General features: G+C 55.5%; 234 protein-coding genes, 4 tRNA genes, 4 rRNA genes and 1 pseudogene. 83 read left to right on the plus strand and 160 right to left on the minus strand.

The genetic code is table 11. From position 1 onward, the window contains the following. Positions 1 to 591 carry a DnaA initiator-associating protein DiaA gene (gene diaA / locus V1599_RS00005; protein WP_003861754.1) on the plus strand — a complete coding sequence of 197 codons (591 nt, stop codon included), beginning with the start codon at positions 1 to 3 and terminating at the stop codon, positions 589 to 591. A gap of 9 nt (positions 592 to 600) precedes the next feature. Next, positions 601 to 1,176 (plus strand): division/outer membrane stress-associated lipid-binding lipoprotein, encoded by a 576-nt coding sequence (gene dolP / locus V1599_RS00010; RefSeq protein WP_112010870.1) that lies wholly within the window; start codon positions 601 to 603, stop codon positions 1,174 to 1,176. 50 nt (positions 1,177 to 1,226) lie between these two features. On the opposite strand, the gene V1599_RS00015 is transcribed toward dolP, so the two are convergent. Further along, entirely contained in the window at positions 1,227 to 2,264 is a 1,038-nt protein-coding gene (locus V1599_RS00015; protein ID WP_395300846.1) for a permease, read from the minus strand. A 40-nt stretch (positions 2,265 to 2,304) separates the two neighbouring features. Continuing rightward, entirely contained in the window at positions 2,305 to 2,949 is a 645-nt protein-coding gene (locus V1599_RS00020; RefSeq protein ID WP_146745758.1) for an NAD(P)H-binding protein, read from the minus strand. A gap of 128 nt (positions 2,950 to 3,077) precedes the next feature. Between V1599_RS00020 and V1599_RS00025 the strand changes: the two genes are divergently transcribed. Beyond that, a complete protein-coding gene (locus tag V1599_RS00025) occupies positions 3,078 to 3,596 on the plus strand; it encodes a type 1 glutamine amidotransferase domain-containing protein (protein ID WP_112010872.1) in 519 nt (172 codons plus the stop codon). Here the strand turns inward: V1599_RS00025 and V1599_RS00030 are convergent. Further along, positions 3,576 to 4,010 carry a YhbP family protein gene (locus V1599_RS00030; protein ID WP_112010873.1) on the minus strand — a complete coding sequence of 145 codons (435 nt, stop codon included), beginning with the start codon at positions 4,008 to 4,010 and terminating at the stop codon, positions 3,576 to 3,578. The genes V1599_RS00025 and V1599_RS00030 overlap by 21 nt on opposite strands. 14 nt (positions 4,011 to 4,024) lie before the next feature. Between V1599_RS00030 and V1599_RS00035 the strand changes: the two genes are divergently transcribed. Next, on the plus strand, positions 4,025 to 4,354 hold the full coding sequence (locus V1599_RS00035; protein ID WP_395300847.1) for a GIY-YIG nuclease family protein: 330 nt from the start codon (positions 4,025 to 4,027) through the stop codon (positions 4,352 to 4,354). Here V1599_RS00035 and V1599_RS00040 read toward each other — a convergent pair. Beyond that, positions 4,341 to 4,844, minus strand: coding sequence for a GNAT family N-acetyltransferase (locus V1599_RS00040; protein ID WP_112010875.1), 504 nt, complete (start codon positions 4,842 to 4,844; stop codon positions 4,341 to 4,343). The two genes, V1599_RS00035 and V1599_RS00040, sit on opposite strands and share 14 nt — an antisense overlap. Continuing rightward, a complete protein-coding gene (locus tag V1599_RS00045; RefSeq protein WP_297116601.1) occupies positions 4,838 to 5,362 on the minus strand; it encodes an SCP2 domain-containing protein in 525 nt (174 codons plus the stop codon). The genes V1599_RS00040 and V1599_RS00045 overlap by 7 nt, the downstream gene beginning before the upstream one ends. Positions 5,363 to 5,582: 220 nt before the next feature. Here V1599_RS00045 and V1599_RS00050 point away from each other — a divergent pair, with 220 nt between their 5' ends. The 3 genes from V1599_RS00050 (at position 5,583) to V1599_RS00060 (ending at position 8,550) form a co-directional block, all read left to right on the plus strand. Beyond that, positions 5,583 to 6,578: a peptidase U32 family protein gene (locus V1599_RS00050; protein WP_297116604.1), complete on the plus strand. Its 996-nt coding sequence runs from the start codon at positions 5,583 to 5,585 to the stop codon at positions 6,576 to 6,578. Positions 6,579 to 6,585: 7 nt separating this feature from the next. Further along, positions 6,586 to 7,464, plus strand: coding sequence for a U32 family peptidase (locus tag V1599_RS00055; RefSeq protein WP_395300848.1), 879 nt, complete (start codon positions 6,586 to 6,588; stop codon positions 7,462 to 7,464). Between the two features lie 78 nt (positions 7,465 to 7,542). Then, on the plus strand, positions 7,543 to 8,550 hold the full coding sequence (locus V1599_RS00060) for a luciferase-like monooxygenase (RefSeq protein ID WP_297116610.1): 1,008 nt from the start codon (positions 7,543 to 7,545) through the stop codon (positions 8,548 to 8,550). Between the two features lie 56 nt (positions 8,551 to 8,606). Here the strand turns inward: V1599_RS00060 and mtr are convergent, their stop codons facing one another. The 12 genes from mtr to V1599_RS00120 all read right to left on the minus strand — a co-directional run bounded on the left by mtr (position 8,607) and on the right by V1599_RS00120 (position 22,279). Then, positions 8,607 to 9,851, minus strand: a complete 1,245-nt coding sequence (gene mtr / locus V1599_RS00065; protein WP_112010880.1) for a tryptophan permease — start codon at positions 9,849 to 9,851, stop codon at positions 8,607 to 8,609. A gap of 142 nt (positions 9,852 to 9,993) precedes the next feature. Then, a complete protein-coding gene (locus V1599_RS00070) occupies positions 9,994 to 11,889 on the minus strand; it encodes a DEAD/DEAH family ATP-dependent RNA helicase (protein ID WP_112010881.1) in 1,896 nt (631 codons plus the stop codon). Beyond that, entirely contained in the window at positions 11,882 to 11,962 is an 81-nt protein-coding gene (gene yrbN, locus V1599_RS00075) for a protein YrbN (RefSeq protein WP_097397692.1), read from the minus strand. The genes V1599_RS00070 and yrbN overlap by 8 nt, the downstream gene beginning before the upstream one ends. 107 nt (positions 11,963 to 12,069) lie before the next feature. After that, a complete protein-coding gene (gene nlpI, locus V1599_RS00080) occupies positions 12,070 to 12,954 on the minus strand; it encodes a lipoprotein NlpI (RefSeq protein WP_112010882.1) in 885 nt (294 codons plus the stop codon). Positions 12,955 to 13,063: 109 nt separating this feature from the next. Further along, a complete protein-coding gene (pnp, locus tag V1599_RS00085) occupies positions 13,064 to 15,202 on the minus strand; it encodes a polyribonucleotide nucleotidyltransferase (RefSeq protein ID WP_395300849.1) in 2,139 nt (712 codons plus the stop codon). Positions 15,203 to 15,444: 242 nt separating this feature from the next. Beyond that, positions 15,445 to 15,714 carry a 30S ribosomal protein S15 gene (gene rpsO / locus V1599_RS00090; RefSeq protein WP_096755535.1) on the minus strand — a complete coding sequence of 90 codons (270 nt, stop codon included), beginning with the start codon at positions 15,712 to 15,714 and terminating at the stop codon, positions 15,445 to 15,447. A gap of 148 nt (positions 15,715 to 15,862) precedes the next feature. Continuing rightward, complete coding sequence (gene truB, locus V1599_RS00095; RefSeq protein WP_297116624.1) at positions 15,863 to 16,807, minus strand: tRNA pseudouridine(55) synthase TruB; 945 nt, start codon at positions 16,805 to 16,807, stop codon at positions 15,863 to 15,865. Then, positions 16,807 to 17,211, minus strand: coding sequence for a 30S ribosome-binding factor RbfA (gene rbfA, locus V1599_RS00100; RefSeq protein WP_112010885.1), 405 nt, complete (start codon positions 17,209 to 17,211; stop codon positions 16,807 to 16,809). Before rbfA ends, truB begins: the two co-directional genes overlap by 1 nt. An 88-nt stretch (positions 17,212 to 17,299) precedes the next feature. Further along, on the minus strand, positions 17,300 to 19,987 hold the full coding sequence (gene infB / locus V1599_RS00105) for a translation initiation factor IF-2 (protein ID WP_112010886.1): 2,688 nt from the start codon (positions 19,985 to 19,987) through the stop codon (positions 17,300 to 17,302). Positions 19,988 to 20,011: 24 nt separating this feature from the next. Continuing rightward, the gene (gene nusA, locus V1599_RS00110) at positions 20,012 to 21,514 is read right to left on the minus strand and encodes a transcription termination factor NusA (RefSeq protein WP_112010887.1); all 1,503 of its coding nucleotides are present in this window, start codon (positions 21,512 to 21,514) and stop codon (positions 20,012 to 20,014) included. A 28-nt stretch (positions 21,515 to 21,542) separates the two neighbouring features. Then, positions 21,543 to 21,995 (minus strand): ribosome maturation factor RimP, encoded by a 453-nt coding sequence (rimP, locus tag V1599_RS00115; protein ID WP_146745759.1) that lies wholly within the window; start codon positions 21,993 to 21,995, stop codon positions 21,543 to 21,545. 207 nt (positions 21,996 to 22,202) lie between these two features. Next, positions 22,203 to 22,279 (minus strand) — tRNA-Met (locus V1599_RS00120). 286 nt (positions 22,280 to 22,565) lie between these two features. On the opposite strand from V1599_RS00120, the gene argG reads away from it, so the two are divergent. Beyond that, on the plus strand, positions 22,566 to 23,912 hold the full coding sequence (gene argG, locus V1599_RS00125) for an argininosuccinate synthase (protein ID WP_395300850.1): 1,347 nt from the start codon (positions 22,566 to 22,568) through the stop codon (positions 23,910 to 23,912). Positions 23,913 to 24,069: 157 nt separating this feature from the next. On the opposite strand, the gene V1599_RS00130 is transcribed toward argG, so the two are convergent. The 6 genes from V1599_RS00130 to rlmE all read right to left on the minus strand — a co-directional run bounded on the left by V1599_RS00130 (position 24,070) and on the right by rlmE (position 29,662). Continuing rightward, positions 24,070 to 24,156 (minus strand) — tRNA-Leu (locus tag V1599_RS00130). Positions 24,157 to 24,164: 8 nt separating this feature from the next. Further along, complete coding sequence (gene secG / locus V1599_RS00135; protein ID WP_023333590.1) at positions 24,165 to 24,497, minus strand: preprotein translocase subunit SecG; 333 nt, start codon at positions 24,495 to 24,497, stop codon at positions 24,165 to 24,167. A 224-nt stretch (positions 24,498 to 24,721) separates the two neighbouring features. After that, positions 24,722 to 26,059: a phosphoglucosamine mutase gene (gene glmM, locus V1599_RS00140; protein ID WP_112010890.1), complete on the minus strand. Its 1,338-nt coding sequence runs from the start codon at positions 26,057 to 26,059 to the stop codon at positions 24,722 to 24,724. Beyond that, positions 26,052 to 26,900, minus strand: coding sequence for a dihydropteroate synthase (gene folP, locus V1599_RS00145; RefSeq protein ID WP_112010891.1), 849 nt, complete (start codon positions 26,898 to 26,900; stop codon positions 26,052 to 26,054). Before folP ends, glmM begins: the two co-directional genes overlap by 8 nt. Positions 26,901 to 26,998: 98 nt before the next feature. Next, entirely contained in the window at positions 26,999 to 28,933 is a 1,935-nt protein-coding gene (ftsH, locus tag V1599_RS00150) for an ATP-dependent zinc metalloprotease FtsH (RefSeq protein WP_112010892.1), read from the minus strand. Positions 28,934 to 29,032: 99 nt separating this feature from the next. Beyond that, entirely contained in the window at positions 29,033 to 29,662 is a 630-nt protein-coding gene (rlmE, locus tag V1599_RS00155) for a 23S rRNA (uridine(2552)-2'-O)-methyltransferase RlmE (RefSeq protein ID WP_112010893.1), read from the minus strand. Between the two features lie 127 nt (positions 29,663 to 29,789). Between rlmE and yhbY the strand changes: the two genes are divergently transcribed. After that, positions 29,790 to 30,083: a ribosome assembly RNA-binding protein YhbY gene (yhbY, locus tag V1599_RS00160; RefSeq protein WP_003861814.1), complete on the plus strand. Its 294-nt coding sequence runs from the start codon at positions 29,790 to 29,792 to the stop codon at positions 30,081 to 30,083. Positions 30,084 to 30,235: 152 nt separating this feature from the next. Here yhbY and greA read toward each other — a convergent pair whose 3' ends face one another. Beyond that, the gene (gene greA, locus V1599_RS00165; RefSeq protein WP_112010894.1) at positions 30,236 to 30,712 is read right to left on the minus strand and encodes a transcription elongation factor GreA; all 477 of its coding nucleotides are present in this window, start codon (positions 30,710 to 30,712) and stop codon (positions 30,236 to 30,238) included. Between the two features lie 248 nt (positions 30,713 to 30,960). Here greA and dacB point away from each other — a divergent pair, with 248 nt between their 5' ends. From dacB to pmrB, 3 genes are read left to right on the plus strand one after another with little or no spacing between them, the layout of a single operon-like run. Further along, on the plus strand, positions 30,961 to 32,394 hold the full coding sequence (dacB, locus tag V1599_RS00170; RefSeq protein WP_395300851.1) for a serine-type D-Ala-D-Ala carboxypeptidase: 1,434 nt from the start codon (positions 30,961 to 30,963) through the stop codon (positions 32,392 to 32,394). Between the two features lie 2 nt (positions 32,395 to 32,396). Next, entirely contained in the window at positions 32,397 to 33,059 is a 663-nt protein-coding gene (pmrA, locus tag V1599_RS00175) for a two-component system response regulator PmrA (protein WP_112010896.1), read from the plus strand. Next, the gene (pmrB, locus tag V1599_RS00180; protein ID WP_395300852.1) at positions 33,056 to 34,099 is read left to right on the plus strand and encodes a two-component system sensor histidine kinase PmrB; all 1,044 of its coding nucleotides are present in this window, start codon (positions 33,056 to 33,058) and stop codon (positions 34,097 to 34,099) included. The genes pmrA and pmrB overlap by 4 nt, the downstream gene beginning before the upstream one ends. A gap of 39 nt (positions 34,100 to 34,138) precedes the next feature. On the opposite strand, the gene cgtA is transcribed toward pmrB, so the two are convergent. The 4 genes from cgtA to rplU form a co-directional block, all read right to left on the minus strand. Next, complete coding sequence (cgtA, locus tag V1599_RS00185; protein WP_112010898.1) at positions 34,139 to 35,311, minus strand: Obg family GTPase CgtA; 1,173 nt, start codon at positions 35,309 to 35,311, stop codon at positions 34,139 to 34,141. Positions 35,312 to 35,327: 16 nt separating this feature from the next. Continuing rightward, entirely contained in the window at positions 35,328 to 36,293 is a 966-nt protein-coding gene (locus tag V1599_RS00190; protein WP_112010899.1) for a DMT family transporter, read from the minus strand. A gap of 95 nt (positions 36,294 to 36,388) precedes the next feature. Next, entirely contained in the window at positions 36,389 to 36,646 is a 258-nt protein-coding gene (gene rpmA, locus V1599_RS00195; protein WP_004385076.1) for a 50S ribosomal protein L27, read from the minus strand. A gap of 19 nt (positions 36,647 to 36,665) precedes the next feature. Then, positions 36,666 to 36,977, minus strand: a complete 312-nt coding sequence (rplU, locus tag V1599_RS00200) for a 50S ribosomal protein L21 (protein WP_010436026.1) — start codon at positions 36,975 to 36,977, stop codon at positions 36,666 to 36,668. A 256-nt stretch (positions 36,978 to 37,233) separates the two neighbouring features. Between rplU and ispB the strand changes: the two genes are divergently transcribed. Beyond that, entirely contained in the window at positions 37,234 to 38,205 is a 972-nt protein-coding gene (gene ispB / locus V1599_RS00205; protein ID WP_112010900.1) for an octaprenyl diphosphate synthase, read from the plus strand. A gap of 229 nt (positions 38,206 to 38,434) precedes the next feature. Further along, positions 38,435 to 38,722, plus strand: coding sequence for a DNA-binding transcriptional regulator SfsB (gene sfsB, locus V1599_RS00210; RefSeq protein WP_112010901.1), 288 nt, complete (start codon positions 38,435 to 38,437; stop codon positions 38,720 to 38,722). Between the two features lie 61 nt (positions 38,723 to 38,783). On the opposite strand, the gene murA is transcribed toward sfsB, so the two are convergent. The 7 genes from murA to mlaF all read right to left on the minus strand — a co-directional run bounded on the left by murA (position 38,784) and on the right by mlaF (position 43,576). Then, a complete protein-coding gene (gene murA / locus V1599_RS00215; RefSeq protein ID WP_297116667.1) occupies positions 38,784 to 40,043 on the minus strand; it encodes a UDP-N-acetylglucosamine 1-carboxyvinyltransferase in 1,260 nt (419 codons plus the stop codon). 49 nt (positions 40,044 to 40,092) lie between these two features. Further along, on the minus strand, positions 40,093 to 40,347 hold the full coding sequence (ibaG, locus tag V1599_RS00220; RefSeq protein WP_042322109.1) for a BolA family iron metabolism protein IbaG: 255 nt from the start codon (positions 40,345 to 40,347) through the stop codon (positions 40,093 to 40,095). Positions 40,348 to 40,473: 126 nt separating this feature from the next. Continuing rightward, a complete protein-coding gene (gene mlaB / locus V1599_RS00225; RefSeq protein ID WP_112010903.1) occupies positions 40,474 to 40,767 on the minus strand; it encodes a lipid asymmetry maintenance protein MlaB in 294 nt (97 codons plus the stop codon). Continuing rightward, the gene (gene mlaC, locus V1599_RS00230; protein WP_112010904.1) at positions 40,767 to 41,402 is read right to left on the minus strand and encodes a phospholipid-binding protein MlaC; all 636 of its coding nucleotides are present in this window, start codon (positions 41,400 to 41,402) and stop codon (positions 40,767 to 40,769) included. The genes mlaB and mlaC overlap by 1 nt, the downstream gene beginning before the upstream one ends. An 18-nt stretch (positions 41,403 to 41,420) precedes the next feature. Beyond that, positions 41,421 to 41,969, minus strand: a complete 549-nt coding sequence (gene mlaD / locus V1599_RS00235) for an outer membrane lipid asymmetry maintenance protein MlaD (RefSeq protein ID WP_297116677.1) — start codon at positions 41,967 to 41,969, stop codon at positions 41,421 to 41,423. A 4-nt stretch (positions 41,970 to 41,973) separates the two neighbouring features. Further along, positions 41,974 to 42,756, minus strand: a complete 783-nt coding sequence (gene mlaE, locus V1599_RS00240) for a lipid asymmetry maintenance ABC transporter permease subunit MlaE (protein ID WP_112010906.1) — start codon at positions 42,754 to 42,756, stop codon at positions 41,974 to 41,976. Positions 42,757 to 42,763: 7 nt separating this feature from the next. After that, complete coding sequence (gene mlaF / locus V1599_RS00245; protein WP_112010907.1) at positions 42,764 to 43,576, minus strand: phospholipid ABC transporter ATP-binding protein MlaF; 813 nt, start codon at positions 43,574 to 43,576, stop codon at positions 42,764 to 42,766. A 225-nt stretch (positions 43,577 to 43,801) separates the two neighbouring features. On the opposite strand from mlaF, the gene V1599_RS00250 reads away from it, so the two are divergent. The 11 genes from V1599_RS00250 (at position 43,802) to npr (ending at position 51,715) form a co-directional block, all read left to right on the plus strand. Beyond that, positions 43,802 to 44,779, plus strand: a complete 978-nt coding sequence (locus V1599_RS00250) for a calcium/sodium antiporter (protein WP_112010908.1) — start codon at positions 43,802 to 43,804, stop codon at positions 44,777 to 44,779. A 13-nt stretch (positions 44,780 to 44,792) separates the two neighbouring features. Beyond that, positions 44,793 to 45,779 (plus strand): arabinose-5-phosphate isomerase KdsD, encoded by a 987-nt coding sequence (kdsD, locus tag V1599_RS00255; RefSeq protein WP_112010909.1) that lies wholly within the window; start codon positions 44,793 to 44,795, stop codon positions 45,777 to 45,779. 14 nt (positions 45,780 to 45,793) lie between these two features. Continuing rightward, positions 45,794 to 46,360, plus strand: a complete 567-nt coding sequence (gene kdsC, locus V1599_RS00260) for a 3-deoxy-manno-octulosonate-8-phosphatase KdsC (protein WP_112010910.1) — start codon at positions 45,794 to 45,796, stop codon at positions 46,358 to 46,360. Further along, positions 46,357 to 46,932 (plus strand): LPS export ABC transporter periplasmic protein LptC, encoded by a 576-nt coding sequence (gene lptC / locus V1599_RS00265; protein ID WP_395300853.1) that lies wholly within the window; start codon positions 46,357 to 46,359, stop codon positions 46,930 to 46,932. The genes kdsC and lptC overlap by 4 nt, the downstream gene beginning before the upstream one ends. Then, complete coding sequence (gene lptA / locus V1599_RS00270) at positions 46,901 to 47,449, plus strand: lipopolysaccharide ABC transporter substrate-binding protein LptA (protein WP_112010912.1); 549 nt, start codon at positions 46,901 to 46,903, stop codon at positions 47,447 to 47,449. The genes lptC and lptA overlap by 32 nt, the downstream gene beginning before the upstream one ends. A gap of 6 nt (positions 47,450 to 47,455) precedes the next feature. Next, positions 47,456 to 48,181 carry an LPS export ABC transporter ATP-binding protein gene (gene lptB, locus V1599_RS00275; RefSeq protein WP_003861862.1) on the plus strand — a complete coding sequence of 242 codons (726 nt, stop codon included), beginning with the start codon at positions 47,456 to 47,458 and terminating at the stop codon, positions 48,179 to 48,181. A gap of 47 nt (positions 48,182 to 48,228) precedes the next feature. Next, a complete protein-coding gene (rpoN, locus tag V1599_RS00280) occupies positions 48,229 to 49,662 on the plus strand; it encodes an RNA polymerase factor sigma-54 (RefSeq protein ID WP_297116697.1) in 1,434 nt (477 codons plus the stop codon). 22 nt (positions 49,663 to 49,684) lie between these two features. Beyond that, a complete protein-coding gene (gene hpf, locus V1599_RS00285) occupies positions 49,685 to 49,972 on the plus strand; it encodes a ribosome hibernation promoting factor (protein WP_112010914.1) in 288 nt (95 codons plus the stop codon). 82 nt (positions 49,973 to 50,054) lie between these two features. After that, entirely contained in the window at positions 50,055 to 50,546 is a 492-nt protein-coding gene (gene ptsN, locus V1599_RS00290; RefSeq protein ID WP_112010915.1) for a PTS IIA-like nitrogen regulatory protein PtsN, read from the plus strand. A gap of 45 nt (positions 50,547 to 50,591) precedes the next feature. Next, positions 50,592 to 51,446, plus strand: coding sequence for an RNase adapter RapZ (rapZ, locus tag V1599_RS00295; protein WP_112010916.1), 855 nt, complete (start codon positions 50,592 to 50,594; stop codon positions 51,444 to 51,446). Beyond that, entirely contained in the window at positions 51,443 to 51,715 is a 273-nt protein-coding gene (npr, locus tag V1599_RS00300; RefSeq protein WP_003861872.1) for a PTS phosphocarrier protein NPr, read from the plus strand. Before rapZ ends, npr begins: the two co-directional genes overlap by 4 nt. Positions 51,716 to 51,753: 38 nt before the next feature. Here the strand turns inward: npr and mtgA are convergent, their stop codons facing one another. The 5 genes from mtgA to lptF form a co-directional block, all read right to left on the minus strand. Beyond that, positions 51,754 to 52,479, minus strand: coding sequence for a monofunctional biosynthetic peptidoglycan transglycosylase (mtgA, locus tag V1599_RS00305; protein ID WP_112010917.1), 726 nt, complete (start codon positions 52,477 to 52,479; stop codon positions 51,754 to 51,756). Next, the gene (gene elbB, locus V1599_RS00310) at positions 52,476 to 53,129 is read right to left on the minus strand and encodes an isoprenoid biosynthesis glyoxalase ElbB (protein WP_395300854.1); all 654 of its coding nucleotides are present in this window, start codon (positions 53,127 to 53,129) and stop codon (positions 52,476 to 52,478) included. The genes mtgA and elbB overlap by 4 nt, the downstream gene beginning before the upstream one ends. A 230-nt stretch (positions 53,130 to 53,359) precedes the next feature. Next, a complete protein-coding gene (arcB, locus tag V1599_RS00315; RefSeq protein ID WP_112010919.1) occupies positions 53,360 to 55,696 on the minus strand; it encodes an aerobic respiration two-component sensor histidine kinase ArcB in 2,337 nt (778 codons plus the stop codon). 135 nt (positions 55,697 to 55,831) lie between these two features. After that, entirely contained in the window at positions 55,832 to 56,914 is a 1,083-nt protein-coding gene (lptG, locus tag V1599_RS00320) for an LPS export ABC transporter permease LptG (RefSeq protein ID WP_112010920.1), read from the minus strand. After that, on the minus strand, positions 56,914 to 58,014 hold the full coding sequence (gene lptF, locus V1599_RS00325; RefSeq protein WP_112010921.1) for an LPS export ABC transporter permease LptF: 1,101 nt from the start codon (positions 58,012 to 58,014) through the stop codon (positions 56,914 to 56,916). Before lptF ends, lptG begins: the two co-directional genes overlap by 1 nt. 266 nt (positions 58,015 to 58,280) lie before the next feature. Between lptF and pepA the strand changes: the two genes are divergently transcribed. The 5 genes from pepA to V1599_RS00350 all read left to right on the plus strand — a co-directional run bounded on the left by pepA (position 58,281) and on the right by V1599_RS00350 (position 64,907). Continuing rightward, positions 58,281 to 59,792: a leucyl aminopeptidase gene (gene pepA / locus V1599_RS00330; protein ID WP_112010922.1), complete on the plus strand. Its 1,512-nt coding sequence runs from the start codon at positions 58,281 to 58,283 to the stop codon at positions 59,790 to 59,792. A gap of 87 nt (positions 59,793 to 59,879) precedes the next feature. Continuing rightward, positions 59,880 to 60,323: a DNA polymerase III subunit chi gene (holC, locus tag V1599_RS00335; RefSeq protein WP_008502815.1), complete on the plus strand. Its 444-nt coding sequence runs from the start codon at positions 59,880 to 59,882 to the stop codon at positions 60,321 to 60,323. Continuing rightward, entirely contained in the window at positions 60,323 to 63,178 is a 2,856-nt protein-coding gene (locus V1599_RS00340) for a valine--tRNA ligase (protein WP_112010923.1), read from the plus strand. The genes holC and V1599_RS00340 overlap by 1 nt, the downstream gene beginning before the upstream one ends. Before the next feature lie 122 nt (positions 63,179 to 63,300). After that, a complete protein-coding gene (locus tag V1599_RS00345; protein WP_112010924.1) occupies positions 63,301 to 63,804 on the plus strand; it encodes a GNAT family N-acetyltransferase in 504 nt (167 codons plus the stop codon). Positions 63,805 to 63,887: 83 nt separating this feature from the next. After that, positions 63,888 to 64,907 carry an NAD(P)-dependent alcohol dehydrogenase gene (locus V1599_RS00350; protein WP_297116721.1) on the plus strand — a complete coding sequence of 340 codons (1,020 nt, stop codon included), beginning with the start codon at positions 63,888 to 63,890 and terminating at the stop codon, positions 64,905 to 64,907. A 92-nt stretch (positions 64,908 to 64,999) separates the two neighbouring features. Here V1599_RS00350 and V1599_RS00355 read toward each other — a convergent pair whose 3' ends face one another. Next, positions 65,000 to 66,646 carry a dihydroxyacetone kinase subunit DhaK gene (locus tag V1599_RS00355; RefSeq protein WP_395300855.1) on the minus strand — a complete coding sequence of 549 codons (1,647 nt, stop codon included), beginning with the start codon at positions 66,644 to 66,646 and terminating at the stop codon, positions 65,000 to 65,002. Between the two features lie 137 nt (positions 66,647 to 66,783). Here V1599_RS00355 and V1599_RS00360 point away from each other — a divergent pair, with 137 nt between their 5' ends. Beyond that, positions 66,784 to 68,286 (plus strand): helicase HerA-like C-terminal domain-containing protein, encoded by a 1,503-nt coding sequence (locus V1599_RS00360; protein WP_395300856.1) that lies wholly within the window; start codon positions 66,784 to 66,786, stop codon positions 68,284 to 68,286. On the opposite strand, the gene V1599_RS00365 is transcribed toward V1599_RS00360, so the two are convergent. After that, complete coding sequence (locus tag V1599_RS00365; protein WP_395301599.1) at positions 68,266 to 69,207, minus strand: TIGR01212 family radical SAM protein; 942 nt, start codon at positions 69,205 to 69,207, stop codon at positions 68,266 to 68,268. The two genes, V1599_RS00360 and V1599_RS00365, sit on opposite strands and share 21 nt — an antisense overlap. Positions 69,208 to 69,894: 687 nt before the next feature. Between V1599_RS00365 and gltB the strand changes: the two genes are divergently transcribed. Continuing rightward, entirely contained in the window at positions 69,895 to 74,355 is a 4,461-nt protein-coding gene (gene gltB, locus V1599_RS00370) for a glutamate synthase large subunit (protein WP_395300857.1), read from the plus strand. Between the two features lie 9 nt (positions 74,356 to 74,364). Further along, positions 74,365 to 75,783, plus strand: coding sequence for a glutamate synthase small subunit (locus tag V1599_RS00375; RefSeq protein WP_395300858.1), 1,419 nt, complete (start codon positions 74,365 to 74,367; stop codon positions 75,781 to 75,783). A 46-nt stretch (positions 75,784 to 75,829) separates the two neighbouring features. On the opposite strand, the gene V1599_RS00380 is transcribed toward V1599_RS00375, so the two are convergent. From V1599_RS00380 to zapE, 18 genes are all read right to left on the minus strand, one after another. Next, a complete protein-coding gene (locus V1599_RS00380; RefSeq protein WP_395300859.1) occupies positions 75,830 to 76,675 on the minus strand; it encodes a StfH/YfcO family fimbrial adhesin in 846 nt (281 codons plus the stop codon). 1 nt (position 76,676) lies between these two features. Beyond that, positions 76,677 to 77,204, minus strand: coding sequence for a fimbrial protein (locus V1599_RS00385; protein ID WP_395300860.1), 528 nt, complete (start codon positions 77,202 to 77,204; stop codon positions 76,677 to 76,679). Continuing rightward, positions 77,201 to 77,677, minus strand: a complete 477-nt coding sequence (locus V1599_RS00390; protein ID WP_112010932.1) for a fimbrial protein — start codon at positions 77,675 to 77,677, stop codon at positions 77,201 to 77,203. The genes V1599_RS00385 and V1599_RS00390 overlap by 4 nt, the downstream gene beginning before the upstream one ends. Then, entirely contained in the window at positions 77,674 to 78,177 is a 504-nt protein-coding gene (locus V1599_RS00395; RefSeq protein ID WP_395300861.1) for a fimbrial protein, read from the minus strand. Before V1599_RS00395 ends, V1599_RS00390 begins: the two co-directional genes overlap by 4 nt. A gap of 13 nt (positions 78,178 to 78,190) precedes the next feature. Beyond that, a complete protein-coding gene (locus V1599_RS00400; protein WP_395300862.1) occupies positions 78,191 to 78,958 on the minus strand; it encodes a fimbria/pilus periplasmic chaperone in 768 nt (255 codons plus the stop codon). Positions 78,959 to 78,964: 6 nt separating this feature from the next. Beyond that, entirely contained in the window at positions 78,965 to 81,634 is a 2,670-nt protein-coding gene (locus tag V1599_RS00405; RefSeq protein ID WP_395300863.1) for an outer membrane usher protein, read from the minus strand. A 132-nt stretch (positions 81,635 to 81,766) separates the two neighbouring features. Then, a complete protein-coding gene (gene stfA, locus V1599_RS00410) occupies positions 81,767 to 82,327 on the minus strand; it encodes a fimbrial major subunit StfA (protein ID WP_395300864.1) in 561 nt (186 codons plus the stop codon). Between the two features lie 785 nt (positions 82,328 to 83,112). Continuing rightward, positions 83,113 to 84,603: an MFS transporter gene (locus V1599_RS00415; protein ID WP_395300865.1), complete on the minus strand. Its 1,491-nt coding sequence runs from the start codon at positions 84,601 to 84,603 to the stop codon at positions 83,113 to 83,115. A 46-nt stretch (positions 84,604 to 84,649) separates the two neighbouring features. Next, the gene (gene nanA, locus V1599_RS00420) at positions 84,650 to 85,543 is read right to left on the minus strand and encodes an N-acetylneuraminate lyase (protein WP_395300866.1); all 894 of its coding nucleotides are present in this window, start codon (positions 85,541 to 85,543) and stop codon (positions 84,650 to 84,652) included. 125 nt (positions 85,544 to 85,668) lie between these two features. Further along, positions 85,669 to 86,448, minus strand: a complete 780-nt coding sequence (nanR, locus tag V1599_RS00425) for a transcriptional regulator NanR (protein WP_395300867.1) — start codon at positions 86,446 to 86,448, stop codon at positions 85,669 to 85,671. 102 nt (positions 86,449 to 86,550) lie between these two features. Next, a complete protein-coding gene (locus V1599_RS00430; protein WP_181573223.1) occupies positions 86,551 to 87,111 on the minus strand; it encodes a hypothetical protein in 561 nt (186 codons plus the stop codon). Further along, positions 87,108 to 89,534 (minus strand): fimbrial biogenesis outer membrane usher protein, encoded by a 2,427-nt coding sequence (locus V1599_RS00435; protein ID WP_395300868.1) that lies wholly within the window; start codon positions 89,532 to 89,534, stop codon positions 87,108 to 87,110. Before V1599_RS00435 ends, V1599_RS00430 begins: the two co-directional genes overlap by 4 nt. A gap of 8 nt (positions 89,535 to 89,542) precedes the next feature. Next, positions 89,543 to 90,247: a fimbria/pilus chaperone family protein gene (locus V1599_RS00440; protein ID WP_297116764.1), complete on the minus strand. Its 705-nt coding sequence runs from the start codon at positions 90,245 to 90,247 to the stop codon at positions 89,543 to 89,545. Positions 90,248 to 91,006: 759 nt separating this feature from the next. Further along, positions 91,007 to 91,507, minus strand: a complete 501-nt coding sequence (gene sspB, locus V1599_RS00445) for a ClpXP protease specificity-enhancing factor (RefSeq protein WP_297116768.1) — start codon at positions 91,505 to 91,507, stop codon at positions 91,007 to 91,009. A gap of 5 nt (positions 91,508 to 91,512) precedes the next feature. Then, a complete protein-coding gene (gene sspA / locus V1599_RS00450) occupies positions 91,513 to 92,151 on the minus strand; it encodes a stringent starvation protein SspA (protein WP_003860438.1) in 639 nt (212 codons plus the stop codon). Between the two features lie 306 nt (positions 92,152 to 92,457). After that, positions 92,458 to 92,850, minus strand: coding sequence for a 30S ribosomal protein S9 (gene rpsI / locus V1599_RS00455; protein WP_003025138.1), 393 nt, complete (start codon positions 92,848 to 92,850; stop codon positions 92,458 to 92,460). 15 nt (positions 92,851 to 92,865) lie between these two features. Continuing rightward, on the minus strand, positions 92,866 to 93,294 hold the full coding sequence (gene rplM, locus V1599_RS00460; RefSeq protein ID WP_003860434.1) for a 50S ribosomal protein L13: 429 nt from the start codon (positions 93,292 to 93,294) through the stop codon (positions 92,866 to 92,868). 290 nt (positions 93,295 to 93,584) lie between these two features. Continuing rightward, positions 93,585 to 94,709 carry a cell division protein ZapE gene (gene zapE, locus V1599_RS00465; protein ID WP_297116788.1) on the minus strand — a complete coding sequence of 375 codons (1,125 nt, stop codon included), beginning with the start codon at positions 94,707 to 94,709 and terminating at the stop codon, positions 93,585 to 93,587. A 189-nt stretch (positions 94,710 to 94,898) separates the two neighbouring features. Between zapE and zapG the strand changes: the two genes are divergently transcribed. The 3 genes from zapG (at position 94,899) to degS (ending at position 97,996) form a co-directional block, all read left to right on the plus strand. Continuing rightward, complete coding sequence (gene zapG / locus V1599_RS00470) at positions 94,899 to 95,297, plus strand: Z-ring associated protein ZapG (protein WP_112013128.1); 399 nt, start codon at positions 94,899 to 94,901, stop codon at positions 95,295 to 95,297. Positions 95,298 to 95,468: 171 nt separating this feature from the next. Beyond that, positions 95,469 to 96,836 carry a serine endoprotease DegQ gene (gene degQ / locus V1599_RS00475; protein WP_112013127.1) on the plus strand — a complete coding sequence of 456 codons (1,368 nt, stop codon included), beginning with the start codon at positions 95,469 to 95,471 and terminating at the stop codon, positions 96,834 to 96,836. Positions 96,837 to 96,928: 92 nt separating this feature from the next. Next, positions 96,929 to 97,996: an outer membrane-stress sensor serine endopeptidase DegS gene (gene degS, locus V1599_RS00480; RefSeq protein WP_297116798.1), complete on the plus strand. Its 1,068-nt coding sequence runs from the start codon at positions 96,929 to 96,931 to the stop codon at positions 97,994 to 97,996. A 55-nt stretch (positions 97,997 to 98,051) separates the two neighbouring features. Here degS and mdh read toward each other — a convergent pair whose 3' ends face one another. Beyond that, complete coding sequence (mdh, locus tag V1599_RS00485) at positions 98,052 to 98,990, minus strand: malate dehydrogenase (RefSeq protein WP_112013125.1); 939 nt, start codon at positions 98,988 to 98,990, stop codon at positions 98,052 to 98,054. A gap of 396 nt (positions 98,991 to 99,386) precedes the next feature. Between mdh and argR the strand changes: the two genes are divergently transcribed. The 3 genes from argR to yhcN (V1599_RS00500) all read left to right on the plus strand — a co-directional run bounded on the left by argR (position 99,387) and on the right by yhcN (V1599_RS00500) (position 100,871). Next, a complete protein-coding gene (gene argR, locus V1599_RS00490; RefSeq protein ID WP_014171847.1) occupies positions 99,387 to 99,857 on the plus strand; it encodes a transcriptional regulator ArgR in 471 nt (156 codons plus the stop codon). A 376-nt stretch (positions 99,858 to 100,233) separates the two neighbouring features. Continuing rightward, entirely contained in the window at positions 100,234 to 100,497 is a 264-nt protein-coding gene (gene yhcN, locus V1599_RS00495) for a peroxide/acid stress response protein YhcN (protein WP_112013124.1), read from the plus strand. A gap of 107 nt (positions 100,498 to 100,604) precedes the next feature. Continuing rightward, positions 100,605 to 100,871 carry a peroxide/acid stress response protein YhcN gene (gene yhcN, locus V1599_RS00500; protein ID WP_112013123.1) on the plus strand — a complete coding sequence of 89 codons (267 nt, stop codon included), beginning with the start codon at positions 100,605 to 100,607 and terminating at the stop codon, positions 100,869 to 100,871. Between the two features lie 62 nt (positions 100,872 to 100,933). Here the strand turns inward: yhcN (V1599_RS00500) and V1599_RS00505 are convergent, their stop codons facing one another. The 5 genes from V1599_RS00505 to aaeX form a co-directional block, all read right to left on the minus strand. Beyond that, positions 100,934 to 101,206 carry a barstar family protein gene (locus V1599_RS00505; protein ID WP_112013122.1) on the minus strand — a complete coding sequence of 91 codons (273 nt, stop codon included), beginning with the start codon at positions 101,204 to 101,206 and terminating at the stop codon, positions 100,934 to 100,936. A 24-nt stretch (positions 101,207 to 101,230) separates the two neighbouring features. Next, a complete protein-coding gene (locus V1599_RS00510) occupies positions 101,231 to 102,685 on the minus strand; it encodes an NAD-dependent succinate-semialdehyde dehydrogenase (RefSeq protein WP_395300869.1) in 1,455 nt (484 codons plus the stop codon). Positions 102,686 to 102,770: 85 nt separating this feature from the next. Next, positions 102,771 to 104,738 (minus strand): p-hydroxybenzoic acid efflux pump subunit AaeB, encoded by a 1,968-nt coding sequence (gene aaeB / locus V1599_RS00515; protein ID WP_112013120.1) that lies wholly within the window; start codon positions 104,736 to 104,738, stop codon positions 102,771 to 102,773. Between the two features lie 5 nt (positions 104,739 to 104,743). Then, the gene (gene aaeA / locus V1599_RS00520; RefSeq protein WP_112013131.1) at positions 104,744 to 105,676 is read right to left on the minus strand and encodes a p-hydroxybenzoic acid efflux pump subunit AaeA; all 933 of its coding nucleotides are present in this window, start codon (positions 105,674 to 105,676) and stop codon (positions 104,744 to 104,746) included. A 7-nt stretch (positions 105,677 to 105,683) separates the two neighbouring features. Further along, on the minus strand, positions 105,684 to 105,887 hold the full coding sequence (gene aaeX, locus V1599_RS00525) for a p-hydroxybenzoic acid efflux pump operon protein AaeX (protein WP_003860416.1): 204 nt from the start codon (positions 105,885 to 105,887) through the stop codon (positions 105,684 to 105,686). A gap of 178 nt (positions 105,888 to 106,065) precedes the next feature. Here aaeX and aaeR point away from each other — a divergent pair, with 178 nt between their 5' ends. Next, positions 106,066 to 106,992: an HTH-type transcriptional activator AaeR gene (gene aaeR, locus V1599_RS00530; RefSeq protein ID WP_112013119.1), complete on the plus strand. Its 927-nt coding sequence runs from the start codon at positions 106,066 to 106,068 to the stop codon at positions 106,990 to 106,992. Positions 106,993 to 107,213: 221 nt separating this feature from the next. Continuing rightward, positions 107,214 to 107,828: a YagU family protein gene (locus tag V1599_RS00535; RefSeq protein ID WP_297116824.1), complete on the plus strand. Its 615-nt coding sequence runs from the start codon at positions 107,214 to 107,216 to the stop codon at positions 107,826 to 107,828. Between the two features lie 49 nt (positions 107,829 to 107,877). Here V1599_RS00535 and tldD read toward each other — a convergent pair whose 3' ends face one another. The 8 genes from tldD to csrD all read right to left on the minus strand — a co-directional run bounded on the left by tldD (position 107,878) and on the right by csrD (position 120,141). Further along, complete coding sequence (tldD, locus tag V1599_RS00540) at positions 107,878 to 109,323, minus strand: metalloprotease TldD (RefSeq protein ID WP_112013117.1); 1,446 nt, start codon at positions 109,321 to 109,323, stop codon at positions 107,878 to 107,880. Between the two features lie 83 nt (positions 109,324 to 109,406). After that, entirely contained in the window at positions 109,407 to 113,204 is a 3,798-nt protein-coding gene (gene yhdP, locus V1599_RS00545; protein ID WP_395300870.1) for an AsmA2 domain-containing protein YhdP, read from the minus strand. 43 nt (positions 113,205 to 113,247) lie between these two features. Further along, the gene (gene rng / locus V1599_RS00550) at positions 113,248 to 114,717 is read right to left on the minus strand and encodes a ribonuclease G (protein ID WP_112013115.1); all 1,470 of its coding nucleotides are present in this window, start codon (positions 114,715 to 114,717) and stop codon (positions 113,248 to 113,250) included. Beyond that, positions 114,707 to 115,300 carry a nucleoside triphosphate pyrophosphatase gene (locus V1599_RS00555; protein ID WP_112013114.1) on the minus strand — a complete coding sequence of 198 codons (594 nt, stop codon included), beginning with the start codon at positions 115,298 to 115,300 and terminating at the stop codon, positions 114,707 to 114,709. The genes rng and V1599_RS00555 overlap by 11 nt, the downstream gene beginning before the upstream one ends. A gap of 9 nt (positions 115,301 to 115,309) precedes the next feature. Next, positions 115,310 to 115,798 carry a rod shape-determining protein MreD gene (gene mreD / locus V1599_RS00560; protein ID WP_112013113.1) on the minus strand — a complete coding sequence of 163 codons (489 nt, stop codon included), beginning with the start codon at positions 115,796 to 115,798 and terminating at the stop codon, positions 115,310 to 115,312. Next, positions 115,798 to 116,814, minus strand: a complete 1,017-nt coding sequence (mreC, locus tag V1599_RS00565; protein WP_297116838.1) for a rod shape-determining protein MreC — start codon at positions 116,812 to 116,814, stop codon at positions 115,798 to 115,800. The genes mreD and mreC overlap by 1 nt, the downstream gene beginning before the upstream one ends. A 61-nt stretch (positions 116,815 to 116,875) precedes the next feature. Continuing rightward, positions 116,876 to 117,919, minus strand: coding sequence for a rod shape-determining protein MreB (gene mreB, locus V1599_RS00570; RefSeq protein WP_000913396.1), 1,044 nt, complete (start codon positions 117,917 to 117,919; stop codon positions 116,876 to 116,878). Positions 117,920 to 118,200: 281 nt separating this feature from the next. After that, the gene (gene csrD, locus V1599_RS00575; protein ID WP_112013111.1) at positions 118,201 to 120,141 is read right to left on the minus strand and encodes an RNase E specificity factor CsrD; all 1,941 of its coding nucleotides are present in this window, start codon (positions 120,139 to 120,141) and stop codon (positions 118,201 to 118,203) included. Between the two features lie 183 nt (positions 120,142 to 120,324). On the opposite strand from csrD, the gene V1599_RS00580 reads away from it, so the two are divergent. The 14 genes from V1599_RS00580 to V1599_RS00645 all read left to right on the plus strand — a co-directional run bounded on the left by V1599_RS00580 (position 120,325) and on the right by V1599_RS00645 (position 133,256). After that, a complete protein-coding gene (locus tag V1599_RS00580; RefSeq protein WP_112013110.1) occupies positions 120,325 to 121,299 on the plus strand; it encodes an MDR family oxidoreductase in 975 nt (324 codons plus the stop codon). A 77-nt stretch (positions 121,300 to 121,376) separates the two neighbouring features. After that, positions 121,377 to 122,378 carry a protein-methionine-sulfoxide reductase catalytic subunit MsrP gene (gene msrP, locus V1599_RS00585; protein ID WP_112013109.1) on the plus strand — a complete coding sequence of 334 codons (1,002 nt, stop codon included), beginning with the start codon at positions 121,377 to 121,379 and terminating at the stop codon, positions 122,376 to 122,378. After that, positions 122,379 to 122,978, plus strand: a complete 600-nt coding sequence (gene msrQ, locus V1599_RS00590; RefSeq protein WP_112013108.1) for a protein-methionine-sulfoxide reductase heme-binding subunit MsrQ — start codon at positions 122,379 to 122,381, stop codon at positions 122,976 to 122,978. 234 nt (positions 122,979 to 123,212) lie between these two features. Then, positions 123,213 to 123,665: a type II 3-dehydroquinate dehydratase gene (aroQ, locus tag V1599_RS00595; protein ID WP_112013107.1), complete on the plus strand. Its 453-nt coding sequence runs from the start codon at positions 123,213 to 123,215 to the stop codon at positions 123,663 to 123,665. Positions 123,666 to 123,686: 21 nt separating this feature from the next. After that, entirely contained in the window at positions 123,687 to 124,148 is a 462-nt protein-coding gene (accB, locus tag V1599_RS00600) for an acetyl-CoA carboxylase biotin carboxyl carrier protein (protein ID WP_112013106.1), read from the plus strand. Positions 124,149 to 124,158: 10 nt separating this feature from the next. Next, positions 124,159 to 125,508, plus strand: a complete 1,350-nt coding sequence (gene accC / locus V1599_RS00605; RefSeq protein ID WP_112013105.1) for an acetyl-CoA carboxylase biotin carboxylase subunit — start codon at positions 124,159 to 124,161, stop codon at positions 125,506 to 125,508. A gap of 108 nt (positions 125,509 to 125,616) precedes the next feature. After that, on the plus strand, positions 125,617 to 125,859 hold the full coding sequence (locus V1599_RS00610; RefSeq protein ID WP_112013104.1) for a YhdT family protein: 243 nt from the start codon (positions 125,617 to 125,619) through the stop codon (positions 125,857 to 125,859). After that, a complete protein-coding gene (gene panF, locus V1599_RS00615) occupies positions 125,849 to 127,300 on the plus strand; it encodes a sodium/pantothenate symporter (protein WP_395301600.1) in 1,452 nt (483 codons plus the stop codon). Before V1599_RS00610 ends, panF begins: the two co-directional genes overlap by 11 nt. Positions 127,301 to 127,311: 11 nt before the next feature. Further along, complete coding sequence (gene prmA, locus V1599_RS00620; protein WP_297116875.1) at positions 127,312 to 128,193, plus strand: 50S ribosomal protein L11 methyltransferase; 882 nt, start codon at positions 127,312 to 127,314, stop codon at positions 128,191 to 128,193. A gap of 137 nt (positions 128,194 to 128,330) precedes the next feature. Beyond that, a complete protein-coding gene (locus V1599_RS00625) occupies positions 128,331 to 129,071 on the plus strand; it encodes a carbonic anhydrase (protein ID WP_112013101.1) in 741 nt (246 codons plus the stop codon). 330 nt (positions 129,072 to 129,401) lie between these two features. Then, entirely contained in the window at positions 129,402 to 130,367 is a 966-nt protein-coding gene (dusB, locus tag V1599_RS00630) for a tRNA dihydrouridine synthase DusB (RefSeq protein WP_112013100.1), read from the plus strand. Between the two features lie 23 nt (positions 130,368 to 130,390). Next, positions 130,391 to 130,687, plus strand: a complete 297-nt coding sequence (gene fis, locus V1599_RS00635; RefSeq protein WP_000462905.1) for a DNA-binding transcriptional regulator Fis — start codon at positions 130,391 to 130,393, stop codon at positions 130,685 to 130,687. 178 nt (positions 130,688 to 130,865) lie between these two features. Further along, complete coding sequence (locus tag V1599_RS00640; RefSeq protein WP_112013099.1) at positions 130,866 to 131,030, plus strand: DUF2556 family protein; 165 nt, start codon at positions 130,866 to 130,868, stop codon at positions 131,028 to 131,030. Between the two features lie 141 nt (positions 131,031 to 131,171). Continuing rightward, positions 131,172 to 133,256: a putative bifunctional diguanylate cyclase/phosphodiesterase gene (locus V1599_RS00645; RefSeq protein WP_395300871.1), complete on the plus strand. Its 2,085-nt coding sequence runs from the start codon at positions 131,172 to 131,174 to the stop codon at positions 133,254 to 133,256. Here V1599_RS00645 and envR read toward each other — a convergent pair. Then, entirely contained in the window at positions 133,251 to 133,898 is a 648-nt protein-coding gene (gene envR, locus V1599_RS00650) for an acrEF/envCD operon transcriptional regulator (protein WP_395300872.1), read from the minus strand. The genes V1599_RS00645 and envR overlap by 6 nt on opposite strands. A 379-nt stretch (positions 133,899 to 134,277) precedes the next feature. On the opposite strand from envR, the gene V1599_RS00655 reads away from it, so the two are divergent. The 7 genes from V1599_RS00655 to V1599_RS00685 all read left to right on the plus strand — a co-directional run bounded on the left by V1599_RS00655 (position 134,278) and on the right by V1599_RS00685 (position 143,643). Beyond that, positions 134,278 to 135,417 (plus strand): efflux RND transporter periplasmic adaptor subunit, encoded by a 1,140-nt coding sequence (locus V1599_RS00655; RefSeq protein ID WP_395300873.1) that lies wholly within the window; start codon positions 134,278 to 134,280, stop codon positions 135,415 to 135,417. An 11-nt stretch (positions 135,418 to 135,428) separates the two neighbouring features. Continuing rightward, positions 135,429 to 138,542: an efflux RND transporter permease subunit gene (locus tag V1599_RS00660; RefSeq protein WP_112013095.1), complete on the plus strand. Its 3,114-nt coding sequence runs from the start codon at positions 135,429 to 135,431 to the stop codon at positions 138,540 to 138,542. A gap of 259 nt (positions 138,543 to 138,801) precedes the next feature. Further along, positions 138,802 to 139,023 carry a hypothetical protein gene (locus V1599_RS00665; RefSeq protein WP_297116914.1) on the plus strand — a complete coding sequence of 74 codons (222 nt, stop codon included), beginning with the start codon at positions 138,802 to 138,804 and terminating at the stop codon, positions 139,021 to 139,023. Between the two features lie 465 nt (positions 139,024 to 139,488). Further along, the gene (locus V1599_RS00670; protein ID WP_297116917.1) at positions 139,489 to 140,514 is read left to right on the plus strand and encodes an amino acid ABC transporter substrate-binding protein; all 1,026 of its coding nucleotides are present in this window, start codon (positions 139,489 to 139,491) and stop codon (positions 140,512 to 140,514) included. Between the two features lie 67 nt (positions 140,515 to 140,581). Further along, positions 140,582 to 141,763 carry an amino acid ABC transporter permease gene (locus V1599_RS00675; protein WP_297116920.1) on the plus strand — a complete coding sequence of 394 codons (1,182 nt, stop codon included), beginning with the start codon at positions 140,582 to 140,584 and terminating at the stop codon, positions 141,761 to 141,763. Between the two features lie 10 nt (positions 141,764 to 141,773). Further along, a complete protein-coding gene (locus V1599_RS00680; RefSeq protein WP_395301601.1) occupies positions 141,774 to 142,877 on the plus strand; it encodes an amino acid ABC transporter permease in 1,104 nt (367 codons plus the stop codon). Positions 142,878 to 142,884: 7 nt separating this feature from the next. Beyond that, positions 142,885 to 143,643 (plus strand): amino acid ABC transporter ATP-binding protein, encoded by a 759-nt coding sequence (locus V1599_RS00685; RefSeq protein ID WP_112013089.1) that lies wholly within the window; start codon positions 142,885 to 142,887, stop codon positions 143,641 to 143,643. Positions 143,644 to 143,750: 107 nt separating this feature from the next. Here V1599_RS00685 and rrf (V1599_RS00690) read toward each other — a convergent pair. From rrf (V1599_RS00690) to V1599_RS00715, 6 genes are all read right to left on the minus strand, one after another. Beyond that, positions 143,751 to 143,866, minus strand: a 5S ribosomal RNA gene (rrf, locus tag V1599_RS00690). Positions 143,867 to 143,909: 43 nt separating this feature from the next. Then, positions 143,910 to 143,985: transfer RNA gene (locus V1599_RS00695), tRNA-Thr, on the minus strand. Positions 143,986 to 143,999: 14 nt separating this feature from the next. Continuing rightward, positions 144,000 to 144,115, minus strand: a 5S ribosomal RNA gene (gene rrf, locus V1599_RS00700). A 70-nt stretch (positions 144,116 to 144,185) separates the two neighbouring features. Further along, a 23S ribosomal RNA gene (locus tag V1599_RS00705) occupies positions 144,186 to 147,091 on the minus strand. A gap of 193 nt (positions 147,092 to 147,284) precedes the next feature. Continuing rightward, a tRNA-Glu gene (locus tag V1599_RS00710) sits at positions 147,285 to 147,360 on the minus strand. Positions 147,361 to 147,444: 84 nt separating this feature from the next. Further along, positions 147,445 to 148,986 (minus strand): 16S ribosomal RNA (locus V1599_RS00715). Together the 16S, 23S and 5S rRNA genes with 2 tRNA genes alongside form the textbook arrangement of a ribosomal RNA operon. Before the next feature lie 474 nt (positions 148,987 to 149,460). Here V1599_RS00715 and V1599_RS00720 point away from each other — a divergent pair. Continuing rightward, the gene (locus V1599_RS00720; protein WP_395300874.1) at positions 149,461 to 150,015 is read left to right on the plus strand and encodes a gamma carbonic anhydrase family protein; all 555 of its coding nucleotides are present in this window, start codon (positions 149,461 to 149,463) and stop codon (positions 150,013 to 150,015) included. Here V1599_RS00720 and V1599_RS00725 read toward each other — a convergent pair. From V1599_RS00725 to dprA, 6 genes are read right to left on the minus strand one after another with little or no spacing between them, the layout of a single operon-like run. After that, positions 149,991 to 150,239 (minus strand): DUF1488 domain-containing protein, encoded by a 249-nt coding sequence (locus tag V1599_RS00725; protein ID WP_395300875.1) that lies wholly within the window; start codon positions 150,237 to 150,239, stop codon positions 149,991 to 149,993. The two genes, V1599_RS00720 and V1599_RS00725, sit on opposite strands and share 25 nt — an antisense overlap. Then, positions 150,236 to 151,054 (minus strand): shikimate dehydrogenase, encoded by an 819-nt coding sequence (gene aroE / locus V1599_RS00730; RefSeq protein ID WP_395300876.1) that lies wholly within the window; start codon positions 151,052 to 151,054, stop codon positions 150,236 to 150,238. The genes V1599_RS00725 and aroE overlap by 4 nt, the downstream gene beginning before the upstream one ends. A gap of 5 nt (positions 151,055 to 151,059) precedes the next feature. Beyond that, the gene (tsaC, locus tag V1599_RS00735) at positions 151,060 to 151,632 is read right to left on the minus strand and encodes an L-threonylcarbamoyladenylate synthase type 1 TsaC (RefSeq protein WP_112013190.1); all 573 of its coding nucleotides are present in this window, start codon (positions 151,630 to 151,632) and stop codon (positions 151,060 to 151,062) included. Next, complete coding sequence (locus tag V1599_RS00740; RefSeq protein ID WP_112013189.1) at positions 151,625 to 152,179, minus strand: type I DNA topoisomerase; 555 nt, start codon at positions 152,177 to 152,179, stop codon at positions 151,625 to 151,627. Before V1599_RS00740 ends, tsaC begins: the two co-directional genes overlap by 8 nt. Before the next feature lie 26 nt (positions 152,180 to 152,205). Next, the gene (gene smg / locus V1599_RS00745) at positions 152,206 to 152,679 is read right to left on the minus strand and encodes a DUF494 family protein Smg (protein ID WP_112013188.1); all 474 of its coding nucleotides are present in this window, start codon (positions 152,677 to 152,679) and stop codon (positions 152,206 to 152,208) included. After that, on the minus strand, positions 152,651 to 153,775 hold the full coding sequence (gene dprA, locus V1599_RS00750) for a DNA-protecting protein DprA (RefSeq protein WP_395300877.1): 1,125 nt from the start codon (positions 153,773 to 153,775) through the stop codon (positions 152,651 to 152,653). The genes smg and dprA overlap by 29 nt, the downstream gene beginning before the upstream one ends. A gap of 127 nt (positions 153,776 to 153,902) precedes the next feature. Between dprA and def the strand changes: the two genes are divergently transcribed. The 5 genes from def to mscL all read left to right on the plus strand — a co-directional run bounded on the left by def (position 153,903) and on the right by mscL (position 158,679). Then, on the plus strand, positions 153,903 to 154,412 hold the full coding sequence (gene def, locus V1599_RS00755) for a peptide deformylase (protein WP_395300878.1): 510 nt from the start codon (positions 153,903 to 153,905) through the stop codon (positions 154,410 to 154,412). A 24-nt stretch (positions 154,413 to 154,436) separates the two neighbouring features. After that, a complete protein-coding gene (fmt, locus tag V1599_RS00760; protein WP_395300879.1) occupies positions 154,437 to 155,384 on the plus strand; it encodes a methionyl-tRNA formyltransferase in 948 nt (315 codons plus the stop codon). 51 nt (positions 155,385 to 155,435) lie between these two features. Beyond that, entirely contained in the window at positions 155,436 to 156,722 is a 1,287-nt protein-coding gene (rsmB, locus tag V1599_RS00765; protein WP_395301551.1) for a 16S rRNA (cytosine(967)-C(5))-methyltransferase RsmB, read from the plus strand. Between the two features lie 22 nt (positions 156,723 to 156,744). Continuing rightward, positions 156,745 to 158,121: a Trk system potassium transporter TrkA gene (trkA, locus tag V1599_RS00770; RefSeq protein WP_395300880.1), complete on the plus strand. Its 1,377-nt coding sequence runs from the start codon at positions 156,745 to 156,747 to the stop codon at positions 158,119 to 158,121. A 144-nt stretch (positions 158,122 to 158,265) separates the two neighbouring features. Beyond that, positions 158,266 to 158,679: a large-conductance mechanosensitive channel protein MscL gene (gene mscL / locus V1599_RS00775; protein ID WP_395300881.1), complete on the plus strand. Its 414-nt coding sequence runs from the start codon at positions 158,266 to 158,268 to the stop codon at positions 158,677 to 158,679. Here mscL and V1599_RS00780 read toward each other — a convergent pair. The 31 genes and pseudogenes from V1599_RS00780 to rpsJ form a co-directional block, all read right to left on the minus strand. Further along, a pseudogene (locus V1599_RS00780) lies at positions 158,615 to 158,895 on the minus strand (alternative ribosome-rescue factor A). The gene mscL and the pseudogene V1599_RS00780 sit on opposite strands and share 65 nt — an antisense overlap. A 56-nt stretch (positions 158,896 to 158,951) precedes the next feature. Continuing rightward, positions 158,952 to 159,377 (minus strand): Zn(2+)-responsive transcriptional regulator, encoded by a 426-nt coding sequence (gene zntR / locus V1599_RS00785; RefSeq protein ID WP_395300882.1) that lies wholly within the window; start codon positions 159,375 to 159,377, stop codon positions 158,952 to 158,954. A gap of 2 nt (positions 159,378 to 159,379) precedes the next feature. Further along, positions 159,380 to 159,748: a DUF1992 domain-containing protein gene (locus V1599_RS00790; RefSeq protein ID WP_395300883.1), complete on the minus strand. Its 369-nt coding sequence runs from the start codon at positions 159,746 to 159,748 to the stop codon at positions 159,380 to 159,382. A 106-nt stretch (positions 159,749 to 159,854) separates the two neighbouring features. Next, positions 159,855 to 160,241: a 50S ribosomal protein L17 gene (gene rplQ / locus V1599_RS00795; protein ID WP_001216372.1), complete on the minus strand. Its 387-nt coding sequence runs from the start codon at positions 160,239 to 160,241 to the stop codon at positions 159,855 to 159,857. A gap of 40 nt (positions 160,242 to 160,281) precedes the next feature. Next, positions 160,282 to 161,271: a DNA-directed RNA polymerase subunit alpha gene (locus V1599_RS00800; RefSeq protein WP_002919219.1), complete on the minus strand. Its 990-nt coding sequence runs from the start codon at positions 161,269 to 161,271 to the stop codon at positions 160,282 to 160,284. A gap of 25 nt (positions 161,272 to 161,296) precedes the next feature. Next, the gene (gene rpsD, locus V1599_RS00805) at positions 161,297 to 161,917 is read right to left on the minus strand and encodes a 30S ribosomal protein S4 (protein WP_004868345.1); all 621 of its coding nucleotides are present in this window, start codon (positions 161,915 to 161,917) and stop codon (positions 161,297 to 161,299) included. A 33-nt stretch (positions 161,918 to 161,950) separates the two neighbouring features. After that, positions 161,951 to 162,340, minus strand: coding sequence for a 30S ribosomal protein S11 (gene rpsK / locus V1599_RS00810; protein WP_003863312.1), 390 nt, complete (start codon positions 162,338 to 162,340; stop codon positions 161,951 to 161,953). A 16-nt stretch (positions 162,341 to 162,356) separates the two neighbouring features. Then, the gene (gene rpsM / locus V1599_RS00815) at positions 162,357 to 162,713 is read right to left on the minus strand and encodes a 30S ribosomal protein S13 (RefSeq protein WP_003863308.1); all 357 of its coding nucleotides are present in this window, start codon (positions 162,711 to 162,713) and stop codon (positions 162,357 to 162,359) included. Between the two features lie 146 nt (positions 162,714 to 162,859). Beyond that, positions 162,860 to 162,976, minus strand: a complete 117-nt coding sequence (gene rpmJ, locus V1599_RS00820) for a 50S ribosomal protein L36 (protein ID WP_000868187.1) — start codon at positions 162,974 to 162,976, stop codon at positions 162,860 to 162,862. 31 nt (positions 162,977 to 163,007) lie between these two features. Continuing rightward, positions 163,008 to 164,339, minus strand: coding sequence for a preprotein translocase subunit SecY (gene secY / locus V1599_RS00825; protein ID WP_014171896.1), 1,332 nt, complete (start codon positions 164,337 to 164,339; stop codon positions 163,008 to 163,010). 7 nt (positions 164,340 to 164,346) lie between these two features. Continuing rightward, positions 164,347 to 164,781, minus strand: a complete 435-nt coding sequence (rplO, locus tag V1599_RS00830; protein WP_003863304.1) for a 50S ribosomal protein L15 — start codon at positions 164,779 to 164,781, stop codon at positions 164,347 to 164,349. A 3-nt stretch (positions 164,782 to 164,784) separates the two neighbouring features. Further along, complete coding sequence (gene rpmD / locus V1599_RS00835) at positions 164,785 to 164,964, minus strand: 50S ribosomal protein L30 (RefSeq protein WP_003863301.1); 180 nt, start codon at positions 164,962 to 164,964, stop codon at positions 164,785 to 164,787. Positions 164,965 to 164,970: 6 nt separating this feature from the next. Then, positions 164,971 to 165,471 (minus strand): 30S ribosomal protein S5, encoded by a 501-nt coding sequence (gene rpsE, locus V1599_RS00840; protein ID WP_003863299.1) that lies wholly within the window; start codon positions 165,469 to 165,471, stop codon positions 164,971 to 164,973. Between the two features lie 14 nt (positions 165,472 to 165,485). Beyond that, a complete protein-coding gene (rplR, locus tag V1599_RS00845) occupies positions 165,486 to 165,839 on the minus strand; it encodes a 50S ribosomal protein L18 (RefSeq protein ID WP_003863297.1) in 354 nt (117 codons plus the stop codon). A gap of 9 nt (positions 165,840 to 165,848) precedes the next feature. Beyond that, a complete protein-coding gene (gene rplF, locus V1599_RS00850; RefSeq protein WP_003863296.1) occupies positions 165,849 to 166,382 on the minus strand; it encodes a 50S ribosomal protein L6 in 534 nt (177 codons plus the stop codon). 12 nt (positions 166,383 to 166,394) lie between these two features. After that, a complete protein-coding gene (rpsH, locus tag V1599_RS00855) occupies positions 166,395 to 166,787 on the minus strand; it encodes a 30S ribosomal protein S8 (protein ID WP_006178918.1) in 393 nt (130 codons plus the stop codon). 30 nt (positions 166,788 to 166,817) lie between these two features. Beyond that, complete coding sequence (gene rpsN / locus V1599_RS00860; RefSeq protein WP_003863291.1) at positions 166,818 to 167,123, minus strand: 30S ribosomal protein S14; 306 nt, start codon at positions 167,121 to 167,123, stop codon at positions 166,818 to 166,820. A 14-nt stretch (positions 167,124 to 167,137) separates the two neighbouring features. Then, a complete protein-coding gene (gene rplE, locus V1599_RS00865) occupies positions 167,138 to 167,677 on the minus strand; it encodes a 50S ribosomal protein L5 (RefSeq protein ID WP_001096206.1) in 540 nt (179 codons plus the stop codon). A 14-nt stretch (positions 167,678 to 167,691) separates the two neighbouring features. After that, entirely contained in the window at positions 167,692 to 168,006 is a 315-nt protein-coding gene (rplX, locus tag V1599_RS00870; RefSeq protein ID WP_006178919.1) for a 50S ribosomal protein L24, read from the minus strand. A 10-nt stretch (positions 168,007 to 168,016) separates the two neighbouring features. After that, positions 168,017 to 168,388: a 50S ribosomal protein L14 gene (gene rplN, locus V1599_RS00875; protein ID WP_002919748.1), complete on the minus strand. Its 372-nt coding sequence runs from the start codon at positions 168,386 to 168,388 to the stop codon at positions 168,017 to 168,019. Between the two features lie 166 nt (positions 168,389 to 168,554). Next, entirely contained in the window at positions 168,555 to 168,809 is a 255-nt protein-coding gene (gene rpsQ / locus V1599_RS00880) for a 30S ribosomal protein S17 (RefSeq protein ID WP_008503489.1), read from the minus strand. Next, on the minus strand, positions 168,809 to 169,000 hold the full coding sequence (gene rpmC / locus V1599_RS00885; protein ID WP_003863282.1) for a 50S ribosomal protein L29: 192 nt from the start codon (positions 168,998 to 169,000) through the stop codon (positions 168,809 to 168,811). The genes rpsQ and rpmC overlap by 1 nt, the downstream gene beginning before the upstream one ends. Further along, positions 169,000 to 169,410, minus strand: coding sequence for a 50S ribosomal protein L16 (gene rplP, locus V1599_RS00890; protein WP_002919759.1), 411 nt, complete (start codon positions 169,408 to 169,410; stop codon positions 169,000 to 169,002). Before rplP ends, rpmC begins: the two co-directional genes overlap by 1 nt. 12 nt (positions 169,411 to 169,422) lie before the next feature. After that, a complete protein-coding gene (rpsC, locus tag V1599_RS00895) occupies positions 169,423 to 170,124 on the minus strand; it encodes a 30S ribosomal protein S3 (RefSeq protein ID WP_000529945.1) in 702 nt (233 codons plus the stop codon). 17 nt (positions 170,125 to 170,141) lie between these two features. Then, positions 170,142 to 170,474 (minus strand): 50S ribosomal protein L22, encoded by a 333-nt coding sequence (gene rplV, locus V1599_RS00900; protein WP_395300884.1) that lies wholly within the window; start codon positions 170,472 to 170,474, stop codon positions 170,142 to 170,144. A gap of 14 nt (positions 170,475 to 170,488) precedes the next feature. Beyond that, positions 170,489 to 170,767, minus strand: coding sequence for a 30S ribosomal protein S19 (gene rpsS / locus V1599_RS00905; RefSeq protein WP_001138117.1), 279 nt, complete (start codon positions 170,765 to 170,767; stop codon positions 170,489 to 170,491). Positions 170,768 to 170,783: 16 nt separating this feature from the next. Next, the gene (gene rplB, locus V1599_RS00910) at positions 170,784 to 171,605 is read right to left on the minus strand and encodes a 50S ribosomal protein L2 (protein ID WP_000301859.1); all 822 of its coding nucleotides are present in this window, start codon (positions 171,603 to 171,605) and stop codon (positions 170,784 to 170,786) included. Between the two features lie 17 nt (positions 171,606 to 171,622). Then, positions 171,623 to 171,925 carry a 50S ribosomal protein L23 gene (gene rplW, locus V1599_RS00915; RefSeq protein ID WP_000617546.1) on the minus strand — a complete coding sequence of 101 codons (303 nt, stop codon included), beginning with the start codon at positions 171,923 to 171,925 and terminating at the stop codon, positions 171,623 to 171,625. Beyond that, positions 171,922 to 172,527 (minus strand): 50S ribosomal protein L4, encoded by a 606-nt coding sequence (gene rplD / locus V1599_RS00920; protein WP_000424395.1) that lies wholly within the window; start codon positions 172,525 to 172,527, stop codon positions 171,922 to 171,924. The genes rplW and rplD overlap by 4 nt, the downstream gene beginning before the upstream one ends. Before the next feature lie 10 nt (positions 172,528 to 172,537). Next, positions 172,538 to 173,167, minus strand: coding sequence for a 50S ribosomal protein L3 (rplC, locus tag V1599_RS00925; protein WP_006178923.1), 630 nt, complete (start codon positions 173,165 to 173,167; stop codon positions 172,538 to 172,540). A 32-nt stretch (positions 173,168 to 173,199) separates the two neighbouring features. Next, complete coding sequence (gene rpsJ / locus V1599_RS00930) at positions 173,200 to 173,511, minus strand: 30S ribosomal protein S10 (protein ID WP_001181005.1); 312 nt, start codon at positions 173,509 to 173,511, stop codon at positions 173,200 to 173,202. A 382-nt stretch (positions 173,512 to 173,893) separates the two neighbouring features. Here rpsJ and V1599_RS00935 point away from each other — a divergent pair, with 382 nt between their 5' ends. Then, positions 173,894 to 174,367 (plus strand): A24 family peptidase, encoded by a 474-nt coding sequence (locus tag V1599_RS00935; RefSeq protein WP_112013195.1) that lies wholly within the window; start codon positions 173,894 to 173,896, stop codon positions 174,365 to 174,367. Here V1599_RS00935 and bfr read toward each other — a convergent pair. The 11 genes from bfr to fkpA form a co-directional block, all read right to left on the minus strand. Continuing rightward, positions 174,351 to 174,827, minus strand: a complete 477-nt coding sequence (bfr, locus tag V1599_RS00940) for a bacterioferritin (protein WP_112013180.1) — start codon at positions 174,825 to 174,827, stop codon at positions 174,351 to 174,353. The two genes, V1599_RS00935 and bfr, sit on opposite strands and share 17 nt — an antisense overlap. Before the next feature lie 72 nt (positions 174,828 to 174,899). Further along, the gene (gene bfd, locus V1599_RS00945; protein ID WP_003863268.1) at positions 174,900 to 175,094 is read right to left on the minus strand and encodes a bacterioferritin-associated ferredoxin; all 195 of its coding nucleotides are present in this window, start codon (positions 175,092 to 175,094) and stop codon (positions 174,900 to 174,902) included. A gap of 178 nt (positions 175,095 to 175,272) precedes the next feature. After that, positions 175,273 to 176,457 (minus strand): elongation factor Tu, encoded by a 1,185-nt coding sequence (tuf, locus tag V1599_RS00950; protein WP_153689292.1) that lies wholly within the window; start codon positions 176,455 to 176,457, stop codon positions 175,273 to 175,275. A gap of 69 nt (positions 176,458 to 176,526) precedes the next feature. Beyond that, positions 176,527 to 178,641, minus strand: coding sequence for an elongation factor G (gene fusA / locus V1599_RS00955; protein WP_112011729.1), 2,115 nt, complete (start codon positions 178,639 to 178,641; stop codon positions 176,527 to 176,529). Between the two features lie 96 nt (positions 178,642 to 178,737). Continuing rightward, a complete protein-coding gene (gene rpsG / locus V1599_RS00960; RefSeq protein WP_004106370.1) occupies positions 178,738 to 179,208 on the minus strand; it encodes a 30S ribosomal protein S7 in 471 nt (156 codons plus the stop codon). Positions 179,209 to 179,304: 96 nt separating this feature from the next. Beyond that, entirely contained in the window at positions 179,305 to 179,679 is a 375-nt protein-coding gene (gene rpsL / locus V1599_RS00965; protein WP_000246815.1) for a 30S ribosomal protein S12, read from the minus strand. A gap of 124 nt (positions 179,680 to 179,803) precedes the next feature. Beyond that, on the minus strand, positions 179,804 to 180,091 hold the full coding sequence (gene tusB, locus V1599_RS00970; RefSeq protein ID WP_395300885.1) for a sulfurtransferase complex subunit TusB: 288 nt from the start codon (positions 180,089 to 180,091) through the stop codon (positions 179,804 to 179,806). 7 nt (positions 180,092 to 180,098) lie between these two features. Then, positions 180,099 to 180,458 carry a sulfurtransferase complex subunit TusC gene (gene tusC / locus V1599_RS00975; protein WP_112011732.1) on the minus strand — a complete coding sequence of 120 codons (360 nt, stop codon included), beginning with the start codon at positions 180,456 to 180,458 and terminating at the stop codon, positions 180,099 to 180,101. Then, positions 180,458 to 180,844, minus strand: coding sequence for a sulfurtransferase complex subunit TusD (gene tusD / locus V1599_RS00980; protein ID WP_395300886.1), 387 nt, complete (start codon positions 180,842 to 180,844; stop codon positions 180,458 to 180,460). Before tusD ends, tusC begins: the two co-directional genes overlap by 1 nt. Further along, positions 180,844 to 181,566: a transcriptional regulator gene (locus tag V1599_RS00985; RefSeq protein WP_297116984.1), complete on the minus strand. Its 723-nt coding sequence runs from the start codon at positions 181,564 to 181,566 to the stop codon at positions 180,844 to 180,846. The genes tusD and V1599_RS00985 overlap by 1 nt, the downstream gene beginning before the upstream one ends. A gap of 165 nt (positions 181,567 to 181,731) precedes the next feature. Next, positions 181,732 to 182,550: an FKBP-type peptidyl-prolyl cis-trans isomerase gene (gene fkpA, locus V1599_RS00990; protein ID WP_395300887.1), complete on the minus strand. Its 819-nt coding sequence runs from the start codon at positions 182,548 to 182,550 to the stop codon at positions 181,732 to 181,734. Positions 182,551 to 182,788: 238 nt separating this feature from the next. Between fkpA and V1599_RS00995 the strand changes: the two genes are divergently transcribed. Next, on the plus strand, positions 182,789 to 183,007 hold the full coding sequence (locus V1599_RS00995) for a protein SlyX (protein WP_112011736.1): 219 nt from the start codon (positions 182,789 to 182,791) through the stop codon (positions 183,005 to 183,007). A 199-nt stretch (positions 183,008 to 183,206) separates the two neighbouring features. Here V1599_RS00995 and slyD read toward each other — a convergent pair whose 3' ends face one another. The 4 genes from slyD to kefG form a co-directional block, all read right to left on the minus strand. Beyond that, positions 183,207 to 183,800, minus strand: coding sequence for a peptidylprolyl isomerase (gene slyD / locus V1599_RS01000; protein ID WP_112011737.1), 594 nt, complete (start codon positions 183,798 to 183,800; stop codon positions 183,207 to 183,209). Between the two features lie 94 nt (positions 183,801 to 183,894). After that, the gene (locus V1599_RS01005) at positions 183,895 to 184,095 is read right to left on the minus strand and encodes a YheV family putative zinc ribbon protein (RefSeq protein WP_112011738.1); all 201 of its coding nucleotides are present in this window, start codon (positions 184,093 to 184,095) and stop codon (positions 183,895 to 183,897) included. Positions 184,096 to 184,108: 13 nt separating this feature from the next. Continuing rightward, complete coding sequence (gene kefB / locus V1599_RS01010) at positions 184,109 to 185,914, minus strand: glutathione-regulated potassium-efflux system protein KefB (protein WP_395300888.1); 1,806 nt, start codon at positions 185,912 to 185,914, stop codon at positions 184,109 to 184,111. After that, positions 185,914 to 186,465 carry a glutathione-regulated potassium-efflux system ancillary protein KefG gene (kefG, locus tag V1599_RS01015; RefSeq protein ID WP_297116999.1) on the minus strand — a complete coding sequence of 184 codons (552 nt, stop codon included), beginning with the start codon at positions 186,463 to 186,465 and terminating at the stop codon, positions 185,914 to 185,916. The genes kefB and kefG overlap by 1 nt, the downstream gene beginning before the upstream one ends. A 132-nt stretch (positions 186,466 to 186,597) precedes the next feature. On the opposite strand from kefG, the gene V1599_RS01020 reads away from it, so the two are divergent. Together V1599_RS01020 and V1599_RS01025 are read left to right on the plus strand one after the other, a co-directional pair. After that, complete coding sequence (locus V1599_RS01020; protein WP_395300889.1) at positions 186,598 to 188,502, plus strand: ABC transporter ATP-binding protein; 1,905 nt, start codon at positions 186,598 to 186,600, stop codon at positions 188,500 to 188,502. A 16-nt stretch (positions 188,503 to 188,518) separates the two neighbouring features. Continuing rightward, a complete protein-coding gene (locus V1599_RS01025) occupies positions 188,519 to 189,451 on the plus strand; it encodes a LysR family transcriptional regulator (protein ID WP_297117004.1) in 933 nt (310 codons plus the stop codon). Between the two features lie 35 nt (positions 189,452 to 189,486). Here the strand turns inward: V1599_RS01025 and mdcH are convergent, their stop codons facing one another. The 8 genes from mdcH to mdcA all read right to left on the minus strand — a co-directional run bounded on the left by mdcH (position 189,487) and on the right by mdcA (position 196,531). Continuing rightward, entirely contained in the window at positions 189,487 to 190,383 is an 897-nt protein-coding gene (gene mdcH, locus V1599_RS01030) for a malonate decarboxylase subunit epsilon (protein ID WP_395300890.1), read from the minus strand. Further along, positions 190,383 to 191,000 carry a malonate decarboxylase holo-ACP synthase gene (locus tag V1599_RS01035; protein ID WP_112011744.1) on the minus strand — a complete coding sequence of 206 codons (618 nt, stop codon included), beginning with the start codon at positions 190,998 to 191,000 and terminating at the stop codon, positions 190,383 to 190,385. The genes mdcH and V1599_RS01035 overlap by 1 nt, the downstream gene beginning before the upstream one ends. A gap of 2 nt (positions 191,001 to 191,002) precedes the next feature. Beyond that, positions 191,003 to 191,962 (minus strand): AEC family transporter, encoded by a 960-nt coding sequence (locus tag V1599_RS01040; RefSeq protein WP_112011745.1) that lies wholly within the window; start codon positions 191,960 to 191,962, stop codon positions 191,003 to 191,005. Between the two features lie 121 nt (positions 191,963 to 192,083). Further along, a complete protein-coding gene (gene mdcE / locus V1599_RS01045) occupies positions 192,084 to 192,884 on the minus strand; it encodes a biotin-independent malonate decarboxylase subunit gamma (RefSeq protein WP_112011853.1) in 801 nt (266 codons plus the stop codon). Continuing rightward, positions 192,884 to 193,717 (minus strand): biotin-independent malonate decarboxylase subunit beta, encoded by an 834-nt coding sequence (locus tag V1599_RS01050; protein ID WP_046886743.1) that lies wholly within the window; start codon positions 193,715 to 193,717, stop codon positions 192,884 to 192,886. The genes mdcE and V1599_RS01050 overlap by 1 nt, the downstream gene beginning before the upstream one ends. Beyond that, on the minus strand, positions 193,710 to 194,009 hold the full coding sequence (gene mdcC, locus V1599_RS01055; RefSeq protein WP_006177845.1) for a malonate decarboxylase acyl carrier protein: 300 nt from the start codon (positions 194,007 to 194,009) through the stop codon (positions 193,710 to 193,712). Before mdcC ends, V1599_RS01050 begins: the two co-directional genes overlap by 8 nt. Before the next feature lie 9 nt (positions 194,010 to 194,018). Beyond that, positions 194,019 to 194,876 carry a triphosphoribosyl-dephospho-CoA synthase gene (locus tag V1599_RS01060; RefSeq protein WP_112011746.1) on the minus strand — a complete coding sequence of 286 codons (858 nt, stop codon included), beginning with the start codon at positions 194,874 to 194,876 and terminating at the stop codon, positions 194,019 to 194,021. Next, positions 194,876 to 196,531 carry a malonate decarboxylase subunit alpha gene (gene mdcA / locus V1599_RS01065; RefSeq protein ID WP_395300891.1) on the minus strand — a complete coding sequence of 552 codons (1,656 nt, stop codon included), beginning with the start codon at positions 196,529 to 196,531 and terminating at the stop codon, positions 194,876 to 194,878. Before mdcA ends, V1599_RS01060 begins: the two co-directional genes overlap by 1 nt. Before the next feature lie 227 nt (positions 196,532 to 196,758). Between mdcA and V1599_RS01070 the strand changes: the two genes are divergently transcribed. From V1599_RS01070 to V1599_RS01080, 3 genes are read left to right on the plus strand one after another with little or no spacing between them, the layout of a single operon-like run. Next, entirely contained in the window at positions 196,759 to 197,781 is a 1,023-nt protein-coding gene (locus V1599_RS01070) for a hydrolase (RefSeq protein WP_112011748.1), read from the plus strand. Then, complete coding sequence (locus V1599_RS01075; RefSeq protein ID WP_112011749.1) at positions 197,778 to 197,996, plus strand: YheU family protein; 219 nt, start codon at positions 197,778 to 197,780, stop codon at positions 197,994 to 197,996. Before V1599_RS01070 ends, V1599_RS01075 begins: the two co-directional genes overlap by 4 nt. A gap of 30 nt (positions 197,997 to 198,026) precedes the next feature. Further along, complete coding sequence (locus tag V1599_RS01080; RefSeq protein ID WP_112011750.1) at positions 198,027 to 198,896, plus strand: phosphoribulokinase; 870 nt, start codon at positions 198,027 to 198,029, stop codon at positions 198,894 to 198,896. A gap of 65 nt (positions 198,897 to 198,961) precedes the next feature. Here V1599_RS01080 and V1599_RS01085 read toward each other — a convergent pair whose 3' ends face one another. Further along, positions 198,962 to 199,366, minus strand: a complete 405-nt coding sequence (locus tag V1599_RS01085; protein WP_112011751.1) for an OsmC family protein — start codon at positions 199,364 to 199,366, stop codon at positions 198,962 to 198,964. Between the two features lie 309 nt (positions 199,367 to 199,675). On the opposite strand from V1599_RS01085, the gene crp reads away from it, so the two are divergent. Both crp and V1599_RS01095 read left to right on the plus strand, forming a co-directional pair. Beyond that, positions 199,676 to 200,308, plus strand: coding sequence for a cAMP-activated global transcriptional regulator CRP (gene crp / locus V1599_RS01090; RefSeq protein ID WP_000242758.1), 633 nt, complete (start codon positions 199,676 to 199,678; stop codon positions 200,306 to 200,308). Positions 200,309 to 200,365: 57 nt separating this feature from the next. Further along, a complete protein-coding gene (locus V1599_RS01095) occupies positions 200,366 to 202,453 on the plus strand; it encodes a YccS/YhfK family putative transporter (RefSeq protein WP_395301552.1) in 2,088 nt (695 codons plus the stop codon). A gap of 15 nt (positions 202,454 to 202,468) precedes the next feature. Here V1599_RS01095 and V1599_RS01100 read toward each other — a convergent pair whose 3' ends face one another. From V1599_RS01100 to ppiA, 4 genes are all read right to left on the minus strand, one after another. Beyond that, complete coding sequence (locus V1599_RS01100; protein WP_395300892.1) at positions 202,469 to 203,689, minus strand: aspartate aminotransferase family protein; 1,221 nt, start codon at positions 203,687 to 203,689, stop codon at positions 202,469 to 202,471. A gap of 86 nt (positions 203,690 to 203,775) precedes the next feature. Next, positions 203,776 to 204,339 carry an aminodeoxychorismate synthase component 2 gene (pabA, locus tag V1599_RS01105; protein WP_297117054.1) on the minus strand — a complete coding sequence of 188 codons (564 nt, stop codon included), beginning with the start codon at positions 204,337 to 204,339 and terminating at the stop codon, positions 203,776 to 203,778. A 30-nt stretch (positions 204,340 to 204,369) separates the two neighbouring features. Further along, positions 204,370 to 204,954 (minus strand): putative adenosine monophosphate-protein transferase Fic, encoded by a 585-nt coding sequence (locus V1599_RS01110; RefSeq protein ID WP_395300893.1) that lies wholly within the window; start codon positions 204,952 to 204,954, stop codon positions 204,370 to 204,372. Between the two features lie 105 nt (positions 204,955 to 205,059). Next, positions 205,060 to 205,632, minus strand: a complete 573-nt coding sequence (gene ppiA / locus V1599_RS01115) for a peptidylprolyl isomerase A (protein WP_045330487.1) — start codon at positions 205,630 to 205,632, stop codon at positions 205,060 to 205,062. Between the two features lie 276 nt (positions 205,633 to 205,908). On the opposite strand from ppiA, the gene tsgA reads away from it, so the two are divergent. Next, positions 205,909 to 207,087 carry an MFS transporter TsgA gene (tsgA, locus tag V1599_RS01120; protein WP_395300894.1) on the plus strand — a complete coding sequence of 393 codons (1,179 nt, stop codon included), beginning with the start codon at positions 205,909 to 205,911 and terminating at the stop codon, positions 207,085 to 207,087. 9 nt (positions 207,088 to 207,096) lie between these two features. Here the strand turns inward: tsgA and V1599_RS01125 are convergent, their stop codons facing one another. Next, positions 207,097 to 208,413 (minus strand): cytosine deaminase, encoded by a 1,317-nt coding sequence (locus tag V1599_RS01125; RefSeq protein ID WP_395300895.1) that lies wholly within the window; start codon positions 208,411 to 208,413, stop codon positions 207,097 to 207,099. Positions 208,414 to 208,653: 240 nt separating this feature from the next. Here V1599_RS01125 and nirB point away from each other — a divergent pair, with 240 nt between their 5' ends. From nirB to V1599_RS01145, 4 genes are all read left to right on the plus strand, one after another. After that, entirely contained in the window at positions 208,654 to 211,197 is a 2,544-nt protein-coding gene (gene nirB, locus V1599_RS01130; RefSeq protein ID WP_297117067.1) for an NADPH-nitrite reductase large subunit, read from the plus strand. Then, entirely contained in the window at positions 211,194 to 211,520 is a 327-nt protein-coding gene (gene nirD, locus V1599_RS01135; protein WP_112011760.1) for a nitrite reductase small subunit NirD, read from the plus strand. Before nirB ends, nirD begins: the two co-directional genes overlap by 4 nt. Before the next feature lie 136 nt (positions 211,521 to 211,656). Beyond that, positions 211,657 to 213,030 (plus strand): siroheme synthase CysG, encoded by a 1,374-nt coding sequence (gene cysG, locus V1599_RS01140; protein WP_112011761.1) that lies wholly within the window; start codon positions 211,657 to 211,659, stop codon positions 213,028 to 213,030. A 143-nt stretch (positions 213,031 to 213,173) separates the two neighbouring features. Beyond that, the gene (locus V1599_RS01145) at positions 213,174 to 213,344 is read left to right on the plus strand and encodes a YhfL family protein (protein ID WP_112011762.1); all 171 of its coding nucleotides are present in this window, start codon (positions 213,174 to 213,176) and stop codon (positions 213,342 to 213,344) included. Between the two features lie 155 nt (positions 213,345 to 213,499). Here the strand turns inward: V1599_RS01145 and trpS are convergent, their stop codons facing one another. From trpS to pilM, 12 genes are all read right to left on the minus strand, one after another. Continuing rightward, a complete protein-coding gene (gene trpS, locus V1599_RS01150; RefSeq protein WP_297117075.1) occupies positions 213,500 to 214,504 on the minus strand; it encodes a tryptophan--tRNA ligase in 1,005 nt (334 codons plus the stop codon). Then, positions 214,497 to 215,258 (minus strand): phosphoglycolate phosphatase, encoded by a 762-nt coding sequence (gene gph / locus V1599_RS01155; RefSeq protein WP_112011764.1) that lies wholly within the window; start codon positions 215,256 to 215,258, stop codon positions 214,497 to 214,499. Before gph ends, trpS begins: the two co-directional genes overlap by 8 nt. Continuing rightward, the gene (gene rpe, locus V1599_RS01160; RefSeq protein WP_112011765.1) at positions 215,251 to 215,928 is read right to left on the minus strand and encodes a ribulose-phosphate 3-epimerase; all 678 of its coding nucleotides are present in this window, start codon (positions 215,926 to 215,928) and stop codon (positions 215,251 to 215,253) included. The genes gph and rpe overlap by 8 nt, the downstream gene beginning before the upstream one ends. Before the next feature lie 41 nt (positions 215,929 to 215,969). Then, positions 215,970 to 216,782 carry an adenine-specific DNA-methyltransferase gene (gene dam / locus V1599_RS01165; protein ID WP_112011766.1) on the minus strand — a complete coding sequence of 271 codons (813 nt, stop codon included), beginning with the start codon at positions 216,780 to 216,782 and terminating at the stop codon, positions 215,970 to 215,972. Between the two features lie 67 nt (positions 216,783 to 216,849). Continuing rightward, positions 216,850 to 218,142 (minus strand): cell division protein DamX, encoded by a 1,293-nt coding sequence (damX, locus tag V1599_RS01170; protein ID WP_112011767.1) that lies wholly within the window; start codon positions 218,140 to 218,142, stop codon positions 216,850 to 216,852. A gap of 92 nt (positions 218,143 to 218,234) precedes the next feature. After that, complete coding sequence (gene aroB / locus V1599_RS01175) at positions 218,235 to 219,323, minus strand: 3-dehydroquinate synthase (RefSeq protein WP_395300896.1); 1,089 nt, start codon at positions 219,321 to 219,323, stop codon at positions 218,235 to 218,237. 59 nt (positions 219,324 to 219,382) lie between these two features. Next, complete coding sequence (aroK, locus tag V1599_RS01180) at positions 219,383 to 219,904, minus strand: shikimate kinase AroK (RefSeq protein WP_010436374.1); 522 nt, start codon at positions 219,902 to 219,904, stop codon at positions 219,383 to 219,385. 286 nt (positions 219,905 to 220,190) lie between these two features. Beyond that, entirely contained in the window at positions 220,191 to 221,429 is a 1,239-nt protein-coding gene (gene hofQ, locus V1599_RS01185) for a DNA uptake porin HofQ (RefSeq protein ID WP_395300897.1), read from the minus strand. Further along, positions 221,341 to 221,736 carry a HofP DNA utilization family protein gene (locus V1599_RS01190; RefSeq protein WP_297117089.1) on the minus strand — a complete coding sequence of 132 codons (396 nt, stop codon included), beginning with the start codon at positions 221,734 to 221,736 and terminating at the stop codon, positions 221,341 to 221,343. Before V1599_RS01190 ends, hofQ begins: the two co-directional genes overlap by 89 nt. Beyond that, complete coding sequence (locus V1599_RS01195; protein ID WP_395300898.1) at positions 221,726 to 222,184, minus strand: HofO; 459 nt, start codon at positions 222,182 to 222,184, stop codon at positions 221,726 to 221,728. The genes V1599_RS01190 and V1599_RS01195 overlap by 11 nt, the downstream gene beginning before the upstream one ends. Before the next feature lie 3 nt (positions 222,185 to 222,187). Beyond that, entirely contained in the window at positions 222,188 to 222,688 is a 501-nt protein-coding gene (locus tag V1599_RS01200) for a PilN domain-containing protein (RefSeq protein ID WP_395300899.1), read from the minus strand. Next, positions 222,685 to 223,461 carry a pilus assembly protein PilM gene (gene pilM, locus V1599_RS01205; protein ID WP_395300900.1) on the minus strand — a complete coding sequence of 259 codons (777 nt, stop codon included), beginning with the start codon at positions 223,459 to 223,461 and terminating at the stop codon, positions 222,685 to 222,687. The genes V1599_RS01200 and pilM overlap by 4 nt, the downstream gene beginning before the upstream one ends. A 120-nt stretch (positions 223,462 to 223,581) precedes the next feature. Between pilM and mrcA the strand changes: the two genes are divergently transcribed. After that, entirely contained in the window at positions 223,582 to 226,134 is a 2,553-nt protein-coding gene (gene mrcA, locus V1599_RS01210; protein ID WP_395300901.1) for a peptidoglycan glycosyltransferase/peptidoglycan DD-transpeptidase MrcA, read from the plus strand. 77 nt (positions 226,135 to 226,211) lie between these two features. On the opposite strand, the gene nudE is transcribed toward mrcA, so the two are convergent. Continuing rightward, positions 226,212 to 226,772: an ADP compounds hydrolase NudE gene (gene nudE, locus V1599_RS01215; protein ID WP_112011776.1), complete on the minus strand. Its 561-nt coding sequence runs from the start codon at positions 226,770 to 226,772 to the stop codon at positions 226,212 to 226,214. Between the last annotated feature and the right edge of the window lie 76 nt (positions 226,773 to 226,848).

Consider the following 226,848-nt stretch of genomic DNA (forward strand, 5'->3'; position numbering starts at 1 on the left):
GTGCTCGAACGAATTAAAGTGTGCTTCACAGAAAGCATTCAAACGCAGATTGCCGCAGCGGAGGCGCTTCCAGACGCGATCTCGCGCGCGGCCATGACGCTGGTACAGTCTCTGCTGAACGGTAACAAAATCCTCTGTTGTGGCAACGGTACGTCGGCCGCCAACGCACAGCATTTTGCTGCCAGCATGATCAATCGTTTTGAAACAGAACGTCCAAGTTTACCCGCCATTGCACTTAATACCGATAATGTGGTCTTAACAGCGATTGCAAACGATCGCCTGCACGACGAAATATACGCAAAGCAGGTGCGCGCCTTAGGCCATGCCGGAGACGTGCTGCTGGCGATTTCCACTCGCGGGAACAGCCGTGACATCGTCAAAGCCGTTGAAGCCGCCGTGACCCGCGATATGACCATCGTTGCCTTAACCGGCTATGACGGCGGCGAGCTGGCGGGCCTTTTGGGGCCGCAGGACGTGGAGATCCGCATTCCGTCTCACCGCAGCGCGCGCATTCAGGAAATGCATATGCTGACGGTGAACTGCTTATGCGATTTGATCGATAACACGCTTTTCCCTCACCAGGATGATTAAGGAGTTCTCATGAAGGCTTTATCGACCCTCGCAGTCCTCACGTCTGCGCTGTTACTTCAGGGATGCATCGCTGCGGCCGTTGTGGGCACCGCGGCCGTGGGCACCAAGGCCGCGACCGACCCGCGTACCGTGGGTACCCAGGTGGACGACGGTACGCTGGAGCTGCGCGTTAACAGCGCGCTGTCGAAAGACGAACAGATTAAGAAAGAAGCGCGCATCAACGTGACGGCTTACCAGGGCAAAGTGCTGCTGGCGGGCCAGGCACCGAACATGGATCTCGCCAGCCGTGCGAAACAGATAGCCATGGGCGTAGAGGGCACCACGGAAGTCTTCAATGAAATCCGACAGGGCCAGCCGATCAGCCTGGGCACCGCGTCATCTGATACCTGGATCACCACCAAAGTGCGCTCCCAGCTGCTGGGCTCTGACCAGGTGAAATCCTCTAACGTGAAGGTGACCACCGAGAACGGTGAAGTGTTCCTGCTGGGTCTGGTAACCGATCGCGAAGGGAAAGCGGCGGCGGATATCGCCAGTCGGGTGAGCGGCGTGAAGCACGTCACCACCGCGTTTACCTACATCAAGTAATCAACACCTGAACGCAGGCCCGGTAAGCGCTCGCGCTACCGGGCTTTTTTTTACAGCAGCGCAATACTTCCCACAATGACTCCGCTTAACGCCACCAGACCCGCGGTCAGCCACAGCGCTTTTGCCGGGAATGACTTGCGCAGCATAATTAGCGACGGCAGGCTTACCGCAGGCAGCGTGATTAACAGCGCTAGCGCAGGCGCGGTGCCCATTCCGGCTAACATCATGGTCTGTACAATCGGGATTTCCGCGGCGGTCGGGATCACAAACAGGCAGCCCGCAACCGCCATTGCCACCACCCACATAAGCGTATTGTCGATAGCGCCGTCCGCGTGCGGGAACAGCCACACGCGCGCGGCCCCAAGCACCAGCACCGCCAGGATATAAACCGGGATCGTGCTCCAGAAAAGCTGCCACAGCGCCTTACCCCAGCGCGCGAAGAAGCCGCCCTGCGGTTCGCTGATGTCCAGCTCAACGGTTGCAGGCTCCATCGGGCTCTCCTTCACCAGCTTTTGCACCAGCGACGCCACGATAAGCACCGTCAGCAGCCCTGCTACCAGGCGAATAAACGCGAAATACCAGCCCAGCACAAAGCCCATAAACACCAGCGTTGCCGGGTTGAGCAGCGGGTTGCCCATCCAGAACGCCAGCGCCCCGCCCATCGAGACGCGCTGGCGGCGCATGCCCGCGGTGACGGGCGCGGCGCAGCAGGAGCACATCATGCCCGGAAGCGAGAAAATTGTGCCCAAAAGCGTGCCCTGAAAGCGCGGCTGCCCAAGGGTTTTAATCAGCCAGGTGCGCGGGATCAGCACCTGAATCAGGGAGCCTAAAATCACGCCGAGCACGGCCGCCTTCCAGACGGCAAGGAAATAGACCACGGCATAATCCCACGCCGCCTGCAGCGGGCTGGAATCAGACTGAGCGAGAATGGATTTACCGATGCTGTGGGTGTCGGCGGCGGTGAAGGCTTTGCCGTAATACGGCTGCCATTTCACGTACCAGAGGCCAATAATGACCACAAGAAAGAAGAGCGCGGGCTTCCACCATTGAACAGGTGTTACCGCCTGAGATGAAGACTGACCAGTCATAGCATTCCCCGGAGAGTGTTGTTTAATTAGCCGGGGGAGTTTACGCCTCGCCCTGTGCGATTTCACGCAGTTTTGCTGACGGGATAATATTCACCCCTTCCTGCGACGGCGAAAGCGCCTCTTTCAGCATCGCGCGCGCCACGTCCCGCGCCTCGATGGACTTCCAGTTGCCGGGGAAAATGCGAAACAGCGGGGCAAAAATAGACTCGTTAACGCGCCGCTTGTCGCGGTGCCCGAGCAGCATCGACGGGCGCACAATCGTCAGGCGCTCCCACTTCTGGGCGATCAGCGCCTCTTCCATTTTGCCTTTCACCTTGTTGTAGAAGAACGGCGAGCTGGCGTTGGCCCCCATGGAGCTGACCACGAGGAAATGCTTCGCGCCGAGCCTTTTCGCCGTCAGGGCCGTATCCACCACCAGCGTGTAGTCCGCGTGGACAAAGGCCTCTTTGCTGCCCGCCTCGCGTCGGGTTGTTCCAAGGCAGCAGAACGCAATATCAATCGGGTCCTGCACCTGCGCAAGCGCGTCGGTAAGCTGGGGATCGTGCGGGTTGAAAACGCCGGACACGTCGGCCAGCGGGCGACGCGTGGGGGCCGCAATAAAGTTCACCCGGCGATCCTGAATCAGCAGCCGCAACAGGTGATCGCCCACCAGCCCGGTGGCGCCCGTTATTAATACCTGGCTCATGTTATCTCCTTTACAGAATTGTCCGTTTGCGATTTCAGCCTGCTCTACCACACTTAACAGTCTGTTACCGGTAAGTATTTACCACAAACGGGAAAAAAACAGTCTGAAGCGAAAACAACGGAGGAACCATGGGTAAAAAAATCGCAGTCTTGATTACCGACGAGTTTGAAGATTCAGAATTTACGTCGCCAGCCGAGGCGTTTCGCAAGGCGGGACATGAGGTCATCACCATCGAGAAAGAGGCGGGCAAAACGGTGACGGGCCATAAGGGCGAAGCGAAAGTCACCATTGACGAAACCATCGACAGCGTGAGCCCGTCTGACTTCGACGCCCTGCTGCTCCCTGGCGGCCATTCGCCGGATTCGCTGCGCGGGGACGATCGTTTCGTTACCTTTACCCGCGACTTTGTCGCGACCGGAAAACCGGTATTTGCCATCTGCCACGGCCCGCAGCTGCTGATCAGCGCTGACGTGGTGCGCGGGCGCAAGCTCACCGCCGTGAAGCCGATCGTAATCGATCTGAAAAACGCGGGGGCGGAGTTTTACGATCAGGAGGTGGTCAACGACAAAGATCAGCTGATCACCAGCCGCACCCCGGACGATCTCCCGGCGTTTAACCGCGAAGCGCTACGCCTGCTCGGCGCGTAGCCAGTGTAGCTTCTTGCCAAAGCCCAGGGTGTTGTCGGTAAATTTGAGCTCATCAAGGCGGATTTCCCACACCGGGGCTTTTAGCGCAGCGGCAACGGGGAAGCGGCGCGTGTAGCGTTTACGCGGCGCATCGCTCTCTTCTTCACCCAGACGGCGGATCTCACCTTTGAACTGCACGCCGCGGATCAACGCCACCGTTTTCGGCTGGCCGTTGACCGTACCCGCCACGTTCGCCTGCTGACCGGTCATCTGGGCATGACGCGTTTTGTCTTCGCTCATGACATAAAACGCGACTCGCTCCGGGTCGTAGTAGTAGAACGCGTTCGCGCACCACATTTCCCCTTCATCGTACACGCACCAGGTCACAACGTGCTGCTTCGCCAGCCAGCGGCTAATGGCGTCCAGTGTTTCCATTTTTGCTCCCTCTCATGCTATGGTGCACTCACCTTAACATACTGAATATGCCTACCGTGTGCTGGTTTCTCTATCTCGTCCGTACCGCGGATAACTCACTGTATACCGGAATTACGACCGACGTCGCGCGGCGTTTCCTGCAGCATCAGACGGGGAAAGGGGCAAAGGCGCTGCGGGGGAAAGGCGAGCTTCAGCTGGCGTTTTCAGCGCCCGCAGGAGATAAATCGATGGCGCTCAGGCTGGAATACCGCATCAAGCAGCTGACGAAGCGCCAGAAAGAGCGTCTCGTTAGCGGAGACGGCACCTTTGAGGCGCTGCGCGAGAGCCTGGTTAAAAGCGATTGAAGTGGTCGTGATACTCAACGAGCCCGCTCACGCCGCTCAGCGCGTCATCCGCCAGACGATGCACCTGGAAGGCGGATTCGGTACCCGGCCAGCGGCAGCGCAAATCGTACTGCGCCGCCGGCTCAAAGCCTAAACGGCCATAGAACGCCGGATCGCCCAGCGCAACAACGGCCGCATAGCCAAACTCGTTGAGCGAATCCAGCCCTTCGAAGACCAGCTGGCGCGCCAGCCCCTGTCCGCGATAGTTTTCATCGACCGCCAGCGGGGCCATTCCGACCCACTGAAGATCCTCGCCCTGAACGAGCACAGGGCTAAAGGCAACGTAGCCGACCACCTGACCTTCGTCATCGGTGGCCACCAGCCCCAGCGTGATCAGACCATCTTCACGGAGATCGTGGACCAGTTGAGCTTCGGCATCGCTCGCGAAGGCGCGGCGCAACAGTGCATCGATACCCGGGGCATCAATCCCAATTTCGACTCGAATCAGCATGGCTCACCTACTGAAGTGTGTTTACCGTCCGGCGGGGTTTTCAGCCCGGCCTCAACAAAATCTGCCATTTGCATCAACATCATGCGCAGCGCTTTCGGCATCTGCTCCAGCTCAATGGCATCCATTAAATTCTTAACGTACAGGCCAAGCTCCGTATCGCCTTCAATGACCAGACGGCGCTGGAAGAAGAGCGTATCCGGGTCCTGCTTGCGCGCGGCAATCATCAGCAGATCGCTGGCGTTGGCGCTGAAGCTGACGTCCGCCTCGGCGGATTCGCGTACGATCAGCTGATCGTTTTCCACGGAGGTAAACCAGCGCAGCCCGATATCACGCACGTGAATACTCAGCCAGCGCCCTTCCAGAAACGCCAGCTCACCGTCCTGCAGCGCCTGGCGGAACTGCCAGCTCAGTACCTGCTCCAGCACCTGGCGTTTTAGCGCAAACGGCGCCAGCTTGACCGGCACGCTCAGCATTGATGGGCCAAATTGTACGAGACGCGAACGCAGTTTATCCAGCACGAGCTTTACTCCCTGATATCTATAGTCCCGTTATTTTGCCATATCCCCGGCGGAACATAGCGGCATAAATCAACAAACCGACGTCCGGCTTACTCCATTATTGGTGTCATCAATACGCCATTAGCTGCCTTAAATCAAAAATTGTCGCCTGGGGGTTAATTAAAATCCCAGCTCGTTAACAATTTTGCGATCGCTTCGATCGTCAACAGCAGGAAACATTATGGAGCTGCTCTGCCCTGCCGGAAACCTTCCGGCGCTTAAGGCGGCCATCGAAAATGGGGCCGACGCGGTCTACATCGGGCTAAAGGATGACACCAACGCCCGCCATTTTGCTGGCCTAAACTTTACGGAGAAAAAGCTTCAGGAAGCCGTTACCTTCGTTCACCAGCATCGCCGCAAGCTGCATATCGCCATTAACACCTTCGCCCATCCTGACGGCTACGCCCGCTGGCAGCGCGCGGTGGATATGGCGGCACAGCTGGGTGCGGATGCGCTGATCCTGGCCGACCTCGCCATGCTTGAGTATGCGGCAGAACGCTACCCGCATATTGAGCGCCACGTCTCCGTTCAGGCTTCCGCCACGAACGAAGAGGCCGTGCGTTTTTATCACCGTCATTTTGACGTGGCCCGCGTGGTGCTCCCACGCGTGCTCTCCATTCATCAGGTGAAGCAGCTCGCGCGCGTCACGCCCGTTCCGCTGGAAGTCTTCGCCTTTGGCAGCCTGTGCATCATGGCCGAAGGCCGGTGCTATCTCTCGTCCTATTTAACCGGCGAATCGCCTAACACCGTTGGGGCGTGCTCGCCTGCCCGCTTTGTTCGCTGGCAGCAAACGCCGCAGGGGCTGGAGTCGCGCCTGAACGACGTGCTGATCGACCGCTATCAGGACGGCGAAAACGCGGGCTACCCTACCCTGTGCAAAGGCCGCTACCTGGTGGACGGCGAGCGCTATCACGCGCTGGAAGAGCCGACCAGCCTGAACACGCTGGAGCTTTTGCCGGAGCTGCTGGCCGCCAACATCGCGTCGGTGAAAATTGAAGGACGCCAGCGCAGCCCGGCCTACGTGAGCCAGGTGGCGAAAGTGTGGCGTCAGGCGATCGACCGCTGCATGGCCGACCCGCAGAACTACGCCGCGCAGCCCGCGTGGATGGAGACGCTGGGCGCCATGTCTGAAGGCACCCAAACCACGCTCGGCGCGTATCACCGTAAATGGCAGTGAGATAACCATGAAATATTCATTAGGGCCGGTGCTGTACTACTGGCCAAAAGAGACGCTGGAAGACTTTTACCAGCAGGCGGCCGCCAGCAGCGCCGACGTGATTTATCTCGGCGAGGCCGTGTGCAGCAAGCGCCGGGCCACCAAAGTGGGCGACTGGCTGGATATGGCGAAAAGCCTGGCAGGAAGCGGCAAGCAGGTAGTGCTCTCGACGCTCGCGCTGGTACAGGCCTCTTCCGAGCTGGGCGAGCTGAAGCGCTACGTTGAGAACGGCGAGTTCCTGCTGGAAGCGAGCGATCTCGGCGTAGTGAACCTATGCGCCGAACGCAATCTGCCGTTCGTCGCGGGGCATGCGCTAAACTGCTACAACGCGGTTACGCTGCGCCTGCTGCTGAAGCAGGGCATGACGCGCTGGTGTATGCCGGTCGAACTCTCCCGCGACTGGCTGGTTAACCTGCTGGACCAGTGCGACGCGCTGGGCATCCGCGATCGGTTTGAGGTAGAAGTGCTGAGCTACGGCCATCTTCCACTGGCCTACTCTGCCCGATGCTTTACCGCGCGTTCCGAAGATCGCCCGAAAGACGAGTGCGAGACCTGCTGCATTAAGTATCCGAACGGGCGCAGCATGCTGTCGCAGGAGAACCAGCAGGTGTTTGTGCTGAACGGCATTCAGACCATGAGCGGCTATGTTTACAACCTGGGCAACGAGCTGGCGTCGATGGACGGCCTGGTGGACGTGGTGCGCTTATCCCCGCTGGATAACAGCGTGTTTGCGATGCTTGACGCCTTCCGCGCTAACGAAAATGGAGCGGCACCGCTGCCGTTAACCGCCAACAGCGACTGTAACGGCTACTGGAAACGCCTCGCCGGGTTAGAATTACAGGCGTAAAAAAAGCTCACTTTGTTAACAGCGTGTTCGCATTTTTAATGCACTATTAAAGATACGCTGTCGACAAAGTGAGCTGCTATGACTGATAAAACCATTCCGTTCTCGGTGCTGGATCTGGCGCCGATCCCTCAGGGCTCCTCGGCTCGAGACGCCTTTTCACACTCTCTCGATCTCGCTCAACTGGCCGAAAAGCGCGGCTATCACCGCTACTGGCTGGCGGAGCACCACAACATGGTGGGCATCGCCAGCGCCGCAACCTCGGTGCTGATCGGCTATCTGGCCGCAAACACCACGACGCTTCACCTCGGCTCCGGCGGCGTAATGCTGCCGAACCACGCTCCGCTGGTGATTGCCGAACAGTTCGGCACCCTGAATACGCTCTACCCTGGCCGTATCGATCTTGGACTTGGCCGCGCGCCGGGCAGCGATCAGCCGACTATGCGTGCGCTGCGTCGACATATGAGCGGCGATATCGATAACTTCCCGCGCGACGTGGCGGAGCTGGTGGACTGGTTCGACGCGCGCGATCCTAACCCGCACGTGCGCCCGGTGCCGGGCTACGGTGAGAAGATCCCGGTGTGGCTGCTGGGTTCCAGCCTGTATAGCGCGCAGCTTGCCGCCCAGCTTGGGCTGCCGTTTGCGTTTGCCTCGCACTTCGCGCCGGATATGCTGCACCAGGCGCTGCATCTGTACCGTACCCACTTCAAGCCGTCCGCGCGGCTGGAGAAGCCGTACGCGATGGTGTGTATCAATATCATTGCCGCCGACAGCAACCGCGATGCGGAATTCCTGTTCACCTCAATGCAGCAGGCGTTCATGAAGCTGCGCCGCGGGGAGACGGGCCAGCTTCCGCCGCCGGTGGAAAATATGCATCAGCTGTGGTCTGCGTCAGAGCAGTATGGCGTGCAGCAGGCGCTGAGCATGTCCCTGGTCGGTGATAAGACAAAAGTGCGTCACGGGCTGGAAGCGGTGCTGCGCGAGACGCAGGCGGACGAAATTATGGTTAACGGCCAGATTTTCGATCATCAGGCGCGCCTGCACTCGTTCGATCTGGCGATGCAGGTGAAAGAGGAGTTGGTGGGGTAGTTTTTGCTTTTCTCCCTCTCCCTGTGGAAGAGGGAGAGGGGTTTAAACCGCACGCTTTACTGATACACAGGCAGCAGATTGAAACTCGACAGCACGTGTACCACCGCGTTGCCGATGCCGAACACCAGTATCAGCACAATCATCGGCTTACCGCCCCAGACGCGGAACGTCGGGCTACCAAAGCGTTTACGCGACTTTCGCGCCAGCAGCGCCGGCACAACGGCAGCCCAGACGGTGGCGGCCAGTCCTGCATAGCCGATGGCATACAGGAAGCCGTTCGGCCACAGCAGGCCCCCTAAAATCGGCGGCAGGAAGGTCAACAGCGCGGTTTTGAAGCGGCCCAGCGCGGAATCATCAAAGCCAAACAGATCGGCAAGATAGTCAAACAGGCCGAGCGTCACGCCGAGGAAAGAGCTCGCCACCGCAAAGTTGGAGAACACCACCAGCAGTAAATCCAGGCTGCGGCTGTTCAGCACGCCGCTCAGCGCCTGCACCAGCACATCAATGTTGCCACCCTTCTGCGCTATGCCGATAAATGCCGGACGCGGGATGTTGCCCATCGTCCCCAGCAGCCAAATCACATACAGCCCCAGCGCCAGCAGCGTGCCGTAGACCAGGCATTTCACAATGGTGCGCGGGTCTTTACCGTAGTATTTCATCAGGCTTGGCACGTTGCCGTGGTAGCCGAACGACGCCAGACAAAACGGCAGAGTCATCAGCAGGTACGGCGTGTAAGAGGCGTTGGTCTCCGCCACGTTGAACAGCGTGGTCGGCGTGACGTGCCCCAGCAGGCTGCCGAAGGTCAGGAAGAAGGTAATCACCTTGGCGCCCAGCACGATCGCCGTCATGCGGCTGACCGCTTTGGTGCTCATCCAGACAATAAACGCCACGCCCAGCGCGAAGCATAGCCCGGCCAGACGCGCAGGGACGTTCAGCGACATCTCCGAGAAGGTGTGGTGCAGAATCGAGCCGCTCGCCGAGATATAGGCGTAGGTCAGAATGTAGAGCACAAACGCGATGGATATGCCGTTAATCAGATTCCAGCGTTTGCCCAGCAGGTCTTTTGTGATGGTGTCGAAGCTTGAGCCAATGCGGTAGTTCAGGTTGGCTTCGAGGATCATCAGCCCGGAATGCAGCATGCAGAACCAGGTAAAGACCAGCGCCGCCAGCGACCAGAAGAACCACGCCCCGGACATGACCACGGGCAGGGAGAACATCCCAGCACCAATGATGGTTCCGCCGATAATCACCACGCCGCCAAGCAGCGAAGGTGACGTTTGGGTGGTGGTAAGTGTCGCCATACAGCCTTTTCTCCAGTCAATAATGCGGTGACGCATGTTAATGTGCAGCACTGTACCAGTACAAGAGTACAAAAGAAATAAAAAAAGCCCCGATAGCGTTTATCGGGGCTGTATATTTTACTTTACGTCAGAAGCGTAAGGCTTACGCGTCACCGAAACGACGACGGCTGGTGCCTTCTTCGCGACGCGGGCCGCGGTTTTCACGGCGTTCGCCGGAGAAACGACGACCTTCACCACCGCGACCTTCGCTGCGACCGCCTTCACGACGCTCGCCACCGAAGCTGCGGCCACCGCCACGACGTTCGCCACCGCGGTCAGGACGCGGCTGCGCATCGCCCATCAGCTGCATGTTCATCGGCTTGTTCAGGATGCGGGTGCGGGTAAAGTGCTGCAGAACCTCGCCCGGCATGCCTTTTGGCAGCTCAATGGTAGAGTGGGATGCGAACAGCTTGATGTTACCGATGTAACGGCTGCTGATGTCGCCTTCGTTAGCGATCGCGCCAACGATATGACGCACTTCAACGCCATCATCACGGCCCACTTCAATGCGGTACAGTTCCATATCGCCAGCGTCACGACGCTCGCGACGTGGACGGTCTTCACCACCACGCTCTGGACGGTCACCGCGCGGGCCACGGTCGTTACGGTCGCCACGACGTTCGAAACGATCGTCACGGTCACGGAACTCACGCTTAGGACGCATCGGCGCATCTGGTGGCACGATCAGGCTACGTTCGCCCTGCGCCATTTTCAGCAGTGCTGCGGCCAGAGTTTCCATGTCCAGCTCTTCGCCTTCAGCGGTTGGCTGAATCTGCGACAGCAGCGCACGGTACTGGTCCAGATCGCTGCTTTCCAGCTGCTGCTGTACTTTCGCGGCGAATTTCTCCAGGCGGCGTTTGCCCAGCAGCTCTGCGTTTGGCAGGTCGGCTTCTGGAATGGTCAGCTTCATGGTGCGTTCGATGTTACGCAGCAGACGACGCTCGCGGTTCTCAACGAACAGCAGCGCACGACCCGCACGGCCCGCACGACCGGTACGACCGATACGGTGAACGTAAGATTCGGAATCCATTGGGATGTCGTAGTTCACAACCAGGCTGATACGCTCAACGTCCAGACCACGTGCTGCCACGTCGGTTGCAATCAGGATATCCAGACGACCGTCTTTCAGACGCTCCAGAGTCTGCTCGCGCAGGGCCTGGTTCATGTCGCCGTTCAGCGCTGCGCTGTTGTAGCCGCTACGCTCCAGGGCTTCAGCCACTTCCAGAGTCGCGTTTTTGGTACGAACGAAGATAATCGCCGCATCAAAATCTTCCGCTTCCAGGAAACGTACCAGCGCTTCGTTTTTGCGCATGCCGTACACAGACCAGTAGCTCTGGCTGATGTCAGGACGCGTGGTAACGCTGGACTGAATGCGCACTTCCTGCGGCTCTTTCATGAAGCGGCGGGTAATGCGGCGAATCGCTTCTGGCATGGTGGCAGAGAACAGAGCGGTCTGATGACCTTCTGGGATCTGCGCCATGATGGTTTCTACGTCTTCGATGAAGCCCATACGCAGCATTTCATCTGCTTCATCCAGTACCAGACCGCTCAGCTTAGAGAGGTCCAGAGTACCGCGCTTCAGGTGATCCAACAGACGACCCGGCGTACCGACAACGATCTGTGGGCCCTGGCGCAGGGCGCGTAACTGCACGTCATAACGCTGGCCGCCGTACAGGGCTACCACGTTTACGCCGCGCATATGTTTAGAAAATTCCGTCATTGCTTCGCCAACCTGAACAGCCAGTTCACGGGTTGGAGCCAGGACGAGGATCTGCGGAGCACGCAGGTCCGGATCAATGTTGTTCAGCAGCGGCAGCGAGAACGCCGCAGTTTTACCGCTACCAGTCTGGGCCATGCCCAGCACGTCACGACCAGAAAGCAGGTGTGGGATACACTCAGCCTGGATCGGAGATGGTTTTTCGTAACCCAGATCGTTAAGGGCTTCAAGGATAGGAGCCTTCAGGCCCAGATCTGCAAAAGTGGTTTCGAATTCAGCCATGTAGTACAAGTGCCTCGATATTAATGGCGGCCAGTCTACTTAGCTCATCGTGAAAATGATTAGCAATTTTCATTGAAAAGTGTGAACCGGCTCAAAGTAGGTGTATTGACGAACAACAACGCCCTCACCAGTTAAGGTGATGGCAATCAAAAGATTACGGGCTGATGTCTATGTCGTCAGCTATTGCTGGTCCGATTCTGCCAGGTCGTCTTGCTCCTGGCCCAAGAGCGATAATTCCAACAATGCATAACGGTGCTCAACGAAGTTGTGTACGTTGTTAGCAACCGCTAATTTGAACAGTGCCGTGGCGCTGTCCATATCCCCCAGACTTAGGTAGTACTTACCTAAATAGAAGTTGGTTTCACTGAGATGCTCAGCGAGCGAGGTGTTATCCGTTGCGTCCGCCTTGAGGCGTTCCATCAGCGTTGCTTCGCTAATGTTCCCCAGGTAGAACTCGACAATGTTCCATCCCCACTGTTCCTTGTCCGATTTGTCGAAGCGCTGCTTCAGTGCCTCTTTTGCCTGCTTCTCATTAAGCTTCTGCTCAACGATATAAAGCCACAGGCTGCGGAAAGGATCGTTAGGATCGTCTTGATAAAACGCCAGCAGATCATCTTGCGCTAACTTATCACGACCGCCGTAGTACAATGCGATACCGCGATTCAAGTGCGCGTAGTTGTAAGTTGGATCAAGCTCAAGTACAGAATCAAACGCTTCATAGGCAGCATCAAAATTGCCTGCCTGCGTTAAATAAATGCCTAAGTAATTGAATACTTCAGGCATATCAGGTCGAATTGCCAGCGCTTGTGAGAAATCATTCCGCGCTAATGCCCTCAGACCGAGACTATCATACAACACTCCGCGCTCATATAAAAGCTGTGCGCGTTCGTCATCGGTTAAAGCCCGACTGGCAAGAATTTGTTCCATGCGTGCCAGAATCACTTCCTGCTGTAGCGTCGGTTGCAATGGCACTGCGAGGACTTCGCTCTTACGCCAGGCAGAGTTGCTGCATCCTGCCAGCGTTAAAGCTGTCGCAACGAAACACCAGCGCAAAAAAGGCTTCATTTCCCACTCCCGAAGACAACAATTGGATGAACGTCCTGTCCCCCGGCGGCTTAACAAGGCGTCCTGCCTGATAATAGGCCCTCCGCCGAAGCAGAGGGCAAATGGCAACTTACTCGCCCTGCTGTTCTGCGGCCGGTGCTTCTGGCGCTGCAGCTGGCTGAGACTGCTCGGTTGCTTCTTTAATGCTCAGACGGATACGGCCCTGGCGGTCAACTTCCAGAACTTTAACCGGAACTTCCTGACCCATCTGCAGGTAATCGGTCACTTTCTCAACGCGCTTGTCAGCGATCTGAGAAATGTGGACCAGACCTTCTTTACCGCCACCGATGGCAACGAATGCGCCAAAGTCAACGATACGGGTCACTTTACCATTGTAGATACGGCCCACTTCGATTTCTGCGGTGATCTCTTCGATACGACGGATAGCGTATTTCGCTTTTTCGCCGTCGGTCGCTGCGATCTTCACAGTGCCGTCATCTTCGATTTCGATGGTAGTGCCAGTTTCTTCGGTCAGCGCACGGATCACAGAACCGCCCTTACCGATAACGTCTTTGATCTTGTCTGGGCTGATCTTAATGGTGTGGATACGCGGTGCGAACTGGGAAATGTCGCCACGCGGCGCGTTAATCGCCTGTTCCATCACGCCCAGGATGTGCAGACGTGCACCTTTAGCCTGGTTCAGCGCAACCTGCATGATCTCTTTGGTGATACCTTCAATTTTGATATCCATCTGCAGCGCAGAGATACCGTCGCGGGAACCCGCCACTTTGAAGTCCATATCGCCCAGGTGATCTTCATCGCCCAGGATGTCAGACAGAACAACGAAGTTGTCGCCTTCTTTCACCAGGCCCATCGCGATACCCGCAACGGCGGCTTTGATTGGCACGCCAGCATCCATCAGAGCCAGAGAAGCACCGCACACGGAAGCCATAGAAGAAGAACCGTTGGATTCGGTGATTTCAGAAACCACACGAACGGTGTACGGGAACTTATCAGCTTCCGGCATAACGGCCAGCACGCCGCGCTTCGCCAGGCGACCGTGACCAATTTCACGACGCTTCGGCGAGCCAACCATACCGGTTTCCCCTACGGAATACGGAGGGAAGTTGTAGTGGAACAGGAAGCTGTCGGTGCGCTCGCCCATCAGTTCGTCGATGTTCTGTGCGTCACGTGCGGTACCCAGAGTCGCGGTAACCAGCGCCTGCGTTTCACCACGGGTGAACAGCGCAGAACCGTGAGTACGCGGCAGTACGCCAGTACGCACGTCCAGACCACGGATCATGTCTTTTTCACGGCCATCGATACGCGGCTCGCCGGACAGTACGCGGCTACGCACAACGTTTTTCTCGATTGCGTGCAGGATTTCGCCAATCTCGTTAGCGTCCAGCGCTTCATCTTCAGCAACCAGGGTTGCAGTCACTTCAGATTTGATCGCGTCAACCTGAGCGTAACGCTCCTGTTTGTCGGTGATGCGGTACGCATCGCTCAGACGAGATTCTGCCAGTGCAGCAACGCGTGCGTTCAGCGCGTCGTTTGCCGCTTCAGGCTGCCAGTCCCAGCGTGGTTTACCGGCTTCTTTCACCAGGTCGTTAATGTTCTGAATAACGATCTGCTGCTGCTCGTGGCCGAAGACAACGGCGCCCAGCATCTGGTCTTCGCTCAGCAGTTCAGCTTCGGATTCAACCATCAGAACAGCTGCTTCAGTACCAGCAACCACCAGGTCCAGCTTACTTTCTTTCAGCTCTTCCTGAGTTGGGTTCAGCACGTACTGGTCATTGATGTAACCTACGCGCGCCGCACCGATTGGGCCATTGAATGGGATACCAGACAGTGACAGAGCAGCAGAAGCACCGATCATTGCCACGATGTCCGGGTTAACCTGTGGGTTAACGGAAACAACGGTTGCGATAACCTGCACTTCGTTTACGAAGCCTTCCGGGAACAGCGGACGAACCGGGCGGTCAATCAGACGCGCGATCAGGGTTTCGCCTTCGCTTGGACGGCCTTCACGACGGAAGAAGCCACCCGGGATTTTACCGGCAGCGTAGGTACGCTCCTGGTAGTTAACGGTCAGAGGGAAGAAGTCCTGACCTGGTTTTGCTTTTTTCTGGCCAACAACGGTAACGAATACCGCAGTGTCATCCATGCTTACCATAACGGCAGCGGTCGCCTGACGCGCCATCATGCCGGTTTCCAGCGTGACGGTGTGCTGACCATACTGGAATTTACGAACGATCGGATTCAGCAAAATTCTGTCCTTTCTTAAATGAATGACAGCACACCACCGGTGTGCTGACGATTTAACCCGATCTTCTTCGCATCCTCGCGACTAATGACAACCAACACCCCCATGGGTGAAGCCTCTCATTAGCCGCGCGAACCTCTGCAATGAAGATCATTTATAGCAACAATACAATAATTTCCATCGAATTGCTGCCGTCTGGTTGAAAAAAGGGGCCATCAGGCCCCCTTTTCTGAAACTCGCAAAACTTAGCGACGCAGACCCAGACGCTCGATCAGCGCGGTGTAGCGCGCAACATCTTTACGCTTCAGGTAGTCGAGCAGTTTACGACGCTGGGAAACCATGCGCAGCAGACCACGACGGCTGTGGTGATCTTTTTTGTGCTCAGAGAAGTGACCCTGCAGGTGGTTAATCTGTGCAGTCAGCAGAGCAACCTGAACATCGGTAGAACCGGTGTCGTTCGCGTCACGACCAAACTCAGAAACGATTTTAGCTGTAGCTTCAGTACTTAGAGACATTTTAAAACTCCAAAGTAATAAGAATGAAGGGATGCCGATCTCTAATTCAGCATTCCCAATGTGCACGCCCCGTCGATTGTTAAACAATTTTCGGAACGTTAAGCGGCAATATTCTACTCGTCTCCCCTGCTTACCGCAAGGTGAGCCGTTAAGCAGGATACTCCACTACCAGACGACGCGGTGCCACGCGGCCCTCGCCGTCCATTTCGCCCATCCCGATGAACTTACCGTCCTCACCTTCGGTGACGCGGACGAGGCCGTTTTGCGGCGCATCGGCGGTGCGAACCGGGTTTCCGTTCTTAAAGTACACGGACGAGGTTAAAGGAAGATTAACGATCGGAAAGTCCGCTGCCGGACTGTCCATCGGCATCAGTAAAGGGTCCAGCAGATCGGCCGGCGCGATCCCTTGCTCTTCAGCCTGTTCAACCAGCTCACGAAGATGCTCCAGCGTGACCATACGCTCTACCGGATATTTACTGACGGCCAGGCGGCGCAGGTAAATCACGTGCGCGCCGCAGCCCAGCTTTTCGCCCAGGTCATCGATGATGGTGCGAATGTAGGTTCCTTTCGAACAGTGAACCTCCAGTTCAAGCTCATCACCTTCGTGGCGAATAAAGAGCAGCTCATATACGGTAATCGGGCGAGCTTCGCGCGGCACCTCGATTCCCTGGCGCGCATATTCGTACAGCTTCTTGCCCTGGTATTTCAGCGCCGAATACATCGACGGCACCTGCTGCGTATCTCCGCGGAAGCTTTCCAGCGCGGCGTCGAGCTGTTCCGCGCTGAAGGTTACCGGACGCTCTTCGACCACCTGACCGTCAGCATCGGACGTATCCGTGCGCTGGCCAAGTTTCGCAATAACCCGGTAGCGCTTATCGGAGTCGAGCAGATACTGGGAAAACTTCGTCGCTTCTCCCAGGCAGACGGGCAGCATGCCCGTCGCCAGCGGATCCAGCGCGCCAGTGTGTCCCGCGCGGTTGGCGTTGTAAATGCGCTTCACTTTTTGCAGCACGTCGTTGCTGGATGCACCCTGGGGTTTATCCAGCAGCAGCACGCCGTGCACGTCGCGACCGCGACGACGAGGACGACTCATTAGTCCTCCTTGCTGTCGTCCGCTGGGTTAACGCGACGCTCATCGTCATGTTTCACCACGCTGGTCACCAGGTTGGACATACGCATACCTTCAACCAGCGAGTTGTCGTAGAAGAAGGTCAGTTCCGGCACGATACGCAGGCGCATCGCCTTACCGAGCAGAGAGCGGATAAATCCGGAGGCTTCCTGCAGGGCTTTGATGCCGTTTTTAACGGCTTCTTCGTCTTTATCGTTCAGGAACGTCACGAATACCTTGGCGTAGGCCAGGTCACGGGACATTTCTACGCCGGATACCGTCGTCATCATGCCGACGCGTGGGTCTTTGATTTCGCGCTGCAGGATGAGCGCAATTTCTTTTTGCATCTCTTGCGCCACGCGCTGCGGGCGACCAAATTCTTTCGCCATAATAAATTCTCCAGACAAAAAAGGGGCTAAAGGCCCCTTTTGAAATGATTGCCGGGTGGCGCTTCGCTAACCCGGCCCACAATGTGGATTAATCGATGCTGCGTTGAATCTCGATGATTTCGAACACTTCGATCATATCGCCAACGCGAACGTCGTTGTAGTTCTTCACGCCGATACCACATTCCATGCCGTTACGGACTTCGTTAACGTCATCTTTGAAGCGGCGCAGGGATTCCAGCTCGCCTTCGTAGATAACCACGTTGTCACGCAGTACGCGGATTGGGTTGTGACGCTTAATGTTGCCTTCGGTAACCATACAGCCGGCAATCGCACCAAATTTCGGTGATTTGAACACGTCACGAACTTCAGCCAGACCAATGATCTGCTGTTTCAGTTCCGGAGACAGCATGCCGCTCATCGCTGCTTTCACTTCGTCGATCAGGTTATAGATGACGGAGTAGTAACGCAGATCCAGGCTTTCCGCTTCGATCACGCGGCGAGCAGAGGCATCAGCACGCACGTTGAAGCCAACCAGAATCGCGTTGGACGCAGCAGCCAGGGTGGCGTCGGTTTCGGTGATACCACCTACGCCGGAACCAATGATCTTCACTTTCACTTCGTCCGTAGACAGCTTCAGCAAGGAGTCGGAGATCGCTTCCACAGAACCCTGAACGTCAGCTTTCAGAACGATGTTCACTTCGTGAACTTCGCCTTCAGCCATGTTCGCAAACATGTTCTCAAGCTTAGATTTCTGCTGGCGAGCCAGTTTAACTTCACGGAATTTGCCCTGACGGTACAGTGCAACTTCACGCGCTTTCTTCTCGTCACGCACGACGGTCACTTCATCACCGGCAGCCGGAACGCCGGACAGACCGAGGATTTCCACCGGAATGGATGGACCCGCTTCCAGCACTTCCTGACCCAGTTCGTTACGCATCGCACGCACGCGGCCATATTCGAAGCCACACAGAACGATATCGCCTTTGTTCAGCGTACCTTCACGGACCAGCACGGTTGCAACCGGACCACGACCCTTATCCAGGAAGGATTCGATAACCGCACCGCTCGCCATACCTTTACGCACCGCTTTCAGCTCCAGAACTTCAGCCTGCAGCAGGATGGCGTTCAGAAGGTCGTCGATACCGGTACCGGCTTTAGCAGAAACAGGGATGAACTGCGCTTCGCCGCCCCACTCTTCCGGCATAACGCCGTACTGAGACAGTTCGTTTTTAACGCGGTCCAGATCGGCTTCTGGCTTATCAATTTTGTTGACTGCAACAACCAGAGGCACCTGCGCCGCTTTCGCGTGCTGGATAGCTTCGATGGTCTGCGGCATCACGCCGTCGTCTGCTGCAACAACCAGAACAACGATATCCGTAGCCTGAGCACCACGAGCACGCATAGAGGTAAACGCGGCGTGGCCTGGGGTATCCAGGAAGGTGATCATGCCGTTGTCAGTTTCTACGTGGTATGCACCGATGTGCTGGGTAATACCACCCGCTTCGCCGGATGCCACTTTCGTGGAACGAATGTAGTCGAGCAAAGACGTTTTACCGTGGTCAACGTGACCCATGATGGTCACAACCGGTGCACGCGGTTCAGCCGCTGCGCCAGTGTCACGGTCGCTCATTACCGCTTCTTCCAGCTCGTTTTCACGACGCAGGATAACCTTGTGGCCCATCTCTTCGGCAACCAGCTGTGCGGTTTCCTGATCGATGACCTGGTTGATGGTGGCCATTGCGCCCAGTTTCATCATCGCTTTGATGACCTGAGAACCTTTAACCGCCATCTTGTTCGCCAGATCGCCAACGGTGATGGTTTCGCCAATCACAACGTCACGGTTAACGGCCTGCGCTGGCTTCTGGAAGCCCTGCTGCAGAGCGGAACCTTTACGCTTACCGCCTTTACCACCGCGAACGGCCGCACGTGCTTCTTCACGGTCAGCTTTAGATTCAGCGTGCTTGTTGCCTTTTTTCGCTGGACGCGCAGCTTTCGTGCTGCGAGTACGGCCACGGCCGCCTTCAACTTCACGGTCGTTGTCGTCTTCAGCCTGACGGGCATGCTGAGAAGTGGTCACGTGGTAATCGCTGGTGTCTTCAGTCGGCTCAGCGGTATTCACGCCATTCTTCTCATTTTCTTCTGCCATACGACGCGCTTCTTCAGCGACGCGACGCGCTTCTTCTTCAAGCTTGCGGCGTGCTTCTTCTTCCGCTTTACGCTTCAGCTCGGCAGCTTCATTTTCACGGCGGGCTTTTTCAGCCTGGGCGGTTTTTGTCATTTCGTCGGTCTGTTGATTGCTCACTTTGTCTTTTTCCGCAGCGTCACGCTTCGCCTTATCACCGGCATCGCGTTTCGCTTTTTCTGCGGCCTCACGTTCAGCTTTTAATTCTGCTTCACGCTTGGCAGTTGCTTCTGCCTCACGCTGAGCTTGTTCTTCCGCTTCACGCTGTGCCTGCTCTTCCGCGGCAAGGCGTTCTGCCTCTTGCGGATCACGTTTTACAAAGGTGCGTGTCTTGCGGACTTCAATTTGTACCGACTTACTTTTTCCACCGGTACCCGGGATATTTAACGTGCTGCGCGTTTTGCGCTGCAGCGTTAACTTGTCAGGCGTAGAACCGTGTTCACGGTTCAGGTGCGCTAACAAGGTTTGTTTTTCTTGCGCGGTCACCGAGTCTTCAGCGGACTTCGGGATCCCTGCATCAGCAAATTGCTGTACCAGGCGGTCCACGGAGGTCTGAATCTCAGCAGCCAGCGATTTTACAGTTACATCAGTCATGCTGTTCCTTCCTGCTACAGTTTATTACGCTTCGTCGCCGAACCAGCAAATATTACGTGCGGCCATGATGAGCTCGCCGGCTTTCTCGTCGGTTAAACCTTCGATATCAGCCAGGTCATCAACGCCTTGCTCAGCGAGATCTTCCAGCGTACAAACACCACGGGCAGCCAGCTTGAACGCAATCGCACGATCAAGACCTTCCAGATTCAGCAGGTCATCAGCCGGCTTGTTATCGCCAAGGCTTTCTTCCTGAGCCAGCGCCAGGGTGGTCAGTGCGTTTTTAGCGCGTTCACGCAGGGCTTCAACGGTTGGTTCATCCAGACCGTCAATTTCCAGCAGCTCTTTCATTGGCACGTAGGCCAGTTCTTCCAGCGTAGAGAAACCTTCTTCAACCAGAACGGTGGCGAAATCTTCGTCAATGTCCAGGTATTTGGTGAAGGTATCAATCGCGGCATGGGCTTCCGCCTGATGCTTAGCCTGCAGGTCGTCAACGGTCATGACGTTGAGTTCCCAGCCGCTCAGCTGTGACGCCAGACGTACGTTCTGACCGTTACGGCCGATCGCCTGCGCCAGGTTGCCCGCTTCAACAGCGATGTCCATGGTGTGCTTGTCTTCGTCAACAACGATTGACGCCACATCCGCTGGAGCCATAGCATTAATGACAAACTGCGCCGGGTTATCGTCCCACAGAACGATATCAATACGCTCGCCGCCCAGCTCGGTAGAAACCGCCTGAACGCGCGCACCGCGCATACCGACGCAAGCACCGACCGGGTCGATACGCTTGTCGTTCGTTTTAACCGCGATTTTCGCACGAGATCCTGGATCGCGCGCAGCCGCTTTGATTTCAATAACTTCTTCGCCGATTTCCGGTACTTCGATACGGAAGAGCTCAATCAGCATTTCGGGTTTAGCACGGGTGACGAACAGCTGCGCACCACGCGCTTCAGGGCGAACGGCATACAGAACGCCGCGAATACGGTCGCCCGGGCGGAAGTTTTCACGCGGCAGCATGTCTTCACGCTGAATCACCGCTTCAGCGCTTCCCGGCATCCCTTCGGATTTCAGTTCCAGAGAGATATTGTCGCGGTTCACTTTTTTCACTACGCCGGTGACGATTTCGCCTTCCTGATCGCGGAACTGATCGACAACCAGCGCGCGCTCGGCTTCACGGACTTTCTGAACGATAACCTGTTTCGCGGTCTGCGTGGTGATACGGTCAAAGGTGACAGATTCAATCTGATCTTCAACGTACTCGCCAACGTTCAGGCTTTCGTCTTCGAAACGCGCTGCTTCCAGCGTGATCTCTTTGGTCGGCTGAGTCACTTCTTCTACGATAACCCAGCGACGGAATGTATCGAAGTCACCGCTTTTACGATCGATTTCTACGCGAACATCGATCTCTTGTTCATATTTTTTCTTGGTTGCTGTAGCCAGTGCACTTTCCAGCGCTTCGAAAATCTTCTCACGCGGCAGTGATTTCTCATTGGAGACGGCTTCAACAACAGCCAAAATTTCTTTGTTCATCGCGGGCTTTTCACCTCAATCCAGACTGTTAAAAGTGGGGAACCAGGTTCGCCTTCTGGATATTACTCAGCGCGAACACTTCATCTTTGCCTTCGACTGTTAACGTGATCATTTCACCATCAACGGCTTTGATTATTCCCTGCCATTTACGGCGGTTCTGTACGGCCATACGCAGAACGAGAGCCACTTCTTCACCGGTGAAGCGCACATAGTGCTCGGCCGTGAACATCGGACGATCGAGGCCAGGTGAGGAAACTTCCAGGTTGTACGCAACGGTAATTGGGTCTTCAACATCAAGAACCGCACTCACCTGGTGGCTAACATCAGCACAATCATCAACATTGATGCCATCTTCACTATCAATATAGATGCGCAGCGTCGATGTACGGCCGCGAACAAATTCGATGCCGACCAGTTCGTAGCCCAGTGCTTCGACTGGTGCAGTAATCATCTCTGTTAATTTTTGCTCTAATGTGGACAAGCCCACCCCCAAGACATAAAAAAAGGGCGTAAAGCCCAGTTATTCTGTAGTCAGATAACAAAAAACCCCGATAAATCGGGGCTTTAGATAACTGAACCCTATAGCCACAACTGTGGCCTGGAGCACTCTCCGTAAGCATTTTTTCAAATCCAGCTACGAAGGCTCAACGTCTTCACAGTATATTTGAAAAAGAACTTAATGGGAAAGTGGTTGCGGGGGCCGGATTTGAACCGACGACCTTCGGGTTATGAGCCCGACGAGCTACCAGGCTGCTCCACCCCGCGCCTGAAACGTGGCAAATTCTACGCGTTTTGGTCAGAATTTGCAAATAATGCTGGGATTTGGTACCGAAGACGGGACGTTAAATCGGCGTTCAGTATATTGATAGTGACCCCTCTCTGTCAACCCAACTTCCGGGAGAGTAAACAGAGGGAAATTTTTACAAAAAACGCACGAGTCTCTTTCGGTCATCGATAAAAGATGATTAAATGAATACTCACTTATTTTGCATAAACATGCATCGAGAGCGAAAGCGGTCTCTTATCAGTCAATCAAGCAGGGTTTTAATTTATGACGACGATTCTCAAGCATCTCCCGGTTGGACAACGTATTGGCATCGCTTTTTCTGGCGGCCTGGATACCAGCGCTGCACTGCTGTGGATGCGCCAAAAGGGAGCGGTTCCTTATGCATATACTGCGAACCTGGGTCAGCCGGATGAGGACGATTATGACGCCATTCCTCGTCGTGCCATGGAGTATGGCGCAGAGAACGCGCGCTTGATTGATTGCCGTAAGCAGCTGGTTGCCGAAGGCATTGCGGCTATTCAGTGCGGTGCGTTCCATAACACCACCGGCGGCCTGACCTATTTCAACACCACGCCGCTGGGCCGTGCGGTAACGGGCACCATGCTGGTTGCGGCAATGAAAGAAGATGGCGTGAATATCTGGGGCGACGGCAGCACCTATAAAGGCAATGATATTGAACGTTTCTATCGTTACGGCCTGCTGACCAACGCCGAGCTGCAGATTTACAAGCCGTGGCTGGATACTGACTTCATCGACGAGCTGGGTGGCCGTCATGAGATGTCTGAATTTATGATTGCCTGCGGCTTCGACTACAAGATGTCCGTCGAGAAAGCCTACTCTACGGACTCCAACATGCTGGGTGCGACGCACGAGGCAAAAGACCTCGAGTTCCTCAACTCCAGCGTGAAGATCGTTAACCCGATCATGGGCGTGAAGTTCTGGGATGAAAACGTCAAAATTCAGGCGGAAGAAGTCACCGTGCGTTTCGAACGCGGTCACCCTGTTGCGCTGAACGGCAAAACCTTCTCTGACGACGTTGAGCTGATGCTGGAAGCTAACCGCATCGGCGGTCGCCACGGACTGGGAATGAGCGACCAGATTGAAAACCGTATTATCGAAGCGAAAAGCCGCGGCATCTACGAAGCCCCTGGGATGGCGCTGCTGCATATTGCTTACGAACGCCTGCTCACCGGTATTCACAACGAAGACACCATTGAACAATATCACTCCCACGGTCGTCAGCTGGGCAAACTGCTGTATCAGGGTCGCTGGTTCGATCCACAGGCGCTGATGCTGCGTGATGCGCTGCAGCGCTGGGTGGCAAGCGCGATTACCGGTGAAGTGACGCTGGAACTGCGTCGCGGTAACGACTACTCCATTCTGAATACGGTGTCGGACAACCTGACCTACAAGGCAGAGCGCCTGACGATGGAGAAAGGTGATTCAGTATTTTCTCCGGATGACCGTATTGGCCAGCTGACCATGCGTAACCTGGACATCACCGATACCCGTGAGAAGCTGTTCAACTATGTTGAAAACGGCCTGCTCTCTGCCAGCTCCGGTAACGGCCTTCCGCAGGTTGAAAACCTGGAACATAGCGATAAGAAGTAATCGCTAATGTGAAGTGTAAAAGGCGTCCGATGGACGCCTTTTTTATTGGGTTTTTCGTAGGCCCGGTAAGCGCAGCGCTCACCCCTACTAAAGATCGAAAACACACGATATACAGACGAAAAAAAAGACGTCTTTCGACGTCTTTTTTCTGGAATATTGGTACCGAGGATGGGACTCGAACCCACAAGCCCGTTAGGGCACTACCACCTCAAGGTAGCGTGTCTACCAATTCCACCACCTCGGTACAGAGACTTAGTGTGGGATATCGCTGGTCGGCTTAGCCGGTGCAGCTGGCTGAGTTTGCTCAGTTTTCGCTGGCGCGCTCAGATTTTCCCACTCGCTTCCTTTGCTGGTCTTGTTGCTGTTGATATTGCCAAGCACCAGACTGATGATGAAGAACAGCGTAGCCAGAATCGCCGTTGTGCGGGTCATGAAGTTCGCAGAACCACTTGAACCAAACAGCGTACCGGAAGCGCCTGCTCCGAAAGAGGCTCCCATATCAGCGCCTTTACCTTGCTGCAGCATGATCAGCGCTACGAGAGCGATGGCTACAATAAGGAAAATAACTAAAAGAGCTTCGTACATAATCAACCTGTTCCTTGCGGATTTGCCGCATACCAATGCTTCGACCAATTAGCAGGATTTCGTGTTTCCCACTGAAGCGGGTGTGAATACTAACCAAAGCGAATCACCTTCGCAAGGGCATTTTTGACGCATTGTATCAACTGCGGAAAAAAACAGCAAAAAGCCATTAAATGCTTAAAAGTAAGGCGGCAAGCGCCGCCTTTTTAAACACTTAAAATGAAAACTTATGCAGCTTTTACCGCATCGGCAATGCGATGCGCTAATTCTGTCACCTGCGCTTCATCCTCACCCTCAACCATGACGCGGATGAGGGGCTCGGTGCCTGACTTGCGCAGCAGAACGCGCCCGCGTGAACCCAGCGTAGCTTCGACATCCGCCATCACTGCCTTCACATTTGCATCTTCCAGCGGATCGCCTTTGCCAGCGGTAAAGCGCACGTTCACCAGAATTTGCGGGAACATCTTCATGCCGCTGCACAGATCGTGCAGGCTCATGTGGTTGCGCGCCATCGCCGCGACAACCTGAAGGCCCGCCACAATGCCGTCACCGGTGGTGGTTTTATCAAGCAGGATCACGTGGCCCGAGTTTTCCGCGCCGATGCGCCAGCCCTTCTCCTGAAGTTTTTCCAGCACGTAGCGGTCACCCACTTTCGCACGCACAAACGGGATGCCGAGCTGTTTCAGCGCCAGCTCAAGGCCCATGTTGCTCATCAACGTGCCAACAGCACCGCCGCGCAGCTGGCCCTGACGCAGCCCTTCACGCGCGATGATATAGAGGATCTGATCGCCATCGACCTTATTTCCCTCATGGTCAACCATGATCACGCGGTCCCCGTCGCCGTCCAGGGCGATCCCCAGATCGGCTTTTTCCGCCAGCACGCGCGCCTGAAGTGCGCGAACGTCGGTTGCGCCCACTTCTTCGTTGATATTCAGGCCATCCGGCTCGCAGCCAATGGTAATCACTTTTGCGCCCAGCTCGCGGAACACGTTAGGGGCGATGTGGTAGGTCGCGCCGTTTGCGCAGTCCACCACAATTTTCAGGTGGGCAAGGCTAAGCTCGTTCGGGAAAGTCCCTTTGCAAAATTCAATATAGCGGCCTGCCGCATCAACGATACGATTGGCTTTCCCCAGTTCGGCGGAATCGACGCAGGTAATCTCTTTTTCCATCTCGGCTTCAATGGCCTCTTCAACTTCGTCCGGCAGCTTGGTGCCATCGATGGAGAAGAATTTGATACCGTTGTCATAGAACGGGTTGTGAGAAGCTGAGATGACAATGCCCGCTTCGGCGCGGAAAGTGCGTGTCAAATACGCCACGGCAGGCGTTGGCATTGGGCCGGTAAACGAAGCGGAAAGGCCTGCCGCGGCCAGGCCCGCTTCCAGCGCGGACTCCAGCATATAGCCTGAAATGCGGGTGTCTTTACCAATGATAATCTTACGCGATCCGTGACGTGCCAAAACCTTGCCCGCAGCCCAGCCGAGCTTCAGAACGAAATCAGGGGTGATCGGAGCATCGCCTACGCGCCCACGGATACCATCGGTACCAAAATATTTACGATTACTCATAGCGTTTGTTTTCCTTCGCAGCCAGCGTGGCTTCCACCACGCGCATGGCTTCTACTGTTTCTTTGACGTCATGGACACGGATAATGTGTGCTCCCTGCATCGCCGCAATCACTGCACAGGCCAGGCTCCCGCTCAGGCGTTCGCCTGGCCCGACGTTCAGCAACTGCCCAATCATCGACTTTCTCGACATCCCCACCAGCAGCGGCAGACCGAAATGATGAAATTCTGACAGGCGCGCAAGCAGCTCATAGTTGTGAGAGAGATTTTTACCGAAACCGAATCCCGGGTCGAGCAGCAATTTCTCTTTTGGGATACCAGCACGCTCGCAGCGTGCAATATGGTCAATAAAGAAGCGATTTACGTCGGTGAAGACATCAGCATACTTTGGCGCTTCCTGCATAGTTTTGGGCTGCCCCTGCATGTGCATCAGGCAAACCGGCAGCCCGGTCTCCGCAGCTGCCTCAAGGGCGCCGGGCTCGGTGAGAGAGCGAATGTCGTTTATGATGTGAGCACCCACTCTCGCCACCTCACGAATCACTTCCGGTTTGGACGTATCGACAGAAATCCACACCTCAAACCGCTGTGCGATAGCTTCAACCACAGGCACCACGCGGGCCAACTCTTCTTCCACAGAAACTTCCGCCGCGCCTGGACGCGTTGATTCGCCGCCAACATCGATAATGGTGGCGCCCGCGTTGATCATTAAATTAGCGTGCTTAACCGCCTCGATGAGCGTGTTATGCGTGCCGCCGTCAGAAAATGAATCAGGCGTAACGTTCAGGATACCCATCACATGGGGATGTGAGAGATCGAGATGCGAATCCTGGGCGAATAGTTTCATGGCAAAATCCCTGGTAATGATATGGTTTTACAGAAATGAAAAACCCCGGAGCAAGCTCCAGGGTTTGAGGTACAGACAAACGTTTCAACAGCAGTGGCTTACTTATCGCCCAACTGTTCTGACATGGTGTTGCCCGGGTTTGGCGTACGCGGTTCATCAACCGGACGCGGCGCACGCGGGGTGCCATTATTGTCAGAATTGTTGGAAGCGCCTGGATCTTCCCAGCCTGCTGGCGGACGCACTTCGCGGCGAGCCATCAGGTCGTCAATCTGCGGTGCATCGATGGTCTCATACTTCATGAGCGCATCTTTCATCGAATGCAGAATGTCCATATTGTCGTTCAGGATCTGACGTGCACGAGCGTAGTTACGTTCGATAAGCGCTTTCACTTCCTGGTCGATGATACGTGCAGTCTCATCGGACATATGTTTCGCCTTCGCCACAGAGCGGCCCAGGAATACTTCGCCCTCTTCCTCTGCGTACAGCAGCGGACCGAGTTTGTCGGAGAAGCCCCACTGGGTCACCATGTTACGCGCCAGGTTAGTCGCCACTTTAATATCGTTGGACGCACCGGTCGAAACGTGTTCTACACCGTAGATAATCTCTTCTGCCAGACGACCGCCGTAGAGGGTTGAAATCTGGCTTTCCAGCTTCTGACGGCTGGCGCTGATTGCATCGCCTTCAGGCAGGAAGAACGTTACGCCCAGCGCACGACCGCGCGGGATAATCGTCACTTTATGCACCGGATCGTGTTCCGGCACCAGACGACCAATAATCGCGTGACCGGCTTCGTGATATGCCGTGGACTCTTTCTGCGCTTCCGTCATCACCATGGAGCGACGTTCCGCACCCATCATGATTTTGTCTTTTGCTTTCTCGAACTCAACCATGGACACGACGCGCTTGTTGCCGCGAGCAGCAAACAGCGCCGCTTCGTTAACCAGGTTAGCCAGGTCAGCACCAGAGAAGCCCGGCGTACCGCGCGCAATGATCGCTGCATCGATGTCCGGAGACAGCGGTACGCGACGCATATGGACTTTCAGAATCTGTTCACGACCGCGAACATCCGGCAGACCAACCACAACCTGACGGTCGAAACGGCCTGGACGCAGCAGCGCAGGGTCAAGTACGTCAGGACGGTTAGTCGCCGCGATAACGATAATACCTTCGTTACCTTCGAAGCCATCCATTTCAACCAGCATCTGGTTCAGCGTTTGTTCACGCTCATCGTGACCACCGCCCAGGCCTGCGCCACGCTGGCGGCCTACGGCGTCAATTTCATCGATGAAGATAATGCACGGCGCTGCCTTTTTGGCCTGTTCGAACATGTCACGCACACGAGATGCACCGACACCCACGAACATTTCAACGAAGTCAGAACCTGAAATAGTAAAGAACGGCACCTTCGCTTCACCCGCGATGGCTTTCGCCAGCAGGGTTTTACCGGTCCCCGGAGGGCCAACCATCAGCACGCCTTTCGGGATTTTACCGCCCAGCTTCTGGAAACGGCTCGGCTCACGCAAGTATTCAACCAGTTCGGCAACCTCTTCTTTCGCTTCGTCACAGCCTGCGACGTCAGCAAACGTGGTTTTGATCTGGTCTTCCGTCAGCATGCGCGCCTTGCTCTTACCGAACGACATGGCACCTTTGCCACCGCCGCCCTGCATCTGGCGCATAAAGAAGATCCAGACGCCGATCAGCAGCAGCATCGGGAACCAGGAAATGAAGATTGAAGCCAGCAGGCTTGGTTCTTCTGGCGGCTCACCGACCACTTTGACGTTTTTGGTCAGAAGGTTATCAAGCAGCTTAGGATCGTTCACCGGAATATAGGTCGTGTAACGGTTACTATCTTTCTTGGTAACGTTGATCTCACGTCCGTTGATACGCGCTTCGCGAACCTGGTCCTGGTTGACCTCTTGCAGGAAGGTAGAATAATCCACCTTGCGGCCATTCGACTCGCTGGGCCCAAAGCTCTGGAATACTGACATCAGCACAACGGCAATGACCAGCCAGAGTATTAGGTTTTTCGCCATGTCACTCAAGGGATTAACCTCATATTACAACTGTGTTAAAAACAGCGTCAGGATACTCTATATCCAGTTTCATTCAAACTTTCGTTTGAAATCTGCCGGTTATGGTTTACGCCCGGTCGCTACAATATACACTTCACGAGAACGAGCCCGGGAAGAGTCCGGCTTACGAACTTTGACCTTCGTAAACAGGGAGCGAATTTCCTTTAGATACTCCTCGAAACCTTCGCCCTGGAACACCTTCACTACAAAACTACCACCTGGCGCCAGTACATCTCGACACATTTCTAACGCCAATTCCACCAGATACATGGCGCGGGGGATATCCACCGCCGGTGTTCCGCACATATTTGGCGCCATATCGGACATGACAACCTGAACTTTATTGTCACCCACGCGATCGAGTAACGCTTTCAGCACTAATTCATCACGAAAATCGCCCTGAAGGAAATCAACGCCAACGATAGGATCCATTGGTAAAAGATCGCATGCGATGATGCGCCCCGCTCCGCCAATTTGTGTCACTGCGTATTGGGACCATCCTCCGGGTGCTGCACCGAGATCGACTACCGTCATCCCCGGTTTAAAAAGTTTGTCACTTTGCTGTATTTCATCAAGTTTAAACCAGGCGCGGGAACGTAACCCCTTTTTCTGCGCCTGCTGAACATATTTATCGCTAAAGTGTTCCTGAAGCCAGCGGCTGGAGCTGGCAGAACGCTTTTTACCTGTCATTTAACATTTCCGTCCTGGTTCATCGTTGCTTGCCTGTGACGTAAATTTCTACGCAGCTATTTGGCGATATAAGGGAGATGGCGGTAGAATGAACCGTTTTCAATCCCAACGTAAGCAAAAATATACGATGAATCTGAGTACTAAACAAAAACAGCACCTTAAAGGTCTGGCACATCCGCTCAAGCCTGTAGTCATGCTTGGCAACAATGGTTTGACCGAAGGGGTGCTCGCCGAGATTGAACAAGCGCTGGAGCACCACGAGCTGATCAAGGTGAAAATCGCCTCTGAAGACAGAGACACTAAAAACCTGATCGTGGAAGCCATCGTGCGTGAAACCGGTGCCTGTAACGTACAGGTCATCGGTAAAACGCTGGTGCTCTATCGCCCATCTAAAGAGCGTAAAATCTCGCTACCTCGCTAAGGATATCCTGAATTAAACACGTTTTCTGTGTAAAACGAGGGGTTTTTCTTTAGCAGGGGAGCAAAATGCCATGCTCCTTGAGTTGATAAAAGGCCGCTACGCGGCCTTTTTCTTTTCTTTACAATGTATCAACATCTTAGCAGAGAGGCGAATTACAGGTACTCAACCTTGATAATTTCGTACTCTACTTCGCCGCCTGGCGTGCGAATCACCACAACGTCGTCCTGTTCTTTACCGATCAGGCCACGCGCAATCGGGGAATTCACCGAGATCAGGTTTTGCTTAAAGTCGGCCTCATCGTCGCCCACAATGCGGTAAGTCTGCTCTTCGTCATTGTCTAAATTCAGCACGGTGACGGTAGAACCGAAGATCACGCGACCATTGTTTGGCATCTTAGTGATATCGATAACCTGCGCATTGGACAGTTTCGCTTCGATATCTTTAATTCGTCCTTCGCAGAAACCCTGCTGCTCGCGCGCGGCGTGGTATTCAGCGTTCTCTTTCAGGTCGCCATGCTCGCGCGCATCCGCGATAGCGGCGATGATTTCAGGGCGACGTACGGATTTCAGAAAATCCAGCTCTTCGCGCAGTTTTTCGGCACCACGTAAGGTCATCGGAATAGCTTGCATTTGTTATACCTCTTGAACATTCCTGTTGGGAGCAGCATCACCTGCTCCGGCCCCTGTTCCCACGTACATCGAACCATGAGCGGGCCAGAAGCAAAAAGAAAACCGACCCGGGAGCAAAGCCCCAGGTCAGCAGCAATTTTTCAATTTGATACGCATTTTACCGCGAAGTTCACTATGGGTCATCGTTTACTTTGCAGTGCCATGCACCGTAGTATGACGGTTTGTTTTCGGGTTGTTAGCGCGAGACTATGCGATTTTCCAGATTTATCATCGGATTGACTACCAGTATCACGTTCAGCGTTCAGGCCGCGAATGTTGATGAGTATATAAATCAGCTGCCCGCTGGCGCGAACCTCGCACTCATGGTGCAGAAAGTTGGCGCACAGACTCCAGAGATTGACTATCACAGTCAACAGATGGCCCTGCCTGCCAGTACTCAGAAGGTCATCACTGCGCTCGCCGCCCTGTTACAGCTCGGGCCCGACTTCCGTTTTACCACCACCCTTGAGACCAAAGGCAGCGTCGACGGCGGTGAACTGAAAGGCGACCTTATCGCCCGGTTTGGCGGCGATCCAACCTTTAAGCGCCAGGATATCCGCAACATGGTGGCGGTGCTAAAAAAATCTGGCGTACTGAGGATCGATGGCAACGTGCTGATCGACACCTCCATTTTCGCCAGCCATGATAAAGCCCCCGGTTGGCCCTGGAACGACATGACGCAGTGCTTTAGCGCACCGCCAGCTGCGGCTATTGTTGATCGCAACTGTTTCTCCGTTTCGCTGTACAGCGCGCCGAAACCGAATGACCTGGCGTTTATTCGCGTGGCCTCCTATTACCCCGTCACGATGTTTAGCCAGGTACGTACGCTGGCAAAAGGCTCGCCGGACGCTCAGTACTGCGAGCTGGACGTCGTACCGGGCGATCTTAACCGCTACACGCTCACGGGCTGCCTGACGCAGCGCGCCGATCCGCTGCCGCTGGCCTTCGCCATTCAGGACGGTGCGGGCTATGCCGGAGCCATTCTGAAAGATGAGCTGAAGCAGGCGGGAATTACTTACTCCGGCTCGCTGCTGCGCCAGACGCAGGTTAATGAACCGGGCACGGTGATCGCGACTAAGCAGTCAGCGCCCCTGCACGATCTCCTTAGGATTATGCTGAAAAAATCGGACAATATGATTGCCGATACGGTGTTTCGCATGGTTGGACACGCGCGCTTCGGCGTGCAGGGAACGTGGCGCGCAGGATCGGATGCCGTTCGCCAGATCCTGCGTCAGCAGGCAGGGATCGATCTTGGCAATACGATTGCCGTCGATGGTTCCGGGCTGTCTCGCCATAATTTAATCTCTCCCGCCACCATGATGCAGGTGCTTCAGTACATTGCTCAGCACGACACTGAACTAAACTTTATTTCGATGCTGCCGCTTGCCGGACATGACGGTTCCCTTCAGTACCGCGCCGGGCTTCACGCCGCGGGTGTTGATGGCAAAGTCTCCGCGAAGACCGGCTCGCTGCAGGGCGTATATAACCTTGCAGGCTTTATTACCACGGCCAGCGGACAACGCATGGCATTCGTACAGTATCTTTCCGGCTATGCGGTCGAACCGGCCGACCAGCGTAATCGTCGTATTCCGCTGGTCCGTTTCGAAAGCAGGCTTTACAAGGACATCTACCAGAATAACTAGCGATGAAACTGCTTATCGTCGAAGACGACCTGTTATTGCAGGAAGGGCTAGCGCTGGCGCTAGCCAATGAAGGATATGCACTCGACTGTGCCGCCACGGCGGCAGAGGCGGATTCGCTCATCCAAAGCGGCGAGTACAGCCTGGTGATCCTTGATTTAGGCCTGCCGGATAAAGACGGCGCCACGCAGCTCAGCCAGTGGCGTCGGCGCGGCGTCGAAAATCCGGTGCTGATCCTCACGGCGCGCGATGCCATAGAAGATCGAATTAACGGCCTCGACTCCGGCGCGGACGACTACCTCGTGAAGCCGTTCGCCCTTGCGGAGCTTCAGGCACGCGTCCGCGCGCTGATCCGCCGATATCAGGGCCATAGCGATAACCTGGTCACTGACGGCGATATTACGTTGAATCTGCAAACCCAGCAGGTGCTACGCCAGTCCCAGCCTGTTGAAGTCACGCCAAAAGAGTTCGCCCTGCTCACGCGCCTCATCATGCGCAGCGGGCAAACGGTGCACCGTGAAACCCTACAGCAGGACATCTACTCCTGGCAGGACGATCCGGGCTCAAACACGCTTGAAGTGCATATCCATAACCTGCGCCGCAAGCTCGGTAAAGACAGAATTAAAACCGTGCGCGGCGTGGGCTATCGACTGGAGAGCCAAAAATGAACAGCATGCGTCGGCGATTGATGGTTTTGCTGGCGGTCATTCTGCTTTTTTTCCAGCTGATAAGCGTGATCTGGCTATGGCATGAAAGCCGAGAGCAAATTGGTTTTCTGGTGAACGAAACGCTGTCGGCTAAAGCGCGCAATAACCACGTAGAGAAAGAGATCCGCGAAGCCATCGCCTCGCTGCTGGTCCCTTCTCTGGTGATGGTTGGCTTTACGCTTCTCTTTTCGTTCTGGGCGGTGAGCTGGATTATCCGTCCGCTTAACAAGCTGCGCGCCAGCCTGGCGAACCGCTCGGCTGATAACCTGACGCCCCTTCCCATGTACTCCGATATGGAAGAGATTGGTGCGGTTACCGCGTCCCTCAACCAGCTTCTCGCACGGCTGGACCATACTATCCAACAGGAACGCCTTTTCACGGCGGATGCCGCCCACGAGCTGCGCACGCCCCTGGCAGGCATTAAGCTCCATCTGGAGCTCATGGCTCAGTCAGGAGTGAGTCAGGCCGCCCCGTTGATTAACCGCATCGATCAGCTCATGCACACCGTTGAGCAGCTGCTGATGCTTGCCCGCGCCGGGCAGGCGATGGCCAGCGGGTATTACGATACCGTCAACTGGAGCGACGACATCATTGCGCCGCTAGGCCTCGGGCATGAAGGCAAAGAACACACGGTGATTTGGCCGGGGAAAGTTCCGCTGACGGTTCAGGGAGACCCCGTACTGCTGCGGCTGATGCTGAGGAATCTTCTCGAGAATGCCGCCCGCTACAGTCCTGCCGGTACAACCATTGAGGTGAAGCTCGCTGAGCAGGAACAGGGTACGCTGGTGAGCGTCATCGATCAGGGACCGGGAATTGATGAAGCACACCGGCAGTCGATTACCGAACCGTTCCGCCGGCTCGATCAGCGCTACGGCGGCAGCGGCCTGGGACTGAGTATTGTTCAACGCATCGTGCAGATCCATCGCGGCCGCTTAGCGCTGGAGAACGGTGCTGACGGAGGCTTAATCGCCAGCTGCTGGTTACCTTCGACGCTGGAATAAAAAAAGCCCCTCAAGGAGGGGCTTTTTTACACGCATTGATTAATGCTTGTAGATGAACTCGACGCCTTCTTCGTCGTCTTCATCCCAATCATCATCCCAGTCGTCTTCTTCTTCAGCTTCCAGCTCTTCGAGCTGCTGGCGGTGGTAGTCATCCCACATAAATTCGACTTTTTCTGGCTGTTTCGCCTCTTCTGCCTGAACGATTGGGTTCTCAATGATGAAGGTCATCACGTCCCAGCAGAGATCTTTCACGCCAACCTGGCTGGCTGCGGAAATCAGGTAGTATTTATCTTCCCAACCCATCGCTTCAGCAATCGCTTTGGCTTTCGCTTCAGCTTCCGCTTTATCCATCAGGTCAATCTTATTGAAGACCAGCCAGCGAGGTTTGTTCGCCAGTTTTTCGCTGTATTTTTCCAGCTCACCGATGATGATGCGCGCGTTTTCAACCGGATCGGAACCGTCGATAGGATCGATATCGATGAGGTGCAGCAGCACGCGACAGCGCTCAAGGTGTTTCAGGAAGCGAATACCCAGACCGGCACCTTCCGCTGCGCCTTCAATCAGCCCCGGAATGTCGGCAACCACGAAGCTCTTCTCGTTATCCATACGAACAACGCCCAGGCTCGGCACCAGCGTGGTAAACGGATAGTCCGCCACTTTTGGTTTCGCCGCAGAAACCGCGCGAATAAAGGTCGATTTACCGGCATTTGGCATACCCAGCATACCCACGTCAGCCAGCAGCATCAGCTCCAGCTGCAGGTCACGCTTATCGCCCGGCGTACCCATCGTTTTCTGACGCGGCGTACGGTTCACGGAAGATTTAAAACGGCTGTTGCCCAGACCGTGCCAACCGCCTTTTGCCACCATCAGGCGCTGACCGTGTTTGGTCATATCGCCCATGGTTTCGCCCGTACCCTGGTCAATTACGCGCGTACCGACCGGCACCTTAATGGTCACATCTTTACCGCGCTTGCCGGTACAGTCACGGCTCTGACCGTTCTGGCCACGTTCTGCACGGAAAGATTTTTCGAAGCGGTAGTCGATCAGCGTGTTGAGGTTTTCATCCGCCTCAAGCCACACGTCGCCGCCATCTCCGCCGTCGCCGCCGTCAGGGCCACCACGTGGAATATATTTTTCACGGCGGAAGCTGACACAACCGTTACCGCCATCACCTGCCACGACCAGAATCGTCGCTTCATCAACAAACTTCATTTTACTTCTCCGTAAATCATTCGCCTGAGCGGGGGATCGTTACAACCGCTTCATTTTTGCGCCAGCGCCCCCAGAGACGATGACCAATGGCGGAATACATCGCGCCCGCAACCACGACAAACGCACCGAGATAGCCCAACAGGTTGAGCATCGGTCTGACGAAAACATCGGGCCAGGCCATTGAAAGCAAATCTGAAAATAACAGCGTAAACAGCGGAGTCAGCGTGATTAATGCGCTCACCTGCGCTGCCTGCCAGCGCGCCATTGCTTCGGCCAGCGCGCCATAGCCGACCAGCGTGTTTACGCCACAAAAAATGAGGCACGCCAGCTGCCAGTCGCTGAGCTGGGTAATCACACCCGGCTTCGCTAACGGCAATAATGCTATCGTACACAAAGTGTACAGCAAAAAGAGGATCTGCTGTGAGGCCAGACGACGCAATAACACCTTTTGCGCGACGCCATAGCTCACCCAGACCGTTGCTGCACCCACCCCGAAAATTACACCCCAGGTGTAATCCGTCAGGCGGGTAAAAATCTCAACCAGGCTGGTGTTGAAAAACATCACCAGGCCGCAGAGCAGCATGCTCGCCCCGATAATCTGCGTTCCACGCATCTTCTCCTTGAGGATAAAGACGCTGGCAACCATCATGCCGACTGGAGAAAGCTGACCAATCACCTGAGACGCCGTAGGGCTAAGATACTGCAGGGAAGAGCTGAACAGAATGAAGTTGCCAAACAGACCGCCCGTCGCGATAGCTAACAAAACCAGCCAGCGCGGTTTACGAAAGAGACGTAGCGGCGGCAGCTTGCCTTTAACGGCGAGAATCGCCCCCAGACCGATGGTTGCCATCAGAAAGCGATAAAACACCACCGTAGGAGGCTCCATCACTTCCAGTACCTGCTTCATTGCAATTGGCAGAGCACCCCAGCACATTGCGGTGGTGAGCGCCAAAAGAATACCAATGCCGGCCTGCTGCTTCATGCCCGATTTCCCTACAGAAAATTTTCCGGGTTTCCAATGTAAAAAGCCCCGCAACGTGTTGCGGGGCTTTAATCCGTTACCGGACCGAGAAAACCTTACTCAGCAACGATGCTGATGTATTTACGGTTGTTCGGGCCTTTAACTTCAAATTTCACTTTACCGTCTGCTTTAGCAAACAGAGTGTGGTCACGACCGCAACCTACGTTGTTACCAGCGTGGAATTTGGTACCACGTTGACGAACGATGATGCTACCCGCCAGTACGGATTCGCCACCAAAACGCTTAACGCCAAGGCGTTTAGCTTCTGAATCGCGACCGTTACGAGTGGAGCCGCCAGCCTTTTTATGTGCCATTTAAATCTCTCCTCAGGTCTTAGGCGCTGATGCCAGTAATTTTCACATCAGTGAACCACTGACGGTGGCCCTGCTGCTTACGGTAGTGTTTACGACGACGAAACTTAACGATTTTAACTTTCTCGCCACGACCATGAGCAACAACTTCAGCTTTGATAACGCCGCCATCAACGAAAGGAACGCCGATTTTGACTTCTTCACCGTTTGCGATCATCAGAACTTCTGCGAACTCAACAGATTCGCCAGTTGCGATGTCCAGCTTTTCCAGGCGAATGGTCTGACCTTCGCTTACTCGGTGTTGTTTACCACCACTTTGGAAAACCGCGTACATATAAACTCCGCTTCCGCGCACATCCTCGTATGAATCAGAGTGCGCTATAAATATTCACAATAGGGCGCGAATATTACGCAAAACGCGAGCCTTTGACAAGTGCTACCATCAATACATGAAGAAAAAAAACACAACACGTACGGTAACGTTTATCTGCGCCATTTTTTCAGTACAATCATCACTACTATTGATAAACCGAAACCCTCAGTTACCCATGTGATGTGGGATAAACAGGATAAAAAGCCCGGCTTTTGCGATGAATCTAGAAAAAATCAACGAGTTAACCGCGCAAGATATGGCGGGTGTAAATGCAGCAATCCTGGAGCAACTCAACTCTGACGTTCAATTGATCAATCAGTTGGGCTATTACATCGTTAGCGGCGGCGGTAAACGCATTCGCCCGATGATTGCCATTCTGGCTGCGCGGGCGGTTGGCTATCAGGGCAATGCGCATGTGACCATCGCCGCATTGATCGAATTTATCCACACGGCGACGCTTCTCCACGATGACGTTGTGGACGAATCCGATATGCGTCGCGGCAAAGCCACCGCGAACGCGGCGTTTGGCAACGCGGCCAGCGTCCTGGTGGGTGATTTTATTTATACCCGCGCCTTCCAGATGATGACCAGCCTCGGCTCGCTCAAAGTGCTGGAAGTGATGTCTGAGGCCGTCAACGTGATTGCTGAAGGTGAAGTCCTGCAGCTGATGAACGTTAACGATCCGGACATTACCGAAGAAAACTACATGCGCGTCATCTACAGCAAAACAGCGCGCCTGTTTGAGGCCGCCGCGCAGTGCTCAGGCATACTGGCAGGCTGCACCGAGGCGCAGGAAAAAGGCCTACAGGATTATGGCCGCTATCTGGGCACCGCGTTCCAGCTGATTGATGACTTACTGGATTACAGCGCGGATGGTGAAACGCTGGGCAAAAACGTCGGGGATGACCTTAACGAAGGTAAACCGACGCTGCCGCTGCTGCATGCCATGCGCCACGGCTCTGCCGATCAGGCCAAAATGATCCGTGAAGCGATTGAACAAGGAAACGGTCGACATCTTCTGGAACCAGTACTGGAAACAATGGCAATCTGTGGCTCGCTTGAATGGACGCGCCAGCGCGCTGAAGAAGAAGCCGATAAAGCTATTGCTGCTTTGCAGGTCATTCCAGACAGCCCATGGCGTGATGCGTTAATTGGCCTGGCCCACATCGCCGTTCAGCGCGATCGTTAATCCCTTTCCTCACTCCCCGCAGCCTTGCGGGGAGGCTCCAATAAGCTCCAATAAAATACATATACGCGTTAATTAACCGGCTTACAGGCCGCATGAATAAAGGCATGTCTTATTCTGAATATTGCTTTTAGTTACTCGAACTTTTTAGAGCGAACGGACTAAATCGGTATAGTAGTCCTGTCATTTCATCAGAGATGGCGTGGACGAATACGAACACAAGGACAGCTTTATGGATATGAAACTTATCGACTGGCATTCAGCTGATATCATCGCAGCATTGCGCAAAAAAGGGACATCGCTGGCCGCTGAATCACGCCGGAGCGGGCTGAGCTCTTCAACGCTGGCGAATGCGTTAACCAGGCCCTGGCCAAAAGGTGAGTTGATCATCGCGACGGCGCTAGAGACGCATCCATGGATCATTTGGCCATCGCGTTACCACGATCCCGTTACCCACGAATTTATCGACAGAACGCGCATGATGCGTCAGAAGAAAACAAAGAAAGCGCCCCAGAGCTGACGCGCTTATTTGACAGGAACAGCAATCCCCCGGCCATTTCAGGCAGGGGGCTGCGGAACGCTTACTCGCCCTTCACACGCTCGATATTCGCACCCAGCGCGCGCAGCTTGTCTTCAATGCGCTCATAGCCGCGATCGATGTGGTAAATACGATCCACCAAAGTTGTCCCTTCCGCAATACAGCCCGCCAGCACCAGGCTTGCAGACGCACGCAGATCGGTCGCCATCACCTGCGCACCGGACAGTTTTTCAACGCCATGGCAAATGACCGTGTTGCTTTCAATCTCCGCATGCGCGCCCATACGGATCAGTTCAGGAACATGCATGAAACGGTTTTCGAAAATAGTTTCGGTAATGAAGCCCGTTCCTTCCGCCACCAGGTTTAACAGGGTGAACTGAGCCTGCATGTCCGTCGGGAATGCCGGGTGAGGTGCCGTACGCACGTTGACCGCTTTAGGACGGTTGCCGTGCATGTCCAGGCTGATCCAGTCTTCACCGATTTCAATATCGGCACCCGCATCACGCAGCTTCGCCAGCACGGCGTCCAGCGTATCTGGCTGCGCGTTGCGGCAGGTGATTTTCCCGCCGGAAATCGCGGCGGCCACCAGGAAGGTGCCGGTTTCGATACGGTCAGGCAGCACGCGGTACACGCCGCCGCCCAGGCGCTCTACGCCCTCAATGGTGATGCGATCGGTGCCCTGACCTGAAATTTTCGCGCCCAGCGCCACGAGGAAGTTCGCGGTATCCACAATTTCCGGCTCGCGCGCGGCGTTTTCGATGATGGTGGTGCCTTCCGCCAGCGTTGCCGCAGACATAATGGTCACGGTCGCGCCCACGCTCACTTTGTCCATGACGATGTGCGCGCCTTTCAGACGACCGTTCACGGACGCCTTAACGTAACCTTCTTCCAGCTTGATTTCTGCGCCCAGCTTCTCTAAGCCAAAGATGTGCAGATCGACCGGACGCGCGCCAATCGCGCAGCCGCCCGGCAGGGAAACCTGCCCCTGACCAAAGCGTGCCACCAGCGGGCCAAGCGCCCAGATGGACGCACGCATGGTTTTTACCAGGTCATAAGGTGCGGAGAAATTATTTACCTTGCTGGCATCGATCCAGACGGAACCATTGCGCTCAACTTTAGTACCCAGCTGAGTCAGCAGCTTCATGGTGGTGTCGATATCTTTAAGCTTCGGTACGTTCTGGATCTCTACCGGCTCTTCGGCAAGCAGCGCAGCAAAAAGGATTGGCAGCGCGGCGTTTTTTGCGCCAGAAATAGTGACTTCGCCCTGGAGACGCGTGGGTCCCTGTACACGAAATTTGTCCATCTGATTACTCTCTTATAATTCAACCGTGCCGTGGGCGTTAGCCCCCGGCTCAAAAACCGTTTAGTTTGCGATCGCGTGCCCACTCTTGCGGGGTGAACGCTTTAATCGACAGGGCGTGGATGCGGTTGTCCGCAATGTATTCCATCAGCGGCGCGTAAACAGCCTGCTGTTTCTTCACACGACTCATTCCGTCGAAGATCTCACCCACAGCAATAACCTGGAAGTGACTGCCATCGCCAGAGACGTGGGCTTCCTGAAGGGAGAGTGCATTCATCAGCACTGTCTGGATTTCATTATTTTCCATGGGTTCTACATCATCTGATTGTGAAAACAAGCTCAACATCTTAGAGCAAAGTGGCGTCGTCTTAAACAAGCAAAAAGCCCCGACGCAAAAACAGTCGGGGCTTTAAGAAGTAACGTACTGAAAAAGTTAGCGCGGCAAAATGTCCTGCGGCAAATTGTAGAGCTGTGCAAGGGTCACGACGTTGTCGCTTGCGCCTAAAAGCGTTACGCGCATACCCTGCGTTTTACCTACGTCGACCAGGTGTGCCAGCAGCGCAATGCCTGCCGTATCCACCCGCGTGATGCCGTTCAGATCAATCACGCTGACGCCCTGCATCGCTTCGTGGCGTTTATCCCACAGAGGGTTCAGCAGGTCCTGATCGAGCTCGCCAGAGAGCTTCAGGGCATCCCCCTCGCGTGACCAGCTAAGCTGCTGAGTCATTACTTTTTCTCGTCCAGGGAAATTTTCTGGCGAGAGATAGACTGCAGCTGCGCGGTCAGGCCATCAATGCCTTTAGTCCGCAGCAGATCGCTCCACTCATTTTGCTTGGTGGTGATCATGCTCACGCCTTCTGCGATCATGTCGTACGCCTGCCAGTTACCGGTCTGGCTGTTCTTACGCCACTGGAAGTCCAGGCGAACCGGTGGACGGCCGTTTGGATCGATAATGGTGACGCGAATCGGCACGATAGTGGCGTCGCCCAGCGGCTGCTCAGGGGCAATCTGGTAAGTCTGACCGTGGTACATCGCCAGCGCCTGACCGTAAGCCTGCTTCAGGTATTCACGAAACGCGGCGAAGTAAGCCTCGCGCTGCGCCGGGGTGGCGTCTTTGTAGTAGCGGCCCAGCACCAGCGCGCCGGCATATTTAATCTGCACGTATGGCAGCAGTTCCTGATCGACCACATCGCGCAGATAATCAGGGTTAGCGCGAATTTGAGTCTGTTCGTTTTTAAGGCGGTCAAAGGTTTTCTTCGCCGCCTCATTCATCAGCTTATACGGGTTGCTCTGATCCGCAGCGTGCGCCGCAGTGAGAGGGGCAATGACCAACATGGCAACCATTAACAGTCGTTTAAACATGAATCACTTCTCCTGAAATTAATTCGTCGCGCCCGGGGCCGGTGCGGCGTTGCTATGATCTTCACTCTGCGCCGGGGCATCGTCAGATTTTTTATCATCACCTTTACTGTTGTAAAGGAACTGACCAATCATATCCTCCAGCACCATGGCGGATTTCGTATCCTGAATCACGCTACCGTCTTTAAGGATAGTCGTTCCCAGCTCTGGATCTTCAAAACCGACGTTAAGGGCCAGATATTGTTCCCCCAGCAGGCCCGACGTGCGGATAGAGAGCGAACTGGTATCAGGGATATGGTTGTAGCGCTCCTCGATGTCCATCGCCACGCGCGGCAGATAGGTTTTCTCATCCAGGGTAATATCGGCTACGCGCCCGATGACTACGCCGCCAATACGCACGGGCGAGCGCGCCTTCAGGCCGCCGATATTGTCGAAGGTCGCGTATACGCGATAGGTAGGCTCAGTGCGGACAGAGGTGATATCCGCCGCTCTCAGGCAGATAAACAGCGCTGCCAGCAGTGCCAGAAGCAGAAACACGCCGACCCAAATTTCATTTTTTCTCGTTTGCATGAACTCAATTCCCAAACATCAGTGCGGTGAGCACAAAATCCAGGCCCAGTACGGCCAGCGACGAATGAACGACAGTACGCGTAGTTGCGCGGCTAATGCCTGCCGACGTAGGGATCGCATCGTAACCATTGAACAGTGCGATCCAGGTAACCGTGATGGCAAATACCACGCTTTTAATCAGGCAGTTAATCAGGTCCATCCGCAGGTCGATAGCGTCCTGCATGGCGGACCAGAAGAACCCGGCATCAATACCTTTCCAGTGAACGCCCACCAGCGAGCCGCCCCAGATACCGACGGCCACAAAGAGGATCGTCAGCAGCGGCAGCGAGATAACTCCGGCCCAGAAGCGCGGTGAGATCACGCGTCGCAGCGGGTCGACGGCCATCATCTCCATGCTGGAAAGCTGCTCGGTCGCACGCATCAGGCCAATTTCCGCCGTTAACGCCGACCCTGCCCGCCCGGCAAACAGCAGCGCGGCGACCACCGGCCCCAGCTCGCGCAGGAGAGAGAGCGACACCAGCATGCCGAGGCTGGTCTCAGCGCTGTAGGTCGTCAGGACAAGGTAGCCCTGCAGCCCCAGCACCATACCAATGAATAGCCCCGAAACGATGATAATCACCATCGACAGCACGCCGACGTTATAGAGCTGACGCACCAGCAAAGGCGCATGCTTGCGGAATTCCGGTTTACCGACCAGCGCGTTGAACAACATCAATCCGGCTCGCCCGAACGTCCTGATGGTTTTTATGCCACGGTGTCCAAGAGCGGCCAACGCATTTAACAGCATGAGTGGCTTAACTCCCTATTCCCAGTAAATCGTCGCGATAGTCGCCGGAAGGATAGCGGAACGGTACGGGACCATCCGCAATGCCGTCCAGGAACTGCCGCACGCGCGGATCGCCATTTTCCTGCAGCGCCTGAGCGCTCCCGTGCGCGACGATCTTTTTATCTGCCACAATGTAGGCGTAATCTGCGATGCTCAACACTTCCGGCACATCGTGAGAGACCACGACGCACGTCACGCCAAGCGCGCTGTTTAGCTCAGAAATTAACTTGACCAGAACGCCCATGGTGATCGGGTCTTGTCCGACGAACGGTTCGTCAAACATGATTAAATCCGGCTCTAACGCGATTGCACGCGCCAGCGCCGCGCGGCGGGCCATACCGCCAGAAAGCTCAGACGGCATCAGCTTTGCCGCGCCCCGCAGGCCAACCGCTTCGAGCTTCATCATCACCGTGCTTTTCAGCAGCGCCGGCGGCAAGCGGGTATGCTCGCGCAGCGGATAAGCCACGTTGTCAAAGACGTTCATATCGGTGAACAGCGCCCCGGACTGAAAAAGCATACTCATGCGTTTGCGCACAGTATACAGGCGCGAGCGGGACATCTTCGGCACGTCTTCACCGTCGAAGAGAATTTCGCCGCTATCGGGGGGAATTTGACCACCAATAAGGCGTAGCAGCGTTGTTTTACCGATCCCTGATGGCCCCATGATGGCAGTGATCTTGCCACGGGGAACGGTCAACGAAATATCATCAAATATCAATCGGTTGCCGCGAGAAAAGCTGACACCACGGACATCGACCAAATTCGCCGTCGTTTGGCTCATTTATGGTTCCTTTCTTACCAGGTACACGTTAAGCATGGCGCTTAATTCAGCCCTAAACCCGATATTTTTACAGAATAATCACTATCGAGGTTAGCGAAAGCTGGCATTTGTTTTACTTTTCCGGCGCATAAAGTCAAAATTAGGAATTCGTTACGTTCAGACTGTATGCAGCGCCACACATTCAGCGTGGTGGACCGGCGAGTATACCTGAAGAAAGGACTTTTGATGCTTTTAGCGACAGCACTGTTAATAATCGGTTTACTTTTAGTGGTCTACAGTGCTGACCGTTTAGTATTTGCTGCATCCATATTGTGCCGCCTGATCGGTATGCCGCCCATGATTATTGGCATGACGGTCGTCAGCGTGGGAACCTCTCTTCCCGAAATCATTGTGTCAGTGTCGGCTTCGCTTCATGGCCAGGTCGATCTCGCTATTGGTACCGGGCTCGGCTCTAACATCGTCAATATTCTGCTCATTTTAGGCCTGGCGGCGCTGCTGCATCCATTTCGCGTACATTCTGATGTTCTGCGCCGAGAATTGCCGCTAATGTTGATCGTAAGCCTGCTGGCGGGCTGCGTATTGTATGATGGCGTGCTTAGCGTTGGGGATGGCATTTTCCTGCTGGCGCTGGCCGTGGTTTGGCTGTTTTACAGCGTTAAGATAGCGAGCCTGGCTGAAAAACAGGGCAGCGATAGCCTCACGCGCGAACATGTGGCGGAGCTCCCGCGAGAAGGAACATTGCCCGTTGCCCTGCTCTGGCTCGGCGTCGCGCTAATTATTATGCCGATGGCAACGCGAATGGTGGTGGATAACGCCACGGTGCTGGCGAACTACTTCGCGATGAGCGAGCTGACGATTGGCCTGACGGTTATCGCCATCGGCACTAGCCTGCCGGAGCTTGCTACCGCCATCGCGGGCGCGCGCAAGGGCGAAGACGATATCGCCATTGGCACCATTATCGGCTCCAACATTTTCAACATTGCCATCGTGACGGGCCTCCCTGCCCTGATATCGCCAGGCGCGTTTAATCCGCTGGCTTTCTCACGCGACTACGGGGTGATGCTGCTGGTCAGCGTGATTTTCGCCCTGCTCTGCTGGCGGCGTAAAAGACAGATCGGCAAAGGCGCGGGCGCGCTGCTGACGGGTGGTTTTATCGTATGGATGGCGATGCTCTACTGGCTTTCGCCTCTTCTCTCTGGGTAAACGGAAACGCATTATGTCGCAAATAGAATTGCAGCCGGGTTTTGACTTTCAGAAAGCGGGAAAAAACGTTCTGGAGATTGAACGTGAAGGTCTGGCGCAGTTAGATCAGTATATTAATCAGGATTTCAGCCTGGCCTGTGAGAAGATATTCCACTGTGCGGGTAAAGTCGTGGTGATGGGGATGGGGAAATCCGGCCACATTGGACGCAAAATGGCGGCCACCTTCGCCAGCACGGGGACTTCGTCGTTTTTCGTTCACCCTGGTGAAGCCGCGCACGGCGATCTGGGAATGGTGACGCCTCAGGATGTGGTTATTGCCCTGTCAAACTCCGGCGAGTCCAACGAAATACTGGCGCTGATCCCAGTCCTGAAGCGGCTGCATGTTCCGCTGATTTGCATGACCAGCCGCCCGGAAAGCAGCATGGCGCGCGCGGCGGATATCCATCTTTGCGTCAAAGTGCCGAAGGAAGCCTGTCCGCTGGGCCTGGCTCCTACCTCCAGTACCACCGCCGCGCTGGTCATGGGCGATGCACTCGCCGTCGCGCTGCTGGAGGCCCGTGGCTTCACTCCCGAAGATTTCGCGCTTTCCCATCCCGGCGGCGCGCTTGGGCGCAAGCTGCTGCTGCGGGTTAACGATATTATGCACACGGGCGATGAGATCCCTCACGTCAGCAAAGAGGCCTCCCTGCGCGATGCGCTGCTGGAGATCACCCGTAAAAATCTGGGCATGACGGTAATCTGCGACGACCTGATGAAAATCCAGGGCATTTTCACCGATGGCGATCTGCGCCGCGTGTTCGATATGGGCGTTGACGTGCGTACGCTAGGCATCGCCGACGTCATGACATCCGGCGGCATTCGCGTCCGCCCGGGTACGCTGGCCGTGGACGTGCTGAACCTGATGCAGTCCCGACATATCACCTCAGTGATGGTTGCCGATGGCGACCAACTGCTGGGTGTGGTACATATGCATGATCTGCTGCGCGCTGGCGTAGTGTAATGAAGGATAAGACAATGAGTAATGCGGGTGCATCCCTTGCAACCTGTTATGGTCCGGTCAGCGCGAGCATGATGGCAAAGGCGGAAAACATCCGTCTCTTGATCCTTGATGTGGATGGCGTGCTCTCCGATGGCCTGATTTATATGGGCAACAACGGCGAAGAGCTTAAAGCCTTCAACGTGCGCGACGGCTACGGCATTCGCTGTGCGCTCACGTCCGGTATCGAAGTTGCCATCATCACCGGACGAAAAGCTAAACTGGTAGAAGACCGCTGCGAAACGCTCGGCATTACCCATCTGTATCAGGGGCAATCTGACAAGATGGTCGCCTTCAGGGATTTGCTGGCAAAACTGGCTATTGCCCCGGAAAACGTGGCCTACGTGGGGGACGACCTCATCGACTGGCCGGTCATGGCAGAAGTGGGGCTGAGTATCGCCGTTGCCGACGCGCATCCGCTGCTGATCCCGCGGGCTGACTATGTTACCCACATTAACGGCGGGCGCGGTGCCGTACGGGAAGTCTGCGATCTGCTGCTGCTGGCGCAGGGCAAGCTTGATGAGGCCAAAGGGCAATCGATATGAGTAAAACCAGACGTTGGGTTATCATTCTGCTAACGCTTGTCGCACTGATACTGATTGGCGTCAATCTCGCTGACCGTGACGATAGCCAGACCGAAGTCGTCAACACCAGCGAGCCTACGTATAAAAGCGATCATAGCGACACCGTGGTCTACAGCCCGGAAGGTGCGCTGAACTATCGCCTGATTGCACAGCACGTTGAATATTTCTCGGATGACAGCGTTTCATGGTTTACGCAACCGATCATGACCACCTTTGATACCGATAAAGTCCCGACGTGGTCGATTAAGGCTGACAAAGCAAAATTAACGAATGACCGTATGCTTTATCTGTATGGCCATGTTGAAGTCAACGCCCTGACCCCTGACGCACAACTGCGCAAAATCACGACGGATAACGCCCAGATTAACCTGGTGACTCAGGACGTGACGTCACAGGATCTGGTGACATTGTACGGCACCACATTTAATTCCAGCGGTATGAAAATGCGCGGGAACTTACGCAGCAAAAACGCCGAGCTGATTGAAAAGGTTAGAACCTCTTATGAAATTCAAAACAAACAAACTCAGCCTTAAAGTTGTTATTGCCAGCGCGCTGCTGGCGGCCAGCCTTCCCGCGCTTGCCGTGACGGGTGACACCGAACAGCCGATCCATATCGAATCCGACACGCAGTCGCTTGATATGCAGGGTAATGTCGTTACGTTCACCGGCAACGTTGTGATGACTCAGGGCACGATCAAAATCAACGCCGATAAAGTGGTGGTCACTCGCCCAGGCGGTGAACAGGGCAAAGAGATTATTGATGGCTACGGCAATCCGGCGACCTTCTACCAGATGCAGGATAACGGAAAGCCGGTCAAAGGCCGTGCCTCGCACATGCACTATGAGCTGGCGAAAGATCTCGTCATCCTAACCGGTAACGCCTATCTGGAACAGCTGGACAGCAATATTACCGGCGACAAGATCACCTACCTGGTGAAAGAGCAGAAAATGCAGGCCTCCAGCGAGAAAGGCAAACGCGTGACTACCGTGCTTGTTCCGTCTCAGCTGCAGGATAAAAGCCAGGCCCCGGCACAGAAGAAGAGTAACTAATTCGTTATGGCAACATTAACTGCTAAAAATCTCGCGAAGGCCTATAAGGGCCGCCGCGTCGTGGAAGATGTCAGTCTGACCGTGAATTCAGGCGAAATCGTCGGCCTGCTTGGCCCAAACGGTGCGGGTAAAACCACCACCTTTTACATGGTTGTGGGCATCGTGCCTCGCGATGCGGGCAATATCATCATCGATGATGAAGATATCAGCCTGCTGCCGCTGCACGCGCGCGCGCGTCGTGGCATAGGCTACCTGCCCCAGGAAGCGTCCATTTTCCGTCGCCTGAGCGTTTTCGATAACCTGATGGCCGTGCTCCAGATCCGTGACGATCTCACCAGCGAGCAGCGCACCGACCGCGCGAACGAGCTGATGGAAGAGTTCCACATCGAACACCTGCGCGACAGCCTCGGCCAGGCGCTCTCCGGCGGTGAACGCCGCCGCGTTGAGATTGCCCGCGCGCTGGCAGCCAACCCAAAATTCATTCTGCTGGATGAACCGTTTGCGGGCGTTGACCCGATTTCCGTCATCGATATCAAACGTATTATCGAGCATCTGCGCGACAGCGGGCTTGGCGTGCTGATCACCGACCACAACGTTCGCGAAACGCTGGCCGTTTGTGAACGTGCGTATATCGTGAGCCAGGGCCATTTGATTGCCCACGGTACGCCGCAGCAGATCCTTGAAGATGAGCATGTTAAGCGCGTCTACCTTGGGGAAGACTTCAGACTCTGATAGGGTAGAGGTAACGTAACGCCGGCGCGGAGAAAAATGCTCTGAATATGAAGCAAGGTTTGCAATTAAGGCTGAGCCAACAACTGGCGATGACGCCTCAGCTCCAGCAGGCAATCCGCCTGTTGCAGCTGTCCACGTTAGAACTCCAGCAGGAGCTCCAGCAGGCGCTGGACAGTAACCCGCTGCTGGAGCAAACCGATCTTCATGAAGAAGTAGACGCTCAGCAAACGCAGGATACCGAAACGCTCGACACCGCTGACGCCCTTGAGCAAAAAGAGATGCCGGATGAGCTTCCTCTCGATGCCAGCTGGGATGAAATCTACACTGCGGGTACCCCTTCAGGCACGCGCGCTGACTATCAGGATGACGAGCTGCCCGTTTATCAGGGGGAAACCACCCAGTCGCTACAGGATTACCTGATGTGGCAGGTGGAGCTGACGCCTTTCTCCGATACCGATCGCGCCATTGCGACCTCGATTGTCGACGCCGTTGATGACACCGGGTATTTAACCGTCACGCTGGACGATATTCTCGAAAGCATCGGTAACGACGAGATCGAACTCGAAGAGGTGGAAGCCGTTTTAAAACGCATTCAGCGCTTTGACCCGGTGGGCGTGGCGGCGAAAGATCTGCGCGACTGCCTGCTGATCCAGCTCTCCCAGTTCGACAAGGGCGTGCCCTGGATTGACGAAGCCCGCCTGATCATCAGCGAACATCTCGATCTGCTGGCTAACCACGATTTCCGCTCGCTCATGCGCGTAACGCGCCTCAAAGAAGAGGTGCTGAAGGAAGCGGTAAACCTGATCCAGTCGCTCGATCCGCGTCCCGGGCAGTCGATCCAGACCAGCGAACCGGAATACGTGATTCCGGACGTGCTGGTGAGAAAGCATAACGATAGATGGATCGTTGAACTCAATTCCGACAGCCTTCCTCGCCTGCAAATCAATCAGCAGTACGCCTCCCTGTGCACCAGCGCGCGTAACGATTCCGATAATCAATACATTCGCAGTAATTTACAGGAAGCACGATGGCTGATTAAAAGCCTTGAAAGCCGAAACGATACGCTGCTGCGCGTCAGCCGCTGCATTGTTGAACAGCAGCAGGCCTTCTTTGAACAAGGCGAAGAGTTTATGAAACCGATGGTGCTGGCCGATATCGCCCAGGCCGTCGAGATGCATGAATCAACCATTTCTCGCGTGACCACGCAAAAGTATTTGCACAGTCCGCGCGGCATATTTGAGCTTAAGTATTTCTTCTCCAGCCACGTGAACACCGAGGGCGGCGGCGAAGCCTCGTCAACGGCAATTCGCGCGCTGGTGAAGAAGTTGATCGCCGCGGAAAACCCCGCGAAGCCACTGAGCGACAGTAAGTTGACCACCCTGCTGTCCGACCAGGGTATTATGGTGGCACGACGTACCGTTGCGAAGTATCGAGAGTCTTTATCCATTCCGCCGTCAAACCAGCGTAAACAACTGGTGTGACACAACCGATAAGGAAGACACTATGCAGCTCAATATCACAGGACACAATGTCGAAATTACTGACGCCTTACGTGAGTTTTTGAACACGAAGTTCGCCAAGCTCGAGCAGTATTTCGAAAGGATCAATCAGGTCTATATTGTGTTAAAAGTGGAGAAAGTGACTCACATCTCGGATGCCACCCTGCACGTTAACGGGGGTGAACTTCATGCCAGTGCGGAAGGGCAAGACATGTACGCTGCTATCGACGGCTTGATTGACAAGCTTGCGCGACAGCTTAATAAACATAAAGATAAACTGAAACAACACTAATTGTCCGGGCAGTTAACGGGTGCAGGACGGCCTGTTGTGGAGCACAACGGGCCATTTGTACAGTTAGCGCTTAGGTGAAATTATGATGAACAACGATTCCGCTCTTCAACTGAGCAATGTCCTTAACCAGGAATGTACCCGCAGTGGCGTTCACTGCCAGAGCAAAAAACGTGCGCTGGAGATCATCAGTGAACTGGCCGCGAAACAGCTGGGCCTGCCGCCGCAGGTCGTGTTCGAAGCCATTCTGACCCGCGAAAAAATGGGCAGTACCGGCATCGGCAACGGCATTGCGATCCCCCACGGCAAACTGGAAGAAGACACCCTGCGTGCCGTCGGTGTTTTCGTGCAGCTCGAAACGCCAATCGCCTTCGACGCTATCGATAACCAGCCCGTCGATCTCCTCTTCGCGCTGCTGGTGCCCGCGGACCAGACGAAAACGCATCTGCATACCCTTTCGCTGGTCGCGAAACGTCTGGCGGATAAAACCATTTGTCGTCGGCTGCGCTCCGCGCAAAGTGATGAAGAGCTATATCAAATTATCACGGAATCAGAAGGCCGCCAGGAAGATGAGTAACCGGGAGATGACCTTCACATCTGTTGCCCTGAGGAGAAACGGAACATGGTGCTGATGATCGTCAGCGGTCGTTCGGGTTCGGGAAAGTCCGTGGCCCTGCGCGCGCTGGAAGATATGGGCTTTTACTGCGTAGATAACCTGCCGGTGGTGCTGCTGCCCGATCTGGCCCGCACGCTCGCAGACAGACAAATCTCGGCGGCAGTCAGCATTGACGTCCGTAATATGCCGGAATCACCTGAAGTTTTTGAACAGGCAATGAATAGCCTGCCGGAAGCCTTCTCGCCTCAGCTGCTGTTCCTTGATGCTGACCGCAATACGCTGATCCGTCGCTACAGCGACACGCGTCGTTTGCATCCTCTTTCCAGTAAAAATCTCTCGCTGGAAAGCGCCATCGACGAGGAGAGCGATCTGCTGGAGCCGCTACGCTCCCGCGCCGACCTGATTGTCGACACCTCCGAAATGTCCGTGCATGAGCTGGCGGAAATGCTGCGCACCCGGTTGCTGGGCAAACGCGAGCGCGAGCTGACGATGGTGTTTGAATCCTTCGGCTTCAAGCACGGCATTCCTATCGATGCAGATTATGTTTTCGACGTGCGCTTCCTGCCGAACCCGCACTGGGACCCTAAGCTGCGCCCAATGACCGGCCTCGATAAGCCCGTGGCGGCGTTCCTCGACAGACACACAGAAGTTCACAATTTTATTTACCAGACGCGAAGCTACCTTGAGCTATGGTTACCTATGCTGGAGACCAACAACCGTAGCTACCTGACGGTGGCGATTGGCTGTACCGGCGGTAAACATCGTTCGGTCTATATCGCCGAACAGCTGGCCGACTACTTCCGCTCGCGCGGGAAGAACGTTCAGTCCCGTCATCGCACGCTGGAAAAACGTAAAACATGACCGTAAAACAGACCGTTGAGATCACCAACAAGCTGGGCATGCACGCCCGCCCGGCGATGAAGCTGTTTGAGCTGATGCAGGGTTTCGATGCAGAGGTTCTGCTGCGTAACGACGAGGGCACCGAAGCCGAAGCCAACAGCGTGATCGCGCTGCTGATGCTGGATTCAGCCAAAGGCCGTCAGATTGAAGTGGAAGCCACTGGCCCTCAGGAAGAGGAAGCCCTGGCCGCGGTTATCGCGCTGTTCAACGCCGGGTTTGACGAAGACTGATCCCTGTATCCGAGGCGGGTTGCGCTGCGCTTCCCGCCCTACATGAGTGAATTTCTCTCCATAAATCCTTCTCCACCGAGCTGTCGCATCTGGCGCATAATCCACGCCTGGCGGCTTCGCACATAGCCCGAAGGCGCGTCCGCTTTGAAACGGATCGGATTCGGCAGGACGGCGGCCAGCAGCGCCGCTTCAGAGAGGCTCAGCCTGCTGGCGGGTTTATTGAAATAACGCTGGGATGCGGCTTCAACGCCAAAGACGCCGTCGCCGAACTCGGCGATATTCAAATACACCGTCAGAATACGTTTCTTGCTCCAGACGGTTTCGATGCCCACCGTCAGGCCAGCCTCCAGCCCCTTTCTCACCCAGCTGCGGCCATCCCAAAGAAACAGGTTTTTTGCCGTCTGCTGAGATAGCGTCGACGCCCCGCGCACGCGGCTCTCATTTCGCTCGTTGTGCGCCAGCGCTTTCTCTATCGCCGCGACGTCAAACCCCCAGTGTTCCGGGAATTTTTGATCTTCGGCCGCGATTACCGCCAGCCCCATCCACGGCGAGATATCATCCATGCCCGCCCAGTCGGAATGCGCAACGTAGCCGAAATCACCCGACAGCCATGCGCTAACCTGACGCTCAACCATCACCGCGGAAAAGGGAACGGGCATGACGCTGAACAGAGCAATCCCGCCGCCCCAAAAGACCGCCAGAATCACGATAGCGCGCAGCAGGAGACGTTTTACCCATGCGCCCGGAGCAAATTTCCGGCTCATTCAGTAAGAACCAGCACTCTGTCCACCAGCTTATCGATCCCCACGGCCGCCTCGGCAATGTTCTGCGCCAGCATGTACGCGGGCGTCGTGACGATTTTATTGTCTTCATCCACCACGATGTCATCGACCGGACACGGCACGTGTTCCCCGCCCATCTCTTCAATCACCTCGGCGGTATCGATATCGGTTCCGATGGTCAGGCGCAGCGGGAAATCAAAAATTTTAGGCAGCATAGCAGGCGCAATACAGATAAAGCCCTGCGGTTTACCCGCCGCGTGCATCGCCAGCGACAGCGCCTTTAGCTCCGGTTCAAGGCGACACTCCGCGCCCTGCGACGCAAAATTGCTCAGATTTTTCGCCGCCCCAAACCCGCCCGGCACGATTAACGCATCCAGCGCTAAGGCATTAGCCTCCTTCAGAGGGCGGATATCGCCGCGGACAATACGCGCCGCTTCAGTCAGCACGTTACGCGTTTCCGCCATCGGTTCGCCGGTCAGATGATTAATGACATCGGCCTGATTTTTATCCGGCGCGAAGCAGACGACTTCCGCCCCGTGGCGGGACAGGGCCAGCAGCGTTAATACGGCTTCGTGTATCTCCGATCCGTCGTAAACACCGCACCCGCTCAGCACGACACCAATCTTTTTCATCATGACGATCCTTCTTTCCAACTCGCTGAAGCACATTAATAATTCTGATTAAAACGCTATGCTTCACACATTTCACTGATTCATGTAACAAACCATTTAAGATTTGCTATCTTATTTGCGTGCGGCCTCACATTAAGGCGGCGCCCATGCGAAAACAACACGAAAAATTCGGCGCAGCCACAATTTCCCTGGTGTTGGCGCAGTATTCGCGCACCCCGGTTAAGCCGGGGTCATTTTTTTCTGGCATCCACCCACGCTTTTAATACCGCCACGTCGTTTTGCCACTCCTGCTTCATTTCTTCAACCCATTCACCTACGTTATCTTCCCAGGCGGGTAAATCGGGAGATTGAATCTGCTGACCGAGCTGCTGCAGATGGCGCAGGCCTACGGAGCCCGCTGCACCTTTAATCTTATGCCCTTCCTCCACGATGCCCTTTTTGTCACGCGCCGTCAGGTTGGATTCCAGCACGTTCAGGTAGCCCGGCATCATTTTTTCAAACACGGCCAGGCCGTCGGTAATCAGTTTTGGCCCCACCAGATCGATGTACTGCTCCAGCATGGCGGTATCCAGTATCGTTTGAGCTTTTTCGCTATCAATAGACGTCATGGTGCTCTCCTCTTCATCACGGGTATCCCAGAACTTCTTGATCATGGCAGTCAGCGCAGGCACTGCCAGCGGCTTGCTGAGCACATCATCCATACCGGCATCAAGGTACTCTTTTTTATCCTTCAGCACGTTCGCCGTCAGCGCGACCAGCGGCGGCAGATCGTCGGCGGCGTATTTGCGGGTCAATTCGCGGGAAATGTCTAGCCCGGTCATATCCGGCAGCTGAATATCCAGCAGCACAAGGTCATATTCCCCCGGCGTAAACATCTCCAGAGCGGCTTTTCCGGTCATCGCCACATCAACGCTATTGCCCAGCTTCTCAAGCACCGAGCGCGCCACGATGACGTTAAGCTCAATATCTTCCACCAGCAGCACGTGCAGCGCCGGCAGCGGCATATCGTCATTATCGAAGGTATCCTCAACCTCTTCCGCCACCGCAGGCGCATGCACCGTCAGCGTAAAGGTTGAGCCTTTGCCCGGCAGGCTCGCTACGGTGATATCCCCGCCCATGCTCTTCGCCAGGCGTTTCGACACCGCCAGGCCAATTCCGGTGCCGGTGGCGGGCTTGCCGCCGTTGCTGTCTTTGACCTGATAATACATGGCGAAAATTTTGTCTTGCTCTTCCTGCGGAATACCGATGCCGGAGTCTTCCACCTCAAAGTGCAGCATATCACCCTCATCGTAGCGAATACGCACCGCTACCCGGCCGCCGTTCTGGGTGAATTTCACGGCGTTGCTGATCAGGTTCCACAGGATCTGGCGCAGGCGCGTGCCGTCCGTCACCACCTTATGCGGCAGCGGAAGCGTTGGCTCCATCAGGAAGCTCAGCCCCTTTTGCTGCGCCTGGAGGCCGGACAGGTTTTCCAGGTCGGCCAGAAAACCGGTGAAATCGACCGGCTGGTTATCAAGCTGAACCTTGCGGCGCTCCATTTTATCCATGTCGATAATATCGTTGAAAATATTGCCGAGCGTTACCGCCGAGACGTGGATGGTTTTAAGGTATTTTTCCTGCTCGCCGGTCAGGTCGGTATCCAGCAAAATGCGGCTCAAGCCGACAATGCCGTTCAGGGGCGTACGCAGCTCGTGGCTAATGGTGGAAATGAAGGTCGTCTTGTCGCGGCTGGCGCGCTCAAGCGCATCCTGATAGCGCTTGCGTTCGGTAATATCGCGACCAAAGCCCATCAGGCCGTGGCGCTTGCCCACGCGGTCATAGTACGGCACCTTGCGGATCTCGAAGCAGGCTTTGCGCCCGTCCGGATAATCCAGCCACTGCTCGTAGGTCAGCGAGACGTTATGGCGGAAGACCTTCTCGTCCGTTTCCATTACCTTGGCGGCGGCCTCTTCTGAATAGACGTCCTGCGGCTTGAGGTGGATAAGCTGCTTCTCGCTCTTGCCGGTCAGCAGTTCCATCGCCCGGTTACAGCCGGAAAACTCTTTATCTTCATTGCGGTAGAAAACGAGATCCGGAGACGCATCCAGGAAGGAGCGCAGGAAAGAGGATTGCTGCTCAAGCTGGATCTGCGTCACCTCACGCTCTTTCATCTCCACCTTCAGCTGTTCTAGCGTCGCCTGACGCTCGGCCTCCGCCTTCTCGCGGTCCGTAATCTCCTGATTCAGCTGCGCAATGTTGTCCTTCAGCTGAACGTTGAGCTTAAGGTCGCGGTCGCGCATCTCCTCCAGCTTTTCAACCAGCTTCGACAGGCGCTGGCGGGACTCTTCCAGCTGTTCAACCACCACCGAGAGGAAGTAGACGGCCCATGGGGTGATCAGCAGGCCGAAGAAGATAGAGCGGATAACGTCGATGCTTTCGACCTGGCCGTGCAGCACCATGGTGACGGCCATCTGCACGACAATCGCCAGAACCACCAGGGCCAGCGCCAGCAGCATGGAGAAACGCACCAGCCCAAGCTTCATCATCAGGTCGACGTAGTACTGGGCGAGCATTCGAATTTGCTTCATAGAGGATCCCTTCACGACTATATCGCTCAATAATACTCAAATTCGCGGTGGGGCGTTGAAGGTTATGAGAAAAAGTGCGGGGTGAAACAGGAGATTAGCTCGCTCCCGACGAACCGGGAGCGAGAAGACGAGCCGTCAGGAGCGCTTAAGCAGCAGCCAGAGGCTGATCAGGAAGAAGCTGGCGCTTGGCAGCAGCGCGCCAATAATCGGCGGAATGCCGTAAACCAGCGTCAGCGGCCCAAAGATCTGATCCAACACGTAGAAAACAAAGCCAAAGCTGATACCGGTCACGACGCGCACGCCCATCGGCACGCTGCGCAGCGGACCAAAGATAAACGACAGCGCCATCAACATCATGACGGCCACGGACATCGGCTGGAAGATTTTGCTCCACATGTTGAGCTGATAGCGCCCCGCATCCTGGCCGCTCGACTTAAGATACTTCACGTAGTTGTGCAGGCCGCTGATGGAGAGCGCATCAGGATCCAGCGCCACAACGCCCAGCTTGTCAGGCGTCAGGTTGGTTTTCCACGTGCCGGACACCGTCTGCGAGCCGGTGATCTGTTTCGGATCGGTCAGGTTGGACTCATCCACCTGCGACAGGCGCCACTGTTTGTTTTCAGCATCAAATTTCGCGGAAGAGGCGTGACGGACTGACTGCAGGCGGCGATCGCTGTTGAAGGCGTAAATACTCACTCCGCCCAGCTCGTCGTTACCTTTAACGCGTTCGATATACACGAAGTTGCTGCCGTCTTTCGCCCACAGGCCCTGCTGCGTCGACAGCAGCGAACCGCCGTACATCGCCTGGGCACGATAGTTACGCGCCATCTGCTCACCCTGCGGTGCCACCCACTCGCCGATTGCCATCGTCAGAATAACCAGCGGAATAGCCGTTTTCATCACCGAGAGCGCAACCTGCATGCGGGTAAAGCCCGACGCCTGCATCACAACCAGCTCGCTGCGCTGCGCGAGCATCCCCAGGCCGAGCAGCGCCCCCAGCAGGGCCGCCATCGGGAAGAAGATTTGCACATCTTTTGGCACGCTGAGCAGGGTATACATGCCCGCACCTAGCGCGTCATAGCTCCCCTGTCCGGCCTTTTTCAACTGGTCGACGAATTTAATAATGCCGGAGAGCGACACCAGCATGAATAAGGTCATCATGATGGTGGTGAAAATGGTTTTACCGATATAGCGATCGAGAACGCCAAAAAGCTGCATCAGATGGCTCCTTTACGCGTAAATCGGGCACGAATTCGGCGCACTGGCACCGTGTCCCATACGTTTAATCCCACTGCCAGCAGGATATACAGGCTGTTAACCGCCCATGTCCAGACCATCGGGTCCAGCTTACCTTTCGCACCGTTGGAACGAATCGAGGTCTGCAACAGGAAATAGACCAGGTAAAGCAGCATTGCGGGCAGCATAGACAGCACGCGTCCCTGACGCGGGTTGACCACGCTGAGGGGAACCACAATCAGTGCCATCATAAATACGGTGAATACCAGAGTGAGACGCCAGTGGAATTCCGCGCGCGCTCTGTCGGTATCGGTATTCCACAGCGTGCGCATGTCCATCTGTTCCGTATCGGTTGGGTCAAGCGCGACGGCCTGATGCCCGATAATGGCCTGATAGTTCTGGAAATCCGTAATGCGGAAGTCGCGCAGCATCGCGGTGCCTTCGAAACGCGTGCCTTTGTTCAGCGTCACCACCTGAGAACCATCTTTACGCTGTGAAAGCTGTCCGGAGTCAGCCACCACAACGGAAGGGCGGGCATTGCCTTTCGGGCGAAGCTGGGCAAGGAAAACGTCGTTGAAGCGGTTGCCGTTAACGCTTTCAATAAAGAGCACGGAATTGCCGTCGGTAGCCTGCTGGAACTGGCCCTGCGCGAGCGCAGCCAGGCCTGGGTTAGCTTTGGCTTCAGCCAGCACCTCATCCTGATGGCGCGACGACGCGGGACCTGCCCACATCACATTCACGGCGGCAACAATCCCCGTGAACAGCGCCAGAATCATGGCGGCTTTGACCAGAACGGCTTTGCTTAAGCCGCAGGCATGCATCACCGTGATTTCACTTTCGGTATAGAGCTTACCCAGCGTCATCAGCAAACCGAGGAAAAGGCTTAACGGCAGGATAAGCTGCGCCATTTCCGGCACGCCTAGCCCGAGCAGGGAAAGCACCAGATTTGTTGGAATTTCGCCGTCAACCGCCGCACCGAGGATCTTGACCAGCTTCTGACAGAAGAAGATCAGAAGAAGGATAAAGAGGATCGCCAGTTGGCTCTTGAGCGTCTCCCGCACCAGATATCTTATGATTATCACTATTAATACGCCCGTAAAAACCCGTCTTTTTGCTGGAAAATCGCTTGTTTCATGGCTTAAACGTCATTTATTCTCTTGAGTCGTCGAAATCATCGCTAAGATTAAAAAACCCGGCGGATTCACGCTTCAGGACATTGTCTGACGTGTCGAAACCGTAATAACGTAAGATTAACACGAAGTCATCACAACAGCGGATATGAGTTACGAAAGGTTTCAATTCTATCTGTAGCGGCCGCCGTTGTCTTTAAGATTCAGGAGCGTAGTGCATGGAGTTCAGTGTAAAAAGCGGTAGCCCGGAGAAACAGCGGAGTGCCTGCATCGTTGTGGGCGTTTTTGAACCACGCCGGCTCTCCCCGATCGCCGAACAACTCGATAAAATCAGTGACGGCTACATTAGCGCCCTGCTGCGCCGAGGCGAGCTGGAAGGTAAACCGGGCCAGACCCTGCTGCTGCACCACGTGCCAAACGTGCTGTCCGAACGCATTTTGCTGATTGGCTGCGGTAAAGAGCGCGAGCTGGATGAGCGCCAGTATAAGCAGGTCATTCAGAAAACCATCAATACGCTGAATGATACCGGCTCAATGGAGGCCGTCTGCTTCCTGACCGAGCTGCACGTCAAAGGCCGTAACACCTACTGGAAAGTGCGTCAGGCTGTCGAAACCGCGAAAGAGAGCCTCTACAGCTTCGATCAGCTGAAAACCACGAAAAGCGAACCGCGTCGTCCGCTGCGTAAAATGGTCTTTAACGTCCCGACCCGCCGCGAGTTGACCAGCGGCGAGCGCGCGATCCAGCATGGCCTGGCGATTGCCGCCGGCATCAAAGCGGCAAAAGATCTCGGCAACATGCCGCCAAACATCTGTAACGCCGCCTACCTGGCCTCTCAGGCGCGTCAGCTTGCCGATTCCTACAGCAAAAACGTGATTACCCGCGTCATCGGCGAACAGCAGATGAAAGAGCTGGGGATGCATTCCTATCTGGCGGTTGGCAACGGCTCGCAGAACGAATCCCTGATGTCGGTCATTGAGTACAAAGGCAATCCGTCCGAAGACGCGCGCCCTATCGTGCTGGTCGGTAAAGGCCTGACCTTCGACTCGGGCGGCATCTCCATTAAGCCTGCCGAAGGCATGGATGAGATGAAGTACGATATGTGCGGCGCGGCGGCGGTATACGGCGTGATGCGCATGGTCGCGGAGCTTCAGCTGCCGATTAACGTCATTGGCGTACTGGCTGGCTGTGAAAACATGCCTGGCGGACGCGCCTATCGCCCGGGCGACGTCCTGACCACCATGTCCGGACAAACCGTTGAAGTGCTGAACACTGACGCCGAAGGCCGTCTGGTGCTGTGCGACGTGCTGACCTATGTGGAGCGTTTCGAACCTGAAGCCGTTATCGACGTAGCAACCCTGACCGGTGCCTGCGTGATTGCGCTGGGCCACCATATCACCGGCCTGATGTCGAACCATAATCCGCTGGCGCACGAGCTGATTGGCGCGTCCGAACAGGCGGGAGATCGCGCGTGGCGCCTGCCGCTGGGCGACGAGTTCCAGGAGCAGCTGGAGTCCAACTTCGCGGACATGGCGAACATCGGCGGCCGTCCGGGCGGTGCTATCACCGCAGGCTGCTTCCTGTCGCGCTTCACCCGCAAGTACAACTGGGCGCACCTGGACATCGCGGGCACCGCATGGCGCTCGGGTAAAGCCAAAGGCGCGACCGGGCGCCCGGTCGCCCTGCTGTCGCAGTTCCTGCTGAACCGCGCGGGTTTTAACGGCGACGAGTAAGTCAGAACGGCAGTAAACCGTAGGCCGGGTAAGGCGAAGCCGCCACCCGGCTTAAGCATTTAAAGTGAGCACAAGAAGCCCCATAATATGAAGAATGCAACGTTCTACCTTCTGGACAACGACACCCATCAGGACGGTCTTAGCGCCGTTGAACAGCTGGTGTGCGAAATTGCCGCAGAACGTTGGCGCGCAGGCAAGCGCGTATTGATTGCCTGTGAAGATGAACAGCAGGCGATTCGCCTTGATGAGGCGCTTTGGGCGCGCCCGCCGGAGAGTTTTGTTCCGCATAACTTGTCCGGAGAAGGCCCGCGCGGCGGTGCACCGGTAGAAATTGCCTGGCCGCAAAAACGCAACAGCAGCGCGCGCGATATCCTGATTAGCCTGCGGATAGATTTTGCAGATTTTGCCACCGCTTTCACAGAAGTGGTAGACTTTGTCCCTTACGAAGAATCCTTGAAACAGCTGGCGCGCGAACGCTACAAAGCGTACCGCCTGGCCGGTTTTAACCTGAATACGGCAACCTGGAAATAATGGAAAAGACATATAACCCACGCGATATCGAACAGCCGCTTTACGAGCACTGGGAACAGCAGGGCTATTTCAAGCCTAACGGCGACGAAAGCAAAGAGTCCTTCTGCATCATGATCCCGCCGCCGAACGTCACCGGCAGTTTGCATATGGGTCATGCTTTCCAGCAGACCATCATGGATACCATGATCCGCTACCAGCGCATGCAGGGAAAAAACACCCTGTGGCAGGCGGGGACTGACCACGCGGGTATCGCGACCCAGATGGTGGTTGAGCGTAAAATTGCCGCTGAAGAAGGTAAAACCCGTCACGACTACGGTCGCGAGGCGTTCATCGACAAAATCTGGCAGTGGAAAGCGGAATCTGGCGGCACCATTACCCGTCAGATGCGCCGTCTCGGTAACTCCGTAGACTGGGAGCGCGAGCGCTTCACGATGGATGAAGGCCTTTCCAATGCCGTGAAAGAAGTCTTCGTCCGCCTGTACAAAGAAGACCTGATTTACCGCGGCAAGCGCCTGGTAAACTGGGACCCGAAACTGCGCACCGCAATTTCTGACCTGGAAGTGGAAAACCGCGAGTCGAAAGGCTCCATGTGGCACATCCGCTACCCGCTGGCCGACGGTGCAAAAACCGCAGACGGTAAAGACTATCTGGTGGTTGCCACCACCCGTCCGGAAACCCTGCTGGGCGATACCGGCGTGGCCGTTAACCCGGAAGATCCACGCTACAAAGATCTGATCGGCAAATTTGTGGTGCTGCCGCTGGTAAACCGCCGTATTCCAATTGTGGGCGACGAACACGCCGACATGGAAAAAGGCACCGGCTGCGTGAAGATTACCCCTGCGCACGACTTTAACGACTATGAAGTCGGTCGTCGTCACGCCCTGCCGATGATCAACATCCTGACCTTCGACGGTGATATCCGCGAAAGCGCGCAGGTCTTTGACACGAAAGGCGAAGAATCTGACGTTTACTCCAGCGACATTCCGGCAGAGTTCCAGAAGCTGGAGCGCTTTGCCGCGCGTAAAGCGATCGTGGCTGCCGTTGACGCGCTCGGCCTGCTGGAAGAGATCAAACCTCACGATCTGACCGTGCCGTACGGCGACCGCGGCGGCGTGGTTATCGAGCCCATGCTGACCGACCAGTGGTACGTGCGCGCCGACGTGCTGGCGAAGCCGGCCGTTGAAGCGGTTGAGAATGGCGATATCCAGTTCGTGCCGAAGCAGTATGAAAACATGTACTTCTCCTGGATGCGTGACATTCAGGACTGGTGTATCTCCCGCCAGCTGTGGTGGGGCCACCGCATCCCGGCGTGGTATGACAACGAAGGCAACGTCTACGTTGGCCGTACCGAAGACGAAGTGCGTCAGGAAAATAACCTGAGTGCAGACGTCGCGCTGCGTCAGGACGAAGACGTGCTGGATACCTGGTTCTCCTCCGCGCTGTGGACCTTCTCCACCCTCGGCTGGCCGGAAAACACCGACGCGCTGCGTCAGTTCCACCCAACCAGCGTGATGGTTTCCGGCTTCGACATCATCTTCTTCTGGATTGCCCGCATGATCATGATGACCATGCACTTCATCAAAGATGAAAACGGCAAGCCGCAGGTTCCGTTCCACACCGTCTACATGACCGGCCTGATCCGCGACGACGAAGGCCAGAAGATGTCCAAGTCCAAGGGTAACGTTATTGACCCGCTGGATATGGTTGACGGTATCTCTCTGGAAGAACTTCTGGAAAAACGTACCGGCAACATGATGCAGCCGCAGCTGGCAGAGAAAATCCGCAAGCGCACCGAGAAGCAGTTCCCGAACGGGATTGAGTCTCACGGTACCGACGCCCTGCGCTTTACCCTGGCGGCGCTGGCCTCTACCGGCCGCGACATCAACTGGGACATGAAGCGCCTGGAAGGCTACCGCAACTTCTGTAACAAGCTGTGGAACGCCAGTCGCTTCGTGCTGATGAACACCGAAGACCAGGACTGCGGCTTTAACGGCGGCGAGATGACCCTGTCGCTGGCGGACCGCTGGATCCTGGCCGAGTTCAACCAGACGGTGAAAGCGTTCCGCGAAGCGCTGGACAGCTACCGCTTCGACATCGCGGCGGGCATCCTGTACGAATTCACCTGGAACCAGTTCTGCGACTGGTATCTGGAGCTGGCGAAGCCGGTGATGAACGGCGGGTCTGAAGCAGAGCTGCGCGGCACGCGCAACACGCTGATTACCGTGCTGGAAGGCCTGCTGCGCCTGGCGCATCCGGTTATTCCATTCATTACCGAAACCATCTGGCAGCGCGTGAAGGTGATTGCAGGCATCAACGCGGACACCATCATGCTGCAGCCGTTCCCGGAATTTGACGCTGCGCGCGTTGATGAAGCCGCAGCGGCGGATACCGAATGGCTGAAGCAGGCGATCGTTGCCGTACGTAATATTCGTGCGGAAATGAATATCGCGCCGAGCAAGCCGCTGGAACTGCTTCTGCGCGGCTGCAGCGAGGCTGCCGTTCGTCGCGTCAGCGAGAACAACACCTTCCTGAAAACGATGGCGCGCCTGGAAAGCATCACCGTGCTGCCTGCTGATGACAAAGGTCCGGTCTCCGTGACCAAAATCATCGACGGCGCAGAGCTGCTGATCCCGATGGCGGGCCTGATCGACAAAGACGCCGAGCTGGCGCGTCTGGCGAAGGAAGTGGCGAAAGTCGACGTGGAAATCGGCAAAATCGAAAGCAAGCTGGCGAACGAAGGCTTTGTCGCCCGCGCGCCGGAAGCGGTCATCGCCAAAGAGCGTGAGCGTCTGGTTGCTTTCGCAGATGCGAAATCCAAACTGATCGAGCAGCAGGCGGTTATCGCCGCCCTGTAATGCTTTTACCCCTTACGCTTCAGGGCGTAAGGGGTAACCTTCCTGAAAACTCCTCGCTTGCACTCCCCTTTCTGCGGTGCTATTAACACCAGCAATGTGTCATTTTTGTCATGAGTATGGCTATGAGCGTGATTACCCCCGCCGCGACGACGATGCGTCGTCTCATTGAGCAAGACAACCCGGCGATTGCCGCCGTCATTCGCCACGTTTCTGCGGAGTACGGACTGACCGCCGACAAAGGCTACACCGTTGCCGATCCGAATCTTGACGAGCTGTACCAGCTCTACAGCCAGCCGGGCCATGCCTACTGGATCATCGAGCAGGACGGTGAAGTCGTGGGCGGCGGCGGCATCGCGCCGCTCAGCTGCAGCGAGCCGGACATCTGCGAGCTGCAAAAAATGTACTTCCTGCCCAGCGTGCGCGGACAGGGGCTGGCTAAGAAGCTTGCGCTGCAGGCGCTCGAGCACGCCCGCACGCAGGGCTTCAAACGCTGCTACCTCGAAACCACCGCCTTCCTCAAAGAGGCCATTGGCCTGTATGAACATCTGGGCTTTGAGCATATTGACGCGCCTCTGGGCTGTACCGGCCACGTTGATTGCGAAGTCAGGATGCTGAAAAGTCTGTAAGTTTCGTTACCGCCCCCTTCTGCTAAGCGACCGTAAACTGAATGCTCTACACTTTTCATTTCACACCATAAAGGGGAAGGACGATGTCGAAGATAAAAAGCTACGCCGCACCGCAGGCGGGTGCAGAACTTGAGCTGTACGAATACGACGCGGGCGAACTAAAAGCAGAAGACGTCGAGGTCCAGGTCGACTACTGCGGGATCTGCCACTCGGATCTCTCGATGATCGACAACGAATGGGGCTTTTCGCAGTATCCGCTGATTGCAGGCCACGAAATCATTGGTCGCGTCGTCGCGCTCGGCACAGCCGCACAGGACAAAGGACTGAAGATTGGCCAGCGCGTGGGCATTGGCTGGACGGCACGCAGCTGCGGCCACTGCGACGCGTGTATCAGCGGTAACCAGATCAACTGTCTGGAAGGCGCAACGCCGACCATCATGAACAAGGGCGGTTTTGCCGATAAGCTTCGCGCCGACTGGCAATGGGTCATCCCGCTGCCGGACAGCATTGATATCGAAACCGCGGGTCCGCTGCTGTGCGGCGGTATTACCGTGTTCAAACCGCTGCTGATGCACCATATCACCGCCACCAGCCGCGTAGGCGTGATCGGCATCGGTGGCCTGGGCCATATCGCCATTAAGCTGCTGCATGCTATGGGCTGCGAAGTCACGGCCTTCAGCTCGAACCCCGCCAAAGAGAAAGAAGTGCTGGCGATGGGCGCAGACAAAGTCGTGAACAGCCGCGATCCTCAGGCGCTCAACGCGCTGGCGGGCCAGTTTGATCTGATCATCAATACCGTCAACGTCGATCTCGACTGGCAGCCGTACTTCGAAGCGCTGGCCTACGGCGGTAACTTCCATACCGTGGGTGCCGTGATGAAGCCGCTGCCGGTTCCGGCGTTTACGCTGATCGGCGGCGATCGCAGCGTTTCCGGCTCCGCGACGGGCACGCCGTACGAGTTGCGCAAGCTGATGAAGTTTGCCGGACGCACCAAAGTGGCGCCGACCACCGAACTGTATCCAATGTCGAAGATCAACGAAGCTATCCAGCACGTGCGCGACGGTAAAGCCCGTTACCGCGTAGTGTTGAAAGCGGATTTTTGATGTGAGTTTTCCGGGGAATGTGCGGCCTGATGCCCTCTCCCCAACCCTCTCCCACCGGGAGAGGGCGCAAACACTAAAAACGGTAACGGTTGTTACCGTTTTGCATCTAGCATGGCCTTAAACACCTCCGCCACCGCGACCGCCCCCGGATCGGTCACCCCGTCCAGATTCTCTTTATTCACATACGACGAGCGCCCCGCGCCCGCTTTCTCCATTTTTGCCGTCGCGTCAGCGCCTGCCTGTGCCGCCTTTGCCGCCGCCTTAAGATCGCCTTTCTGCAGCGCCTCAAGCGCCGGCTGCAGCGCATCGATCAGGGTACGATCTCCGAGATCGGCCCCACCGTAGTGCTTCATCTGCGCCAGCCCGCCCAGCAGCGCGTCCGCCAGCGGCTTGCCGTCTTGCAGCTTCTGCCCGGCCGCCGTAAAGAAGATCGACATCAGTACTCCGCTCGATCCCCCCATCACGGTCGCCAGACGTTCGCCCACCAGCAGGAGCAGCTTTGGCAGGTCGTTAAGCGGCAGCTGCTTTTTCTCCAGCCGCTGCGCAATGTCCCGCGCGCCATGCGCAAAGGTTGACCCCGTATCCCCGTCGCCCACTTTGGCATCCAGCGCGTTCAGCCTGTTCTCAAGATCGAGCAGCGTCTGCGTCACCGCCCGCACGCCTGCCGCAACCTGCGCATTCTCCGACGGCGTAAACTCCACGCTGTCGTGAATTGCGGTATGGGCCAGCGTTTTCACCGGCGAAAATGCAACGGGCTTTTGCCAGCCCAGCGTCTCAACGCTTTCAGTAAGCGCCTTCTCAAAGGTGTCATTAAGCTTCAGCAGGGAAAGCGAAAACCCTTTCATATCCAGCGAGCTCACCAGCGGCGCGGGGCCAATCAGGTAGGCTATCTGCTCTTTGAGGGCCGAATGCGCCAGCTCTTTGGTCAGCAGCGCCATCTCCAGCGCCGAAACGCCACCCAGATTGTTAATCAGCACCGCGAAGCGACCCTCACCCGCCTGTTCCATAAGCGGCTTCACCAACGTCTCGATAATCCGCCTGCTGTTTTGCGTATCCACAACGGAAGCCCCCGGCTCCCCGTGGATGCCCAGACCAAGCTCAACGTGGCCTTTTTTGATGCGCCCCTCTTCATCATCGCTTCCTGGAAGATTGCAGGTTTGCATGGCCACGCCCAGGCTCCAGAGGTTATCGCACGCCTGCCGCGCGATATCCCGAACCTCGTTCAGCGACTTGCCGCGCTCTGCCGCATCGCCCGCAATTTTATGCACCAGCGCCGTACCGGCAATGCCGCGCGGCTGCTTGTTGTCCGGCAGGGCAATATCATCCGCGACGATGACCATTTCGACCTTCAACCCGTAGCGCTTGGCTTTTTCAGCCGCCAGGCCGAAGTTAAGGCGGTCACCGGTGTAGTTTTTGACAATCAGCAGACAGCCACGGTCGCCCGTTACCGCCACGATGGCGTTAAGCACCGCATCCACGCTCGGCGAGGCGAACAGATCGCCACACACCGCCGCCGTGAGCATCCCTTTTCCTACAAAACCGGCATGTGCCGGTTCGTGACCAGAGCCACCGCCGGAGATGACCGCCACGCGGCTTTTGTCCCAGTCGCCGCGCGCCACCACGCGAATTGCAGGGTCGATATCAAGCTTCACGAGATTACCGTGCGGCGCGGAGATCAGTATGCCTTCAATGGCGTCGTTGACCAGCTGTTTGCGGTCGTTAAAGAAGAATCTGGACATAGCTTTCCAAAATTTTGTTTACCGTATGCAAAAGCATAGCCTGCGCTGGATAATGCGCCGCAAGGTCAGGAATTTACGCAGACATTTTGCCGTCGGGTTGCCTATACTGCACCCATGTCAAAATGAGGACGCGCATCATGAGTACACCCTTGTTAATTGCCCGGACGCTGGAAAAAGAGCTGTTTTTACTGCCCGCAATGGCAAACCGCCACGGCCTGATCACCGGCGCGACGGGAACGGGTAAAACCGTCACCCTACAAAAGCTGGCAGAGTCGCTTTCAGAGATTGGCGTACCGGTATTTATGGCCGATGTTAAAGGCGATTTAACCGGCGTAGCTCAGGAAGGTGCGGCGTCGGAAAAACTGCTCGAGCGCCTCAAGAACATTGGTATTACGGACTGGACGCCCCACAACAACCCGGTTGTGCTATGGGACATTTTTGGCGAGAAAGGCCACCCTGTTCGCGCGACCGTCTCCGACCTAGGCCCGCTTCTTCTCGCCCGTCTTCTGAACCTGAATGAGGTGCAGTCCGGCGTGCTGAACATCATCTTTCGCATCGCCGACGATCAGGGGCTGCTGCTGCTTGATTTCAAAGATCTGCGCGCCATTACGCAATATATCGGGGATAACGCTAAATCCTTCCAGAACCAGTACGGCAACATCAGCAGCGCCTCGGTGGGTGCTATTCAGCGCGGGCTGCTGACGCTGGAGCAGCAGGGTGCCGCGCACTTCTTCGGCGAGCCGATGCTGGATATCAAAGACTGGATGCGCACCGACGGTAGCGGCAAAGGCATCATTAATATTCTCAGCGCGGAAAAGCTCTATCAGATGCCCAAGCTCTATGCGGCAAGCCTGCTGTGGATGCTGTCTGAAGTGTACGAACAGCTGCCGGAAGCGGGCGATCTGGAAAAGCCAAAGCTGGTCTTCTTCTTTGACGAAGCGCATCTGTTGTTTAACGATGCGCCTCAGGTGCTGCTGGATAAGATTGAACAGGTCATCCGCCTGATTCGCTCCAAAGGCGTGGGCGTTTGGTTCGTTTCGCAAAACCCATCGGATATTCCTGACAACGTGCTCGGCCAGCTCGGTAACCGCGTTCAGCATGCCCTGCGCGCCTTTACGCCAAAAGATCAGAAAGCGGTGAAAGCCGCCGCGCAAACCATGCGGGCCAATCCCGCGTTTGATACCGAAGCCGCGATTCAGACTCTGGGGACAGGTGAGGCGCTCATCTCCTTCCTGGACGCAAAAGGCAGCCCGTCGGTGGTCGAACGCGCAATGGTCATTGCCCCCTGTTCAAGAATGGGGCCCGTGACCGACGATGAACGCAACGGCCTGATCAACCACTCGCCGGTTTACGGCAAATACGAAGATGAAGTGGATCGGGAGTCGGCGTTTGAGATCCTGCAAAAAGGGGTGCAGGCGGCTACCGAATCTCAGGACGCGCCGGCTGCCAAAGGTGAATCAGTGGCCGTGGACGACGGCATTCTCGGTGGGTTGAAAGATATTCTCTTCGGCACCACCGGGCCGCGCGGCGGCAAGCGCGACGGCGTGGTACAAACGATGGCGAAAAGCGCGGCGCGGCAGGTCACCAACCAGATTGTGCGCGGCATGCTGGGAAGCCTGTTAGGCGGCCGTCGTCGGTAAATGCGGAACCCACGGGCGGCCCAGCGCCGAGCCCTGAACGCCGTGTTCGTGCAGATAGCGGTCGATTTCCAGCATCCCCGTCCAGCGGTTTTCACACCAGAGCGGTGCCAGAAGCGTGGGGCGGCGGGCGCTGGCGGAGATGCGGTGATAGACGATCTCCGGCGGCGTGTGGCGAATCATCTCGCCTGCCGTCACGGTGTACTCATCGAGTTCGATGCCGCTTAGCCGCCCCGCTTCCCAGGCCTTCGCCATAATGCTGCCTTTCACAATGTGCAGCGGGTGGAGCTTGATGCCGTCCACGCCGGTTTCGACCACTCTTTCCAGCGTGTCGACCCCGTGCTGCTGTCCTTCGCCCGGCAGGCCGACAATCAGATGTGAACAGACCTTCAAACCTCGCGCGCGCGCAAGGCGCGTAGTGCGCTGGTAGCAGGCAAAGTCATGCCCGCGGTTGATGCGGTGCAGCGTTTTGTCATGCGCCGTTTGCAGGCCCAGCTCGAGCCAGATTTCGTATCCCTGCTCTTTGTACTCGCTGAGCAGATCCAGCACGGCTTCCGGCACGCAGTCCGGACGCGTGCCGACGCACAGCCCCACGATATTGGCCTGGCTCACCGCCTGCTGGTACATCGAGCGTAATACCTGCACCTCCGCCCACGTGCTGGTGTAGGCCTGAAAATAGGCCAGATACCGTTTGGCGCGGTTTACCAGGCTGGCCTGATGGGCGAGTTGTTCAACAATGGATTTGTGCTGCTGGGCTTCGTCAGCAAAAGACGCAACGTTACAGAAGGTGCAGCCGCCGCGCCCGATGGTGCCGTCGCGGTTTGGGCAGCTAAAGCCCCCGTGCAGCGTCAGCTTGTGAACCTTTTGCCCATACCGCTGCAAAAGATCCCCACCAAACATATTGACTAATTTCTGTAACTGCATAATCTGATAGACCGTCCCGATGAAAGGGGACAAGCCTGCCATTTTTAGCCTCTGTCGGCGATGACCTGGATCAATCGCCATGGACGGCCTTTATCTATTTGAATAACTACTCAAGATTACCGCAATTTCATTCACGACATTCGTGATTACTTTTCCTTATGTTCTGATGGTTTTTTTTATTAATACCGCCCCCACGGAAAAACAGTGGGTTTATGCGGGTTTGCACTGCATACCAGAGGATTATCCTGCACTAAAAACACTATTCAGCACGCTGCATTGATAATACCGCTTTCATATAGTGAGTCAGATCACATTACGCTGCGTCTTTCCGAAGGCCAATACGCTTGTAAAAATCATTAAATATCATTTAAATTCAATCAGATAAAACACTATTAACACATTTTTTTATAAATAAGATTGCCATTTGACCTGTGTATCAATTCCCGATAAGTTGGAAATCCGCTGGAAGCTTTCTGGATGAGCGGCCTGCTCATCATATTTATGCAGTAATTGAGATTCCCTCTGAAGCAAGTCCTCAAACTTGTTTACCTGCGCGAAAGGATGAAAAAGAGGGCGAATGCGAGGTCCGCGTATGAAACGCAAACCCCGTCGCCATGCTCTTTCTGCGCCTGCGCGCCACGGTAAAGTTCAGTGGGAAGCCCGACGAGCCTGGGGAGGTTCACTGATATGTTGTACGATAAATCCCTTGAGAAGGATAACTGTGGTTTCGGCCTGATCGCCCACATAGAAGGCGAACCTAGCCACAAGGTAGTGCGTACTGCTATTCACGCACTGGCCCGAATGCAGCACCGTGGCGCTATTCTTGCCGATGGTAAAACGGGCGACGGTTGCGGCCTACTGCTGCAAAAACCGGATCGTTTCTTCCGCATAGTGGCGGAAGAGCGCGGCTGGCGTTTAGCCAAAAACTACGCCGTCGGCATGCTGTTCCTGAATCAGGACCCTGAAAAGGCAGCCGCCTCGCGCCGCATCGTCGAAGAAGAACTTCAGCGTGAAACCCTGTCGATTGTTGGCTGGCGCGATGTGCCAACCAATGAAGGGGTGCTCGGTGAAATTGCCCTCTCCTCGCTGCCTCGTATTGAACAAATTTTTGTCAACGCGCCTGCGGGCTGGCGTCCACGCGATATGGAGCGCCGCCTGTTTATCGCCCGCCGCCGCATTGAAAAACGTCTTCAGGATGATAAAGAGTTCTACGTCTGTAGCCTCTCCAACCTGGTGAACATCTATAAAGGTCTCTGTATGCCGGCTGACCTGCCGCGCTTCTACCTGGACCTGGCGGACCTGCGTCTGGAATCGGCCATTTGCCTGTTCCACCAGCGCTTCTCCACCAACACCGTGCCGCGCTGGCCGCTGGCGCAGCCATTCCGCTACCTGGCGCACAACGGCGAGATCAACACTATCACCGGCAACCGCCAGTGGGCGCGCGCCCGTACCTATAAGTTCCAGACCCCGCTGATCCCTGACCTTCACGATGCCGCGCCGTTCGTCAACGAAACCGGCTCGGACTCCAGCTCCATGGATAACATGCTTGAGCTGCTGCTGGCGGGCGGGATGGACATCGTGCGCGCCATGCGCCTGCTCGTGCCGCCGGCCTGGCAGAACAACCCGGATATGGACCCGGAGCTGCGCGCGTTCTTCGACTTTAACTCCATGCACATGGAGCCGTGGGACGGCCCGGCGGGCATCGTCATGTCCGACGGCCGCTTCGCCGCCTGTAACCTGGACCGTAACGGCCTGCGTCCGGCGCGCTACGTCATCACCAAAGACAAGCTCATCACCTGCGCCTCTGAAGTCGGTATCTGGGACTACCAGCCTGACGAAGTGGTCGAGAAAGGCCGCGTTGGCCCGGGCGAGCTGATGGTTATCGATACCCGCGGCGGGCGTATACTGCACTCCGCTGAAACCGATAACGATCTGAAGAGCCGCCACCCGTACAAAGAGTGGATGGAGAAAAACGTTCGCCGCCTGGTGCCGTTCGAAGACCTCTCTGATGACGAGGTTGGCAGCCGCGAGATGGACGACGACGCCCTCGCGAGCTTCCAGAAACAGTTTAACTACAGCGCGGAAGAGCTGGACTCGGTGATCCGCGTGCTCGGTGAAAACGGCCAGGAAGCGGTCGGCTCAATGGGCGACGACACGCCGTTTGCCGTGCTCTCCAGCCAGCCGCGCATCATTTACGACTACTTCCGCCAGCAGTTTGCGCAGGTGACCAACCCGCCAATCGATCCGCTGCGCGAAGCGCACGTAATGTCGCTGGCCACCAGCATCGGCCGCGAGATGAACGTCTTCTGCGAGGCCGAAGGCCAGGCGCACCGCCTGACCTTCAAGTCGCCGATCCTGCTCTACTCCGATTTCAAACAGCTCACCACCATGGAAGAGGAGCACTACCGCGCGGACACGCTCGATATTACCTTCGACGTGAACGAAGCGAGCCTCGAAGAGACGGTGAAGGCGCTGTGCGACAAAGCCGAGCAGATGGTGCGAAACGGCACCGTTCTGCTGGTACTGTCTGACCGCAACATCGCGAAAAACCGTCTGCCGGTGCCTGCGCCAATGGCCGTGGGGGCGATCCAGACGCGCCTGGTGGACAAGAGCCTGCGCTGCGACGCCAACATTATCGTTGAGACCGCCAGCGCGCGCGATCCGCACCACTTTGCCGTGCTGCTGGGCTTTGGCGCGACGGCAATCTACCCGTACCTGGCCTACGAAACGCTGGCGAAGCTGGTCGATACCCGCGCGATCGAGAAAGACTACCGCGCCGTGATGCTGAACTACCGTAACGGCATCAACAAAGGCCTGTACAAGATCATGTCCAAAATGGGCATTTCGACGATTGCCTCCTACCGCTGCTCGAAGCTTTTTGAAGTGGTCGGCCTGCACGATGACGTTGCTAACCTCTGCTTCAAAGGCGTGGTCAGCCGCATCGGCGGCGCCGGATTTGCTGACTTCCAGCAGGATCTGGTGAATCTGTCGAAACGCGCCTGGCTGGCGCGCAAGCCGCTGGATCAGGGCGGGCTGCTGAAGTACGTTCACGGCGGCGAATACCACGCCTACAACCCGGACGTGGTGCGCACGCTGCAGCAGGCGGTTCAGAGCGGCGAATATAGCGATTATCAGCAGTATGCCGAGCTGGTCAATAACCGTCCGGCGGCGACGCTGCGCGACCTGATTGCCCTGAATCCAGGGGATGAAGCGGTCAGCATTGACGACGTTGAGCCTGCGTCCGAGCTGTTTAAACGCTTCGACACCGCCGCGATGTCCATCGGCGCGCTAAGCCCGGAAGCCCACGAAGCGCTGGCGGAAGCCATGAACAGCATCGGCGGTAACTCGAACTCCGGTGAAGGCGGTGAAGATCCGGCGCGCTACGGCACCAACAAAGTGTCCCGCATCAAGCAGGTCGCCTCCGGCCGCTTTGGCGTGACGCCGGCATACCTGGTCAACGCCGACGTGATCCAGATTAAAGTCGCTCAGGGTGCAAAACCGGGCGAAGGCGGCCAGCTGCCGGGTGATAAAGTCACCCCGTACATCGCCAAACTGCGTTATTCCGTGCCGGGCGTGACGCTGATCTCCCCGCCGCCGCACCACGATATCTACTCTATCGAGGATTTGGCGCAGCTGATTTTTGACCTGAAGCAGGTCAACCCGAAAGCGATGATCTCCGTGAAGCTGGTTTCCGAACCGGGCGTGGGCACCATCGCCACCGGCGTGGCGAAAGCCTATGCGGACCTGATCACCATCGCCGGCTACGACGGCGGTACCGGCGCAAGCCCGCTCTCCTCCGTGAAATACGCGGGCTGTCCGTGGGAGCTTGGCCTGGTGGAAACCCAGCAGGCGCTGGTGGCTAACGGCCTGCGCCACAAGATCCGCCTGCAGGTGGACGGCGGCCTGAAAACCGGCCTCGACATCATTAAAGCGGCGATTCTGGGTGCGGAAAGCTTCGGCTTCGGTACCGGCCCGATGGTGGCGCTCGGCTGTAAATACCTGCGTATTTGCCACCTGAACAACTGCGCAACCGGCGTGGCGACCCAGGACGAGAAGCTGCGTAAGAATCACTATCACGGCCTGCCGTTCAAAGTGACCAACTACTTTGACTTCATCGCCCGCGAAACCCGCGAGCTGATGGCGCAGCTGGGCGTGAAGCGCCTGGTCGACCTGATTGGCCGTACCGACCTGCTGAAAGAGCTGGAAGGCTTTACCGCCAAGCAGCAGAAGCTGGCGCTGGGCAAGCTGCTGGAAACCGCGCAGCCTAAAGCTGGCAAAGCGGTGTACTGCACCGAAAACAACCCGCCGTTCGACAACGGCGTGCTGAACGCGCAGCTGCTGCAGCAGGCAAAACCGTACGTGGACGACAAGCAGAGCAAAACGTTCTGGTTTGATATCCGCAACACCGACCGCTCCGTGGGCGCCTCGCTCTCCGGCTACATCGCGCAGACGCACGGTGACCAGGGGCTGGCAGCCGATCCGATTACCGCGCACTTCAGCGGTACCGCGGGTCAGAGCTTCGGCGTGTGGAACGCGGGCGGCGTTGAGCTGTACCTGACCGGCGATGCCAACGACTACGTCGGTAAAGGCATGGCGGGCGGCCTGCTGGCGGTCCGTCCTCCGGTCGGTTCCGCCTTCCGCAGCCACGAGGCCAGCATCATCGGTAACACCTGCCTGTACGGCGCGACCGGCGGCCGTCTGTTTGCCGCGGGCCGTGCGGGCGAGCGTTTTGCGGTGCGTAACTCCGGTGCCATCACCGTGGTGGAAGGCATCGGCGATAACGGCTGTGAATACATGACGGGCGGGATCGTGTGCGTGCTGGGTAAAACCGGCGTGAACTTCGGCGCAGGCATGACGGGCGGTTTTGCGTACGTCCTGGACGAAGACGGCGAGTTCCGCAAGCGCGTGAACCCGGAGCTGGTGGAAGTGCTGGACGTTGATACGCTGGCTATCCACGAAGAACACCTGCGCGGTTTGATTACCGAACACGTGCAGCATACCGGTTCTTCGCGCGGCGAAGAGATCCTGGCGAACTGGCCGGCATTCTCGGCGAAATTCGCGCTGGTTAAGCCAAAGTCGAGCGATGTTAAAGCCCTGTTGGGTCACCGTAGTCGTAGCGCAGCAGAGCTGCGCGTGCAGGCGCAGTAAGGGGTAGCAATGAGCCAGAACGTATACCAGTTTATCGACCTGCAGCGCGTTGATCCGCCAAAGAAACCGCTGAAGATCCGTAAAATCGAATTTGTTGAAATCTACGAGCCGTTTTCAGAAGGCCAGGCCAAGGCGCAGGCGGACCGCTGCCTGTCCTGCGGCAACCCGTACTGCGAGTGGAAATGCCCGGTACACAACTACATCCCGAACTGGCTGAAGCTGGCCAACGAAGGGCGTATTTTTGAGGCCGCCGAGCTGTCTCACCAGACCAACACCCTGCCGGAAGTGTGCGGCCGCGTCTGTCCACAGGATCGTCTGTGTGAAGGCTCCTGCACGCTGAACGACGAGTTCGGCGCGGTGACCATCGGCAACATTGAGCGCTATATCAACGATAAGGCGTTCGAGATGGGCTGGCGTCCGGATATGACCGGCGTGCGTCAAACCGACAAGCGCGTGGCGATTATCGGCGCGGGTCCGGCGGGCCTGGCCTGTGCGGACGTCCTGACCCGCAACGGCGTGAAGGCGGTGGTTTTCGACCGCCATCCGGAAATCGGCGGTCTGCTGACCTTCGGCATTCCGGCCTTTAAGCTGGAAAAAGAGGTCATGACCCGCCGCCGTGAAATCTTCACCGGCATGGGCATTGAGTTCAAGCTGAACGTGGAAGTGGGCCGCGACGTGCAGCTCGACGATCTGCTGAAGGACTACGACGCCGTGTTCCTCGGCGTGGGCACCTATCAGTCCATGCGCGGCGGGCTTGAGAACGAAGACGCGCCGGGCGTGTACGACGCGCTGCCGTTCCTGATTGCCAACACCAAACAGCTGATGGGCTACGGCGAAACCGCCGACGAGCCGTTCGTCAGCATGGAAGGTAAACGCGTGGTGGTGCTGGGCGGCGGTGATACCGCGATGGACTGCGTGCGTACCTCGATTCGTCAGAACGCGGCGCACGTCATCTGCGCCTATCGCCGTGACGAAGAGAACATGCCGGGCTCTAAGCGCGAGGTGAAAAACGCGCGCGAAGAGGGCGTGGAGTTCCAGTTCAACATCCAGCCGCTGGGCGTGGAAGTGAATGCCAACGGCAGGGTGAGCGGCGTGAAGATGGCGCGCACCGAGATGGGCGCGCCGGATGCAAAAGGCCGTCGTCGCGCCGAAATCGTGGCCGGCTCTGAGCACGTGATCCCGGCAGACGCCGTTGTCATGGCGTTCGGCTTCCGTCCTCACAGCATGGAGTGGCTGGCGAAGCACAGCGTCGAGCTGGATTCACAGGGCCGCGTCATTGCGCCGGAAGGCAGCGACAACGCCTTCCAGACCAGCAACCCGAAAATCTTCGCCGGTGGCGACATCGTGCGCGGTTCGGATCTGGTGGTGACGGCGATTGCCGAAGGCCGCAAGGCGGCTGACGGGATCCTGAACTACCTGGAAGTGTAGTCACAACATCAGGCGGAGGAAAAACGCCTCCGCCTGATGTGCAGCGCTATAGCTGTTCAAGAATATACTGGAAATTACAGGTCGCGTTGATCGTCCCTGAACCTACGCTCTTCGTGTTAACGGCAACGTTAATATCATGCAGCTCTTTGTCCGTTATCGGATGCGCTACCGCCGTGGTAGTGACAATCGGGTTATCACACCCCAGCACCGTTAGCGTTGTCCCGGTTGCAACATAACGGCACCCCGCACCGCGTTCGTCGAACTTGCTGCCGTCACACAGCATGCTGCTTTCCATCAGGTAGGTATGCAGCGTGGCGTTAACCGTTCCGCCATTTGGCACCACCTTTAGCACCTTCTCATGCTGCATAGCACTGGGCGACCAGGAGACGTCGTAGGTGGCAACCGGTACGGAACATCGTGAGTCACGTACCGTCGGGCCGCGATAGGATCCGATATTCGTCGCCGTGGTGGGATAGCTGTAGGCGTAGGTCGTCGTGAGCCAGGGGCAGCCGTCGTTATCCTGTGAAACCGTAATATCAAAAATATTGTGGCGACAGCTGTAAAGGCTGCGGTCAATGCCTGGGCAAAGAGAATAATCAACGTTTTGGAAGCTTCTCAGCGTTAATACCGGCGCGGTACCAGGACCGCTCCATGATTTAAGCGTCGCATTTTGGTTTTTCTTAGGCGGCATACTGTATACGCCGTAATACACACCCTTCGGGGTTGCCACCATAGTATTAATATCAACGGTTGTGGCGGCCATTTTCCCGGCGCCATAATAAATATTCACCCCCTGAAAGGTATTGCCTACTTTCTGCTTACTTTGCGCCATGCCGCCTGAACTGAAGCCTAAAAACAGCAGCAGGGCCGCCAGCACTATTTTTTTGTTCATCTTACAGATACTCAAAATTGGCCGTTGCCGACGCGGAAAACGAGCCGGCAGAGATGCCGGAGGACGAAATCGCCTGCACCACCGCATTCAGCGCCAGCTGGTTGCTGCCCGGCACCAGCGTGAAGGTGGTCCCGGCGGCGTTATTAATATCTACCACCCTACCCGTTAGCGTCCTGATGCCAATGGCCACGCCGCCCGCCGTCGAATTGGCATCCAGCGCCAGGTACCCCTTTAACCCGGCGGCCTCCGTGCCGGTAAAGGTCACCCGCACGCCGCTGCTGAGCGCGCTGTCGCAGTCGTTAAGCTGCAGGGTAAAGGGCTGCGGCGCGGAGGGCGCACGCAGTAAATCACCTGCGCTAAGTACCGGAAAGGCCACCTCCGCCAGCGTGCCGCCGTTCACCACCACCGTGCAGGCGCTGGCGACCAGGTTACCGCGAAAGCGCAGGTTATCCACGCTGGCCTGCGCAGCGGAAAACGCCAGCATGCCGATGCACGCCAGCATCCGCCCGGCCTTTCGGCATACGATCATTGGTAATCCACCTGTAGCGTGGCCCACGCTTCAAATCCCCCTTCCTTCAGCGTCGCCCCGCTTTTCTTCACCGGCACCGCCGTCAGCGTCGGCCTGGAGGCTTCCTGAATGGTAATGTTGCTGCCGATCGTAAACGGCGTATTGTTCTGCCGTAGCTCAATTCCCAGCCCCTCGACGCTTGTCGCCACCGCCGCGTTGTTAAACTCCACCGGCGTGCCGCTCAGCGTCAACGTCATGGACATCGCCTCGTCGCGATAAGTGGAATCGCAGGTAATCGTGTAGGGAACCGGCTGGCTGTAATTGCTGCCGTCGATCTTCTCGATCAGCACGTTATTGAAATTCACGTCGATCGTTTGGGCGTTATCGATGGTACATTTTGGCCCCGCAATTAACGTGCCATGAAATTTCAGATTATCTGCTGCCTGTGCGGTGCCGCTGGCGAACAGCACTAGCGCGAGTGCGAATTTATTCATTGATACTCCACCACCAGCGTTGCCGCTGCATTGAACTCTCCTGCCGTAAGCGTTGTTCCTGCTGACTTCACGAGCACAGCTTCTAACACCGGATCCGTTCTGCCAGGCTGAAAGTTCCACCAGCTGGACGTCCCTACGGGCAACAGCGTTTTATCCGCCTGCGTTTGCAGGCGAATACCTAATCCATTCACATCCGTCTTTAAAACCTGTTCACCGTTTACCGTCATTGCCGTTCCCTGGATCTGCATTTTCAGATAATCGCTGGCGCCACCGGAACAAATCAGGTTGTAGGGCACCTGTTTTGCATTGCTACTGCCATCAACGTTTGTCGTCATTATCGTGCCGAACTCTACCGTCGGGGCAGTGACCGTACAGGGCGGAGGTGCGTTTATGGCGATAATCAGCTTCAGGTTCACCGTTTTATTTGCCGCCCACGGCGAAGCCGCTACGCTGACCAACAGCAGTAAAATGGCAGAGCGAATTGTCGTGTGTCGCGTCATCTCATGGCCCTTACTAACGCGTGTGCGCTTTTCGGGTCTGCTCTTCGTTCACGGCGCACGGGTTGACGCTGCAGGTAAATACCAGCGGCAGGCGTGCGCCGTAGTCGTCAACGTAGGTCAGCACCGGCGACGTGCCGAGGTCGCTCACCTTCACGGCCATGCTCTGACTGCTGCCCGGCGCGACGACAAGCGGCGCGAATCCGGGTGCCGTTTTGCCGTTCACCTTGTCGGCGGCGTCGCTGACAATCACATACCACGCGGTAGGGTTGTTGACCTGCCATCCGTTGTCCCGGCGGGCCAGCGTAACCTTGTATTGCCAGGGATGCCGGGCGTCCACTTTCGCGATTGCCGCCGGACGGTAGAACAGCTTGATGCGGGTCTGCAGCGCAATCTGCAGCGTGTTCGGCTTATCGCTTTTCGGCGGAATTTCGCGCACGTTATAGAAAAACAGCGTCTCTTTATCCTGCGGCAGGGCGCTTAACGCCGGCATTCCCTGAATTTTTACCTGACCTATCGACTGCGCTTCAATGCGTTGCACAGGAGGGATCGCCGTCAGCGGCGAGGTGATTTTATTGCCCTTTTCGTCTTCTACCCAGGACTGTGCCAGGTACGGCAGTTTGTCGCTGGCGTTTTTCAGATCGATCCCGATCGATTTCTCATCGCCCTTGAATACCAGACGTGTACGATCGGGGGCGATAGCGGCTTGCGCGCTACATGCCCCAAGCGCCAGGCTGGCAATCAGCAGCACGATTGCCTTTGGACGAAGGCGATATCCTTTCATGGTCAATTATTCTCCGTTATGCGTAACGCGTTGACGGGACGAAAGCCGTTCTGGCGCTTTGTCCGCCATGAGTCTGGTTTGTTGTTGCAGCATGGGCTGGGGCACGGGCTGCGTCTCCTGCGGCAGCGCACCGCCCTGGCACAGTAGCAGCAGGCCGCTGTAGAGATCGGCGGGCAACGGCGCGGGCAGCGTCACTTCACACTGAGGTTGATTGTCCCAACTCACCTGCATGGCTTCGCCCGCGTTCACGCCAATCAGGAATACGCTGCCGTCGCTGTCGACGATCCCCACCTGCTGCTGACGTGCATTCTTCACCTCGGCACCAAACGGCGGAGAGTCGCCGTTGCGCAGGCGGATCGCCGCCATCATCTTTTCGCCGCTGACCACCTCCAGATGACGGTAGCCGATGGCCCCTTCCGTCAGCGTTGCCTGGGTAACCGAGTTAATCGCCTCGGCGTTTTCCGGCAGTTTCGTGACGTCGATTTTCACCTGGTTGCGGTAGTAATCGTTCACCTCGGTCAGCACCGCTTTCCCAAAAACGTTGGTATATACCGGCGTGCCGTAGCCGCCGACCGGCACATCCGCCTGCTGGTCAACGTCAACCAGCAGACGCGTACTGCCCGTGACGCCGCTGCGGTGCAGCGCCCCGCCTTTCGCGGTGAGCGTCGCACCGCCGCGCAGCGACAGGCCGCCAGAGGTATACTCGCCTTCCTGGTAGTTCAGGCTGGCATCCACGTCGGCGACGCTGGCCTGGTGCCGGTAGTAGCCATCCAGCGTCGCGCCGGTGTCGCCGTGACCGGCGTTAATCTGGTAGTTATTGTTATCGTCCAGCCGCTCGTAGTAGCCCGCCTGGCTGCTGTTATTGCCCCCACTGAACGAGCCGTTATAGCTTAAGGTCCGCTCGGTGCCCCACGGCACGGAGAGCGAGACAAACACGCCGTCATCCGCCTCGTCGTCATATTCATTGCGGTAACCGTTAATGGATAAGCTGAGGTTGCGTATTTGCCCCACGGAAAAGAAGTGCGATAGCGTCAGGTTGTAGCTGTCCTGGCTCGGGCGGTTCCAGTAGGTGCGATGGGTAAAATTAATGTAGGCATTGACGTTCAAATCGCTGAAGCTCTGGCTGTAGGTCAACGTGTACATCTCTTTATCATGACCCGAGCGAACGCGTTCACCGTCGCCGCTGTTAGCGTCCAGGTACTCATCCATGGTCATGTAGTTCTCTTCTGAGAAACGGTAGCCGGCGAAGGTGATACGGCTGTCCAGTTCGTCAAAATCCTTCGCATAGCTGGTGCGATATGAGTTCCCCTGAAGCATGCCGTCGCCATAGTCGCTGCCCTCCGGTACGCTGGCCCGGGAGTGAGTGACATCGAACGACAGCGCGCCTAACGCCGCCATATCATGGCCGATACCGATCGCCAGAGCCTGATAATCCTCTTCACCAATCCCGCCGCCGTACAGCGACCAGCCGTTAGTCATGCCCCACGAAAGCTCAGCCGTGGAAAACGGCGAGCCTTCCATGTGGTGGTCCCAATCCTGAGGTCGGCCCACCGCGACTTTGTAGCGCAGCTGGCCTGGACGGGTTAAGTAAGGGATGGAGGCGGTGCTGACGTCATATTCCTGCACCTGGCCGTTCTGCTCTTCAATTCTGACGTGCAGATCGCCGGAGACGGTTTCGTTAATGTCCTGAATGCGAAACGGACCGGCCGGGACCTGAGATTCATAGATCACGCGCCCCTGCTGGGTGACCGTGATTTTTGCATTGGTGCGCGCGACGCCGGAAATTTCCGGCGCGTAGCCGCGAAGGTTTGGCGGCAGCATCCGATCGTCGGTGACCAGGCTGGCGCCAGCGTAGTTAAAACTGTCAAAAATATCGGAAACCAGCGCGTCTTCGCCCAGCTTCAGCTGCGCGCGCAGCGCCGGGATTGCGCGGTAGGCATAGTAGCGGCTCCAGTCCCAGCGTCGCTCAGTTTGCGACGAGGAAAACGCGTCGTCGTCCTTCTCATCCGCCTCTGCACGGAGGTAGCTGGCCTGCCAGTCGGCGCGCAAACGCCAGGCAGCGAGGTTCGCCCCCACGGTACCGTTGCCACTGACGTCGTAGCGGTCACCCGCATCATGCTCCGGGCGCTGCCACTGGCTGTTCACGCTGTAGTCAAACAGCAGACCGGAAATGCCTTCATCCCAGCGCGACGGCGGATCCCAGTCGGCATCGGCGTATTCCAGCCAGGCCTGCGGGATAATCACCGTGAGCGTGGATTTGCCCAGATCGGTTTGTGCCGCCATACCTTCCAGCTGATGAGGCTCGAGGCAGGTTCCCGCCTGTCCCCACCGCAGGTTTTCAACGAGTTCAGGCTTCAGGCCAAATAATGCCACCAGCTCGGGCGTCAGGCAGGGATCGCTTTCATCAGGATTGTCATTCAGGGCGGAGTAGGTAATTGCGCTGTCCTGGCTCACGACAGTCTGGTTAACCAGTACCGTTAGCGTATAGCGTCCGGGCATGACATAACCCTTGCGCGAAAAGCGGCCCAGATTGATTTTTGCGCCTTCTTTAATATCCAGAAACTGCGTATTAAATTGGATGGGCTGTTCAGCAAAACTATTTCCAATATCGCCGAAAAAGGTTAGGCCAGCAATAGTCGCAACGATGCTCAAACGATAAGAAGAATATTTAAGCATTGAGCAATTCATCCTTGATCACAGGCTTATTTATAATAATTTCTTACAAAGTAAAATCCGGCGCCAGGGTTCTACAGTACCCCCGGATTTTTTAAAAAGCCCCGCAGCGTCATGCTGCAGGGGACTCAGATATTACAGATAGCTGATTGCAAAATTCACTACGCTGCTGAACTCACCGGTATCAATCTTGGTGACGGCGGCATCACCCTGTACCCATGCTTTAAAATTCAGCGTCTGGTTAGCCAGCGCAACGCCTGCGCCATCTAAGGTCATCGCCTGGTCAGAGTTAGCGCTCAGTGGAATACGGGTTCCCTTAGCATTACCGATCACAATGCTGGAGCCTGCCATTTCGCCTTTAGCGCCCATCAGCGCGACGTTGCCCGCGTTAGTAGTGGATTCATTACCCGCTGCGGAGAATACGGTGGACATATTCTTCTCCGTGGTAAAGGCACAGTTTTCCAGGCTGATATTAAAATCAACCATAGAAGAGCTTTTACCGCCCAGAAGAGAACCCGTACCGATGTGGCCCAGGTCAACGGTCTGATGTTCGTCACCCACCGCAATTGAGCATGGAGAATCTTCAATCGTACCGGTGAAAGTTACGGTGCCAGTATTCGTGCCAGCAGCATTAGCAAAAGAGGCAAAACCCATTAACAGCGCAGCAGAAACCGTTGTTTTTACAGTAGAAATCATTTTTTTCATCCTTAAAGAAATAGACTGCACCTGACATTATTAAAATTTATCAGCGTGCAATGAAATTATATAATCCTGAATAGTGAAAACAGCGCCCATAACAATTAGCTTACAGAGCATAATTAGAAAACATCATATATCAATATAATCCTGCCAGGGATTATTACCGGAAATATAATGTCATTTAGGCGGGCAGCAGTATTCTTCTCTCCAATTGGAATATCAATAATTATTCGCTAAAAACCCTTTTAAGCCCATCTAATAAAATTAGGCCACTCGATCTTTCCGATCACTAAACCTACAAAATAGGGAGTATTAATTGAATTTTTAGATAAAAACGAGTATTTACAATGATGAAGATAATTAGTACCCAACTATGCATATTTAGGGTAAATACAAAAATACGCATACACTGGATATATCGAGGATAAAACAAGCGCTACTTAAAATATTATTTAGAGAGAAATTAATTTTTATACTACCATTACCGCAAAGTAAAGGCCTGATTAACGAGTTTACCATTTGATTTTTTCTATATATATAGAATCATTATTTATTGATCAATTATTCTGCGCATACCATAAATATGGCCAATTAAAAAGCATACATTACAGCCAGTGATGATGTGCAACACGCTCGATTTACGAGCCTGGGGCCATAAAAAAAATTGTGACTAACCTTTACAAATTGGATATGAAAATAGTCGTTCAGGATCAATAACGCGCGCTGCATTAAACACAGGGGATCGAAATCCCCCTCCCGGCGGCAAGGGACGGCGCATTACGTTACCCTTTATGCTTAATCAGGCTATTCCTGATGCCGCTAAAGGGCACTGTGCCGCTCAGCGGTTTACCGTCAATGGCGTCATGCGTGCGCAGCGCTTCCGGCCTTATCCAGCGCTGAACGCGGGAAGGCATATCCAGACCGATGAGCAGAATAACCACAAACGTCAGGCCAAAGGAGAGCGACCCCAGCGCCGTGCCGAGCTGCATATTCTGTGATAGCAGAGCGCCAATGACCGGAGCAATTGCGCCCCCCAACGCGCCGACGTTGTAGGTAAAGCCGAGCCCCGCGGCGCGCTGGTCGGTATCGAAATAGCCGCCGATAAGCTTGGGTAAGATCCCGGAAATCCCCTGTCCCAGCATCTGTTGGAAAAAGAGCAGCAGACCCAAAATCCAGACGTTTGCACCGCCGATGGCAAAGACGGGGATGATAAGCAGCTGCGAGGCCAGCAGGCTACAGACGTAGGCCCTGCGGGTGCCCAGCCAGTCGCCGAGGAAGCCGCCGACGCAGCAGCCCACCGCCGCGCCAAATCCGCTAAAGAACAAGACTTTTGCCACGGTTGACGGGTCATACGCCAGTTCGGTTTTCAGGTAAGTCGGCAGTAGCGCCTGAATAGGCCACGAGTAGAGGAAGGCAAATAGCACAACAACCATCAGCGTAACGCCCGTCGGCCAGCGTTTGCCGCTGCTTTGCACCATAAAGCTGATGAAAACGATGGCGCACAGCAGGCCAAGAATCATAACCAGCCCCGCATTGTTAAGCTCGCCCGCAAAGCAGAGCCACAGCGCGGTACCGGCAAACAGCGTCATCATCATGTTTATCGCGCGGTATTTGCCGCGATAGAGAATGTCGACCATCGTGCGCACCGGGGCTTTACCCTCATGCTTCGCCTGCCAGTCTTCCGCCTCGGGAATGTTTTTACGCAGCCACAGCGCAAAGACGATGGGCAAAATGCCAATAAAGAACAGCGCTCGCCAGCCCCAAACCGGCACCACCAGGCTATAGATCTGAGCCGCGATGACGGCACCCACGGAGAAACCGGAGATCAGAAAACCGCTCGCCTTATTGCGCAGGTGCTTCGGCCAGCTTTCAATCACGTAGGTTGCGCTGGAGCCATATTCGCCCGCCATCCCCATGCCGATCACCATTCTAGCAATAAACAGGGTTACGTAGTCCGGCGCAAAACCGCAGGCCAGCGTCCCGCAGGAGAACAGGACAATGCTGGCAATCATCGCCAGCTTTCGCCCGTAGCGATCGCCCATCGCGCCCAGCAGTAACCCGCCAAACCAGCGTGAAATAAAGGCCGCGGAAATCAGGCTCGCGGCTTCAACCGTTGTCAGACCAAATTCACTTTTTACTTCTGTCAGCACTAAGGCAATTAAAACAAAATCGAAGCCATCGAGCAGATATCCCAGCCAGGCGGCGGAGAACGCGCGCCACTGAGGGCGGCTAAGATGGCGGTACCACGGGATGCTTAGGGTAGACTTACTCATTTCACTCTCCCGACGATTTCTCTGTCGTTTGCCGGACGGCATTGCGTTAGCGTTTTTCCGCCATTAGCTGCTCCGCCAGGGCCTTCAGCTCTGGCACAAATTTTTCTTCCACGGGTGCAAACGGCTTGCGGCACAGCGGCACGGAAACCACGTCCATATAGTGCAGCACCGTTTTCAGACCGCGGAAAACGCCCGCCTGGATGAGAAGATCGATGACCTTGTTGCACTCGCTCTGTAAACGCTGCGCGGTAGCGCTATCCCCTTCCCGCACCGCCCTGGCGATCGCCTGGTAGCGCCAGCCCATGATGTTGTACGTGCTGCCGATCCCACCGTCCGCGCCCGCAAGCAGGCCAGAAGCAAAGATCTCATCGTAACCGTTGTAGAGCACCAGATCCGGATGCGCGCGGCGGATCTGCTCCATCTGGAAGAGATCGCCGGAGGTTTGCTTCAGCGCCCCGACGCCCGGCAGCGTGACCAGAGTATTGATGTGATCCAGCGTCAGCTTAACCCCGCTCAGCGCCGGAATGTTATAGACCACCATCGGTAAACCATCAGCAGAATCAATGATTGCACGGTAGTGGTCGCAATGTTCTTCAAAGCTGAAGGGGTAGTAAAACGGCGTGACGGCAGACACGGCATCGAAGCCGTAACGGGCGGCAGAGGTCGCCAGCCGCTGGCTTTCCGCCGTACTGACGCAGCCGACGTGTGCGATCAGGGTAATTTTTCCCTGCGCCTCTTCCGCCACGATTTCCATAACCTGTTCACGCTCGGAAAGGCTTTGTACAAAGGCCTCGCCCGTCGAGCCTCCCACGTACAGGCCATCAACACCCTGCGCAATATTGAACTGAACAAGCCGGCGCAGGCTCTCTTTATCAAGCGCCTGCGGTGAATTGAACGGGGTCAGGAGCGCGGCCATTACGCCGCGTAATTGCGTTGCCATAGTTACCTCAATCGGTCGCATGTTTGTAATAACGATATACCTTTATACCTGTTATACCAGACTAATTAAGCAGCAGTGGAATACAGAACGCCTATATTGCGATCTGCTTCACTAAAGGATCGTGACTATTGGGTTTTAGAGCTCTCGCCGAAGGCGTGCCAGGTGGCGGATACGCTGTTGAGATGGGTTTGCAGTGCCCGATCGGCTTCATCCGGATCGCGGCGACGGATCGCATCGACGATAGCAATATGCTGCCGGTAGCTCACTTCGTTATGCTGATAGAGCTCCGCGTCCGGAACGGTAGGACGCGCAGCGATGAGCCAGTCGAGCAGCGCCACATGGACCGCGTTAAAGATGGGATTCCCGGGGATCTCCGCCAGCACGCGGTGAAAATCAACATCGGATCGAATAAACAGCGCATTGTCGTCGAGGGACCGGCTGTTGATCTCCAGCGCCTTTGTCAGCTGCGCGATCTGATCGTCAGTGGCGTACTCTGCGGCGTAGCGAACGAGGCTGGATTCAAAGAACAGGCGGAGCTGCTCAAAATGGGCGATACCGCCGGGCTGGGTCAGAAAATCCTTCGCCATCCCTGATAGCTCGCTGATGATAGTATCAGCGGAAGGCATGGTGACGCGGGCGCGCTCGCCGTTATTGATCTGCACCAGGCCTTTGCGCTTGAGAGCCGCCAGCGCTTCACGCACCGAGGGGCGGCCCACGTTGAAAAATTCCATCAGTTCACGCTCGGAGGGCAGCTGCTCTCCCTGCGCAAATTCCTTTCGGCGGATCATCTGCTCCAGCTCTTCTTCCACCATTTCGGACAGTTTTTTGCGCGCCAGCGGTCGACGACGAAGGCTGCGTCCTGGAATGTCTTCAGAGTTTTCAGCTTTAAGATCAGTCGGTTTCATTGCAGTCCGGTGCTATTGAAGGAAAACAGTTCATCATAACACAGGAAATTAAAGGGAGGGGAAATGGCCTTATGGTGCACGGCGCTCCATAAGGCCAGGACATCAGTGAGTCAAAATTTTCCAGCTGAGATCGCTTTCCAGCTGCGTGACGTCCGCCGTGTTCCTGAATGCGTTATCCCTCAGCACCGGGAAGACCGTTACCCTAAAGCTCATCTGCTGCGCTGTCGGGACTTTGTTGTTTTCCACGGCAACAACGGTTTCGTTATTTTTAAGATATAACGATGACGCGGTTTCGCCCTCAGGCGTTAAGTTAACCTGGTCAAGGGTTTTACCGACGTTGTAATTTTTGCCGTCAATGATCATATTGTCGACTTTGACCGCAACGCCGCCCTTTTCACCGAACATAAAACGGCCTTTTTCCCCCGCCGCCCCCTGAAGAAGTACGCCAATCTGCTGCTGTTCAGGGCAGAAGACATTCACGTTAACTTCACGCTCCGGCATTTTGTGCCAGTTCTGCTGGGTGGTGACAATGTTGTCTCGCTGAAGCTGATGGTAATCCACCACGGTTTGCGACAGCGTGATCTGGCAGTCACCGGCAAAAGCTACAGCAGGTAAACAGAGCGCCAGCAGCCCGGCGAGGGTCATTTTTCGCTGAATGTTCATCGACATACTCCATTCACTTCTTCGTAAAATGCGTTTTCATCTCGCTTATCGCTGAGGGTGAAATCGATCTGACACAGTTGTTTGTTGTTGTCATCCATTGCATACAGCTTATCAAGCTGATCGGCGTCGCTCAGGAAGATGTGCCCATCGTCCACGCTGGTTACAATGTAATTTCCTTTACCATCAACAATCGAAAGGCCTTTTGCCAATGGCTTACCATCAGGATGCTTCACGCGCAGCATAACGCGGCGGCTGTTGAGCACTTTAAAGGTCACTTCACTGACGGACGCATGCGCCGCGGCGACATACTTAGTACCGTTTGCGAGGGACATACTCTGAGGCAGCTTATTCGCATCGATTTCCAGGCGTGAGTTGCGCCATTCGCTTAAGCCCGGCACAACGGCCTGCCCCCAGCGGTCCGTCCAGACGGTTCCCTGTGGGGTGGATATCTCGACGCCGCTCTTAGGCTCGCTGAGTTTAGCGATAGCAAAGGTGTCTTTGATCGCATAAGGCGAGAAGGTCACGCCATCCTTGTGCATCGCGATACCGCCCGACAGGGTCGCATTGTAGTTACGCTGGTGATCGCTGCTGGTGCCGCCACCGATCCCAAGCTGGGTATAGTGGAGGTTGGACGTGATATTGCCGTTAAAATTGTTTTCTTTAGAGTCTTCATCCCGGTCAGCTGAGACGTAGTAATAGGTGTTATCACCAATCGCTCCGTTATTCGCAACGCCGTAACTGGTGCTGTCACCCTGCTTACGCATATAGGTGCTCAGGCTTTGAGACCCGCCGAGAGGAATGCTCAGGTTGACGTAGAGCAGATCGTCATCCTGCTCATCGTCATCATCATTGTTTCCTACCGCACTCTGCCAGTTCACCGTGACAGTTGCGTATTTGAACGTTTTCCCCCAGCTAAGCAGCAGGTAGCGCGAATCAGGCCCGTCACCCGCGCTCTGGTCGTAGTTGAAACCGGCGCTGAATGTCCCCGCAATCCCAGATGAGAAGCTAATATTGCCTGCGTAGGAGTTATCGTTAGGTTCAAAATCATCGTCCATCGCGTCAGCGAGTTCACGGTAGTCTTTGCTAAAGTGCGTTGCAGAGGCTGATAACCCTACGTTTTCGCCCAGCGCATAGTCGCTTGATAACTCCGTTTTCAAACCCTTGTAGCTCTCGCCAAAGTTCGATTTGCTGGTGGCTGCCGTTGCCGATACGCCCCAGCGGTCAGTGAGCATAAAGTCAGCTCTGCCCCCTACGGCCTGGTAATCTTCCGCAGCCACGCCTGATGCGAGAAGGTTCATCCACGGCATGATGCGCCAGCCGTCGGAAACGTTCACGACCATCGGATCGTCGTAATCACTGTCGATGTCACGCACCTGGCCTGCGGAGAACGTCAGGCCCTGTGGGCGCGCCAGGTTCTTCGATCGCAGGGAGGCGGCCGGCACAATAAAGTGGCTGCTAGAGCCATCTGTCTCAACCACGGTGACGTCAAGATCGACGTTGTTACGCACCATCGGCACGTCGTCAAGCGTGAAGGGACCTGCCGGCACTAACGTACTGAAGATGAGCTGGCCGTTCTGACGCACCTCGACACGAGCCTGCGGGGAACGCGCGATGCCCGTTACCGTCACGCCGGAATTATCTTTTTGCAAACCAGGCGTTGGCATCAGTTGAACGCCCGTAATCGGTACGCCGTTCAGGACATCCGACATGGCATTAACTTCACCGACCTGCAACGTCAACCGCTGTGGGACAAACACATGCTCGGCATAGGTATAGATACTGTCCGCATTCCTTTCTCCGTTATCATCCGTCAGGATATATCGGCTGCGCAGTGACCAGTCCATAGCATTGAAGCCTGCTTCGAGGTTCGCCTGTGAATAGCGGCTATTATCAGAACCTTCATACTCATTACGGGTGCTAAACAGCGAATAGTTAAGCAGACCAGCGGTACCGCCATGCTGGAAGTTTTTGATGTCTGCCGTCAGGCTGTTAATAGCTTCCTGTGGAAGATAGAGCTCAACAGCTTCCTGGTTTGGCAGTGAGTTCACCACGGCCTGCGCATAATCGCTGTGAATATCGTGGCACGTCTCGCTGGCTTTCAGAGGAACAGGAATGAGGCCAGCAAACTCCAAAAAGTCATTATCAATACACAGTACGCCGTCTTCGTTGAAGCGCACTGCCGCAGTTCCACGATCCTGACCATTGACCTTAACCTGCACGGAGTGCGTTCCCGGAAGGAAGCGCGGCGCTTCGGCAAAGTAATGGTTAAGATCCATGCTTAAACCACGGGACTGAATGATGCCTGTATCAAACGTCACTTCCCTCGCCTGGAGGGAAGTGGAGTTCAGTAACACCAGAGGTAACGTGCCGCAAAGGATCGCGCGGACACAAAGTGCAAGGCGGCTTTTTTTACACACCGTCATTTCCCTATTTATTTATTTAAATCCGTTGTAAAACTTGGTACTTCAACCCCATAGCGGCTAGCCGGGAAGAATTGCACTTTGTTGTCGCTATTTGCCGCTTTATCTAACGTGGCGGTGAGCGTTTCACCAGGCAGGATGTAGGTTTTAGAAAGCTTACCAACCGCGCCCGATGGCTTGGTCACCATTTTTTGCGCCAGACGAACAACGTATTTACTCGGGTTATTAACCTTTAATGAAGTGCCGTTAACACTCCATTTCAACTCTTTCCAGGCATCGGTGACCACTTCCAGGGACTTAGGCCGGATGAGCACAGGAAGATCCTGACGCAGGTTAATACCAATTTTGACCTTGTTGTCACTACTCTTCGGCGGAATACCTTCGAAGGTCACGCGCTTATAGTGTTCAACGCTCAGAGGCTCTTTTGTCTGCAATATGAAACGCAGCTGCTGAGTTTGACCCGGTTCCAGACGAACAACAGGCTGAGTGACAATTACTTTCACCCCCTTGTCATTCGGAAGATCCACAACGTTGGTGTAAAGAAGTGAAGGAAAACTATCGGTATTTTTAACGTTAATGGTTCCACTGTGCGTTGCTTCATCAATAACGAGCAGACTGGTCTCAGGGACCATACCGCCAGCATGCGCAGTAAATTGCACTGAGAATAACGCAGCAGTAATAAATGTTTTCAATAATACATTTTTAAAGCATGACATATGAGTAAATCCTTAGAAGCCTATTACATTACATTCCATGTTCATCGTGCTGTTAAAAAAGGAATAAACACGTTATGCATTTATCCCCTGGATTTATTTAACTCACGTTACTTTGAAAAAGATTGCTGGTACTTCAGACTGAGGCTCTTCTCACCTTTCAACTTTACGACCGATTAACAGTCTTTCAACAGATCACGCTTTATGACCCAACGGTTAACGGTTATAACTGATAAAGTAGCTGAATTATTTGTACCGTATGTCACCCTGCCACGCTGCTTGGTTCTGGGGTGAATGCTGCGTTATTCAATAGACATTCGACTTTCAGCGCTGCGGTGTCTGCAGCAACCGCGAAAGTAACACAGAGAGGCAAAGCCGTGGCAAGTAAACCTTTTTCACGTGTTAATCCTTAACATATGCGAAAATTTTGTTGGCGGAAATGCACCACATTTATGTGACGCCCTTTACCACCAGCACTCATAATATTGCTTTAATAAATATATGCAATTTAGCTTTATTAATAACTGAATTAAGGATTACTCATAAGATACATTAAGGCTATAAAATTAGAACTTTCAATGAAAAAGAAGGATTATAATATTCGCTGTATTAATAATTTTTGCTTTAAATTTTTTTATATCAATGCTTACCGAGTCGAAACTTATCATCAGCATCTATAACATAATAAAAACACCGCCAGGCTATGATGCAAAAAAAACCAGCCAGTTATTGTTAACTGGCTGGTTTATAAGAAGCATTAATCTATTTAACGACGCGTAGAGCGGGTCGCCCACCACGTGGCGGCGGGGGATCGTCATCCGGATCGTTGTCATCGGCATGGTCCGGTTTATCACCGTCGATAATGGACATCACCGTTTCACTTTCGTTTTCAGACGAACCGTCTTCATCGTTCAGGCTGGCAACATCTTCATCATAAGCCGTTTCCGGCTCGAACATGGTGCCCGCACCGTTTTCACGCGCATAGATAGCCAGTACGGCTGCCAGCGGCACGGAAACCACGCGTGGTACACCGCCAAAGCGCGCATTGAAGCGCACTTCGTCGTTCGCCAGCTCAAGGTTGCCCACCGCACGCGGGGCGATATTCAGTACAATCTGGCCGTCGCGCGCGTATTCCATAGGAACCTGGACCCCCGGCAACGTCACATCCACAACCAGGTGCGGCGTGAGCTGGTTATCCAGCAGCCATTCATAGAAGGCGCGCAGCAGATACGGACGGCGTGGTGAAAGTTGTGACATTTCCACAGTCATTAGCCTCGGCCGAGACGCATTTCACGTTCCGGTTCAGTTAAAGATGCCAGGAAGGAGTCGCGTTCGAATACGCGAGTCATGTAGCCTTTCAGCTCTTTCGCGCCCGGGCCGCTGAACTCTACGCCCAGGGTTGGCAGACGCCACAGCAGCGGTGCCAGGTAGCAATCTACCAGGCTGAACTCGTCGCTCAGGAAGAAAGGCTTCTGGCCAAACACCGGCGCGATGGCCAGCAGCTCTTCACGAAGTTGCTTACGCGCGGCGTCCGCTTCGGAAGATGAACCGTTTACGATCACGTTCATCAGCGAATACCAGTCTTTCTCGATACGCTGCATGTACAGGCGGCTTTCACCACGCGCAACAGGGTAAACAGGCATCAGCGGCGGATGCGGGAAACGCTCATCCAGGTATTCCATAATGATACGGGATTCCCACAGGGTCAGCTCGCGATCCACCAGCGTCGGTACGCTTTGGCTCGGGTTGAGATCGATCAGATCCTGAGGCGGGTTATCCTTTTCCACATGCTCGATCTCAAAACTGACACCCTTCTCGGCCAGCACGATACGAACCTGATGGCTATAAATGTCAGTAGGACCAGAAAACAGCGTCATTACCGAACGTTTGTTGGCAGCGACAGCCATGAAAACCTCCAGGTATATTCAGAATTTACTGCTACTGGCCCTTCGGGGCCAGCCAGATGAAATATCGCCCATCCCAGAGAAAACACATTGTTCAAGAATCGAACAAAAATCGAGTATTCACCGATATTTGGGCAGAAAATTGGATGATAGTTTACCAGATTTTGATGGGTTTGTGGTGAGGGGATTCTGGAAATGTGGAAAAAGAGAAGATATATGGAATAGTTTTGTGGATAACCTGCGCATTATCCATAAAAAAACCCGCCGAAGCGGGTTTTTCGCCAATCGTTCTGCGTGAGCAGAAAAAGATTAACGTTTGGAGAACTGAGGACGACGACGTGCTTTACGCAGGCCGACTTTCTTACGTTCAACCTGACGAGCATCACGGGTAACGAAGCCAGCTTTACGCAGTTCGCCACGCAGGGACTCGTCGTACTCCATCAGAGCGCGGGTGATACCGTGACGGATCGCACCTGCCTGACCGGAGATACCACCACCTTTAACAGTGATGTACAGATCCAGTTTTTCTACCATATCAACCAGTTCCAGCGGCTGGCGAACTACCATGCGGGCAGTTTCACGACCGAAGTACTGTTCCAGAGAACGTTGGTTGATTACGATTTTACCGCTGCCCGGTTTGATGAACACGCGAGCTGCGGAACTTTTGCGGCGACCAGTGCCGTAGTATTGATTTTCAGCCATTGCCTATAATCCCGATTAGATGTCAAGAACTTGCGGTTGCTGTGCCGCGTGGTTGTGCTCATTGCCTGCGTAAACTTTCAGTTTACGGAACATAGCACGACCCAGCGGGCCTTTTGGCAGCATGCCTTTAACCGCGATTTCAATCACACGCTCAGGACGGCGAGCAATCATCTCTTCAAAGGTCGCTTCTTTGATACCACCGATGTGGCCGGTGTGATGGTAGTACATTTTGTCAGTACGCTTGTTGCCGGTAACAGCAACTTTGTCTGCGTTCAGAACGATGATGTAGTCACCAGTATCAACGTGCGGAGTGTATTCCGCTTTATGCTTACCGCGCAGGCGACGAGCCAGTTCAGTAGCCAGACGGCCCAGAGTTTTACCGGTCGCGTCAACAACATACCAGTCGCGTTGTACGGTTTCTGGTTTAGCTGTAAAAGTTTTCATTAAAAGCTTACCCAAATAAATAAGTTACACGTTGGTGAACACCCAAACGTTTAGTCAGTTGAGGTTCACACGACAAAGTCCGGCAAACCTACCCCTTCGAATAGCTAATGCCGACACATAGAAAGTTTCGGGAAAAAAACCTTCTCGTAACGTGGGGTCGCAAGATTATAGAGAAGTTGAGGTCAAAGATCGACCCTTAAATGTGATTTGGAATGGGTTTTTCGGGGGTGGGTATTGTGCGGTCTGGTGCCCTCACCCCCAGCCCCTCTCCCACGAGGAGAGGATGGCATTTACGGCATATGCTCCAGCTTCAGGTATTCCTCGCTCTGCATCTCCTGCAGGCGCGACAGGCAGCGCTGGAACTCAAACTTCAGCCGCTCGCCCTGGTAGATCTCATATAAAGGGACTTCCGCACTCACCACCAGCTTGACGTGACGCTCGTAGAACTCATCCACCAGCGCAATGAAGCGGCGGGCTTCGCTCTCCATGAGCTTCGTCATTACGGGCACGTCAAACAGCAGCACCGTATGGAAGAGGCGCGATAGCGCAATGTAATCATGCTGGCTGCGGGCGTCTACGCACAGCGTGGCAAAAGAAACGGCCAGCGTTTGATTCTCCACGCCCAGCGTTTGCAGCGGACGGTGGTTAATCTCCAGCACGGGCGCGTTTTCGCGCTTAGCGCCCGCCAGCGCCAGCCAAAGCTTATCCATCTGCGCGGTGGTCTGTACGTTCAGCGGTGAAAGCCACAGGTGCGCCTGGGTGAGCGTGCGAAGACGATAATCGACGCCCGCGTCCACGTTCATGATGTCGCAGTGCTGCTTGATGGCGTCGATTGCAGGCAGGAAGCGCGCCCGCTGTAAGCCGTTGCGGTATAGCTCATCCGGCGGGATATTTGAGGTTGCCACAAGCGTAATGCCACGCGCGAACAAGGCTTTCATCAGGCCGCCGAGCAGCATCGCGTCGGTAATATCAGAGACAAAAAATTCGTCGAAACAGAGCACGTCCGTTTCCGCTTTAAACCTGTCGGCAACAATCTCCAGCGGATCGCTTGTTCCCTGCAGTGCCGTCAGCTCTTCGTGGACGCGCAGCATAAAACGATGAAAGTGCAGGCGTTGTTTACGCGCTCCCGGCAGGCTTTGGTAGAACATGTCCATCAGCCAGGTTTTACCGCGTCCGACGCCGCCCCACATGTATAAGCCGCGAACCGGGGCATTTCCCTGCGGTTCTTTCTTGCCGAGCAGCCGACCGAACGCGGCCTTCAGCCCACCGCCCTGCGCGGCTTCTGCGGGTTTGGCGGTGAGTTCCTGATAAAGGGTATCCAGACGATTAACCGCTTCGCGCTGAACGTCATCCGGCTGGTGTGAGCCCTCGTTCAGGGCGTGTTGGTATCGCGATGCGGGGGACAGGCTTTGCATAATCTTATTGTTATTCCTTCAATTAAACCTCACCAGCGGGCGTGACTGATGAAAAAAAGGCCGTTCTACACTACGCGATGATACGTCAGGATTCCACTTCTGCGGAAATAGCGGTTATAGTGGCATTATCAGGCACAGGCAGGAGCCGAGCCAACACCCTACGGAATCACAAGACAACGGGAGAAGTTCATGACCTGGGAATATGCGCTAATCGGTTTAGTGGTCGGCATTATCATTGGTGCCGTGGCCATGCGTTTCGGTAATCGCAAATTGCGTCAGCAGCAGTCATTACAGTACGAACTGGAAAAAAACAAAGCTGAACTGGAAGAGTATCGTGAAGAGCTGGTCAGCCACTTTGCCCGTAGCGCCGAGCTGCTGGACAACATGGCGACGGATTACCGTCAGCTGTATCAGCACATGGCGAAAAGCTCCAGCAGCCTGCTGCCAGAGATGACGGCGGAAACCAACCCGTTCCGTAACCGCCTGGCTGACTCGGAGGCCAGCAACGATCAGGCTCCTGTACAGATGCCGCGCGACTATTCCGACGGCGCGTCCGGCCTGCTGCGCGGTGGCGCAAAACGCGATTAATCGCACAACCTGAATAAATTTTACGGGCGCATCTATTGCGCCCGTCCTTTCTTCCCGTCCCCAGCTATTATTTAGTCAAACACCTCATTGTTCACCGGTTGAAAATTCAATAACATCAAGATGTTTTTGGGGCCATTCTTCTTTCATTCCAGGTTACGAGAGTCCGCATCGATGAAGAAAAAAAACCAGCTGTTAAGCGCGTTAGCGTTAAGTGTCGGGTTATCTCTCTCGGCGTCCTTCCCTGCTTCAGCGGCGCTGCCCTCGCAGGTCCCTGGACAGGCCGCTATTCCAAGCCTCGCGCCGATGCTGGAGAAAGTGCTGCCTGCCGTGGTGAGCGTGAAGGTAGAAGGCACGGCGCAGCAAAGCCAGCGCGTGCCGGAAGAGCTGAAGAAGTATTTCGGTGATGAGTCTCCGGATCCGCAGGCGCAGCCTTTCGAGGGGCTGGGGTCTGGGGTCATTATTGATGCGGCCAAAGGCTATATCCTGACGAACAACCACGTCATCAGCCAGGCGGATAAAATTAGCGTCCAGCTTAATGACGGACGGGAATTTGACGCGAAGCTGATTGGCGGCGATGACCAGAGCGACATCGCGCTGCTGCAGGTGCAAAACCCAAGCAAGCTGACCCAGATTGCCATCGCGGACTCCGACACGCTGCGCGTGGGCGATTTCGCCGTCGCGGTCGGTAACCCGTTCGGTTTAGGCCAGACCGCCACCTCCGGCATTGTCTCCGCGCTGGGCCGCAGCGGCCTGAACCTGGAAGGGCTGGAAAACTTTATTCAGACCGATGCGTCAATCAACCGCGGCAACTCCGGCGGCGCGCTGCTCAACCTGAACGGCGAGCTGATCGGTATTAACACCGCCATTCTCGCGCCCGGCGGCGGCAGCATCGGCATTGGCTTCGCCATCCCCAGCAATATGGCCAAAACCCTCTCTGCGCAGCTCATCCAGTTTGGCGAGGTGAAGCGCGGGCTGCTCGGCATCAAAGGGATGGAAATGAGCGCCGACATCGCCAAAGCCTTTAACGTCAACGTGCAGCGTGGGGCGTTTGTTAGCGAAGTGCTGCCGAACTCCGGCTCGGCAAAAGCCGGCGTGAAGTCGGGCGATGTGATCGTCAGCCTGAACGGCAAACCGCTCAGCAGCTTCGCCGAGCTGCGTTCGCGTATTGCCACCACGGAGCCGGGCGCCAAAGTGAAGCTTGGCCTGATTCGCGACGGCAAGCCGCTGGACGTTGAGGTCACGCTGGATAAGAGCACCTCTTCCTCAGCGAGCGCCGAGCTGATCGCACCGGCGCTGCAGGGAGCGACGCTCAGCGACGGGCAGCTTAAGGATGGCACTAAGGGCATCCGCGTCGATACCGTTGAAAAAAGTAGCCCCGCCGCGCAGGCCGGCCTGCACCAGGAAGACGTTATTATTGGCGTGAACCGCACCCGCGTGCAGTCTATCGCGGAAATGCGCAAGGTGGTGGAAAGCAAACCGGCGGTCATTGCGCTGCAGATAATCCGCGGCAAAGACACGCTCTACATTTTACTGCGTTAAGCATTTGCGACGCCGGACATCACCGCTTCGTGTGATGTCCGGATAACTCATGCTATGCTGCAAACCGTTCCTTTATTTACGATACGCGCATCATGCTTTTAAAGCTCTTTCGTTCTGTAGCCATCGGTTTGATCGTCGCTGGCCTGCTTCTGGTGGTTGTACCGTCATTACGGCAGTTTAATAAGCTGTCGGCACCGCAGTTTGACAGTGCGGATGAAACGCCAGCGACCTATAATCAGGCGGTTCGCCGCGCCGCGCCTGCAGTGGTAAACGTCTATAACCGCGGGCTGAACAGCTCGGCCCATAACCAGCTGGAAATCCGCACGCTCGGCTCCGGCGTGATTATGGACGATCGCGGCTATATCATTACCAATAAGCACGTGATCAATGATGCCGACCAGATTATCGTCGCACTGCAGGACGGCCGCGTATTTGAGGCCCTGCTGGTCGGCTCGGACAGCCTGACCGACCTGGCGGTACTCAAAATTAACGCCACGGGCGGCCTGCCGACCATTCCGATTAACCGCAAGCGCACGCCGCATATCGGCGACGTGGTGCTGGCAATCGGCAACCCTTATAACCTCGGGCAAACCATTACCCAGGGGATCATCAGCGCCACCGGGCGCATCGGCCTGAACCCATCGGGTCGCCAGAACTTCCTGCAAACCGATGCGTCAATCAACCACGGTAACTCCGGCGGCGCGCTGGTGAACTCGCTGGGCGAGCTGATGGGCATTAATACCCTCTCCTTCGATAAGAGCAACGACGGCGAAACGCCGGAAGGTATCGGCTTCGCTATTCCGTTCCAGCTGGCGACCAAAATCATGGATAAGCTTATCCGCGATGGCCGCGTGATCCGTGGCTATATCGGTATCGGCGGCCGTGAGATTGCGCCAATGCATACCCAGGGCGGCGGCATCGATCAGATTCAGGGAATTGTGGTAAACGAGGTAGCGCCGGGCGGGCCAGCGGCGAACGCAGGCATTCAGGTGAACGATGTGATCCTGTCCGTGAACGGTGTGCCGGCGGTGTCGGCGCTGGAGACCATGGACCAGGTGGCGGAAATTCGCCCTGGCTCCATTATTCCTGTTGAAGTCATGCGTAATGATAAGAAGGTGACCATACAGGTCACGATTCAGGAATACCCGGCCACCAGCTGATAAGCATAAAAAAACGGAGCGACAAGCTCCGTTTTTTTTGCCGGGAAAGTGCGTTTTACTTGTTAACGAACTCTTCGCCCAGGGTGATATCTTTCTTCAGCGTATCGAGCATGCCTTCCATCGCGTTTTGCTCAAACGCGCTCAGCGTGCCAATAGATTTACGCTCTTCGATACCGTTTTTACCCAGCAGCAGCGGCTGAGAGAAGAAGCGCGCGTGCTCGCCGTCGCCTTCTACATAGGCGCATTCAACAACGCCCTTCTCGCCCTGCAGCGCACGGACCAGAGAAAGACCAAAACGAGCTGCCGCCTGGCCCATAGACAGGGTTGCAGAACCGCCACCTGCCTTCGCTTCCACCACTTCGGTGCCCGCGTTTTGAATACGTTTGGTCAGGTCAGCCACTTCCTGCTCGGTGAAGTTCACGCCCGGGATCTGCGACAGCAGAGGCAGGATCGTCACGCCAGAGTGACCGCCGATGACCGGCACTTCAACTTCCGTTGGCAGTTTGCCTTTCAGCTCGGCAACGAAGGTGTTGGAGCGGATGATATCCAGCGTGGTCACGCCGAACAGCTTGTTCTTGTCGTAAACACCGGCTTTCTTCAGCACTTCTGCCGCGATAGCCACGGTGGTGTTCACCGGGTTAGTGATGATGCCTACGCAGGCTTTCGGGCAGGTTTCCGCAATCTGCTGCACCAGGTTTTTCACAATGCCCGCGTTGACGTTAAACAGGTCTGAACGGTCCATGCCGGGCTTACGCGCAACGCCTGCGGAGATCAGCACCACGTCAGCACCCTGCAGTGCAGGACGCGCATCTTCACCGGAGAAGCCTTTGATTTTCACAGCTGTTGGGATGTGGCTCAGATCAACCGCCACGCCTGGGGTAACCGGAGCAATATCGTACAGGGAGAGTTCTGAGCCTGAAGGCAGTTGGGTTTTCAGTAGTAGGGCAAGCGCCTGGCCGATACCACCAGCAGCGCCGAGGACTGCGACTTTCATCCTAAACTCCTTATTATGGTTAACTTAAGTATCTGTAAATCCGTTGCGGCGACCATAATTCAGCAGGTAAATAATTACAATTTTCGTAGCTAAAGAATTTGAGGTCGCGCGTCTTTCACCTTCGCCAGAAGACTATCGGGCTTCGGCAGCAACGTATTAAGAGGGGGTTACAATACACCCTGCTACGCCACCAAAACAACATCATTTTGATAACATTTAATTTACTTTTAAGCTTATTTTCGCAGCGTGAGCCAGGCATGTTTTCTGATAACGAAATCTGATAAAATCTCTCCCTTTCATAACATTATTTCAGCCTAAGCGCTGGCAGATAATTTGCATAAAAATTCATCCACATGCATAATAATGTTGTTTCTTTCGTCATATTCCGGGTGACTTATGCGAAGCTCGTCTAAGCAAGAAGATTTAGTAAAGGCGTTTAAAGCGCTGCTCAAAGAAGAGATATTCAGTTCTCAGGGAGAAATCGTTCAGGCGTTACAGGAACAAGGATTCGATAACATTAACCAGTCGAAAGTCTCCCGCATGTTAACCAAGTTTGGCGCGGTACGTACCCGCAACGCCAAAATGGAGATGGTCTATTGCCTGCCTGCGGAGCTTGGCGTGCCGACCACCTCCAGCCCGCTGAAAAATCTGGTGCTGGATATCGACTACAACGATGCCGTTGTCGTGATCCATACCAGCCCCGGCGCCGCGCAGCTGATTGCACGCATGCTGGACTCGCTGGGCAAACCGAAAGGCATTCTCGGCACGATTGCCGGTGACGATACGATCTTCACCACGCCAGCCAACGGTTTCTCAGTAAAAGATCTCTACGAAGCAATTCTGGACCTGTTCGAACAGGAACTCTGATTGCCCTCCCCGCGGCGCCCTGCTGCGGGGATTGTTCTACTCCACCCTCATTTCCCCCTGTTTTATCTCGCCTCTGCCTTTAACAAATAGTGCTTTTTACTGGCCATTAACATTCATTTGGTGAATACCAAATCAAAAAAAAGCACAAAAAATCAAAGTATGTTATCTCTATGATTTTCTTATATATCAATCATTGAATTGTTCAAATAACGCGCATTTTAATTCCAATAGGTTATAAAAACCTCACGCATTAAAACGTGGCACCCTACGAAACAATTAGTCTGGTATTAATTTTTAGCGTTACTAGTGTATACTTGATTTTGTGATGAGGGTCACGAAACAAGACCCCACAAAAAATTCGACGAGGTAAAGAATCATGAAAATCAAAACAACTGTAGCAGCTCTGAGCGTCCTGTCCGTCCTGTCATTCGGTGCTTTCGCCGCTGATGCAATCAACGCCGATCAGGCACAGTCCCGCGAGGCTATCGGCACCGTTTCCGTAGGCGCTGTTGGAACATCTCCGATGGACATGCGTGAAATGCTGAACAAAAAAGCGGAGGAGCAAGGCGCTTCATCCTATCGCATCATTGAAGCGCGCTCCGGCGACCACTGGCATGCCACCGCAGAGCTGTACAAATAAGTTTTTGTAATACCTAAGACATCGTTCTCCACTCAGCGGCACCAGGCATAAAAAAAGCGGTTTAACCCTTCTAGCCGTTGAGGAAACCCTATTCAGGAGTAAAGACTATGAACATGAAATCGATTATCGCAACCCTTGGTTTAGCTTCCGTAATTTCATTTGGCGCGAGCGCGGCCGTACAGCAGGTTAATGCTGAACAGGCGCAAACTCTGCAGCCGATGGGCAGCGTCTCCGTGACCTCCATCACCGGCTCCCCAATGGATATTCGTCAGGAACTCGCCGCGAAAGCGGAAAAAGCCGGGGCAAGCAGCTATCGCGTTACCGAACTGAACCAGGGCGATCACTGGCACGCGACGGCACAACTGTATAAATAAACCCTCGTCGTATCTCATCATACGACTTGCCCCTGAGCTTCCCGGTTCAGGGGCTTTTTTATTTAGTGGCGCGCGTTAAAGCGTAACTGTCCCTCCAGCTCCTCTTCCGCTTCATCAAACAGCAAAACCAGCGCGCCGAAGCGTCTGCGCAGCTTATCCGGCAGATGGATAAACTCGATCTCCAGCGGTAACGGCAATTGACTTCCGGTGACAACATCCCAGAGCGTATCCAGATTGGTGACGCTTTCCCGATCCAGGTTAAAGGCCCGGATAAATTCGCGATAGAAGTCTTCCTGACTGTCGATTTCATCAAAATCAAACGTATAAATTTTCATTGCCAGCTACCCCGTCTATATCCGTCATAATCCCCCGATATGCAGGGTCTTCACTTCAAGGAACTCTTCCAGACCGAGTACGGATCCCTCGCGACCCAGACCGGACTCTTTCACCCCGCCGAAGGGACCTAATTCCGTTGAGACCGCACACTCGTTAATGCCGATCATGCCGCTCTCTATCGCCTGCGACACGCGGAACACGCGGGACAGATTCTGGGTATAGAAGTAGGCCGCCAGTCCGTACGGCGTATTGTTGGCTCGCATGATCACCTCATCTTCAGAAGTGAAGCGGAAGCAGGCGGCTACCGGACCAAAGGTCTCTTCCTCGGCGAGCTTCATCCCTTCGTGACAATCGCCCAGCACGGTTGGCGACCAGAAGTTTCCGCCGAGCGCGTGCGGCTTCCCGCCCGCCAGCACGGTCGCGCCTTTGGCCACCGCGTCTTCGACGTGCTCTTTCACCTTTTTCACCGCCGAAGGCTCAATCAGCGGCCCAACCACCACGCCCTCCTCCAGGCCGTTACCCACCTTCAGCGCGTTCACCGCATCGGCCAGCTGGTTCACAAATTTGTCGTATACCGTTTCCTGGATATAGAAGCGGTTCACGCTGGCGCACACCTGCCCGGCATTGCGGAACTTATTGGCAATCGCCCCTTTGACGGCGGCATCAATATCCGCATCCTCAAAGACGATATAGGGCGCGTTGCCGCCCAGTTCCATCGATACTTTCTTCATCGTTTCGGCGGCGTTGCGCATCAGCGTTTTCCCCACCGCCGTGGAGCCGGTGAACGAAATTTTCCGCACGTCATGGCTGGCCATTATCGCATCGCTGATCTCAGACGTGTTGCCTGCCACGGCGTTGAGAACGCCGTCCGGTACGCCAGCCTGCTTCGCCAGGACGAGCAGCGCAAAGGCGCTGAGCGGAGTATTGTTTGCCGGTTTAATCACGCCCGTACAGCCGGCGGCCAGCGCGGGCCCCAGCTTGCGGGTCAGCATCGCCATCGGGAAGTTCCAGGGAGTAATGGCCGCCACCACGCCAACGGGTTCGCGGGTCGCCAGAATGCGCGAGCCGGGCTTGACCGGGGGAATAATTTCGCCGTTTGCGCGCTTGGCCTGCTCGGCAAACCACTGAATGAAGCTGGCGGCATACTCGACTTCGCCTTCCGCTTCTTTAAGCGGCTTGCCCTGCTCGGTGGTCATAAGCCGCCCGAGCCAGCTTTTGTTTTCAATAATCAGCTCGTACCAGCGGTAAAGAATGGCCGAGCGCTCCTTGGCGGTTTTTGCGCGCCAGGCCGGGAAGGCTTTGGTTGCTGCGGCAATCGCCTCCTCGGTTTCGGCTTTGCCCGCCTTCGCGACTTTCGTTATCACCTCGCCCGTCGCCGGATTAAGCACGTCGAAGGTGGTATCAAGCGTTTTCCAGATGCCGTTAACGAAATATCCATTCTGAAAAAGAATTGAGTCCTGAAGAGCCTGGGTAGTCATGTGTCCTCCCTTCCTGATGTAAGAGCCTGCTCAGATAAGTATAGCCATAAAAAAACCGACGCTTTTGGCGTCGGTTTTTGGCTTGTCAGCTCTCGGTAAGGGCACTTTGATAGCGATGGAGCATCAGCACCAGCCGATCTACCGGCTCGGTAACCTGCCTGGGCGCTTCCCACATCCGCAGTTTTTCCTGATAAATATCGAGCTCTTCCAGCAGCTGCTTAAAGTAGCGGCGTCGCTTGTCGTCGCTGGAGGCGGACAAGACATGGTCGGCCGTGCGGCGCAGCTGGCGGTGGAACGACGACAGATCGTCATTGATCGGCACCGGCGCGTTGCGCAAGCGCTGGTGCGCAATGATCATGGTCAGCGCCAGGCGGAACTTGGCAATGTCGCCCGGAAATTTGTTGAGCAGTAAAAACAGCTGCTGGTACAGCGCGGGCAGATGGTTCTCTTTGCGCCGCGCGGTATTGGTGGTCATGGACGATACGGCAGCAGAAACGAACTGGTTCAGCAGCACGCGGCCGGTCCGCGCCTGCGAGTTATCGCGCACCAGCAGAATCACCATCATCGCCAGGAAGCAGCCCACCAGCTGGCCCAGCGCGCTGTCGAGGAACTGGCTGAAGTGAAACGTCATCGGATTGTCCAGCACGAGAATATTGATGGTGCTCGCCAGCGCCCCGAGCGATCCCAGGCGGCGTTTTTGCACTTCAATACCGATGAAGAACGCCATCACCGCGAGGCTAATGCAGAGCAGCAGCATGCTCTGCTGGGTTGACGGCAGGATCACCAGGAAATAGAGGGCCCCGATCGGCAGCGCGGCTATCGTCCCATACAGAAAATCAATGGCGACCATACGCGGATTCGGCAGGCGCATTGCCAGCGAGGTCACGACGGCGATCATCACCATCGCGCCGCTGCCGGACGTCCAGCCGGTCCAGAGCCAGAACAGCGTGCCGAGCATACAGGCCAGCGTGGTGCGCCAGAAGTTGACCATCGCATGGTGGCGCTCGGCCGACTCCGCTTTGATCACCACTTCGCCCTGCAGGACTTCCTCTTCTGCAGCACTGATTTTGGCATTGCCTATCACGCCGCGCTTGAGCAGCAGGTAACGCGTCGCGGCGCCCACCCAGGTGTAGATCGTCACAGGCGTGTCGCGCTCGCCCGTCCAGGCAATCACCCGGCGCATGCGCTTAAGCTGCCTGTGTACGTCCTGCACCGTTTCGACCGGCTCTTCAAAAAGCTCGCGGAAGGTGTCCGTAACCGCTTCAGGCCGCGTGTTTTGGATCAGGTAGGTTTCGCACGCCTGGGTGATGAGCGTTAAGGCAACGGTGTTAATCGCCTTAAGACGGCGATTGGCGCGCGTCCAGCGAGAGGACTCCATATTCAGGTTGCTGCGCATCCCTTCCAGCGCCTGCGTGCGGCGCACCAGCCCGCTCCAGGCCTTATCCACCTCTTCGCTGTCACCGTGCTTAATGCACAGCTGCATCAGCTTATATTGGTCGACAATCATCGCATCGAGCTCGCGGTCGACTTCCTGCTTAATGGAGCGCGGCGAGAAGAGCAGATCCGCCACGATGGCGCAGACGATACCAATCACGATTTCGCTGCAGCGCTCGACGGCAAACTGCGGCGCGAGCAGCGGTTCAGCCTGAATGGTGATGATGATAATCAGCGCGGTATAGCCGGAAAGCCCCCAGGCGTAGGAGTTTTCCACTTTCACCAGCGAAGAGATCCAGGTACAGAAGCCCGCCCAGATGCAGCACACCATCAGCATCAGCAGCGGCGTGCGGATCATCAGAATAATAATGGTGAGCGCGGCGATACAGCCGATAAAGGTCCCGACGATACGCAGCATGCCGCGGTAGCGGATCGCGCCGGAATAGGGCTCTCCACCCGCGGCGAACGCCGGACCGGCCGCCACGATCGCGGCCGTCAGCACCGCCCAGCGAGGCGTTTCCAGCTGAAAATGAAAGCCGACGAACAGCGCCAGCACGATGGCGCACGCCAGCTTCACGGCAAAGCGCAGGTGCTGGCTGGCGATGGTGAAAATACCCATAGCGATTAACCAAACTCGCGCAGGCGGTGGGCGAGCTTACGGAAGAAGGAGTCCTGGCTGGCATCACGGTCTTTCTCACCGGTAATCACCACGGTCGCCGTTGTTCCCGCCGGCCACAGGTTACCCTGCTGTTCGTCGAGGTGAATACGCACCGGCACGCGCTGCGCCAGGCGCACCCACTCGAGATTGGAGTCGACCGTTGCCATCCCCTTGCTGTCGCTGCTGCTGCTGGAGTTAGTCACGCCAGCCGCTACGCTATCGACGGTGCCCTTAAAGACGCGGTTGCTGCCGAGCGGTGTAATTTCCGCGCGATAGCCCCGACGCACGCCTTCCAGCTTGGTTTCTTCCATATAGGCCAGCACGTAGAAGGAGTTCTGCTTCACCAGCGCCACGGCGGTGGAGCCGCGCGTAATGAACTCGCCGGCGTAGACGTTCAGGTTGGTCACCCAGCCGTCGGCCGGCGCGCGGATCACGGTGCGCTCCAGATCCAGCTTCGCCAGGTCGCGCGTGGCCTCGGCTTTCGCCAGCTGGTGCAGCACGGTTTGCAACACGTTGTTTGACTGGTCGATCTCTTCGCGGGACATCGCCTGTATGCCCAGGCGATTGCGGCGCCCGGCTTCACGGCGTTTTTCTGATGCCAGCGCCTGATAGTACGCCACGTCCGCATTCGCCTCCTCCAGGGCTTTCTGATAGCGGGGACGATCGATGGTAAACAGCACCTGGTCTTTTTTAACCAGCTGGTTATCGTGGACGTTGACGGCGGTGATAAGCCCGGCGACGTCGGGCGCTATCGCCACGACGTCCGCGCTGAAGCGCGCGTCGCGCGTCCATGGTGATTCGGTGTAATAAACCCAGGCGCGGAAAATCGCGATGAACGCGAGAATGACGAGCGCCATCGTGATGGCAGTGCGGGAGATTTTTCTTGTTAGCGTTTTCACATCAACCTCAAACAAACATGCGCGATATCAGGTAAAACAGGCAGCAATAGAGCGCGGTATTGAACAATGCAGGGTGCCAGACGAAATCGTAGATCCCGGTAGGGACCAGCACCTTGCGCACCAGCCAGAAGATCGCCAGTGATAAAAGCAGCTCGAAAAATATCGGTGGGAACGACAAACCGAACACCACGATAACGGGAAACAGACTCATGTTGACCTTGATTAGAGAGAGTGCAGGCTTCAGAATTTTTAAGCCTGCGCCACCGCGAAGGGGCAAGAAAGCCGGGCGAGAGTGGCGCAGCTATTATGTAATTAATAATATATTAACGTAACTGTTATGCTGTTATCTATAATATGTGATCTAAATCACTTTTAAGCCAGAGTGAACAATGGAACGTTTAAAACGCATGTCGGTGTTCGCCAAAGTGGTAGAACAGGGCTCATTTACCGCCGCCGCCAGGCAGCTGCAAATGAGCGTATCCTCCATCAGCCAGACGGTATCAAAGCTGGAAGATGAGCTTCAGGTCAAGCTGCTCAACCGCAGCACACGCAGCATCGGGCTGACGGAAGCCGGAAAAATTTACTATCAGGGCTGCCGCCGCATGCTGCATGAGGTGCAGGACGTTCACGAACAGCTTTACGCTTTTAACAACACGCCCATCGGCACCCTGCGCATCGGCTGTTCTTCAACTATGGCACAAAATGTTCTCGCCGCCATGACCGCCGAAATGCTGAAAGAGTATCCTGGCCTCACCGTCAATCTGGTCACGGGCATCCCCGCGCCGGACCTGATCGCCGACGGGCTGGACGTGGTGATCCGCGTGGGCGCCCTGCAGGATTCCAGCCTCTTCTCTCGCCGCCTGGGCAGCATGCCGATGGTGGTGTGCGCGTCCAAAAGCTATCTGGCGCAGTACGGCATTCCGGAGAAGCCCGCCGATTTGAGCAACCACTCGTGGCTGGAGTACAGCGTTCGCCCGGATAACGAGTTTGAGCTCATCGCCCCGGAAGGGCTTTCCACGAAGCTCCTGCCGGTAGGCCGGTTCGTCACGAACGATCCGATGACCATCTCCCGCTGGCTGGTCGCGGGCGCCGGGATCGCCTACGTGCCGCTGATGTGGGTGATAAACGAGATTAACAGCGGCGAGCTGGAGATCCTGTTCCCGCGTTACCAGTCCGATCCGCGCCCTGTCTACGCACTGTATACCGAAAAGGATAAGCTGCCGCTGAAGGTGCAGGTCTGCATTAACTATCTGACGGAATATTTTGTGGAGGTCGCGGAGTTGTTTCAGGGAATGCGGGGAAGAAGAAAAGAATAATCTCCGTAAATCCTCATCCGCTTCGATATTTTATTATAAATATATCCTGAATAACCGGAACGGTTATTCAGGCGAGCCTTCTGATTATCAAATTTGGCGAATTGACAGCCTGACGCGGTCACGACTATCGTATATTCATCTGATTAATCAGATGGTTAAATAGTTGTTAAAGAAATAACAAAATATGTTTTTCAGGATTCTGTTTATACAAGGAATAAAAAATGAATTTATTTGAACGAACTGCACCATCGCGCAGGCGCTACGGGCTCGCCGCGTTCATTGGCCTGATCGCCGGCGTTGTCTCTGCGTTTGTGAAATGGGGCGCTGAGGTCCCGCTTCCACCGCGCAGCCCCGCTGATTTATTTACCAGCGCCTGCGGCCCTGAGCAATTAATTCGTGCGGCAAGCCAAATCGACTGCTCGCGTAATTTCCTTAACCCGCCCTATATTTTCCTTCGCGACTGGCTGGGCGTTGTTGACCCTAACGCGGCCGTGTACACCTTTGCCGGGCATATATTCAACTGGGTTGGCGTGACGCATATTATTTTCTCTATCGTCTTCGCCGTAGGCTATTGCGTTGTGGCAGAAGTCTTCCCGAAAATTAAGCTCTGGCAGGGCCTGCTGGCCGGTGCATTAGCCCAGCTTTTCGTCCACATGATCTCCTTCCCGCTGATGGGGCTAACGCCACCGCTCTTTGAACTGCCGTGGTATGAGCACGTTTCCGAGATTGTCGGACATTTGATCTGGTTCTGGTCGATCGAGATTATTCGCCGCGATCTGCGCAACCGCATCACCCACGAGCCGGACCCAGAGATCCCGCTGGGAAGTGCACGCTAAAAAAAATGGCGCTACCCGAAGATAGCGCCATTTTTCATCACCGTTCCGGTCAGGCCGTGCCGCCCACCGTCAGGTTATCCACCTTCAGCGTCGGCTGACCGACGCCAACCGGCAGGCTCTGGCCCTCTTTACCGCAAACGCCCACGCCGTTGTCCAGCTTCAGATCGTTGCCGACCATGGAAATTTGCTGCATCGCTTCGATGCCGGAGCCAATCAGGGTTGCCCCTTTCACCGCTTTGGTGACTTTGCCCTTCTCAATCAGATAGGCCTCTGACGTGGAGAAGACAAACTTGCCGGAGGTGATGTCCACCTGGCCGCCGCCGAAGTTTGGCGCGAAGATACCGTAATCCACGGATTCGATAATCTCCTGAGGCGTCGATTGGCCCGGCAGCATATAGGTGTTGGTCATCCGCGGCATCGGCAGGTGCGCGTAGGATTCACGGCGGCCGTTGCCGGTTGGCGCAACGCCCATCAGGCGCGCGTTGAGCTTGTCCTGCATGTAGCCTTTCAGCACGCCGTTCTCAATCAGCACGTTATACTGGCCCGGCGTCCCTTCATCGTCGATGGAAATCGAGCCGCGGCGATCCTGCATGGTGCCATCATCCACCACCGTACAAAGCTCGGAGGAGACAAGCTGCCCCATCTGGCCGCTGAACACGGAGGTGCCGCGACGGTTGAAATCGCCTTCCAGACCGTGACCGACCGCTTCATGCAGCAGCACGCCCGGCCAGCCTGCGCCGAGCACCACCGGGAATGACCCCGCAGGCGCCGCAACCGCACCAAGATTCACCAGCGCCATGCGCACGGCTTCTTTTGCCCACGCGTCCGCGCGCGCTTCGCCGTCCACGTCGCCGAGGAACCAGTCGTAACCAAAACGACCGCCGCCGCCGCTTGAGCCGCGCTCGCGCTTGCCGTTGTCATCCACCTGTACGCTAATGGAAAGGCGCACCAGCGGGCGAACGTCGGCGGCCAGCGTGCCGTCGGTCGCGGCGACAAGAATCAGCTCATACACGCCGCTCAGGCTGGCGGACACTTCCTGCACGCGCTTGTCCGCGGCGCGGGCCACTTTGTCCACGCGGCGCAGGATATCGAGCTTCTCTTCCCGGCTCATGCTCTGCAGCGGATCGATGCTGGTATAAAGCGCGGAATGCTGGATCTCGCCTAGGGTTTTCACGCGGCCATCGCCCGCGTCACGCACAATGGTGCGCGCGGCCTGAGCGCTCTGCTCCAGCGCCGCAAGGCTAATTTGGTCCGCATAGGCAAAGCCGGTTTTCTCGCCGCTCACGGCGCGAACGCCGACGCCCTGGTCTATGTTGTAAGAACCGTCCTTGATGATGCTGTCTTCTAAAACCCAGGATTCGTGATAGCTCGACTGGAAATAGAGATCGCCGTAGTCGAGACGGCGTTCGGTCAGTTGACCAAGAATGGAGAACAGGTCCTGATGGCTCAGGCCGTTCGCTGCGAGCAAATGTTCACTTACCAGGTTCAGACTCATCGTATTGCTACTCGTTCGTTGCCGCTTGGGCGGTAAAAAATTCATATTTATTGAGAGTGAGGCAATTACCTGCCCACGTCAAATCATTGCTGTGCATCTTTGCGCGGCTGGCGCAGGACTTCATTAATCTGCGGCTTATCGACCGGGCCTGTGATGCGGTAGCGCAGAATGGAGACCTTGCTCCACAGCGGGCCCAGCACTTTACTGGCGGCAAACACCGCTGCGCCGACGATCGGGTTCACCACGAACGCCGCCGCCACGCCCACGCTGGCGGAAATTTCCGGCGCGACCACGGCCTCCATGTCCAGTTCGCGGCGCACGAGGTTCACCGAGCCCTTCATGGCGATATCCGCTTCCAGGCCATCCACCAGCGTGTCGTCGGTGTGCAGAACGCCGTCCTTGATCCACGCCGTGCTGCGGATGGAATCATAGTAGAAGCCTTCGCTGAAGGTATCGCTGAAGTCAAAGCGCAGCTTGCGCAGCAGCGCATCAAAACTCAGCAGGCGCAGGATCTGCCCGGCGCGCCCTGTGCTCACGTCGGCGATTTCGCCTTTGCCAAAGCGGGTTTTCAGAATGCCGTTGAGCGAGGCCTCATCCGGCTTCCACGGGGCGTCACGCCAGTGAAGATCGTAATCAACGTCAAACGACGAGCCGCGCAGCGGCGTGCTGATGCCAAAGAAGTTGGTTGCCGCATCCAACTTGTTGCCTTTAATGTCGCCCTTCAGCGAGGTGCGCTGCTGGCCGGGATTATTGACCCACTCGCCCTGCGCGGTCAGGCGGCCAAAACCGGTATCGATCAAGCCGCCGGCAAGGCTCAGCGTGTTGCCTTTGATCGTGAAATCGCCGTCAATCCGCCCGTATTTTTGCCCCCACAGCCAACACTCTGCGCAGCGCAGCTGGAGATCCGGCCAGCCGCTAAAATCAATCCGGGCGTTGTTCAACGGCGCGGCGCTCGCTGCGGCATCAGCCGTCGTGGCGGACGTCGGGTTGTAATAGAGATAGCGGATTGCCGCCTGCCACGGCGCGTTATCGCGCAGGGTGAGCGTTCCGTTAATTTCCCGACCCTGGGCCTCGACTTTGGAACCGTTCGCCGTGGGCTGCGAAACCAGGCTCAGGTTGTTCCACTTCTGTCCTCCCAGCGTCAGGGCCGGCGTGCGGACGGTGATCGTCTGCGGGAACGCCGCAGCCTGGTCAACGTTCTGCCCCACGCCCTTCTGGAAGAGGGCCAGCCATTCGGCCCCGTCCATCGGCGGAAGGTTCAGCTCAATGCCCGACTTATCCGGCAGCGGCGGCGTGGTGCGGCTGTCGGTGGTCCAGATGGCTCTGTCGAGCGTCAGCTTGCGGCCAAGCAGCCAGCGGCTGTTGAAGTGGTTCGTCGCGCCGGCGCTGCCGGTCAATGCAAAGCTATTGAGGTTACCATCGACGTTGACCTTCACCGGCAGAGACTGCCCGGCACTTTTCTCCAGCGGCGCGGGCAGACTGCTGCTGATATTTTTCAGATCGCCCGTGATGTCGACGTTATAGCGTGCGCCTGCGTGATAGGGCAGCTCGATAGCCACCTTGCCATTCCATGACACCGCGCCGCCAATCGCCGCTTCAATCGGCTTCGGCAATACGTCCATTTTGGCAGGCTGCCAGTTCGCGTCCATATTCACCGCGACCTGATAGGCCTTCTCGCCCTCGGTGGTCGTAAAATCGATATCGATCGGCTGGTTAAACCAGGTGGCCTTCAGCGGCTCGCTTTTCAGGTTACCGTTCACAAAGCTGAACTGGCCGCTGAGGTTTTTCAGGGTGCTTTCCAGCGGCTTAATATACAGGCTGTTGTTATTCAGACGGACATCGCCTTTGGCGGTGGTCATTTCGCCGTCCAGCGGAATGTCGAGATGTAAGCGAGCATTCACATCGCCATCCAACTGCAGCTGCTCAAGCGTGGCGGCCAGCGAGTCTTTTAGCGGCGTCTCTTCAAAGTACGGGCCAACGGCTTTGCCCGGGCCATTGATGTTTGCGTCAATCAGCAGCTTTTCTTTAGAGTAGTCTGGAATATTTGCCGTCAGGCCGCTGGCGGTAACCCCGCCCAGCGCAACGCTGTCGGCCTTCATCCACAGGCCGTCATTGATGAAGTTCAGCTCCATATCGAGGTTTTTGAGCGCGGGCCAGTCGGGCTGGAAGGCAAACGTGGCGTTGCGCAGCGGCACCAGCACCTGGAACTGGCCTTCGTTATGCTTGTAGGGGAAGAGGTGCGGATTGCCGCCGTACACCAGCGTGGCGTTGTCCGCCTGACCGCCCTGGATCGCGCCGCTCAGGTAGTCGACCAGCGCTTTGCCCATCAGGTTTTCCGGGAAATAGCGCCAGGCCTGGGAGCCATCGTCAGTGCTGATGCCGGCCAGAATGCCCAGCCACGGCTCTTCACCCTCAGGCTGCAAATAGCGGAAATCTCCGCGCGCATGTACCGCTTTGGCCTTCACATCGAGATGGCGTCCGTCGAGCTGGAAGCCCTTATCGTTTTTCAGCCAGTTCAGCACCGCGCGGCCTTTTTCGATTTCCAGCGGCGCGCGGAATACCGTTTCGTACGGCATTTTGGCGTCGGTCATTTCGGCCGTCAGCCTGCCATTTTCCACGCTCCCTTCGAGCTTGCCGCTAAAATGCTCGGCGCCGGGCAGGAGCTTCCACTGCTTCCAGGCCAAATTTTGCCAGGAGGCGAGGAAGCGGGTTTTTTCCGTCGCCTGAAGCGGGATATCCAGCCCAAGCGCGTCAATCTTCCCGGTCGGCTGCGTTGCCAGCCAGATATCGCCCAGCTCAGGCGAGATTTTGGCCGCCATGGAGCGCAGCCCTTCGATGGCGTTGAGGTCCAGGTTGCTGGCGCGGATGCGCAGCTCGTCGCTGCGCGTGTTGTTCTTCCCGCCTACGTCCTGTTCCGGCATCCAGGCGAGCGTTAACGCACCGCGCGGCCAGGGCTTACCGTCCATGCTGATGCGGGTGTCAGGAATGGCAAACTGCCAGCCCTCTTTCTGTTTGGTCACGTGGGCAGTGAGGTTATCAACGGAGAGCTGGTGCGGATTATTATCGCCTCTCCAGCTTGCGCCCCCCTGCTTGAGCCAGATGTCACCGCTGGCAAATTCACCGTTCGTCAGCGTCATCCAGCCCTCAAGGCTGAAGCGGGCGGTCTCTAACTGCATGTTTTTTTGCATCCAGTCGCCCAGCCACGGCTTCACGTCCACGTCGTCGGCCTGCAGCCACACTCTGCCGTTATTCAGCAGGCCGTTGTCATCACGCAGATCCATGCGCACCTGCATCACCCCGTGCTGACCGTTCAGGCTGGAGAGGTTGACCTGCCCCTCTGCGCGATGACGATCTTTGCCGTTAAGCCAGGTCAGCTGCGGGATCGCCAGCTCCGCCCGCTCGCCGGAGAGGGTAATAAAGCTGATTTCGCTGTCGCGCAGATCGAAGTGATCGAACTGGCGCAGGAAAAGATCGCTGATGCGGTTGGTTTCGAGATCCTGACCGTTATCACCGCCTTTTAGCGGCGTATTGGTCAGAAACTGGAGCTGATAAAAAGTGAGGTCGCGAAACTGCCAGCGCAGGTGCAGCAGGCTTTGCCAGACGTCCAGCGCCAGGGTAACGCGTTTAATTTTGAGGTGGCCGCCGTCTTTCAGGCTGGCGTTGATATCCCGCGCGTCGAGCGTCGGGCCGAAGGTTTGCCAGCTTGCGCTGATTTGGCTGACGTCCACCGGCACGCCGGTGGCGGATTCGATTTTTGCCAGCACCTGCGGACGCCAGCTGTCCAGATGCGGCAGAACGAGACGTAGCCCGCTTACGAGCAACGCGACGATAACGACGAGCGTTGCCCCTGTAAGCAATAAAATCCCCGGCAATCGCCTCACGCGTCTCTCCTTGTCAGCCTTTAATCTCGCAGCGTACTGCGTTTTACATCATGACGACGTCAAACTGCTCCTGGTTGTAGAGCGGCTCAATTTGTACTTTTACCTGTTTGCCGACAAAGATTTCCACTTCTGCCAGCGCGTGCGACTCTTCACCTTTCAGCGCTTCCGCCACCGCAGGAGAAGCATAGACCAGGAAACGGTCGGAGTCGTAGGCGTGGTGAACGCGAACAATTTCACGCATGATTTCGTAGCAGACGGTCTCTACCGTCTTTACCGTGCCGCGTCCGTGACAGGTAGGACACTCGTTACACAGCACGTGCTCCACGCTTTCGCGGGTGCGCTTGCGGGTCATTTCTACGAGACCGAGCTGCGAGAAGCCGTTGATGCTGGTTTTCACGCGATCCTTACTCAGCGCCTGTTCCAGCGAGTGCAGCACGCGGCGGCGATGGTCTTCATTATTCATATCGATAAAGTCGATGATGATAATGCCGCCCAGATTGCGCAGGCGAAGCTGGCGCGCAATGGCCTGCGTCGCTTCGATGTTGGTGTTGAAAATGGTGTCGTCCAGATTGCGGTGGCCGACGAATGCCCCGGTGTTGATATCGACGGTGGTCATTGCTTCGGTCTGATCGATGATCAGATAGCCGCCGGATTTCAACTCAACCTTGCGCTCCAGCGCGCGCTGGATCTCGTTTTCGACATCATAAAGATCGAAGATCGGCTGGCGGCCAGAGTAGTGCTCCAGCAGGCCGGGCATCTCCGGGATGTATTCAGCGGTAAACTCCAGCAGCGCCTCGTAGGTCAGGCGGGAGTCCACGCGAATGCGGTCGAGCTGTGCATCGGCAAAATCGCGCAGAACGCGCTGCGCCAGCGCCAGCTCGCCGTACAGCTGGTAGCGGGTCTGGTTACGCTTTTTGCGCTCCATCACCTTGGTCCAGACGCGCTTCAGGTAGGCCGCATCAGACGCAAGGTCCTCTTCGCTAATCCCTTCCGCCGCGGTGCGGATGATAAACCCGCCCTGCTCGTCGCAGTAGGCGCTGACCACCTTTTTCAGGCGCTCGCGCTCGCTTTCACTCTCAATGCGCTGCGATACGCCTACGTGCGAGGCTCCGGGCATAAAGACAAGGTAGCGGGAAGGAAGGGTAATGTCTGTCGTCAGGCGCGCGCCTTTGGTGCCGAGTGGGTCTTTGACCACCTGCACCATCAGATCCTGGCCCTGGCGCACCAGCTCGGAGATATCGCGGACGGCGAACTGCTTCTGCTCTTCGCCCGCCACGCATTCGGTGTGCGGCATGATATCGGAGGCATGTAAAAATGCCGCCTTATCGAGTCCAATATCTACAAAAGCCGCCTGCATACCCGGCAGTACCCGACTGACACGACCTTTGTAGATATTGCCTACTATTCCGCGCCGAGCTTCACGCTCAATATGGATTTCCTGAAGAATGCCACCATCAATGTAGGCCACACGGGTTTCCGATGGCGTTACGTTTACCAACAATTCAGCCGTCATAATTATCCCTTCCCTCACGCAGTGAGTTAAAATTGCTCAGCAACTCATACGTTTCCACCAGCGGTAAGCCGACTACGGCGTGATAGCTGCCATTTATCTTCCTGACAAAACAGCCACCCAACCCTTGAATACCGTATGCACCTGCTTTATCCATCGGTTCGCCGCTGGCAATATAGGCGGCGATCTCGTCATCGGTAAGTACTCTGAACGTCACGTCCGTCACCACCAGGCAGTCCAGCACGTTGTGGCTATCCGCCAGCGCAACGGCCGTCATCACCTGGTGCGTTTGCCCGGACATGTTGCGCAGCATGCGCGCCGCGTGTTCTGCATCGTGCGGTTTCTCTAACACTTCACCGTTAAGAATAACGATGGTATCGGCGCCCAGCACCGGCAGGTCGCGCGGCGTTTGCGCCACGCCTGCCTGCGCTTTCTCACGCGCAAGACGGGAAACGTACTGCTCAGCGCTTTCGCCCGCAGCACGCTTCTCTTCAATACCGGTAACGATACGTTCAAAGGACACCCCTAGCTGGGTCAGGAGTTCCTGACGGCGCGGGGAGCCGGAAGCAAGATACAAAGACGTCATAGAAACCTTTTATTGCACGGCAAACTGCTGGCGGATCTTACGCATCAGCAGGAATAGCCACGGCCAGAGCGCACCGTTAACTACACTACTCCAGAACACTTCCGGTCGGAAAGAGACGTTGATCACTAAAAACTCTGCCCAGAAAACAACGATATCGGCAGCCAGCGACAGCAGCATCACCACCAGAGCCTGTTGCCAGAGCGCGAGGTTGCGAAAGAGCTGGAATTTAAGTGCGACGAGGTACGCAATAATGCTCATGGATAAGGCGCGAACGCCCAGCGTAGAGCCACTAATGAGATCCAGTATGGCACCCATCACAAAACCCGTGCCGACATTTACGCGGTGCGGGAGGGCGAGGATCCAGTAGAGCAAAATGAGCAGCACCCAGTTTGGCCGGTAAACAAGGAGATTATCCGGCCAGGGCATAACCTGCAGCAACAGTGCAATGAGGAACGAGAGCCAGATTACCCAGCGTCCCTGGCTACGATAGCTGGCCACTACTGCCCTCCTGAAGAGAGCTGCGGCGGTGGCGGCGCATCCCGCGTCGGCTGCGTAATCCCCGTCGCCGGAGCCGGAACCGGCGCCGGTGGCCCCATCGAGTCAGGCGGCGGGAGAACCTGCGGCATCATCTGCATCAGGCGCTCGTTGGCTACGCGATGCACGTCTTCCGGCGTCATCGGGTTCGTTCCATTACGGTCGGCTCCCCACAGCAGCAGCAGGTAGCGAAGACGCTGCAGGCCAGCCGTTGGGCGCGCCTGAATCACGGTATAGGCACGCTGGGTGTCGAGCTTGACGGAGGAAACCACCCCTACCGGATACCCTTCAGGGAAACGACCACCCAGACCAGACGTCACCAGTACGTCACCCACGCGAATATCCGTGTTGGCAGGCAGATGCTCCAGCTGCAGATCGTCCGTGCAGCCATTACCGGCCGCAATAACGCGGATGTCGTTACGCAGCACCTGAATTGGCAAAGCGTGGGTAGCATCGCAGATCAGCAGCACGCGGCTGGTCAGTTTGGCAACCGCCACCACCTGTCCCACGACGCCCTTATCGCTGATGACGGGCTGACCTTCGTACACGCCGTTGACGCTGCCCTTGTCGATCACAACCTGATCGCTATAAGGGTCATTGACGGTCGAGATCACCTGCGTGACCATTTTCTGCTCATCCTGGCGCAGCGGCGAGCCAAGCAGTTCGCGCAGACGCGCGTTTTCCTGCTTGTATTGCCCCAGCATCAGCAGCTCGCTGTTTTTCAGCAGCAGCTCCTGGCGTAATGCCCGGTTTTCGAGTTCGAGCTGGTCGCGTGAAGACAGCGTTTGAGAAACGGAGTCGAGCAGTTCACGGGGACCATTTGATACAAAGTAGAAAGGACTGACGGCGGTATCCATGTACGTTCTGATTTGGCTGAACGTACCGAGGCGGCTATCGGCAATAATGACGCCAAGCGCAACCAGAACCGCCAGGATAAGGCGAAACTGCAGCGATGGGCCACGGCTAAAAATTGGCTTCATAGGCTATGCGTATTCTCGCGTCAGAGAGAAAGGGTAGCGATGCGCTACCCTTTCACAATGACTACTCTTCGCTGAACAAGTCGCCGCCGTGCATGTCGATCATTTCCAGCGCCTTGCCACCACCGCGGGCGACGCAAGTCAGTGGATCTTCTGCAACTACGACAGGAATACCTGTCTCTTCCATTAACAGGCGGTCGAGGTTACGCAGCAGCGCACCACCACCGGTCAGAACCATACCGCGCTCGGAGATATCGGACGCCAGCTCTGGTGGGCATTGCTCCAGCGCAACCATGACCGCGCTCACGATACCGGTCAGCGGCTCTTGCAGCGCTTCCAGAATTTCGTTGGAGTTCAGGGTAAAGCCGCGTGGAACGCCTTCCGCCAGGTTACGACCGCGCACTTCGATTTCGCGCACTTCATCGCCTGGGTAGGCAGAACCGATTTCATGCTTGATACGCTCTGCGGTGGCTTCACCGATCAGAGAGCCGTAGTTACGGCGAACATAATTGATGATGGCTTCGTCGAAACGATCACCGCCGATACGCACGGAGGAGGAGTACACCACGCCGTTCAGGGAGATAACGGCAACTTCAGTGGTACCACCACCGATATCCACTACCATAGAGCCGGTCGCTTCTGATACAGGCAGACCCGCACCAATTGCCGCCGCCATTGGCTCTTCAATCAGGAAGACTTCACGCGCGCCTGCGCCCTGAGCGGACTCGCGGATAGCGCGACGTTCAACCTGAGTTGCGCCAACAGGTACGCACACCAGCACGCGCGGGCTTGGGCGCATGAAGCTGTTGCTGTGAACCTGCTTGATGAAGTGCTGAAGCATTTTTTCAGTCACGAAGAAGTCAGCGATAACGCCGTCTTTCATTGGGCGGATGGCGGCGATGTTGCCTGGGGTACGGCCCAGCATCTGCTTCGCGTCATGACCCACTGCGGCAACGCTTTTCGGCGAGCCAGCACGATCCTGACGAATGGCCACAACGGAAGGCTCATTCAATACGATGCCTTGTCCTTTTACATAGATAAGGGTATTCGCGGTACCCAGGTCAATGGACAGGTCATTGGAAAACATGCCACGAAATTTTTTCAACATACTAAGGGATAATCCTGAAAGCTGGGGCGGATAAGAAAATCCGCTTACTTTACCAACCACACACAGCAGCGACAAGGCGCAAAAATCAGCTGCTACGGTGAAAATTAGTGCAGTACGTTACCTTTGTTACAAATTCATTTCCTGAATCCCTCAGGGCTGAGTAAACAGTAGCGTCCCTCACTTTCATTTGTAACCCGTTAAAGGTCGTTCACTGGCTTTTTGCTCGACGTACTCAAAGCTACAGGCGCGATATTCTACGTGAAAACAAAGTAAACGGCAGGTCAAACAGAGTATCTTTGCAAATATTTTTTCACATTGGTGTCAAGTGGCTGTGAGGCGGCAAAAAAATCCCCCTGACCGCCGGTAACACCACGCGCTGTCAACGTCTGCCATTCGCTCCTGGCGCGCACGCCCGTAGCGAATACTTGCGTTTGCGTTCCCTTGCAGGCTTCGACCAGGCTCTGAACCAGCAGCTGGTTTTCCGTCCGTTTCTCGATATTTCTTACCAACCCGGGGTGAAGCTTCAATAATTCCACATCCAGCTCCTGGATCCACGCGGTACTCACCAGCGTCAAACCCGCCTGCGTGACCGCTACGCGCGCGCCGAGCGCATTGATCAAACGTACCACCGGACGTAACCGGCTGATGTGTTGACCTACATCGGCCTCTGCAAGTTCAAAAATAATGCGTTTGCGTTGCGATTTTTCGCATTGCATTAATATATCGCGCAGCCAGCGCTGAAAACGCGGGCGAATCAATGACTCAACGGTCACCTGTAATGCGAGGGTTTCTTCAGGCCAGAATGATAAAAACGGAATAATGCGGGTAATTTGCTGGCGGTCATACTCTTCGGAAAGACCAAATTGCAGCACCATTGGCAGATACTCGGCGGAAATAACCTCTTCCGTACCGTCAAAAATACGGCACATCAGCTCCCGATGGTGCACGTTGCCCTTTATTGTTACCGCTGGTTTTTGATAAATACGGGGTCCACCGCGATTGAGCATTTGCTCAATCAAAGTACGCCATCGCACGTTGCCGCGCCCTTTTTCCGGCAGAGAGTCATCATAGATTGCCCAGCCGTTCGCGCCCTGTAACACGGCATTGCGGGTGGCGGCCTCCGCATGCTCCATCACCTGTTCGGTACTCTGCCCTCCGCGCCAGGCGCAAATGCCGATATGGACCATGTCGTCCCGGTCGAGCATTTTGCTCTGGGGTAGACCATCAACCGCCTTCAGCAGCTGGCTGGCAATGCTCTCGGACTCCTTCAGGGTCCGATGCGGCAACAGCACGGCAAAATCGCTGCGGCGATAGCGCGCCAGCAGCGAGCCGGGATAGCGCATAATAAAAGTGGACAGCAGGTTGATCAGCGTAAAAAAGGTTTCTTCCGTCGCCCGCTGCCCCCACGTGTCGCGCAGCAGGTCAAAGTCAGGCAGGCGAACGATCATCACCACGCCGTGCGTGCCGACTTTTTCAGGATCTTCCAGCAGCGTCGCCAGCTGGTTATCAAAGAAGAGGCGGTTATTCAGGCCCGTTTTATTGTCCTGCGCGGCATAGGAGCGAATCAGGGTATCCATGCGGCTGCGCTGCTCGCTGGCAAACTGAATGTCGGACAGCAGCACGTCCAGCGCGCTGCTGGTGCGGGACGGCCATTCATACACCGAACCGCGTACCTGCGGGCCGCGCTCACCGTTTAGAATACGGATGGAGCGCATTTCCAGCAGCTCCTGCCCGGATAGCTGGCGTCGCTGCCAGCGGACCGCAAGGAAAATCAGCAGCACGATAAACGCAACGGCGACCGTCAGCGGCGCGGTGGTCATCAATGAGCGGAAGTAGCTCGCCATCGGGTCGAGATAGACCATGTGGATGGACATGCCGGGATGTTTAAGTGACGGAACCGTCACGTCGCGATACTGATTGATTGTCCCCGCGGGGCGGTAGCTTGTTTGCCGGGCGTGGCTGAAAACCGTCTTGTTACCCTGCATGATATCGATCTGGACAATATCAACCGGGACCATCATCTCGTCCAGCTCGCGGGAGAGCGCCGGAAACGACGTCGTAATCAAACGTGAATCAATGACGGACGCCACCGACTGGACGCGATTCATCAGCTTGTCCTGAATCGCAATGTAAAAACTGAGAGAACATCCCATCAGCGTGACAAATATTGTAAGCCCCGTCAGCAAGGTGGTAAAAGCTGAAAACTTCGTCGTTAATCGCATCCTTGAGATTACTCCGTGGGTTGATGGGAATGCAAGTAAGCACTAACTTGCATTTAAGATGCGACATACTACCAAACCTGGCGTATCTGGCAATTTATTGCGTTAAATCGGCATAGCGTTTCACTTAGCGAGTATAGTCTTCAGGGATTATTTTCCAATCGTCAAACCTAGTGAGGACCCCGTATGCAGGCATTGATCTTAGAACAGCAGGAAGGCAAAACGCTGGCCTCGGTGCAAACCGTTGAGGAAAGCCGCCTGCCGGAAGGCGACGTCACCGTCGATATTGACTGGTCCAGCCTAAACTATAAGGATGCGCTGGCCATCACGGGCAAAGGTAAAATCATCCGAAATTTCCCAATGGTGCCGGGCATCGACTTTGCAGGCCGCGTTCACGCGAGTGAAGATCCGCGCTTCCACGTCGGGCAGGAAGTGCTGCTTACCGGCTGGGGCGTTGGGGAAAACCACTGGGGCGGACTGGCCGCGCAGGCGCGCGTAAAAGGCGACTGGCTGGTGCCGATGCCGAAAGGCCTGGACGGCCGGAAAGCGATGATTGTCGGTACCGCAGGGTTTACCGCCATGCTGTGCGTGATGGCGCTGGAAGATGCCGGCGTTCGTCCTCAGGATGGCGAGATTGTGGTGACCGGCGCCAGCGGCGGCGTGGGCAGCACGGCGGTCACGCTGCTGCATAAACTCGGCTATCAGGTTGCTGCCGTCACCGGCCGTGAAAGCACGCACGACTACCTGCGCCAGCTGGGCGCCAGCCGTATTCTGGGGCGCGACGAATTTGCCGAAACGCGCCCGCTGGAGAAACAGGTTTGGGCCGGCGCGGTGGATACCGTGGGTGACAAAGTGCTGGCCAAGGTGCTAGCGCAGATGAATTACGGCGGCTGCGTGGCGGCCTGCGGCCTGGCGGGCGGTTTTGCGCTGCCCACCACCGTAATGCCGTTTATTCTTCGCAACGTGCGCCTGCAGGGCGTTGATTCGGTAATGACCCCCGCCGCGCGCCGCGCGCAGGCCTGGGAACGCCTGGTGCAAGACCTGCCTGACGCATTCTTTACGCAGAGCGCCACGGAAATCGCCCTTGAACAAGCGCCTGAATATGCAGCGAAAATCATGGACAACCAGTTCCACGGTCGCGCGCTGGTGAAGATTGCCTAATCTTCAAATTTTCGTGACATATTCGCGCTAATCCCTCTCCTCCGTCATGCTTAGAAAAACGCATGACGGAGGATGCCATGAAAACCCGAAAGCTGACGGAAGCCGACGTAACGTCCGAATCTGTCTTTATGCTGCAACGTCGCCAAATCCTGAAAATGTTAGGCATCAGCGCCACCGCCCTGACGCTCACTCCCGCAGCCCATGCCGATCTGCTCGACTGGTTTAAAGGCAACGATCGCCCGAAAGCCCCTTCCGGCGCGCCGCTTACCTTCACCAAACCCGCCCAGTGGCAAAACAAGCTGACGCTGACGCCCGAAGATAAAGTCACCGGTTATAATAACTTCTACGAATTTGGCCTCGATAAGGCCGACCCAGCCGCCAACGCGGGCGGTATGAAAACCGATCCGTGGACGCTGAAAATCGACGGCGAAGTGGCGAAGCCGCTCACCCTTGATCACCACGACCTCACGACCCGCTTTACGCTAGAAGAGCGAATTTACCGCATGCGCTGCGTGGAAGCCTGGTCAATGGTAGTGCCATGGGTCGGTTTCCCGTTGCACAAGCTGCTGGCGATGGTGGAACCCACCAGCAACGCGAAATATGTCTCCTTTCAGACGCGATACGCGCCGGACGAAATGCCGGGGCAGAAGGATCGCTTTATCGGCGGCGGGCTGGAATATCCTTACGTCGAGGGGCTGCGGCTTGATGAAGCCATGCATCCCCTCACGCTGCTGACCGTGGGCGTCTACGGCAAGGCGCTGCCGCCGCAAAACGGCGCGCCTATCCGCCTGACCGTACCGTGGAAATACGGCTTTAAGGGAATAAAATCGATCGTCAGCATTAAGCTCACCCGCGAACGTCCGCCAACCACCTGGAATCTGGCGGCGCCTGACGAGTACGGTTTCTTCGCCAACGTGAACCCGCATGTGGATCACCCCCGCTGGTCGCAGGCCACCGAGCGGTTTATTGGCTCCGGCGGCGCGCTGGACGTTAAGCGTCAGCCGACTCTGCTGTTCAACGGCTACGCGGACGAAGTGGCGTCTTTGTATCGTGGGCTTAATTTACGGGAGAACTTCTAGGTGCGCTTAACCGCAAAGCAGATAATCTGGCTTAAGGTGCTGCTGCACCTGGCCGGATTGCTTCCTTTTATCTGGCTCTTTTGGGCCGCCAGCCAGGGCTATTTCAGCGCCGATCCGGCAAAGGATATCCAGCATTTTACCGGTAGGATGGCTCTGAAATTTTTACTCGCTACCTTGCTGGTGACTCCGCTGGCGCGCTACGCTAAACAGCCTTTATTGATACGCACCCGCCGTCTTTTAGGGCTATGGTGCTTTGCCTGGGCGACGCTGCATTTGACCAGCTACGCGCTGCTTGAGCTGGGCATTAACAATCTGGCATTGCTTGGCCGCGAGCTGGTGTCGCGCCCTTACCTGACGCTGGGGATCATCAGCTGGCTGGTTTTGCTTGCGCTCGCGCTGACGTCGACGCAGTATGCGCAGCGTAAACTGGGCAGACGCTGGCAGCTTTTGCACAACTTCGTCTATCTTGTCGCGATCCTCGCGCCGGTCCATTATCTTTGGTCGGTGAAGATATTATCCCCACAGCCTATCCTCTACGCGCTGGCGGCTTTGGCCCTTTTAGCCTGGCGTTACAAGAAGTTTCGCCAATGGTTTAGATAGTTCCTGAAAGTGTGCGTTTTCCCGCAGATTACCTGACAACCGCGAATCTTTTACGGATAGCGGTTGATAATCTTCCCTGATAAGACCAGTATTTAGCTGCCAAATGCTACGAAATCGTTATAATGTGCGACTTCGGTTTTCCGGACAGCGGTTTTCAGCCTCTGAAAGGGTGACAATCGTGCATTGAAGGTATATTTTGTCTTTTACCGGAAAATCGCAGGAGATAGCGACATAATGGCTGACAAGTTTCAAATCTTAGTTTTAAACGGGCCGAATTTAAACATGCTCGGCACCCGTGAGCCGGAGAAGTATGGCACGCTAACATTAGGCGAAATTGTTAACCGTCTGAGCACGGAAGCAGCGTCGCTGAATGTGGATTTGGATCATTTTCAGTCTAACGCGGAGTACGCAATCATCGACCGTATTCATCAGGCTAAAGACACTGTGGACTATATCCTGATCAATCCGGCCGCGTTTACGCACACCAGTGTTGCTATTCGCGATGCACTGCTCGCGGTGAGCATCCCGTTTATCGAGATCCACCTGAGCAACGTGCACGCCCGAGAGCCGTTCCGCCACCACTCTTATCTGTCAGACATCGCTGCTGGCGTTATCTGTGGTCTGGGCGCTGACGGTTATTCATACGCTTTACAGACAGCGGTAAAACGCCTGTCACAATCACACTAAACAAGAGTACGGAACCCACTCATGGATATTCGTAAGATTAAAAAACTGATCGAGCTGGTTGAAGAATCAGGCATCTCCGAACTGGAAATTTCTGAAGGCGAAGAGTCTGTACGCATCAGCCGTGCAGCCCCAGCCGCTAGCTTCCCGGTCATGCAGCAAGCCTATGCTGCGCCAGTGCAGCAGCCTGCGCTCTCCGCAGCCGTTGCGCCAGCAGCAGAAGCCGCACCTGCAGCAGCTGCAGAAATCAGTGGCCACATCGTACGTTCCCCAATGGTTGGTACTTTCTACCGCACCCCGAGCCCGGACGCGAAAGCGTTCATCGAAATCGGTCAGAAAGTCAACGTAGGCGATACCCTGTGCATCGTTGAAGCCATGAAAATGATGAACCAGATCGAAGCTGATAAGTCAGGTACTGTGAAAGCGATTCTGGTCGAAAGTGGTCAGCCGGTAGAATTTGACGAGCCGCTGGTCGTCATCGAGTAACGAGGCGCACATGCTGGATAAAATTGTTATCGCCAACCGCGGCGAGATTGCACTGCGTATTCTTCGTGCCTGTAAAGAACTGGGCATCAAGACCGTGGCCGTGCACTCAAGCGCGGATCGCGATTTAAAACACGTATTGCTGGCGGATGAGACGGTCTGTATTGGCCCGGCTCCGTCCGTAAAAAGCTATCTGAACATCCCGGCGATCATCAGCGCCGCTGAAATCACCGGCGCGGTGGCTATTCACCCGGGTTATGGCTTCCTCTCTGAGAACGCCAACTTCGCCGAGCAGGTTGAGCGCTCTGGCTTTATCTTCATCGGCCCGAAAGCCGATACCATTCGCCTGATGGGCGACAAAGTGTCGGCCATCACCGCGATGAAGAAAGCCGGTGTTCCTACCGTGCCTGGCTCTGACGGCCCGCTGACCGACGATATGGATGCCAACCGTGCCCATGCTAAACGCATTGGCTACCCGGTTATCATCAAGGCGTCCGGCGGCGGCGGCGGTCGCGGTATGCGCGTTGTACGCAGCGATGCTGAACTGGCGCAGTCCATCTCCATGACCAAAGCAGAAGCGAAAGCCGCTTTCAGCAATGACATGGTGTACATGGAAAAATACCTGGAAAACCCACGCCACATCGAAATTCAGGTGCTGGCTGACGGTCAGGGTAATGCGATCTATCTGGCAGAGCGCGACTGCTCCATGCAGCGTCGTCACCAGAAAGTGGTCGAAGAAGCGCCAGCACCGGGCATTACCCCGGAACTGCGTCGCTACATCGGCGAGCGCTGTGCCAAGGCGTGTGTGGATATCGGCTATCGCGGCGCGGGTACGTTCGAGTTCCTGTTCGAAAACGGCGAGTTCTACTTCATCGAGATGAACACCCGTATTCAGGTTGAACACCCGGTTACCGAAATGATCACCGGCGTTGACCTGATCAAAGAACAGCTGCGTATTGCAGCCGGTCAGCCTCTGTCCATCAAGCAGGAAGAAGTTGTGGTGAAAGGCCATGCGGTCGAGTGCCGTATTAACGCCGAAGACCCGAACACCTTCCTGCCAAGCCCGGGTAAAATCACGCGTTTCCACGCGCCGGGCGGCTTTGGCGTACGCTGGGAGTCTCATATCTACGCCGGCTACACCGTACCGCCGTACTATGACTCCATGATCGGTAAGCTTATCTGCTACGGCGAAAACCGTGACGTGGCGATTGCCCGCATGAAGAACGCCCTGCAGGAGCTGATCATCGACGGTATTAAAACCAACGTTGATCTGCAGATGCGCATCATGAGCGACGAGCACTTCCAGAATGGTGGAACCAACATCCACTATCTGGAGAAAAAACTCGGTCTGCAAGAGAAGTAATTTTGCAGCAACGCTAAAAGGCCGGTTAATCCGGCCTTTTTTATTTCTGGGGGGAGCCATGCCCCATCATGTACAATCCTCGCTTTCTTTATCCATAAGGGACAAAAAATGGACAAGCGTTTTGTTCAGGCCCATAAAGAAGCGCGCTGGGCGCTGTGGCTGACCCTTCTCTATCTTGCCGCATGGTTAGCAACCGCTTACTTACCTGATTCCGCTATCGGCATAACCGGCCTGCCGCACTGGTTCGAAATGGCCTGCCTGCTGGTGCCGCTGGTCTTTATCCTGCTGTGCTGGGCAATGGTGAAATTTATCTACCGGGATATCCCGCTGGAGGATGATGATGCAGCTTGAAGTCATTCTGCCGCTGGTCGCGTACCTGGTGGTCGTATTTGTTTTGTCCGTTTATGCAATGCGTAAGCGAACTACCGGCACCTTCCTCAATGAGTATTTCCTCGGCAGTCGCTCGATGGGCGGAGTCGTGTTAGCCATGACGCTTACTGCCACCTATATCAGCGCCAGCTCGTTTATCGGTGGTCCCGGTGCAGCCTATAAATACGGGTTAGGTTGGGTGCTGCTAGCAATGATTCAGCTGCCTGCCGTCTGGCTCTCGCTGGGTATACTGGGTAAAAAGTTTGCCATTCTGGCACGCCGTTATAACGCCGTGACGCTCAACGATATGCTGTTTGCGCGCTACCAGAGCCGTCTGCTGGTGTGGCTGGCAAGCTTAAGCCTGCTGGTCGCGTTTATTGGTGCAATGACGGTACAGTTTATCGGCGGGGCACGATTGCTGGAAACCGCTGCAGGGATCCCCTACGAGACGGGCCTTATCATCTTTGGGGTGAGCATTGCGCTGTATACCGCCTTTGGCGGATTCCGCGCCAGCGTGCTGAACGATACGCTGCAGGGGATGGTGATGCTCGTCGGCACAATCGTTCTGCTGGTGGGAATTGTTCACGCCGCAGGTGGCCTGAGCCATGCCGTTGAAACCCTTGAAGCGATTGACCCGAAACTGATTTCCCCACAGGGTGCGGATGATATCCTTTCGCCAACGTTTATGACGTCGTTCTGGGTGCTGGTGTGCTTTGGGGTGATTGGCCTGCCGCATACCGCCGTGCGTTGTATCTCCTATAAAGACAGCAAAGCCGTTCACCGGGGCATTATTATCGGGACGGTCGTTGTTGCAATCCTGATGTTCGGTATGCATCTGGCGGGTGCGTTAGGACGCGCGGTGATCCCCGACCTTACGGTTCCCGATTTGGTGATCCCGACACTGATGGTCAAAGTGCTTCCGCCTTTTGCCGCGGGGATATTCCTTGCCGCGCCAATGGCCGCCATAATGTCGACCATTAACGCCCAGCTACTGCAGAGTTCCGCTACGATCATTAAAGACCTCTATCTGAACCTGCGCCCGGAGCAGGTCGAAAACGAGCGACGCCTGAAGCGGATGTCAGCCGTGATTACGCTGCTGTTAGGGGCGTTGCTGCTGCTGGCCGCCTGGCGTCCGCCGGAGATGATCATCTGGCTCAACCTGCTCGCGTTCGGTGGGCTTGAGGCGGTCTTCCTGTGGCCGCTGGTGCTGGGGCTTTACTGGGAGCGAGCCAACGCTGCCGGTGCGCTGAGCGGAATGATTGTCGGCGGCGTGCTGTATGCCGTGCTGGCAACGTTTAAGATTCAGTACCTGGGCTTCCATCCGATTGTGCCTTCGCTACTGTTAAGTTTACTGGCGTTTGTGGTCGGGAACCGTTTTGGTCACCCTGTTCCGCAGCCCGCTATGATTTCTACTGATAAATAAAGAGTTTTGCCATGCCGTGGATCCAACTAAAACTGAATACAACCGGCGCCAACGCCGAAGAGCTGAGCGATGCGCTGATGGAGGCCGGCTCGGTCTCTATCACCTTCCAGGACACGCATGATACGCCGGTCTTCGAGCCGCTGCCGGGCGAAACGCGCCTGTGGGGCGATACCGACGTGATCGGCCTGTTTGATGCCGAAACCGATATGAAAGAGGTGGTTGCCATTCTGGAAAACCATCCCCTGCTGGGCGCAGGCTTTGCCCATAAAATTGAGCAGCTTGAGGATAAGGACTGGGAGCGCGAGTGGATGGATAACTTCCACCCGATGCAGTTCGGCAAACGCCTCTGGATCTGCCCTAGCTGGCGCGACGTGCCTGATGAAAATGCGGTGAATGTGATGCTCGATCCGGGCCTGGCGTTCGGCACCGGCACGCATCCCACGACGTCGCTCTGTCTGCAGTGGCTGGACGGTCTGGATCTCGAAGGGAAAACCGTGATCGACTTCGGCTGCGGCTCGGGGATCCTGGCGATCGCCGCGCTGAAGCTAGGTGCCGCAAAAGCCATCGGGATCGACATCGATCCGCAGGCCATTCAGGCCAGCCGCGATAACGCCGAGCGCAACGGCGTCTCCGATCGCCTTGAGCTGTATCTGCCGGATGCACAGCCAGAAGCCATGAAAGCCGACGTCGTCGTCGCGAACATTCTGGCAGGCCCACTGCGCGAACTGGCACCGTTAATCAGCGTGCTGCCCGTTGAGGGCGGCCTGCTGGGCCTTTCCGGCATCCTCGCGAGCCAGGCCGACGGCGTGTGCGATGCCTATGCCGATCTTTTTACCCTCGACCCGGTGGTAGAGAAAGAAGAGTGGTGCCGTATTACCGGTCGTAAAAAATAAGCATTTGGCGTGGTCCTCTGACCACGCCTTTCTCCTTCTGATATTCCTCCCGGCTTCTTCCTTTCTCCGCTAAAATAACCACACAAATCATAATGATAATTATTGATTTGAATAAAAAAATTCATAGGAAGAATATAATGAAACACTTTACTGGCAAGGTAGCGCTGCTGGCGCTAAGCATCCTCTCAACATCGGCCTACGCTTCCCACTGGAGCTATCAGGGCGAAGGCGCACCGGAACATTGGGGTGAACTGGATGACGCTTACAAAACGTGTCAAACCGGAATGAACCAATCCCCTATCGACATTGATTCCACGGTGAAAGCCCACTTCTCCCCGCTGCAAACGCACTACAGCGACGGTCCCGTCACGCTAACGAACAACGGCCATACCATTCAGGCGAGTGAAAAAGCCGACACCCGCGACAGCATTACCCTCGATAAGCAAAGCTGGACGCTGCAGCAGCTCCATTTCCACGCGCCGAGCGAAAATACCGTGCATGGCAAAAAGTACGCGATGGAGATGCATCTGGTACACAAAAACGACAAGGGCGAGCTGGTGGTGGTTGCGGTCATGTTCGATAAGGGCGCCGCAAATGCCGAGCTTGAAAAGCTGTGGGGCGTGATGCCCGAGCAGGCCGAGCAGAACGTCTCCATCACAGAAAATCTGGATGTGAATAAGCTGCTGCCCAAAAATAAAACCTACTGGCGCTTTAGCGGATCTCTGACCACTCCGCCGTGCTCTGAAGGCGTCACCTGGGTCGTCCTCAAGAAGCCGCTAACCCTCTCCGCTGAACAGCTGGCGAAATTCACCCATACCATGCATCACGATAATAACCGCCCGGTACAGTCACTGCACGGTCGCCTGGTTGTTGAATAACGTCCCGTTTTTAGGCTGATATCATGTTCTAAAATGCGACTCAGATCGCAAAGAAGCGGGATATTCTGCTGCTAAAAACAGCAGAATATCCCGGCTAAGGGATTCATTTTTTCAGAAATGATGAGAAGTTACGGGAAATTGTAAGCGTACATAAAACCACCATTCTCTCATAACATAATGATTTAAATAGTGAATAAATCCCCTTCGCAAAACCACGCGGCGATTCCTTGATCTACCGCAGTGGATTGTTCAAAGTTTGGCCTTTCATCTCGTGCAAAAAATGCGTAATATACGCCGCCTTGCAGTCACAGTATGGTCATTTCTTAACTCATGCGCATCGGACACCACCAGCTCAGAAATCGCCTGATCGCAGCCCCTATGGCAGGTATTACCGACCGGCCGTTCAGGACGCTGTGCTACGAGATGGGAGCAGGACTAACCGTTTCCGAGATGATGTCGTCTAACCCGCAGGTTTGGGAAAGCGATAAATCCCGTTTACGGATGGTGCACATTGATGAACCCGGTATTCGCACCGTGCAAATTGCCGGAAGCGTACCGGAAGAGATGGCAGATGCCGCGCGTATCAACGTGGAAAGTGGTGCCCAGATTATTGATATCAATATGGGGTGCCCGGCCAAGAAAGTGAATCGCAAGCTTGCAGGTTCAGCCCTTCTGCAATACCCCGACCAGGTGAAGTCTATCCTGACGGCGGTTGTCAGCGCAGTGGACGTCCCTGTTACGTTAAAGATTCGCACGGGTTGGTCGCCGGAACACCGTAACTGTGTAGAGATTGCCCAACTGGCCGAAGACTGTGGCATTCAGGCCCTGACCATACATGGACGCACTCGCGCCTGTTTGTTCAACGGTGAAGCTGAATACGACAGCATTCGGGCAGTTAAGCAGACAGTTTCCATTCCGATTATCGCGAATGGTGACATTACTGACCCGCTTAAAGCCAGAGCTGTGCTCGACTATACGGGAGCTGACGCTCTGATGATAGGACGTGCCGCTCAGGGAAGACCCTGGATCTTTCGGGAAATCCAGCATTATCTGGACACTGGGGAGCTGCTTGCCCCGCTGCCTCTGGCAGAGGTCAAGCGCTTGCTTTGTTCGCACGTTCGGGAATTGCATGACCATTACGGCCAGGCAAAAGGGTACCGAATTGCGCGTAAACACGTCTCCTGGTATCTCCAGGAGCACGCTCCAAATGACCAGTTTCGGCGCACATTCAACGCCATAGAGGATGCCAGCGAACAGCTGGAGGCGTTGGAGGCATACTTCGAAAATCTTGCGTAATGAAATAAAGAGCTGACAGAACTATGTTCGAACAACGCGTAAATTCTGACGTACTGACCGTTTCCACCGTTAACTCTCAGGATCAGGTGACTCAAAAGCCCCTGCGTGACTCGGTTAAACAGGCACTGAAGAACTATTTTGCTCAATTGAATGGTCAGGATGTTAATGACCTGTATGAGCTGGTACTGGCTGAAGTTGAACAGCCACTGTTGGACATGGTGATGCAATACACCCGCGGTAACCAAACCCGCGCTGCGCTGATGATGGGTATCAACCGTGGTACTCTGCGTAAGAAATTGAAAAAATACGGCATGAACTGATACTAATCAGCTAACTGCTTGTTTAAAAAGGCGCTCTTCGGCATGGGGAAGCGCCTTTTTTATCGCCTCCGCACCGTCTGTCAAGACAATGTAAACCTTCACGTTTCCCACTTTTCAACGTCCGTTATTGGTGTATATTCCCAGCACCTCAAAGGCTCTTTTCACCCGGAATGGCATAATGCTTCGTAAATACTGGTGGCTGGTCGTTTTTGCGCTCTTCGTTTTTCTTTTCGATGCGCTGCTGATGCAGTGGATTGAGCTAATGAGTACCGAAACCGATAAGTGCCGTAATATGAACTCCGTTAATCCCCTCAAACTTGTGAATTGTTCCGATCTTGACTGAACGCTAAACGTCGCCTAAAACTCCACTATCACCCACTAAAAACGGGGATTTAAATCCCTTTTAGTCATTATCTGACGATGATAATGTCTCAGCCCTTCTCCACCGCTCTTGCTTAGCCTCTCATAACGAGTTCAACAGACTATGCTGGTAAGCCAATACAACCCAATACTCGTCGTTATCTCTTTTGTTGTGGCGATCCTTGCTGCCTATACTGCGCTAAACATGGCTGCGCGCGTGGCCGGAAGCCAGGGCACCCCCGCGCGCGTCTGGCTTGCGGGTGGCGGCATTGCGATGGGGATTGGCGTGTGGGCGATGCACTTCATCGGCATGCTGGCGATGGATCTCTCCATGAGCATGAGCTACAGCACAGGCCTGACGATTTTCTCGATGATCATCGCCATTGCATCATCAATATTTGCCCTGTGGATTGTGAGCGGTGAACGCCTGCGGTTGCGGCAGCTGATCCCGAGTTCATTCGTAATGGGAACCGGCATTGCCGCCATGCACTACACCGGAATGGCCGCGCTGGAAGTCACGCCGGCTATTATCTGGGATAAAACGTGGGTGGCGATTTCGGTCGCCATCGCCCTGGCCGCCTCGCTGACCGCGCTATGGCTGACCTTCCGCTTGCGCCACGAGGCGGCGCAGGTCGCCCTGATGCGTCTGGGGGCCGCCATCACGATGGGGATCGCCATCGCCGGCATGCACTACGCGGGCATGAAGGCCGCGCAGTTCCCTTCATCGACCATGGTCCACCACCACGGCATCAACGGAAGCTGGCTCGCTGTCCTGGTGAGCGTCATGGCGCTCTCCATTTTGGGCATTACGCTGCTGGTCTCAATGCTGGATGCCCGCCTTCAGGCCCGCACGTCGCTGCTGGCCTCTTCGCTGGCGGAAGCCAATCGAGAGCTGGCTCAGCTTGCCCTGCACGATACGCTAACGCGCCTTCCTAACCGTATTCTTCTGGAAGACAGGCTCGATCAGGCCATCAGCAAAGCCGACCGTGAGGGGAACCGTTTCGCACTGATGTTTATGGATCTCGACGGCTTTAAGGCCATCAATGACGCCTATGGTCATGATGTTGGCGACAAGCTTCTGGTTGCCGTTACCCAGCGGCTGCTGCTGCCGCTGAAAGGCCAGTACACGCTGGCGCGTATCGGCGGAGACGAGTTTGTCCTGCTGGCCGAGACAGGCTCGCCGGACGATGCCGCTTCGCTGGCCAGCGCGCTGGTGCGCGCCATCGATAGCCCGTTCAACGTTGAGCCCTATGAGCTGATGGTCACCCTCAGCATAGGCATAGCCCTCTACCCGCACGACGGAAAGAATGAACGCGAGCTGATGTTTAACGCGGATGCGGCCATGTACCACACCAAACATATGGGCCGCAACGGGTATCACTTTTTCCAGCCGTCGATGAACACCCTGGCGCAGACGAGCCTGCAGCTCATGAACGATCTGTGGATGGCGGTAGATCGTAACGAACTACGCTTACTCTACCAGCCGAAATTCCACGCGCCGACCGGGCCGATCCTTGGATTTGAGGCGCTGCTGCGCTGGCAACATCCTAAGCAAGGCCTGCTGACCCCGGACCAGTTTCTCCCTCTGGCGGAAAAAACCGGCCTTATCATTCCCATCGGCAACTGGGTCATCGATGAAGCCTGCCGCCAGCTGCGCGAGTGGCATCTTCAGGGGCATGCGGGCTGGTCGATGGCGGTGAACCTTTCTACGCTGCAGTTTGAGCAGCCATCACTGGTAAAGACCGTGCTTGAGTGCCTTGCCCGCCACGCCATTCCGCCTGAAACGCTGATCCTTGAGGTCACTGAAACCACGGCCATGAGCAACCCTGACGAAAGCGTGCGGGTACTGACCGAGCTGACGCAGGCAGGCGTAAAAGCCTCGATTGATGACTTTGGGACAGGCTACTCGAGCCTGCTTTATCTAAAACGATTGCCCGCCTGCGAGCTCAAAATCGATCGTGCCTTTGTGAAAGAGCTGAGCGGGAAAAATGAAGATGCGACGATCGTGTCGGCCATCGTCGCGCTGGCAAAAACGCTGAACCTGAAAGTGGTTGCGGAAGGGGTAGAAACCGTGGAGCAGCAGGCGTTTCTGACGGAGCTTGGCTGCAATACGCTTCAGGGATATTTATTAGGAAAACCGGTCTCCGCCGAGACCGTCGAGGCGCTCTGTCGTGATGGGGAGGCGTTCCCCTCTAAAATGCGCTCATAATGCCGCCTCGCAAGCCTCTGGCGGCACTCGCGAAGTCTGCAGCGTCGCCAGAATGTAATCCACCAGCGCGGGCGCTTCCTGATATAGGTTGAAACTGTCGCTATTCATTAACCAGTTTTTAATTATTCCACTAAAAAAACCGTGGAAGGCAATCAGCGTGAGTTCAACATTGACGTTCGGCGAGATCACGCGTTTTGATATGCACCGCTCCAGCACGGTGCGAAAACGATCGCCGTTTAGCCCAATACGATTTCGTATTTCATACTCTGATATCATATCGCTATGAAATTCACACTTATGATAAAGAATTTGTAAGAGGGAATACTGGCGGGGTTCTCGCGCAATGTACTGCAAGGCAGCGATAAATTGCTCACGAAGCAACAGCAGAGGATTATCATTTTCCGATAACGCTAACCGGTCTCGAATAATGTCACGCAGCGGTAACTGCTGCTCCCAGATAGCGTTAAAAATTTCCGATTTGCTGGAAAAATGCCAGTACACGGCACCGCGGGTTACGTTGGCGGCATCGGCAATATCGGTCAACGTGGTATTAGCCACGCCGCGCATAGCAAACTGTTCGATAGCAGCCTCTATCAGCTGCTGGCGGGTCTTCTGTGCTTCATCTTTCTTTTTGCGTGCCATAACCGTTGCTCATGACTTATCGAAATAATCCTTTATGAATACGCGCCGTGTAGAGATAAAAAGTATCTCTCATTAACCGCTTTATATTTGCACATAAAAAGTCAATTACCTGAATACATAATCCGGACAAATATAAATAACCACATTAATTCACCAGGAGAATGCTTAAATGCTGATTACGGTAACAGACTGACATAATAACCGTGGGGATTACACCGGGTGTGATTCTGATTTTGTCTCTAGCCTCCTCTCTTCGCACTTATAAATCAAAAAATATCAAAGCCCCTGCTTATTATACGCAGCTACATTTTTATTTTGTCTTCCAGCCCCTCCCCGATGCTCGGCGAATATCGGTTCATGGGTATTTAAAGGAAAAAAAATGACGAAACACTTCAGGCTGTTACCCTTAACCAGTTTATTTGTCTGTGCAGCCCTTCTCGGAGGTTGCGATGATCAGGGGAACACGCAGCAGCATGCCCCCGCTCCGCAGGTCAGCGTGCATGTGATTAAAAGTGGACCATTGGCCGTCACCACCGAGCTGCCGGGCAGAACGGACGCCTTTCGCGTTGCAGAGGTTCGCCCACAGGTGAGCGGCATCATCCTGCGTCGTAACTTTGAAGAAGGCAGCGACGTCAAAGCCGGAGCATCTTTGTATCAGATTGATCCCGCGACGTATCAGGCGGCGTATGACAATGCGAAGGGCGAGCTGGCGAAGGCCCAGGCTGCGGCCAATATTGCGCACCTGACCGTGAAGCGCTATCTGCCGCTGGTGGGGACACAGTACGTCAGTAAACAGGAGTACGATCAGGCGGTCGCCACCGCGCAGCAAGCAGATGCCGGCGTTGTCGCCGCGCAGGCTGGCGTTGAAAGCGCACGTATCAATCTCGCCTATACCAAAGTGACTTCACCTATTGACGGACGTATCGGCAAATCCAGCGTTACCGAAGGGGCGCTGGTCACTAACGGTCAGTCTACCGCGCTGGCGACCGTTCAACAGCTTGATCCGATATATGTCGATGTGACGCAGTCGAGCAATGATTTTATGCGCCTGAAGCAGACGAGCCTGCAAAAGGGAAATGCCGCCAGCACCGTTGAGCTGCTCATGGAAAACGGTCAACCGTACCCTTTAAAAGGCACGCTGCAGTTCTCTGATGTCACCGTGGATGAAAGCACCGGCTCCATTACGCTGCGCGCCATTTTCCCCAATCCTCAGCATTTGCTTCTGCCGGGAATGTTCGTGCGTGCCCGCATTGATGAAGGTACGCAGCCCAATGCCATTCTGGTTCCTCAGCAGGGCGTTACCCGTACGCCGCGCGGAGAGGCAACCGTGCTGGTTGTAAACGATAAAAATCAGGTTGAGTTGCGCACCGTGGAAGCACCGCAGGCCATTGGCGATCGCTGGCTGATTACCGAAGGGCTGAAGAACGGCGATCGCGTGATTGTCAGCGGTCTGCAAAAAGTTCGCCCTGGCGTGACCGTGGTCGCAACGCCTGATACCGCTACTCAACCTGCCAGTTAAGGGACGACAGCATGGCTAATTTCTTTATTCAGAGGCCCGTTTTCGCCTGGGTCCTCGCCATCATTTTGATGATTGCGGGCGGGCTGGCCATCTTAAAGCTGCCGGTTGCGCAGTATCCGACCATCGCGCCACCGGCCGTTGCCGTAACGGCAACGTACCCTGGCGCGGACGCCCAGACGGTACAGGATACGGTGACGCAGGTTATCGAACAGAATATGAACGGTATCGATAACCTGATGTATATGTCATCCACCAGCGACTCCGCAGGTAACGTTACCATCACCCTGACGTTCCAGTCCGGTACCGACCCTGATATCGCTCAGGTACAGGTGCAAAACAAACTTCAGCTGGCGATGCCGCTTCTGCCGCAGGAAGTGCAGCAGCAGGGTATCGGCGTTGAGAAATCCAGCAGCAGCTTCCTGCTGGTAGCGGGGTTTGTATCGGACAATAAAAGCCTAACCCAGGATGATATCTCCGACTATGTTGCCTCGAACGTTAAAGATGCCATTAGCCGGACCTCTGGCGTCGGCGACGTACAGCTGTTTGGCGCGCAGTATGCCATGCGCATCTGGCTCGACAACAACGCGATGAATAAATACCAGCTCACGCCGCTGGATGTTATCAACCAGTTGAAAACCCAGAATAACCAGATCGCTGCGGGTCAGCTGGGCGGTACGCCGTCTGTTCCAGGGCAGCAGCTAAACGCCTCAATCATTGCTCAGACTCGCCTGAAATCACCGGAGGAGTTTGGCCGCGTGACGCTGAAAGTGAACCAGGACGGCTCGATGGTTCACCTGAAGGATGTGGCACGCATTGAGCTGGGCGGCGAGAACTACAACATGGTCACCAAGATCAACGGCCAGGCGGCAACGGGTCTTGGGATTAAGCTGGCAACCGGGGCGAATGCGCTTGATACTGCCGCCGCTATCAAGAGTAAACTTGCCCAGCTGCAGCCATTCTTCCCGCAGGGGCTGAAGGTTGTCTACCCTTACGACACCACGCCATTCGTGAAAATTTCTATTCACGAAGTGGTGAAGACGCTGTTTGAGGCGATCGTTCTCGTCTTCCTGGTGATGTACCTGTTCCTGCAAAATTTGCGCGCAACCCTTATTCCAACGATTGCCGTGCCTGTCGTACTGCTCGGCACCTTCGCCGTGCTGGCGGCGTTCGGCTTCTCGATTAACACGCTGACAATGTTCGGCATGGTGCTGGCGATAGGCCTGCTGGTGGATGACGCCATTGTCGTCGTTGAGAACGTCGAACGCGTGATGGTCGAGGACAAGCTGCCGCCTAAAGAGGCAACGCAAAAATCGATGGAGCAGATCCAGGGGGCGCTGGTCGGGATTGCCATGGTGCTCTCGGCGGTATTCATCCCAATGGCCTTTTTTGGCGGTTCAACCGGGGCAATATACCGCCAGTTCTCTCTGACTATCGTTTCGGCTATGGCGCTCTCCGTGCTGGTTGCGCTGATTTTGACGCCTGCCCTGTGCGCCACGCTGCTCAAGCCCGTTTCCAGCGAGCACCATGAGAAAAAAGGGGGGTTCTTTGGCTGGTTTAATGCGCTTTTCGACCGAAGCGTAGAACATTACAGCAACAGCGTAAGCGGGATCTTACGTAAGACCGGGCGCTATCTGCTGGTTTACGTCATCATCGTCGGCGGCATGGCGGTGCTCTTCCTGCGCTTACCAACCTCTTTCCTGCCCGAAGAGGATCAGGGCGTCTTTATGACGATGGTACAGCTGCCCGCGGGTGCAACGCAGATGCGTACCCAACAGGTGCTCGATCAGGTGCAGGATTATTATCTCACCAAAGAAAAGGCCAACGTTGAATCTGTCTTCACCGTTAACGGCTTTAGCTTTAGCGGTCAGGGGCAAAACGCCGGTATCGCTTTTGTGAGCCTTAAGCCGTGGGAAGAACGCCCGGGTGAAGAGAACGGCGTAGAAGCGATTGTTGGCCGCGCGACGAAAGCCTTCAGCCAGATAAAAGATGGCCTCGTGTTTCCGTTTAACCTGCCGGCAATCATTGAGCTGGGCACCGCAACGGGCTTCGACTTTGAACTGATCGATCAGGCAAACCTTGGGCATACGCAGCTGACGCAGGCGCGCAATCAGCTGCTCGGGATGGTGAAAGAATATCCCGATCTGCTGGTGCGCGTGCGTCCTAACGGCCTCGAAGATACGCCGCAGTTCAAGCTTAATATCGATCAGGAGAAAGCACAGGCATTGGGCGTCAGCCTTTCCGATATCAACCAGACCGTTTCGACCGCGCTGGGCGGAACGTATGTGAACGACTTTATCGATCATGGACGCGTGAAAAAAGTTTACGTCCAGGCCGATGCCCCGTTCCGTATGCTGCCTGGCGATATCAATACGCTGTACGTGCGTAGCGCTAATGGTGAAATGGTGCCTTTCTCTGCCTTCAGCAGCGCGCACTGGGTATATGGTTCACCGCGTCTCGAGCGTTACAACGGTATGCCTTCAATGGAAATTCTCGGCGAATCCGCACCGGGTAAGAGCACCGGTGAAGCCATGGCGATGATGGAAAGCCTGGCCTCTAAGCTGCCTTCTGGCATCGGCTTTGACTGGACGGGAATGTCTTATCAGGAACGGCTTTCTGGTAACCAGGCTCCCGCGCTTTACGCGATTTCACTGATTGTCGTGTTCCTGTGCCTGGCGGCCCTTTATGAAAGCTGGTCTATTCCGTTCTCCGTTATGTTGGTCGTGCCGCTGGGCGTGATTGGCGCATTGCTTGCCGCGTCGCTGCGCGGATTAAATAATGACGTCTACTTCCAGGTCGGCCTGCTGACAACCATTGGCTTATCCGCCAAGAACGCCATTTTGATCGTTGAGTTTGCAAAGGACCTTATGGAGAAAGAAGGCAAAGGAATCATCGAGGCAACGCTTGAAGCCTCGCGGATGCGTCTGCGTCCTATTCTGATGACGTCTCTGGCGTTCATTCTTGGGGTATTGCCGCTGGTCATCAGCAGCGGTGCGGGTAGCGGTGCGCAAAACGCAGTCGGGACTGGCGTAATGGGGGGCATGCTCTCAGCCACCCTGCTGGCTATCTTCTTCGTGCCCGTCTTCTTTGTGGTGGTCCGCAGAAGGTTTACCAGCCATAAAGAGTAATGCATTTCAAAAAGGCGCCCGGGGCGCCTTTTTGATTTCCACGCCAGCTATCCATTAGCCTGCTAATATGAAAAGCCAGATCCATAATTTCTCCATTAATTCACTAACTAATCGGTTTTTCTCCATCATTTTTACAATCAACATACTTTGAGATTATTCCTCGTACAGCAGAGAGGTATCTCAGTGGTAAAATAACGAACAATTCGTTGATGGTCCTTTTGGCTTAACGACGAATGTGAGAACTCACTGAGGTAACATCATGAAAAGATTGATTCCCGTTGCACTTCTTGCGACGCTCCTTGCTGGCTGCGCGCATGATTCCCCATGTGTACCGGTATACGACGATCAGGGCCGTCTGGTTCATACCAATACCTGTATGAAAGGCACGACTCAGGATAACTGGGAAACGGCAGGTGCTATCGCAGGTGGAGCCGCCGCGGTAGCAGGCTTGACGCTAGGTATCGTCGCCTTGACCAAGTAAGTATGCTTCTTGAAAGCGCGGCGAAATCCGCGCTTTTGCTTTTAAATGGTGCACGCACTAAAGCTAAATTAAATACCAGCGACCTTTTTTTAGCAGCAGATCGTTATCTGTCACATTTTATTTGTTTACCCTCTCCCTTTTCTGTATTTCATCGTGACGCTTTTCACATATTATTTCTGATAAATACCCTGCCAATATTAACGCCCAAAACTATCTTTCGTTTATATCCTACAATCCGGAAAGTTTTGCTCTAATTTGTGGCGCAGATTGGAAATTCGCACCATTGCAGGGCATTCATTTTTTTTAAGCCTGTCTACACTCAGCATTATGCGTTCTGAGCGGCTATTCGTCCGTGCGTAAAAAACCTGGCATTAGGTTTGCTAAATAAACGTCGGCCAACGCCATAGACAGCTCAAAGCGTTTAACACGCCTTATAACGATAATTTTTGCCACACAGGATGCACTATGAAAAAGATGATGATAGCCAGCCTGGCCGCTGCGGGAGTGCTGTTTGCAATTGCCGGTCAAGCCCGTGCGGGTACGACACTGGATGCCGTTAAAAAGAAGGGATTTGTCCAATGCGGTATCAGTGACGGATTGCCAGGTTTTTCCTATGCCGATGCAAACGGTAAATTTACCGGTATTGACGTTGACGTCTGTCGTGGCGTTGCTGCCGCCGTTTTCGGTGATGACAGCAAGGTAAAATATACGCCTCTGACGGCAAAAGAACGCTTCACCGCACTGCAGTCAGGCGAAGTAGATATGCTCTCCCGTAATACCACCTGGACCTCCTCTCGCGATGCGGGCATGGGAATGGCATTCACTGGCGTAACCTATTATGACGGGATCGGATTCCTCACCCACAACAAAGCAGGGCTGAAAAGCGCCAAAGAGCTCGACGGTGCAACCGTCTGTATTCAGGCCGGTACCGATACCGAACTTAACGTGGCGGATTACTTCAAAGCGAACGACATGAAGTATACCCCGGTCACTTTCGACCGTTCAGATGAGTCAGCTAAGGCGCTGGAGTCAGGTCGTTGCGATACGCTGGCTTCTGACCAGTCCCAGCTGTATGCCCTGCGTATTAAGTTGAGCAATCCGGCCGAGTGGATTGTCCTTCCGGAAGTCATTTCTAAAGAGCCTCTTGGCCCAGTGGTCCGCCGCGGTGATGAAGACTGGTTCTCTATCGTGCGCTGGACGCTGTTCGCCATGTTGAACGCCGAAGAAATGGGTATCAGCTCGAAAAACGTCGATGAGAAAGCCGCGAATCCTTCAACGCCGGATATGGCGCACCTGTTGGGTAAAGAGGGTGATTATGGCAAGGATCTGAAGCTGGATAACAAGTGGGCCTATAACATCATTAAAAAGGTCGGGAACTACTCTGAGATCTTCGAGCGCAACGTGGGATCGGAAAGCCCGCTGAAGATCAAACGTGGCCAGAACAATCTCTGGAATAACGGCGGCATTCAATACGCTCCGCCGGTACGTTAAGCATTTGCTGTAACGGGCACTGCAGCTGCGGTGCCCTCTCCAGAGTCACGGTTACCGAGGTTCATTTATGTCCCATCGCCGCTCAGCCGTAAAAGGATCGCTATCCTTTTCTCATCCCGCGGTTCGCGCCTGGATATTTCAGATACTGGCTATTATCGCCGTTGTCGCTATCGCCATTTATTTAATCCATAACACCGTTACCAACCTAAATAATCGCGGTATTACTTCCGGCTTTGCTTTTTTGGATCGCAGCGCGGGTTTTGGCATTGTTCAACATCTTATTGATTACCAGGAAGGAGATACGTATGGCCGCGTCTTTGTGGTCGGCTTACTCAATACACTTCTGGTTTCGGCGCTGTGCATTGTCTGCGCCTCCATACTCGGCTTCTTCATTGGCCTGGCCCGGCTTTCCGAAAACTGGCTGCTGCGGAAATTATCGACCATTTACATCGAAACGTTTCGTAATATCCCACCGCTGCTGCAGATCTTCTTTTGGTATTTTGCCGTACTGCGAAACCTGCCGGGCCCACGTCAGGCCATAAACGCCTTTGACCTGCTATTTCTCAGCAATCGCGGATTGTACATTCCCTCACCTCTGCTTGCAGAAGGGATGTACGCTTTCATTGCCGCTATTGTTATAGCGCTTCTCGTATCGGCAGGGCTATTCCGTTATCACCGTAAGCATCAAATTAAGACAGGCGAACTTCGTAAGACATGGCCAGCGGCGATAGCACTTATTATCGGTCTGCCCGTCGTTGCGCACTGGCTTTTTGGTGCCGCGCTGCACTGGGATATCCCTCACCTTCGGGGTTTTAACTTCCAGGGTGGCCTGGTGCTGATCCCTGAGCTGGCCTCTCTGACGCTGGCGCTTTCGATTTATACCTCAGCCTTTATCGCGGAAATCATCCGTGCCGGGATTCAGGCCGTTCCTCACGGACAGCATGAGGCGGCACGCTCGCTCGGTTTGCCCAATACGGTAACGCTTCGCCAGGTTATTATTCCGCAAGCGCTGCGGGTCATTATTCCTCCACTGACCAGCCAGTATCTCAACATTGTGAAAAACTCATCTCTGGCCGCCGCCATAGGCTATCCCGATATGGTTTCACTTTTCGCCGGTACCGTGCTTAACCAGACAGGGCAAGCGATTGAAACCATTGCCATCACGATGTCCGTTTACCTGATTATCAGCCTAACCATCTCGCTGCTGATGAACCTCTATAACCGCCGCATCGCCCTGGTTGAGCGCTAAGGACACCATGATGACAAAAGCCATATTGTCTCACTCTTCGCGCGCCTCCGGCTCTGCGGGTGGGAATTTCATTATCTGGATGCGAAAGAACTTGTTCTCCAGCTGGAGTAACAGCCTGCTGACCCTTTTTTGCTTATGGCTGATCTGGGAGCTGATTCCGCCACTTCTTAACTGGGCGCTTTTACAGGCAAATTGGGTCGGTACAACTCGCGCTGACTGTACGAAAGCAGGCGCATGCTGGGTGTTCATCCACGAGCGCTTCGGCCAGTTTATGTATGGACTGTATCCTCATGAAGCGCGCTGGCGAATTAATCTGGCGCTCGCGATCGGCCTTCTCTCCATCGCCGCGATGTTCTGGAAAAAACTGCCTCATCGTGGACGCTATATTGCCTGCTGGGCGGTTTCATATCCGATCGTTGTGTGGGCGCTGCTTTACGGTGGTTTTCTGGGTCTGGAGCGCGTGGAAACACGCCAGTGGGGAGGACTGACGCTGACGCTCATCATCGCTTCCGTGGGGATCGCCGGCGCATTGCCTTGGGGAATTCTGCTTGCGCTGGGTAGGCGTTCAAAAATGCCGGTAGTTCGCGTGCTCTCCGTCATTTTCATTGAGTTTTGGCGCGGCGTGCCGCTCATCACCGTTTTGTTTATGTCCTCGGTCATGCTGCCGCTCTTTATGGCAGAAGGCACAACGATAGACAAACTGATCCGAGCCCTGGTCGGTGTGATTCTTTTCCAGTCCGCGTACGTTGCAGAGGTGGTCCGCGGGGGCCTGCAGGCTCTACCCAAAGGACAGTATGAGGCCGCGGAATCACTGGCGCTCGGCTATTGGAAAACTCAGGGGCTGGTGATCCTCCCCCAGGCACTCAAGCTGGTTATTCCGGGTCTGGTCAACACGATCATTGCTCTTTTCAAAGATACCAGCCTGGTGATCATCATCGGGTTGTTCGATCTCTTTAGCAGCGTGCAGCAGGCGACCGTTGACCCTGTCTGGCTTGGCATGTCCACCGAAGGATATGTCTTTGCTGCCCTGATCTACTGGATCTTCTGTTTTAGCATGTCGCGCTACAGCCAGCATCTGGAAAAGCGCTTTAACACCGGGCGTACACCGCACTGAGGAAATTATGAGCCAAATAACTATGACACCCGCCGACGCGATGATTACGCTGGAAAATGTGAATAAATGGTACGGACAATTTCATGTCCTGAAGGACATTAATCTTAAGGTAAAGCAAGGAGAACGCATTGTGCTTTGCGGCCCTTCTGGCTCCGGGAAATCCACGACCATTCGCTGTATTAACCATCTTGAGGAGCATCAGCAAGGGCGTATTGTTGTCGATGGCATTGAGCTGAATGAAGACATTCGCAATATCGATAGGGTTCGTCAGGAAGTGGGGATGGTGTTTCAGCACTTCAATCTCTTTCCACATCTGACCGTTTTGCAAAACTGCACGCTGGCACCGATTTGGGTGCAAAAGATGCCGAAAAAAGAGGCAGAAGCATTGGGAATGCACTATCTCGAACGTGTGCGTATCGCGGAACACGCGAATAAATTCCCGGGCCAAATTTCAGGCGGTCAGCAGCAGCGGGTGGCTATTGCTCGCTCGCTTTGTATGAAGCCCAAGATCATGCTGTTTGACGAGCCAACTTCCGCGCTTGACCCTGAAATGGTGAAAGAAGTTCTGGATACCATGATTGGATTGGCGCAATCCGGAATGACAATGCTGTGTGTGACGCATGAAATGGGGTTTGCCAGAACGGTGGCCGATAGGGTGATCTTTATGGATCGCGGTGAGATTGTCGAGCAGGCGCCACCCGACGAGTTCTTTGCACATCCCAAGTCAGAACGTACGCGAGCTTTCCTGTCGCAGGTCATTCACTGACCTGCTGTTTTGCCCAGTGGCGCGTATTGCTTACTGGGCCTACCATTTTCACAAGAATCATAACGCAAAAAGGCCATCCTTTCGGATGGCCTTTTCACTTGTTTGATGTCTGGCAGTTCCCTACTCTCACATGGGGAGACCCCACACTACCATCGGCGCTACGGCGTTTCACTTCTGAGTTCGGCATGGGGTCAGGTGGGACCACCGCGCTAAAGCCGCCAGACAAATTCTTTTACTTCTTGCCGAACTTTAACCTAAGTATAAAGTGGTGCTGATACCCAGAGTCGAACTGGGGACCTCACCCTTACCAAGGGTGCGCTCTACCAACTGAGCCATATCAGCACGCTAAATTTGATGCCTGGCAGTTCCCTACTCTCACATGGGGAGACCCCACACTACCATCGGCGCTACGGCGTTTCACTTCTGAGTTCGGCATGGGGTCAGGTGGGACCACCGCGCTAAAGCCGCCAGGCAAATTCTGTTATCTGTATCAGGCTGAATTTTGATTGTTCGTCTCTTCGCCAAAACATCTTCGGCGTTGTAAGGTTAAGCCTCACGGTTCATTAGTATCGGTTAGCTCAACGCATCGCTGCGCTTACACACCCGACCTATCAACGTCGTCGTCTTCAACGTTCCTTCAGGACCCTTAAAGGGTCAGGGAGAACTCATCTCGGGGCAAGTTTCGTGCTTAGATGCTTTCAGCACTTATCTCTTCCGCATTTAGCTACCGGGCAGTGCCATTGGCATGACAACCCGAACACCAGTGATGCGTCCACTCCGGTCCTCTCGTACTAGGAGCAGCCCCCCTCAATTCTCCAGCGCCCACGGCAGATAGGGACCGAACTGTCTCACGACGTTCTAAACCCAGCTCGCGTACCACTTTAAATGGCGAACAGCCATACCCTTGGGACCTACTTCAGCCCCAGGATGTGATGAGCCGACATCGAGGTGCCAAACACCGCCGTCGATATGAACTCTTGGGCGGTATCAGCCTGTTATCCCCGGAGTACCTTTTATCCGTTGAGCGATGGCCCTTCCATTCAGAACCACCGGATCACTATGACCTGCTTTCGCACCTGCTCGAGCCGTCACTCTCGCAGTCAAGCTAGCTTATGCCATTGCACTAACCTCCTGATGTCCGACCAGGATTAGCTAACCTTCGTGCTCCTCCGTTACTCTTTGGGAGGAGACCGCCCCAGTCAAACTACCCACCAGACACTGTCCGCAACCCGGATCACGGGTCTACGTTAGAACACCAGCCATTAAAGGGTGGTATTTCAAGGTTGGCTCCACGCAGACTGGCGTCCACGCTTCAAAGCCTCCCACCTATCCTACACATCAAGGACCAGTGTTCAGTGTCAAGCTATAGTAAAGGTTCACGGGGTCTTTCCGTCTTGCCGCGGGTACACTGCATCTTCACAGCGAGTTCAATTTCACTGAGTCTCGGGTGGAGACAGCCTGGCCATCATTACGCCATTCGTGCAGGTCGGAACTTACCCGACAAGGAATTTCGCTACCTTAGGACCGTTATAGTTACGGCCGCCGTTTACCGGGGCTTCGATCAAGAGCTTCGCGTTGCCGCTAACCCCATCAATTAACCTTCCGGCACCGGGCAGGCGTCACACCGTATACGTCCACTTTCGTGTTTGCACAGTGCTGTGTTTTTAATAAACAGTTGCAGCCAGCTGGTATCTTCGACTGATTTCAGCTCCACCCGCAGGGGCTTCACCTACATATCAGCGTGCCTTCTCCCGAAGTTACGGCACCATTTTGCCTAGTTCCTTCACCCGAGTTCTCTCAAGCGCCTTGGTATTCTCTACCTGACCACCTGTGTCGGTTTGGGGTACGATTTCGTGTTACCTGATGCTTAGAGGCTTTTCCTGGAAGCAGGGCATTTATCACTTCAGCACCGTAGTGCCTCGTCGTCACACCTCAGCGTTAATAAGGTACCGGATTTACCTGGAACCTCCGCCTACATGCTTAAACCGGGACAACCGTCGCCCGGCTGACATAGCCTTCTCCGTCCCCCCTTCGCAGTAACACCAAGTACAGGAATATTAACCTGTTTCCCATCGACTACGCCTTTCGGCCTCGCCTTAGGGGTCGACTCACCCTGCCCCGATTAACGTTGGACAGGAACCCTTGGTCTTCCGGCGAGCGGGCTTTTCACCCGCTTTATCGTTACTTATGTCAGCATTCGCACTTCTGATACCTCCAGCAACCCTCACAGGCCACCTTCAACGGCTTACAGAACGCTCCCCTACCCAACAACACCTGAGTGTCGCTGCCGCAGCTTCGGTGCATGGTTTAGCCCCGTTACATCTTCCGCGCAGGCCGACTCGACCAGTGAGCTATTACGCTTTCTTTAAATGATGGCTGCTTCTAAGCCAACATCCTGGCTGTCTGTGCCTTCCCACATCGTTTCCCACTTAACCATGACTTTGGGACCTTAGCTGGCGGTCTGGGTTGTTTCCCTCTTCACGACGGACGTTAGCACCCGCCGTGTGTCTCCCGTGATAACATTCTTCGGTATTCGTAGTTTGCATCGGGTTGGTAAGCCGGGATGGCCCCCTAGCCGAAACAGTGCTCTACCCCCGAAGATGAGTTCACGAGGCGCTACCTAAATAGCTTTCGGGGAGAACCAGCTATCTCCCGGTTTGATTGGCCTTTCACCCCCAGCCACAGGTCATCCGCTAATTTTTCAACATTAGTCGGTTCGGTCCTCCAGTTAGTGTTACCCAACCTTCAACCTGCCCATGGCTAGATCACCGGGTTTCGGGTCTATACCCTGCAACTTAACGCCCAGTTAAGACTCGGTTTCCCTTCGGCTCCCCTATACGGTTAACCTTGCTACAGAATATAAGTCGCTGACCCATTATACAAAAGGTACGCAGTCACACCACGAAGGTGCTCCCACTGCTTGTACGTACACGGTTTCAGGTTCTTTTTCACTCCCCTCGCCGGGGTTCTTTTCGCCTTTCCCTCACGGTACTGGTTCACTATCGGTCAGTCAGGAGTATTTAGCCTTGGAGGATGGTCCCCCCATATTCAGACAGGATACCACGTGTCCCGCCCTACTCTTCGAGTTCACAACCTGTGCATTTTCGTGTACGGGACTGTCACCCTGTACCGTGCGACTTTCCAGACGCTTCCACTAACACACAAGCTGATTCAGACTCTGGGCTGCTCCCCGTTCGCTCGCCGCTACTGGGGGAATCTCGGTTGATTTCTTTTCCTCGGGGTACTTAGATGTTTCAGTTCCCCCGGTTCGCCTCGTTAACCTATGTATTCAGTTAACGATAGTGCAACGAATTGCACTGGGTTTCCCCATTCGGACATCGCCGGGTCAAGGGTTCATATCACCTCGCCGGCGCTTTTCGCAGATTAGCACGTCCTTCATCGCCTCTGACTGCCAGGGCATCCACCGTGTACGCTTAGTCGCTTAACCTCACAACCCGAAGATGTTTCTTTCGATTCATCGTCGTGATTGCGAAAATTTGAGAGACTCGAACACACATAGCATGTGTGTCGTTTCAATTTTCAGCTTGATCCAGATTTTTAAAGAGCAAATATCTCAAACGTCACCCGAAGATGAGTTTTGAGATACGGGGGTCGGTGACTTTCACTCACAAACCAGCAAGTGGCGTCCCCTAGGGGATTCGAACCCCTGTTACCGCCGTGAAAGGGCGGTGTCCTGGGCCTCTAGACGAAGGGGACGTAAAGTCTCAATCGCAAGACGCCTTGCTGTTTACTTTTCATCAGACAATCTGTGTGAGCACTACAAAGGCAGGTTCTTTAAGGTAAGGAGGTGATCCAACCGCAGGTTCCCCTACGGTTACCTTGTTACGACTTCACCCCAGTCATGAATCACAAAGTGGTAAGCGCCCTCCCGAAGGTTAAGCTACCTACTTCTTTTGCAACCCACTCCCATGGTGTGACGGGCGGTGTGTACAAGGCCCGGGAACGTATTCACCGTAGCATTCTGATCCACGATTACTAGCGATTCCGACTTCATGGAGTCGAGTTGCAGACTCCAATCCGGACTACGACGTACTTTATGAGGTCCGCTTGCTCTCGCGAGGTCGCTTCTCTTTGTATACGCCATTGTAGCACGTGTGTAGCCCTACTCGTAAGGGCCATGATGACTTGACGTCATCCCCACCTTCCTCCAGTTTATCACTGGCAGTCTCCTTTGAGTTCCCGGCCTAACCGCTGGCAACAAAGGATAAGGGTTGCGCTCGTTGCGGGACTTAACCCAACATTTCACAACACGAGCTGACGACAGCCATGCAGCACCTGTCTCAGAGTTCCCGAAGGCACCAAAGCATCTCTGCTAAGTTCTCTGGATGTCAAGAGTAGGTAAGGTTCTTCGCGTTGCATCGAATTAAACCACATGCTCCACCGCTTGTGCGGGCCCCCGTCAATTCATTTGAGTTTTAACCTTGCGGCCGTACTCCCCAGGCGGTCTATTTAACGCGTTAGCTCCGGAAGCCACGCCTCAAGGGCACAACCTCCAAATAGACATCGTTTACGGCGTGGACTACCAGGGTATCTAATCCTGTTTGCTCCCCACGCTTTCGCACCTGAGCGTCAGTCTTCGTCCAGGGGGCCGCCTTCGCCACCGGTATTCCTCCAGATCTCTACGCATTTCACCGCTACACCTGGAATTCTACCCCCCTCTACGAGACTCAAGCCTGCCAGTTTCGAATGCAGTTCCCAGGTTGAGCCCGGGGATTTCACATCCGACTTGACAGACCGCCTGCGTGCGCTTTACGCCCAGTAATTCCGATTAACGCTTGCACCCTCCGTATTACCGCGGCTGCTGGCACGGAGTTAGCCGGTGCTTCTTCTGCGGGTAACGTCAATCGACAAGGTTATTAACCTTATCGCCTTCCTCCCCGCTGAAAGTACTTTACAACCCGAAGGCCTTCTTCATACACGCGGCATGGCTGCATCAGGCTTGCGCCCATTGTGCAATATTCCCCACTGCTGCCTCCCGTAGGAGTCTGGACCGTGTCTCAGTTCCAGTGTGGCTGGTCATCCTCTCAGACCAGCTAGGGATCGTCGCCTAGGTGAGCCGTTACCCCACCTACTAGCTAATCCCATCTGGGCACATCCGATGGCAAGAGGCCCGAAGGTCCCCCTCTTTGGTCTTGCGACGTTATGCGGTATTAGCTACCGTTTCCAGTAGTTATCCCCCTCCATCGGGCAGTTTCCCAGACATTACTCACCCGTCCGCCGCTCGCCGGCAAAGTAGCAAGCTACTTTCCGCTGCCGCTCGACTTGCATGTGTTAGGCCTGCCGCCAGCGTTCAATCTGAGCCATGATCAAACTCTTCAATTTAAGTTTGATGCTCGTGAATTAAACTTCGTAATGAATTACGTGTTCACTCAGAGACTTGGTATTCATTTTTCGTCCGGGGACGTTAAGAATCCATGTCACTTTGAGTGCCCACACAGATTGTCTGATAAATTGTTAAAGAGCAGTGCAACGCGGCTTTCGCTCACCGTTGCGAGGTGGCGTATAATACGCTTTCCTCTTTCAGAGTCAACCCGTTATTTCAGGATTTTTTCTCTTCAACCGACCGGGTTGTTTGTGAAGTGATTCACATCTGCCGTGTCGATGGAGGCGCATTATAGGGATCCCATTTTTGAGCACAAGTCTTTTTTAGATCTTTTTTGCTGACTGCTGAATTTCCGCGCTTTTCGCCGAAATCCCACCCGATTTGCTTAAATATTGACGTATTTTACCTTGCCTCGATCCAACAATGCGATCAAAGTCTTCTCTTATAGATAGCACTCATTTATCGAGGTAGATATGTCTGCAGTATTACGTCCTTATAAAGATCTGTTCCCCCAAACAGGCGATCGCGTGATGATCGACGTCAGCAGCGTCGTTATCGGGGATGTCAGAATGGCCAATGACGTGAGTATCTGGCCACTGGTTGCGATTAGGGGAGATGTGAACCACGTATCCATTGGAGCACGGACCAACATTCAGGACGGCAGCGTTCTGCATGTGACGCATAAATCTTCATACAATCCGGCAGGCAACCCACTCATTATCGGGGATGATGTTACCGTTGGTCATAAGGTGATGCTCCACGGTTGCACTATTGGCAACCGGGTACTGGTAGGGATGGGGTCAATTTTGCTGGATGGTGCAATAATAGAAGATGACGTAATGATCGGCGCGGGCAGCCTTGTCCCACAAAACAAACGACTCGAAAGCGGTTATCTCTATTTAGGCAGTCCGATTAAACAGATCCGCCCCTTAAAAGAGGCAGAGCTCAAAGGGTTGAAATATTCCGCGAACAATTACGTACGATGGAAGGATGAGTATCTGGCTCAGGATAACCAGATCCAGCCCTGATCGTCTTCCTGCCCATCGCGGATTAAATCGCTGGCTTCTTCTTCCAGATCCCAGCGATTTTCACAAAATATTTTTAACGGATCTACGCCGCCAAACCGACTCCGCAGCGTTTCCCCAGTCACCGCACATGTCAGCTGCATGCCATGCACCAGCACCGGAAAACAGACCGCTTGCCTGGCTTCGTCCCATGTTTCTCTGTCAGGAAAGTGGATCGCCTGATTCACGCCATTAATTCCTGCTTCAGTTTTTCGATCACCGGTTCAACCTCCGGTAACATACCGTGCCAGAGCAGCACCGCATGGGCCGCCTGGCCCACCAGCATACCCAGACCATCGGCCAAATGTTTTGCGCCGTGTTGTTCACACCAGTTCAGGAAAGGCGTTTTACCCTTTTGATAGAACATGTCGTAGAAATAGATATGGCTGCTTACAAGCGAAGCAGGAAGCGCCGGCACTTCTCCAGCGATGCCGCTTGAGGTGGCATTAATGATAAGATTAAATTCACGGTCGGCCAGATCCTCAAGCGCTACCGCGCTCACGCTGCCTGTATGTGCAAACAATCCAGCCAAATCTTCCGCTTTTGAAAACGTCCTGTTGGTAATCGTTACCGCGCAATCAAGCGAAAGGAGCGGCAGCAGCACGCCTCTTGATGCTCCACCCGCGCCAATGAGCAGGATCCGAAAGCCCGGTTTGATAAATGACAGTCTCTCAAGATCGCTCAATAAACCAATGCCATCAGTGTTATCTCCCAGAAGGCGCCCATCTTCAAGGCGCTTAAGGGTATTGACTGCGCCGGCAAGGGACGCCCGCTCGGTTAGCTCATCCGCACGTTCGCAAGCGGCTTCCTTAAAAGGTACCGTAACATTTGCCCCTTTACCGCCTGCATCAAAAAAAGCATTCAGCGTTGGAATAAATGCATCAACGGGGGCCAAAACGCGACCATAGGGATGGTCTATCTGGAGCTGGGCGGCAAACTGCTGATGAATAGACGGCGACTTGCTATGCGCAATCGGATTACCAAAAACAGCGTAGGTTTCCATAAATATTACCCCTGGCGAAAGCGTTCCCCGGTTAAAGCGTCCCGTATTTCCGATGGATTCAGGCGTCCGCCGGTTTCACCAGCCGCTACCGGAAAATCATCGCCGAACTGGGCCAGCACTTCTTCGGTTGTACGGCAAGGCGGTAACCCGGTTAAATTTGCGCTGGTCGAGACCAGCGGTTTGCCAAACGCCAGACACAGTTCCACCACCAGAGGATGATTGGTTACGCGAACTGCAAGGGAGTCAAAGCGCCCGGTCAACCAGCGCGGCGTTGAAGGCTTCGCGGGGAAGACAAAGGTGACAGGCCCAGGCCACGCCGAGAAGATTGTCTCCCGCTGCACCGGCGTAAGCATGGAATCATCAATGTAAGGCTTGAGCTGCTCATAATTAGCGGCAATCAGTATAAGCCCTTTCTCAACAGGTCTTTGTTTAAGCGCCAGCAGGCGGCTTACGGCCGCCTCGCTGTCAGGATCGCAACCTACGCCAAAAACGGCTTCGGTTGGATAGGCGATGACTTCTTCATTTTTCAGGACGGCCACAGCATGTGCGACAGAGCCTGAGGGCAGGTTATTATTCACTGTTTTGATCCGCCAAAATCGGCTTTCCACATTGTTTACTGGCGCAAAAGCGTTTCATACCTTGCGCGGTTTTCTTTTCTATAAGTAGCGGGTACTTGCAGTGAGGGCAGACGCCCGTTACTGGTTTAAAATTGATAACGAACTGACATTCAGGATAACGATCGCAAGAATGGAAGGTCTTACCAAAACGAGAACGCCGTTGTACCAACTGCCCCTGCTGACATTGAGGGCAAGCAATTGCCGTTTCATCAGGCTTATCGATTTGTTCCGTATGTTCACACTCGGGATAGCGGCTACAGCCAATAAACATCCCATAACGTCCCTGCCGCAGAGCGAGGTCACCGCTGCAGAGTGGGCAAAACTGCCCCTCCAGAATTTTAACGATATGTCCATCCGCCTGGCTTTTCAGGGGACGGACATAATCACATTCCGGATACTGTGAACACCCGAGAAACGGACCGTGTTTCCCGGACCGAATAACTAGTTCAGCCCCACACTGTGGGCAGGGCTCATTTTTATGCACCGTGAATAGTGCTGATTTGGCCATAACAACTCTTGGTGCTGCACATTGAATCAGTGCAGCATACCTTCATTCACTTCAAAGAGTAATTCTTCCATTTGCTGATAGGCATTTTCACAGCCTGGAATATTAAACAGAACCATAAGGATGACCCACTTGAGATCCTCCAGTTCAAATTCTGCCGTATCCAGCGCCATGACGCGCTCTATCACCATCTCTCTCGTTTCGAGGTTTAGCACCTGAATTTGCTCGAGGAATAAGACAAACCCTCGGCAACTGGCATCCAACCTTTCACACTCTTCGGCGGTATAAATGCGTACAGACAGCGGGTCAGAAGCTAACTGCATCGGCTCGACAAGGCCATCCTGATAATCCGCCAGCTTCTCCAGCCACATCAACGCATTATAAATATCTTCCCGCTCAAATCCCGCATCGGTAAGATCCCGTGTCAATTTGTCCTGATCCACTCGCATTTCTGCTTCGTTATGGATGTAAGTCTCAAACAAATACATCAGTACGTCGAACATGGCTTGCCCTCCTTAATCGGACATAGCCGCCGGGTACAGCTGCGATCCACCCTGCTAACTCCAGTTCGAGTAGCTGTGCTACCGTTACTGGCACAGGTTGGCCGGCACGTTCAGCGACAACGTCAACAGGTGTTACCTCATCTCCTACGTTAGCCAGGAGCTTAGGAAATGGCAATGCTACCCTGCCCTGATTAGGTGAATTATCTCCCTTTTCAGGCGGTTCTGGCAGCCACTTCAAGCCTTGCTGCAAATTTTCAAGAATATCGCCGATACAGGTTACAGGCGTGGCGCCTTGTTTTATTAGCCAGTGGGGACCTTCACAGCCTGGGTTTCCGATCGGGCCGGGAAGCGCAAAGACTTCACGGCCCTGCTCCAAAGCACACCTGGCTGTCACGAGAGAACCGCTGCGTATTGCAGCCTCCACAACCAGGACTCCCTGGCTCAACCCGCTGATGATACGGTTACGGCGCGGAAAATTACCCGGCCGGGGCTGCGTTGGCAGTGAAAACTCAGACACTATCGCTCCCCCGGATGCGATAAGTCGGTCTGCCAGACTGTGATGACGACGCGGATACACGCTGAAAAGCCCATTACCTAGCACCGCCACGCTACGCCCATTTGCCGAAAGCGCCCCGTTGTGAGCTACACCGTCTATACCGCAGGCAAGTCCGCTGGTTATCGTAAAACCACACTGCGAGAGCGACTCACACAAGATTTTTCCCCACCGCTGACCGTACCAGGAAGGAACGCGGCTGCCAACGACTGCCAGCTGAAGGCTATTAAGTGCTTCGACATTCCCTTTCACAAACAACGCTCCGGGATAATCGGGAAGGGTACGCAGCAGTGGAGGATAGAGAGGATCGTTGGCAGTAAGAAGATAATGACCCGGCTGTTCGAGCCATTTCAGACTGCGTTCAAGCGCGCTCTCGTCTGATACAAAGAACTTCCTGGCCTGCCCGGCTGACAATCCCGATTCTCTAACGGTGGCAACATCAATTATGCTTTTACTAAGCAGCGTTTGTGCCGCCGTTAGCATTTTATCGCCGCATAACGAACCTATATCAATAAGCCGTAACCATATCTCTGTTGACGTCATCCTTTTCCCTGCCATAAGCAGCCTCAGCAATCTTTGCGATTGGTCACTGATGCTGTCAATCGAGGGGGGATTTGTCTAGAATAGAGATAATATTCTTATCAACTCCTGAACACGACTCTGGAAATTTATGGCAGTTTTGCAAGTGTTACATATTCCGGACGAGCGCCTTCGCATCGTCGCTGAACCGGTTAAAGAAGTGAATGCAGAAATCCAGCGTATCGTCGATGATATGTTCGATACCATGTACGCCGAAGAAGGTATTGGCCTTGCGGCAACCCAGGTGGACATTCACAAGCGCATCATCGTGATCGACGTCTCTGAGAATCGCGATGATCGTCTGGTGCTGATCAACCCCGAGCTGCTTGAAAAAAGCGGTGAGACGGGTATTGAGGAAGGCTGTTTGTCCATTCCTGAACAGCGCGCTTTAGTTCCTCGTGCAGAAAAAGTGAAGATTCGCGCCCTGGATCGTGACGGTAATCCATTCGAACTGGAAGCGGACGACCTGCTGGCAATTTGTATTCAGCACGAGATGGACCACCTGGTCGGTAAACTGTTTATTGATTATCTTTCTCCTCTGAAACAGCAGCGCATTCGTCAGAAAGTAGAGAAGCTGGATCGTATGCGTTCCCGCGCATAACATCCCCAGGATACAAGGAATAACGTGTCTAAAACACTACGCATAATCTTCGCAGGTACTCCTGATTTTGCAGCGCGTCATCTAGACGCGCTGCTCTCTTCTGGACATCAGGTCGTAGGCGTATTCACCCAGCCGGACCGCCCGGCGGGTCGCGGTAAAAAGCTCATGCCAAGTCCGGTAAAAATGCTGGCGGAAGAGCACGGATTACCTGTTTTTCAGCCAGCCTCTTTACGCCCCCAGGAAAACCAGCAGCTGGTTGCCGAGCTTAATGCCGACGTGATGGTGGTTGTGGCTTACGGTTTAATTCTGCCAAAAGCGGTGCTTGAGATGCCGCGCTTAGGCTGCGTTAACGTTCACGGGTCACTGCTCCCGCGCTGGCGAGGTGCGGCGCCTATCCAACGTTCTCTATGGGCTGGAGATAGTGAAACCGGCGTCACAATTATGAAGATGGACGTGGGCTTAGATACGGGTGACATGCTTTACAAATTAGCCTGCCCAATCACGGATGAAGACACCAGTGCCAGTCTGTATGACAAACTGGCAGCGCTCGGACCCATGGGTCTGATAGAAACCTTGCAGCAACTCGCAGATAATACGGCAACGCCGGAAGTTCAGGATGAATCGCTGGTGACCTATGCAGAAAAGCTGAGCAAAGAAGAGGCTCAAATTGACTGGTCGCTTCCTGCGGCTCAGCTTGAGCGCTGCATTCGCGCATTTAATCCATGGCCGATGAGCTGGATGATGGTTGATGACCAGCCGGTCAAAATCTGGAAAGCCTCCGTCATCGATAAAACCGTCGCTGCCGCACCAGGCACTATCATCGATGCAAACAAGCAAGGCATTCAGGTTGCTACCGTGGACGGTATTTTGAATCTTGAGTCGCTTCAGCCGGCAGGCAAGAAAGCGATGAGCGCTCAGGATCTCCTAAATTCCCGTCGCGAATGGTTCATTCCTGGCAATCGTCTTGCCTGAGTGAATGACTCCTTAACGCCCGGTGTTCCGGGCATTTTTATTTTTACGTTTATGAAAAAACAAAATCTACGCAGTCTGGCGGCGCAGGCCGTTGAAAAAGTGGTTGAACAAGGCCAGTCGTTGAGCAATGTCCTGCCTCCGCTGCAGCAAAAAGTGTCCGATAAAGATAAAGCGTTGCTGCAGGAACTGTGTTTCGGCGTGCTGCGCACCCTCTCTCAGCTTGAGTGGCTAATTGCTAAGCTCATGTCACGTCCTATGACGGGAAAGCAGCGTACCGTGCACTACATGATCATGGTCGGTTTTTATCAGCTTCTCCACACGCGCATACCTGCGCATGCCGCACTGGCAGAAACAGTTGAAGGCGCCGTTGTGATTAAACGCCCCCAGCTCAAGGGGCTCATCAACGGCGTTCTGCGTCAGTTTCAGCGCCAGCAGGAAGAGCTTTTAGAAGCGTTTTCCCAAAGCGAAAAACGCTTCCTGCACCCGGACTGGCTGCTTAACCGTTTGAAAAAAGCCTATCCTCAACAGTGGCAAGAGATTGTGGACGCCAATAATCAGCGTCCGCCGATGTGGCTACGCGTTAACCGCGGCCACCATTCTCGTGATGAATGGCTGGCTCTGCTGGAAGAAGCAGGAATGAGTGGATTCACGCATGCAGATTACCCTGATGCGGTGCGTTTAGCGTCTCCTGCTCCCGTGCATGCTTTGCCTGGCTTCGATGAAGGTTGGGTAACCGTGCAGGACGCCTCGGCGCAAGGATGTATGACCTGGCTTGAGCCCAAAAACGGTGAGCACATTCTTGACCTTTGTGCTGCCCCTGGCGGTAAAACAACGCATATTCTTGAAGTCGCTCCGCAGGCTGACGTCATGGCGGTAGATGTTGACGAGCAGCGCCTGTCGCGCGTTTACGACAACCTTAAACGTCTGGGAATGAAAGCGCAGGTCAAGCAAGGCGATGGCCGCACGCCTGCAGAATGGTGCGGTGAGGCTAAGTTCGATCGAATCTTACTGGATGCCCCTTGTTCTGCAACCGGCGTGATTCGCCGTCATCCTGATATAAAGTGGCTCCGCCGCGATCGCGACATTAAAGAACTTGCCCAGCTGCAATCTGAGATCCTGGACGCCATATGGCCGCATTTGAAATCGGGCGGTACGCTGGTGTATGCAACCTGCTCCATCCTGCCCGAAGAGAACAGCCAGCAAATTGCGGCTTTCCTCAAACGCACAGCGGATGCTTCACTGCAAGGCACGGGTACGCCAGAACGTCCCGGCAAGCAAAACCTGCCTGGCGCTGAAGAGGGTGATGGTTTCTTTTACGCTAAGCTAATCAAAGAGTGATGTTGAGAACAGGTCACGAGATATGAAAATTATCATTCTGGGCGCAGGGCAGGTTGGCGGTACGCTGGCTGAAAACCTTGTTGGCGAAAACAACGACATCACGATTGTTGACACCAATGGCGATCGTCTACGCGTTTTGCAGGACAAATTTGACCTTCGCGTGGTACAAGGGCACGGTTCCCATCCCCGCGTGCTGCGTGAAGCTGGTGCCGACGATGCCGATATGCTTGTTGCGGTTACTAGCTCTGATGAGACCAATATGGTGGCGTGCCAGGTGGCCTACTCGCTTTTTAATACGCCGAACAGGATTGCGCGCATTCGCTCACCGGATTATGTCCGGGACGCTGAAAAGCTGTTTAATTCCGAAGCGGTTCCTATCGATCACCTTATTGCTCCTGAGCAGCTGGTTATCGACAACATTTACCGCCTGATCGAATATCCGGGCGCTTTGCAGGTCGTTAACTTTGCTGAAGGTAAAGTCAGCCTGGCCGTAGTGAAAGCCTATTACGGCGGTCCCCTGATCGGCAACGCACTGTCTACGATGCGCGAGCACATGCCGCATATCGATACGCGCGTCGCCGCCATTTTCCGTCACGACCGTCCTATTCGTCCGCAAGGTTCTACGATTGTAGAGGCCGGAGACGAAGTCTTCTTTATCGCAGCCTCCCAGCACATTCGCGCGGTAATGAGCGAACTTCAGCGCCTGGAAAAGCCGTATAAGCGCATCATGCTGGTCGGCGGGGGGAACATCGGGGCGGGGCTTGCACATCGTCTTGAGAAAGACTACAGCGTGAAGCTGATCGAACGCAATCAACAGCGCGCTGCCGAGCTCGCTGAAAAACTGCAGAATACGATCGTCTTTTACGGTGACGCATCGGATCAAGAGCTGCTTGCCGAAGAGCATATCGATCAAGTCGATCTTTTTATTGCCGTCACCAACGATGACGAGGCGAATATTATGTCCGCCATGCTCGCCAAGCGTATGGGGGCAAAAAAGGTCATGGTGCTTATCCAGCGCAAGGCTTATGTTGACTTGGTTCAAGGCAGCGTAATTGATATTGCCATTTCACCGCAGCAGGCAACAATTTCGGCCCTGCTTAGCCACGTCCGTAAAGCGGATATCGTTGGCGTTTCGTCACTTCGCCGCGGCGTTGCAGAAGCCATTGAAGCGGTGGCACACGGTGATGAAACCACATCACGCGTCGTGGGGCGTTCTATTGATGAGATTAAACTGCCGCCGGGCACTATTATCGGGGCGGTTGTTCGCGGAAATGATGTCATGATTGCCAATGATAATTTACGAATTGAGCAAGGCGACCACGTCATCATGTTCCTTACTGACAAAAAATTTATTACCGACGTAGAACGTTTATTCCAGCCTAGTCCGTTCTTCCTGTAGGAAGCAGGTGCTCATTCCAGAGCACCTGAATATTAACCCTCTCATAATCATGCCTATTATTTCCATAACGATTATTTATCCTCGATGGAAATTAGCTAATCATTTGTTAAACTTATAATCGTCAGCTGGCACAAGGAGAACAAAATGAGCATTATTAAAGAATTTCGCGAATTTGCGATGCGCGGGAATGTGGTGGATTTGGCGGTGGGTGTCATTATTGGTGCAGCGTTCGGTAAGATCGTTTCATCTTTAGTTGCCGACATTATTATGCCACCTTTAGGGTTGCTGATCGGTGGCATCGATTTTAAACAGTTTGCCGTTACGCTTCGCGAGGCTCAGGGAGATATTCCTGCCGTCGTAATGCATTACGGCGTGTTTATCCAGAATGTGTTTGATTTTGTGATTGTGGCGTTCGCCATTTTTATGGCCATCAAGCTCATCAACAAGCTTAACCGTAAAAAAGAAGAACCTGCAGCTGCGCCTGCAGCACTGTCTAAAGAAGAAGTGTTGCTGAGTGAAATCCGTGATTTGTTAAAAGAGCAGAATAACCGCTCTTAATCAGCACCAAAAAGCCGGAAGGCCAGTGGTAAATAAGCGAATCGCTTGCTTGCCACTGGCCTCCCAGTTACCCCGTTTTGCATGTTTATCTTTACGCAGATAGCTCCCTTTTCCTTTTTTATTCTTCTCAATACGTTGCCTGAAAAGCGGATCGTGAAGCAGTGCCTCAATGGCGTTATCCTTAATTTGTCCTTTGGTATGCTGATAGCGGCTCATAGTTTCTCCTGATTATATTGATATCGACGGCAGTCTAGATCTGAGCAGGCTGAAAATCAACGAACCTGTGATTCGCCGCTTGCGCCCTGTTCAAGAGCTTCAAGAATAGAGCAATAAATACTGCTATGGGCAGTGCCGCAGCATGCATCATTTAATCTTTGCAGTGACCGCTGCATAGCCTGAAGTTCCTGAATGCGCTCTTCAACTTCATCAAGCCTGGCCTGGACAATGCTTTTAGACTCCTGACAGGTATGGTGTTGAGGATCGATACGGATCGACAACAGTTCCCGTATCGATTCAAGCGTGAAGCCCAGCTGTCGCGCATATCGGATAAACCGCAAGCGCTGCAGATCGTTATCGGTATAAAGCCTGAACCCACCTTCAGTTCTGAGCTCATGATCGATCATCTGCTGCTTTTCGTAATAACGGATGGTATCCGGCGTGACGTTCGCGAGCTTTGCAAGCTCACCGATACGATACATAGCTATTCCTCGTTTATTCTCTGCATTAATTTTTCACAATATTCACCGTGTAAAAAGTCAGTGTTCATTCCGGCCTGTCGAAGCTTAAATTCGATAAGTGTCAGTTGGCGACTCATTTCAGCATGCCGGGGATCGTCCTTTTGTATCCCTTTAATCAGATCGTTTAACCCAACCGCCTCTCTGCGAAGTTCAAGCTCAGGGGGTAAGCAGCCAGCATTTTTGAGTAATCGATATCCCGCGCGTAACTCAGTGGGTATATGCGAATCGTCATCCAGAACTAACGGTTCGCCACTACCGCGTAGGTGATCTAGTTCACCTCTCTTTTGGGCATCGCTGATATGTCGTTCCGCCCACTGGTCTAGCAGCCACATGATGCACTCCAGGTATGTTCAGAAAAGATACAGACATTGTAGAAGTGTGAGGATAGTGCAGGTATAAAAAAACCCGCCGAGGCGGGTTTTTTTACGTTACTACAGATTACTCTGCAGCAGCTTCTGCTTTAGATTCTGAACGATCAACCAGCTCGATGTAAGCCATCGGCGCGTTGTCGCCTGCACGGAAGCCACACTTAAGAATACGAGTGTAACCACCGGCACGGCTCGCGAAACGCGGGCCCAGTTCGTTAAACAGTTTTGCCACGATCTCGTTATCACGAGTACGGGCGAATGCCAGACGACGATTAGCAACGCTGTCAGTCTTGGCAAGAGTAATCAGCGGCTCAACTACGCGACGCAGCTCTTTCGCTTTAGGCAGGGTCGTCTTGATGATTTCATGACGAACCAGTGAACCTGCCATGTTGCGGAACATAGCCTGGCGATGGCTGCTGTTGCGGTTCAGTTGACGACCACTCTTACGATGGCGCATGACCTTATCCTTCTCAGTAAAACCTTAACCTGTGATCCGGTTACTCGTCAGCAATGCTTGCCGGTGGCCAGTTTTCCAGGCGCATGCCCAGAGACAGACCACGTGAAGCCAGCACGTCTTTAATCTCGGTAAGAGATTTTTTACCCAGGTTTGGCGTTTTCAGCAACTCAACCTCGGTACGCTGTACCAGATCACCGATATAGTGGATAGCTTCTGCCTTGAGGCAGTTAGCAGAGCGGACAGTCAACTCGAGATCGTCAACAGGGCGCAGCAGGATCGGATCGAATTCTGGTTTCTCTTCTTTCACTTCCGGCTGACGTACATCACGTAAGTCAACGAAAGCTTCCAGTTGTTCTGCCAGGATGGTTGCCGCACGACGAATCGCCTCTTCAGGATCGATTGTGCCGTTGGTTTCCATTTCGATGACCAGCTTGTCCAGGTCGGTACGCTGTTCTACACGCGCTGCTTCAACATTGTAGGCAATACGCTCTACAGGGCTGTAGCATGCGTCGACCAGCAGACGGCCGATTGGGCGCTCATCTTCTTCCGAATGAATTCGGGCAGAAGCCGGCACATAACCACGACCGCGCTGAACTTTGATACGCATGCTAATAGCTGCGTTTTCATCGGTCAGGTGGCAGATCACGTGCTGCGGCTTGACGATTTCAACATCACCGTCGTGGGTGATGTCGGCTGCAGTCACAGGGCCAATGCCAGATTTATTCAGAGTAAGAATAACTTCATCTTTACCCTGAACTCTCACCGCCAGCCCTTTCAGGTTGAGCAGGATTTCAAGGATATCTTCCTGAACGCCTTCTTTGGTGCTGTACTCATGAAGTACACCATCAATCTCAACCTCGGTCACCGCGCAACCCGGCATCGATGAGAGCAGAATACGGCGCAGTGCGTTACCCAGAGTATGGCCAAAGCCACGCTCTAAAGGCTCAAGGGTCACCTTGGCGTGCGTCGAACTCACTTGCTCGATATCTACCAGGCGCGGTTTTAGAAACTCTGTCACAGAACCCTGCATTGTGTCCTCTCTTTGGTACTAAGCTTTACTTGGAGTAAAGCTCGACGATCAGGTGTTCGTTAATGTCCGCAGACAGATCAGAACGTTCTGGCTGACGCTTGAACGTACCTTCCATCTTGCCAGCATCAACTTCCAGCCAGGTTGGCTTTTCACGCTGCTCAGCCAGCTCCAGAGCGGCTTTCACGCGAGATTGCTTTTTCGCTTTCTCACGAATGCTAACAACGTCATTCGCTTTAACCTGATAAGAAGCGATGTTAACAACACGACCGTTTACCATGATTGCTTTGTGGCTAACCAACTGGCGTGATTCAGCACGAGTAGCGCCGAAGCCCATACGGTATACAACGTTGTCCAGACGACCTTCCAGCAGGGCCAACAGGTTTTCACCTGTGTTGCCTTTCAGACGTGCTGCTTCTTTATAGTAGTTACGGAACTGACGCTCCAGCACACCGTACATACGGCGAACTTTTTGCTTTTCACGCAACTGCACACCATAGTCAGACAGACGCGGTTTACGCGCACCGTGCTGGCCAGGAGCTTGTTCAATTTTACACTTGGTATCGATCGCGCGAACGCCAGACTTAAGGAATAAGTCGGTGCCCTCACGACGGCTCAGCTTGAGCTTAGGACCCAAATATCTTGCCATTTTCTATCTCCAACTAACCTAAAAAACGGAGCGTTATACGCGACGTTTTTTCGGCGGACGACAACCGTTATGAGGGATCGGAGTCACATCAGTAATATTAGTGATGCGGAAACCAGCGGCGTTCAGAGCGCGAACAGTAGATTCACGACCCGGACCCGGACCTTTAACCATAACTTCCAGATTCTTGATGCCGTATTCTTTTACGGCTTCAGCGCAACGCTCTGCTGCAACCTGAGCTGCAAACGGAGTGGATTTGCGAGAACCACGGAAACCGGAACCACCGGCTGTTGCCCAACCCAATGCGTTACCCTGACGATCAGTAATAGTAACGATGGTGTTGTTGAAAGAAGCATGGATATGAGCCACGCCGTCAGAGACTTGTTTTCTTACACGTTTACGTGCACGAACTGGTGCCTTTGCCATTATTCAATCACCCCGATTATTTCTTGATCGGTTTGCGCGGACCCTTACGGGTACGTGCGTTGGTCTTAGTACGCTGACCGCGCACTGGCAGACCACGACGATGACGCAAACCGCGATAGCAACCAAGATCCATCAGGCGCTTGATGCTCATGCTGATTTCACGGCGCAGATCACCTTCAACGACAAATTTGGCAACTTCGTCACGCAGCGTGTCGATTTGTTCTTCAGACAGCTCACTGATCTTAACATCTTCAGCGATACCCGCTGCAGCCAGAATGGCTTTAGAACGGGTCTTGCCGACGCCATAGATCGAAGTTAATGCGATCACAGCATGTTTCTGATCAGGAATGTTAATGCCTGCTATACGGGCCACTATGCACTCCTACTATTTAATATGTACGCACCATGCTGAAAAGCCCGTTTTCAGGATACTCAAATGGAAACGTACAGACATACAAAAGATTGGCTGGCTAATCTAGCCAGCTCAACCCAACTTTGCAAGAAAAATATGCGAAATAATCAGCCTTGGCGCTGTTTATGCTTCGGCTCGGCACTGCAAATCACACGGATGACACCATCACGCTTAACGATTTTGCAGTTACGGCATAATTTCTTGACGGAAGCACGAACTTTCATTTTTACTCTCCGTAACTTCTCAGACGACCTATTAGCGGCCGTAGCCTTTAAGGTTCGCCTTCTTCAATGCAGACTCATACTGACTGGACATCATCAGAGTTTGCACTTGAGCCATAAAGTCCATAATCACGACAACAACGATAAGCAGCGAGGTTCCACCGAAATAGAACGGCACTTTCATCGCATCACGCATGAACTCCGGGATCAGGCAGATAAAAGTAATATAAAGCGCACCAACCAAAGTCAGGCGAGTCATTACTTTATCGATATACTTCGCCGTTTGCTCTCCCGGACGAATTCCTGGTACAAATGCACCGGACTTCTTCAGGTTATCTGCTGTTTCACGCGGGTTGAAAACCAACGCCGTGTAGAAGAAACAGAAGAAGATGATCGCAGACGCATAGAGTAACACATAAAGTGGTTGCCCAGGCTGCAAATACAGCGAAATTGTTGTCAGCCAGTTCCAACCAGTCCCGCCCCCGAACCATGACGCGATGGTCGCTGGGAACAGAATAATACTGGAAGCAAAGATAGCCGGGATAACCCCCGCCATATTCACTTTCAGCGGTAAATGTGTGCTCTGTGCAGCATAGACACGACGACCTTGTTGACGTTTAGCGTAGTTCACCACAATGCGGCGTTGACCACGTTCTACGAAGACAACAAAGAACGTCACTGCAAATACTAATACTGCAACCAACAGCAACAGGAGGAAGTGCAGGTCGCCTTGACGCGCTTGCTCGATAGTATGGGCGATGGCCGGCGGGAGACCCGCAACGATACCAGCGAAGATAATGATCGAAATACCGTTACCGATACCACGCTCAGTTATCTGTTCGCCGAGCCACATCAGGAACATCGTTCCTGTGACCAGACTTACAACAGCAGTGAAATAGAATGCAAAGCCCGGGTTTAACACCAGGCCTTGCATACCAGGCATATTCGGAAGACCGGTAGCAATACCGATCGACTGGAATATGGCCAGCACCAGAGTACCGTAACGGGTGTACTGACTAATCTTACGACGTCCAGACTCCCCTTCTTTCTTCAACTCTGCCAGGGCCGGATGAACGACCGTCAGCAGCTGGATAATAATAGATGCCGAAATATACGGCATAATACCCAGCGCAAAGATAGAAGCACGGCTGAGAGCACCACCAGAGAACATGTTAAACATTTCAATGATGGTGCCTCGCTGTTGCTCAAGCAGTTTGGCAAGTACAGCGGCATCGATACCAGGGATCGGAATAAAAGAGCCAACACGGAACACAATCAGCGCGCCGATAACAAACAGCAGTCTGCGTTTCAGCTCGCCAAATCCACCTTTGGCACTTTGAAAATCTAATCCCGGTTGCTTAGCCATCTGCTACTTATTCCTCAATTTTACCGCCAGCAGCTTCGATAGCAGCACGAGCACCTTTAGTAACACGCAGGCCACGAACAGTTACCGGAGTAGAAACTTCACCAGCCAGGATCACTTTCGCGAACTCGATCTGGATACCGATAATGTTTGCTGCTTTCAGCGTGTTCAGGTCTACAACGCCGCCTTCAACTTTCGCCAGGTCAGACAGACGGATTTCCGCTGTGATCGCTGCTTTGCGAGAGGTGAAGCCGAACTTCGGCAGACGACGGTACAGTGGCATCTGGCCACCCTCGAAACCGCGACGTACGCCACCGCCAGAACGAGAGTTCTGACCTTTGTGACCACGACCACCGGTTTTGCCGAGGCCAGAACCGATACCACGACCCAGGCGTTTACCCGCCTTTTTAGAGCCTTCGGCCGGAGACAGAGTATTTAAACGCATCTCTTACTCCTCAACTTTAACCATGAAGTAAACCGCGTTGACCATACCACGAACAGCAGGAGTATCCTCGCGCTCAACGGTATGACCAATACGACGCAGACCCAGGCCAAGCAGCGTTGCCTTGTGTTTCGGCAGACGACCGATTGCACTGCGGGTTTGAGTGATTTTAATAGTCTTTGCCATGGTCAATTACCCCAGAATTTCTTCAACGGATTTACCACGCTTGGCAGCGACCATTTCTGGAGAATTCATATTTTCCAGGCCATCAATAGTTGCACGAACCACGTTGATCGGGTTGGTGGAACCATATGCTTTAGCCAGAACGTTATGAACTCCAGCAACTTCCAGAACGGCGCGCATTGCACCACCGGCGATGATACCGGTACCTTCTGAAGCTGGCTGCATGAATACACGAGAACCCGTGTGAACACCTTTAACTGGGTGCTGCAGGGTACCGTTGTTCAGCGCGACATTAATCATATTGCGACGGGCTTTTTCCATCGCTTTCTGGATCGCTGCTGGAACTTCACGCGCTTTACCGTAACCAAAACCAACGCGACCATTACCATCACCAACAACAGTCAGAGCTGTGAAGGAGAAAATACGACCACCTTTAACGGTTTTAGATACGCGGTTAACCGCGATCAGCTTTTCCTGCAGTTCGCCAGCCTGTTTTTCGATGTGAGCCATCTTACACCTCTACCTTAGAACTGAAGGCCAGCTTCACGGGCAGCATCTGCCAGTGCCTGGACACGACCATGATATTGGAACCCGGAACGGTCAAAGGATACATTGCTGATGCCTTTTTCCAGAGCGCGTTCAGCAACAGCTTTACCTACAGCTGCAGCAGCGTCTTTGTTACCGGTGTACTTCAATTGTTCTGAGATAGCTTTTTCTACAGTAGAAGCAGCTACCAGAACTTCAGAACCGTTCGGTGCAATTACCTGTGCGTAAATATGACGCGGGGTACGATGTACCACCAGGCGAGTTGCACCAAGCTCTTTGAGCTTGCGGCGTGCGCGGGTCGCACGACGGATACGAGCAGATTTCTTATCCATAGTGTTACCTTACTTCTTCTTAGCCTCTTTGGTACGCACGACTTCGTCGGCGTAACGAACACCCTTGCCTTTATAAGGCTCAGGACGACGGTAGGCGCGCAGATCTGCTGCAACCTGACCGATCAGCTGTTTATCAGCACCTTTCAGCACGATTTCTGTCTGAGTCGGACATTCTGCAGTGATACCGGCCGGCAGCGGATGCTCAACAGGGTGTGAGAAGCCCAGAGACAGGCCTACTGCATTCCCTTTGATCGCTGCACGATAACCTACACCAACCAGCTGAAGCTTTTTAGTGAAGCCTTCGGTAACACCAACAACCATTGAGTTCAGCAGGGCACGCGCGGTACCAGCCTGAGCCCATCCATCCACGAAACCATCACGTGGACCGAAGGTCAGAGCGTTGTCTGCATGTTTAACTTCAACAGCTTTGTTGAGGGTACGAGTCAGCTCGCCATTTTTACCTTTGATCGTAATAACCTGACCGTCGATTTTTACATCAACGCCGGCAGGAATAACGACCGGTGCTTTAGCAACACGAGACATTCTTTCCTCCGATTAGGCTACGTAGCAGATAATTTCGCCACCAAGACCAGCTTGGCGCGCTGCACGATCAGTCATAACACCTTTAGAGGTAGAAACAACTGCGATACCCAGACCAGCCATAACTTTAGGCAGCTCATCTTTTTTCTTATAGATGCGCAGGCCTGGGCGGCTGACACGCTGAATGCTTTCTACAACAGCTTTACCCTGGAAATACTTGAGAGTAAGTTCCAGTTCCGGCTTGGTGTCGCCTTCAACTTTAAAATCTTCGATAAAACCTTCTTCCTTCAGCACGTTGGCAATTGCCACTTTCAGCTTGGCGGAAGGCATGGTGACCGCAACTTTGTTCGCGGCCTGACCGTTACGGATACGGGTCAGCATATCCGCGATCGGATCTTGCATGCTCATCTGTCTTTACTCCCGTGATTCAATTGGTAATTACCAGCTAGCCTTTTTCAAGCCTGGTACTTCACCGCGCATGGCGGCTTCACGCAGTTTGATACGGCTCAACCCAAACTTGCCCACATAACCATGTGGACGACCTGTTTGACGACAGCGGTTACGCTGACGAGACGGGCTGGAATCACGCGGCAGAGACTGCAGCTTGAGAACCGCATTCCAACGATCTTCGTCGGAAGCGTTCACATCAGAAATGATCGCTTTCAGTTCAGCGCGTTTAGCGAAGAATTTATCAGCTAAAGCTACGCGCTTTACTTCGCGTGCTTTCATTGATTGCTTAGCCATTCAGTAACCCTACCTTACTTGCGGAACGGGAAGTCAAAGGCAGCCAGCAGAGCACGGCCTTCTTCGTCAGATTTCGCAGTAGTGGTAATGGTAATATCCAAACCACGCACGCGGTCGACTTTATCGTAGTCGATTTCTGGGAAGATGATCTGCTCACGGACACCCATGCTGTAGTTACCACGACCGTCGAAAGACTTAGCGGACAGGCCACGGAAGTCACGGATACGTGGAACAGCAATAGTGATCAGGCGCTCAAAGAACTCCCACATGCGTTCGCCACGCAGAGTTACTTTACAGCCGATCGGATAGCCCTGACGGATTTTGAAGCCTGCAACTGATTTGCGTGCTTTGGTGATCAACGGCTTTTGACCGGAGATTGCTGTCAGGTCAGCTGCTGCGTTATCCAGCAGTTTCTTGTCAGCGATCGCTTCACCAACACCCATGTTCAGGGTGATCTTCTCGACCCGAGGGACTTGCATGACAGAATTGTAGTTAAACTCAGTCATGAGTTTGTTAACTACTTCGTCTTTGTAGTAATCATGCAGTTTCGCCATCGTACTACTCCAAATTACTTGATAGTTTCACTTGTAGATTTGAAGAAACGGACTTTTTTGCCGTCTTCGAATCTAAAGCCTACACGGTCAGCCTTGCCGGTAGCCGCATTGAAGAGAGCAACGTTAGAAACCTGAATAGCAGCTTCTTTTTCAACGATGCCACCTGGTTGGTTCAGGGCCGGAACCGGCTTCTGATGTTTCTTAACCAGGTTGATACCTTCAACGACGAGTTTGCCGGAAGACAGAACATTTTTTACTTTACCGCGTTTACCTTTATCTTTACCGGTTAACACGATAACTTCGTCATCACGACGGATTTTCGCTGCCATGATTCGCTCCTTAGAGTACTTCTGGTGCCAGAGAGATAATTTTCATGAACTTTTCAGTACGAAGTTCACGAGTTACCGGCCCAAAGATACGCGTGCCGATAGGCTGCTCGCTGTTATTGTTTAAAATAACGCATGCATTACCATCGAAGCGAATGACAGAACCGTCAGGGCGACGAACACCCTTCTTGGTGCGCACCACTACCGCCTTCAGCACATCACCTTTTTTGACCTTACCACGTGGAATTGCTTCCTTGATGGTGATCTTGATGATGTCGCCTACGCCTGCGTAGCGACGGTGCGAGCCACCCAGAACCTTGATACACATTACGCGACGTGCACCGGAGTTGTCGGCGACGTTCAGCATAGTCTGTTCTTGGATCATTTTAGTGCTCCGCTAATGTCAACTACTACCTGAGACTCTAAAATCAGAGCCGTTAAAAAGCCCCATATCGAGGGCGCGGCATTATAACACCGCTTCTGCAATATGGGTAGAAAAAATAAACGGCTCATCGCTGAGCCGTTTATTCGTATTGAGAATGCGTACTCTATTACAGAACCGCTTTCTCTACAACGCGAACCAGCGTCCAGGACTTAGTCTTGGACAGTGGACGGCATTCACGGATTTCAACCTTGTCGCCGATACCACATTCGTTGTTCTCGTCATGTACGTGCAGTTTGGTCGTACGTTTGATGAATTTACCGTAGATCGGGTGTTTCACAATACGTTCGATAGCTACAACAATGGATTTCTCCATTTTGTCGCTAACAACACGACCTTGCAGAGTACGGATTTTATCGGTCATTACGCACCCGCCTTCTGAGTCAGTAAAGTCTTAACGCGCGCAACATTGCGACGCACTTGCTTCAGCAGGTGAGTCTGTTGCAGCTGGCCACTTGCAGCCTGCATACGCAGGTTGAACTGCTCACGCAGCAGGTTCAGCAGCTCAGCGTTCAGCTCTTCAACGCTTTTTTCACGCAGCTCTTTTGCTTTCATTACATCACCGTCTTAGTTACAAAGGTGGTTTTGATAGGCAGTTTCGCTGCTGCCAGGCCGAAGGCTTCACGGGCCAGCTCTTCCGGAACACCGTCCATTTCATACAGGACTTTACCCGGCTGAATCAAGGCAACCCAGTACTCCACGTTACCTTTACCTTTACCCATACGAACTTCCAGCGGCTTCTCGGTAATTGGTTTGTCCGGGAATACACGGATCCAAATTTTACCTTGACGCTTAACTGCACGGGTCATTGCACGACGTGCTGCTTCGATCTGACGTGCAGTCAGACGCCCACGGCCAACAGCTTTCAGACCGAAAGTGCCGAAGCTAACATCCGTACCCTGCGCCAGACCACGGTTGCGGCCTTTGTGCACTTTACGGAATTTTGTACGCTTTGGTTGTAACATCAGCGACGCTCCTTATTTACGGCCTTTACGCTGCTGCTTTTTAGGTTGAGCAGCCGGTTTTTCCGGTTGTTCAACAGCAGCCATACCACCCAGGATCTCACCTTTGAAGATCCATACCTTAACGCCGATTACACCGTAAGTGGTGTGCGCTTCAGAGGTGTTGTAGTCGATGTCAGCACGCAGAGTGTGCAGCGGTACGCGACCTTCGCGGTACCATTCGGTACGTGCGATTTCCGCGCCGCCCAGACGGCCGCTAACTTCAACTTTGATACCTTTAGCGCCCAGACGCATTGCGTTCTGTACAGCACGCTTCATAGCACGACGGAACATAACACGACGTTCCAGCTGTGAAGTGATGCTATCAGCAACCAATTTAGCGTCCAGTTCAGGCTTACGAACTTCAGCGATATTGATCTGTGCAGGAACGCCAGCGATATCCGCTACGACCTTGCGCAGTTTTTCTACGTCTTCGCCTTTCTTACCGATAACGATGCCAGGACGAGCAGTGTGAATAGTCACACGGATGCTCTTAGCTGGACGCTCGATAACGATACGAGATACAGACGCTTTAGCCAGTTCCTTAGTCAGGTACTGACGTACTTTAAAATCGCTGTCCAGGTTGTCAGCGAATTCTTTGGTGTTCGCAAACCAGGTAGAGTTCCATGGTTTTACAATACCCAGGCGAATACCATTAGGATGTACTTTCTGACCCATTGCTAGTCTCCAGAGTCTCAGCGATCGGACACAACCACAGTAATGTGGCTGGTGCGCTTCAGGATGCGATCTGCACGACCTTTCGCACGCGGCATAATGCGCTTCATGCTTGGGCCTTCATCTACGAAAATTTTCGCGACTTTCAGATCGTCGATGTCAGCGCCATCGTTGTGTTCAGCGTTAGCAATGGCAGATTCCAGTACTTTCTTGACCAATACCGCAGCTTTCTTGTTGGTATAGGTCAGGATGTCCAGGGCCTGCGACACTTTCTTACCGCGAATCAGGTCAGCAACAAGGCGAACCTTCTGTGCAGAAGGACGAGCATGGCGATGTTGAGCTAAAGTTTCCATCTCTTCCTCCTACCTTATTTCTTCTTCGCTTTTTTATCAGCAGCGTGGCCGCGATAAGTACGAGTCGGTGCGAATTCACCCAGTTTGTGACCAACCATTTCGTCGGTAACAAAGACTGGAACGTGCTGACGACCATTATGGACAGCGATGGTCAAACCGATCATGTTAGGAAAGATCGTTGAACGACGGGACCAAGTGCGCAGGGGCTTCTTGTCTCCGCTTTCCACCGCTTTCTCTACCTTCTTCAGCAAGTGCAGGTCAATAAAAGGACCTTTCTTGAGAGAACGTGGCATGGCTTATCCTCTAAAATTATTTGCTACGGCGACGTACGATAAATTTATCAGTACGCTTGTTGCTGCGGGTCTTCTTACCTTTGGTCTGAACGCCCCACGGAGTTACCGGGTGCTTACCAAAGTTACGACCTTCACCACCACCATGTGGGTGATCGACTGGGTTCATCGCTGTACCGCGAACGGTAGGACGAACACCACGCCAGCGTGCAGCACCTGCTTTACCCAGAACGCGCAGCATATGCTCAGCATTGCCAACTTCGCCCAGAGTAGCGCGGCAGTCTGCTTCGACTTTACGCATTTCACCAGAACGCAGACGCAGGGTGACATAAGCACCATCACGCGCAACGATCTGAACGTAAGTACCAGCGGAACGTGCCAGCTGACCGCCTTTACCTGGTTTCATTTCTACGTTATGAACGGTAGAACCAACCGGGATATTGCGCATCGGCAGGGTGTTACCTGCTTTGATTGCAGCATCAACGCCAGACTGAATCTGGTCGCCAGCTTTCAGGCCTTTAGGGGCCAGAATGTAACGGCGCTCGCCATCTTTGTACAGAACCAGCGCGATGTTCGCGGAACGGTTCGGATCGTACTCAAGACGCTCAACAACTGCTGGGATACCGTCTTTGTTGCGTTTGAAGTCAACAATACGATAAGCCTGCTTGTGGCCACCACCGATGTGACGAGTGGTGATACGGCCATTGTTGTTACGACCACCGGATTTGCTGTTTTTTTCCAGCAACGGAGCAAAAGGTTTGCCCTTGTGCAGCTCAGGGTTAACCACTTTAACTACGTGGCGACGACCCGGAGATGTCGGTTTACATTTAACAACTGCCATTGTATTACTCCTCCGACTTACTCAGCGCCGCCAACGAAGTCCAGGTTCTGGCCTTCTTTCAGGGTGACGTAAGCTTTTTTCCAGTCGCTACGACGACCGATACGCTGTCCGTGACGTTTAACTTTCCCTTTAACTACCAGGGTGTTAACGACTTCGACTTCGACTTCAAACAGTTTCTGCACAGCAGCTTTGATCTCTGCTTTGGTCGCGTCTTTAGCAACTTTGAGAACGATGGTGTTTGTTTTTTCCATCGCAGTAGACGCTTTTTCAGAAACGTGCGGTGCGCGAAGCACCTTCAGCAGACGTTCTTCACGAATCATGCCAGCATCTCCTCAACTTGCTTAACAGCATCAGCAGTCATTACGACTTTGTCGAAGGCGATCAGGCTAACCGGGTCGATACCAGTCGCATCGCGTACGTCAACCTTATGCAGGTTGCGCGCAGCCAGGAACAGGTTTTCGTCCAGCTCACCGGTGATGATCAGCACATCTTCCAGAGCCATGTCTTTCAGTTTCTGTGCCAGCAGCTTAGTTTTAGGCGCTTCTACAGAGAACTTCTCGACAACGATCAGACGATCCTGACGTACCAGTTCGGACAGAATGCTTTTCAGCGCGCCGCGGTACATCTTTTTGTTAACTTTTTGACTGTGGTCCTGTGGACGCGCAGCGAAGGTCACGCCACCTGAACGCCAGATCGGGCTCTTGATAGAACCTGAACGCGCACGGCCGGTACCTTTCTGGCGCCATGGCTTTTTGCCAGAACCAGTTACTTCAGCACGAGTCTTCTGAGCACGAGTACCCTGACGAGCACCAGCTGCATAAGCAACAACAACCTGGTGAACCAGCGCTTCGTTGAAATCACGACCGAAGGTAGTTTCGGAAACAGTCAGCGCGCTCTGCGCGTCTTTCAATACTAATTCCATTGCTATCCCCTTACGCCTTCACAGCTGGTTTAACGATCAGGTCGCTACCGGTTGCACCCGGAACTGCACCTTTAACCAGCAGCAGGTTGCGCTCAGCGTCAACACGTACTACGTCCAGGCTCTGAACGGTTACACGTTCGTTACCCAGCTGACCTGCCATTTTCTTGCCTTTGAACACTTTGCCCGGAGTCTGGTTCTGACCGATAGAACCCGGTACGCGGTGAGACAAGGAGTTACCGTGGGTAGCGTCCTGGGTACGGAAGTTCCAGCGCTTAACGGTACCAGCAAAACCTTTACCTTTAGAGGTACCGGTTACGTCAACTTTTTTAACGTCAGCAAACAGCTCAACGCTAATGTCCTGACCTACGGTGAACTCTTCGCCTTCAGCAAGACGGAATTCCCACAGACCACGGCCAGCTTCTACGCCAGCTTTAGCGAAGTGACCCGCTTCTGGTTTGGTTACACGGTTAGCTTTTTTAGCACCAGTGGTCACCTGAACAGCGCGGTAGCCATCGTTAGCCAGATCTTTAACCTGAGTAACGCGGTTTGCTTCGACTTCGATTACGGTTACTGGGATTGAAACGCCATCTTCAGTGAAGATGCGGGTCATGCCCACTTTTTTACCGACTAAACCAATCATTGTATCAACCTCTCAATCGCTCGATGACCTGATTAACCCAGGCTGATCTGCACGTCTACACCGGCAGCCAGATCCAGACGCATCAGAGCATCAACGGTTTTCTCAGTTGGCTCAACGATGTCAACCAGACGCTTGTGAGTGCGGATTTCGTACTGATCGCGCGCGTCTTTGTTAACGTGCGGAGAAATCAGAACGGTAAAGCGCTCTTTGCGGGTCGGCAGCGGGATCGGACCACGGACTTGCGCACCAGTGCGCTTAGCAGTCTCGACGATTTCCGCGGTTGATTGATCGATCAGACGATGATCAAACGCTTTAAGGCGGATACGGATTCTTTGGTTCTGCATGAGACCAGAGCTCCAATTATTTTATAAACGAAAATGATTACTCCTCAAACCCATTACGATTGATGGGAGAGTGTAACCGTTCTTACGTAGCTCCCCAATTGGGAGCATTGTTGAGTAACAAAATTAGCTACTCCGGTTCAGATTGAACCCGCCGTCAATTACGACAAGCCCGCGCATTATACGTAAATCTGAGCAGGACGCAAGTGCAGTTTAGAAATTAAGCGCTAACGATGCACCTTGCGTGCGGCCTCGCAACAATTTTCATCAATGTGTCGAGTTTCGTTTTCTCTTCTGAAAGCACCACGCATTTTCCATTTATGCCCGTTGCCGGCAATCCGTCATGTGGCGAGTATGCGCAGACATCCTTAACGAGGCGCACACCATGCTAAACACCCTCCCCTTCTTGTTAATCTATTTTTCATTATCCGTATTGCTGGTGCGTGAAGATATCCGCGCAGGCATCCTCCCCGATAAATTTCTCTGCCCACTGTTATGGTCAGGCTTGCTTTATCAGCTCTGCATCCATCCTGATTTTCTTGCCAGCGCAGTGGTCGGTGCAATGGCGGGATACCTTGGGTTTGCCGCTATCTACTGGGGGTATCGGCTTATGTATCGGCGTGAGGGAATGGGCTATGGCGATGTGAAATATCTGGCTGCGCTCGGAGCATGGCACGGCTGGTGTGTTTTACCGGCTCTCGCCTTAGTGGCCGCACTCATGGCTGTGCTCTATCTTCTCGTTCTTTCTTTGCGAACCGCTGAAAAATTGACATTAAAAAACCCACTGCCTTTTGGGCCATTTCTGGCAGCAGCGGGTTTATGCGTCGGATGGCAGAGCTTGTTTAATCTGCCACTTTAATCTGAGACTGAAGATAGTTTTGCAAACCGATTTTGCCAATGAGATCCAGCTCGGTTTCGAGCCAGTCGATATGGCCTTCTTCATCTGCCAGAATTTGAATCATCATGTCCCGGCTGACGTAGTCATGAACGCTGTCCGCATAGGCAATGGCTTCGCGCAGATCTTTTGCACCTTCCAGCTCAAGCCGCAGGTCGGAACGCAGCATCTCTTCAACGTCCTCGCCGATACCCAGCTTGCCAAGGTCCTGCAGGTTGGGAATGCCTTCGAGAAATAAAATACGCTCTATATATTTATCGGCGTGTTTCATCTCATCGATGGACTCATGGTATTCAACGTCGTTAAGGCGAGTCAGGCCCCAGTTTTTAAACATTCTTGCATGAAGAAAATACTGGTTGATTGCGACAAGCTCATTTCCCAATAATTTATTGAGATAATTTATGATTTTAACATCACCTTTCATTATATAGTCCCTCCGCTTCCACTCATTGAAGCGTAGAACGGGCTACAGGGATGTCAAAAAAAAGATAGACGCTCAGGCAATCTCTTTGAATTCTGGGATCTGCATCAGTTCATCCTGCATGATCTCACGGGCAGCACGAACGCACTTACCGCATTGATTTCCTACTGGAACAAACTTGCGAAGCTGCTGAAATGACTGAGGCTGAAACTGGCGAACGGCCTGGCGGATTTTTTTGTCACTCACACCATTACATAAACAAACGTACATAAACACTCCCGTTCAAAATATGCGCAAAGTGTAAGTGAGAATGGTTATGATTACAATAGCACAAACGCCATGATACGGGGCGGGAGCGAACAAAAAATGCGAATGTTTGCGGTAAAACAAAAAACAAACTAACAAAAAAGGACGCCGAAGCGTCCTTTTTTTAGTCAGGGATAATGAATTAGCCCAGAACTTTAGCAACAACGCCCGCGCCAACGGTACGGCCGCCTTCACGGATTGCGAAACGCAGACCGTCGTCCATCGCGATTGGGTGGATCAGCGTCACAACCATCTTGATGTTGTCGCCTGGCATTACCATCTCTACGCCTTCTGGCAGTTCGATGGTACCGGTCACGTCAGTTGTACGGAAGTAGAACTGTGGACGGTAGCCTTTGAAGAACGGAGTATGACGGCCGCCTTCGTCTTTGGACAGGATGTACACTTCAGATTCGAACTTGGTGTGTGGCTTGATTGAGCCTGGCTTCGCCAGAACCTGACCACGTTCGATTTCTTCACGTTTGATACCACGCAGCAGAACACCAACGTTCTCACCAGCACGGCCTTCGTCCAGCAGTTTGCGGAACATTTCAACGCCAGTACAGGTAGACTTCGCAGTCTCTTTGATACCAACGATTTCAACTTCTTCGCCAACTTTGATGATACCGCGCTCTACACGACCGGTAACAACGGTACCACGACCGGAGATGGAGAATACGTCTTCGATTGGCAGCAGGAACGGCTTGTCAATCGCACGCTCTGGTTCTGGAATGTAAGAATCCAGGAAGCCAGCCAGTTCGATGATTTTCGCTTCCCACTCTGCTTCGCCTTCCAGCGCTTTCAGCGCGGAACCACGAACGATTGGGGTGTCGTCGCCTGGGAAATCGTACTGAGACAGCAGTTCACGAACTTCCATCTCTACCAGTTCCAGCAGCTCTTCGTCATCAACCATGTCGCACTTGTTCAGGAACACGATGATGAAAGGAACGCCTACCTGACGACCCAGCAGGATGTGCTCACGGGTCTGAGGCATTGGGCCGTCAGTCGCAGCAACAACCAGGATCGCGCCGTCCATCTGCGCAGCACCGGTGATCATGTTTTTAACATAGTCGGCGTGGCCCGGGCAGTCTACGTGTGCGTAGTGGCGAGTCGGGGTGTCATATTCAACGTGAGACGTGTTGATGGTGATACCACGAGCTTTTTCTTCTGGTGCGTTATCGATCTGGTCGAAAGCACGAGCAGCACCGCCGTAGGTTTTAGCCAGTACGGTAGTAATTGCAGCAGTCAGGGTAGTTTTACCATGGTCAACGTGGCCGATAGTACCAACGTTGACGTGCGGTTTTGTACGTTCAAATTTTTCTTTAGACACGGCTATATTCCTTACTATAGTGCTCTCCCCTTTGGAGAGAGCACGGGACTTAGGTTTTAATCCTGTGGATTACTTACCACGGGCTTCGATAACGGCCTGAGCAACGTTGTTAGGCGCATCATCATACTTCAGGAATTCCATGGTGTATGATGCACGACCTTTGGTCAGAGAACGCAGCTGAGTTGCATATCCGAACATTTCAGACAGCGGAACTTCAGCGTGGATCTTAACGCCAGTTACTTCGGATTCCTGACCGCGCAGCATACCGCGACGACGGCTCAAGTCACCGATAACGTCACCGGTGTTCTCTTCAGGAGTTTCAACTTCAACCTTCATGATTGGCTCAAGCAGAACTGGTTTTGCTTTCTTAAAGCCTTCTTTAAAGGCAATAGACGCAGCCAGTTTAAACGCCAGTTCAGAGGAGTCAACGTCGTGGTAAGAACCGAAGTGCAGACGAACACCCATGTCAACAACCGGATAACCAGCCAGTGGACCTGCTTTCAGCTGCTCCTGGATACCTTTATCAACGGCAGGGATGTATTCGCCAGGAATTACACCACCTTTGATGTCGTTGATGAACTCATAACCTTTAGGGTTAGAGCCCGGCTCCAGTGGGTACATGTCGATCACAACGTGACCGTACTGACCGCGACCACCAGACTGCTTAGCGTGTTTACCTTCAACATCGGTCACTTTCGCGCGAATCGCTTCGCGGTATGCAACCTGAGGTTTACCCACGTTCGCTTCAACGTTGAATTCACGCTTCATACGGTCAACGATGATGTCCAGGTGGAGTTCACCCATACCCGCGATGATGGTCTGGTTAGATTCTTCATCAGTCCATACGCGGAATGATGGGTCTTCTTTAGCCAGACGACCCAGAGCCAGACCCATTTTTTCCTGGTCAGCTTTGGTTTTTGGTTCAACGGCGATGGAGATTACCGGCTCTGGGAATTCCATACGCTCCAGAATGATCGGGTGATCCGGGTCACACAGGGTGTCACCAGTGGTCACGTCTTTCAGACCGATAGCTGCAGCGATGTCGCCCGCACGAACTTCTTTGATCTCTTCACGTTTGTTAGCGTGCATCTGTACGATACGGCCAAAACGCTCGCGCGCCGCTTTCACGGAGTTCAGGATGGTGTCACCGGAGTTAACCACACCAGAATATACGCGGAAGAAGGTCAGGTTACCCACGAATGGGTCGGTAGCAATTTTGAACGCCAGTGCAGAGAACGGCTCGTCATCGCTTGCGTGACGCTCAGCCGGAGTATCTTTACCGTCGTCCAGGATACCGTTGATCGCAGGAACGTCAACCGGGGATGGCAGGTAGTCAACTACCGCATCCAGCATTGCCTGCACACCTTTGTTCTTGAACGCAGAGCCACAGGTAACCAGGATGATTTCGTTGTTCAGAACGCGCTGACGCAGAGCTTTTTTGATCTCTTCTTCAGTCAGTTCTTCACCGCCCAGGTATTTTTCCATCAGCTCTTCAGAAGCTTCTGCTGCGGATTCGATCAGGTTCTGGTGCCATTCGTCAGCCAGGTCCTGCATCTCTGCCGGGATATCTTCGTATTCGAAGGTAACGCCCGCATCTGCTTCATTCCAGTTGATGGCTTTCATTTTCACCAGGTCGATAACGCCGGTGAAACCTTCTTCAGCACCAATTGCCAGCTGCAGCGGAACAGGGTTCGCGCCCAGACGGGTTTTGATCTGGCCAACAACTTTCAGGAAGTTAGCACCCATACGGTCCATTTTGTTAACGAACGCGATGCGTGGAACTTTATATTTGTTAGCCTGACGCCATACGGTTTCAGACTGTGGCTGAACACCACCAACTGCGCAATAAACCATTACCGCGCCGTCAAGAACACGCATGGAACGTTCTACTTCGATGGTGAAGTCAACGTGCCCCGGGGTGTCGATGATGTTTACGCGATGCGGTTCGTACTGCTTAGCCATACCTGACCAGAATGCAGTAGTCGCTGCGGAGGTGATAGTAATACCACGCTCCTGCTCCTGTTCCATCCAGTCCATGGTGGCTGCGCCGTCATGAACTTCACCGATTTTGTGGTTTACACCGGTGTAGAACAGAATACGTTCGGTAGTAGTGGTTTTACCGGCGTCGATGTGCGCACTGATACCGATGTTACGATAGCGTGCGATGGGTGTTGTACGAGCCATTTGATTCCTCGTTTATATCTTTAGGCGTTCAGTTAAGTTACCCAGAGCGGGCGGCTTCTCTGAAGCGCCCGCCTGGTGACTAATACTCCGAAGGGATTACCAACGGTAGTGTGCGAACGCCTTGTTGGCTTCTGCCATACGGTGAACGTCTTCACGTTTCTTAACTGCAGTACCTTTGTTGTCTGCAGCATCAGAAAGTTCGTTCGCCAGACGCAGAGCCATGGATTTATCACCGCGTTTACGAGCAGCTTCAACGATCCAACGCATTGCCAGAGCATTACGACGAACCGGACGAACTTCAACTGGAACCTGATAAGTAGAACCACCAACGCGGCGGGACTTAACTTCTACAGTTGGGCGAACGTTGTCGAGAGCGACTTCGAAAGCTTCCAGTTCATTTTTACCAGAACGCTGAGCCAGGGTCTCAAGCGCGCTGTATACGATTGCTTCTGCAGTAGATTTTTTACCATCTACCATCAGGATATTTACAAATTTTGCCAGCAGTTCTGATCCGAACTTCGGATCTGGAAGGATTTTACGCTGACCAATGACGCGACGACGTGGCATGGGAATACTCCGTTGTTAATTCAGGATTGTCCAAAACTCTACGAGTTTAGTTTGACATTAAGATAAATCAGTTTGGCCTTACTTAACGGAGAACCATTAAGCCTTAGGACGCTTCACGCCGTACTTGGAGCGAGCCTGCTTACGGTCTTTAACACCAGAGCAGTCAAGCGCACCACGAACGGTGTGGTAACGAACACCCGGAAGGTCTTTAACACGACCGCCACGGATCAGGATCACGGAGTGTTCCTGCAGGTTGTGACCTTCACCACCGATGTAGGAAGTCACTTCAAAACCGTTAGTCAAACGCACACGGCATACTTTACGCAGTGCGGAGTTTGGTTTCTTAGGAGTGGTGGTATATACACGAGTACATACGCCACGTTTCTGCGGGCAGGCTTCCAGCGCAGGCACGTTGCTTTTTGCAACTTTGCGAGCGCGTGGTTTGCGTACCAGCTGGTTAACTGTTGCCATTAAATAGCTCCTGGTTTTAGCTTTTGCTTCGTAAACACGTAATAAATCGACCTCATACAATATGAGGACGCGAAATTTTAGGGCCACGTCGAAAAGGTGTCAAGAAATATACAGCGATCTCAGATCACCAGTTCATTTGACTGGGGTGCTTCAGCGTCAGATTAACGAAATCAGTATAGCCAACAACGTTAATTTTGGTTGAATTTTGACCACCAAGGCCTCGCGCATCGAGATCGTCCTTGAGCGCAGAGACCGTTATGGGGGCATTGTTGAGAATTTCAACAAAGCGGCTACCCGCAACCGCGGCGAGAACGCCATCCTGGATCAGCAACAGGTCATCACCCTCTCGCAGCATGCTCAACAGCGTTTCGATGTCACATTGCCAGGGAGAATGGCTCAGGGTATGGAGCATGACGGCCTCAGAAAGTCAGAATGGTATCGTAGTGAGAAAGTTTATCGCGCAGGGCGGCAGACGCCAGTATCTCAACATCCAGCACCAGCTGAACGGTGCCGTTCAGCCCGCGCGAGGCTAGCGAGTCCGCGCACACATAGAGATTGTCAATGTCGTACAGCGGCAGCACTTTAAAAGTTGCAATGTAATCCCGCGCGAGAATAGCCTGCGGCTGCTGGCCGGCCAGCAGCTGGAACACGCCGTCGCCCAGAAAGAATACGCCGATGTCCTCGGTTAAAGCCGAGGTTGCCAGTAAGGCGTCCAGCCCTTCTCTGCCTGACGCACTACCGTGCGGTGCGGAGGTAAAAACAAACGCCACGCGTTTCATCAGAATTGCACCACTCTGTCGCAGGTCAGCGCAGCCTGCGCCAGCGCGCCTAAGCCACTCAGCGAAAACCCCGGCTGCAGGTTAGCTCCCGATAGTCCAAGGCGCTCGGCCTCTGCATTATCCGTCACGCCTCGACGCAGCGCCGCGGCCACGCAGATGTGCAGCTCCACGCCTTGCGTCTCATGTAATGCTTGCCAGGCGCGTACGATGTCAAATTCATCGCTCGCCGGTGAAGTCAGCTGATTCGCGTTGTACACGCCTTCACGATAGAAGAACACGCTCGCCAGCTCGTGACCGGCGTCAAGCAGCGCGCGGGCAAACTGCAGCGCACTGCTGGCCTGCTGGGTTCCATAGGCCGGTCCTGTGACCATTAACGCATAGCGCATTACTTGTCTTGCCCTGCGAAATCGCCGCTTTTGAACTGGCGAATGTAGAGGTAAACCGTGTGCTTGGAGATGTTCAGGCGATCGGCCACCTGGTTGATGGCATCTTTAATATCGAAGATACCCTTCTCGTAGAGGTTCAGCACAATCTGTCGATTCTTGGCGTTGTTCGATACGTTGCGATCGGCATTTACCTCTTCAATCGTAAACTCAAGCGTCTGGGTGACAAGATCTTCAACAGAAGAAGCAAAGTTCACGGAAGAGCCCACGTCGGGGGTTTCCGGGGGAATAAAGGTGCTCATGATCTGAGAGAACGGTACATCAAGGTTGATGTTGATGCACAGCAGCCCGATCACGCGGTGGTCGCGGTTTCGAATCGCGATAGTTTCTGATTTCATCAGCACGCCGCTTTTCGCGCGGGTGAAATAGCATTTGGAGACGCTGCTGTCCGCGCCGGTCATGTCATGCAGCATGCGCAGAGCAAGGTCGGTGATCGGAGAACCAATTTTGCGGCCTGTGTGTTCACCGTTGGCAATGCGGATGGCAGAACACTTTAGATCCTGCAAAGAGTGCAATACGATTTCACAGTGGGACCCAATGAGCATCGCTAACCCGTCCACCACCGCTTCGTAGGATTTGAGAATATCGAAGTCGGTCTGATCGAAAGGACGTTGATCCAGCAAATCGAGTTCACTGGTTTCATTGGTTAAAAGCGACCTGGACATGAAAAAAACACTCCTTTTCAGGAGCCTGTCGTTACGTTTTCAGGGCAGGCTCATTATCTACACGGACAACTAAATTAATACAGCGTGTATAACGCTTTCCAGTGTTAATTATATCTGCCCCACAATAAAAAAACCGCCGCCTTATCGGCGGCGGCTTTTACAGCATTACTTCTTAGCGGCTGCGGCTTTATCGTCAGCCGGAGCGTCTGCTTTCGCATCCGCTTTCGGTGCCGGCTTGATGTCCAGCAGTTCTACATCGAAGACCAGCGTAGAGTTCGCTGGGATGCCCGGAACGCCGGTTTTGCCGTAAGCCAGATCCGGTGGAATGACCAGCTTGATTTTACCGCCTTTCTTGATGTTCTTCAGACCTTCGGTCCAGCCTGGGATAACGCCATCCAGACGGAAGGAGAGAGGTTCACCGCGGGTATAAGAGTTATCAAACTCTTTACCGTCAATCAGCGTGCCTTTGTAGTTAACAACAACGGTATCGCTGTCTTTCGGCGCATCGCCGGTGCCTTCTTTCTCTACTTTATATACCAGGCCGGTAGAAGAAGTTTTTACGCCTTTCTCTTTAGCAAAGGTATCGCGGTAAGCCTTACCTTTTGCTTCGTTGTCTTTAGCATCTGCTTCCATTTTGGTCTGAGCGGCGCCTTTCACGCGCGCTTCAAACGCCTGCAGCGTTTTCTCGATGTCCTGGTCAGACAGCTTGCTCTTATCAGCAAACGCGTCCTGAACGCCCGCGATCAGCTGGGCTTTATCCAGTTTAATGCCCAGTTTTTCTTGCTCTTTCAGAGAGTTTTCCATGTAACGGCCCAGAGATGCGCCAAGTGCGTAGGCGGATTTCTGGTCGTCATTTTTAAATGCCGCTTTGCTGTCTGCAGTCGCAGCAGGCTTCGCAGCAGTATCAGCCGCGAAAGACAGCGGCGCGTTCAGCGCGACGGCCATCGTAGTCGCCAGCAGCGTAACTTTGAACAGTGATTTCATCCATTTCTCCAGGGCCTGGGGACTCTCACCCCAGCATTAAACGTAAATGAGTAACGTACTATAAAGCGTTGCGGAAGAAATCTACAGACAGACTCCCCCGAATCGCAGCACTTTTCAGACTATTTTTGTTTAAATTAGTTTCTTACCGTCAGGATGAGTACTGCACGTAAAGTTAAACTCAGTTAAACTTCGCCGCCGCTGGCAGGCAAAGTCCATTGAGGCATAAACGAGGTGAACGATGAAGGACACAATGATTGAAGCGAGACTGGCTGAACTGGAAAGCCGCCTGGCTTTTCAGGACATCACCATCGAAGAGTTGAACCAGACCGTGACCGCGCACGAGCTCGAAATGGCGAAACTGCGGGATTTGATGCGTCTGTTAACCGAGAAGCTGAAGGCAACGCAGTCATCACATATCGCGTCCCAGTCTGAAGAGACGCCACCACCTCATTATTGAGGCGTAAAAAAGCGGGATAACAATCCCGCTTTTTTTGTGCCCGGTGGCGCGAAGCTTACCGGGCCTACATACCAAATACCCTATGGATTTCGAGTCGCAGGACCGCGGCAAGCTTGAAAATCCCCGGGAGCATAGATAGCTATGTAACCGGGGTTTGAAAGCGCAGCCAACGCACCTGCGGCTTGAAAGACGACGGGTATTAGTGGCAGCCGCAGCCGCCGTTACCGCCGCAACCACCTTTACCGTGGTCGTGACCATGGTCGTGATCGTGGCCGTGACCGCCGCAGCAACCGTCGTGGCCGTGTTCGTGGTCATGGTCGTGGCCGTGCGCGCCGTGAACGTGGCCATGAGCCAGCTCTTCTTCGGTCGCTTCACGAATAGCCACAACTTCAACGTTAAACTTCAGGTTCTGGCCAGCCAGCATGTGGTTGCCGTCAACCACAACGTGGTCGTCTTCCACTTCAGTGATTTCAACCGGCACCGGGCCCTGGTCAGTTTCAGCCAGGAAGCGCATGCCAACCTGCAGCTCGTCAACGCCCATGAACACGTCTTTAGGAACGCGCTGAACCAGGTTGTCGTCATACTGACCGTAAGCGTCGTTTGCGCCTACAGCAACGTCAAATTTATCGCCAACGTCGTGACCTTCCAGCGCGGTTTCCAGGCCGGAGATCAGGGAACCGTGACCATGCAGGTAGTCCAGCGGCGCACTCACCGGAGACTCATCAACCAACACACCGTCTTCTGTACGTACCTGATAGGCCAGGCTGACCACCAGGTCTTTTGCTACTTTCATGATATCTCCTGAGCGTGGGAAAATTGCTGGCGCAGATTGTAGCGGAAATCTGCACCCGTGTACCCTTTAGCTTAAAAAAACTCAGGGCATATCGCTAGTCTGGATGAAAAATCCCGATCACTTGCTCTTCTTTGCGAACGTGATCGCGGGCCTCTTTGTCGGCCTCGCGCATCTGGTGGCCGCACTTAACACACTCAACAATATCGATATTATTTTCGCGCCACATGGCCAGCGTATCTTGCGCCTGGCAGCCGGGGCATTTTGCGCCCGCGATAAAGCGTTTACGTACAGCCATCTTTCGTTACCCTTTATTCAAATTCATCCCAGCCGTCCAGCTGGCGTCGTTCCTGCTGCATCTCACGCTGGAAAATCTCTTCCAGCTCGCGACGCGCCTCCCGCACGCGAGATATTTGCGCCGTGTCGCTGTGCACCGGCATCAGTTCGCGCAGCATCCGCATGTCCAGCCTGCGGAAGTGCATTTGCGCGCGCTGCGCCTGATGGGGATGCATCCCGAGCGATACCAGCGCCTTGCGCCCCAGCTCCAGCGCGCTGGAGAAGGTTTCGCGAGAGAAGTGTTTCACACCCGCCTGCAAAAGTTCGTGCGCTTCAACACGTCCGCGCGCCCGCGCCAGAATATGCAGATGCGGGAAATGCTGCTGGCACAGCTCAACCAGCTTCATCGTATCTTCCGGGTCATTACAGGTGATGACGATGGATTCAGCCGCTTCCGCGCCCGCCGATCGCAGCAGCTCAAGCTGGGTGGCATCGCCGTAATACACTTTATAGCCATATTTACGCATCAGGTTTACAGCGCTGATGTCCCTTTCCAGCACCGTAATGCGCATTTTGTTCGCCATCAGCAGGCGACCAATCACCTGCCCGAAGCGGCCAAAGCCCACCACGATCACCTGCGGCTTATCGTCTTCTACCCACGGCGCTTCATCTTCATCATCCGTCGGGTTTAAGCGCCGCGAGAGGACCTTATCCACCAGCTTCATCAGCAGCGGCGTGGTCATCATCGACAGCGTCACCGTCACCAGCAGCAGCGCCATCTGGTCATCCTTAAATAGCTTCTGAGACGACGCCGTCGAGAACAGCACGAACGCGAACTCGCCGCCCTGGCTCAGCACGCTGGCAAACTGCATTCTTTCCGAACTGCGCAGGCCGTAAATGCGCGCCAGCCCGTAGAGCACCAGCGTCTTCACCGCAACCAGCACCGCGACGCTCGCGATCACCCACAGCATATGCGTATAAAGCACGCCCAGGTTCAGCGCCATTCCCACCGAAATAAAGAACAGCCCGAGGAGCAGCCCTTTAAACGGATCGATAGCCGTTTCCAGCTCGTGACGGTATTCGCTTTCCGCAAGCAGCACCCCGGCGATAAACGTCCCGAGCGCCATCGACAGCCCCAGCGCGTCCATAAACAGCGCCGAGCCCAGCACCAGCAGCAGCGTTGCGGCGGTGAACACCTCGCGTACGCCCGACGCGGCGATAAAGCGGAACACCGGGCGCAGCAAGAAGCGTCCGCCAATCAGCATGCCCGCAAACGCCAGCACCTTCATGGAGATCTTCACCCAGTCGAAATGGTCGTCGCCGGAGCCGGCCAGCAGCGGCACCAGCGCCAGCGCCGGGATCACCGCTAAATCCTGAAACAGCAGCACCGAAAAGCCGAGCTGGCCGGCCTCGTTGCGGTTCATGCCTTTGTCGCGCATCATCTGCAGCGCCATCGCGGTGGAGGACATCGCCAGGCCAATGCCGCCAATCACCGCCGCCTGCCACGAGAAGTTCGTCAGCATCAGCAGCCCGGCCAGGATCGCGGCGCTAAACAGCACCTGCGCCGCGCCAACGCCGAAGATGGAGCGCCGAAGCTGCCACAGCTTGGACGGGTTCAGCTCCAGCCCGATGATGAACATCAGGAACACCACGCCGAGCTCGGAGAAGTGGAGTATTTCATCCACGTCGCTGATAAACCCAAGCCCCCACGGGCCAATGGCAATCCCCGCCAGCAGGTAGCCCAGCACGGCGCCAATGCCGATGCGCGCGGCCAGCGGCACGGCCACCACCGCCGCGAAGAGAAACAGCACGCCGGCAAGAAGCAGATTCGATCCTTCCATCAGCGGCCTCCTGTCGACGTCGGCGACGCCAGCCATTCGCCGTAGGCTCTGGCGTGGCTCGCCAGCTCTTCCGGCCTCTGCCGGCGCGCCCAGTAGACGATAATCGGGCTCATCCAGTGCATGCGGCACATCGCCGCGGTCAGCTCGAAGGGACGAAGGATATCGCTCATCGGATAGCGGTTAAGCCCGTCATGGCGGTAGGCGCTTTCCGGCTCGCCCGTGGTTATCACGCTACGCCAGTACTTTCCCGCCAGCTGGTTCCCCCCTACCCCGCTGGAGAACCCCCGGCTCAGCACGCGGTCCAGCCACTCCTTCAGCAGCGCCGGGCAGCTGTAGGTATACAGCGGATGCTGGAACACAATCACGTCGTGCTGGCGCAGCAGTTCCTGCTCGTGGGGAATATCGATAAAAAAATCAGGATAGTGCGCGTAGAGATCGTGCACCGTCACGTTACTGAGCTGTGTAGCCGGCTTAAGCAGAACGCGGTTTGCCACCGAGTCCTGTGATTCCGGATGGGCATACAGCAGCAGCACTTTCGCTGTCTGAGACATCACTCCCCTCCCGGTTCTGTTTTTGTGTATTGTTGTCGTTTTGGGCTACCATGGCGGCCCGGTGGGGAATATGGCCCACACCTTACATTATCATAATGACAAATTAACATAGTCGGAACATACGGCGCTTCTATGATTGTTTTCTCCTCGTTACAAATTCGTCGCGGCGTACGCGTCCTGCTGGACAACGCTACGGCCACCATCAATCCGGGCCAGAAGGTGGGCCTGGTCGGCAAAAACGGCTGCGGTAAATCCACCCTGCTGGCGCTGCTGAAAAACGAGATTAGCGCGGACGGCGGTAACTTTACCTATCCAGGAAACTGGCAGTTGGCCTGGGTAAACCAGGAAACGCCCGCGCTGAGCGAACCGGCGCTCGACTATGTTATTGACGGCGACCGCGAATACCGCAGGCTGGAGGCAGAGCTTAACGCCGCGAACGAACGCAACGACGGCCACGCCATCGCCACCGTTCACGGCAAGCTGGACGCCATCGACGCGTGGACCATCCGCGCCCGCGCCTCCAGCCTGCTGCACGGCCTGGGCTTCAGCAACGAACAGCTGGAACGCCCGGTCAGCGACTTCTCCGGCGGCTGGCGCATGCGCCTCAACCTGGCCCAGGCGCTGATCTGCCGCTCTGACCTGCTGCTGCTCGATGAACCAACCAACCACCTCGATCTCGATGCGGTAATTTGGCTGGAGAAGTGGCTCAAGAGCTATCAGGGCACTCTGATTCTGATCTCCCACGACCGCGACTTCCTCGACCCGGTCGTCGATAAAATCATTCATATCGAACAGCAAACGATGTTCGAATACACCGGCAACTACAGCTCCTTCGAGCGCCAGCGCGCCACGCGCCTTGCGCAGCAGCAGTCGATGTACGAAAGCCAGCAGCAGCGCGTGGCGCACCTGCAAAGTTTTGTCGATCGCTTCAAGGCCAAGGCCTCGAAAGCCAAGCAGGCGCAGAGCCGCATCAAGATGCTGGAGCGCATGGAGATGATTGCCCCGGCGCACGTGGACAACCCGTTCCACTTCAGCTTCCGCGCGCCGGAAAGCCTGCCGAACCCGCTCCTGAAGATGGAGAAAGTCAGCGCAGGCTATGCCGACCGTATCATTCTCGACTCCATCAAGCTCAACCTGGTGCCGGGCTCGCGCATCGGTCTTTTAGGGCGTAACGGTGCCGGTAAATCGACGCTGATCAAGCTGCTGGCGGGCGAGCTTAACCCCCTCAGCGGCGAAATTGGCCTGGCAAAGGGCATCAAGCTTGGCTACTTCGCCCAGCATCAGCTGGAATTTTTACGCGCCGATGAATCCCCTATTCAGCATCTCGCGCGCCTGGCACCGCAGGAGATGGAGCAGAAGCTGCGCGACTACCTCGGCGGCTTCGGCTTCCAGGGCGACAAAGTCACCGAAAACACCGAGCGCTTCTCCGGCGGCGAAAAAGCGCGCCTGGTGCTGGCGCTGATCGTCTGGCAGCGCCCGAACCTGCTGCTGCTCGATGAACCGACCAACCACCTCGACCTCGACATGCGTCAGGCGCTGACCGAAGCGCTGATTGAGTTCGAAGGCGCGCTGGTTGTCGTCTCGCACGACCGCCACCTGATCCGATCCACCACCGACGATCTCTACCTGGTACACGACGGCAAGGTTGAACCTTTCGACGGCGACCTGGAGGACTATCAGCAGTGGCTGACGGACGTGCAGAAGCAGGAGAACCAGCCGGACGACTCGGCAAAAGATAACGCCAACAGCGCGCAGGCGCGTAAAGATCAGAAGCGCCGTGAAGCGGAGCTGCGCACCCAGACGCAGCCGCTGCGCAAAGAGATTGCCCGTCTTGAAAAAGAGATGGAGAAGCTCAACGCCACGCTCGCCGCCGTTGAAGAGAAGCTGGGCGACAGCGGGCTGTACGATCAGAGCCGTAAAGCGGAGCTGACCGACTGCCTGCAAACCCAGGCGAAGACGAAATCCAGCCTCGAAGCGTGTGAGATGGCGTGGCTGGACGCACAGGAACAGCTGGAAGCGATGCTGCAGGCCGACTAGGCCATTGGGGAGGGTTATGACTATCGATATCACGAGCGACATTACGTTTCGCAAGCTCGGCATTTTCATGACCTTTATGGAAAAGGGCAATATTGCGCGCACCGCCGAGGCGTTAAACCTGAGCGGCGTGAGCGTGCACCGCGCGCTGCACACGCTGGAAGAGAACGTGCGCTGCCCGCTGTTTACCCACAAGGGACGTAACCTGATTGCGCTCCCCTCCGCCTGGACGCTGCTGGAATACTGCCAGGAGGTGATGCAGGTGATGGCGCGCGGTCTTGAGGAGTCCCGCAAAATTGCGGGCGTCGGTCAGGGTCGCCTGCGCGTGGGCACGCTCTATTCGCTAACGCTGGAAACCGTGCCGCGCCTGATCATGGGCATGAAGCTGCGCCGTCCGGATCTGGAAATGGATCTGACGATGGGCTCTAACGACGCGCTGCTGCACATGCTGGACGAGGGCACGCTGGACGCGATTTTAATCTCCATTTCTGAAAGCGACATCGACCGCAACACGCTGGAGGTTCTGCCCCTTTTCCACGACGACATCTTCCTTGCCGCTCCGGCCTCCGCCACGCTGAACGCCAGCGGGCCTGCGGACCTGCGGGACTACAAGGACCAAAAGTTTGTCTCGCTGGCGGAAGGTTTTGCCACCTACGCCGGGTTCCAGGAAGCCTTTCATATCGCCGGTTTCGAGCCGGAGATCGTCACCCGCGTGAACGACATTTTCTCAATGCTGAGCCTGGTGCAGGCGGGCGTTGGCTTTACGCTGATGCCGGGCAGGATGAAGAAGGTGTATGAAAACTCGGTGCAACTGCTGAAGCTGGCGCAGCCGTATCAGATGCAGCAGCTGATCGCCATCGTCTTTGCCCGCAACCGCGAGCAGGACCCCAGCCTGCGCGCGCTGGCCGCCGAAGGGCGGATGTATGCCAGAAGTTTGCAGGACAGTGCCTGATGTTATTGCCCGGCTGCGCCTGACCGGGCAAAAAGTCACCGCTGAAGCCGCCCCGCCAAATGCACCGCCACGTCTACCCCGCTGCGCTCCAGCGAAATCGTCTCGCCTTCCCAGGATGCCTGCCGCGTCAGGCAGGTTAACACGCCGCCGGGGGGCATCTCGATCGCCAGCCGCGCCTCGCGCTCGTTGGCGGAAATCATCGCCTCCTGCCAGCGTACGGTGCGCGCCATATTCATCGCCAGATCGTCGGCGATCTTCTCCGGCTGCCAGAGCACGCGCCCGGTGCTGCCGCTAAGATACGCGCAGCGCGGGCGAGAGAGCGTCACCGTTTCAAACGCCGCCACCAGCTTCTGCGCCGGTTCCGCCAGCAGTTCGCAGTGCGACGGCACGCTAACGGCCAGCCGGTGCGCCTTGTTCGCCCCTTTCTCCAGCGCACGCTTCGCCACCTGCGCCATGCCCTCGTCGGTTCCGGCAATCACGATCTGCGTTTCGGCATTCAGGTTGGCGATATAGGTTCCGGTACCGTCGATAAGCTGCTCCACCTGCGGCAGGGTCAGCCCCATAATCGCCGTCAGGCCGTAGCCGTGCGGATAGGCTTGCTCCATTAAATCGCCGCGCAGCGCCACTAGCCTAATCGCGTCGGTGAAATCCAGCGCGCCCGCGATAACCGCCGCAGGATACGCGCCGATGGACAGCCCGCTGACGATATCCGGCGTTACGCCGCGTCGCTCAAGCTCGCGCGCCCAGGCGACACCCGCGATCAGCAGCGAAAGCTGCACCCCGCGGGTATGGGATAACGAAGCTGCGCTATCCAGCGTATCAACCTCCGTCCCCAGCGCCTCGCGAGCCTGAGCCAGCTCGGTGCCCGGCAGGTTTTGCAGCATGCCTTCATGCTGCGTGCCCTGCCCCGGAAAAGTAAACAGTATTTTCATCACGCCTCCCTGTGCCACGGGTCCGTCACCAGACGCGGCCCGCGGCGGGTTTTCAACAGCGTTTTGCTGTCGCGCAGCCATTCCGCCAGCGCAAAGCCGCCCTCGGGCGTATCCACCTGCGTATCTGCCCGGCACAGCGCGCGGCCAAGCTGCGACTGCCATGTGGCAAACGCACCGGGGGAAATCGGCTGCGGGGCGCGGATCAGCAGGTCGAGATCGCTGTCGGCATGGATAACCGGAATGCCGGTCGCCAGCGCGTAGCCGGTGCTGCCGGTAATCCCCCATTTCCACGGCCACGGCTGCTGAGAAAGCTGAAGCGCCACCTGCACCGGCGGCTGCGTCACAAACGGCGAGCGCAGCAGATCGGCGGTCACGCTCAGCGATTCGGGTGACACCACGCGCGTTACGCGTTCGGGCTTCACCCATCCGGCCGCCCGCTGGTCGCGGCGCAATCCGCGCACGCCAACGGGAATACGGCCTTCGCTATCAACATCACGCCGCACCACCACCGGCAGGCCGGTATGCCATACCGCATCTACCCAGTCGTCGGTGATGCCTTCCAGCGCGTCTCGCGCAGAAAGCCAGATGAGGTCGTGCGGGCGTAACGTTGTGGTCATGATTACATTCCTGAAGTCAGCGAGATAAACAGCGGCAGCGACAGGATACACAGTACGGAGCTTAACAGCAGCACGGCTTCTGCATCCGGCGACTGCACGCCAAAGCGGTTACCGAACACCACGCCGAAGAAGCCCGCAGAAAGCGCAATCATCAGGATAGCGGTGATTGCCACGGAGCCGTGCAGGCCGAAGATGAGCACAATACCCCAGGCAATCGCCGGCTGGATCAGCAGCTTGGCGATGGTGGAAGCGATCACCATGGTGTTGATCTGCAGCTTGCGGGCAGAGAGGATCACCCCGGTCAGGAACAGCGCGGCAGCCGTTGCGGAGAGGCCCAGCGGTTTAATCGCCGCGAGAACCAGTTCCGGCATTTTGATGCCGATAGCGGAGAGGATCACCCCCAGCAGCGGGCCCATAACGATCGGTTTTTTAATCGAGCGCCACATCAGCACCGGCAGCATGGAGAGCGTGGAGCCGGTGTTGCCGCCTTCGGCGCGCGCTTTTTCACGCTCCAGAATCAGCAGGCAGAACGGCGTCATCAGCACGGAGCCGCAGGCGATAGAAACGGCCACGGAAAGCGAGGTAGACGAGCTTTCCCCCAGCACGCTGCCCAAAATAGGCAGGCCGAGCGCGGCGTAGTTCGGCAGGGCGACGGTCAGCGTCAGCACGGCCGCATCCTGTGGCGATTTTTTAAAGACCTTGGTCGCGAGGAAGTAGATGGCCGCATAGGTTATCCACATCGCCAGGGTCAGCACCAGGATCAGCGGCGACTGGGCGACGATGCCGGTCCACGGCGTTTGCACGGTCGCGCTGAACAGCGCGGCGGGCAGGGCGAAATCCATCACGAAGATATTAAGCAGGGAAACATTTTTGTTATCGACCATCTTTGCTTTGCCGGCCCAGAATCCCAGCAGCATGATGACGAAAATCGGTGCAAGAGCATGAACAATTACGTAAGTCATAATTCACCTGTAGTAAAAAAGTTTAAGCACTGGCGCGATGATTATTATTTTCAGGATGCAGGTTCCCGCGTGGGCGCAACGTACGCCCACGGGGTTGTGCATCTGGCAGGTCTCTTTTTACTTACCAGCTTGCCCGCATGCGTTCGCGTACGAGGGCAGAGCTGCGGCGGTTGTCAGCACCCAGGCGGTTTTTCAGCGTGGCGTCCTGACGCGCGTCGTTGATGGCCTGTTGCAGGGTGGTTTTCACCAGCGTCAGATCGTTTTCAGAAGGTGCATCCGGGTTGCTGATGTCCAGCAGGCTGGAAAGCAGCCCCAGCGTGGCGTAGTTGCTGATGTCATAGGCCATCGGCGGGATCGTCGCGGCCAGTTTTTCCAGCGCCTCTACGGTACGCAGCGTAATGCGCGCCGCAGATTCTTTACCCATCGCGTGGATCAGCACGCCCTTATCGTTGAAGGCGATCAGGCGGTTGGCCTGGTAGCCGTGCGCCAGAAACGCGCCGGACATCGCCTTGCCGACGATAAGCCCAATCACCGGGTGACCGGCCAGACGCGCGTTTGCATACGCGGCAGCGGCACCCGCCAGCGCCTGGTGAATACCAAACGCCTCTTCGCGACGGCCATAGGCCTGGCTTGGGACGTCGATCACCGCCACAATCGGGCGCTTCACGGCTTTATTGGCATCCGCCGCGACGGTTTCGCTGACCACCTTCGCCAGCGTCCAGCCTTCCAGCAGCCCCACCTCACCCTGCGCCGCGCGCGGGAAGTGGTTGTTGGCGTCCGGCACCACGGCAACGAAACGCACCGCTTCACCGTTCAGCTCGCCGTCGGCCGCCTGCACGGACGGGCATAATCCTTCTAGACGTTTTGCGTTCGGAGCGAGGGTTTCCAGCCAGAGTTCGCCACGGCTCATTGAATTACTCATCATTTCACCTCCCGGGCAAAAAGCGCTTTAATCTGTTCGGCATCGGCCTGTTTGCGGGTGTCGAAGTTCGTCAGGCGATTCAGGTAATCGTCGTAGTTATCGGTACGGTGCTTCGCGGGCACGCCTTTCGCAATCGCGTCGTTCATCGCCGCTTTCACCGCGTTGACGCCGTCGCCCACCAGCGCATCCACCAGGCCGCTTTCATAGCGCACTTCGCCGCCGGTCATGCTCCAGATAAACGGACGGTCGCGGGAGTCGTACTCTTCAATCCCCGCTTCCTGCTCGATAACCTGCGGACCGTTCAGGCCGAGACGCGCTTCGCGGGTCACAATCAGGTAGCTGCACAGCGCCGCCGCGATGGACATCCCGCCGAAGCAGCCCACGGTTCCCGCTACAATCCCGATCACCGGCGTGTAGCGACGCAGGTCAACAATCGCCGCGTGGATATCGGCAATCGCCGCCAGGCCAAGGTTGGCTTCCTGCAAGCGCACGCCGCCGGTTTCGAGGCACAGCACCGCCTGAGTCGGAATGCCGTTGCGGTTATCTTCCGCCGCCAGCTCCAGCGCCGCCGCCATTTTGGCGCCGGACACTTCGCCCATGCTGCCGCCCTGGAACGCGCCTTCGATGGCAACCACCACGGCAGGCTGGCCGTTGATGGTGCCTTTCGCGACGACCATGCCGTCATCTGCCTGCGGCACAATGCCCTGCGGCCCAAGCCACGGAGAGATAATGCCTTCAAACGGATCCAGCAGTTCGCGGTAGCTGCCCTCGTCCAGCAGCGCCTGCGCGCGCTGGCGCGCTTTTAGTTCGATAAAGCTGCTGTCATCACGCATGGCTCACCCCCTCAAAAACCTGTTCGATACGAATGCGCGCCACGCCCGGCGTCGCGCCGAAGTCGTGGATGGTCAGCTTGCCTGCGGGCAGGCTGCTGACGGTTTGCAGGCGGGTAAACAGGGCTTCCCAGCGGCCGCGGCTGTTGTCGACGGAGGTGGTGATATCGATGGTTAAGGTCTGGCCCGGTTCGGCGGCGAAAAGCACCTCCATATCCCCGGAACCAACAACCCCTGCCAGCGCCTTACCGCTTAACGCGCGGCTGGCGGGCATGGTTAATGTGATTTTTTCCATAACATCCTCTTAATGCTTTGAATAAGACGTTTCGACGCGGTCGAGAAACAGCGTGGCGGCGAGCAGGTCGGCAGCGCCGCCCGGCGAGGCGTTAAGTGCCAGCATCTGACGATCTAACGTTGCCAGCGCCAGTTGGCCCGCGGGCGTGGCGCAGCCGCCGGCGCGCAAAACGGCACGGGCGCCGTCCTGCATGGCGTCAAGCCCCTCCATTCCGGCGCGCGACAGCACGCAGGTATCGGTGAGCGACGTCATGATCGCCATCAGCGCGTCGAGCCTCGCCTGCGCTTCGCTGCTGCCGTTCAGGCGGCTGAGGCGAAGCTGCGGCAGCGCGCGCTGCATCACGTGCGGAAACGCCTGCTGCGCCTCTTCACGCGCGCCCGGTACGCGGTAGCGATGCGTGGCGCGCAGCCCTTTGCTGAACACTTTCGGCGCCGCGTCGTCCGGCAGCTTTGCCAGCCGGGCGGCGGTGTCTGCGACGGTTTGCGCAGAGGCGTCGCCGCCCTGCATCGCCACCGCGCTGACCAGTAATCCCAGCGCCCAAATCGCGCCCCGGTGGGTATTGACCCCGCCGGTTGCCTTCATCATCTGCTGCTCGCCTTCGCGGCCAAGCCGCCCGACGGTTTGCCTGAGCGCAACGTCAGCCGGACGCTGCCAGCTCTGCTGCGCCAGCGCCTGAAACGTAGGGGTCAGGCTGTGCGCGGAGCGCTCCATTAGCGCGAGCGATAAATCGTGGTGCGCGCCGTTCCCCCGGCTGTCCACCAGACCGGGTTTCGGGCTCAGTCGCGCTTCGTCAATCAGACACTGCGTGGCGGTTCGCGCCAGCCATTCGGCACCGCCTTCAACCTGAATCTGGGGCAGAAGTTTCATTACCAGCTCCGGAATTTCGCAGGTGGGTTATACAGACCGCCGGACCACTCAACGAGGTCAGACACGCTGCCTGCCGCCAGCAGAGAGCGGGTAGCGTCGGTGCGGCGAATGCCCATATCTTCCGGATAAACAACCTTGCCGCTCTGGCGCAGTTCCGCCACGCGTTTGGCGTCAACGCCCAGGCCGATATCGGTGATCCCCGCAACGGCAGCCACCATGGCGCGGCGCTCTTCCATGTCTTTGGCGCGATAGAGGTAGGCAATCCCCTCTTCGGTCAGGACGTGGGTCACGTCATCGCCGTAGATCATGACCGGTGCCAGCGGCATGCCGGAGGCTTTTGCCACGTCCACCGCATCGAGTTTTTCCACGAAGGTTGGCTTCACGCCCGCCTGGAAGGTTTCCACCATCTGCACGACCAGTTTTTTACCGCGCTGCATCGGATCGGGTTCGGTGATCATGTTCAGCCAGGCCGGCGTGGCGTGGCGGCGACCGTGCGGATCGTGGCCCATGTTTGGCGCGCCGCCGAAGCCGGAAAGACGACCGCGGGTCACTGTTGAGGAGTTGGCGTAGCCGTCAACCTGGAGCGTTGACCCAATGAACATATCTACCGCGTACTGACCTGCCAGCTGGCAGAAGGCACGGTTGGAGCGCATGGAGCCGTCGGCGCCGGTAAAGAAGACGTCAGGGCGGGCGCGGATGTACTCTTCCATCCCCAGCTCGCCGCCGAAGCAGTGCACGCTTTCGACCCAGCCGCTCTCAATCGCCGGGATAAGCGTTGGGTGCGGGTTCAGGGTCCAGTGCTTACAGATTTTGCCCTTCAGGCCGAGCTGTTCGCCGTAGGTCGGCAGCAGCAGCTCAATCGCTGCGGTGTTAAAGCCGATCCCGTGGTTAAGGGACTGCACCTGGTGCTCCGCGTAGATGCCCTTAATCGCCATCATCGCCATCAGGATGTGTTCCTGTTTGATCAGGCGCGGGTCACGGGTGAACAGCGGTTCGATGAAGAACGGCTTGTCGGCCACGACTACGTAGTCAATCCATGAACCCGGAATATCCACGCGCGGCAGATCGCACTCGTCGTCCACCAGTTCGTTGACCTGAGCAATAACGATCCCGTCGTGGAACGCGGCGGCTTCCACCAGCGCTGGCGTATCTTCGGTACTCGCGCCGGTGTAGATGTTGCCTTTGCGGTCAGCCTTAAAGCCGGCAATCAGCGCCACGTTCGGCGAGAGGTCGACGTACAGGCGGGAGTAGAGTTCGATGTAGGTGTGGATCGCGCCGATTTCGAGCTGGCCATCTTCCAGAAGCTGCGAGATACGCAGGCTCTGCGTGCCGGAGAAGGAGAAGTCCAGCTTGCGGGCGATGCCCTTCTCGAAGATATCCAGATGCTCGCTGCGGCCCACGCTTGGCATAATCATATGCAGGTCGTGGACGATTTGCGGGTTTACTTCAGCAAGCGAGCGGGAAAGGAAATCCGCCTGCTTTTGGTTGTTGCCTTCCAGCACAACCTTGTCGCCGGGGGCGATTAATTTTTCCAGCATGGCGACCAAATCGCCCGTTGGCAGTACCTTGCCCTGCACCGGCACAGAGGCCAGACGACGCGCTTTCTCGGTGCGTCGAGTGTTCCACTGCCGAGTGGGTGTTTGCCCAGATAACATTATTAACCTCCTGATTCAGCACATCATTCTGATTGCTTAACGTTGAGTGAAGTGTGCGCTCTGGTGAGAAAGGCATCAATTAAGCGTAGGGCGGAATCATTAGCCTGAGAGTAATAATCTCGGTAAATATTTGTGATCGGGATCAGTTCATGTTTCGGAAAACCAGGCTAAACGGGGTACAATTCGGAAGGTATCGTAAATAACTGACAACAATTAACATCGCCGTTATGACCCAAATAATCCCGTCCGACTTCGAGATCGCAGGCGAAGAGAGCGCCGAGTTCGTGCCCATGCGCGGCGCGGCAAACCCGCACCTGCAAACCATGCTGCCGCGCCTGATCCGCCGCAGGCTTCAGTTCACGCCGCACTGGCAGCGCCTGGATTTGCCGGACGGCGACTTCGTGGACCTCGCCTGGAGCGAAGATCCCGAGCAGGCCCGCCACAAGCCGCGGCTGGTGGTGTTTCACGGTCTGGAGGGCAGCCTGCACAGCCCGTACGCGCACGGCCTGATCCAGGCCGCGAAAGAACGCGGCTGGCTCGGCGTAGTGATGCATTTTCGCGGATGCAGCGGCGAACCGAACCGCCAGAAGCGGATTTACCATTCGGGTGAAACCGAAGACGGCACGTGGTTTTTAACGTGGCTGCGGGATAATTTTGGCCGCGTGCCGACGGCGGCGGTGGGCTATTCACTCGGCGGGAACATGCTGGCCTGCCTGCTGGCAAAAGAAAAAGACGCGGTTCCGCTGGATGCCGCCGTCATCGTCTCCGCACCGTTTATGCTCGAGCAGTGCAGTTACCATATGGAAAAAGGGTTTTCCCGGGTCTACCAGCGCTACCTGCTCAACCTGCTGAAGGCCAACGCCGCGCGCAAGCTCAAGGCCTATCCGGATACGCTGCCCGTCAGCCTGCAGCAGCTTAAGCGCGTAAAACGCCTGCGCGAGTTTGACGATCTGATTACCTCAAAGATCCACGGCTTCGCCGACGCGATTGACTATTACCGCCAGTGCAGCGCGATGCCGTTGCTCAATCAAATTACAAAGCCGACGCTGATTATTCACGCGAAAGACGATCCGTTCATGGATCATCACTCGATTCCGGCTCCCGAGCATTTACCGGCGAACGTGCAGTACCAGCTCACCGAGTACGGCGGGCACGTCGGCTTCGTCGGCGGCACGCTGCGCCGACCGAAAATGTGGCTGGAGACGCGTATCCCCGACTGGCTTACGACTTATCTGGAAGGTGTTAAATGATTATCCCCTGGCAGGATCTGTCTCCCGAAACGCTCGATAATCTGATTGAAAGCTTTGTATTACGCGAAGGCACCGATTATGGTGAACAAGAGCGTTCGCTTGAACAAAAGGTCGACGATGTGAAGCGCCAGCTGAAAAGCGGCGACGTGGTGCTGGTGTGGTCAGAACTGCATGAAACGGTCAATATCATGCCCCGCAACGCGTTTCACGGCTGATCTTTACATCTTTCCAGTCAGGGAGTTGCTATGTCTGCCAGACATCCGGTTATTGCCGTAACGGGTTCGAGTGGTGCGGGCACCACTACCACCAGCCTCGCCTTTCGCAAAATTTTCGCCCAGCTCAACCTGCGGGCGGCAGAGGTTGAGGGCGACAGCTTTCACCGCTACACGCGCCCCGAAATGGACATGGCCATCCGCAAGGCGCGCGATATGGGCAAACACATCAGCTATTTCGGCCCGGAGGCCAACGATTTCGGCCTGCTGGAGCAGACGTTTATTGAATACGGCCAGACCGGCAAGGGGCAGTCGCGCAAGTACCTGCACACCTATGACGAAGCCGTGCCGTGGAATCAGGTTCCGGGCACCTTCACCCCGTGGCAGCCGCTGCCGGAGCCAACGGACGTGCTGTTTTACGAAGGGCTGCACGGCGGCGTGGTCACCCCGCAGCACGACGTGGCGCGCCACGTTGACCTGCTGGTCGGCGTGGTGCCTATCGTCAACCTGGAGTGGATCCAGAAGCTCACCCGCGACATCAGCGAGCGCGGGCACTCGCGCGAGGCGGTAATGGACTCCGTGGTGCGCTCCATGGAAGATTACATCAACTACCTGACGCCGCAGTTCTCACGCACCCACATCAACTTCCAGCGCGTGCCGACGGTAGACACCTCCAACCCGTTCGCGGCGAAAAGCATTCCTTCTCTGGACGAAAGCTTCGTGGTGATCCATTTCCGCAATCTGGAAGGGATTGATTACCCGTGGCTGCTGGCGATGCTGCAGGGTTCGTTTATTTCTCATATGAACACACTGGTGGTTCCGGGCGGGAAAATGGGGCTGGCGATGGAGTTAATCATGACGCCGCTGGTGCAGCGGCTGATGGAAGGCAAGCAGATCGCGTGAGCATATTCCCTCTCCCCGTGGGAGAGGGCTAGAGTGTGGGCATCAACAGGCGCGATGCCCCGACATTACGCTTCGATCACCTCATATGAATGGGTAATGTTCACCGCTTTCTCCAGCATGAGCGCCACGGAGCAGTACTTCTCAGCGGACAGGTCAACCGCGCGCGCCACCGCCGCGTCTTTCAGCTCTTTGCCCGTGACGATAAAGTGCAGGTTGATGTGCGTGAACAGGCGCGGCGCCTCTTCGCGACGTTCCGACGTCAGCTTCACTTCGCAATTGGTCACCTCCTGACGGCCTTTCTGCAGGATAGACACCACGTCAATCGCGCTGCATCCGCCTGCCGCCATCAGCACCATCTCCATCGGGCTTGGCGCTTTATCGCCGGAGTTACCGTCCATCAAAATCTGGTGGCCGGAAGCGGACTCGCCCAGGAAGGTTAGCCCTTCGACCCATTTCACACGCGCTTGCATATTTATTAACTCCAACGTTGCATTTTTGGTGACAGATTACGCGCGCGTTACATTTCTCGCAACGGAAGGCGACCTGCATCATGCTGAAGCGAGACACCAGGAGACACGCGGCAAAAGCTATGCTAAAACACTCTGGATGCTACAGTAATACATTGACGTTACACATGTATGCAGAGGACATCAAACTTTACTGGCTGCGACACATTAGACGGCCGACTTCCCAGGTATGGGTAAGAATTCGATTGCAAACCCAGAGTCAGGATGCAACGTATGGCTCTGGAGACAGCTTATAACAGAGGATAACAGCGCATGGTGCTTGGCAAACCGCAAACAGACCCGACTCTCGAATGGTTCTTGTCTCATTGCCACATTCATAAGTACCCATCAAAGAGCACGCTGATTCACCAGGGTGAAAAAGCGGAAACGTTGTATTACATCGTTAAAGGCTCGGTGGCAGTGCTGATCAAAGATGAAGAAGGGAAAGAGATGATCCTTTCTTATCTGAACCAGGGCGATTTCATCGGTGAACTGGGCCTGTTTGAAGAAGGCCAGGAACGTAGCGCCTGGGTTCGTGCAAAGACAGCATGTGAAGTGGCTGAAATTTCTTACAAAAAGTTCCGTCAGCTGATCCAGGTTAACCCGGACATCCTGATGCGTCTTTCTTCGCAGATGGCGCGCCGCCTGCAGGTTACGTCTGAAAAAGTGGGCAACCTCGCCTTCCTCGACGTCACCGGTCGTATCGCACAGACCCTGCTGAACTTGGCGAAACAGCCAGACGCCATGACCCACCCTGACGGCATGCAAATTAAAATTACCCGCCAGGAGATTGGTCAGATCGTCGGTTGCTCCCGTGAAACGGTGGGTCGTATTCTAAAAATGCTGGAAGATCAGAACCTGATCTCTGCACACGGTAAAACCATCGTGGTTTACGGAACCCGTTAATTCCGGTCAAACGGCGTGCCACCGCAGGGTGTCACGCCGTTTTTGTCTCTATCCCCCATGTGGCGCAGGCTGATCTATCACCCGGAAGTAAACTACGCACTGCGACAAACGCTGGTGTTGTGCCTGCCCGTGGCCATTGGCCTCATTCTTGGACATCTCCAGCAGGGGCTGCTGTTTTCCCTGGTGCCCGCCTGCTGCAACATTGCCGGGCTGGACACGCCGCACAAGCGCTTTTTCAAACGCCTGATCGTTGGCGGCAGCCTGTTTGCCGGCTGTAGCCTCGCCGTTCAGCTGCTGCTGGCGCGCGATATTCCACTGCCGCTGATTTTAACCGTACTGGCGATGACGCTCGGCGTTACCGCTGAAATCAGTTCGCTGCACGCCCGCCTGCTGCCCGCCTCGCTGATCGCCGCCATTTTCACCCTAAGCCTCGCGGGCAATATGCCGGTATGGGAGCCGCTGCTGATCTACGCCCTCGGCACGCTGTGGTACGGCGTATTCAACTGGTTTTGGTTCTGGCTGTGGCGGGAACAGCCGCTGCGCGAATCCCTGAGCCTGCTCTACGTTCAGCTGGCCGACTACTGCGAAGCCAAATACACCCTGCTCACGCAGCATACCGACCCGGAAAAATCCCTGCCGCCACTGCTGACGCGCCAGCAGAAGGTGGTCGATCTCATCAGCCAGTGCTACCAGCAGCTGCACATGCTCGCCGCGAATAAAAACCACGAGTACAAGCGGCTGCTGCGCATCTTCCAGGTGGGGCTGGATCTGCAGGAGCATATCTCCGTGAGCCTGCACCACCCGCAGGAGGTGCAGAAGCTGGTCGAGCGCAGCCACGCGGAAGCGGTGATCCGCTGGAACGCGCAGACGGTTTCGGCGCGCCTGCGCGTGCTGGCTGACGACATTCTGTATCACCGCTTTCCCACGCGCTTCAGCATGGAAAAGCAGCTCGGCGCGCTGGAGAAAATTGCCCGCCAGCATCCTGATAACCCGGTCGGCCAGTTCGCGGCATGGCACTTCAGCCGCATCGCCCGCGTTTTGCGCACGCAGCGCCCGCTCTACCCGCGCGACCTGATGGCCGACAAGCAGAAGCGCCTGCCGCTGCTGCCCGCCCTGAAAAGCTATCTGTCGCTTAAATCCGCCGCCCTGCGCAACGCCGCGCGCATCAGCGTGATGTTGAGCATCGCCAGCCTGATGGGCATGGCGCTGCACCTGCCGAAGCCGTACTGGATCCTCATGACCGTGCTGTTTGTTACCCAAAACGGCTACGGGGCGACGCGCGTGCGCATTCTGCACCGGGCGGGCGGCACGATGGCGGGGCTAATTATTGCGGGCGTAACGCTGCACTTCCACGTGCCGGAAGGGTATACGCTGGCGGGAATGCTGGTGGTTACGCTGGTGAGCTACCTGATCATCCGCAAAAACTACGGCTGGGCGATGGTCGGCTTTACGGTGACCGCGGTGTATACCCTGCAGCTGCTCACGCTCAACGGCGAGCAGTTTATCGTCGCCAGGCTGGTTGATACGCTGATTGGCTGCCTGATCGCCTTCGGCGGCATGGTCTGGCTGTGGCCGCAGTGGCAGAGCGGGCTGCTGCGCCAGAACGCCCACGACGCGCTCGAAGCCGACCAGGATGCCATCCGCTTAATCCTGAGCAACGATCCGCAGCCTTCGCCGCTGGCGTATCAGCGCATGCGGGTCAATCAGGCGCACAACGCCCTGTTCAACTCCCTTAATCAGGCGATGCAGGAGCCGGGCTTTAACTCGCACTATCTCGCCGACATGAGGCTATGGGTGACGCACAGCCAGTTTATCGTTGAGCATATCAACGCCATGACCACGCTGGCGCGCGAGCACACGATGCTGACGCCGGATCTGGCGCAGCGCTATTTGCAATCATGTGAAATTGGCCTGCAGCGCTGTCAGCAGCGGCTGGAGTATGATGCGCCGGGCGAGTCGGGGGATTCAAACATTCTGGAAGCGCCGGAAACGCTGACCCACGGGCCGATGAGCACCCTGGAGCAGCATTTGCAGCGCGTGCTGGGCCACCTGAACACCATGCACACCATTTCGTCGGTGGCATGGCGCCAGCGCCCGCATCACGGGATTTGGTTAACGCGCATTTTAAAACGCACGCCGTACTGAGTGTGTCGCGTGAGATTATCCCCGGACGATCTTCCCGACCGCTGCGGCAAACCGAACTAACCCGTCTGCAATATCCTTCTCTTCCACCACCAGCGACGGCGCGAAGCGCATCACGTCCGGCCCGGCGTTGAGCACCATCACCCCTTCCTGGGCGGCGGCATGCAGAAAATCGCGCGCGCGGCCCTTGTACTGCGGCTTCAGCTCGGCGCCGATCAGCAGCCCCATGCCGCGGATCTCGCTGAACACGTCGTACTGCGCGTCAATCTGCTGAAGGTGCTTCACAAACTGCTCGCGCTTCGCGCTTACGCCGCTCAGAACCGGCGGCGTATTGATGATGTCGAACGCCGCGCCCGCCACGGCGCAGGCCAGCGGGTTACCGCCGTAGGTGGAGCCGTGGGAGCCGACGTGAAACGCGGAGGCGATCTCCTGAGTGGTCAGCACCGCGCTCACCGGGAACCCGCCGCCGAGCGCCTTGGCGCTGGTCAGAATGTCCGGCGTCACGCCGTAGTGCATATAGGCGAAGAGATCGCCGGTGCGGCCCATTCCGCACTGGACCTCATCAAACACCAGCAGCGCCTTGTGCTCATCGCACAGCGCGCGCAGCCCTTTGAGGAACTCCGGCGTGGCTGCCGTCACGCCGCCTTCGCCCTGAATCGGCTCGACGACGACCGCGCAGGTGTGATCGTCCATCACCGCCTTCACCGCGTGCAGATCGTTAAACGGCACGTGGATAATATCTGCCGGTTTCGGGCCAAAGCCGTCGGAATATTTCGGCTGGCCGCCAACGGATACGGTGAACAGCGAGCGGCCGTGGAAGGCGTTATGGAAGGCGATAATCTTGGTTTTGTACGGGCTGTGGCGGGTGGAGGCGTAATAACGCGCCAGCTTGAAGGCGGTTTCGTTGGCCTCGGTGCCGGAGTTCATAAACAGCACGCGCTCGGCGAAGGTCGCATCAACGATCTTGCGCCCCAGGCGCAGCGCAGGCTCGTTGGTAAAGACGTTGCTGGTGTGCCACAGGGTTTCGCCCTGGGTTTTCAGCGCCTCTACCAGCGCAGGATGGCAATGGCCCAGCGCCGTCACCGCAATGCCGCCCGCAAAATCTACATACTCTTTGCCCTGCTGATCCCACACGCGGCTGCCTTTTCCCTTCACCGGGATAAACTCGGCCGGTGCATAAACCGGCAGGATCACTTCGTCGAATGTTGCGCGGGTAATTGCGGGTTGTTCAGTTGCCATGTCATGCCCATCCATTTTATGTCACAGAGATTGTGAAAATATAATCACAAAATATGCATAAAAAATCACAGCAAGGCAATAGATATTCAGCGATTGAGAAAATTCGCCAGCAGCGGGTGCCCCTGCTCGCTGAGAATGCTTTCCGGGTGGAACTGAACCCCTTCGAGATCCCATTCCCGATGACGGATGCCCATGATCTCCTGCGTCTCGCTTCGGGCGGTCACCTCGAAGCAGGCGGGCAGCGTCGGCGGGTCAATGACCAGAGAATGGTAGCGCGTCACGGTCAGCGGGTTATTTAACCCCGCAAAGACGCCCGCGCCCGTATGGGTAATCGGTGAGGTTTTACCGTGCATCACCTTCGCGGCGCGCACGATGGTGGCACCGAAGACCTGCGCGATGGCCTGGTGGCCCAGGCAAACGCCCAGAATCGGCAGCCTGCCCGCATAGTGGCGAATAGCGTCCAGCGAAACGCCGGATTCTGACGGCGTACACGGCCCCGGAGAGATGACGATTTTCTGCGGGGCCAGCGCGTCGATATCGGCGAGCGCGATCTCGTCATTGCGACGCACCACCACCTCGGCGCCGAGTTCGCAAAAATACTGGTAAAGGTTCCAGGTGAAGGAATCGTAGTTATCAATCAGCAGGATCATGGCGGCTCCAGAAAAAAAGGCCGCCCTATTCTACTCAGTTTCCCGCGCGTCGCTCACTACTTTGGCAAAGATGGCGTTCAGGTCCCTCACATCGCCCGTTGCGCCGCTGCGGTTCGCCGCGACCCAGCGCTCGGGGTCAATATCCCGCCAGTCCAGCGCGTAGCCCGCGTGGATCGCCAGCTGCTCAAAGAAGACGCGCTGGGCGATGCCGTTACCGCTGATGAACGGGTGAAGCATGTTGATTTCGCAGTAGTAGTGGCTAATTTTCTCAACAAATGCGTCTTTTTCAAGGCCGACCAGATACTTGTCGCCTTCCAGATCGGCCATCAGCTCATTTCCCATCTTCTCGATGTATTCGAAATGGCAGAAGGGAATGTCGCCTTTAGAAATATCGTCGGTACGGAACTCGCCTGCCTGCTTCATTTCTCTGCGATATAAATGGCGGTGGATGAGGCACAGATGGGGCAGGCCGGGCGCAGAAGGCCCAAGCTCCAGCGTCTCGATGTCGGGCTCTGAAGGACCATGGCCTTTTTCAAGAAGACAACTGGCCTGAAAATTGACGCTACGCTGCTGCTCCCAGAGACGGGATTTTTGCCTGTCGGTGAGTTTTTTCACTTAACGCCTCCCTGAAGATGTCCGTTTGCCACAAGTATAAGCGGCAAAACGCGCTTTCGCAGGAAGGGGGATGACGCGGGCAGGACGTCGCCCGCGTTAGGGGGATTACGGCAGAACTTTTGCGGAGAGGATAACCACCGGTTTTGACGGCACGTTCTGGTACGGGCCGACGTCGTGGGTTGGCACCTGGGAAATCTTGTCCGCCACGTCCATTCCCTTCACGATTTTACCGAACACGGCGTAGCCGAAGTCGCGCTGGCCGTGGTCGAGGAAGGCGTTATCCGCCACGTTGAGGAAGAACTGGCTGGTCGCGCTGTCTTTATCCGCGGTGCGCGCCATGGAGATGGTGCCGCGCTTGTTCAGCAGGCCGTTATCCGCTTCGTTTTTAATCGGCGGGTTAGGCTGCTTTTGCTGCATCTGCTCGTTAAAACCGCCGCCCTGCACCATAAAGCCCGGGATCACGCGGTGAAAGGTGGTGCCGTTATAGAAGCCGCTGTTCACGTAATCGAGGAAGTTTTTCACGGAGACCGGAGCTTTCTGGCTATTCAGTTCCAGCTCAATATTCCCTGCGGACGTGGTCAGCAGGACGTGAGGGTCTCCTTTTGCTGCCAGCGCAGCAGGGGAAACGGCAGAAAGAGCAAACACAGCTGCAACAGCCGCCAGCGTTGATTTGAGCATGAAAATTCCTTAACAAAGCGCAGTGTATAAAGCGAATGGCTTGATTCTAAAGAGCAGTATGGACCGAGGCCAGACTTTTACCTAATTTTACGAAATTGAAACAGTTGTAACGACGCAAACGATTGGTTATCACAACTTTTTATGTGATCAACATCACATAAAAAACTGCAATCGATCGTAAATTTTCCTGAAAAGGTGGGAATGGATCACTTTCGAGACTAGAATTTGCCCGCTCTCAGCGCCCTCCGGCGCTTTTCTTTTTTCAACAGGCCAGACATGACTAACAGCAACCGCATCAAGCTCACATGGATCAGCTTCTTCTCCTACGCCCTGACCGGCGCGTTGGTGATCGTCACCGGGATGGTGATGGGAAATATCGCAGACTACTTCCAGCTGCCCGTTTCCAGCATGAGTAACACCTTCACCTTCCTCAACGCGGGGATCCTGATCTCCATTTTCCTGAACGCCTGGCTGATGGAAATCGTGCCGCTGAAAACCCAGCTGCGCTTCGGTTTTGTGCTGATGGTCGCCGCCGTGGCGGGCCTGATGCTGAGCCACAGCATCGCCCTGTTCTCCGCCGCCATGTTCGTGCTTGGACTCGTAAGCGGGATCACCATGTCGATCGGTACGTTCCTCATTACCCACATGTATGAGGGCCGCCAGCGCGGTGCGCGCCTGCTGTTTACCGACTCCTTCTTCAGCATGGCCGGGATGATTTTCCCGATGGTCGCCGCCGTTCTGCTGGCGCGCAGCATCGAGTGGTACTGGGTGTATGCCTGTATCGGCCTGGTCTACGTGGCGATCTTTATCCTGACCTTCGGCTGCGAGTTCCCGATGCTGGGTAAAAAAGCGCAGACCGCGGCGGAACCCGTTGCCAAAGAGAAGTGGGGCATCGGCGTGCTGTTCCTTTCCATCGCCGCCCTGTGCTACATCCTCGGCCAGCTGGGCTTTATCTCCTGGGTCCCGGAATACGCGAAGGGGCTGGGCATGAGCCTGAACGACGCGGGCAAGCTGGTGAGCGACTTCTGGATGTCCTATATGTTCGGCATGTGGGCATTTAGCTTCATCCTGCGCTTCTTCGACCTGCAGCGCATCCTGACCGTGCTGGCAGGCCTGGCGACCGTGCTGATGTACCTGTTCATCAACGGCTCTCCTGAGCATATGCCGTGGTTCATCCTGACCCTGGGCTTCTTCTCCAGCGCAATCTACACCTCGATCATCACCCTGGGCTCGCTGCAGACCAAAGTCGCCTCGCCGAAGCTGGTGAACTTCGTACTGACCTGCGGCACCATCGGTACGATGCTGACCTTCGTGGTGACCGGCCCGATCGTGGCCCACAGCGGCCCGCTGGCGGCGCTGCACACCGCTAACGGCCTGTACGCCGTGGTGTTTGTGATGTGCTTCATCCTGGGCTTCGTGACCCGCCACCGCCAGCACAATACGCCAGCGGCGTAACGCCTACCCCTACGCCCCTTCGCGCCCTGCGAAGGGGCTGTTTTTGGTAAAGAACAGCTCTTCTCCCCCACTGTCCATCTGAATCCACGTCTGCGCGAGCTGCGTGGTGGCAATCACCCTGCCCTGACGAATCGACCAGCGCACCGGCACCTGGCAGCGCACCGCCTCAAAGCCGCTCTCGGCGGGCAGTATAATCATGTTCGCCGGGTTCCCCGTCTCAATGCCGTAATCGCGCAGGCCAAAGGTTCGCGCGCTGTTGTGGGTGATCAGGTTCAGGCCGCTGTCGATCTGCGGATAGCCCATCATCTGGCAGACGTGCAGCCCCATGTGCAGCACCTGCAGCATATTGCCCGTCCCCAGCGGATACCACGGGTCAAAGACGTCGTCGTGACCAAAGCAGACGTTAATGCCGGCCTCAAGCAGCTCCTTCACGCGGGTGATCCCGCGGCGCTTCGGATAGTCGTCAAAACGCCCCTGCAGGTGAATGTTCACCAGCGGGTTGGCCACAAAGTTGATGCCCGACATCTTCAGCAGGCGGAACAGCCGCGAGGTATACGCGCCGTTGTAGGAGTGCATGGCGGTGGTGTGGCTAGCCGTCACGCGATCGCCGATCCCTGCCTCGTAGGCCAGCGTCGCTACCGTCTCCACAAAGCGGGACTGCTCGTCGTCGATTTCATCGCAGTGGATATCCAGCGGGCGATCGTATTTCTTCGCCAGATCGAAGGCGATATGCAGCGACTGCACGCCGTACTCGCGGGTAAATTCAAAGTGCGGGATAGCGCCCACCACGTCTGCGCCAAGGCGTAGCGCCTCTTCCAGCAGGGCGGCGCCGTTCGGGTAAGAGAGAATGCCCTCCTGCGGGAACGCCACGATTTGCAGCGTGACCCACGGCGCGACCTCCTGCTTAACCTCCAGCATCGCCTTCAGTGCCGTTAGCGAGGGATCGGACACGTCAACGTGGGTACGGACAAACTGAATGCCGTTGGCGATCTGCCACTTCAGCGTTTTCCACGCGCGCGCCTTTACGTCCTCGTGGCTGAGCAGCGCCTTGCGCTCTGCCCAGCGCTCAATGCCTTCAAACAGGGTGCCGGACTGGTTCCAGCTCGGCTCGCCCGCCGTCTGGGTCGTATCAAGATGAATATGCGGCTCAATGAACGGAGGGATGGCCAGGCCACCGCGTCCGTTTAACACCTCATAACTTTCGTCATGGGTTGCGTCCATCGGCGTGATGTCGCCGAATAGACCGTTCTCAATGGCGATTTGCCACAGCCCTTCACGACCCGGTAAACGAACATTCTGAACAAGCCAAAGCGGTGACGTTGACATACCTCTCCCCCGAAAAACGCGGCTGAAATTTAGGAGTACAACACTTTGCGGAATTGTACCCATTTTTGTACATAAAACCGACGACCGTGAAAAGCCAGCGATTTCCACAACTTATAAAAATCCTGACAAATCAGTCATCTACCACCTAGGTGGTAGGTTAAGGCGTATTTGATTTGCATCAATAAGTGCCCCTGCTGAATCGTTAAGGTAGGCAGTAATAGAAAAGAAATCGAGGCAAAAATGAGCAAAGTCAGACTCGCTATCATCGGTAACGGCATGGTCGGCCACCGCTTTATTGAGGATCTTCTCGATAAAGCCGACGCCGCCCAGTTCGATATTACCGTGTTCTGTGAAGAACCCCGCAAGGCGTACGACCGCGTACATCTCTCTTCCTACTTCTCCCATCATACCGCCGAAGAGCTCTCATTGGTGCGCGAAGGTTTCTACGAGAAGCACGGCGTGAAGGTGCTGGTGGGCGAACGCGCTATCACCATCAACCGTCAGGAAAAAGTGATCCACTCCAGCGCCGGACGCACGGTTTTTTACGACAAGCTGATCATGGCGACAGGCTCCTACCCGTGGGTCCCGCCGATCAAAGGCTCTGACACTCAGGATTGCTTCGTCTATCGTACCATTGAAGATCTAAACGCCATTGAATCCTGCGCCCGTCGCAGCAAGCGCGGCGCGGTGGTTGGCGGCGGCCTGCTGGGTCTGGAAGCCGCTGGCGCGCTGAAAAACCTCGGCGTTGAAACTCACGTCATCGAATTTGCCCCGATGCTGATGGCAGAGCAGCTTGACCACATGGGCGGCGACCAGCTGCGCCGCAAGATTGAAAGCATGGGCGTGAAGGTTCACACCAGCAAGAACACCAAAGAGATCGTGCAGGAAGGTACCGAGGCGCGTAAAACCATGCGCTTTGCCGACGGCAGCGATCTGGAAGTAGACTTCATCGTCTTCTCCACCGGCATTCGCCCGCGCGACAAGCTGGCAACCCAGTGCGGACTGGCCGTCGCCCAGCGCGGCGGCATTATGATCAACGATTCCTGCCAGACCTCTGACCCGGACATCTACGCTATCGGCGAATGCGCCAGCTGGAACAACCGCGTTTACGGCCTGGTTGCGCCGGGCTACAAAATGGCGCAGGTTGCCGTTGATCATATCCTCGGCAATGAAAATGCCTTCGAGGGCGCGGACATGAGCGCCAAGCTGAAGCTGCTGGGCGTAGACGTTGGCGGCATCGGCGATGCCCACGGCCGCACGCCGGGCGCGCGCAGCTACGTGTATCTCGACGAAAGCAAAGAAATCTACAAACGCCTGACCGTCAGCGCTGACAACAAAACCCTGCTCGGCGCGGTGCTGGTAGGCGACACCAGCGACTACGGTAACCTCCTGCAGCTGGTACTGAACGCCATCGAACTGCCGGAAAACCCGGACGCGCTGATCCTTCCGGCTCACGCTTCCAGCGGCAAGCCGTCCATCGGCGTTGATAAGCTGCCGGACAGCGCGCAGATTTGCTCCTGCTTCGACGTCACCAAAGGCATGCTGGTTGCGGCTATCAATAAGGGCTGCCACACCGTGGCGGCGCTGAAGGCCGAAACCAAAGCCGGGACCGGCTGCGGCGGCTGTATTCCGCTGGTCACTCAGGTGCTCAACGCCGAGCTGGCGAAGCAAGGTATTGAGGTGAACAACAACCTGTGCGAGCACTTTGCCTATTCTCGTCAGGAGCTGTATCACCTGATCCGCGTAGAGGGCATTAAGTCCTTCGATGAGCTGCTGGAAAAACACGGCCAGGGCTACGGCTGCGAAGTGTGTAAACCGACCGTCGGCTCCCTGCTGGCCTCCTGCTGGAACGAATACGTTCTGAAGCCGGAACATACGCCGCTGCAGGACACCAACGACAACTTCCTGGCGAACATCCAGAAAGACGGCACTTACTCCGTGATCCCACGCTCCGCCGGCGGCGAAATCACGCCGGAAGGGCTGGTGGCGGTTGGGCGCATCGCCCGCGAATTTAATCTTTACACCAAAATCACCGGCTCTCAGCGCATCGGCCTGTTTGGCGCACAGAAAGACGACCTGCCGGAAATCTGGCGTCAGCTGATTGAAGCGGGCTTCGAAACCGGCCACGCGTATGCTAAAGCGCTGCGTATGGCGAAAACCTGCGTGGGCAGCACCTGGTGCCGCTACGGCGTGGGCGACAGCGTGGGCTTCGGCGTGGAGCTGGAAAACCGCTACAAAGGCATCCGCACCCCGCACAAAATGAAGTTCGGCGTGTCTGGCTGTACCCGTGAGTGCGCTGAGGCGCAGGGTAAAGACGTGGGGATTATCGCCACCGAGAAGGGCTGGAACCTGTACGTGTGCGGTAACGGCGGGATGAAACCGCGCCACGCGGATCTGCTGGCAGCGGACATCGACCGCGACACGCTGATCACATACCTCGACCGCTTCATGATGTTCTACATCCGCACCGCCGACAAGCTGACCCGCACCGCGCCGTGGTTAGACAATCTCGAAGGCGGCATTGATTATCTGAAATCGGTCATCATCGACGATAAGCTTGGCCTGAACGCGCATCTGGAAGAAGAGATGACGCGCCTGCGCGAGGCGGTGATTTGCGAATGGACGGAAACGGTCAACACGCCGTCCGCACAGGTTCGCTTCAAGCACTTTATCAACAGCACCCAGCGCGATCCGAACGTGCAGGTCGTGCCAGAGCGTGAACAGCACCGTCCGGCAACGCCTTATGAACGCATTCCGGTGACGCTGGTGGAGGAAAACGCATGAGCCAGTGGTTAGATATCTGCAATATTAACGACATTCTGCCGGCAACCGGCGTTTGCGCACTGCTGGGTAACGAGCAGGTGGCGATCTTCCGTCCGCGCCGCGACGAGCAGGTTTTTGCCATCAGCAACATCGACCCGTTCTTCGACGCCAGCGTGTTGTCACGCGGGATCATCGCGGAACACCAGGGTGACCTGTGGGTCGCCAGCCCGTTGAAAAAGCAGCGCTTCCGCTTAACCGACGGGTACTGTATGGAAGACGAGAGCCACTCCGTGAAGCACTACGACGTCCGCGTGAAGGACGGCAAGGTGCAGCTGAAAGGCTAATTCCCTCGCCTTTTCAATATGAAAAGCTTATGACCCCTAATGGGTAACGGCAGGAAAAACCGTATGTTCAGTACGATCCCTGCTGTTATCCTGACGTCAATTCTTACCCCCTCCTTGAATGCTGTGAGGTAACCTCGTGGACCACCTGCCCATTTTTTGTCAATTACGCAACCGCGACTGCCTGCTCGTCGGCGGCGGGGATGTCGCTGAACGCAAAGCGCGCCTGCTGCTGGAGGCCGGTGCGCGCCTCACGGTTAACGCCCTCGCCTTTGCACCGCAGTTCGACGTCTGGGCGCAGGAGGGCATGCTGACGCGGGTTCAGGGGGAGTTCGATGAATCCTTACTGGAGACCTGCTGGCTGACCATCGCCGCCACGGATGACGATGCGGTGAACCAGCGCGTCAGCGACGCCTGCGAAGCGCGCCGCATCTTCTGCAACGTGGTAGATGCGCCGAAAGAGGCGAGCTTCATCATGCCGTCGATTATCGACCGTTCACCGCTGATGGTAGCCGTCTCGTCCGGCGGGACTTCGCCCGTGCTGGCCCGCCTGCTGCGCGAAAAGCTGGAGTCGCTACTTCCTCAGCATCTTGGACAGGTGGCGCGCTATGCGGGCCAGCTCCGTTCAAGGGTCAAAAAAACCTTTGCCACCGTGGGCGAGCGCCGCCGCTTCTGGGAGAAGTTCTTCGTGAATGACCGTCTGGCGCAGTCGCTGGCGAATCAGGACGCGAAAGCCGTAGAGGAGACGACCGAGCGGTTACTCACTGAGCCGCTGGACCATCGCGGTGAAGTGGTGCTGGTCGGCGCCGGGCCGGGCGACGCGGGGCTTCTGACGCTCAAAGGGCTACAGCAGATCCAGCAGGCGGACATCGTGGTTTACGACCGCCTGGTGTCCGACGATATTATGAATCTGGTCCGCCGCGACGCCGACCGCGTGTTTGTCGGCAAACGCGCGGGCTACCACTGCGTGCCGCAGGAGGAGATTAACCAGATCCTGCTGCGCGAAGCGCAGAAGGGCAAGCGCGTGGTGCGCCTGAAGGGCGGCGATCCGTTTATCTTCGGCCGCGGCGGCGAAGAGCTGGAAACGCTGTGCAGCGCGGGCATTCCGTTCTCCGTGGTGCCGGGCATAACGGCAGCATCAGGCTGCTCGGCCTACTCCGGCATTCCGTTAACCCATCGCGATTACGCCCAAAGCGTGCGCCTGGTGACGGGCCACCTGAAAACCGGCAGCGAGCTGGACTGGCATAATCTGGCGGCCGAAAAGCAGACGCTGGTGTTCTATATGGGGCTGAACCAGGCCGCGACGATTCAGGCGAAGCTGCTGGAGCACGGTATGGAAGCGGATATGCCGGTCGCGCTGGTGGAAAACGGCACGGCCATTAAGCAGCGCGTGGTGGATGGCGTGCTGACGCAGCTAGGCGACCTGGCGCAGCAGGTGGAGAGCCCGGCGCTGATTATCGTGGGCCGCGTGGTGGAACTGCGCGAGAAGCTGAACTGGTTCTCTCATCACTGACGCACAATCTCCCTTCTTCGAGTAGTCCTTAACCGGACTACTCCCCTGTTACTGCTGCCGATAACATACCGCTCGCGAAATGGAACTTTTCCATTTATTCCCTCGTGTTAGACCTATTATCGATTTGAATACAAGGAATCAGTATGTTCAAACTGGCAAAAGTCGCCGTTCTGGCCGGCGTATTAACAACCCTGACCGCCTGCACCGGCCACGTTGAAAACACCAAAAATAACTGCAGCTATGATTACCTGCTGCACCCGGCGATCTCCATTTCTAAGATCATCGGTGGCTGCGGCCCGGCGGCACAGCAGTAAGCGTCTTTCAGGCGTAAAAAAAACCGGGATTTCCCGGTTTTTTTGTTTGGGTATATGCAAGGGTTACGCGGCCTGATGCCCTGACCCTGGCCCTCTCCCACGGGGAGAGGAAACAAACCCTAAAAACGGTAATGCCGTTACCGTTTTGCTTTCACCTACGGTTTCGCCACAAACCCAATCGCTTCGTACACCGCTTTCAGGGTTTCGGACGCGCGTGCGCTGGCTTTTTCCGCGCCGTCTTTCATCACCTTCTGCAGGAAAGCTTCGTCGTTGCGGAAGCGGTTGTAGCGCTCCTGCAGTTCGACCAGCATACCGGAAACGGCTTCCGCCACTTCGCCCTTCAGGTGGCCATACATCTTGCCTTCGAAGTGCTTCTCCAGCTCTGGAATGCTCTGGCCGGTCACGCCGGAAAGGATATCCAGCAGGTTGGACACGCCCGCTTTCTCTTTCACATCATAGCGAACGACAGGCGGCTCTTCGGAGTCTGTCACCGCACGTTTGATCTTCTTCACCACGGACTTCGGATCTTCCAGCAGGCCGATAACGTTGTTGCGGTTATCGTCTGACTTGGACATCTTCTTGGTCGGCTCCAGCAGCGACATTACGCGCGCGCCGGATTTCGGAATGAACGGCTCAGGCACCTTGAACACGTCGCCGTAAATGGCGTTAAAGCGCTGGGCGATGTCGCGGCTCAGCTCCAGGTGCTGCTTCTGGTCTTCACCAACGGGGACCTGATTGGTTTGATACAGCAGAATATCGGCAGCCATCAGCACCGGATAGTCGAACAGACCGGCGTTGATGTTCTCGGCATAGCGGGCCGATTTGTCCTTAAACTGCGTCATGCGGCTTAGCTCGCCGAAATAGGTGTAGCAGTTCAGCGCCCAGCCCAGCTGCGCGTGCTCCGGCACGTGAGACTGCACGAAGATCGTGCTCTTTTCAGGATCGATACCGCATGCCAGGTAGAGCGCCAGCGTATCCAGCGTCGCTTTACGCAGCTGCTGCGGGTCCTGGCGAACCGTAATGGCGTGCTGGTCAACGATGCAGTAGATGCAGTGATAATCGTCCTGCATGTTTACCCACTGACGCAACGCACCCATGTAGTTACCAATGGTCAATTCACCTGACGGCTGTGCGCCACTAAAAACGATGGGCTTAGTCATTTTTCAATTCCTGATGTTCACTTTGCGAGAGCCCGAGCGCGGGCAATAAATCGTTGAAGCGATCGAACACTACGTCCGGCTCACTCAGCGTAATGGCCTCACCGTAGTTGTAGCCATAGGTTAAGCCAACGGAAGGACAGCCTGCCGCTTTCGCAGCCAGAATATCATTGCGGGAATCCCCTACAAAGAGCAGCTCTTCAGGCGCTAAGGATAATTTTCCTGCCACCAGCAGAAGCGGTTCCGGATGCGGCTTTTTATTCTGCACGTCATCACCGCCAACAATCACGGTGAAATATTTCGCGATATCCAGCGCGTTCAGCAGCGGCGCAACAAACGGCGTCGGCTTATTGGTCACCAGGCCCAGCGGAATGCCTTTGGCATGCAGCGCGCTCAGCGTTTCTGCTACTTCCGGGAACAGGAAACTGCCCTCTTCGACCGTCTCTTCGTAGAACCGGTCGAACAATTTACGCAGAATGCGCAGCTGCTCATCCTGGGGGATATCCGCGTGGTCAACGCTCGGCTTACCCTGCGCGGAACGCTGCGACGCGCGCTCCTGGCGAGCCCAGGTCAGCGCGCGCTCCATCAGCACATCCGCGCCGTTGCCAATCCACGTCACAACGCGCTCTTCACCCGCAACGGGCAGCTCAAGCGCGTACAGCGCCTGGTCTACGGCGCTCGTTAAGCCCGGCGCGCTATCCACCAGCGTGCCGTCGAGGTCAAAAGCGATACCCCGTGTTTTTTGCAATTTATCCATGACTTACCTTCGCCAGCTCCTGGCGCATTTCATCAATCACTTTTTTGTAATCTGGCTGATCGAAGATGGCTGAACCGGCAACGAACATATCCGCGCCCGCGGCAGCAATTTCACCAATGTTGTTGACCTTCACCCCGCCGTCCACTTCCAGACGGATGTCATAGCCAGATTCATCAATACGGCGACGCACTTCGCGCAGCTTGTCCAGCGTATGCGGAATGAACGACTGGCCGCCAAACCCAGGGTTAACGGACATCAGCAGGATCACGTCCAGCTTGTCCATGACGTGGTCCAGGTAGGTCAACGGCGTAGCCGGGTTAAAGACAAGGCCTGCCTTACAGCCGTTTTCTTTAATCAGCTGAAGGGTGCGGTCCACGTGCTCGGATGCTTCCGGGTGGAAGGTGATGATGCTGGCCCCCGCGGCGGCAAAATCCGGCACGATGCGATCGACCGGCTTCACCATCAGATGCACATCAATCGGCGCGGTAATGCCGTAGCTGCGTAGCGCCTTGAGCACCATCGGGCCGATGGTCAGGTTGGGAACGTAGTGGTTATCCATAACGTCGAAATGGACGACATCCGCGCCAGCCGCGAGAGCCTTAGCGGTGTCTTCCCCCAGGCGGGCAAAATCGGCCGATAGAATTGAGGGAGCAATCAAAAACTGTTTCATCCGCATCTCCTTGAAATGTATTTACCGGCGGGCAAAACGGCTCAGGGGCGATAAAGAGCCAGAAGTTCGTCCACCTTTTTACGCGTGCCGCCGTTGCTGCTTATGCTGCGCCGCACTTTTACCTGAAAATGCTGCGCGGCTTTGTACCATTCGCGCGTATCAGGCGTATCGTGATTCGAAATTAACACCGGAATTCTTTTGCTGACCAGCTTTTCCGCCATTTGCGCCAGATGCGCCTGCTCGGTGGGGCTAAAGCTATTGGTGTGGTACGCCGTGAAATTCGCCGTAGCCGACAGCGGGGCGTAAGGCGGATCGCAATACACCACGGATTTTGCATCCGCCTTTTCCATGCACTCGGCATAGGAGAGGCAGTGAAACTCGGCGTTTTGCGCTTTTTCAGCAAAATGGTACAGCTCGCCCTGCGGGAAGTAAGGGCGCTTATAGCGACCAAACGGCACGTTAAACTCACCGCGTAAATTGTAGCGGCACAGCCCGTTGTAGCCGTGACGGTTGAGGTAAAGGAATAGCAGCGCTCGACGGAACGGATCCTGGCACTGATTAAACTCAGCGCGGAACTGGTAATAGACGTCCGGGTTGTTATTTTCAGGCGTAAACAGCTTGCGCGCCTCTTCAACGTATTCGTCGGTACGCAGCTTAACAATGTTATAGAGGCTAATGAGATCGCTATTGATATCCGCCAGGATATAACGAGAAAAATCGGTGTTCAGAAACACCGATCCCGCCCCAACAAAGGGCTCAATGAGGCACTCGCCTTTCGGCAGGTGTTTTTTAATATCATCGAGCAGGGGGTATTTGCCCCCTGCCCATTTCAGAAAAGCGCGATTTTTTTTCATGCTGACTAACTGATTACACCTTCTCCGGCTGTGGAGAAAGCTCCGACAGCATCCTGCGCTTTAAACATTACTTCAGATCGGCCTGGACCTGATGAATCGGCTTCGCCCACGGGTTTTTCGCCTGAACATCGGCTGGCAGCGCCGCAACGGCACGTTTAGCTTCGTCTTTAGACGCATAAACACCGCTCACCAGCACATACCATGGCTGTCCGTTGCGGGTCGTTTGATAGACCACGTAGTTTTTGAGATTCGATTTCTTCGCCCAACCGTTGAGGTTGTCATAGTTAGACGAACTGCTCAGCTGCAGCGTGTAGTTGCCGGCTGGTGCAGACTTCAGGGAACCGACGTTACCCGTCGTTTTACCCGCAGCAGAGCTGGTTGCCGCGGCGGCAGGAGCAGCCGTGGCCGCTGGCGCGGTGGTGGTTGCCGTGGCTTTTGGCGCAGGCGTTGCCGCTGGCGCTTTTACCGGCTCACGGGCAGCAGCCGTTTCGGTGCGTTTCGGCTGCGCGGAGGCTTTCGCTTCAGGCGCTTTCGCCACGGTCTGCGGCTTGGTTTCACGCTTCGGCTCAATCACCACCTGCTTGCGTTCCTGACGCGGCGCAGTTTGCGTTTGACGCGGTTTGGTTTCCGCTGCGGCAGTTTGCGGCTGAGCGTTACCGCCGCGAACCGGGGCAACGGTCGCAGGCTCAGTCGGCAGCGTAGAACTCACGGCGACGTTGTTCATCTGCTCCTGATTTTGCGGCTGGGTCAGCGCGTTATTCAGATCGCCCTGAACCTCAACGCGCTGCTGGCCTTCAGGCGTAGCCGGTGCCTGGCCCTGAGTCGGGGTAGAGGAAACCGGTGGCAGCGAGACGTCCTGCGGCGCTGGCGTATTTCCGGCAGTCTGCTCGACAGGCGAGGTTCCCGGTGCTGGCTGCGCGCCGTTAGCCTGGTCGGTTGCATCAGAACCGGACAGGTCGATATTTTTCTCAGTGGACGCGGTTTGCGGACCTGAGGTTGAGGAAGGCGATTTCAGGGCTGAACCAATGCCGATAATCAGCAGAAGTAAAACCAGAACGCCCAGCCCCATCATGACGTACTGTCGGGAGGCTGGCTTTTGGGCTGCGGCTTTTTTACGTTTACGCGGGCGACGCTCTACAGGCTCTTCGTCCATTGACTCTTCTTCGGACTCATAACCCTCTTCTGCTCGCTCATCGCGCGCGCTGCGGCTGCGCGAAGGGCGACGATCGTCTGCATCCAGATCGACATCGTCAAAATTGATCTGCGGCTCGTTATCACGTTCTGAAGATTGACGAGAACGACCAGTACGACGATCGCTGGGATCGGGTTTCAGCTCGTCTTCTGGTTTGAATTCATCCATTTAACACCCCACTCAAAGGCTTATGCCAACGACTTTGCATTTCACCTGAAGCTAAACGACCACCCGTAAAAGTGGCCTGACCTTTCTAGTAGTTACGCCTGCTGGCAATCAGCAATAGCGCCAAGAACAACATCGTGCGGTACTCCACCGCGCACTTCACTTTTCCCTATTGCAAGCGGGAGCACAAGACGCATCTCACCTGCCAATACTTTTTTATCGCGCATCATGTGGGGTAAATACGCCTGCGCTGACATCTCCTGCGGCCCAGCCACCGGCAGCCCTGCGCGCTCAAGCAATGCAATAATGCGCGCCGTCTCTTCCGGCTTAAACTGACCGAGGCGTTCAGACGCGCGCGCCGCCATCACCATGCCCGCCGCGACGGCTTCTCCGTGAAGCCAGTTGCCATAGCCCATTTCAGCTTCAATAGCGTGACCAAACGTGTGCCCCAGATTGAGTAAAGCACGTAAGCCCGTTTCACGCTCGTCAGCCGCGACAACTTCCGCTTTCAGCTCACAGCAGCGGCGGATGCAGTACGCCATTGCCGAACCGTCAAGGCGCAGCAGCGCATCCATGTTCTCTTCCAGCCAGTTAAAGAACTCACCGTCAAGAATGATGCCGTACTTGATCACTTCAGCAAGCCCGGAGGCCAGCTCGCGTTTTGGCAGGGTTTTCAGGCAGTCGAGATCCACAACAACCGATGCCGGCTGGTAGAACGCGCCGATCATGTTTTTGCCGAGGGGATGGTTCACCGCCGTTTTACCGCCAACAGAGGAGTCGACCTGCGAAAGCAGCGTGGTAGGAATTTGAATAAAGCGCACGCCACGCTGGTAGCTGGCGGCGGCAAAACCTGTCAGATCGCCCACAACACCGCCGCCCAGGGCAAGCAGTGTTGTATCGCGACCATGCGGTTTTTGCAGTAATGCGGTAAAGACGGTATCAAGTACCGCCAGGCTTTTATACTGCTCGCCATCAGGCAGAATCACACTGTCGACGACCACGCCCGCCTGTTCGAGCAGGTGGCGAACGCGGTCGAGATAAAGCGGAGCCAGGGTTTCGTTGGTTACCAACATCGCCCGTTCACCCGCTTTCAGTGGTAAGAAGGAAGCTGGGTCGTTAAACAAACCAGCCGCGATGGTGATAGGGTAACTACGTTCCCCGAGAGTAACTGTAATCCTCTCCATGACGCGACATCCACCTTAATAATGCTTTTACCCGCAGGCGAGTGTATATAAAGCCAGAATCAGTTGCTTTCCAGCATATGAATAATCTGGTTTGCAACCACTTTAGCGCTCTGGTCGTCAGTACGAATGGTCACATCTGCAATCTCTTCGTACAGAGGATTGCGTTCACCAGCCAGGGCTTCCAGAACTTCACGTGGCGGCGTTTCCACCTGCAGCAGCGGGCGCTTTTTATCGCGCTGCGTGCGTGCCAGCTGTTTTTCGATGGTCGTCTCAAGATAGACCACAACGCCACGGGCGGAGAGACGGTTTCGGGTTTCGCGAGATTTCACAGAGCCGCCGCCAGTCGCGAGCACAATGCCCTGTTTTTCCGTGAGTTCGTTGATCACTTTTTCTTCTCGGTCACGGAAACCTTCTTCGCCTTCTACATCGAAGACCCAGCCCACATCAGCTCCGGTTCGTTTCTCAATCTCTTGATCAGAATCGTAAAATTCCATATTGAGTTGTTGAGCTAACTGACGCCCAATAGTGCTTTTGCCGGCACCCATAGGCCCAACCAGAAAGATATTGCGTTTCTCTGCCATTTTTTCGGTACTACTAAGACTATTCGTTAATGGTAATCCCCGCTTCGCAGACACCTCGCGTAGCAGGACATGAACTGAAACCTCATATGCAATAGAGCGAGAGTCAGACTAAAAATTATCTCAATACTCCGGCTTGTTTGGCAACTGATTAAATCACCGCGCCAAACGCATAGCGTATCAAGACGTAAGTCCAACTCGAATCGGTACTCCTTGTATGCTAATTCATGCCCCACGTCAAACATCTGCAACAAACTGGCTGCAAAATCCTTGCGGGGATCGTTATCCATTAATGAATCCCTACCAGACGCGGCGTAATGAATACCACCAGCTCCCGGCGTTCGTTGTCTTTACCGTCGTGGCGAAACAGCTGACCGAGCCAGGGAATAGCGCCCAGCCCCGGCACGCTGTCGCGGCCCGTTTTATTTTTTTGCGAAAAAATACCGCCCAGCGCCAGCGTCTCTCCGCTTTTGACTTCCACCTGCGTTTCAATCTCTTGCTTATCAATCGCCAGCGTTTCGCCGTCCGCCTGCTGCAGTACCTGCCCCGGCATGTTTTCGCTGATGTGCAGCTTAAGGCGCACGCGGCCTCCCGGCAGAACAACCGGCGTGACTTCCATCCCCAGCACGGCCTCTTTAAATTCCACCGAGGTTGCACCGCTTTCTCCGCTGGAAACCTGATAAGGGATCTCGCTGCCCTGCTTAATGCTGGCCGGCTGCATATGCGACGCCAGCAGGCGCGGGCTGGCGATGATATCCACCTTTTGCTTTTGCTCCAGCGCCGATAGCTCCAGATCCAGCAGCCTGCCGTTGATGCGGCCGATGTTGAACCCGACGTGGGTTGTGGCATTCGCGACCGACAGATCTGCGCCGAGCGCGGTCACCTGCCCGATCTTGCCCGTGTCCGTCGCCTCCGCCAGATTCCACTTAACGCCCAGCTCGCGCAGGCTTTTTTCGTTGATGGTCACGATGTGCGCCGCCAGCTCTACCTGCTCGACGGGCAGGTCCATCTGCTCGGCCCAGCGCTGTAGCGCGTCAAGCGTCGCCCGGGTATCCCGTACCAGCAGGCGGTTGGTGCGTTTGTCGACGGATAAGCTCCCTTTAGGGCTCAGGAGTTTTTCCGCGGCTTTCTGAAGCTCTCCGGCGTCCGCATAGGAAAAGGGAATGCTGTGCGACACCAGCGGAGCCTCAAGCTGCCTTCGCGCCTTGTCCTGCTCCTTTTGTGCCTGCTGCCCGCGCTGCCACGCCGCGGTGTTGACATAAAAAATGCCGCCTTCTTCGCGCATTACTAGCCCAGCGCTGTTGACCACCGTCTGCAGTGCCTGCCGCCAGGGCACGCGCGTAAGATTCAGCGACAGGGAGCCGCCAACGTCGGGTGAGACCACCAGATTGCGGTTCTCCTGGGCAACCAGCGCCTGAAGCACCTGCACAACGGGCACATCATCCACCGCGAGGGTGACCGGCTTTGGCGTCGCGGCCCACAGCGGTTTGCACAGTATGATCAGTACGAACGCTATCCTTACCTTCATCTTTTTTTATTCCTTCTCGTTGCCAGACCCACCGTTTGGGATCGCACCCTTCGCCGACCTCAACGACCAGCGCCTTTTCATCCAGAGAGATAACCCGCCAGCCCGGCGGCAGCCGGTCGCCCGGCTTCACGCGATGCCACCGCTTATTCCCGCTCTGCACAATACCCAGGCCGCTAACGATTCCCTGATAGCGCCACTGCGCCAGCTGCCCTACCGCACAGGTATCGTCCGGCGGACGGAAGGGATCGCGCATGCCGGTCAGCAAAAACAGGGCGCTCAACAGCAGCAGCCGTCCGTTACGATCCATGACGAAGCTCCAGCTGCAGAGTGATGCGTAACCGTCCGCCGTGCGGCGCGATGACAAAGGCGTTCACCCCAGCGCTCTGCTGCGCCAGCCGGTCGAAAATATCCGGGATGCGTGACCAGTCGGCCTCAAGCGTAAGCTCCCCGCCCGCGGGCAGCGGCTTCCAGCGCACCAGCGTGGCACCGTTCGCCTGAAAAGCCAGCGGTGAAAATGGCTGTACGACGCGAGCGTCGGGCGTTGTGCCTTGCGCGACCTTCATGGCAGCGGGCCACAGCGCGGCATGAGTAGAGAGTGCCTGTTTAAGCAGCCCCTGACGCTCGGCAAGCTGCCCGTTTAGCGGCTTGAGGAATATCCCCCATGCCGTCGTGATTACGACGAGGCAAGCCAGCCCCCAACAGAGCGCACGCACCTCGCGGCGGCATTCCCACCAGCGTTCAAAAATGCTGTCCATGCGCTACCCCCGGCTTTTCACCTGAAAAGTGAACATCCAGCGCCCTTCGGCATCCTGCTGTAATTCACCCGTTTTGCCGGGAGTGAACCCCACGATCTTCCCGAGTTCGCCCCGCAGGGCGGAGAGCGCCGGAAGCGCGGTGGCATATCCCGTTAGCACCAGCGAGGGCGGCTGATAGCGAAGCTCGCTCAGCCATGCCTGCGGAGGAAGCGCCCCGGCAACGGACGCCAGCGCCGCTGTCCACGGCACCGGAGGAAGCGTCGGCTCCACGGCCTGCGTTTGCGTGGAGCCCCACTGCGCCCGGCGGGCCGCCAGCGTTCGATTCACCTCGCTCACGCCCGCGACTACGCTGTTTTGCGCCCGCAGCGTTAGGGCCCTGTCTGCGCGCAGCGCGCCGATGATGGCCACGATGGCCAGCAGCGTGGCGGCCACTATCCCGCCCCAGACGCGCAGGCAGCGCGCCTGCCTGCGCGGACGCCACGGAAAGAGATTCGCCGTTCTCATGGCTGCGCCTCGCTCATCGCCAGCGCGATGGCTACGGTAAAATCTGCGCCGCCGTCGGGCAGCGGGGGCTGGCAGCGCGCAACGGTTTCCCACGGATCGCGGGCGTCGTCAAACAGGGCTATCTCGTGAACAGAAAGCGCGAGGAGCGCCGCCAGATCGGCAATATGGGCAGCCTCCGTCACCGGCCGTCTTCCCCACTGGTGGCGCATCGCCCATAGCCACTGGAGCTCATCCCGCCATGCAACGCACTGCGCAGGCGCAACGGCTGAAAGAAGGTTCTTCAGCGCACCGGCATCCGGCACGATCGCCACCAGCCGCAGGCGCAGCGCCTCGGCCAGCGCCAGAAGCGCGTCGACCTCTTTATTTTGTGCGGCCGTTACGTGATAGCTATTGCTGAAGGTGTCTTGCGTATAGTCAAAGCAGAGGGCATCAGCGGGCATTTCCAGCTCGCGTGACAGGGCCGAGCCGATCCACGACGCCTGTTCGCTGTCGCGCAGAGCGAGCGCAGGACGCGGCAGGATTTTTTGCAGCGTCCTCGAGGCGGGAAATGAGAGGTATACCCGGTGGTAGTGCGGCAATGCCTGCCGCCAGCCGCGCAGGGCATCAGTCAGCCGCTGCGGCTCGATGATTTTCCCGTCGCGGATAATGCCCTCAGCCAGCGGAACAGCCCACCAGCGCCGCAGACGCCAGGCCCGTTTCTCGCGCGTTAGCGCAACAATCAGCACCTTATCTTGTTGAATATGAACGCCCGTTTGCCACGTTTTAAAAGCCATGCTTCACGATCTCCTTATCGCCCGTCGGTTTGACGGCTATATCAATGAATCAGGCTTGCCTTTATACTACCGCGCGATTGTTTAGAAACTGCCCAAGTGGAACCAAATGGGAAATCTCCGGTGAAGTTCGTAAAGTATTTATTGACCCTTGCAGTCTGTTGCATTCTGCTGGGAGCAGGCTCGATTTATGGTTTGTACAAATATATTGAGCCGCAGCTGCCCGATGTCGCCACACTGCGTGATGTGCGGCTCCAGATCCCTATGCAGGTCTACAGCGCCGATGGCGAGCTGATGGCGCAATACGGTGAGAAACGCCGTATCCCATTGACCTTAAACCAAATCCCCCCTGTGATGGTGAAAGCCTTTATCGCGACCGAGGACAGCCGTTTTTACGAGCACCACGGCGTCGACCCGGTGGGTATTTTCCGCGCCGCCAGCGTGGCGCTGTTCTCCGGCCACGCGTCCCAGGGGGCGAGTACGATTACGCAGCAGCTGGCGCGTAACTTCTTCCTCAGCCCTGAAAAAACGCTGATGCGTAAGATCAAAGAGGTGTTTCTCGCGATCCGCATTGAGCAGCTGCTGAACAAAGATGAGATCCTCGAGCTCTATCTCAACAAGATCTATCTTGGCTATCGCGCCTATGGCGTGGGTGCTGCGGCGCAGGTCTACTTCGGCAAGCCGATTGACCAGCTGACCTTAAGCGAAATGGCCACCATTGCTGGCCTGCCAAAAGCGCCTTCAACGTTTAACCCGCTCTACTCGCTGGACCGCGCAACCGCGCGCCGTAACGTGGTGCTGTCCCGCATGCTGAGCGAGGGCTACATCAGCCAAAGCGAGTACGATCGGGCGCGCAGCGAGGTGATTGACGCCAATTACCACGCGCCGGAGATCGCCTTCTCCGCGCCTTACCTCACCGAAATGGTTCGTCAGGAGATGATGAGCCGCTACGGTGAGAATGCCTATGAAGACGGGTATCGCGTCTACACTACCGTCACCCGTAAAGTGCAGCAGGCGGCACAGCAGGCGCTGCGCAATAACGTGATGGACTACGACATGCGCCACGGCTACCGCGGCCCGTCGAACGTGTTGTGGAAAGTGGGCGAAGGCGCATGGGATAGCAAAAAAATCACCGATTCGCTGAAGTCGCTGCCGACGTATGGCCCGCTGCTGCCGGCCGTGGTTACCGAGGCGAATCCACAGGAAGCGGTCGCCATGATGGCCGACGGCACGTCGGTGTCGCTGCGCATGGACGGCATCCGCTGGGCGCGTCCGTACCGTTCCGACACGCTGCAGGGCCCAACGCCGCGCAAAGTAACCGACGCGGTGCAGGCCGGGCAGCAAATCTGGGTGCGTCAGGTAGGCGATGCCTGGTGGCTGGCGCAGGTGCCGGACGTGAACTCCGCGCTGGTCTCCATTAATCCGCAGAACGGCGCCATCATGGCGCTGGTGGGCGGCTTTGATTTCAACCAGAGCAAGTTCAACCGCGCCACGCAGGCCCTGCGTCAGGTCGGCTCGAACATTAAGCCGTTCCTCTACACCGCCGCGATGGATAAAGGGCTGACGCTTGCCAGCATTCTGAACGACGTGCCGATTTCCCGCTGGGATGCCGGTGCAGGCTCCGACTGGCAGCCGAAGAACTCTCCGGCGCAATATGCGGGCCCGATTCGTCTTCGTCAGGGTCTGGGACAGTCGAAAAACGTGGTGATGGTTCGCGCCATGCGCGCGATGGGCGTCGACTATGCGGCAGAGTATCTGCAGCGCTTCGGCTTCCCGGCGCAGAACATTGTGCACACCGAATCGCTGGCGCTGGGCTCGGCCTCCTTTACGCCGCTTCAGGTCGCGCGCGGCTATTCGGTCATGGCCAACGGCGGCTTCCTGGTCGATCCGTATTTCATCACCAAAATCGAAAATGACCAGGGCGGCGTACTCTTTGAGGCAAAACCGAAAATTGCCTGCCCAGAGTGCGACCTGCCGGTGATTTACGGCGATACGCCGAAATCAAACGTGCTTGAGAACAAGGACATGGAAGACGTTGCCATTTCTCAGGAACAGCAGAACCTGGCCGTGCCGAAGCCGCAGCTGGAGCAGGCCAATCAGGCACTGGTGGCGCAGGCGGGCGCGCAGGAGTATGCCCCGCACGTCATCAACACGCCGCTGTCGTTCCTGATTAAAAGCGCGCTGAACACCAATATCTTCGGCGAACCGGGCTGGCAGGGAACCGGCTGGCGAGCGGGCCGTGACCTGCAGCGCCACGACATCGGCGGCAAAACCGGGACCACCAACAGCTCGAAGGATGCGTGGTTCTCAGGCTATGGCCCGGGCGTCGTGACGTCCGTATGGATCGGGTTTGACGATCACCGTCGTGACTTGGGCCGCACAACGGCATCTGGCGCGATTAAAGATCAGATTTCCGGCTACGAAGGCGGCGCGAAGAGCGCACAGCCAGCGTGGGATGCGTACATGAAGGCCGTGCTTGAGGGCGTGCCCGAGCAGCCGCTCACCCCACCGCCGGGCATTGTGACGGTCAATATCGATCGCAGCACCGGCCAGTTGGCCAATGGCGGCAACAGCCGCGCGGAGTATTTCATCGAAGGTACGCAGCCAACCACGCAGGCGGTGCATGAGGTGGGAACAACGTTGATTGATAACGGCGAGACGCACGAGCTGTTTTAAGCATAAAAATGCCCGGTAAAACCGGGCATGAACGTAGGCCGGGTCAGGCGAAGCCGCCACCCGGCTTTTTTTATGCGCTACAGCCGGCCCTGCGCCTTCAGCCACTCCCGCACCAGGAACAACGCGCTCACGTTGCGGGCTTCAGTAAAGTCCGGGTCTTCAAGCAGATCCATCAGGTGCGCCAGCGGCCAGCGAACCTGCGGCAGCGGTTCCGGCTCATCCCCTTCCAGCTTTTCTGGGTAGAGATCTTCGGCCACCACGATATTCATTTTGCTGGAAAAGTAGGAAGGCGCCATGCTCAGCTTTTTCAGGAACGACAGTTCATTCGCACCAAAACCCACCTCTTCTTTCAGCTCGCGGTTTGCCGCTTCAAACACGGTTTCGCCCGGGTCAATGAGGCCTTTTGAGAAGCCAAGCTCGTACGATTCTGTGCCTACGGCATATTCGCGGATCAGGATCAGATGATCGTCGACAATGGGAACGATCATCACCGCCTCGCGCGCGGAAGGTCGCATACGTTCATAAACGCGACGCACGCCGTTGCTGAACTCGAGATCCACGCTCTCGACATTAAACAGGCGAGATTTCGCAACCGTTTCGACATTCAGGATCGTGGGCTTTTGTAATGGTTTACTCATCTTGAAGGGTCTTTGCTGTGTGCACTGGCTTTATTGTGCGATAGGCCGCACGGTTTGAGCAATGTCAATTGCTCTG

The sequence above is a fragment of the Enterobacter sp. ECC-175 genome (assembly GCF_043968675.1).
GTDB lineage: Bacteria > Pseudomonadota > Gammaproteobacteria > Enterobacterales > Enterobacteriaceae > Enterobacter.

Coding starts and splice junctions, on each gene's coding strand:
- V1599_RS00625 (WP_112013101.1), top strand. CDS start 128,331: ATGAAACACTTTACTGGCAAGGTAGCGCTGCTGGCGCTAAGCATCCTC.
- rplV (WP_395300884.1), bottom strand. CDS start 170,474: ATGGAAACTTTAGCTCAACATCGCCATGCTCGTCCTTCTGCACAGAAG.
- V1599_RS00790 (WP_395300883.1), bottom strand. CDS start 159,748: ATGTGGCTGCTAGACCAGTGGGCGGAACGACATATCAGCGATGCCCAA.
- mtr (WP_112010880.1), bottom strand. CDS start 9,851: ATGGCGACACTTACCACCACCCAAACGTCACCTTCGCTGCTTGGCGGC.
- rplE (WP_001096206.1), bottom strand. CDS start 167,677: ATGGCGAAACTGCATGATTACTACAAAGACGAAGTAGTTAACAAACTC.
- rplC (WP_006178923.1), bottom strand. CDS start 173,167: ATGATTGGTTTAGTCGGTAAAAAAGTGGGCATGACCCGCATCTTCACT.
- holC (WP_008502815.1), top strand. CDS start 59,880: ATGAAGAATGCAACGTTCTACCTTCTGGACAACGACACCCATCAGGAC.
- aroK (WP_010436374.1), bottom strand. CDS start 219,904: ATGGCAGAGAAACGCAATATCTTTCTGGTTGGGCCTATGGGTGCCGGC.
- rpsD (WP_004868345.1), bottom strand. CDS start 161,917: ATGGCAAGATATTTGGGTCCTAAGCTCAAGCTGAGCCGTCGTGAGGGC.
- V1599_RS00035 (WP_395300847.1), top strand. CDS start 4,025: ATGCTATGGTGCACTCACCTTAACATACTGAATATGCCTACCGTGTGC.
- ispB (WP_112010900.1), top strand. CDS start 37,234: ATGAATCTAGAAAAAATCAACGAGTTAACCGCGCAAGATATGGCGGGT.
- argR (WP_014171847.1), top strand. CDS start 99,387: ATGCGAAGCTCGTCTAAGCAAGAAGATTTAGTAAAGGCGTTTAAAGCG.
- V1599_RS00380 (WP_395300859.1), bottom strand. CDS start 76,675: ATGAACAAAAAAATAGTGCTGGCGGCCCTGCTGCTGTTTTTAGGCTTC.
- V1599_RS00405 (WP_395300863.1), bottom strand. CDS start 81,634: ATGCTTAAATATTCTTCTTATCGTTTGAGCATCGTTGCGACTATTGCT.
- aroQ (WP_112013107.1), top strand. CDS start 123,213: ATGGCTGACAAGTTTCAAATCTTAGTTTTAAACGGGCCGAATTTAAAC.
- mlaB (WP_112010903.1), bottom strand. CDS start 40,767: ATGACTCAGCAGCTTAGCTGGTCACGCGAGGGGGATGCCCTGAAGCTC.
- nanR (WP_395300867.1), bottom strand. CDS start 86,448: ATGAAACCGACTGATCTTAAAGCTGAAAACTCTGAAGACATTCCAGGA.
- pepA (WP_112010922.1), top strand. CDS start 58,281: ATGGAGTTCAGTGTAAAAAGCGGTAGCCCGGAGAAACAGCGGAGTGCC.
- V1599_RS00375 (WP_395300858.1), top strand. CDS start 74,365: ATGAGCCAGAACGTATACCAGTTTATCGACCTGCAGCGCGTTGATCCG.
- V1599_RS00055 (WP_395300848.1), top strand. CDS start 6,586: ATGAAATATTCATTAGGGCCGGTGCTGTACTACTGGCCAAAAGAGACG.
- dam (WP_112011766.1), bottom strand. CDS start 216,782: ATGAAAAAAAATCGCGCTTTTCTGAAATGGGCAGGGGGCAAATACCCC.
- rsmB (WP_395301551.1), top strand. CDS start 155,436: ATGAAAAAACAAAATCTACGCAGTCTGGCGGCGCAGGCCGTTGAAAAA.
- V1599_RS00360 (WP_395300856.1), top strand. CDS start 66,784: ATGAGTACACCCTTGTTAATTGCCCGGACGCTGGAAAAAGAGCTGTTT.
- hofQ (WP_395300897.1), bottom strand. CDS start 221,429: ATGAAGGTAAGGATAGCGTTCGTACTGATCATACTGTGCAAACCGCTG.
- dolP (WP_112010870.1), top strand. CDS start 601: ATGAAGGCTTTATCGACCCTCGCAGTCCTCACGTCTGCGCTGTTACTT.
- V1599_RS00655 (WP_395300873.1), top strand. CDS start 134,278: ATGACGAAACACTTCAGGCTGTTACCCTTAACCAGTTTATTTGTCTGT.
- V1599_RS01035 (WP_112011744.1), bottom strand. CDS start 191,000: ATGACCACAACGTTACGCCCGCACGACCTCATCTGGCTTTCTGCGCGA.
- V1599_RS00250 (WP_112010908.1), top strand. CDS start 43,802: ATGCTTTTAGCGACAGCACTGTTAATAATCGGTTTACTTTTAGTGGTC.
- mtgA (WP_112010917.1), bottom strand. CDS start 52,479: ATGAGCCGGAAATTTGCTCCGGGCGCATGGGTAAAACGTCTCCTGCTG.
- V1599_RS01145 (WP_112011762.1), top strand. CDS start 213,174: ATGTTCAAACTGGCAAAAGTCGCCGTTCTGGCCGGCGTATTAACAACC.
- tldD (WP_112013117.1), bottom strand. CDS start 109,323: ATGAGTCTGAACCTGGTAAGTGAACATTTGCTCGCAGCGAACGGCCTG.
- mlaD (WP_297116677.1), bottom strand. CDS start 41,969: ATGCAAACGAGAAAAAATGAAATTTGGGTCGGCGTGTTTCTGCTTCTG.
- mdcA (WP_395300891.1), bottom strand. CDS start 196,531: ATGTTATCTGGGCAAACACCCACTCGGCAGTGGAACACTCGACGCACC.
- V1599_RS00365 (WP_395301599.1), bottom strand. CDS start 69,207: ATGCAGTTACAGAAATTAGTCAATATGTTTGGTGGGGATCTTTTGCAG.
- lptB (WP_003861862.1), top strand. CDS start 47,456: ATGGCAACATTAACTGCTAAAAATCTCGCGAAGGCCTATAAGGGCCGC.
- kdsD (WP_112010909.1), top strand. CDS start 44,793: ATGTCGCAAATAGAATTGCAGCCGGGTTTTGACTTTCAGAAAGCGGGA.
- rpsK (WP_003863312.1), bottom strand. CDS start 162,340: ATGGCAAAGGCACCAGTTCGTGCACGTAAACGTGTAAGAAAACAAGTC.
- V1599_RS01200 (WP_395300899.1), bottom strand. CDS start 222,688: ATGAGAACGGCGAATCTCTTTCCGTGGCGTCCGCGCAGGCAGGCGCGC.
- lptG (WP_112010920.1), bottom strand. CDS start 56,914: ATGCAGCTTTTTGGCGTTCTCGATCGCTATATCGGTAAAACCATTTTC.
- pilM (WP_395300900.1), bottom strand. CDS start 223,461: ATGGCTTTTAAAACGTGGCAAACGGGCGTTCATATTCAACAAGATAAG.
- nudE (WP_112011776.1), bottom strand. CDS start 226,772: ATGAGTAAACCATTACAAAAGCCCACGATCCTGAATGTCGAAACGGTT.
- bfr (WP_112013180.1), bottom strand. CDS start 174,827: ATGAAAGGTGATGTTAAAATCATAAATTATCTCAATAAATTATTGGGA.
- V1599_RS00985 (WP_297116984.1), bottom strand. CDS start 181,566: ATGTCCAGGTCGCTTTTAACCAATGAAACCAGTGAACTCGATTTGCTG.
- envR (WP_395300872.1), bottom strand. CDS start 133,898: ATGGCACGCAAAAAGAAAGATGAAGCACAGAAGACCCGCCAGCAGCTG.
- rplU (WP_010436026.1), bottom strand. CDS start 36,977: ATGTACGCGGTTTTCCAAAGTGGTGGTAAACAACACCGAGTAAGCGAA.
- damX (WP_112011767.1), bottom strand. CDS start 218,142: ATGGATGAATTCAAACCAGAAGACGAGCTGAAACCCGATCCCAGCGAT.
- slyD (WP_112011737.1), bottom strand. CDS start 183,800: ATGAAAGTAGCAAAAGACCTGGTGGTCAGCCTGGCCTATCAGGTACGT.
- mlaE (WP_112010906.1), bottom strand. CDS start 42,756: ATGCTGTTAAATGCGTTGGCCGCTCTTGGACACCGTGGCATAAAAACC.
- V1599_RS01060 (WP_112011746.1), bottom strand. CDS start 194,876: ATGAAACTTCTGCCCCAGATTCAGGTTGAAGGCGGTGCCGAATGGCTG.
- rpsS (WP_001138117.1), bottom strand. CDS start 170,767: ATGCCACGTTCTCTCAAGAAAGGTCCTTTTATTGACCTGCACTTGCTG.
- gltB (WP_395300857.1), top strand. CDS start 69,895: ATGTTGTACGATAAATCCCTTGAGAAGGATAACTGTGGTTTCGGCCTG.
- nusA (WP_112010887.1), bottom strand. CDS start 21,514: ATGAACAAAGAAATTTTGGCTGTTGTTGAAGCCGTCTCCAATGAGAAA.
- rpsO (WP_096755535.1), bottom strand. CDS start 15,714: ATGTCTCTAAGTACTGAAGCTACAGCTAAAATCGTTTCTGAGTTTGGT.
- dusB (WP_112013100.1), top strand. CDS start 129,402: ATGCGCATCGGACACCACCAGCTCAGAAATCGCCTGATCGCAGCCCCT.
- V1599_RS01080 (WP_112011750.1), top strand. CDS start 198,027: ATGTCTGCCAGACATCCGGTTATTGCCGTAACGGGTTCGAGTGGTGCG.
- accC (WP_112013105.1), top strand. CDS start 124,159: ATGCTGGATAAAATTGTTATCGCCAACCGCGGCGAGATTGCACTGCGT.
- fkpA (WP_395300887.1), bottom strand. CDS start 182,550: ATGAAATCACTGTTCAAAGTTACGCTGCTGGCGACTACGATGGCCGTC.
- V1599_RS00340 (WP_112010923.1), top strand. CDS start 60,323: ATGGAAAAGACATATAACCCACGCGATATCGAACAGCCGCTTTACGAG.
- rplO (WP_003863304.1), bottom strand. CDS start 164,781: ATGCGTTTAAATACTCTGTCTCCGGCCGAAGGCTCTAAAAAGGCGGGT.
- rpsL (WP_000246815.1), bottom strand. CDS start 179,679: ATGGCAACAGTTAACCAGCTGGTACGCAAACCACGCGCTCGCAAAGTT.
- rplD (WP_000424395.1), bottom strand. CDS start 172,527: ATGGAATTAGTATTGAAAGACGCGCAGAGCGCGCTGACTGTTTCCGAA.
- pabA (WP_297117054.1), bottom strand. CDS start 204,339: ATGATCCTGCTGATTGATAACTACGATTCCTTCACCTGGAACCTTTAC.
- kdsC (WP_112010910.1), top strand. CDS start 45,794: ATGAGTAATGCGGGTGCATCCCTTGCAACCTGTTATGGTCCGGTCAGC.
- bfd (WP_003863268.1), bottom strand. CDS start 175,094: ATGTACGTTTGTTTATGTAATGGTGTGAGTGACAAAAAAATCCGCCAG.
- V1599_RS00580 (WP_112013110.1), top strand. CDS start 120,325: ATGCAGGCATTGATCTTAGAACAGCAGGAAGGCAAAACGCTGGCCTCG.
- sfsB (WP_112010901.1), top strand. CDS start 38,435: ATGGATATGAAACTTATCGACTGGCATTCAGCTGATATCATCGCAGCA.
- rpsQ (WP_008503489.1), bottom strand. CDS start 168,809: ATGACCGATAAAATCCGTACTCTGCAAGGTCGTGTTGTTAGCGACAAA.
- V1599_RS00995 (WP_112011736.1), top strand. CDS start 182,789: ATGAAGGACACAATGATTGAAGCGAGACTGGCTGAACTGGAAAGCCGC.
- folP (WP_112010891.1), bottom strand. CDS start 26,900: ATGAAACTATTCGCCCAGGATTCGCATCTCGATCTCTCACATCCCCAT.
- pmrB (WP_395300852.1), top strand. CDS start 33,056: ATGAACAGCATGCGTCGGCGATTGATGGTTTTGCTGGCGGTCATTCTG.
- yhbY (WP_003861814.1), top strand. CDS start 29,790: ATGAATCTGAGTACTAAACAAAAACAGCACCTTAAAGGTCTGGCACAT.
- aroE (WP_395300876.1), bottom strand. CDS start 151,054: ATGGAAACCTACGCTGTTTTTGGTAATCCGATTGCGCATAGCAAGTCG.
- V1599_RS00740 (WP_112013189.1), bottom strand. CDS start 152,179: ATGGCCAAATCAGCACTATTCACGGTGCATAAAAATGAGCCCTGCCCA.
- V1599_RS01125 (WP_395300895.1), bottom strand. CDS start 208,413: ATGTCAACGTCACCGCTTTGGCTTGTTCAGAATGTTCGTTTACCGGGT.
- accB (WP_112013106.1), top strand. CDS start 123,687: ATGGATATTCGTAAGATTAAAAAACTGATCGAGCTGGTTGAAGAATCA.
- V1599_RS00505 (WP_112013122.1), bottom strand. CDS start 101,206: ATGAAAATTTATACGTTTGATTTTGATGAAATCGACAGTCAGGAAGAC.
- dprA (WP_395300877.1), bottom strand. CDS start 153,775: ATGACGTCAACAGAGATATGGTTACGGCTTATTGATATAGGTTCGTTA.
- V1599_RS00385 (WP_395300860.1), bottom strand. CDS start 77,204: ATGATCGTATGCCGAAAGGCCGGGCGGATGCTGGCGTGCATCGGCATG.
- rplB (WP_000301859.1), bottom strand. CDS start 171,605: ATGGCAGTTGTTAAATGTAAACCGACATCTCCGGGTCGTCGCCACGTA.
- V1599_RS00435 (WP_395300868.1), bottom strand. CDS start 89,534: ATGACGGTGTGTAAAAAAAGCCGCCTTGCACTTTGTGTCCGCGCGATC.
- rpsE (WP_003863299.1), bottom strand. CDS start 165,471: ATGGCTCACATCGAAAAACAGGCTGGCGAACTGCAGGAAAAGCTGATC.
- V1599_RS00060 (WP_297116610.1), top strand. CDS start 7,543: ATGACTGATAAAACCATTCCGTTCTCGGTGCTGGATCTGGCGCCGATC.
- V1599_RS00050 (WP_297116604.1), top strand. CDS start 5,583: ATGGAGCTGCTCTGCCCTGCCGGAAACCTTCCGGCGCTTAAGGCGGCC.
- smg (WP_112013188.1), bottom strand. CDS start 152,679: ATGTTCGACGTACTGATGTATTTGTTTGAGACTTACATCCATAACGAA.
- nirB (WP_297117067.1), top strand. CDS start 208,654: ATGAGCAAAGTCAGACTCGCTATCATCGGTAACGGCATGGTCGGCCAC.
- V1599_RS00190 (WP_112010899.1), bottom strand. CDS start 36,293: ATGAAGCAGCAGGCCGGCATTGGTATTCTTTTGGCGCTCACCACCGCA.
- mlaF (WP_112010907.1), bottom strand. CDS start 43,576: ATGAGCCAAACGACGGCGAATTTGGTCGATGTCCGTGGTGTCAGCTTT.
- tusC (WP_112011732.1), bottom strand. CDS start 180,458: ATGAAACGCGTGGCGTTTGTTTTTACCTCCGCACCGCACGGTAGTGCG.
- V1599_RS00415 (WP_395300865.1), bottom strand. CDS start 84,603: ATGAGTAAGTCTACCCTAAGCATCCCGTGGTACCGCCATCTTAGCCGC.
- V1599_RS00680 (WP_395301601.1), top strand. CDS start 141,774: ATGACAAAAGCCATATTGTCTCACTCTTCGCGCGCCTCCGGCTCTGCG.
- V1599_RS01095 (WP_395301552.1), top strand. CDS start 200,366: ATGTGGCGCAGGCTGATCTATCACCCGGAAGTAAACTACGCACTGCGA.
- rpsC (WP_000529945.1), bottom strand. CDS start 170,124: ATGGGTCAGAAAGTACATCCTAATGGTATTCGCCTGGGTATTGTAAAA.
- nlpI (WP_112010882.1), bottom strand. CDS start 12,954: ATGAAGCCTTTTTTGCGCTGGTGTTTCGTTGCGACAGCTTTAACGCTG.
- dacB (WP_395300851.1), top strand. CDS start 30,961: ATGCGATTTTCCAGATTTATCATCGGATTGACTACCAGTATCACGTTC.
- mdcE (WP_112011853.1), bottom strand. CDS start 192,884: ATGAGTAATTCAATGAGCCGTGGCGAACTCTGGCTGGAAACCCTCGCT.
- mdcH (WP_395300890.1), bottom strand. CDS start 190,383: ATGAAAATACTGTTTACTTTTCCGGGGCAGGGCACGCAGCATGAAGGC.
- V1599_RS00395 (WP_395300861.1), bottom strand. CDS start 78,177: ATGACGCGACACACGACAATTCGCTCTGCCATTTTACTGCTGTTGGTC.
- ptsN (WP_112010915.1), top strand. CDS start 50,055: ATGATGAACAACGATTCCGCTCTTCAACTGAGCAATGTCCTTAACCAG.
- V1599_RS00015 (WP_395300846.1), bottom strand. CDS start 2,264: ATGACTGGTCAGTCTTCATCTCAGGCGGTAACACCTGTTCAATGGTGG.
- V1599_RS00660 (WP_112013095.1), top strand. CDS start 135,429: ATGGCTAATTTCTTTATTCAGAGGCCCGTTTTCGCCTGGGTCCTCGCC.
- V1599_RS01085 (WP_112011751.1), bottom strand. CDS start 199,366: ATGCAAGCGCGTGTGAAATGGGTCGAAGGGCTAACCTTCCTGGGCGAG.
- rpsN (WP_003863291.1), bottom strand. CDS start 167,123: ATGGCTAAGCAATCAATGAAAGCACGCGAAGTAAAGCGCGTAGCTTTA.
- V1599_RS01070 (WP_112011748.1), top strand. CDS start 196,759: ATGACCCAAATAATCCCGTCCGACTTCGAGATCGCAGGCGAAGAGAGC.
- nirD (WP_112011760.1), top strand. CDS start 211,194: ATGAGCCAGTGGTTAGATATCTGCAATATTAACGACATTCTGCCGGCA.
- V1599_RS00555 (WP_112013114.1), bottom strand. CDS start 115,300: ATGACGTCTTTGTATCTTGCTTCCGGCTCCCCGCGCCGTCAGGAACTC.
- nanA (WP_395300866.1), bottom strand. CDS start 85,543: ATGGCAACGCAATTACGCGGCGTAATGGCCGCGCTCCTGACCCCGTTC.
- V1599_RS00670 (WP_297116917.1), top strand. CDS start 139,489: ATGAAAAAGATGATGATAGCCAGCCTGGCCGCTGCGGGAGTGCTGTTT.
- rplX (WP_006178919.1), bottom strand. CDS start 168,006: ATGGCAGCGAAAATCCGTCGTGATGACGAAGTTATCGTGTTAACCGGT.
- mdcC (WP_006177845.1), bottom strand. CDS start 194,009: ATGGAAAAAATCACATTAACCATGCCCGCCAGCCGCGCGTTAAGCGGT.
- aroB (WP_395300896.1), bottom strand. CDS start 219,323: ATGGAGAGGATTACAGTTACTCTCGGGGAACGTAGTTACCCTATCACC.
- V1599_RS00535 (WP_297116824.1), top strand. CDS start 107,214: ATGAATTTATTTGAACGAACTGCACCATCGCGCAGGCGCTACGGGCTC.
- V1599_RS00040 (WP_112010875.1), bottom strand. CDS start 4,844: ATGCTGATTCGAGTCGAAATTGGGATTGATGCCCCGGGTATCGATGCA.
- rpsJ (WP_001181005.1), bottom strand. CDS start 173,511: ATGCAGAACCAAAGAATCCGTATCCGCCTTAAAGCGTTTGATCATCGT.
- ibaG (WP_042322109.1), bottom strand. CDS start 40,347: ATGGAAAATAATGAAATCCAGACAGTGCTGATGAATGCACTCTCCCTT.
- V1599_RS00665 (WP_297116914.1), top strand. CDS start 138,802: ATGAAAAGATTGATTCCCGTTGCACTTCTTGCGACGCTCCTTGCTGGC.
- csrD (WP_112013111.1), bottom strand. CDS start 120,141: ATGCGATTAACGACGAAGTTTTCAGCTTTTACCACCTTGCTGACGGGG.
- V1599_RS01040 (WP_112011745.1), bottom strand. CDS start 191,962: ATGACTTACGTAATTGTTCATGCTCTTGCACCGATTTTCGTCATCATG.
- greA (WP_112010894.1), bottom strand. CDS start 30,712: ATGCAAGCTATTCCGATGACCTTACGTGGTGCCGAAAAACTGCGCGAA.
- truB (WP_297116624.1), bottom strand. CDS start 16,807: ATGAGTCGTCCTCGTCGTCGCGGTCGCGACGTGCACGGCGTGCTGCTG.
- zntR (WP_395300882.1), bottom strand. CDS start 159,377: ATGTATCGTATCGGTGAGCTTGCAAAGCTCGCGAACGTCACGCCGGAT.
- lptA (WP_112010912.1), top strand. CDS start 46,901: ATGAAATTCAAAACAAACAAACTCAGCCTTAAAGTTGTTATTGCCAGC.
- V1599_RS00645 (WP_395300871.1), top strand. CDS start 131,172: ATGCTGGTAAGCCAATACAACCCAATACTCGTCGTTATCTCTTTTGTT.
- rpoN (WP_297116697.1), top strand. CDS start 48,229: ATGAAGCAAGGTTTGCAATTAAGGCTGAGCCAACAACTGGCGATGACG.
- sspA (WP_003860438.1), bottom strand. CDS start 92,151: ATGGCTGTCGCTGCCAACAAACGTTCGGTAATGACGCTGTTTTCTGGT.
- degQ (WP_112013127.1), top strand. CDS start 95,469: ATGAAGAAAAAAAACCAGCTGTTAAGCGCGTTAGCGTTAAGTGTCGGG.
- rpsH (WP_006178918.1), bottom strand. CDS start 166,787: ATGAGCATGCAAGATCCGATCGCGGATATGCTGACCCGTATCCGTAAC.
- rpmA (WP_004385076.1), bottom strand. CDS start 36,646: ATGGCACATAAAAAGGCTGGCGGCTCCACTCGTAACGGTCGCGATTCA.
- rplP (WP_002919759.1), bottom strand. CDS start 169,410: ATGTTACAACCAAAGCGTACAAAATTCCGTAAAGTGCACAAAGGCCGC.
- V1599_RS00355 (WP_395300855.1), bottom strand. CDS start 66,646: ATGTCCAGATTCTTCTTTAACGACCGCAAACAGCTGGTCAACGACGCC.
- degS (WP_297116798.1), top strand. CDS start 96,929: ATGCTTTTAAAGCTCTTTCGTTCTGTAGCCATCGGTTTGATCGTCGCT.
- stfA (WP_395300864.1), bottom strand. CDS start 82,327: ATGATTTCTACTGTAAAAACAACGGTTTCTGCTGCGCTGTTAATGGGT.
- ftsH (WP_112010892.1), bottom strand. CDS start 28,933: ATGGCGAAAAACCTAATACTCTGGCTGGTCATTGCCGTTGTGCTGATG.
- trpS (WP_297117075.1), bottom strand. CDS start 214,504: ATGACTAAGCCCATCGTTTTTAGTGGCGCACAGCCGTCAGGTGAATTG.
- pmrA (WP_112010896.1), top strand. CDS start 32,397: ATGAAACTGCTTATCGTCGAAGACGACCTGTTATTGCAGGAAGGGCTA.
- rng (WP_112013115.1), bottom strand. CDS start 114,717: ATGACGGCTGAATTGTTGGTAAACGTAACGCCATCGGAAACCCGTGTG.
- rplM (WP_003860434.1), bottom strand. CDS start 93,294: ATGAAAACTTTTACAGCTAAACCAGAAACCGTACAACGCGACTGGTAT.
- lptC (WP_395300853.1), top strand. CDS start 46,357: ATGAGTAAAACCAGACGTTGGGTTATCATTCTGCTAACGCTTGTCGCA.
- panF (WP_395301600.1), top strand. CDS start 125,849: ATGCAGCTTGAAGTCATTCTGCCGCTGGTCGCGTACCTGGTGGTCGTA.
- trkA (WP_395300880.1), top strand. CDS start 156,745: ATGAAAATTATCATTCTGGGCGCAGGGCAGGTTGGCGGTACGCTGGCT.
- msrP (WP_112013109.1), top strand. CDS start 121,377: ATGAAAACCCGAAAGCTGACGGAAGCCGACGTAACGTCCGAATCTGTC.
- rpsI (WP_003025138.1), bottom strand. CDS start 92,850: ATGGCTGAAAATCAATACTACGGCACTGGTCGCCGCAAAAGTTCCGCA.
- tusD (WP_395300886.1), bottom strand. CDS start 180,844: ATGCGCTATGCGTTAATGGTCACAGGACCGGCCTATGGAACCCAGCAG.
- secG (WP_023333590.1), bottom strand. CDS start 24,497: ATGTACGAAGCTCTTTTAGTTATTTTCCTTATTGTAGCCATCGCTCTC.
- rpmD (WP_003863301.1), bottom strand. CDS start 164,964: ATGGCAAAGACTATTAAAATCACTCAAACCCGCAGTGCAATCGGTCGT.
- murA (WP_297116667.1), bottom strand. CDS start 40,043: ATGGACAAATTTCGTGTACAGGGACCCACGCGTCTCCAGGGCGAAGTC.
- V1599_RS00510 (WP_395300869.1), bottom strand. CDS start 102,685: ATGACTACCCAGGCTCTTCAGGACTCAATTCTTTTTCAGAATGGATAT.
- V1599_RS00070 (WP_112010881.1), bottom strand. CDS start 11,889: ATGGCTGAATTCGAAACCACTTTTGCAGATCTGGGCCTGAAGGCTCCT.
- V1599_RS00020 (WP_146745758.1), bottom strand. CDS start 2,949: ATGAGCCAGGTATTAATAACGGGCGCCACCGGGCTGGTGGGCGATCAC.
- hpf (WP_112010914.1), top strand. CDS start 49,685: ATGCAGCTCAATATCACAGGACACAATGTCGAAATTACTGACGCCTTA.
- npr (WP_003861872.1), top strand. CDS start 51,443: ATGACCGTAAAACAGACCGTTGAGATCACCAACAAGCTGGGCATGCAC.
- V1599_RS00720 (WP_395300874.1), top strand. CDS start 149,461: ATGTCTGCAGTATTACGTCCTTATAAAGATCTGTTCCCCCAAACAGGC.
- elbB (WP_395300854.1), bottom strand. CDS start 53,129: ATGAAAAAGATTGGTGTCGTGCTGAGCGGGTGCGGTGTTTACGACGGA.
- yhcN (WP_112013124.1), top strand. CDS start 100,234: ATGAAAATCAAAACAACTGTAGCAGCTCTGAGCGTCCTGTCCGTCCTG.
- rpsG (WP_004106370.1), bottom strand. CDS start 179,208: ATGCCACGTCGTCGCGTCATTGGTCAGCGTAAAATCCTTCCAGATCCG.
- rplW (WP_000617546.1), bottom strand. CDS start 171,925: ATGATTCGTGAAGAACGTCTGCTGAAGGTGCTTCGCGCACCGCACGTT.
- crp (WP_000242758.1), top strand. CDS start 199,676: ATGGTGCTTGGCAAACCGCAAACAGACCCGACTCTCGAATGGTTCTTG.
- rplR (WP_003863297.1), bottom strand. CDS start 165,839: ATGGATAAGAAATCTGCTCGTATCCGTCGTGCGACCCGCGCACGCCGC.
- kefB (WP_395300888.1), bottom strand. CDS start 185,914: ATGGAAGGATCGAATCTGCTTCTTGCCGGCGTGCTGTTTCTCTTCGCG.
- rpmJ (WP_000868187.1), bottom strand. CDS start 162,976: ATGAAAGTTCGTGCTTCCGTCAAGAAATTATGCCGTAACTGCAAAATC.
- aaeR (WP_112013119.1), top strand. CDS start 106,066: ATGGAACGTTTAAAACGCATGTCGGTGTTCGCCAAAGTGGTAGAACAG.
- V1599_RS01005 (WP_112011738.1), bottom strand. CDS start 184,095: ATGGCTGTACGTAAACGCTTTATCGCGGGCGCAAAATGCCCCGGCTGC.
- V1599_RS00685 (WP_112013089.1), top strand. CDS start 142,885: ATGAGCCAAATAACTATGACACCCGCCGACGCGATGATTACGCTGGAA.
- rapZ (WP_112010916.1), top strand. CDS start 50,592: ATGGTGCTGATGATCGTCAGCGGTCGTTCGGGTTCGGGAAAGTCCGTG.
- V1599_RS00440 (WP_297116764.1), bottom strand. CDS start 90,247: ATGTCATGCTTTAAAAATGTATTATTGAAAACATTTATTACTGCTGCG.
- zapG (WP_112013128.1), top strand. CDS start 94,899: ATGACCTGGGAATATGCGCTAATCGGTTTAGTGGTCGGCATTATCATT.
- prmA (WP_297116875.1), top strand. CDS start 127,312: ATGCCGTGGATCCAACTAAAACTGAATACAACCGGCGCCAACGCCGAA.
- mdh (WP_112013125.1), bottom strand. CDS start 98,990: ATGAAAGTCGCAGTCCTCGGCGCTGCTGGTGGTATCGGCCAGGCGCTT.
- mscL (WP_395300881.1), top strand. CDS start 158,266: ATGAGCATTATTAAAGAATTTCGCGAATTTGCGATGCGCGGGAATGTG.
- V1599_RS01190 (WP_297117089.1), bottom strand. CDS start 221,736: ATGGATCGTAACGGACGGCTGCTGCTGTTGAGCGCCCTGTTTTTGCTG.
- V1599_RS00610 (WP_112013104.1), top strand. CDS start 125,617: ATGGACAAGCGTTTTGTTCAGGCCCATAAAGAAGCGCGCTGGGCGCTG.
- aaeB (WP_112013120.1), bottom strand. CDS start 104,738: ATGGGTATTTTCACCATCGCCAGCCAGCACCTGCGCTTTGCCGTGAAG.
- kefG (WP_297116999.1), bottom strand. CDS start 186,465: ATGTCTCAGACAGCGAAAGTGCTGCTGCTGTATGCCCATCCGGAATCA.
- cgtA (WP_112010898.1), bottom strand. CDS start 35,311: ATGAAGTTTGTTGATGAAGCGACGATTCTGGTCGTGGCAGGTGATGGC.
- rlmE (WP_112010893.1), bottom strand. CDS start 29,662: ATGACAGGTAAAAAGCGTTCTGCCAGCTCCAGCCGCTGGCTTCAGGAA.
- mreB (WP_000913396.1), bottom strand. CDS start 117,919: ATGTTGAAAAAATTTCGTGGCATGTTTTCCAATGACCTGTCCATTGAC.
- V1599_RS01020 (WP_395300889.1), top strand. CDS start 186,598: ATGATTGTTTTCTCCTCGTTACAAATTCGTCGCGGCGTACGCGTCCTG.
- def (WP_395300878.1), top strand. CDS start 153,903: ATGGCAGTTTTGCAAGTGTTACATATTCCGGACGAGCGCCTTCGCATC.
- rplQ (WP_001216372.1), bottom strand. CDS start 160,241: ATGCGCCATCGTAAGAGTGGTCGTCAACTGAACCGCAACAGCAGCCAT.
- rpmC (WP_003863282.1), bottom strand. CDS start 169,000: ATGAAAGCAAAAGAGCTGCGTGAAAAAAGCGTTGAAGAGCTGAACGCT.
- V1599_RS00800 (WP_002919219.1), bottom strand. CDS start 161,271: ATGCAGGGTTCTGTGACAGAGTTTCTAAAACCGCGCCTGGTAGATATC.
- rpe (WP_112011765.1), bottom strand. CDS start 215,928: ATGAAACAGTTTTTGATTGCTCCCTCAATTCTATCGGCCGATTTTGCC.
- yhcN (WP_112013123.1), top strand. CDS start 100,605: ATGAACATGAAATCGATTATCGCAACCCTTGGTTTAGCTTCCGTAATT.
- V1599_RS00345 (WP_112010924.1), top strand. CDS start 63,301: ATGAGCGTGATTACCCCCGCCGCGACGACGATGCGTCGTCTCATTGAG.
- secY (WP_014171896.1), bottom strand. CDS start 164,339: ATGGCTAAGCAACCGGGATTAGATTTTCAAAGTGCCAAAGGTGGATTT.
- V1599_RS00675 (WP_297116920.1), top strand. CDS start 140,582: ATGTCCCATCGCCGCTCAGCCGTAAAAGGATCGCTATCCTTTTCTCAT.
- V1599_RS01195 (WP_395300898.1), bottom strand. CDS start 222,184: ATGGACAGCATTTTTGAACGCTGGTGGGAATGCCGCCGCGAGGTGCGT.
- arcB (WP_112010919.1), bottom strand. CDS start 55,696: ATGAAGCAAATTCGAATGCTCGCCCAGTACTACGTCGACCTGATGATG.
- fis (WP_000462905.1), top strand. CDS start 130,391: ATGTTCGAACAACGCGTAAATTCTGACGTACTGACCGTTTCCACCGTT.
- V1599_RS00640 (WP_112013099.1), top strand. CDS start 130,866: ATGCTTCGTAAATACTGGTGGCTGGTCGTTTTTGCGCTCTTCGTTTTT.
- zapE (WP_297116788.1), bottom strand. CDS start 94,709: ATGCAAAGCCTGTCCCCCGCATCGCGATACCAACACGCCCTGAACGAG.
- V1599_RS00935 (WP_112013195.1), top strand. CDS start 173,894: ATGCTAAACACCCTCCCCTTCTTGTTAATCTATTTTTCATTATCCGTA.
- tsgA (WP_395300894.1), top strand. CDS start 205,909: ATGACTAACAGCAACCGCATCAAGCTCACATGGATCAGCTTCTTCTCC.
- rplN (WP_002919748.1), bottom strand. CDS start 168,388: ATGATCCAAGAACAGACTATGCTGAACGTCGCCGACAACTCCGGTGCA.
- rplF (WP_003863296.1), bottom strand. CDS start 166,382: ATGTCTCGTGTTGCTAAAGCACCGGTCGTTATTCCTGCCGGCGTTGAT.
- argG (WP_395300850.1), top strand. CDS start 22,566: ATGACGACGATTCTCAAGCATCTCCCGGTTGGACAACGTATTGGCATC.
- V1599_RS00400 (WP_395300862.1), bottom strand. CDS start 78,958: ATGAAAGGATATCGCCTTCGTCCAAAGGCAATCGTGCTGCTGATTGCC.
- gph (WP_112011764.1), bottom strand. CDS start 215,258: ATGGATAAATTGCAAAAAACACGGGGTATCGCTTTTGACCTCGACGGC.
- V1599_RS00350 (WP_297116721.1), top strand. CDS start 63,888: ATGTCGAAGATAAAAAGCTACGCCGCACCGCAGGCGGGTGCAGAACTT.
- V1599_RS01025 (WP_297117004.1), top strand. CDS start 188,519: ATGACTATCGATATCACGAGCGACATTACGTTTCGCAAGCTCGGCATT.
- rbfA (WP_112010885.1), bottom strand. CDS start 17,211: ATGGCGAAAGAATTTGGTCGCCCGCAGCGCGTGGCGCAAGAGATGCAA.
- V1599_RS01050 (WP_046886743.1), bottom strand. CDS start 193,717: ATGCGTGATGACAGCAGCTTTATCGAACTAAAAGCGCGCCAGCGCGCG.
- tusB (WP_395300885.1), bottom strand. CDS start 180,091: ATGCTCCATACCCTGAGCCATTCTCCCTGGCAATGTGACATCGAAACG.
- V1599_RS00430 (WP_181573223.1), bottom strand. CDS start 87,111: ATGAACATTCAGCGAAAAATGACCCTCGCCGGGCTGCTGGCGCTCTGT.
- mreC (WP_297116838.1), bottom strand. CDS start 116,814: ATGAAGCCAATTTTTAGCCGTGGCCCATCGCTGCAGTTTCGCCTTATC.
- fusA (WP_112011729.1), bottom strand. CDS start 178,641: ATGGCTCGTACAACACCCATCGCACGCTATCGTAACATCGGTATCAGT.
- mlaC (WP_112010904.1), bottom strand. CDS start 41,402: ATGTTTAAACGACTGTTAATGGTTGCCATGTTGGTCATTGCCCCTCTC.
- aaeX (WP_003860416.1), bottom strand. CDS start 105,887: ATGAGTCTGTTTCCCGTTATCGTGGTGTTCGGTTTGTCGTTCCCACCG.
- V1599_RS00390 (WP_112010932.1), bottom strand. CDS start 77,677: ATGAATAAATTCGCACTCGCGCTAGTGCTGTTCGCCAGCGGCACCGCA.
- V1599_RS01100 (WP_395300892.1), bottom strand. CDS start 203,689: ATGGCAACTGAACAACCCGCAATTACCCGCGCAACATTCGACGAAGTG.
- V1599_RS01075 (WP_112011749.1), top strand. CDS start 197,778: ATGATTATCCCCTGGCAGGATCTGTCTCCCGAAACGCTCGATAATCTG.
- infB (WP_112010886.1), bottom strand. CDS start 19,987: ATGACTGATGTAACTGTAAAATCGCTGGCTGCTGAGATTCAGACCTCC.
- yrbN (WP_097397692.1), bottom strand. CDS start 11,962: ATGAAAATTGCTAATCATTTTCACGATGAGCTAAGTAGACTGGCCGCC.
- ppiA (WP_045330487.1), bottom strand. CDS start 205,632: ATGCTCAAATCAACGCTGGCGGCTGTTGCAGCTGTGTTTGCTCTTTCT.
- V1599_RS00030 (WP_112010873.1), bottom strand. CDS start 4,010: ATGGAAACACTGGACGCCATTAGCCGCTGGCTGGCGAAGCAGCACGTT.
- glmM (WP_112010890.1), bottom strand. CDS start 26,059: ATGAGTAATCGTAAATATTTTGGTACCGATGGTATCCGTGGGCGCGTA.
- V1599_RS00025 (WP_112010872.1), top strand. CDS start 3,078: ATGGGTAAAAAAATCGCAGTCTTGATTACCGACGAGTTTGAAGATTCA.